General features: G+C 60.6%; 223 protein-coding genes, 3 tRNA genes, 1 pseudogene and 1 riboswitch (1 of these 228 running past the window's edge). Of the genes and pseudogenes, 115 read left to right on the top strand and 112 right to left on the bottom strand.

Going from position 1 to position 223,418, the window contains the following annotated elements:
• Positions 1–228, top strand: partial view of a glutamine-hydrolyzing GMP synthase gene (gene guaA / locus FHX05_RS08930; protein ID WP_112399658.1) — the end only. The gene continues 1,335 nt to the left of window position 1, outside the view; the window shows 228 of its 1,563 coding nt (coding positions 1,336–1,563); its start codon lies off the left edge, out of view; the stop codon is at positions 226–228.
• A 143-nt stretch (positions 229–371) separates the two neighbouring features.
• Here the strand turns inward: guaA and FHX05_RS08925 are convergent, their stop codons facing one another.
• Positions 372–1,019 carry a TetR/AcrR family transcriptional regulator gene (locus tag FHX05_RS08925; protein WP_112399659.1) on the bottom strand — a complete coding sequence of 216 codons (648 nt, stop codon included), beginning with the start codon at positions 1,017–1,019 and terminating at the stop codon, positions 372–374.
• 225 nt (positions 1,020–1,244) lie between these two features.
• Between FHX05_RS08925 and FHX05_RS08920 the strand changes: the two genes are divergently transcribed.
• Positions 1,245–2,138, top strand: a complete 894-nt coding sequence (locus FHX05_RS08920) for an NAD(P)/FAD-dependent oxidoreductase (RefSeq protein WP_183871339.1) — start codon at positions 1,245–1,247, stop codon at positions 2,136–2,138.
• 134 nt (positions 2,139–2,272) lie between these two features.
• On the opposite strand, the gene FHX05_RS08915 is transcribed toward FHX05_RS08920, so the two are convergent.
• Positions 2,273–2,713 carry a hypothetical protein gene (locus tag FHX05_RS08915; protein ID WP_112336759.1) on the bottom strand — a complete coding sequence of 147 codons (441 nt, stop codon included), beginning with the start codon at positions 2,711–2,713 and terminating at the stop codon, positions 2,273–2,275.
• A gap of 315 nt (positions 2,714–3,028) precedes the next feature.
• Between FHX05_RS08915 and FHX05_RS08910 the strand changes: the two genes are divergently transcribed.
• On the top strand, positions 3,029–4,534 hold the full coding sequence (locus tag FHX05_RS08910; protein WP_183871338.1) for an FAD-dependent monooxygenase: 1,506 nt from the start codon (positions 3,029–3,031) through the stop codon (positions 4,532–4,534).
• A 129-nt stretch (positions 4,535–4,663) separates the two neighbouring features.
• Complete coding sequence (gene mug, locus FHX05_RS08905) at positions 4,664–5,245, top strand: G/U mismatch-specific DNA glycosylase (RefSeq protein ID WP_183871337.1); 582 nt, start codon at positions 4,664–4,666, stop codon at positions 5,243–5,245.
• Between the two features lie 46 nt (positions 5,246–5,291).
• Here mug and FHX05_RS08900 read toward each other — a convergent pair whose 3' ends face one another.
• A complete protein-coding gene (locus tag FHX05_RS08900) occupies positions 5,292–5,855 on the bottom strand; it encodes a methylated-DNA--[protein]-cysteine S-methyltransferase (RefSeq protein ID WP_112609267.1) in 564 nt (187 codons plus the stop codon).
• 139 nt (positions 5,856–5,994) lie between these two features.
• Positions 5,995–6,132: a hypothetical protein gene (locus tag FHX05_RS08895; RefSeq protein WP_162700908.1), complete on the bottom strand. Its 138-nt coding sequence runs from the start codon at positions 6,130–6,132 to the stop codon at positions 5,995–5,997.
• A 214-nt stretch (positions 6,133–6,346) separates the two neighbouring features.
• On the opposite strand from FHX05_RS08895, the gene FHX05_RS08890 reads away from it, so the two are divergent.
• The gene (locus FHX05_RS08890) at positions 6,347–6,964 is read left to right on the top strand and encodes a 2'-5' RNA ligase family protein (RefSeq protein ID WP_183871336.1); all 618 of its coding nucleotides are present in this window, start codon (positions 6,347–6,349) and stop codon (positions 6,962–6,964) included.
• Between the two features lie 8 nt (positions 6,965–6,972).
• Here the strand turns inward: FHX05_RS08890 and FHX05_RS30745 are convergent, their stop codons facing one another.
• From FHX05_RS30745 to FHX05_RS08880, 3 genes and pseudogenes are all read right to left on the bottom strand, one after another.
• Complete coding sequence (locus FHX05_RS30745) at positions 6,973–8,370, bottom strand: SulP family inorganic anion transporter (protein ID WP_348648311.1); 1,398 nt, start codon at positions 8,368–8,370, stop codon at positions 6,973–6,975.
• A gap of 89 nt (positions 8,371–8,459) precedes the next feature.
• Positions 8,460–8,597: pseudogene (locus tag FHX05_RS30740) on the bottom strand (SulP family inorganic anion transporter); the annotation flags it as partial.
• Positions 8,598–8,758: 161 nt separating this feature from the next.
• The gene (locus FHX05_RS08880; RefSeq protein ID WP_246698889.1) at positions 8,759–9,673 is read right to left on the bottom strand and encodes a LysR family transcriptional regulator; all 915 of its coding nucleotides are present in this window, start codon (positions 9,671–9,673) and stop codon (positions 8,759–8,761) included.
• Between the two features lie 58 nt (positions 9,674–9,731).
• On the opposite strand from FHX05_RS08880, the gene FHX05_RS08875 reads away from it, so the two are divergent.
• The 3 genes from FHX05_RS08875 to FHX05_RS08865 all read left to right on the top strand — a co-directional run bounded on the left by FHX05_RS08875 (position 9,732) and on the right by FHX05_RS08865 (position 13,346).
• Positions 9,732–10,706 (top strand): quinone oxidoreductase, encoded by a 975-nt coding sequence (locus tag FHX05_RS08875; protein WP_183871335.1) that lies wholly within the window; start codon positions 9,732–9,734, stop codon positions 10,704–10,706.
• A gap of 278 nt (positions 10,707–10,984) precedes the next feature.
• A complete protein-coding gene (locus tag FHX05_RS08870; RefSeq protein ID WP_183871334.1) occupies positions 10,985–12,166 on the top strand; it encodes an MFS transporter in 1,182 nt (393 codons plus the stop codon).
• A gap of 118 nt (positions 12,167–12,284) precedes the next feature.
• On the top strand, positions 12,285–13,346 hold the full coding sequence (locus FHX05_RS08865; protein WP_183871333.1) for a succinylglutamate desuccinylase/aspartoacylase family protein: 1,062 nt from the start codon (positions 12,285–12,287) through the stop codon (positions 13,344–13,346).
• A 288-nt stretch (positions 13,347–13,634) separates the two neighbouring features.
• On the opposite strand, the gene FHX05_RS08860 is transcribed toward FHX05_RS08865, so the two are convergent.
• A complete protein-coding gene (locus tag FHX05_RS08860; RefSeq protein WP_112609255.1) occupies positions 13,635–14,156 on the bottom strand; it encodes a MarR family transcriptional regulator in 522 nt (173 codons plus the stop codon).
• A 154-nt stretch (positions 14,157–14,310) separates the two neighbouring features.
• Here FHX05_RS08860 and FHX05_RS08855 point away from each other — a divergent pair, with 154 nt between their 5' ends.
• From FHX05_RS08855 to FHX05_RS08845, 3 genes are all read left to right on the top strand, one after another.
• Positions 14,311–14,667, top strand: coding sequence for an ArsC family reductase (locus FHX05_RS08855; protein ID WP_183871332.1), 357 nt, complete (start codon positions 14,311–14,313; stop codon positions 14,665–14,667).
• A gap of 9 nt (positions 14,668–14,676) precedes the next feature.
• Positions 14,677–15,150, top strand: a complete 474-nt coding sequence (gene ybaK / locus FHX05_RS08850) for a Cys-tRNA(Pro) deacylase (RefSeq protein WP_183871331.1) — start codon at positions 14,677–14,679, stop codon at positions 15,148–15,150.
• A 95-nt stretch (positions 15,151–15,245) separates the two neighbouring features.
• On the top strand, positions 15,246–16,499 hold the full coding sequence (locus FHX05_RS08845; RefSeq protein WP_112609251.1) for an aminopeptidase: 1,254 nt from the start codon (positions 15,246–15,248) through the stop codon (positions 16,497–16,499).
• 75 nt (positions 16,500–16,574) lie between these two features.
• Here FHX05_RS08845 and FHX05_RS08840 read toward each other — a convergent pair whose 3' ends face one another.
• Both FHX05_RS08840 and xseA read right to left on the bottom strand, forming a co-directional pair.
• The gene (locus FHX05_RS08840) at positions 16,575–17,165 is read right to left on the bottom strand and encodes an NAD(P)H-dependent oxidoreductase (RefSeq protein ID WP_183871330.1); all 591 of its coding nucleotides are present in this window, start codon (positions 17,163–17,165) and stop codon (positions 16,575–16,577) included.
• Positions 17,165–18,781 (bottom strand): exodeoxyribonuclease VII large subunit, encoded by a 1,617-nt coding sequence (xseA, locus tag FHX05_RS08835; RefSeq protein ID WP_183871329.1) that lies wholly within the window; start codon positions 18,779–18,781, stop codon positions 17,165–17,167. The genes FHX05_RS08840 and xseA overlap by 1 nt, the downstream gene beginning before the upstream one ends.
• 238 nt (positions 18,782–19,019) lie before the next feature.
• Here xseA and FHX05_RS08830 point away from each other — a divergent pair, with 238 nt between their 5' ends.
• Positions 19,020–19,247, top strand: a complete 228-nt coding sequence (locus tag FHX05_RS08830; RefSeq protein ID WP_112609245.1) for a homogentisate export protein — start codon at positions 19,020–19,022, stop codon at positions 19,245–19,247.
• 83 nt (positions 19,248–19,330) lie between these two features.
• On the opposite strand, the gene FHX05_RS08825 is transcribed toward FHX05_RS08830, so the two are convergent.
• A complete protein-coding gene (locus FHX05_RS08825) occupies positions 19,331–21,169 on the bottom strand; it encodes a hypothetical protein (RefSeq protein WP_183871328.1) in 1,839 nt (612 codons plus the stop codon).
• A 238-nt stretch (positions 21,170–21,407) separates the two neighbouring features.
• Here FHX05_RS08825 and FHX05_RS08820 point away from each other — a divergent pair, with 238 nt between their 5' ends.
• Together FHX05_RS08820 and FHX05_RS08815 are read left to right on the top strand one after the other, a co-directional pair.
• Positions 21,408–22,421: a glycosyltransferase gene (locus FHX05_RS08820; RefSeq protein ID WP_183871327.1), complete on the top strand. Its 1,014-nt coding sequence runs from the start codon at positions 21,408–21,410 to the stop codon at positions 22,419–22,421.
• Positions 22,418–22,804 (top strand): GtrA family protein, encoded by a 387-nt coding sequence (locus tag FHX05_RS08815; protein ID WP_183713542.1) that lies wholly within the window; start codon positions 22,418–22,420, stop codon positions 22,802–22,804. Before FHX05_RS08820 ends, FHX05_RS08815 begins: the two co-directional genes overlap by 4 nt.
• 65 nt (positions 22,805–22,869) lie before the next feature.
• On the opposite strand, the gene FHX05_RS08810 is transcribed toward FHX05_RS08815, so the two are convergent.
• On the bottom strand, positions 22,870–23,856 hold the full coding sequence (locus FHX05_RS08810) for a Gfo/Idh/MocA family oxidoreductase (RefSeq protein ID WP_183871326.1): 987 nt from the start codon (positions 23,854–23,856) through the stop codon (positions 22,870–22,872).
• Positions 23,857–24,128: 272 nt separating this feature from the next.
• On the opposite strand from FHX05_RS08810, the gene FHX05_RS08805 reads away from it, so the two are divergent.
• Positions 24,129–25,079, top strand: a complete 951-nt coding sequence (locus tag FHX05_RS08805; RefSeq protein WP_112609237.1) for an aldo/keto reductase — start codon at positions 24,129–24,131, stop codon at positions 25,077–25,079.
• Positions 25,080–25,092: 13 nt separating this feature from the next.
• Entirely contained in the window at positions 25,093–25,536 is a 444-nt protein-coding gene (locus FHX05_RS08800; protein ID WP_112609235.1) for a GNAT family N-acetyltransferase, read from the top strand.
• On the opposite strand, the gene FHX05_RS08795 is transcribed toward FHX05_RS08800, so the two are convergent.
• Positions 25,526–26,143 (bottom strand): hypothetical protein, encoded by a 618-nt coding sequence (locus FHX05_RS08795; protein ID WP_183871325.1) that lies wholly within the window; start codon positions 26,141–26,143, stop codon positions 25,526–25,528. The genes FHX05_RS08800 and FHX05_RS08795 overlap by 11 nt on opposite strands.
• A gap of 165 nt (positions 26,144–26,308) precedes the next feature.
• Here FHX05_RS08795 and FHX05_RS08790 point away from each other — a divergent pair, with 165 nt between their 5' ends.
• Positions 26,309–26,803, top strand: a complete 495-nt coding sequence (locus tag FHX05_RS08790; protein ID WP_112336778.1) for a ferritin-like domain-containing protein — start codon at positions 26,309–26,311, stop codon at positions 26,801–26,803.
• 54 nt (positions 26,804–26,857) lie between these two features.
• Here FHX05_RS08790 and FHX05_RS08785 read toward each other — a convergent pair whose 3' ends face one another.
• A complete protein-coding gene (locus FHX05_RS08785; protein ID WP_112609231.1) occupies positions 26,858–27,751 on the bottom strand; it encodes a LysR family transcriptional regulator in 894 nt (297 codons plus the stop codon).
• A 129-nt stretch (positions 27,752–27,880) separates the two neighbouring features.
• Between FHX05_RS08785 and FHX05_RS08780 the strand changes: the two genes are divergently transcribed.
• The 4 genes from FHX05_RS08780 to FHX05_RS08765 all read left to right on the top strand — a co-directional run bounded on the left by FHX05_RS08780 (position 27,881) and on the right by FHX05_RS08765 (position 37,204).
• Complete coding sequence (locus tag FHX05_RS08780) at positions 27,881–28,876, top strand: aldo/keto reductase (protein ID WP_112609229.1); 996 nt, start codon at positions 27,881–27,883, stop codon at positions 28,874–28,876.
• A gap of 255 nt (positions 28,877–29,131) precedes the next feature.
• Positions 29,132–34,654 carry an alpha-2-macroglobulin family protein gene (locus tag FHX05_RS08775; RefSeq protein WP_183871324.1) on the top strand — a complete coding sequence of 1,841 codons (5,523 nt, stop codon included), beginning with the start codon at positions 29,132–29,134 and terminating at the stop codon, positions 34,652–34,654.
• A gap of 9 nt (positions 34,655–34,663) precedes the next feature.
• Complete coding sequence (pbpC, locus tag FHX05_RS08770; RefSeq protein ID WP_183871323.1) at positions 34,664–36,751, top strand: penicillin-binding protein 1C; 2,088 nt, start codon at positions 34,664–34,666, stop codon at positions 36,749–36,751.
• A gap of 93 nt (positions 36,752–36,844) precedes the next feature.
• Positions 36,845–37,204, top strand: a complete 360-nt coding sequence (locus FHX05_RS08765; protein WP_183872393.1) for a nuclear transport factor 2 family protein — start codon at positions 36,845–36,847, stop codon at positions 37,202–37,204.
• A 249-nt stretch (positions 37,205–37,453) separates the two neighbouring features.
• Here the strand turns inward: FHX05_RS08765 and pheT are convergent, their stop codons facing one another.
• From pheT to infC, 6 genes are all read right to left on the bottom strand, one after another.
• Positions 37,454–39,877, bottom strand: a complete 2,424-nt coding sequence (gene pheT / locus FHX05_RS08760) for a phenylalanine--tRNA ligase subunit beta (protein WP_183871322.1) — start codon at positions 39,875–39,877, stop codon at positions 37,454–37,456.
• A gap of 16 nt (positions 39,878–39,893) precedes the next feature.
• Positions 39,894–40,976: a phenylalanine--tRNA ligase subunit alpha gene (gene pheS / locus FHX05_RS08755; RefSeq protein ID WP_112336784.1), complete on the bottom strand. Its 1,083-nt coding sequence runs from the start codon at positions 40,974–40,976 to the stop codon at positions 39,894–39,896.
• A gap of 38 nt (positions 40,977–41,014) precedes the next feature.
• The gene (locus FHX05_RS08750; protein ID WP_246698888.1) at positions 41,015–41,272 is read right to left on the bottom strand and encodes a hypothetical protein; all 258 of its coding nucleotides are present in this window, start codon (positions 41,270–41,272) and stop codon (positions 41,015–41,017) included.
• Positions 41,273–41,303: 31 nt separating this feature from the next.
• Complete coding sequence (gene rplT, locus FHX05_RS08745) at positions 41,304–41,708, bottom strand: 50S ribosomal protein L20 (protein WP_112336785.1); 405 nt, start codon at positions 41,706–41,708, stop codon at positions 41,304–41,306.
• Positions 41,709–41,745: 37 nt separating this feature from the next.
• Positions 41,746–41,949, bottom strand: coding sequence for a 50S ribosomal protein L35 (gene rpmI, locus FHX05_RS08740; protein ID WP_012759782.1), 204 nt, complete (start codon positions 41,947–41,949; stop codon positions 41,746–41,748).
• 322 nt (positions 41,950–42,271) lie between these two features.
• Entirely contained in the window at positions 42,272–42,808 is a 537-nt protein-coding gene (gene infC / locus FHX05_RS08735; RefSeq protein WP_181476247.1) for a translation initiation factor IF-3, read from the bottom strand.
• Between the two features lie 277 nt (positions 42,809–43,085).
• Here infC and FHX05_RS08730 point away from each other — a divergent pair, with 277 nt between their 5' ends.
• Positions 43,086–43,895, top strand: a complete 810-nt coding sequence (locus FHX05_RS08730; protein ID WP_183871321.1) for an alpha/beta hydrolase — start codon at positions 43,086–43,088, stop codon at positions 43,893–43,895.
• Between the two features lie 235 nt (positions 43,896–44,130).
• Complete coding sequence (locus tag FHX05_RS08725; RefSeq protein WP_015338478.1) at positions 44,131–44,730, top strand: transglutaminase-like cysteine peptidase; 600 nt, start codon at positions 44,131–44,133, stop codon at positions 44,728–44,730.
• A gap of 118 nt (positions 44,731–44,848) precedes the next feature.
• Here FHX05_RS08725 and FHX05_RS08720 read toward each other — a convergent pair whose 3' ends face one another.
• Both FHX05_RS08720 and mbfA read right to left on the bottom strand, forming a co-directional pair.
• Positions 44,849–45,037, bottom strand: coding sequence for a hypothetical protein (locus tag FHX05_RS08720; RefSeq protein WP_112399686.1), 189 nt, complete (start codon positions 45,035–45,037; stop codon positions 44,849–44,851).
• 119 nt (positions 45,038–45,156) lie between these two features.
• Positions 45,157–46,140, bottom strand: coding sequence for an iron exporter MbfA (mbfA, locus tag FHX05_RS08715; RefSeq protein ID WP_015338476.1), 984 nt, complete (start codon positions 46,138–46,140; stop codon positions 45,157–45,159).
• Positions 46,141–46,393: 253 nt separating this feature from the next.
• On the opposite strand from mbfA, the gene FHX05_RS08710 reads away from it, so the two are divergent.
• Positions 46,394–46,861 (top strand): truncated hemoglobin, encoded by a 468-nt coding sequence (locus FHX05_RS08710; protein WP_183871320.1) that lies wholly within the window; start codon positions 46,394–46,396, stop codon positions 46,859–46,861.
• Positions 46,862–47,020: 159 nt separating this feature from the next.
• On the opposite strand, the gene FHX05_RS08705 is transcribed toward FHX05_RS08710, so the two are convergent.
• Positions 47,021–47,578 carry a DUF308 domain-containing protein gene (locus FHX05_RS08705; RefSeq protein WP_112609219.1) on the bottom strand — a complete coding sequence of 186 codons (558 nt, stop codon included), beginning with the start codon at positions 47,576–47,578 and terminating at the stop codon, positions 47,021–47,023.
• Between the two features lie 139 nt (positions 47,579–47,717).
• Here FHX05_RS08705 and FHX05_RS08700 point away from each other — a divergent pair, with 139 nt between their 5' ends.
• Positions 47,718–48,302 carry a TetR/AcrR family transcriptional regulator gene (locus FHX05_RS08700; protein ID WP_183871319.1) on the top strand — a complete coding sequence of 195 codons (585 nt, stop codon included), beginning with the start codon at positions 47,718–47,720 and terminating at the stop codon, positions 48,300–48,302.
• Positions 48,303–48,356: 54 nt separating this feature from the next.
• Here FHX05_RS08700 and FHX05_RS08695 read toward each other — a convergent pair whose 3' ends face one another.
• Both FHX05_RS08695 and FHX05_RS08690 read right to left on the bottom strand, forming a co-directional pair.
• Positions 48,357–49,271 (bottom strand): EamA family transporter, encoded by a 915-nt coding sequence (locus FHX05_RS08695; RefSeq protein WP_183871318.1) that lies wholly within the window; start codon positions 49,269–49,271, stop codon positions 48,357–48,359.
• Between the two features lie 98 nt (positions 49,272–49,369).
• Positions 49,370–50,395, bottom strand: a complete 1,026-nt coding sequence (locus tag FHX05_RS08690; protein ID WP_183871317.1) for a histone deacetylase family protein — start codon at positions 50,393–50,395, stop codon at positions 49,370–49,372.
• A gap of 149 nt (positions 50,396–50,544) precedes the next feature.
• Between FHX05_RS08690 and FHX05_RS08685 the strand changes: the two genes are divergently transcribed.
• Positions 50,545–51,150: an HAD-IA family hydrolase gene (locus FHX05_RS08685; protein WP_183871316.1), complete on the top strand. Its 606-nt coding sequence runs from the start codon at positions 50,545–50,547 to the stop codon at positions 51,148–51,150.
• 2 nt (positions 51,151–51,152) lie between these two features.
• Here FHX05_RS08685 and FHX05_RS08680 read toward each other — a convergent pair whose 3' ends face one another.
• Complete coding sequence (locus FHX05_RS08680) at positions 51,153–51,674, bottom strand: GNAT family N-acetyltransferase (RefSeq protein ID WP_183871315.1); 522 nt, start codon at positions 51,672–51,674, stop codon at positions 51,153–51,155.
• Between the two features lie 17 nt (positions 51,675–51,691).
• On the bottom strand, positions 51,692–52,264 hold the full coding sequence (locus FHX05_RS08675) for a helix-turn-helix domain-containing protein (RefSeq protein ID WP_183871314.1): 573 nt from the start codon (positions 52,262–52,264) through the stop codon (positions 51,692–51,694).
• Positions 52,265–52,435: 171 nt separating this feature from the next.
• Between FHX05_RS08675 and lepA the strand changes: the two genes are divergently transcribed.
• The 3 genes from lepA to FHX05_RS08660 are packed head-to-tail and all read left to right on the top strand — an operon-like array spanning position 52,436 to position 54,857.
• Positions 52,436–54,268 (top strand): translation elongation factor 4, encoded by a 1,833-nt coding sequence (gene lepA, locus FHX05_RS08670; protein ID WP_112336797.1) that lies wholly within the window; start codon positions 52,436–52,438, stop codon positions 54,266–54,268.
• Between the two features lie 59 nt (positions 54,269–54,327).
• Entirely contained in the window at positions 54,328–54,558 is a 231-nt protein-coding gene (locus FHX05_RS08665; protein WP_112609205.1) for a type II toxin-antitoxin system CcdA family antitoxin, read from the top strand.
• Positions 54,558–54,857 (top strand): CcdB family protein, encoded by a 300-nt coding sequence (locus FHX05_RS08660; protein ID WP_183713599.1) that lies wholly within the window; start codon positions 54,558–54,560, stop codon positions 54,855–54,857. Before FHX05_RS08665 ends, FHX05_RS08660 begins: the two co-directional genes overlap by 1 nt.
• Before the next feature lie 2 nt (positions 54,858–54,859).
• Here the strand turns inward: FHX05_RS08660 and FHX05_RS08655 are convergent, their stop codons facing one another.
• Together FHX05_RS08655 and FHX05_RS08650 are read right to left on the bottom strand one after the other, a co-directional pair.
• Complete coding sequence (locus FHX05_RS08655; protein ID WP_183871313.1) at positions 54,860–55,315, bottom strand: GFA family protein; 456 nt, start codon at positions 55,313–55,315, stop codon at positions 54,860–54,862.
• Positions 55,316–55,399: 84 nt separating this feature from the next.
• Positions 55,400–56,134, bottom strand: coding sequence for a type 1 glutamine amidotransferase (locus tag FHX05_RS08650; protein WP_112609199.1), 735 nt, complete (start codon positions 56,132–56,134; stop codon positions 55,400–55,402).
• A gap of 227 nt (positions 56,135–56,361) precedes the next feature.
• Here FHX05_RS08650 and FHX05_RS08645 point away from each other — a divergent pair, with 227 nt between their 5' ends.
• On the top strand, positions 56,362–56,655 hold the full coding sequence (locus FHX05_RS08645; protein ID WP_015338465.1) for a SelT/SelW/SelH family protein: 294 nt from the start codon (positions 56,362–56,364) through the stop codon (positions 56,653–56,655).
• Positions 56,656–56,672: 17 nt separating this feature from the next.
• On the opposite strand, the gene FHX05_RS08640 is transcribed toward FHX05_RS08645, so the two are convergent.
• The gene (locus FHX05_RS08640; RefSeq protein WP_183871312.1) at positions 56,673–57,101 is read right to left on the bottom strand and encodes a BA14K family protein; all 429 of its coding nucleotides are present in this window, start codon (positions 57,099–57,101) and stop codon (positions 56,673–56,675) included.
• Positions 57,102–57,281: 180 nt separating this feature from the next.
• Between FHX05_RS08640 and FHX05_RS08635 the strand changes: the two genes are divergently transcribed.
• The 3 genes from FHX05_RS08635 (at position 57,282) to FHX05_RS30735 (ending at position 59,211) form a co-directional block, all read left to right on the top strand.
• Positions 57,282–58,712 (top strand): phosphomannomutase, encoded by a 1,431-nt coding sequence (locus FHX05_RS08635; RefSeq protein WP_183871311.1) that lies wholly within the window; start codon positions 57,282–57,284, stop codon positions 58,710–58,712.
• 92 nt (positions 58,713–58,804) lie between these two features.
• Positions 58,805–58,889: transfer RNA gene (locus tag FHX05_RS08630), tRNA-Leu, on the top strand.
• 193 nt (positions 58,890–59,082) lie between these two features.
• Positions 59,083–59,211 (top strand): hypothetical protein, encoded by a 129-nt coding sequence (locus FHX05_RS30735; protein WP_015338462.1) that lies wholly within the window; start codon positions 59,083–59,085, stop codon positions 59,209–59,211.
• 56 nt (positions 59,212–59,267) lie between these two features.
• Here FHX05_RS30735 and FHX05_RS08625 read toward each other — a convergent pair whose 3' ends face one another.
• Complete coding sequence (locus FHX05_RS08625; RefSeq protein ID WP_183713607.1) at positions 59,268–59,534, bottom strand: DUF982 domain-containing protein; 267 nt, start codon at positions 59,532–59,534, stop codon at positions 59,268–59,270.
• A gap of 11 nt (positions 59,535–59,545) precedes the next feature.
• Positions 59,546–59,761: a hypothetical protein gene (locus tag FHX05_RS08620; RefSeq protein ID WP_183871310.1), complete on the bottom strand. Its 216-nt coding sequence runs from the start codon at positions 59,759–59,761 to the stop codon at positions 59,546–59,548.
• 129 nt (positions 59,762–59,890) lie between these two features.
• Here FHX05_RS08620 and FHX05_RS08615 point away from each other — a divergent pair, with 129 nt between their 5' ends.
• On the top strand, positions 59,891–60,073 hold the full coding sequence (locus FHX05_RS08615) for a hypothetical protein (protein ID WP_112336816.1): 183 nt from the start codon (positions 59,891–59,893) through the stop codon (positions 60,071–60,073).
• A 217-nt stretch (positions 60,074–60,290) separates the two neighbouring features.
• Here the strand turns inward: FHX05_RS08615 and FHX05_RS08610 are convergent, their stop codons facing one another.
• From FHX05_RS08610 to FHX05_RS08600, 3 genes are all read right to left on the bottom strand, one after another.
• Positions 60,291–62,210, bottom strand: a complete 1,920-nt coding sequence (locus tag FHX05_RS08610; RefSeq protein WP_183871309.1) for a family 20 glycosylhydrolase — start codon at positions 62,208–62,210, stop codon at positions 60,291–60,293.
• Positions 62,211–62,235: 25 nt separating this feature from the next.
• On the bottom strand, positions 62,236–63,012 hold the full coding sequence (locus tag FHX05_RS08605; RefSeq protein WP_183871308.1) for an SDR family oxidoreductase: 777 nt from the start codon (positions 63,010–63,012) through the stop codon (positions 62,236–62,238).
• Between the two features lie 170 nt (positions 63,013–63,182).
• Positions 63,183–64,046 (bottom strand): MurR/RpiR family transcriptional regulator, encoded by an 864-nt coding sequence (locus FHX05_RS08600; RefSeq protein ID WP_015338456.1) that lies wholly within the window; start codon positions 64,044–64,046, stop codon positions 63,183–63,185.
• A 275-nt stretch (positions 64,047–64,321) separates the two neighbouring features.
• On the opposite strand from FHX05_RS08600, the gene FHX05_RS08595 reads away from it, so the two are divergent.
• Genes FHX05_RS08595 through FHX05_RS08585 form a run of 3 tightly spaced genes read left to right on the top strand, consistent with a single transcriptional unit; the run spans position 64,322 to position 67,411 of the window.
• On the top strand, positions 64,322–64,807 hold the full coding sequence (locus tag FHX05_RS08595) for a hypothetical protein (protein WP_183872389.1): 486 nt from the start codon (positions 64,322–64,324) through the stop codon (positions 64,805–64,807).
• A gap of 11 nt (positions 64,808–64,818) precedes the next feature.
• Complete coding sequence (locus tag FHX05_RS08590; protein WP_183871307.1) at positions 64,819–66,294, top strand: M81 family metallopeptidase; 1,476 nt, start codon at positions 64,819–64,821, stop codon at positions 66,292–66,294.
• A 1-nt stretch (position 66,295) separates the two neighbouring features.
• Positions 66,296–67,411, top strand: coding sequence for a D-TA family PLP-dependent enzyme (locus tag FHX05_RS08585; RefSeq protein WP_246698887.1), 1,116 nt, complete (start codon positions 66,296–66,298; stop codon positions 67,409–67,411).
• A gap of 179 nt (positions 67,412–67,590) precedes the next feature.
• Here FHX05_RS08585 and ugpC read toward each other — a convergent pair whose 3' ends face one another.
• From ugpC to FHX05_RS08555, 6 genes are all read right to left on the bottom strand, one after another.
• Positions 67,591–68,724 (bottom strand): sn-glycerol-3-phosphate ABC transporter ATP-binding protein UgpC, encoded by a 1,134-nt coding sequence (gene ugpC / locus FHX05_RS08580; protein ID WP_112399702.1) that lies wholly within the window; start codon positions 68,722–68,724, stop codon positions 67,591–67,593.
• 83 nt (positions 68,725–68,807) lie between these two features.
• Positions 68,808–70,037 (bottom strand): extracellular solute-binding protein, encoded by a 1,230-nt coding sequence (locus FHX05_RS08575; protein ID WP_112336821.1) that lies wholly within the window; start codon positions 70,035–70,037, stop codon positions 68,808–68,810.
• A gap of 37 nt (positions 70,038–70,074) precedes the next feature.
• Positions 70,075–70,932: a carbohydrate ABC transporter permease gene (locus FHX05_RS08570; RefSeq protein WP_041677164.1), complete on the bottom strand. Its 858-nt coding sequence runs from the start codon at positions 70,930–70,932 to the stop codon at positions 70,075–70,077.
• Positions 70,929–71,816, bottom strand: a complete 888-nt coding sequence (locus FHX05_RS08565) for a sugar ABC transporter permease (protein ID WP_015338449.1) — start codon at positions 71,814–71,816, stop codon at positions 70,929–70,931. The genes FHX05_RS08570 and FHX05_RS08565 overlap by 4 nt, the downstream gene beginning before the upstream one ends.
• A 13-nt stretch (positions 71,817–71,829) precedes the next feature.
• Positions 71,830–72,987 carry a Gfo/Idh/MocA family oxidoreductase gene (locus tag FHX05_RS08560; protein WP_015338448.1) on the bottom strand — a complete coding sequence of 386 codons (1,158 nt, stop codon included), beginning with the start codon at positions 72,985–72,987 and terminating at the stop codon, positions 71,830–71,832.
• 206 nt (positions 72,988–73,193) lie between these two features.
• A complete protein-coding gene (locus FHX05_RS08555; protein WP_183871306.1) occupies positions 73,194–73,526 on the bottom strand; it encodes a hypothetical protein in 333 nt (110 codons plus the stop codon).
• Positions 73,527–73,786: 260 nt separating this feature from the next.
• Here FHX05_RS08555 and FHX05_RS08550 point away from each other — a divergent pair, with 260 nt between their 5' ends.
• A complete protein-coding gene (locus FHX05_RS08550; protein WP_210294842.1) occupies positions 73,787–74,635 on the top strand; it encodes a glycosyltransferase family 25 protein in 849 nt (282 codons plus the stop codon).
• Between the two features lie 87 nt (positions 74,636–74,722).
• Here the strand turns inward: FHX05_RS08550 and FHX05_RS08545 are convergent, their stop codons facing one another.
• Both FHX05_RS08545 and FHX05_RS08540 read right to left on the bottom strand, forming a co-directional pair.
• Positions 74,723–76,705, bottom strand: coding sequence for a nucleoside-diphosphate sugar epimerase/dehydratase (locus FHX05_RS08545; protein ID WP_112609177.1), 1,983 nt, complete (start codon positions 76,703–76,705; stop codon positions 74,723–74,725).
• A gap of 214 nt (positions 76,706–76,919) precedes the next feature.
• Complete coding sequence (locus FHX05_RS08540) at positions 76,920–78,596, bottom strand: GumC family protein (RefSeq protein WP_183871305.1); 1,677 nt, start codon at positions 78,594–78,596, stop codon at positions 76,920–76,922.
• Between the two features lie 245 nt (positions 78,597–78,841).
• Between FHX05_RS08540 and FHX05_RS08535 the strand changes: the two genes are divergently transcribed.
• From FHX05_RS08535 to FHX05_RS08480, 12 genes are all read left to right on the top strand, one after another.
• Positions 78,842–79,870 carry a glycoside hydrolase family 5 protein gene (locus tag FHX05_RS08535; RefSeq protein ID WP_246698923.1) on the top strand — a complete coding sequence of 343 codons (1,029 nt, stop codon included), beginning with the start codon at positions 78,842–78,844 and terminating at the stop codon, positions 79,868–79,870.
• 89 nt (positions 79,871–79,959) lie between these two features.
• The gene (locus FHX05_RS08530) at positions 79,960–81,195 is read left to right on the top strand and encodes a hypothetical protein (protein ID WP_183871303.1); all 1,236 of its coding nucleotides are present in this window, start codon (positions 79,960–79,962) and stop codon (positions 81,193–81,195) included.
• A 153-nt stretch (positions 81,196–81,348) separates the two neighbouring features.
• On the top strand, positions 81,349–82,233 hold the full coding sequence (gene purU, locus FHX05_RS08525) for a formyltetrahydrofolate deformylase (RefSeq protein ID WP_183871302.1): 885 nt from the start codon (positions 81,349–81,351) through the stop codon (positions 82,231–82,233).
• 99 nt (positions 82,234–82,332) lie between these two features.
• On the top strand, positions 82,333–82,884 hold the full coding sequence (locus tag FHX05_RS08520) for a hypothetical protein (protein ID WP_183871301.1): 552 nt from the start codon (positions 82,333–82,335) through the stop codon (positions 82,882–82,884).
• A 135-nt stretch (positions 82,885–83,019) separates the two neighbouring features.
• Complete coding sequence (locus tag FHX05_RS08515) at positions 83,020–85,947, top strand: aminotransferase (protein ID WP_183871300.1); 2,928 nt, start codon at positions 83,020–83,022, stop codon at positions 85,945–85,947.
• A gap of 509 nt (positions 85,948–86,456) precedes the next feature.
• A complete protein-coding gene (locus FHX05_RS08510) occupies positions 86,457–86,651 on the top strand; it encodes a hypothetical protein (protein WP_015338438.1) in 195 nt (64 codons plus the stop codon).
• Positions 86,652–86,911: 260 nt separating this feature from the next.
• A complete protein-coding gene (locus tag FHX05_RS08505) occupies positions 86,912–87,910 on the top strand; it encodes a P1 family peptidase (RefSeq protein ID WP_183871299.1) in 999 nt (332 codons plus the stop codon).
• Between the two features lie 15 nt (positions 87,911–87,925).
• A complete protein-coding gene (locus tag FHX05_RS08500) occupies positions 87,926–88,843 on the top strand; it encodes a LysR family transcriptional regulator (protein WP_183871298.1) in 918 nt (305 codons plus the stop codon).
• A 156-nt stretch (positions 88,844–88,999) separates the two neighbouring features.
• The gene (locus FHX05_RS08495) at positions 89,000–90,529 is read left to right on the top strand and encodes an ABC transporter substrate-binding protein (RefSeq protein WP_183871297.1); all 1,530 of its coding nucleotides are present in this window, start codon (positions 89,000–89,002) and stop codon (positions 90,527–90,529) included.
• A 103-nt stretch (positions 90,530–90,632) separates the two neighbouring features.
• The gene (locus FHX05_RS08490) at positions 90,633–91,586 is read left to right on the top strand and encodes an ABC transporter permease (RefSeq protein ID WP_183872383.1); all 954 of its coding nucleotides are present in this window, start codon (positions 90,633–90,635) and stop codon (positions 91,584–91,586) included.
• Entirely contained in the window at positions 91,583–92,449 is an 867-nt protein-coding gene (locus tag FHX05_RS08485; RefSeq protein ID WP_183871296.1) for an ABC transporter permease, read from the top strand. Before FHX05_RS08490 ends, FHX05_RS08485 begins: the two co-directional genes overlap by 4 nt.
• Before the next feature lie 23 nt (positions 92,450–92,472).
• The gene (locus FHX05_RS08480; protein ID WP_183871295.1) at positions 92,473–93,864 is read left to right on the top strand and encodes an amidase; all 1,392 of its coding nucleotides are present in this window, start codon (positions 92,473–92,475) and stop codon (positions 93,862–93,864) included.
• 21 nt (positions 93,865–93,885) lie between these two features.
• On the opposite strand, the gene FHX05_RS08475 is transcribed toward FHX05_RS08480, so the two are convergent.
• A complete protein-coding gene (locus FHX05_RS08475; protein WP_183871294.1) occupies positions 93,886–94,365 on the bottom strand; it encodes an Lrp/AsnC family transcriptional regulator in 480 nt (159 codons plus the stop codon).
• Between the two features lie 124 nt (positions 94,366–94,489).
• Here FHX05_RS08475 and FHX05_RS08470 point away from each other — a divergent pair, with 124 nt between their 5' ends.
• Entirely contained in the window at positions 94,490–95,416 is a 927-nt protein-coding gene (locus FHX05_RS08470; RefSeq protein WP_112399461.1) for a DMT family transporter, read from the top strand.
• A gap of 56 nt (positions 95,417–95,472) precedes the next feature.
• Here the strand turns inward: FHX05_RS08470 and FHX05_RS08465 are convergent, their stop codons facing one another.
• The 3 genes from FHX05_RS08465 to FHX05_RS08455 form a co-directional block, all read right to left on the bottom strand.
• The gene (locus FHX05_RS08465; protein WP_183871293.1) at positions 95,473–96,327 is read right to left on the bottom strand and encodes an NlpC/P60 family protein; all 855 of its coding nucleotides are present in this window, start codon (positions 96,325–96,327) and stop codon (positions 95,473–95,475) included.
• A 16-nt stretch (positions 96,328–96,343) separates the two neighbouring features.
• Entirely contained in the window at positions 96,344–96,688 is a 345-nt protein-coding gene (locus FHX05_RS08460; RefSeq protein ID WP_041677769.1) for a MarR family winged helix-turn-helix transcriptional regulator, read from the bottom strand.
• A 113-nt stretch (positions 96,689–96,801) separates the two neighbouring features.
• On the bottom strand, positions 96,802–98,193 hold the full coding sequence (locus tag FHX05_RS08455) for a M17 family metallopeptidase (protein WP_183871292.1): 1,392 nt from the start codon (positions 98,191–98,193) through the stop codon (positions 96,802–96,804).
• 149 nt (positions 98,194–98,342) lie between these two features.
• On the opposite strand from FHX05_RS08455, the gene FHX05_RS08450 reads away from it, so the two are divergent.
• Positions 98,343–99,173 (top strand): tetratricopeptide repeat protein, encoded by an 831-nt coding sequence (locus FHX05_RS08450; protein ID WP_183871291.1) that lies wholly within the window; start codon positions 98,343–98,345, stop codon positions 99,171–99,173.
• A 98-nt stretch (positions 99,174–99,271) separates the two neighbouring features.
• Here the strand turns inward: FHX05_RS08450 and FHX05_RS08445 are convergent, their stop codons facing one another.
• The 10 genes from FHX05_RS08445 to FHX05_RS08400 form a co-directional block, all read right to left on the bottom strand.
• Positions 99,272–99,916, bottom strand: a complete 645-nt coding sequence (locus FHX05_RS08445) for a LysE family transporter (protein WP_183871290.1) — start codon at positions 99,914–99,916, stop codon at positions 99,272–99,274.
• Positions 99,917–100,035: 119 nt separating this feature from the next.
• Entirely contained in the window at positions 100,036–101,013 is a 978-nt protein-coding gene (locus FHX05_RS08440) for a type II secretion system F family protein (RefSeq protein WP_183871289.1), read from the bottom strand.
• A 22-nt stretch (positions 101,014–101,035) separates the two neighbouring features.
• Positions 101,036–102,043, bottom strand: a complete 1,008-nt coding sequence (locus FHX05_RS08435; RefSeq protein ID WP_183871288.1) for a type II secretion system F family protein — start codon at positions 102,041–102,043, stop codon at positions 101,036–101,038.
• An 8-nt stretch (positions 102,044–102,051) separates the two neighbouring features.
• On the bottom strand, positions 102,052–103,530 hold the full coding sequence (locus tag FHX05_RS08430) for a CpaF family protein (RefSeq protein WP_183871287.1): 1,479 nt from the start codon (positions 103,528–103,530) through the stop codon (positions 102,052–102,054).
• 77 nt (positions 103,531–103,607) lie between these two features.
• Positions 103,608–104,879: a CpaE family protein gene (locus tag FHX05_RS08425; protein WP_183871286.1), complete on the bottom strand. Its 1,272-nt coding sequence runs from the start codon at positions 104,877–104,879 to the stop codon at positions 103,608–103,610.
• Between the two features lie 37 nt (positions 104,880–104,916).
• A complete protein-coding gene (locus FHX05_RS08420; RefSeq protein WP_281411849.1) occupies positions 104,917–105,600 on the bottom strand; it encodes a CpaD family pilus assembly protein in 684 nt (227 codons plus the stop codon).
• A gap of 118 nt (positions 105,601–105,718) precedes the next feature.
• On the bottom strand, positions 105,719–107,218 hold the full coding sequence (locus tag FHX05_RS08415; RefSeq protein WP_183871285.1) for a type II and III secretion system protein family protein: 1,500 nt from the start codon (positions 107,216–107,218) through the stop codon (positions 105,719–105,721).
• 14 nt (positions 107,219–107,232) lie between these two features.
• Positions 107,233–108,048 (bottom strand): Flp pilus assembly protein CpaB, encoded by an 816-nt coding sequence (gene cpaB, locus FHX05_RS08410; RefSeq protein ID WP_183871284.1) that lies wholly within the window; start codon positions 108,046–108,048, stop codon positions 107,233–107,235.
• 161 nt (positions 108,049–108,209) lie between these two features.
• Positions 108,210–108,722 carry a prepilin peptidase gene (locus FHX05_RS08405; RefSeq protein WP_183871283.1) on the bottom strand — a complete coding sequence of 171 codons (513 nt, stop codon included), beginning with the start codon at positions 108,720–108,722 and terminating at the stop codon, positions 108,210–108,212.
• A gap of 92 nt (positions 108,723–108,814) precedes the next feature.
• Positions 108,815–108,997: a Flp family type IVb pilin gene (locus tag FHX05_RS08400; RefSeq protein WP_183871282.1), complete on the bottom strand. Its 183-nt coding sequence runs from the start codon at positions 108,995–108,997 to the stop codon at positions 108,815–108,817.
• A gap of 403 nt (positions 108,998–109,400) precedes the next feature.
• On the opposite strand from FHX05_RS08400, the gene FHX05_RS08395 reads away from it, so the two are divergent.
• The 7 genes from FHX05_RS08395 to FHX05_RS08365 all read left to right on the top strand — a co-directional run bounded on the left by FHX05_RS08395 (position 109,401) and on the right by FHX05_RS08365 (position 114,905).
• Complete coding sequence (locus FHX05_RS08395) at positions 109,401–109,826, top strand: pilus assembly protein N-terminal domain-containing protein (protein ID WP_015338415.1); 426 nt, start codon at positions 109,401–109,403, stop codon at positions 109,824–109,826.
• Between the two features lie 153 nt (positions 109,827–109,979).
• The gene (locus FHX05_RS08390; RefSeq protein WP_183871281.1) at positions 109,980–110,600 is read left to right on the top strand and encodes a TadE/TadG family type IV pilus assembly protein; all 621 of its coding nucleotides are present in this window, start codon (positions 109,980–109,982) and stop codon (positions 110,598–110,600) included.
• Positions 110,601–110,614: 14 nt separating this feature from the next.
• Positions 110,615–111,187: a TadE/TadG family type IV pilus assembly protein gene (locus FHX05_RS08385; protein WP_112338550.1), complete on the top strand. Its 573-nt coding sequence runs from the start codon at positions 110,615–110,617 to the stop codon at positions 111,185–111,187.
• Between the two features lie 130 nt (positions 111,188–111,317).
• Complete coding sequence (locus tag FHX05_RS08380; protein ID WP_183871280.1) at positions 111,318–112,538, top strand: phosphopentomutase; 1,221 nt, start codon at positions 111,318–111,320, stop codon at positions 112,536–112,538.
• Positions 112,535–113,503 carry an adenosine deaminase gene (locus tag FHX05_RS08375; protein WP_183871279.1) on the top strand — a complete coding sequence of 323 codons (969 nt, stop codon included), beginning with the start codon at positions 112,535–112,537 and terminating at the stop codon, positions 113,501–113,503. The genes FHX05_RS08380 and FHX05_RS08375 overlap by 4 nt, the downstream gene beginning before the upstream one ends.
• Positions 113,504–113,624: 121 nt before the next feature.
• A complete protein-coding gene (upp, locus tag FHX05_RS08370; RefSeq protein WP_015338410.1) occupies positions 113,625–114,254 on the top strand; it encodes a uracil phosphoribosyltransferase in 630 nt (209 codons plus the stop codon).
• A gap of 126 nt (positions 114,255–114,380) precedes the next feature.
• Positions 114,381–114,905, top strand: coding sequence for a TIGR02281 family clan AA aspartic protease (locus FHX05_RS08365; protein WP_183871278.1), 525 nt, complete (start codon positions 114,381–114,383; stop codon positions 114,903–114,905).
• Between the two features lie 49 nt (positions 114,906–114,954).
• Here FHX05_RS08365 and deoA read toward each other — a convergent pair whose 3' ends face one another.
• The 9 genes from deoA to FHX05_RS08320 all read right to left on the bottom strand — a co-directional run bounded on the left by deoA (position 114,955) and on the right by FHX05_RS08320 (position 123,597).
• Positions 114,955–116,262, bottom strand: a complete 1,308-nt coding sequence (gene deoA, locus FHX05_RS08360; protein ID WP_183871277.1) for a thymidine phosphorylase — start codon at positions 116,260–116,262, stop codon at positions 114,955–114,957.
• A gap of 3 nt (positions 116,263–116,265) precedes the next feature.
• Positions 116,266–117,039, bottom strand: coding sequence for a deoxyribose-phosphate aldolase (deoC, locus tag FHX05_RS08355; protein WP_112338444.1), 774 nt, complete (start codon positions 117,037–117,039; stop codon positions 116,266–116,268).
• The gene (locus tag FHX05_RS08350; protein WP_112610778.1) at positions 117,036–117,842 is read right to left on the bottom strand and encodes a purine-nucleoside phosphorylase; all 807 of its coding nucleotides are present in this window, start codon (positions 117,840–117,842) and stop codon (positions 117,036–117,038) included. The genes deoC and FHX05_RS08350 overlap by 4 nt, the downstream gene beginning before the upstream one ends.
• A complete protein-coding gene (locus FHX05_RS08345; protein ID WP_112412774.1) occupies positions 117,839–118,231 on the bottom strand; it encodes a cytidine deaminase in 393 nt (130 codons plus the stop codon). The genes FHX05_RS08350 and FHX05_RS08345 overlap by 4 nt, the downstream gene beginning before the upstream one ends.
• 3 nt (positions 118,232–118,234) lie before the next feature.
• Positions 118,235–119,206, bottom strand: a complete 972-nt coding sequence (locus FHX05_RS08340) for an ABC transporter permease (RefSeq protein WP_112414860.1) — start codon at positions 119,204–119,206, stop codon at positions 118,235–118,237.
• A gap of 10 nt (positions 119,207–119,216) precedes the next feature.
• Complete coding sequence (locus FHX05_RS08335) at positions 119,217–120,320, bottom strand: ABC transporter permease (RefSeq protein ID WP_112610776.1); 1,104 nt, start codon at positions 120,318–120,320, stop codon at positions 119,217–119,219.
• A 7-nt stretch (positions 120,321–120,327) separates the two neighbouring features.
• Positions 120,328–121,839 carry an ABC transporter ATP-binding protein gene (locus FHX05_RS08330; RefSeq protein WP_112399443.1) on the bottom strand — a complete coding sequence of 504 codons (1,512 nt, stop codon included), beginning with the start codon at positions 121,837–121,839 and terminating at the stop codon, positions 120,328–120,330.
• A gap of 80 nt (positions 121,840–121,919) precedes the next feature.
• Positions 121,920–122,915, bottom strand: a complete 996-nt coding sequence (locus tag FHX05_RS08325) for a BMP family ABC transporter substrate-binding protein (RefSeq protein WP_041677159.1) — start codon at positions 122,913–122,915, stop codon at positions 121,920–121,922.
• A gap of 364 nt (positions 122,916–123,279) precedes the next feature.
• Positions 123,280–123,597, bottom strand: coding sequence for a hypothetical protein (locus FHX05_RS08320; protein WP_112412776.1), 318 nt, complete (start codon positions 123,595–123,597; stop codon positions 123,280–123,282).
• Positions 123,598–123,830: 233 nt separating this feature from the next.
• On the opposite strand from FHX05_RS08320, the gene FHX05_RS08315 reads away from it, so the two are divergent.
• A tRNA-Ser gene (locus FHX05_RS08315) sits at positions 123,831–123,920 on the top strand.
• A gap of 30 nt (positions 123,921–123,950) precedes the next feature.
• Here FHX05_RS08315 and FHX05_RS08310 read toward each other — a convergent pair.
• From FHX05_RS08310 to FHX05_RS08285, 6 genes are all read right to left on the bottom strand, one after another.
• Entirely contained in the window at positions 123,951–125,045 is a 1,095-nt protein-coding gene (locus tag FHX05_RS08310; RefSeq protein WP_183871276.1) for a tyrosine-type recombinase/integrase, read from the bottom strand.
• The gene (locus FHX05_RS08305) at positions 125,042–125,224 is read right to left on the bottom strand and encodes a hypothetical protein (protein ID WP_183871275.1); all 183 of its coding nucleotides are present in this window, start codon (positions 125,222–125,224) and stop codon (positions 125,042–125,044) included. The genes FHX05_RS08310 and FHX05_RS08305 overlap by 4 nt, the downstream gene beginning before the upstream one ends.
• 59 nt (positions 125,225–125,283) lie before the next feature.
• Positions 125,284–127,230, bottom strand: coding sequence for a prohead protease/major capsid protein fusion protein (locus FHX05_RS08300; RefSeq protein ID WP_183871274.1), 1,947 nt, complete (start codon positions 127,228–127,230; stop codon positions 125,284–125,286).
• Between the two features lies 1 nt (position 127,231).
• Complete coding sequence (locus FHX05_RS08295) at positions 127,232–127,756, bottom strand: MerR family transcriptional regulator (RefSeq protein WP_183871273.1); 525 nt, start codon at positions 127,754–127,756, stop codon at positions 127,232–127,234.
• A 76-nt stretch (positions 127,757–127,832) separates the two neighbouring features.
• Complete coding sequence (locus tag FHX05_RS08290; RefSeq protein WP_183871272.1) at positions 127,833–128,462, bottom strand: hypothetical protein; 630 nt, start codon at positions 128,460–128,462, stop codon at positions 127,833–127,835.
• A gap of 40 nt (positions 128,463–128,502) precedes the next feature.
• On the bottom strand, positions 128,503–128,673 hold the full coding sequence (locus FHX05_RS08285; RefSeq protein WP_183871271.1) for an Arc family DNA-binding protein: 171 nt from the start codon (positions 128,671–128,673) through the stop codon (positions 128,503–128,505).
• A gap of 89 nt (positions 128,674–128,762) precedes the next feature.
• On the opposite strand from FHX05_RS08285, the gene FHX05_RS08280 reads away from it, so the two are divergent.
• Both FHX05_RS08280 and FHX05_RS08275 read left to right on the top strand, forming a co-directional pair.
• On the top strand, positions 128,763–129,317 hold the full coding sequence (locus FHX05_RS08280) for an Arc family DNA-binding protein (RefSeq protein ID WP_183871270.1): 555 nt from the start codon (positions 128,763–128,765) through the stop codon (positions 129,315–129,317).
• A gap of 137 nt (positions 129,318–129,454) precedes the next feature.
• The gene (locus FHX05_RS08275; RefSeq protein WP_183871269.1) at positions 129,455–130,156 is read left to right on the top strand and encodes a DUF5677 domain-containing protein; all 702 of its coding nucleotides are present in this window, start codon (positions 129,455–129,457) and stop codon (positions 130,154–130,156) included.
• Positions 130,157–130,284: 128 nt separating this feature from the next.
• Here FHX05_RS08275 and FHX05_RS08270 read toward each other — a convergent pair whose 3' ends face one another.
• The 5 genes from FHX05_RS08270 to FHX05_RS08250 form a co-directional block, all read right to left on the bottom strand.
• Entirely contained in the window at positions 130,285–131,871 is a 1,587-nt protein-coding gene (locus tag FHX05_RS08270) for a hypothetical protein (protein ID WP_246698885.1), read from the bottom strand.
• A gap of 624 nt (positions 131,872–132,495) precedes the next feature.
• Positions 132,496–132,972 (bottom strand): hypothetical protein, encoded by a 477-nt coding sequence (locus FHX05_RS08265; RefSeq protein WP_183871267.1) that lies wholly within the window; start codon positions 132,970–132,972, stop codon positions 132,496–132,498.
• A 21-nt stretch (positions 132,973–132,993) separates the two neighbouring features.
• Positions 132,994–133,719 (bottom strand): hypothetical protein, encoded by a 726-nt coding sequence (locus FHX05_RS08260; RefSeq protein WP_183871266.1) that lies wholly within the window; start codon positions 133,717–133,719, stop codon positions 132,994–132,996.
• Between the two features lies 1 nt (position 133,720).
• Positions 133,721–133,978 (bottom strand): hypothetical protein, encoded by a 258-nt coding sequence (locus FHX05_RS08255; protein WP_183871265.1) that lies wholly within the window; start codon positions 133,976–133,978, stop codon positions 133,721–133,723.
• Between the two features lie 86 nt (positions 133,979–134,064).
• Entirely contained in the window at positions 134,065–135,606 is a 1,542-nt protein-coding gene (locus FHX05_RS08250; protein ID WP_183871264.1) for an FAD-dependent monooxygenase, read from the bottom strand.
• Between the two features lie 217 nt (positions 135,607–135,823).
• On the opposite strand from FHX05_RS08250, the gene FHX05_RS08245 reads away from it, so the two are divergent.
• Positions 135,824–136,450, top strand: a complete 627-nt coding sequence (locus FHX05_RS08245) for a TetR/AcrR family transcriptional regulator (protein ID WP_183871263.1) — start codon at positions 135,824–135,826, stop codon at positions 136,448–136,450.
• Positions 136,451–136,574: 124 nt separating this feature from the next.
• Here the strand turns inward: FHX05_RS08245 and FHX05_RS08240 are convergent, their stop codons facing one another.
• Positions 136,575–137,471: an SDR family oxidoreductase gene (locus FHX05_RS08240; protein WP_183871262.1), complete on the bottom strand. Its 897-nt coding sequence runs from the start codon at positions 137,469–137,471 to the stop codon at positions 136,575–136,577.
• 93 nt (positions 137,472–137,564) lie between these two features.
• Here FHX05_RS08240 and FHX05_RS08235 point away from each other — a divergent pair, with 93 nt between their 5' ends.
• Both FHX05_RS08235 and FHX05_RS08230 read left to right on the top strand, forming a co-directional pair.
• Positions 137,565–138,398 (top strand): helix-turn-helix transcriptional regulator, encoded by an 834-nt coding sequence (locus FHX05_RS08235; protein WP_112414856.1) that lies wholly within the window; start codon positions 137,565–137,567, stop codon positions 138,396–138,398.
• A gap of 248 nt (positions 138,399–138,646) precedes the next feature.
• Positions 138,647–139,588, top strand: a complete 942-nt coding sequence (locus FHX05_RS08230) for an NmrA family NAD(P)-binding protein (RefSeq protein ID WP_183871261.1) — start codon at positions 138,647–138,649, stop codon at positions 139,586–139,588.
• Between the two features lie 16 nt (positions 139,589–139,604).
• Here the strand turns inward: FHX05_RS08230 and attM are convergent, their stop codons facing one another.
• Entirely contained in the window at positions 139,605–140,396 is a 792-nt protein-coding gene (gene attM, locus FHX05_RS08225) for an N-acyl homoserine lactonase AttM (protein ID WP_183871260.1), read from the bottom strand.
• A 110-nt stretch (positions 140,397–140,506) separates the two neighbouring features.
• On the opposite strand from attM, the gene FHX05_RS08220 reads away from it, so the two are divergent.
• Complete coding sequence (locus tag FHX05_RS08220) at positions 140,507–141,409, top strand: LysR family transcriptional regulator (protein ID WP_183871259.1); 903 nt, start codon at positions 140,507–140,509, stop codon at positions 141,407–141,409.
• Here the strand turns inward: FHX05_RS08220 and FHX05_RS08215 are convergent.
• Entirely contained in the window at positions 141,406–142,716 is a 1,311-nt protein-coding gene (locus tag FHX05_RS08215) for an MFS transporter (RefSeq protein WP_246698884.1), read from the bottom strand. The genes FHX05_RS08220 and FHX05_RS08215 overlap by 4 nt on opposite strands.
• A 109-nt stretch (positions 142,717–142,825) precedes the next feature.
• On the opposite strand from FHX05_RS08215, the gene FHX05_RS08210 reads away from it, so the two are divergent.
• Positions 142,826–143,278, top strand: coding sequence for a helix-turn-helix domain-containing protein (locus FHX05_RS08210; protein WP_112338457.1), 453 nt, complete (start codon positions 142,826–142,828; stop codon positions 143,276–143,278).
• A 26-nt stretch (positions 143,279–143,304) separates the two neighbouring features.
• On the opposite strand, the gene FHX05_RS08205 is transcribed toward FHX05_RS08210, so the two are convergent.
• The 5 genes from FHX05_RS08205 to FHX05_RS08190 form a co-directional block, all read right to left on the bottom strand.
• Positions 143,305–144,186 (bottom strand): NAD(P)/FAD-dependent oxidoreductase, encoded by an 882-nt coding sequence (locus FHX05_RS08205; RefSeq protein WP_183871258.1) that lies wholly within the window; start codon positions 144,184–144,186, stop codon positions 143,305–143,307.
• Positions 144,183–144,632, bottom strand: a complete 450-nt coding sequence (locus tag FHX05_RS08200) for an Rrf2 family transcriptional regulator (protein WP_183871257.1) — start codon at positions 144,630–144,632, stop codon at positions 144,183–144,185. The genes FHX05_RS08205 and FHX05_RS08200 overlap by 4 nt, the downstream gene beginning before the upstream one ends.
• A gap of 69 nt (positions 144,633–144,701) precedes the next feature.
• Positions 144,702–145,145 (bottom strand): isochorismatase family protein, encoded by a 444-nt coding sequence (locus tag FHX05_RS08195; RefSeq protein ID WP_246698883.1) that lies wholly within the window; start codon positions 145,143–145,145, stop codon positions 144,702–144,704.
• A 20-nt stretch (positions 145,146–145,165) separates the two neighbouring features.
• Positions 145,166–145,300, bottom strand: a complete 135-nt coding sequence (locus tag FHX05_RS30730) for a hypothetical protein (RefSeq protein WP_281411848.1) — start codon at positions 145,298–145,300, stop codon at positions 145,166–145,168.
• 48 nt (positions 145,301–145,348) lie between these two features.
• Positions 145,349–146,098, bottom strand: coding sequence for a sulfite exporter TauE/SafE family protein (locus FHX05_RS08190; RefSeq protein WP_183871256.1), 750 nt, complete (start codon positions 146,096–146,098; stop codon positions 145,349–145,351).
• Positions 146,099–146,196: 98 nt separating this feature from the next.
• Between FHX05_RS08190 and FHX05_RS08185 the strand changes: the two genes are divergently transcribed.
• The 4 genes from FHX05_RS08185 (at position 146,197) to FHX05_RS08170 (ending at position 149,953) form a co-directional block, all read left to right on the top strand.
• A complete protein-coding gene (locus FHX05_RS08185) occupies positions 146,197–147,078 on the top strand; it encodes a LysR family transcriptional regulator (RefSeq protein ID WP_183871255.1) in 882 nt (293 codons plus the stop codon).
• An 84-nt stretch (positions 147,079–147,162) separates the two neighbouring features.
• A complete protein-coding gene (locus tag FHX05_RS08180; RefSeq protein ID WP_183871254.1) occupies positions 147,163–147,969 on the top strand; it encodes an alpha/beta hydrolase in 807 nt (268 codons plus the stop codon).
• A gap of 137 nt (positions 147,970–148,106) precedes the next feature.
• Entirely contained in the window at positions 148,107–149,228 is a 1,122-nt protein-coding gene (locus tag FHX05_RS08175) for an alkene reductase (protein WP_183871253.1), read from the top strand.
• Positions 149,225–149,953, top strand: coding sequence for an SDR family NAD(P)-dependent oxidoreductase (locus tag FHX05_RS08170; RefSeq protein WP_183871252.1), 729 nt, complete (start codon positions 149,225–149,227; stop codon positions 149,951–149,953). The genes FHX05_RS08175 and FHX05_RS08170 overlap by 4 nt, the downstream gene beginning before the upstream one ends.
• Before the next feature lie 33 nt (positions 149,954–149,986).
• On the opposite strand, the gene FHX05_RS08165 is transcribed toward FHX05_RS08170, so the two are convergent.
• Positions 149,987–150,295: a hypothetical protein gene (locus FHX05_RS08165; RefSeq protein ID WP_246698882.1), complete on the bottom strand. Its 309-nt coding sequence runs from the start codon at positions 150,293–150,295 to the stop codon at positions 149,987–149,989.
• A gap of 137 nt (positions 150,296–150,432) precedes the next feature.
• Here FHX05_RS08165 and FHX05_RS08160 point away from each other — a divergent pair, with 137 nt between their 5' ends.
• Complete coding sequence (locus FHX05_RS08160; protein WP_183871251.1) at positions 150,433–151,500, top strand: LacI family DNA-binding transcriptional regulator; 1,068 nt, start codon at positions 150,433–150,435, stop codon at positions 151,498–151,500.
• Here the strand turns inward: FHX05_RS08160 and FHX05_RS08155 are convergent.
• On the bottom strand, positions 151,497–153,611 hold the full coding sequence (locus tag FHX05_RS08155; RefSeq protein ID WP_246698881.1) for a mechanosensitive ion channel family protein: 2,115 nt from the start codon (positions 153,609–153,611) through the stop codon (positions 151,497–151,499). The two genes, FHX05_RS08160 and FHX05_RS08155, sit on opposite strands and share 4 nt — an antisense overlap.
• Before the next feature lie 245 nt (positions 153,612–153,856).
• Here FHX05_RS08155 and FHX05_RS08150 point away from each other — a divergent pair, with 245 nt between their 5' ends.
• Positions 153,857–154,822, top strand: coding sequence for a hypothetical protein (locus tag FHX05_RS08150; protein WP_183871250.1), 966 nt, complete (start codon positions 153,857–153,859; stop codon positions 154,820–154,822).
• A gap of 54 nt (positions 154,823–154,876) precedes the next feature.
• Here the strand turns inward: FHX05_RS08150 and pncB are convergent, their stop codons facing one another.
• From pncB to FHX05_RS08115, 7 genes are all read right to left on the bottom strand, one after another.
• The gene (gene pncB, locus FHX05_RS08145; protein WP_183715594.1) at positions 154,877–156,181 is read right to left on the bottom strand and encodes a nicotinate phosphoribosyltransferase; all 1,305 of its coding nucleotides are present in this window, start codon (positions 156,179–156,181) and stop codon (positions 154,877–154,879) included.
• A 198-nt stretch (positions 156,182–156,379) separates the two neighbouring features.
• Positions 156,380–157,339: a glyoxylate/hydroxypyruvate reductase A gene (locus tag FHX05_RS08140; RefSeq protein ID WP_183871249.1), complete on the bottom strand. Its 960-nt coding sequence runs from the start codon at positions 157,337–157,339 to the stop codon at positions 156,380–156,382.
• Between the two features lie 11 nt (positions 157,340–157,350).
• Positions 157,351–158,988 carry an ABC transporter ATP-binding protein gene (locus FHX05_RS08135; RefSeq protein ID WP_183871248.1) on the bottom strand — a complete coding sequence of 546 codons (1,638 nt, stop codon included), beginning with the start codon at positions 158,986–158,988 and terminating at the stop codon, positions 157,351–157,353.
• Positions 158,985–160,139, bottom strand: coding sequence for an ABC transporter permease (locus FHX05_RS08130; protein WP_183715588.1), 1,155 nt, complete (start codon positions 160,137–160,139; stop codon positions 158,985–158,987). The genes FHX05_RS08135 and FHX05_RS08130 overlap by 4 nt, the downstream gene beginning before the upstream one ends.
• On the bottom strand, positions 160,139–161,233 hold the full coding sequence (locus FHX05_RS08125) for a microcin C ABC transporter permease YejB (protein ID WP_183871247.1): 1,095 nt from the start codon (positions 161,231–161,233) through the stop codon (positions 160,139–160,141). Before FHX05_RS08125 ends, FHX05_RS08130 begins: the two co-directional genes overlap by 1 nt.
• Before the next feature lie 171 nt (positions 161,234–161,404).
• The gene (locus FHX05_RS08120) at positions 161,405–163,243 is read right to left on the bottom strand and encodes an extracellular solute-binding protein (RefSeq protein ID WP_183871246.1); all 1,839 of its coding nucleotides are present in this window, start codon (positions 163,241–163,243) and stop codon (positions 161,405–161,407) included.
• Positions 163,244–163,350: 107 nt separating this feature from the next.
• On the bottom strand, positions 163,351–163,986 hold the full coding sequence (locus FHX05_RS08115) for a TetR/AcrR family transcriptional regulator (RefSeq protein ID WP_183871245.1): 636 nt from the start codon (positions 163,984–163,986) through the stop codon (positions 163,351–163,353).
• A gap of 36 nt (positions 163,987–164,022) precedes the next feature.
• On the opposite strand from FHX05_RS08115, the gene FHX05_RS08110 reads away from it, so the two are divergent.
• From FHX05_RS08110 to FHX05_RS08070, 9 genes are all read left to right on the top strand, one after another.
• Positions 164,023–164,592, top strand: coding sequence for an isochorismatase family protein (locus tag FHX05_RS08110; RefSeq protein WP_183871244.1), 570 nt, complete (start codon positions 164,023–164,025; stop codon positions 164,590–164,592).
• A 139-nt stretch (positions 164,593–164,731) separates the two neighbouring features.
• Positions 164,732–165,766, top strand: coding sequence for a penicillin-insensitive murein endopeptidase (mepA, locus tag FHX05_RS08105; protein ID WP_183871243.1), 1,035 nt, complete (start codon positions 164,732–164,734; stop codon positions 165,764–165,766).
• Positions 165,767–165,866: 100 nt separating this feature from the next.
• Positions 165,867–166,247, top strand: a complete 381-nt coding sequence (locus FHX05_RS08100) for a methylglyoxal synthase (RefSeq protein ID WP_112610728.1) — start codon at positions 165,867–165,869, stop codon at positions 166,245–166,247.
• Between the two features lie 34 nt (positions 166,248–166,281).
• Positions 166,282–167,304: a glucokinase gene (locus tag FHX05_RS08095; RefSeq protein ID WP_183871242.1), complete on the top strand. Its 1,023-nt coding sequence runs from the start codon at positions 166,282–166,284 to the stop codon at positions 167,302–167,304.
• Between the two features lie 210 nt (positions 167,305–167,514).
• Positions 167,515–169,308 (top strand): ABC transporter ATP-binding protein, encoded by a 1,794-nt coding sequence (locus FHX05_RS08090; protein ID WP_183871241.1) that lies wholly within the window; start codon positions 167,515–167,517, stop codon positions 169,306–169,308.
• A 14-nt stretch (positions 169,309–169,322) separates the two neighbouring features.
• Positions 169,323–170,147, top strand: a complete 825-nt coding sequence (dapB, locus tag FHX05_RS08085) for a 4-hydroxy-tetrahydrodipicolinate reductase (protein ID WP_113240300.1) — start codon at positions 169,323–169,325, stop codon at positions 170,145–170,147.
• Between the two features lie 122 nt (positions 170,148–170,269).
• Complete coding sequence (locus FHX05_RS08080; RefSeq protein WP_106996243.1) at positions 170,270–170,905, top strand: 2,3-bisphosphoglycerate-dependent phosphoglycerate mutase; 636 nt, start codon at positions 170,270–170,272, stop codon at positions 170,903–170,905.
• Positions 170,906–171,004: 99 nt separating this feature from the next.
• Positions 171,005–171,295, top strand: coding sequence for a hypothetical protein (locus tag FHX05_RS08075; RefSeq protein ID WP_112338480.1), 291 nt, complete (start codon positions 171,005–171,007; stop codon positions 171,293–171,295).
• Positions 171,292–171,588, top strand: coding sequence for a type II toxin-antitoxin system RelE/ParE family toxin (locus tag FHX05_RS08070; protein WP_112338481.1), 297 nt, complete (start codon positions 171,292–171,294; stop codon positions 171,586–171,588). The genes FHX05_RS08075 and FHX05_RS08070 overlap by 4 nt, the downstream gene beginning before the upstream one ends.
• Before the next feature lie 7 nt (positions 171,589–171,595).
• Here FHX05_RS08070 and phnF read toward each other — a convergent pair whose 3' ends face one another.
• On the bottom strand, positions 171,596–172,330 hold the full coding sequence (phnF, locus tag FHX05_RS08065; RefSeq protein ID WP_183871240.1) for a phosphonate metabolism transcriptional regulator PhnF: 735 nt from the start codon (positions 172,328–172,330) through the stop codon (positions 171,596–171,598).
• 101 nt (positions 172,331–172,431) lie between these two features.
• Between phnF and phnG the strand changes: the two genes are divergently transcribed.
• The 15 genes from phnG (at position 172,432) to phnN (ending at position 185,396) form a co-directional block, all read left to right on the top strand.
• Positions 172,432–172,908, top strand: coding sequence for a phosphonate C-P lyase system protein PhnG (phnG, locus tag FHX05_RS08060; RefSeq protein WP_183871239.1), 477 nt, complete (start codon positions 172,432–172,434; stop codon positions 172,906–172,908).
• Positions 172,908–173,534: a phosphonate C-P lyase system protein PhnH gene (gene phnH, locus FHX05_RS08055; protein ID WP_183715571.1), complete on the top strand. Its 627-nt coding sequence runs from the start codon at positions 172,908–172,910 to the stop codon at positions 173,532–173,534. The genes phnG and phnH overlap by 1 nt, the downstream gene beginning before the upstream one ends.
• Positions 173,535–173,537: 3 nt before the next feature.
• Positions 173,538–174,647 (top strand): carbon-phosphorus lyase complex subunit PhnI, encoded by a 1,110-nt coding sequence (locus FHX05_RS08050; protein WP_183871238.1) that lies wholly within the window; start codon positions 173,538–173,540, stop codon positions 174,645–174,647.
• Positions 174,644–175,525 (top strand): alpha-D-ribose 1-methylphosphonate 5-phosphate C-P-lyase PhnJ, encoded by an 882-nt coding sequence (locus tag FHX05_RS08045; protein WP_015338362.1) that lies wholly within the window; start codon positions 174,644–174,646, stop codon positions 175,523–175,525. The genes FHX05_RS08050 and FHX05_RS08045 overlap by 4 nt, the downstream gene beginning before the upstream one ends.
• A complete protein-coding gene (phnK, locus tag FHX05_RS08040; protein ID WP_069610919.1) occupies positions 175,522–176,298 on the top strand; it encodes a phosphonate C-P lyase system protein PhnK in 777 nt (258 codons plus the stop codon). The genes FHX05_RS08045 and phnK overlap by 4 nt, the downstream gene beginning before the upstream one ends.
• A gap of 9 nt (positions 176,299–176,307) precedes the next feature.
• A complete protein-coding gene (phnL, locus tag FHX05_RS08035) occupies positions 176,308–177,015 on the top strand; it encodes a phosphonate C-P lyase system protein PhnL (protein WP_183871237.1) in 708 nt (235 codons plus the stop codon).
• Positions 177,012–177,629 (top strand): DapH/DapD/GlmU-related protein, encoded by a 618-nt coding sequence (locus FHX05_RS08030; RefSeq protein WP_112610716.1) that lies wholly within the window; start codon positions 177,012–177,014, stop codon positions 177,627–177,629. Before phnL ends, FHX05_RS08030 begins: the two co-directional genes overlap by 4 nt.
• Before the next feature lie 91 nt (positions 177,630–177,720).
• Positions 177,721–178,275 carry a pyridoxamine 5'-phosphate oxidase family protein gene (locus FHX05_RS08025; protein WP_183871236.1) on the top strand — a complete coding sequence of 185 codons (555 nt, stop codon included), beginning with the start codon at positions 177,721–177,723 and terminating at the stop codon, positions 178,273–178,275.
• A 224-nt stretch (positions 178,276–178,499) separates the two neighbouring features.
• Positions 178,500–179,354: a phosphonate ABC transporter ATP-binding protein gene (gene phnC, locus FHX05_RS08020; RefSeq protein ID WP_132721042.1), complete on the top strand. Its 855-nt coding sequence runs from the start codon at positions 178,500–178,502 to the stop codon at positions 179,352–179,354.
• Between the two features lie 95 nt (positions 179,355–179,449).
• Complete coding sequence (gene phnD, locus FHX05_RS08015; RefSeq protein ID WP_112610712.1) at positions 179,450–180,361, top strand: phosphonate ABC transporter substrate-binding protein; 912 nt, start codon at positions 179,450–179,452, stop codon at positions 180,359–180,361.
• A gap of 66 nt (positions 180,362–180,427) precedes the next feature.
• The gene (gene phnE, locus FHX05_RS08010) at positions 180,428–181,408 is read left to right on the top strand and encodes a phosphonate ABC transporter, permease protein PhnE (protein ID WP_183871235.1); all 981 of its coding nucleotides are present in this window, start codon (positions 180,428–180,430) and stop codon (positions 181,406–181,408) included.
• Positions 181,409–181,416: 8 nt separating this feature from the next.
• Positions 181,417–182,763, top strand: coding sequence for a phosphonate ABC transporter, permease protein PhnE (phnE, locus tag FHX05_RS08005; protein ID WP_183871234.1), 1,347 nt, complete (start codon positions 181,417–181,419; stop codon positions 182,761–182,763).
• Positions 182,764–182,952: 189 nt separating this feature from the next.
• Positions 182,953–183,639, top strand: a complete 687-nt coding sequence (locus FHX05_RS08000; RefSeq protein ID WP_112412807.1) for a DUF1045 domain-containing protein — start codon at positions 182,953–182,955, stop codon at positions 183,637–183,639.
• Positions 183,640–183,654: 15 nt separating this feature from the next.
• The gene (locus tag FHX05_RS07995) at positions 183,655–184,794 is read left to right on the top strand and encodes an alpha-D-ribose 1-methylphosphonate 5-triphosphate diphosphatase (RefSeq protein WP_183871233.1); all 1,140 of its coding nucleotides are present in this window, start codon (positions 183,655–183,657) and stop codon (positions 184,792–184,794) included.
• Positions 184,791–185,396, top strand: a complete 606-nt coding sequence (gene phnN / locus FHX05_RS07990) for a phosphonate metabolism protein/1,5-bisphosphokinase (PRPP-forming) PhnN (RefSeq protein ID WP_183871232.1) — start codon at positions 184,791–184,793, stop codon at positions 185,394–185,396. The genes FHX05_RS07995 and phnN overlap by 4 nt, the downstream gene beginning before the upstream one ends.
• A gap of 81 nt (positions 185,397–185,477) precedes the next feature.
• Here the strand turns inward: phnN and polA are convergent, their stop codons facing one another.
• Positions 185,478–188,480, bottom strand: a complete 3,003-nt coding sequence (polA, locus tag FHX05_RS07985) for a DNA polymerase I (RefSeq protein ID WP_183871231.1) — start codon at positions 188,478–188,480, stop codon at positions 185,478–185,480.
• Positions 188,481–188,917: 437 nt separating this feature from the next.
• Here polA and FHX05_RS07980 point away from each other — a divergent pair, with 437 nt between their 5' ends.
• Entirely contained in the window at positions 188,918–189,334 is a 417-nt protein-coding gene (locus FHX05_RS07980) for a MarR family transcriptional regulator (protein ID WP_112338499.1), read from the top strand.
• A 67-nt stretch (positions 189,335–189,401) separates the two neighbouring features.
• Here FHX05_RS07980 and FHX05_RS07975 read toward each other — a convergent pair whose 3' ends face one another.
• Positions 189,402–191,744 (bottom strand): EAL domain-containing protein, encoded by a 2,343-nt coding sequence (locus FHX05_RS07975; RefSeq protein ID WP_183871230.1) that lies wholly within the window; start codon positions 191,742–191,744, stop codon positions 189,402–189,404.
• 199 nt (positions 191,745–191,943) lie between these two features.
• Here FHX05_RS07975 and FHX05_RS07970 point away from each other — a divergent pair, with 199 nt between their 5' ends.
• Together FHX05_RS07970 and FHX05_RS07965 are read left to right on the top strand one after the other, a co-directional pair.
• A complete protein-coding gene (locus tag FHX05_RS07970) occupies positions 191,944–193,332 on the top strand; it encodes a M20/M25/M40 family metallo-hydrolase (protein ID WP_183871229.1) in 1,389 nt (462 codons plus the stop codon).
• A gap of 103 nt (positions 193,333–193,435) precedes the next feature.
• Positions 193,436–194,359: a nucleoside hydrolase gene (locus FHX05_RS07965; protein ID WP_183871228.1), complete on the top strand. Its 924-nt coding sequence runs from the start codon at positions 193,436–193,438 to the stop codon at positions 194,357–194,359.
• A 41-nt stretch (positions 194,360–194,400) separates the two neighbouring features.
• Here FHX05_RS07965 and FHX05_RS07960 read toward each other — a convergent pair whose 3' ends face one another.
• The 5 genes from FHX05_RS07960 to FHX05_RS07940 form a co-directional block, all read right to left on the bottom strand.
• Positions 194,401–195,573, bottom strand: coding sequence for a M20 aminoacylase family protein (locus tag FHX05_RS07960; RefSeq protein WP_183871227.1), 1,173 nt, complete (start codon positions 195,571–195,573; stop codon positions 194,401–194,403).
• Positions 195,574–195,759: 186 nt separating this feature from the next.
• Positions 195,760–196,815: an ABC transporter ATP-binding protein gene (locus tag FHX05_RS07955; RefSeq protein ID WP_183871226.1), complete on the bottom strand. Its 1,056-nt coding sequence runs from the start codon at positions 196,813–196,815 to the stop codon at positions 195,760–195,762.
• On the bottom strand, positions 196,812–198,365 hold the full coding sequence (locus FHX05_RS07950; RefSeq protein WP_210294855.1) for an iron ABC transporter permease: 1,554 nt from the start codon (positions 198,363–198,365) through the stop codon (positions 196,812–196,814). Before FHX05_RS07950 ends, FHX05_RS07955 begins: the two co-directional genes overlap by 4 nt.
• 211 nt (positions 198,366–198,576) lie before the next feature.
• Entirely contained in the window at positions 198,577–199,593 is a 1,017-nt protein-coding gene (locus tag FHX05_RS07945; protein WP_183871225.1) for an iron ABC transporter substrate-binding protein, read from the bottom strand.
• 120 nt (positions 199,594–199,713) lie between these two features.
• On the bottom strand, positions 199,714–200,598 hold the full coding sequence (locus FHX05_RS07940) for a LysR family transcriptional regulator (RefSeq protein WP_112338506.1): 885 nt from the start codon (positions 200,596–200,598) through the stop codon (positions 199,714–199,716).
• 97 nt (positions 200,599–200,695) lie between these two features.
• Between FHX05_RS07940 and FHX05_RS07935 the strand changes: the two genes are divergently transcribed.
• Together FHX05_RS07935 and FHX05_RS07930 are read left to right on the top strand one after the other, a co-directional pair.
• Positions 200,696–201,103 (top strand): CidA/LrgA family protein, encoded by a 408-nt coding sequence (locus FHX05_RS07935; protein WP_112610686.1) that lies wholly within the window; start codon positions 200,696–200,698, stop codon positions 201,101–201,103.
• Positions 201,090–201,794, top strand: a complete 705-nt coding sequence (locus FHX05_RS07930; protein ID WP_112338508.1) for an LrgB family protein — start codon at positions 201,090–201,092, stop codon at positions 201,792–201,794. Before FHX05_RS07935 ends, FHX05_RS07930 begins: the two co-directional genes overlap by 14 nt.
• Positions 201,795–201,851: 57 nt before the next feature.
• On the opposite strand, the gene FHX05_RS07925 is transcribed toward FHX05_RS07930, so the two are convergent.
• The gene (locus FHX05_RS07925) at positions 201,852–203,189 is read right to left on the bottom strand and encodes an MFS transporter (RefSeq protein WP_112338509.1); all 1,338 of its coding nucleotides are present in this window, start codon (positions 203,187–203,189) and stop codon (positions 201,852–201,854) included.
• A 392-nt stretch (positions 203,190–203,581) separates the two neighbouring features.
• On the opposite strand from FHX05_RS07925, the gene cyoA reads away from it, so the two are divergent.
• From cyoA to FHX05_RS07900, 5 genes are all read left to right on the top strand, one after another.
• A complete protein-coding gene (gene cyoA / locus FHX05_RS07920; protein ID WP_183871224.1) occupies positions 203,582–204,700 on the top strand; it encodes a ubiquinol oxidase subunit II in 1,119 nt (372 codons plus the stop codon).
• 47 nt (positions 204,701–204,747) lie between these two features.
• Complete coding sequence (gene cyoB, locus FHX05_RS07915; protein WP_075856461.1) at positions 204,748–206,751, top strand: cytochrome o ubiquinol oxidase subunit I; 2,004 nt, start codon at positions 204,748–204,750, stop codon at positions 206,749–206,751.
• A 4-nt stretch (positions 206,752–206,755) separates the two neighbouring features.
• Positions 206,756–207,385 (top strand): cytochrome o ubiquinol oxidase subunit III, encoded by a 630-nt coding sequence (cyoC, locus tag FHX05_RS07910; RefSeq protein ID WP_112610680.1) that lies wholly within the window; start codon positions 206,756–206,758, stop codon positions 207,383–207,385.
• On the top strand, positions 207,382–207,786 hold the full coding sequence (cyoD, locus tag FHX05_RS07905) for a cytochrome o ubiquinol oxidase subunit IV (protein WP_112610678.1): 405 nt from the start codon (positions 207,382–207,384) through the stop codon (positions 207,784–207,786). Before cyoC ends, cyoD begins: the two co-directional genes overlap by 4 nt.
• Positions 207,787–207,973: 187 nt before the next feature.
• Entirely contained in the window at positions 207,974–208,738 is a 765-nt protein-coding gene (locus tag FHX05_RS07900; RefSeq protein WP_183871223.1) for an SURF1 family protein, read from the top strand.
• A 34-nt stretch (positions 208,739–208,772) separates the two neighbouring features.
• Here FHX05_RS07900 and FHX05_RS07895 read toward each other — a convergent pair whose 3' ends face one another.
• Positions 208,773–209,339: a histidine phosphatase family protein gene (locus FHX05_RS07895; protein WP_183715541.1), complete on the bottom strand. Its 567-nt coding sequence runs from the start codon at positions 209,337–209,339 to the stop codon at positions 208,773–208,775.
• A 112-nt stretch (positions 209,340–209,451) separates the two neighbouring features.
• Positions 209,452–209,524, top strand: a riboswitch (cobalamin riboswitch).
• 58 nt (positions 209,525–209,582) lie between these two features.
• On the opposite strand from FHX05_RS07895, the gene FHX05_RS07890 reads away from it, so the two are divergent.
• From FHX05_RS07890 to FHX05_RS07880, 3 genes are read left to right on the top strand one after another with little or no spacing between them, the layout of a single operon-like run.
• Positions 209,583–209,792: a CbtB-domain containing protein gene (locus FHX05_RS07890; RefSeq protein ID WP_015338334.1), complete on the top strand. Its 210-nt coding sequence runs from the start codon at positions 209,583–209,585 to the stop codon at positions 209,790–209,792.
• A gap of 12 nt (positions 209,793–209,804) precedes the next feature.
• Complete coding sequence (locus tag FHX05_RS07885; RefSeq protein ID WP_183871222.1) at positions 209,805–210,545, top strand: CbtA family protein; 741 nt, start codon at positions 209,805–209,807, stop codon at positions 210,543–210,545.
• A 34-nt stretch (positions 210,546–210,579) separates the two neighbouring features.
• Positions 210,580–211,206: a hypothetical protein gene (locus FHX05_RS07880; protein WP_183871221.1), complete on the top strand. Its 627-nt coding sequence runs from the start codon at positions 210,580–210,582 to the stop codon at positions 211,204–211,206.
• A gap of 113 nt (positions 211,207–211,319) precedes the next feature.
• On the opposite strand, the gene FHX05_RS30315 is transcribed toward FHX05_RS07880, so the two are convergent.
• Complete coding sequence (locus FHX05_RS30315) at positions 211,320–211,628, bottom strand: hypothetical protein (protein ID WP_246698880.1); 309 nt, start codon at positions 211,626–211,628, stop codon at positions 211,320–211,322.
• A gap of 240 nt (positions 211,629–211,868) precedes the next feature.
• Here FHX05_RS30315 and FHX05_RS07875 point away from each other — a divergent pair, with 240 nt between their 5' ends.
• The gene (locus FHX05_RS07875; protein ID WP_112610668.1) at positions 211,869–213,476 is read left to right on the top strand and encodes an inorganic phosphate transporter; all 1,608 of its coding nucleotides are present in this window, start codon (positions 211,869–211,871) and stop codon (positions 213,474–213,476) included.
• A gap of 140 nt (positions 213,477–213,616) precedes the next feature.
• Here FHX05_RS07875 and FHX05_RS07870 read toward each other — a convergent pair whose 3' ends face one another.
• The 6 genes from FHX05_RS07870 to FHX05_RS07845 all read right to left on the bottom strand — a co-directional run bounded on the left by FHX05_RS07870 (position 213,617) and on the right by FHX05_RS07845 (position 218,905).
• Positions 213,617–214,060 (bottom strand): MucR family transcriptional regulator, encoded by a 444-nt coding sequence (locus FHX05_RS07870; protein WP_246698879.1) that lies wholly within the window; start codon positions 214,058–214,060, stop codon positions 213,617–213,619.
• Positions 214,061–214,251: 191 nt separating this feature from the next.
• Positions 214,252–214,818, bottom strand: a complete 567-nt coding sequence (locus FHX05_RS07865; RefSeq protein ID WP_183871220.1) for a helix-turn-helix domain-containing protein — start codon at positions 214,816–214,818, stop codon at positions 214,252–214,254.
• Between the two features lie 46 nt (positions 214,819–214,864).
• Positions 214,865–215,653 (bottom strand): EAL domain-containing protein, encoded by a 789-nt coding sequence (locus tag FHX05_RS07860; protein ID WP_183871219.1) that lies wholly within the window; start codon positions 215,651–215,653, stop codon positions 214,865–214,867.
• Positions 215,643–215,798, bottom strand: a complete 156-nt coding sequence (locus FHX05_RS07855; RefSeq protein ID WP_183871218.1) for a hypothetical protein — start codon at positions 215,796–215,798, stop codon at positions 215,643–215,645. The genes FHX05_RS07860 and FHX05_RS07855 overlap by 11 nt, the downstream gene beginning before the upstream one ends.
• 186 nt (positions 215,799–215,984) lie before the next feature.
• Entirely contained in the window at positions 215,985–216,824 is an 840-nt protein-coding gene (locus tag FHX05_RS07850) for a TIM barrel protein (protein ID WP_183871217.1), read from the bottom strand.
• Positions 216,825–217,027: 203 nt separating this feature from the next.
• The gene (locus FHX05_RS07845; RefSeq protein ID WP_183871216.1) at positions 217,028–218,905 is read right to left on the bottom strand and encodes an adenine deaminase C-terminal domain-containing protein; all 1,878 of its coding nucleotides are present in this window, start codon (positions 218,903–218,905) and stop codon (positions 217,028–217,030) included.
• Positions 218,906–219,291: 386 nt separating this feature from the next.
• Between FHX05_RS07845 and FHX05_RS07840 the strand changes: the two genes are divergently transcribed.
• The 4 genes from FHX05_RS07840 to FHX05_RS07825 are packed head-to-tail and all read left to right on the top strand — an operon-like array spanning position 219,292 to position 222,996.
• Positions 219,292–220,269, top strand: a complete 978-nt coding sequence (locus FHX05_RS07840; protein WP_246698918.1) for an ABC transporter substrate-binding protein — start codon at positions 219,292–219,294, stop codon at positions 220,267–220,269.
• A 46-nt stretch (positions 220,270–220,315) separates the two neighbouring features.
• Positions 220,316–221,140: an ABC transporter permease gene (locus tag FHX05_RS07835; protein ID WP_183871214.1), complete on the top strand. Its 825-nt coding sequence runs from the start codon at positions 220,316–220,318 to the stop codon at positions 221,138–221,140.
• Positions 221,140–221,931 (top strand): ABC transporter permease, encoded by a 792-nt coding sequence (locus tag FHX05_RS07830; RefSeq protein WP_112338559.1) that lies wholly within the window; start codon positions 221,140–221,142, stop codon positions 221,929–221,931. The genes FHX05_RS07835 and FHX05_RS07830 overlap by 1 nt, the downstream gene beginning before the upstream one ends.
• A 6-nt stretch (positions 221,932–221,937) precedes the next feature.
• The gene (locus FHX05_RS07825) at positions 221,938–222,996 is read left to right on the top strand and encodes an ABC transporter ATP-binding protein (RefSeq protein WP_183871213.1); all 1,059 of its coding nucleotides are present in this window, start codon (positions 221,938–221,940) and stop codon (positions 222,994–222,996) included.
• A 328-nt stretch (positions 222,997–223,324) separates the two neighbouring features.
• Here the strand turns inward: FHX05_RS07825 and FHX05_RS07820 are convergent.
• Positions 223,325–223,401, bottom strand: a tRNA-Met gene (locus FHX05_RS07820).
• Positions 223,402–223,418 lie beyond the last annotated feature (17 nt).

Below are 223,418 nucleotides of genomic sequence, written 5' to 3'. Positions count from 1 at the left end.
CTGCTGCCGGTTCAGACCGTCGGCGTCATGGGCGATGGCCGCACCTATGAATTCGTCTGCGCGCTGCGCGCCGTCACCTCCGTCGATGGCATGACCGCGGATTTCTATCACTACGACATGGAATTCCTCGGCCGCGCCGCGACCCGCATCATCAACGAAGTCCGCGGCATCAACCGCGTGGTCTACGACGTCACCTCGAAGCCGCCCGGCACGATCGAATGGGAGTGAGGGGGAACGGTGGTGATCGCGCAGTCTAAGCGCCAATTTTCGCTGCCGCGCCTGCTTCGTCCATTTGAGCGGCGCTTGAATGGCGTCGCCCAAAAAAAGCGGGCGTTATTGATTGCGTCACCGTCCTTCACGGCCCGTCTAGGCTATCCCCCCGCGTGGTCGTTGCCCCCGTGCGCGGCGATGAACATGGCGACGGCCGACCGGCAATAGGATTCGATCTCGTTGTCGTCCTCTGCTCTCGCCTCATCGAAGCGTGCGATAATCAGGAGATCGGAGCCTTTGAAAAGCGCGGCAAACAAGCGGGCGGACCGGAGAGGATCGGGCACGTTCAGAACCGCCTTCGCGTGCAACTGACGTAACAGGGCCTCGATTTGGGCGATGATATGGGCGGGGCCGGCTTCGTAATGGAGCTTGCTCAACGACTTTTGACTTGTCATATCGGCCATGACCATGGCTTCGACATTGCGGACGTCAGGGCGCAACAGCGTGCGAAGCAGCGACGATCCCACCGCCATGAGCTGATCTTCCGCCGAACCGTCGACGCCTTCAAAAAGGGCCTGTGGTATTAACTGTTGGCAGCGGGCCGCAAACGCCGCGCCAAACAGCGCCTCCTTGTTCTCGAAGTGCCGATAGATGCTGAGCTTGGATATCTTCGCTCGCTGGGCGACCTTGTCCAATGTCGTCGCTTGAAAACCCAATTCTGCAAAGAGTTCGCCCGCGGCGACGACTATGGTTTGGCCAAGCGTCTCGTTGGCGGGCCGGCCGCGCCGGCCCTGACTGTTTTCGTTCACGACAATTATGGTCCTTGACAGTATCGTAATGGCTGAATTACGATACCATGTAGTATCTAAAATACGCAAGCGCATTTGTCGGACGATCGACGGCCTGAACTGCGAGAGATCCATGCAGCGACGAACCCTGCTGAAGCTGGCCGCGGCGCTTTCCGGCATCGCCCGCGCCCCGGCCCCGCCAAGTCCGGCCCATCCTCTTCCATCCACAACAAGGAGCCCATCACCATGGATGACGTCATCATCATCGGCGGCAGCTTTGCTGGCCTCGCAGCCGCCCTTCAGCTCGGCCGTGCCCGCCGCAAGGTCACCGTTCTCGATACCGGCCTGCCGCGTAATCGCTTCGCCGGCCACTCGCATGGTATGCTCGGCCACGATCACAAGCCGCCGTTGGACATCTTGACCGAGGCGCGGCAGCAACTGGCGCGCTATCCCACGATCAAGCTGGTCAATGCCCGGGCCGACGGCGTCTCCGGCACCATCGACGATTTCTCCGTCCTCACTGGCGATGGCGAAAGCCTTGGGGCGCGCCGCCTAATCCTGAGCTATGGCATCACCGACCAGATGCCTGCTGTTCCGGGCTTTTCCGAAGGCTGGGGCACGTCCATCGTGCCCTGCCCCTATTGCGACGGCTTTGAAGTCGCCGGCCAGCATTGGGGCCTCGTCTGGTCCGGCCCGCAGTCGCATAATCAGGTCAGGCTGTTCCACGACTGGACCAACAAGCTGACGGTCTTCGCCGATGGTCACGACATTCCGCCCGATATCCGGGTCGATCTGGAGCGTCGCAACACACCTATCATCGATGGTCGGATCACTGAAATCGCCCGTCACGGGGTCCATGGCGCCACCGTCAAGCTCGATACCGGCCCCGATGTCGCGGTCGACATCCTGTTCGCCCATCCGCGCAACAAGCCGTCTGCAAGCCTGCATGAACCACTAGGCCTCGCCACGGCCGCCACGCCCCTCGGCATCGTCCTCAAGGTCGACGAGCGCCGTGAAACCAGCATACCCGGCATCTACGCCGCAGGGGACCTCGCCAACCCCCTCATCCCCTCGGTCACCACGGCATCATGGCAAGGCACGATGGCGGGGATCTTCGCCCAACAGTCGATGCTGGCTTGAGAGCATTGATTCCCTAAGACCCGCGGAATGCGATCGACTTCGCCCTCATGGGTAGCTTGCTTCGCAACGAAGGCCTGATCGCCATTCCTGCAGATCAGGCCTTCGGGCAATAATTATCAGAGCTGAACGCGCTCTTATTTCATTGTGACGCTCAGGCCGCTGATATCGGCATTGACCTGCAGGCCGACCTGCCTGCCCGTGAGCTCGAGTTTGGCACCCTTGTCATTGGTCATGACGATCATCTGGGCGCCCTTGCCCACCGCGCCACCGCCACCGGCAGCGCCGTAGACGCCGGCCACATCCCGGGCGCGGCGAATATTGCGCACAGTGCCCTGGAAATAGGTCTTGGAGGCACCGAAGGCGAGACCGCCCGAAATGCCGCCAATCGAGATTGGATAGCGCTTGCCGTGGAAGGTCAAGGTGCCCTCGCCTCCGGAGCCGCCGACGAAGAAAGCCGCCTTGTAGACGGAGAAGCGGATGGTGCCGCTATCGGCATGTGCCGCGCTGGCGAAGCCAATTCCTGCGGCAGCGATGGCGGCAACCGCGACCGACCGAAATCCAGATGAAATATTCATGATGAGCTGCTCCTCAAATGCGCCGCTTACCCAGCCGGCCGGGCACGACGTCAGCGTCGTATAAAGTCAAAGACAAACGATCTCGCACGACCTTTGGTTCCAAAGTGCACAATAACAACGCGTTAGGGCGCGGATCAAATATCTTATTGGATGGGGAGGCAGCTGTTTCGTGAGGGATTTCGCAGGTCGATATTAAACCATGAGAACAGATATTCGCTCTCTCTAGTCTACATATGTGGCGCACAAGGGACTTGCGTCAAGACCCGGATCCTCCCGTACAAATGCCGGCGCAAACCGAAAAGCGGGAGCATGGACATGACTGTTACGAAACATGCGGTGGTTATTGCCGGCGCCGGTCCGACAGGGCTCATGCTGGCGGGCGAATTGGCCTTGGCGGGCATAGACGTCGCGATCATCGAGCGGCGTGCCAATCAGGAGCTTGTCGGCTGGCGCGCCGGCGGTCTACATGCGCGCACCATCGAAATTTTCGACCAGCGCGGCATTGCCGATCGATTCCTCTCACAGGGGCAGATAGCGCAGGTGGCAAGTTTCGCCTCGGTGCGCCTCGATATCAGCGATTTTCCCACCAGACACAATTATGGCCTGGGACTGCGCCAGAAACACATCGAGCGCATCCTCGCCGACTGGGTCGGCGAATTCAACGTGCCGGTCCGTTACGGCATGGAGGTTACCGGCTTCGCACAGGACGACGGTGGCGTCGATGTTCAATTGTCCAACGGGACGACGCTGCGAGCGGATTATCTCGTTGGATGCGACGGCGGGCGCAGCCTGATCCGCAAGGCAGCCGGCATCGATTTTCCCGGATGGGATGCGACCATCAGCAATCTGATCGCCGAGGTGGACATGACCGAGGAGCCGGAGTTGGGCATTCGTCATGATGCGCTCGGCATGCATTCCCTCGGCAGATTCGAATACGAAATCCGCGACGGGAAGGTCATCTATCCTAAGACAGGGCCGATCGGCGTGATGCTGACGGAGCGGCAGTTGAGAACCTCGAGCGAACCGAGCTTCAGCGATCTCCGCGACGCTCTTATCGCCGTCTTTGGCACCGATTATGGTGCGCATAACCCCCACTGGATTTCGAGATTTACGGATGCAGTGCGACAGGCAGCATCCTATCGCAAGGGCCGTGTGCTGCTCGCCGGGGACGCCGCGCATATCCATCCCCCGGATGGCGGACAGGGTCTCAATATCGGTGTGCAGGATGCCGTGAACCTCGGATGGAAACTGGCCCAGGTGATCAAGGGCATATCGCCGGAAAGCCTGCTCGATAGCTATCACGCCGAGCGTCATCCGATCGCTGCGCGGGTGCTGCGCAATATCCTGGTCTCGGTCGCGCTCCGCCGCCCCGACGACCGCACGCAGATTCTCCGGGAGACCATGGCCGAATGCCTCGCCATGGACGAGCCGCGCCGGCGCTACGCCGCGATGATGTCCGGCCTGGATATCCACTACGATCTCGGCGAGGGACATCCACTGCTCGGCCGCCGCATGCCCGATCTTGACCTCACCACCGCCCGGGGTCAGCTGCGGCTCTTCAAGCTGCTGTACGGAGGCCAGCCTGTGCTGCTCAATCTCGGCGAGCCTGAGAGCTTCGATATCGCACCTTGGACGGATCGGGTGCAATCGATCAACGCCCAATATGCCGGGCCGTGGGAGCTTCCAGCGATCGACGCGGTTGATGCACCCACTGCGGTATTGATACGGCCGGACGGATATGTTGCCTGGGTTGGAGAGGAGACCCAGTTGGAGCTTCCGGAGGCGCTGACCACGTGGTTCGGCCCGCCCACTGTTGTGTGATGCGTGAAGGCCGGCAGGATTCGGGCAAGCAAGGGCGGATCAGGCCTCTTGTCCCTTGGCCGGCCGGGCGCTTATCGGCTAGCGTGACGAAGGCGGCGCGCTTGCCGCCGCTTTCGCAGGAAATCCGAGATGCAGGATGATGCCCCAACGAAGACCCTGAATGAGCCGATAGATATACCGGAGCAAGCAAGCGGGCTTGCCGAAATCCTGGCACCTCATCTTTCCGTGGTCTTTTGCGGATTGAACCCCGCGCTAACCGCGCATCGCGACGGGCATAACTTCTCGAGCCGCAGCAACCGCTTCTGGCGGGCCTTGCACCTTGCCGGCTTCACCCCTCGCCTGCTGCGGGCGGAGGAAGAGCGCGAGATGCTGCAATATGGCCTCGGCCTGACATCGGCGGTCTCCCGCCCGACGAAAAGCGCCAGCGAGCTGAAAAGGAGCGATTATATTGCCGCCGCTCCAGTGCTCGAAGAAAAGATCAGGAAGTTCGCGCCGGCTAATCTGGCGTTTCTCGGCAAAGCGGCCTATGCCGCCATCAGCCTCCGGATCGATGTCGAATGGGGGCGGCAAGCGGAAAAATTTGCGGGCGCTTCGATTTGGGTGCTACCGAACCCGAGCGGCCTCAACAGGGCCTTCGATCTGGCGAAACTGACAGAGCACTATCGCGAGGTGAAATTGGCGATTGAACAGGAGAGCGGTTTCACTCAGTAACCGCCCTCCCGGTCCATCTTGCTTAATCCTCGGGCCGCTTTGTGGCCTAAAACCCCAACGACTGCTGCACCGGTTTTGGCGGCGCGAGCTGGACGCCTTCGAGCTCCAGCATGCGAGCCTTGGAGTTGGAACCGCCCGGCGCGGAAAAGCCGCCGATCTTGCCGCCAGCCGCCAGAACGCGATGGCAGGGAATGATCAACGCCACCGGGTTCTTCGCCATAGCCTGCCCGACATCGCGCGCAGCTTCCGGCCCTGCGCCGAGCTGCTTGGCCAATGTGCCGTAGGTCGTCGTGTGGCCCCAGCCGACCTGCCGGGCGGCATCGTAGATCTGCCTGAAAAAGGCATCCTGCTCGCCGAGATCGAGCGTGACGTCGGAAAAGTCGATCTCCTCGCCCGCGAAATAGCGCTTCACCTTGGCAACCACTGCCGCGATGTCCGCGCTTGGGGTCCCGGGCTGCGCATTCGGCAGGCGGCGCCGAAGCAGACGCTCGGTCGCGCCCGCATCCTTCGTCGGCAATTGAAAGCGCAGCACGCCGACATCATTCCAGGCAATGCCGCAGAAGCCGCCGGCGGTCTCGAAGATCAGGTAATTCTGGCTTGTCTCGTTCATGACGAAACCTCCCGTGTTTCCACTTGCCATGAAAATCGTCCTCGGAAGCGTCGAATTCAACCCGTTTCTTGCGAGGAAGGAGAATTGCCACCGTTTTGATGTCGGCGGCGCGGCTCTGAGACAATCGCGAGCGCGGATATCAATATCCGCCGCCGGTTGGAGGAGCGTTCAGCGTCATGCCGCCACCACTATTGCGCTCGCCGGATGTCGAGCAGGAAGCGATACCAAAGCCGATGAGAGCGAAAACAACGGCCGCAAAGACTGATCTGGTGAACATGATCGTGATTCCTTTGAGTGAAATGGGCACGCATGCCCGAACCTGGAATGAACAGATCAGGCCGTCCTTTTATTCGATCGCTTTTTTGGTAACGCTTGCAACGGAAAGCCTCCAAGATTTGTTCTAGTTTTGTTCTTGAATTAGCAACTGCTTTATCCTATCGTTTTGCGGTCAAAAAGCAGGAGGACAAAGCGATACGCGCTTTGAAGTGACCATGAAGAACAATGGGCAGCTTTCCCTCTATCTTGCGGGCGGAGCGCATACGCGAACACCGCCGCCAATCGATCAAGGGCCGATCAATAAATTCTATTTCGCCCTCCTGCCCGATGCGGCAATTGCCGCACGCAGTCATGAGCTTGCAGGACATCTTCGCCGGCAGCACCGCTTTTATACGAAGCCGCGTCGGGCCGATCTCTTTCATGTGACGCTCTACCCGATCGGCTCGTTTCACTGCTTGCCCGAGGAGGTGGCATTTGCGGCGATGGAAGCTGCCTCTCGGGTGAGGAAGCCGCCCTTTTCCGTCGTCTTCGATCGAGCAGTCAGCTTCGGCAAGGGCGACAACCGCCCACTTGTCCTTTGGAGCAAGGACGGGAACGCCGAACTGAAGGCGCTCCATCAGGAACTGGCCGATGCTATGCGGCTCACAGGCATTGCGCCGGCCAAGGAGAGCTCCGTCGAACCGCATATGACGCTGCTCTATCAGGGACATCTCGTTTCCGACATCATGCTCGAGGAACCCGTGAGTTGGACCGCCAGGGACTTCGTCCTCATCAACAGCCTACAGGGAGAGGCCAGGCACGATCATCTCTGCTATTGGACTTTGCATGATTGAGCGGCCGCTCACGCCTTTGGAGGTTTCCCTTCAGCTATCACCGCGGCGACGGCATCATCGACACTGAAGCTGCAGCGCTTGTCGACATCGGCGACGCCCGCGACCGTCATGAGATCGCGAACCCGGTCATGCACCCGAGCAAACTGTAGACGGAGACCGGCGCGCTGCATGGCGCCGTCGAACTCCATCAAGGCGTCCATCGCCGTGCTGTCGATATCGGAGCTTTCCTCCAGGCTGAGGATGACGGCCCGCAATCCGGCTTGGCTGCGGCTGCCGGACAATATCTCGCCGAAGATCGTATCGGCATTGCCGAAAAACAGGGTTTCGCCAGGGCGCCAGATGGCGATGCCCGGTAGCTCGGCGGCGTCGTCATGCCTGCTGACATCGACGAAGTCATGGCTGTTGTCGAGCCGTCCCAAACGGGCGATATACGGGGATGCCAGGCGATGCATCATGGCAGCGAGCGAAAGGGCGATTGCCAGCAGCATGCCATTGAGCACGCCGAAGGCGAGCACACCGACGGCAGCGCCCAGCGCCACGTAGAAATCGCGATGCAGGTGGCGCAGGCGCAGGATCGGACCGGGATCGAGCGCATGGGTAAGCGCCGCGATCACGACGGCGGCCAGCACCGGCTCCGGCAGAAGCGCCACCAGTGGTCCGGCACAGGCAATCAGGATCGCCAGGCCGATGGCGGCAAAGACGGTCGTCGCCCGCGTCTTTGCCCCCGCCGCCTCGCTGGCGAAGCCTGCGGAAAAACCCGCGCCGACCGGCATGCCCTGAACGACGGCGCTGGCGATATTGGCTGCACCCAGCGCACCAAGCTCGCGATTGACCTCAAGCGTTTCGCCATAACGCAGGGCGAGTGCACGCATCGTACCCCAGGATTCAGCAAAGAGGATGAGGACAAGGGGCACGGTGAATTGCACTAGCCGCGAATAAGCAGCCCAGCCGGCGTCCGGCAGCGAGGGCCATTGCGGCAGGATCTCGATCGGGCCGACCAGCTTGACGCCATGGCCTTCCAGACCGAACAGATAGGAGGCGAAGACGCCGGCGGCCAGCACAAAGAAAGCGCCGGGAATGCCCGGCAATCGCTTCAAGAGCAGCAATGCCACCAGCGCGACCACGCCGACGGCGACGCTGATCGGATTCCACTGGAGGATCGCGCCGAAGAGTGCGGCCGCGTATGCCAGGATATTCGAGCCCTGCACAGGCACACCAACGAAGATCGGCAGCTGATGCAGGATGATGGTGATCGCCAATCCGAGTGCGAAGCCGCGTAGGACCGGCCGCGAGATGAAACCGGTGATGCCGCCAAGGCGCAAGGTACCGGCGATGACGAAAAGAATGCCGGCGAGCGCCACGGCAACCGTGGCAAGCCCCGCCTTGATCGTCGCATCACCCGGCACGCGAGCGCCACGGCAACCGTGGCAAGCCCCGCCTTGATCGTCGCATCACCCGGCACGACGGCCAATGTTGCGGCGAGAATGGCAGCGGATGAGGATGTGGGGGAGACGATGGCGAAGCGGCTACGGCCGAATATGGCATAGATGAGACATCCGACGATGCCGGCGAGGATGGCACGATGCGGCGGCAGGCCGGCGATGCCGGCGTAAGCGACCGCTTCCGGCAGCATCAGTCCGGCAACCGATATGCCCGCGACCAGATCCGCCCTGTCCACCAGGAACCAACTGCCCAGCTTCGTCATCGATCACCGACCGTAAGTGTGGTCCATCCGTCTATGGATAGAGATTCGCCACGAGGCCGCAACAGAAAAATACGGGTTGGAATCGGTACTTATACGGAGCTGTCCGAGGCGTCCCGCAACGGGCAACTTTGACCGACCACATCCGCCACGAAGTCCATAACCGCACGGATGGCAGGCGAGCGACGGAGATCGGGATAGATGACGAGCCAGAGGTCGCGCGTCGGTGATGGGATCTCCGCCGGCAGGCGCACCAATCCTGCCTCGCGATCGCCTAGAAATCTCGGAAGTGCCACGACCCCCAGTCCGGCACGAGCGGCCTCGAGCTGGCCGAAAACATCAGTGGCGCGGAAGACGATCGGACGACCATTCAGCAGACTGCGAAGCCAGGTTTGCTGGGTCAGATGCTCCATCGCCGCATCATAGCCGATGAACACCCAGTCCTCCTCTGGCGTTTGCGCTAAGGGCGGGATCGCGTAGAGACCGAAGCGCATGGCGCCGATACGCCGGACCAAGAGATCGCTTTCCTCCGGCCTGATCATGCGCACGGCGATGTCAGCCTCGCCGGAATTGAGCGCGACGCTGCGTGCAATGCCGGCAATGGTCAGGGTGATGTTCGGATGATGGGTATGAAACAGCGCGGCTTTCGGCGCTAGGAGATGGGCAGCGATCGACGGCGGTGCGCTGACCTTGACTGCAGCGGAAAGCCCGGAGACAGCGCTTTTCGAATAACGTCTGATCGCCTCGACATTTTCCTCCATACCCGCCACCAGTTCGGCGATGGCGCGGCCATCGGCCGTCAAGGGCGAGGTGCGTGGCCGCCGATCGATGAGACGCAGGTCGAGCGCACGTTCCAGCGCCGCAATACGTCTGCCGACAGTTGCGTGGTCGACACCCAACTCGCGCGCCGCCGCAGAGAGGGAGCCGGTTCGCGCGAGAGCGGCGAAATGGTGAAGGTCCTGCCAGTCGATCATCGGTGCATTATTGCACAGATATGGTGAGTTCATACTGAATTTATTCCCCGAGGGATTTGTGATCAAAAATCGTCCGAAAGGAGATTTCCCCATGCCCCTAGCGATTGCCATTACCAGCCCCGGCGGCCCCGAAGTCCTGAAAGCCGTCGATCTCCCAGCTGTCGAACCCGGCGCCGGCGAGGCGCTGATCCGCCAAAGTATCTCCGGCGTCAATTTCGTCGACATATACGTACGTTCCGGGCTTTACCCGCTGCAACCCGGCAACAATGTGTTGGGCTTTGAGGGTGCAGGCGTTGTCGAAGCGCTCGGTGCCGATGTCGGCGATCTAAAGGTCGGCGACCGTGTCGCCTATATCGGTCATCCCGTCGGCAGCTATGCCGAGATGCGCACGCTGCCTGCAAGCCGGCTGGTGAAATTACCCGATGGTGTCAGCGAGCGCGTTGCCGGCAGCACGATGCTGCGCGGACTGACGGCGCAGATGGTGCTGCAAAAGACCTATCCCGTGAAGGCGGGCGAGTGGGTGCTGGTGCACGCGGGAGCCGGCGGGCTCGGCCAACTCGTCACACGCCTTGCCAAGAAGATTGGCGCGAAGGTCATAGCTACCGTGGGCTCCGAAGCCAAGGTCAGCATCGCCCATGAAGCAGGCGCAGACGCGGTTCTCCTGCATACATCCGCGGATTGGGTCGCCGAAACGCGTCGCATTGCAGACGGCCGTGGCGTCCATCTTGCCGTCGACGGGATCGGCGGGACCATGTTGTCACAGACGCTTGCTGCGGTGCGCCCCTTCGGCATGGTCGCCAGCCTCGGACAGGTCGCCGGCCCCATTCCGCCGATCAACATAGAGGAGCTGACCGCGCCCCGTGTGATCGGCTTGTCGCGCCCGAGCGTATTGGCTTACGCCAACGATCACGAACTCTACCATCAAGGCGCCATGTCGCTGATGTCGGCGCTGCAGGCCGGGCTAATCAACCCGATCGGTGCGGAATACGAGCTGAAGGATGCCGCCCGAGCCCATGCCGACCTCGAAGCAGGAAGAACGACGGCCAGCGTCATACTAACGATGTGATTGATGCCTTTTGCCCATTCTCCCTTCGGGGAGAATGGGTTTACGGCACTGGCACGCCCAGCGGGCGATTGCCCACGCACAATCAATTCATCCCGTCAATGGCTTTTGCTGCAAGGCAGCAATTCATTGACCTCGCCTGCTGTTGCCTGATAGCCATTGCCCATGGCGACGCACGGCCCTCAGGCCTTCGCCGTCACTGCTATCCGATCCGATCCGAATCCGCTTCCTTCGTGGCAAACAGCATGGACACCGCTGCCGGTGCCCGCAGGCGATATCCCGTGAACACTGCTTCCCAGACCATCCGGTCCACCTCGACCCTGTCTCTCATCTCGATCGTCGCGCTGACATTCTTCGGCTACCTTGCCATCGGATTGCCACTTGCGGTTCTGCCGACCTATGTCGACAGCAGCCTCGGCTTCGGCGTTGTTTGGGCCGGCATCGCCGTCAGCACGCAATATGTGGCGACCATCGTCAGCCGCGCCCATGTCGGCCGGCTCTGCGATCAATACGGGCCGCGCCGTTCGGTCTTCCTGGGCTTCCTGGCCTATGGTCTGTCGGGCGCACTCACCATCGCTTCCACCTTTACGATCCAAGTCCCGGCGGCAAGCCTTGCCCTTCTGCTTGCGGGGCGGCTGGCGCTCGGCATCGGCGAGAGCTGGGTGAGCACGGCGGCGATCACCTGGGCGATCGGCCTGATGGGATCGCGGGAAACCGTGCGCATCATCTCCTGGAATGGCATCGCCACCTACGGCGGCATTGCGCTCGCCGCCCCGTTCGGCGCCTGGCTGCAGGGGCAATACGGCTTCTTCGCCATCGGCGTCGTCACCATCATCCTTGCGGTTGCCGGCTTCATGCTAGCGCAAACGCGGCCGCCGGTCCCCGGCGTCAAGGAAAAGGGCATCGGCACGGGCCAGGCGCTGAGCCGCGTTGCACCGTACGGCGTCGCGCTTGCGCTTGCCTCGAGCGGCTTCGGCGTCGTCATGGCCTTCGTCGCGCTATTCTTCCATAGCCGCGGCTGGGACGGCGCCTCCTTTGCGCTCAGCGCTTTCGGCCTTGCCTTCATGGGCGTGCGACTGGGTCTTGCCCAGGCAGTCGCCCGCTTCGGCGGCCTGCCGCTGGTGCGTATTTCCCTTGTCATCGAGATCGTCGGCCTGGCTGCGCTTGCCTTTGCGCCATCTCCGACCGTTGCCATCATCGGCGCGGCTCTTGCCGGAGCCGGCTTCGCGCCCGTCTTTCCCGCACTTGGCAACGAGGCCATGGAGCGCATCCCGCCGCAGAATCGCGGCGTCGCGCTCGGGCTTTATTCGATCTTTCTCGACGTGTCGCTCGGTTCGACCGGCCCGATCGCCGGCCTGTTCGCGGATCATCTCGGCTATGCGGCACCCTTCTCCTTCGGTGTTGGTGCGGTGCTGCTCAGCCTGCTCCTGAGCTTCTGCCTGCGCAGGAATGGCAGCCGCTGAAAGCTGTTTTGGCGCTGTTTGTCCCCGGTCCTGATTCTGGCATGTGGCGACAAACGGTTGCGGACCGCCTGCAGGGCTTGATATGGGTCTCTGATTATCATCAGCAGGAGGCCCGCCCATGAACGTCACCGAAATCGTCATCGAAGGCGACACTCCGGGGATCGCCTGGCGGCTCCCCGTCCTGCATTTTTCCGGCAACAAGACGGATACCCCGAAGATCTACATTCAGGCCGCATTGCATGCCGGCGAGCTGCCGGGCACGGCCTTGGTGCATTTCCTCTGCGAGCGACTTCGGAAAGCGGAAGCCGAAGGCGCTATTCTAAGCGATATCGTCGTGGTGCCGCATGCCAATCCGATCGGCGCGGCGCAATCGCATTTCGGCGAGATGCAAGGGCGCTTCGACTTGGGCTCGCGCACCAACTTCAACCGCGACTTTCCGCTGATCTCGCTGCGCGACCGCGATCTCCTCATCGAAAATCTGGAACGCTACCCCGCCGTCGACCGGCTGAAGCGCCAGCTGATCCATATGGCGCTCGGTGCCGATCTGGTGATCGATCTGCATTGCGATGACGAATCCCTGCAATATGCCTATATCGACGAGGCATTCTGGCCCGAAGCCGCCGATCTTGCCGCGGCGCTGAAGATGGATGCCGTGCTGCTGTCGGATGGCGAAAGCTCGGCCTTCGAGGAGGCCGTCAGCTTCGCCTGGAAATACGAAGTGCCGGGGGAAAAGAAGGCAAGGCTGCTGGGCAAGCTCTCTGTGACGGTCGAGTTGCGCGGCACCCGCGATGTCTATCCCGAGATGGCAAAGAACGATGCCGAAGGGCTCTGGCGCTTCCTGGCCGCGCGCGGCGCAGTCCGTGATGACAGCGTTGCACTTCCTGCATTCGATGGCCCGGCCGTGCCGCTCGACAATGTCGAGATGATCCGTGCCCCGCAGGCGGGCACCGTGCTCTTCCATCGCAATATCGGCGAGCGCGTTGAAGAAGGTGATCTGCTGGCAACGATCATCACCGCCCCGGGTATGCCGGATGGGACCATCGACGTCCGGGCGCCGCAAGCAGGTCTGATCGTCACCCGCGTATCGGATCGGCTGGTGCGCCGGCGCGGCGACCTAATGAAAATCGGCGCTGACAAGCCGAGTTCCGTCGCCCGCAAGCCGGGAACACTTGAGGATTGATTTTTCTTAGCGGCGATCGATCACCTTGCAGCGCATGGTGAAGGCGATCGCTGCTGATTCCCGTAGAAGAATGCCGAAGCGACCCACGCGATATGATGTGCTTGCAAGAGCAGCACGACAGATACCCATTAGCCGGGCAAGAATTGAACGATTTTCCATCACGATCATGCCTCCGATCGAATTGATGCAGGCAATGTTCAGATCATCGAAGGCGGGAACCATCGCCTTTCTAGATATATGTATGCAGTGTGCATATATATGATGAAGATGTCAAGACCCTACCCGCGCCTATGTCATGAAGGCAATCGGGCAGCGATCCTGGTCGCAGGCGCCCTGATCGCAAACGCGGCAGACCACGTCCTGGTCATCGCCGAGATCGACCAAGGCCGGCAGCAGTTTTTCGACGAGATGGCTGAACTGCACCGTCTCTTCCGGCCCGAGCACTGCGATGGCCCGCTGAATGACCGCACGGCGGGCGGCAAGGCTGCACTTGAAAAGCGCGCGCCCCCTCTCAGTGAGCTGCAGCGAGCGAGCGCGCTTATCGCCGTCGACACCGCCGGCCCGCACGACGAGATCGGATGCGACCAACTGGTCGACGAGGCGCACGGTGGCGGAATGGGAGAGCGCGATCATTCGACGCAAGGTCTCGATTGTCAGGCGAGGCTCAGTGCCGATTTGAACGATGGCGGCGATTGCGCTGGGGCCGAGGCCGGTTTCATCCGTGAAGGCCTTTTCCATCTTGTCCACGAGAGCGAGGCTCATGGCGCCGAAAAGATTCTCCAGCCGTAATATTTCCTTGTCCGTCGCCATGCTCCAACCCGCACCATAAATATGCACACTGCATATTTACAGGATGATGGGTGGCGACTGCAACGGAAGAGAGAACAGCTTCGCCCCGTGATCGGCTTTCGTCCGCCTTTGTTCGCATGGTATGCGCTATCAGACAGCAAGAGACGGATTCGACATGACGATCACCATTTACGGCATCAAGAACTGCGACACGATGAAGAAGGCCCGGACCTGGCTCGAGGGCCATGGCATCGCCTATGATTTCCACGACTACAAGACAGCCGGCATCGACCGAGATCATCTGGAGCGCTGGACGAAGGAAGCCGGTTGGGAAGTCGTGCTCAACCGCGCCGGCACGACCTTCAAGGCACTGCCGGACGCGGACAAGGCCGATCTGTCGAAGGAAAAGGCCATTGCGCTGATGCTGGCGCAACCTTCGATGATCAAACGCCCCGTGCTGGAAGCGGACGGAAAGTTGCTGGTGGGATTCAAGCCGCATATTTATGCAGCTGCATTCGGCAAGACAGCGTAGAGACAAGCCATGTCCAAAACCACCCGCGCCACGCAAGTACTGACCCAGGCGAAGGTCGCCTTCACAGTGCATGCCTATGATTACGATCCGAATGCGGAGCGTGTCGGCCTGCAGGCGGCGGAGGCGCTTGGAGAAGAGCCGCATCGCGTGCTGAAGACACTGATGGCTGAGGTGGACGGCAAGCCGGTCTGCGCCGTCGTGCCCTCCGACCACGAAGTCAGCATGAAGAAGCTCGCCGCAGCCTTCGGTGGCAAATCGGCCAGTATGATGAAGCCTGCAGATGCCGAGCGCCTGACGGGCTATCATGTCGGCGGCATCAGCCCCTTCGGCCAGAAGAAGCTCGTTCCCACAGCGATCGAAGCGCAGGCGATGACCGAGGCCTATGTCTATATCAACGGCGGCCAGCGTGGGCTGCAAGTGCGCCTCAGCCCTCAGGATGCGTTGGCTGCTCTCAAAGCCAAGGCCGCGCCCCTAATTGCCTGACGATCTTCAAGATCGGACATAGCGCCTTCAATTTCGCCGCAAACCGGTCTAAGTCTTCTGACCACTCCTTCGATAGCAAGCACGCAGGTTTTGCCATGACATCAGCCACCCCCAACCATCATCCCGTAGATCACGCCAAGCTGGAAAAGCTTGCGGAAGTAGCCGTAAGGGTCGGGTTGCAGCTACAGGCAGGCCAGGATCTGCTGATGACAGCGCCGGTCGCAGCGATGCCGCTGGTTCGGCTGATCACACGCGAAGCCTACAAGGCCGGCGCCGGCCTCGTCTCAACCTTCTATTCCGACGAAGAAACGACGCTTGCCCGCTATGAATACGGCCATGATGCGAGTTTCGACCGGGCCGCGACATGGCTCTATGAAGGCATGGCCAAGGCCTTCTCCAACAATACGGCACGCCTCGCGATTGCCGGCGACAATCCGATGCTCCTGTCTAACCAGGACCCCAACAAGGTCGCGCGTGCCAACCGCGCCAACTCGGCCGCCTATAAGCCGGCGCTCGAAAAGATCTCGAACTTCGACACCAACTGGAACATCGTCTCCTACCCGAACCCGTCCTGGGCAAAACTGGTTTTCCCGAACGACCCGGAGGCAATCGCAGTCGCCAAGCTCGCCAAGGCGATTTTTTCCGCCTCGCGCGTCGATGTTGAAGATCCGATCGCGGCCTGGGCCGAGCACAATGCCAATCTGCACAAGCGCTCGGCCTGGATGAACGGCCAGCGTTTTTCCGCCCTGCATTTCCAGGGACCGGGCACCGATCTGACAGTCGGTCTGGCAGACGGCCATGAATGGCACGGCGGCGCTTCCACCGCCAAGAACGGCATCACCTGCAACCCGAACATCCCGACGGAAGAGGTCTTCACCACGCCGCATGCGCTGCGCGTCGAAGGCCATGTTTCCTCCACCAAGCCGCTGTCGCATCAGGGCACCCTCATCGACAATATCCAGGTCCGCTTCGAAGGCGGCCGGATCATCGAGGCCAAGGCGACGCGCGGCGAGGAAGTGCTGAACAAGGTGCTCGACACCGACGAAGGCGCACGCCGGCTCGGCGAAGTGGCGCTGGTACCGCATTCCTCGCCGATTTCGGCGAGCGGCATCCTGTTCTACAACACGCTCTTCGACGAAAACGCCTCCTGCCACATCGCGCTTGGCCAGTGCTATTCCAAGTGCTTCATCGATGGCGCCAAGCTCAGCCAGGAACAGATCAAGGCGCAAGGCGGCAATTCCAGCCTGATCCACATCGACTGGATGATCGGCTCCGACAAGGTCGATATCGACGGCATCAATGCCGATGGCTCGCGCGTGCCCGTCATGCGCAAGGGCGAGTGGGCATAACCCGGTTCGGATATTCGAATGCGATCATGCCGCGGTATCTCTGCCGCGGCATCTTCTTTTGCAATGAATCGTGGATCAGATCGTCGCCAGCGCTCGCCTGACGCGTTCGAGATGCGCCTTGCGCCCGGCATCGGTCACGCGGTCCATATCATGCAGCGCCAGCATGCGGAAATTCAGCCGCTTGGCGCAGAAGGCGGCTATGCCGCGCTTCAATAGGCGCCGCACCGGATTGCCCATATAGAAATGCACGATCCACCAGGGCGAGCCAGTCGTCGTCAGCGCCCAGAACAGGCGGATATTGGTGAGCTTCGGCACGATACGCCCGCCGGCGGCATCGTGGGTGAAGGCAACACCGGGCGCAAAGGCGCGATCGAAGAAGCCCTTGAGGATCGCCGGGAAATTGAACCACCATTGCGGAAAGACGAGGATCAGTCCCTCCGCCGCCTGCAGCCGTGCGACCATGGCATCGACGCCAGAGGTATCATAGGGCTGGTCGAAATAGCCGCGCCGCTCGGCTTCAGATAGACATGGGTCGAAGCCTTCGCGATAGAGATCGAGCAGATCGACCTGGTGACCGCGAGCGACGAGCGTTTCCTGCGCAAGCTTGGCCACAGCGGCGGCAAAACTATCCTCCAGGGGATGAGCCAGCACCAGCAGGATGCGCATCAGAAGAGGCTTCCCTGCTTCGGTGGAGTGGCAGGTTCTGCCGGCTTGGTTGCCCGCTTCTTCGCAGGCGTAGCGCCTGATGACGTGGATGAAGACGAAGGCGGCGTGGCATCGTCGCCGGTGACCGCACCGATCCGGCCATCCGCGAATTCGATCGAAATGGCCGCACCCACCGAAAGTGCTGCCGCCAGCGAAACCGGGCGGTCATCCTCGTCGCGCACAACGGCATAGCCGCGCTTCAGAACATTCTTGTAGGAGAGCGACTGCAGGATGCGCTCCTGCGCCGTAAGTTCGCTGCGGGCGCGGGTCAGCTGATGACGGATGGCCGTATCGGCGTGACGGACGAGATTGCCGAGGCGATCACGCGCCCTGCCCGTCTGCGCTTCGAGGCGCGATGGCAAAGTGGCAAAGACGGCATCGGCTCGCTCGATGCGGGCACGCGACCGGTCGAGCATGCGCTCGATGGTCCGCTCGGCCCGAGTCATCCGTTCGCCCAATTGCTGGCGGCGCTCGGCGATCCGATTCGACAGAATATCGGGTCGGAGATGCGACGCCGTGCGCTCGAAGGAGCGGCGCTTGTTGAGCGTGTTCAGCTCCAGCCCGCGGCCAAGGCCGGCGGCCGCTTCGTCGAAGCGCCGGCGCGGCAGAGCGAGGATCTGGTCGAGGGAAGGCAAGGCGCGCAGCAGCGCGCGAACGGCCTGCCGCCGTTGATCCATCTGTCTCGTCATCCCCCCCTGCAGCCGGGCTGCAAGGCTTGCGAGTTGCGCCTCCAATTCGGCCCGAACAGGCACGGCCATTTCCGCCGCACCTGTCGGCGTCGGGGCGCGCACGTCGGCGGCATAGTCGATCAAGGTCCAGTCTGTCTCGTGGCCGACAGCCGAGATCAGCGGGATCTCACTCGCGGCTGCGGCGCGCACCACAGCCTCGTCGTTAAAACTCCAGAGATCCTCGAGGCTGCCGCCGCCGCGCGCGACAATCAGCACATCGGGGCGCGGGATCGGGCCGCCAGGCGCAAACTCGTTGAAGCCGCGTATGGCGTTGGCCACTTCATCGCCGGAGCCGTCGCCCTGCACCTTCACCGGCCAGACGAGGACGTGCACGGGAAAACGATCGGAGATGCGATGCAGGATATCGCGAATGACGGCGCCGGTCGGCGACGTCACGACGCCGATCACCTTGGGCATGAAAGGAAGCCTGCGCTTACGCTCGGGATCGAAGAGGCCTTCGGCACCGAGCTTGCGCTTGCGCTCCTCCAGCAATGCCATCAATGCGCCTGCCCCGGCAGGCTCCAAGGTTTCGATGACGATCTGGTATTTCGACGAGCCCGGGAAAGTCGTCACCTTGCCTGTTGCAATGACTTCCATTCCCTCTTCAGGGCGGAATTTCAGCTTGGAAAATGTGCCTTTCCAGATCACCGCATCGATACGCGCGCGATCATCCTTCAGCGAGAAATAGGCATGGCCGGAGGAATGCGGGCCGCGATAGCCGGAAATTTCACCGCGCACACGCACCTGGTCGAACGCATTCTCGACCGTGCGCTTGATCGATCCGGATAGTTCCGAGACGGAGTATTCCGTCAGGTTCGAGGGCGAATCATTCTCAAAAAAGCTGCTCATGTCCTCTTTCTAGCCGATGTCGCGGAAAATGCGGAGCCTTGCGCATACCGCTTAAGTTTGAATCGATCGAACGACAGGATTGTGCGCATACTTGAGGTACTGCCGCCTCCTTTGCATGTCCCACAAAGGGCGTGGAGCCTATTGCTTCATCAAGCGTTAACCTTACCGACAAAGCCTTTCTTAGCCATCCGCGCGTAAACCTGTGCAAACTGGTTCTTAGTAAAAAGGATATGGAGCGATGATATTCGTGACCGCCACGATCATCGGAATTGCCGCCGGCCTGCAGCGCTCGACGATCGGCGCCCTGCTCGGCGTGGCATTGGTGAGCATCGCCTTCATGGCGGCCGTTGCGATATCGATCGTTCCGCCGCCGCTGACGACATTGTTTATCGCGCTCGGCGGCTACAATCTCGGCTTTATCGGCTATCTCATGACCGCCGATATGCTGGAACAGCGCCGGGCTTAGACACAATATCAAGGAGTATTCTGCGGCTTCCCACTCGTAATGGCGTGGTTTGGAGATTCCGCGCAGAGCTGAACGGCTTCAGCTCAATTCTGCGGCGTGACGCGGAAGAACTGCACATCCGATTCCGCCGACGCCGCAATCGGCTCCAGATAAGCCGGGACATGCCCGGCGCTCAGCTGCGCATAAAGCCCCTTCGGCGCCCGCTCACTCACCAGCTCCACCTGCGGATCTCCCTTGCAGAAGGCGACAATCGTCACCTTTGCCTCACGCAAAAGCGCTTCTGCCTGTTGCGGCTCCGCAAGGCCAATAAGCAGCTCGGCCATCATTCCATCAGGATCGCGGTGATAGGGACCGGAGAGGGTGCGATGGGGGGTGAAGCGCAGAAGCGGCGCTCCCAGGTTGGAGGCCGCCGCGACCACCCCCGGCTCAAGATCGGCGATCGGTCGCAGGGCCTGCTGGGATATACAGTTGGCAGTCTCCTCCGCCTTGACTGGCGCCGCGACCATAAGACCATTGACGACCCCCTTGCTTGCAAGCGCGCCGCCCACGGCCCAAACGGCTGGGACGGAGGCTAATAACGTCCCCGCATAGAGCAGGATCGCACGCAGATTTTTGGGATCGGCCATGTAGTTTTTTCGCAATTCGGCGATCAGCAATGCCAGTGGCGGTATGGCCAGGAGATTGGCGAATTCTGTGCCGCGTACTTGCACCAGCGTGATCACCCAATTGATCGCCATCAGCGCCATCAGCATTGCATGGAGGCTCGATCGGGTGCCTCGCAGGATACGAAAGGCGCAGACGAGCATCGCCAGAAGACCCGTTGCGTAGAAGACGCCGAGCGTATCCGGCTGACGGTGGGCCACGGAGATAATCGATTGTGCCTCGGTCACTCTGCTGAGCCAGAAATCCACCAGCATGGGGTCCAGATCGGAAAGCGGATTGCGCAGGCATTGCGGCGCAAGTGCGACGGTTATCGCAAACACGAATGCACCGTTGACCGCGAGAATTGCAATACGCCAGGGCCGGGAGAGACGGCTGGCAAAAATGGACGACAGGAGAAGCCCGACGCAGCCTGCGCTGGTGATGCCGTAAAAGCCGAGCGAGAGATTGTCGCATGTGACCATCGAGTAAAGACGCGGCGGCACCAGCGAGAAGAAGGCGGCGCTGACGGCGATCGTCAGGGTCAGGGCAAAGGCCTTGGCAGCGGGTGCGAATATCTCGCCTTTCCAGGCCCACAAACAGGCAACCGACATGCAGGCGACGGCGACAAAGGGCGTTGTCTCCGCGCCGATACCCAGCTGGATGGCAAGGGCGATAGCAGCAATGGCGAAATTGCGAGGGCGATAGTTTTCGTCGACGAGCATTGCGACGGTAAGCGCGACGAGGCCGAGCTGAACATTGTCGTGATCGATGGACCCTGGCACGAAACGCGGCGAAAGCAGGACGAACAGCGCCGTCAGGATCAGCGAGAAGTGCATGCCCTCCACGCCGGCGATGCGCCGACCTGCAAGACCCATGAAGAACATCAACGGCAGGACGAGCATGAGGGGCCATACCGTCAGCGCGGCCGCCTCGGCGCCTTCCGGTGAAAGGAACATCCGGAAGAAGAGGATGAGGCTTGCGATCGGCAGATCGATGAAGCGCGACCAGTGCATCAGCGTCCCGCCCGCAAGGCCGAGACGGTACTGCATCATGTCGAACCAGCCCTGGCCGGCGAGAAAATCCCGCACTTCGACAAGGCGCATGGCGTCGTCATTATCAGGCCCGACATAGTCTGCGAGGTTGCGATGAATGATGAGCTGCGCGACGATGACGATGGCGGCATAGACGAGCGCAGCGAGAGCAGGATGAGACCAGCGCAGGGGTGCCTTCTTCTCTGCCGTTCCGGTTGCCTCGGGCGGCATTGCCAGCGTTTGCGCCATCTCGATAAACCTCATGTTGGAAGGATAGTCGGGGCGATACGCTAACGGTTGCCGATCAAAAAAAAGTAAAGCCGCTGCCTACAGCCGCTTTTATCACGATAATGTTTTTCGCAGCGCCGGTATCCCGCCTTTTTATTGGGCAGTCATAGGGTCTTATTAACAGCCAGCGGGATAAGCTCTCGCCCGGATCGTCAATCGGGCCTCGACTTGACTTCACACGCAGCAACCGGCCAAGACCATGTCGAATGAGAAGCTGAATATCGCCGTCCTCCTGCCCTGCTACAATGAAGCCGCAACGATCGGCGAGGTCGTGCGCGGCTTCCGCAAGGCGCTGCCGCAGGCCGCGATCTATGTCTACGACAATAATTCGACGGACGGCACCGCGCTGCATGCCATGCTTGCCGGCGCGACCGTCGTGCGCGAGCGTCGGCAAGGCAAGGGGCATGTAGTGCGCCGCATGTTCGCCGATATCGAAGCCGACATCTACCTGATGGCCGACGGCGACGGCACCTATGCGCCCGAGGACGGAGAAGAGCTGATCCGCACGCTGCTGACCGAGGGATCCGACATGGTGGTCGGCACCCGCCGCAACGTTCGCAACGACGCAGGCCGGCAGGGCCATGCCTTCGGCAACCGCATTTTCAACTGGCTCTATCGCAGCATCTTCGGCGCCGATTTCACCGATATATTTTCCGGCTACCGCTGCTTCTCGCGGCGTTTCGTCAAGAGCTTTCCTGCCGTGTCTGGCGGTTTCGAGATCGAGACGGAAATGTCGGTTCATGCCTCCAGGCTGAAGCTGCCCGTCAGCGAGCTGGAACTCGATTACGGTCGGCGGCCGGAAGGCTCTCATTCGAAGCTTTCGACCTTCCGCGACGGTGGCAAGATCCTCTGGATGTTTGCGATGCTGATGAAGGAAACGCGGCCTTTCGCCTTTTTCGGCATCCTGAGCGCCGTCGCCATGGAGCTCAGCATTGGTTTCTCCATTCCGGTCTTCATCGAATATTTCGAAACCGGACAGGTCTTGCGCATGCCGAGTTGGATGCTCTCCCTAGCGCTGACAATGATCGCCTTCATGCTGTTCACAGCCGGTATCATCCTCGATTCCGTGGCGCGCGCCCGCGCCGAACAGTTGCGCATTCACTATATGAGCCTGCCCAGGCCCTCCTCGCGCGAAAGCGAAGATGACAGGACGGTTTACATGGCTGAGATCGACAAGCCGGCAAGTCGGAAGAAAAGGGCCAAGGCTGCATGAAGAAGCTCTTTCGCTTCCTGATCGCTGGCGGTGTCGGCTTCGTGGTCGATGCGGGCGTGCTGCATCTGTTGCTCTGGTTCACGCCCTTCGGCCCCTTCGTCGGCCGCGCCATATCGATCCCGAGCGCGCTGCTTGCCACTTGGGTACTCAACCGCAACTTCACCTTCGGCCGATCCGACCGCTCGCTTGCAGCGGAGGGCTTCCGCTACGGCTCGGTCGGGCTGACCTCGGCTCTGCTGAACTACACCCTCTTCAGCTCGCTGCTGATGACCGAGCCGTCATTGCGGCCGATCATCGCGCTGACGCTGGCATCGGCGGCGGCAACGGCATTCAGCTTCTTCGGCTATTCGCGCTTCGTCTTCCGCCACCGGCAAAATTCCTGAAGCAATTCCAGGAAAAGTGTCCAGCGGTTTTCCGTCCGGAATTACGTCAGAAAATAAGGAAACCCTCAGACCGGTTCCCAGCCGTCCTTCTCGCTGGCGCGGTAGATGGCGTCGATGACCTTCTGGTTGAGCTTCGAACTTTCCAGCGACACGACCTCGGCGCCTTGACCAAGCGCGGCGGAGGCGAAAGCTTCAGCCTCGCGCCTGTATTGGCGGCTGTCGGGGAAACGGAAAACCTGCGATTCCGAATGGCCGCGATTGGTCAACTCCAGCTCTTCAGCACCATAGCGATCGGCATTGAAGGGCGACTTCACCTCGATGAAACCCTCGGTGCCATGGAAGACCATGACCTGGCGGTTGGCCATCTGCGTTGAGATGTAGAAGCTCAGTTCGAAGTCACCGAAATCAGCCTTGACGCTGGAATAAATGTCGGTGCCGAATTCCGGGTCGCGCTCAGTGACGGCCTGAATGCGCAGGGGTTCGCGACCGGTGACGAAACGGGTGCTGATCGTCGGATAGACACCGATGTCAGGCAGGCCGCCGCCGCCGAGCGCAGGGATATTGCGCATGTTGCCGGCGTCGCGGTTGAAATAGGTGAAGGCGCCCTGGATGTGGCGCAGGCGGCCAATGGCACCATCGGCGAGCAGCGAGCGAACCTTCCGCCAGACCGGCGCATAGGTAACCATATAGGCTTCCGTCACCAGCACCTTGTTGCGGTCGCGCGCGGCGATCAAGCTGTCGATTTCATCCGCCTTGAGGGCGATCGGCTTTTCGCAGAGCACGTGCTTGCCGGCATCGGCAGCCTTGATCGTCCATTCGACGTGCTGAGAAGTCGGCAACGGGATATAGACGGCGTCGATCGCATCGGAGGCGAGCATCTCCTCATAGGAGCCAAAAGCATGCGGCACGGAGAAGCGGTCTGCCATCTGCCGAGCACGGGCGAGATCGCGGCTGGCAATGGCAGTCACGACGCAGTTTTCCGCATCCTGGATGGCCGGCACCACCAGATCGCGACCGATCTTGGCCGTCGACAGAATTCCGAAACGCAGCATGATCTCTCTCCTTAAGCATCGCATTCCAGACGCTGGCCGCGCCACAGGAACCGGTAAAATCGAAAATCAGAGCTGGCGACTCGACGCCGCAGCAGCGGCGCTGACCTTAAGCGGCGGTCGCAACGGGCGCAACGCTGTTCGGCTAAGTGTCTTTCGCCCATAAATAAAGAAATCGTTAGTGGTCTTTGTCGGCAAAGGTCGTTAGCCTGCGCTGTCCCTTCGCGCCGGCGCCTGCTCGCCGAGCTGCCCCTCAAGTGATTTGGAGTGATATCATGGACATGCGCAAGCTTGGACGAACCGATCTGTTTGTCGCCCCCATTGTTTTCGGCGGAAATGTCTTCGGCTGGACGGCCGATGAGAAAACCTCCTACGCACTGCTCGACGCCTTCTTCGATGCCGGCTTCAACACGATCGACACGGCCGATGTCTATTCCCGCTGGGTTCCCGGCAATAAGGGCGGCGATTCCGAAGAGATTATCGGCAAGTGGTTGAAGCAGAGCCGCGTTTCGCGCGACAAGGCCATCATCATCACCAAGGTCGGATCGGAGATGGGGCCGGGCAAGAAGGGCCTCAAGGCCGACTACATCATCGAGGCGGCGGAAGCCTCGCTGAAGCGGCTGCAGACCGATCACATCGACCTTTATCTCTCGCACTGGCCGGATCCCGAGACGCCGCATGAGGAATCGCTTGCCGCCTATGCCAAGCTGAAGGAACAGGGCAAGATCCGCCATGTCGGCTGCTCGAACCTCGACGCGACGCAGCTCCAGGCTTCGCTCGATGCTGCCGCCAAGGCCGGCCTGCCGCGCTACGACGTGCTCCAGCCCGAATATAACCTCTACGCCCGCGACAGCTTCGAGGGGCCGCTGGCGGATCTTTGCGTCAGGGAAGACATCGGCGTCATCACCTATTTCAGCCTCGCGGCCGGCTTCCTGACCGGCAAGTACCGCACCAAGGCGGATACGGAGGGACGGGCACGCGAGAACCGGGTTGCCGCCTATCTCGACGACAAGGGCCTGCGGATTCTCGCAGCGCTCGACAAGGTCACGGCCGAAACCGGCGCGAAGCCCGCCGAGATCGCGCTTGCCTGGCTCTTGCGCAAGCGTGGCGTTACCGCCCCGATCGCCAGTGCGACCAGCCTCAGCCAGCTAGACGCGCTCATCAATTCGGCGAAGCTTTCGCTTTCCGATGACGCCATGCGCCTGCTCGACGCAGCCGGCGAATAAGAGAGACAAGCCAATGACCGTGACGATCCGAGACGCCAGACCCGACGATGAAGCGCGCTGGCGCGCGCTATGGAACGGCTATCTGGCCTTCTACGGCGTCACCGTCGCGCCCGACATCACCGATGCGACGTGGCGCCGGGTCTTCGATCCGGCGTCGGCGATCTTCATGCGCGTGGCCGAAGTCGATGGCGAGGTAAAGGGCTTTACCCTCAGCCTCACGCATGAAGGCACATGGGTGCGCGCACCCGATTGCTATCTGGAAGACCTGTTCGTCGATGAAAGTGCCAGGGGCCACGGCGTCGGCCGGGCGCTGCTCGACGATCTCGTCGCGCTGTGCAAGAAAAACGGCTGGGCACGGCTTTACTGGCACACAGAAGAAGGAAATGCGACCGCCCGCAAGCTCTATGACAGCTACGTTAAGAGCGACGGGCATATTCGCTATCGCATCAGCTTCTAAGTTTGGGAAAGCCCTCATAATGGGCGGAATGGTCGCCCTCCCAGTTGGCCATGCCTGGCTTGGTCAGCATGCCACGTGGGCTGACATAGCTCTGGATGGTTCGCTTGGGCCGCTCGTGCCACTGGATGTTGAAGGCCCAGAGCTTCGGGAAGAAGCAGAGCGAGGCGTAGGGCAGATGATCGTGGATCCACCAGGCGAGTTTCTGCCAATCGCCTTCGTGGCTATGGTGATCGATCAGCCAGGGCACGACGATGCAGACGGCCGCCCCCATGCAGCCGTCGAGATCGCGCATATCCCAGATGTGGTGCGCGGCGGTATGGGGATTGGTCGAGCAGTTCAGCCCGTTCCGGTTGCCGAAGGCATTGACCTCCGGCGAGCGATAGCCCGAGCGGATATGTAGCCGGCCAAAGGTCGCCTCCAGCGGCTCCAGCAATTCCCCGCAAAGATGGCGTCCGGCCTCGATTGCCAGATCGGGATCCTCCGGAATATTGGGGATGCGATAGAAATCTGATATTTCCGAATGCAGGAAATCGCGAAAGAAGAAGTTCTTCGATAGCCTGACGCGGCCGAGATCCTCAAGCCCCTCCATCGATCCCGGTTTTCTCATCGCTTGAAAAGCCTCCTCGCCATCGCTGCATTTCAGCCGACTTTAAACCGGATCGCCACCCGAATCCGTCAGCAACGGGAACAATTCGACCCGCGCCGACTTTCGTAAGGGCCGCTGACTGCGGCAAGCCCTTGAAAATCGGGTTCCCGAATATGGAGAGAAACAATGCCGAAGGAAAAAACGCTGGAAGATCTTTTCTACGACACGCTGAAAGACATCTACTATGCCGAAAGGCAGATCGTGCGGGCATTGCCCAAGATGGCGCGCGAGGCACAATCGCCGGATCTGAAGGCCGGCTTCGAAAAGCATCTGCAGGAAACCGAAGGCCATGTCGAACGCCTGCAGCAGATCTTCGACCTGATCGGCAAGCGCGCCCAGGGCAAGACCTGCGAAGCCATCCAGGGGATCATTGCCGAAGGCGAGGAGATCATCGAGGAATTCAAGGGAACGCCGGCTCTCGATGCCGGATTGATATCGGCGGCGCAGGCCGTCGAGCACTATGAGATCGCCCGCTACGGAACGTTGCGCACCTGGGCGAACACGCTCGGCCAGAAGAAAGTCGTCGAACTGCTCGACCAGACGCTGCAGGAAGAGGGAAATGCCGACAAGAACCTCTCGAAGCTGGCAATGACCGCAGCCAACCAGAAGGCCGCAGCCTGACATCGCTTGCCTGCCCCAAGGATGGGGCGGCGGACCGGTCCCCACCGCCGCCCCTCACGGTCCCGTATATTTGAAGAAGTCGATGAAGGCCCTGAGCGCCGGGCGCATCTGGCGGCGGCTCGGATAATAGATGCAGAAGCCGGGATAGGGCGGGCACCAATCCTCCAACACGCGGATGAGCTTGCCCTCGGCCAGTTCCTGCTGCACGCGGATATCGAACAGATAAGCAAGGCCGGCACCGTTGACAGCCGCCAGAACCCCGAGCCTATCCTCGATGACGATCAGTGGGCCATCGACGGCAACGACAAGCTCGTGGCCATCCTTCTCGAATTCCCAGCGATAGATCGAGCCATCGGTGAACCGCCGCTTGATGCAGCGGTGATGAACGAGGTCGCGGGGATGCAGAGGCTTCGGATTTTTCTCGAAATAGGCCGGCGACCCGGCGATGACGGTGCGGATGTCAGGCGAGACCTTGACCGCGATCATGTCGCCTTCGATGCTCTCCGCCAGCCGGATGCCGGCATCATAGCCCTCCTTGACGATGTTGCTGAAACCATCCTCGTTGGCAATCTCCAGCGTGATGTCCGGGTAGGTATTAAGGAAGTCGCCAAGCCGTGGCGCCATCAGGAGATCGGAGGCAAAACGCGGGGCAGTGATGCGCAGCGTCCCCGCCGGGCGGCCACGGGTCGCAAGCGTATCCTCCAATGCAATATCGATTTCCTCCAGAGCCGGCGCCAGCCTTTGAAGCAGCGCCTGACCTTCCTCGGTCGGCAATACGCTGCGCGTGGTACGGGCAAGCAGCCGCACGCCGAGGCTTTCCTCGAGGCTGGACACGGCATGGCTGACCGCAGACGGCGCGATCGACAGTTCCTTGCCGGCAGCGCGGAAGCTGCGATGGGCGGCGACGGCGGCAAAAACCGCGAGTTGGGAGAGCTGTGTCCGGTTCATTGATCTAAATTATAGAACAGCCTGTAAGAATTTGCATGGATTTTCATTCATTATCCAGAGCCCTACCTTGGGCTCGTAGGCAGAGGACACAAACCCTGCCGCTCCCATACGTCTCAAGAGGAACACACCATGAAAACCCGCAGGCTTGGCAAGGATCTCACCGTTTCTGCCGTTGGACTTGGCTGCATGGGCATGAGCTTTGCCTATGGCGCCGCTGACGAAGCCGAATCCGTCAAGACGCTCCATCGCGCTGTCGATCTCGGCGTTACCTTTTTCGACACCGCCGAAACCTATGGCCCATTTACCAACGAGGAGCTGCTCGGCCGGGCACTGAAGCCTGTGCGCGACCGCGTTGTCATCGCCACCAAATTCGGTTTCAAGCTCGATCACACGAAATCGGGCCCCGCCGCCATGATCGGCGTCGATAGCCGGCCCGAGCATGTCAAGGAAGTTGCCGAAGCCTCCCTCAAGCGACTTGGCACCGATGTCATCGACCTCTACTACCAGCATCGCGTCGATCCGAATGTGCCGATCGAAGATACGGTCGGCGCCATGGCCGAGCTGGTGCGGGAGGGCAAGGTGCGTGCACTCGGCCTTTCCGAAGCAGGCTCCGCCACCATCCGCCGCGCCCATGCCGTACATCCGATCGCCGCCGTGCAGAGCGAATATTCGCTTTGGAGCCGCGATCCGGAAGAAGAAGTGCTTGCCACCTGCCGCGAACTCGGCATCGGCTTCGTGCCCTATAGCCCGCTCGGCCGCGGCTTCCTGACCGGTGCCATCCAAAAGGCGGACGATCTTGCCGCCGACGATTTCCGCCGTTCGCTTCCACGTTTCCAGAGCGAGAATTTCGATGCCAACGCGGCGCTTGTCGCCAGATTGCAGGCGCTCGCCGAGGAAAAGGGCGTCACCGCGGCACAACTGGCGCTCGCATGGGTGCTGCACCAGGGTGACGACATCGTGCCGATCCCCGGCGCCCGCAAGCTGCATCATCTCGAGCAGAACGCCGCGGCTGCCGATATCGTTCTTTCAGCACAGGAGGTGAAGGAACTCGGTGATATCATCACGCCCGAGACCGTCACTGGAAAGCGGTATTCGGATGCCGCATTGGCGATGACGAATATATGACAAATGGGCCGCCTCTTCCGCCCAAGCGACGACATCGGCCATAAAGGCCGATGTTATTTTGGGACCGTAAAGAAAATTGAAGCATCCTCAAGGGATTGGCCGAACATGCAAATTGCCTGAATTGCGGGCTTTTTCAAACTCCTAAGTTGATCGTCATGGACGCGAAGCTCATTCAGAAGCTCGACGCTCGGTTGACAAACGGGTCCGAAATTTGAAGATTGCCGCCATCAAAAACGGGCAGCGTGGGGAGGACTTATGTCTAGGCGCGCGTTTATCGGCTTCTCTGCTTTTCTTCTTGCCACTTTTGCCTCTCTGACCCCTTCGCTGGCGGCTGACGTCAAGCGCCAGGTGGTCACCACGAAGGATGGCGACTACTTCGGCTTTGATCTGCGCACGGAGCAGAATGTGACGCTGGACCAGTGCTCCGCCTCCTGCATCGGCGACAAGTCCTGCAAGGCCTTCACCTACAATCCGAAGGTGAAGTGGTGCTTCATGAAGTCGGACTTCAACCAGCTAAATAGTTTTCCCGGCGCAATCGCCGGCAAGATCGTCGAGACGGCGGCCACCAGCGAGCCGGATATCGGCGCGGCCCCTGCCCTTTCATTCCTTTCCGACAATTTCGTCCAGAGCGCGCGTGATGCAAAGAACACGCTGACGCTCGGCAATGAGCTGAAGGGCCAGGGCGTCGAAAGCCTGATTGCGCTCGGCCGCATCGAACTGACCTCGGGCAATGTCAACGATGCGCTGAACGCCTTCCAGGGTGCGCTCTCGCTCAGCCCCGACGATGGCGACCTGTGGGTCGAGATGGCGCGTGCCGCCAATACGATCACGAACGACACCTCTGTCGCCACACGCGCCGCCTATGCCGCGCTCAACGGCTACCAGCTGACTCGCACGACGAGCAGCCGCGCCGATGCGCTCGCCGTTCTTGCCGAGGCGCTGAAGAATGCGCAGAACTATCGCCCCGCGCTCAGCGCTTACAAGGCAAGTCTCAATCTCGTCAGCTCGGCCGCCGTCCAGGCAGGCTATAACGATCTTCTGGCCCGCCAGGGCTTCCGCGTGACCGGCAACACGCTCGACAACGACAATGCCTCGCCCCGCGCCTGCGTGCAGTTCTCCGAAAAGCTGGTGAAGAGCGGCGTCGACTATACCCCCTTCGTCACCCTCAATGGGGCAGCACCAAAGGGCGTCGACGCCAAGGACAACCAGATCTGCGTCGAAGGGCTGGAATTCGGCCAGCACTACCGCATTTCGCTGCGCGCCGGCCTGCCCTCCTCGGTGGATGAAAACCTCGCCTCGCAGGTCAATGTCGATATCTACGTCAAGGATCGCACGGCTTCGCTGCGCTTCACGGGCGACAATTTCGTCCTGCCTTCGACCGCGCGCCGCGGCATCCCGATCATTTCGGTTAACGCCAACACGGCCAATCTCAAGCTCTACCGCATCGGCGACCGCAATATCGCGCAGCTTCTGAACAATTCGCAGTTCCTGACGCAGGTGGACAGCTACAGCGCTCAGACCATCCAGGACACCAATGGCGAACTGGTCTGGCAGGGCTCCATTGAGATCAAGCAGGAACTCAACAAGGAAGTCGCAACCAGCTTCCCTGTGGACGAGGCGCTGCCGAAGCGCAAGCCCGGTGTCTATGTGCTGACGGCGGTTGCGCCTGAGAGCGGCGGCCATGAATGGGACCCGCAGGCGACACAATGGTTCGTCGTTTCCGACATCGGCCTCACCACCTATGCCGGCACCGACGGGCTGAATGTCTTTGCCCGCTCGCTCGGCAGCGCAAAGCCGCTGGCCGGCATCCAGCTGCAGCTACTCGCCAAGAACAATGAAATCCTTGGTACCGCCAAGACCGACGATAATGGCCGCGCCGTCTTCAGCGCCGGCCTGATGCGCGGCACGGCGGGTATGACGCCGGCCGTCATCACCGCCCAAAACGGCGATCAGGATTATGTCTTCCTCGACATGACCCGCGCCGGCTTCGATCTTTCCGACCGCGGCGTTGCCGGTAGAACCGCACCGGGCGCGATCGACCTTTTGACCTGGACGGAACGCGGCATATACCGTGCCGGCGAGACGGTGCATGCTTCCGCCCTTGCCCGCGACGTCAGCTCGACGGCGGTCGAAAACCTGCCGCTCACCTTCGTCTTCCTGCGGCCGGACGGCGTCGAGGACCGCCGCATCGTCACCGACGGCGGCAAGCTCGGCGGCTATAATGTCGATCTGCCGCTGCAGCAGACCTCGATGCGCGGCACCTGGACGATGAACATCTACACCGACCCGAAGGGCTCCTCCATCGGCTCGCAAACCTTCCTCGTCGACGACTTCGTGCCGGATCGCATCGAATTCGACATGAAGAGTGACGCCAAGGAGATCGAAGTCGGTCAGCCGACTCCGGTTAATGTCGATGGACGCTATCTCTATGGTGCGCCGGCCGCCGGCCTCAACCTCGAAGGCGAAGTGACGCTGAAGCCGACGCGCCAGAGCGATGCCTTCAAGGGCTATCAGTTCGGCCTCGCCGACGAAGGTGCCGGCAAGGCAAACGCAAATAATGACGATGACGACAGCAGCAGCGGCGATAGCAAGGCCGAGAGCACGCAGGTGCCGCTCGAAGACCTGCAGGCGCTGGACGAGAACGGTAAGACGACCTTCAACGTCACGATCAACGACACGCCTTCGACCACGCAGCTGCTGAACGCCAATATTACGGTGCGCATGCAGGAAGCCGGCGGTCGCGCTGTCGAGCGCTCGCTGACGCTGCCCGTCAAGGCGGATGGCCCACGCATCGGCATCAAGCCGGAATTCGACGGCGATCTCGGTGAAAATTCCGTCGGCAACTTCCATGTCATCGTTGTCGATGCCAATGGCCAGAAGCAGGCCATGCAGGGCCTGACCTGGAAGCTGCTGAGCGTCGAGCGCAATTATCAATGGTATCGCGACGGCAGCAGCTGGAAGTTCGAGCCTATCATGTCCACCAAGCAGGTGGCGGTCGGCACGGTCAACGCCACGACGGACGGTGCGGCGATTTCCATGCCGGTCACCTGGGGTCGCTACCGCCTCGAAGTCTCCACCGCCGATGCGAACGGCCCGGAATCGAGCGTCGAGTTCAATGCCGGCTGGTATGTCGCCTCCACCTCGACGGAAACGCCGGATGCGCTGGAGATCGCACTCGACAAGGAAAGCTACCATGTCGGCGACACGGCCAAGCTGAAGGTCACCTCGCGCTATGCCGGTCAGTTGATGGTGACGGCCGGGTCGGAAACGCTGATCTCGGTCACCAATGCCGATATCGGCGCGACAGGCGGCGAAGTCGACGTTCCTGTAACGGCGGATTGGGGCGCCGGCACCTATCTGACGGCCACTCTTTTCCGCCCCGGCGACGCCCAGGAAAGCCGCATGCCGATGCGCGCCATCGGCATCAAATGGGCCCCCGTCGATCCCGGCGAGCGCAAGCTGCAGATCAAGATCGATGCGCCGCAGAAGACGCTGCCGCGCCAACCGCTCAACATCGCCCTGCAGGTTGCGGGTGCAGGCGCCAATGAGGACGCCTACGTCACGATCGCCGCCGTCGATGTCGGCATCCTCAATCTCACACGCTACCAGCCGCCGGCACCGGATGACTGGTATTATGGCCAGCGCCAGCTCGGGCTCGAAATCCGCGATATCTACGGTCGCCTTATCGATGGTTCGCTCGGCGCGACGGGCAAGCTGCGTACCGGCGGCGACGGCGGACAGGCAGCCCTGCAGGCGAGCCCGCCGAAGGAAAAACTGATCGCCTTCTTCTCCGGTCCGATCAAGCTCGATGCCAATGGCAAGGCGAATGTCAGCTTTGATATTCCGCAGTTCAACGGCACGGCACGGCTGATGGCAGTCGCCTGGTCGAAGGCCGGCGTCGGTCACGCGACACAGGACGTAATCATTCGTGATCCCGTCGTCGTCACCGCCAGCCTGCCGAAATTCCTGGCACCGGGAGACAAGGCGAATCTGCGTCTCGATGTCGCCAACACGGACGCACCAGCCGGCGAATACACCCTCGCGGTAACAGGCAACAGCGCCGTGACGGTGGATGCAAGCGCCACGCAGCAGAAGATCAACCTGCAGGCCGGCGGCAAATACGCCATCACCCTGCCACTGACCGGCGGACAGCCAGGCGACGGCACGATCGCGATCAAGCTCTCGAATGGATCAGGCATGTCGCTCGACCAATCGGTCGATATCCCCGTTCGCCCGTCGCAGCTGCCGGTCACCGAACGGCGTGTCATCGCGCTTGCGCCAGGCAAGAGCCTGACCGTCAATGCCGACCTTCTCGCCGACAGCGTGCTGCCCGGCGCCTCGGTCAGCGTCAATGTCAGCCGTTCCAGCGCCTTTGACGTGCCGGCGCTTTTGATGAGCCTCAGCCACTATCCCTATGGCTGCGCGGAACAGACGGCGAGCAGCGCCATGCCGTTGCTCTACTTCAGCGACATGGCCATCAAGAACGGCCTGGCCAATGACGCCGAGATCCAGAAGCGCGTGCAGGATTCGATCTATCGCGAACTGTCCTACCAGTCCTCGACCGGCAGCTTCGGCCTCTGGAGCCCGGGCTCGGGCGATCTCTGGCTCGACGCCTATGTGATGGACTTCCTGACCCGCGCCCGCGAGCAGAAGTACAACGTGCCGGATCAGGCCATGGTGCAGGGTCTGGAAAACCTCCAGAATGCGCTCAGCGCCAACACCAACGTCAAGGATAACGGCAACGAGATCGCCTATGCTCTCTATGTGCTGGCGCGCAACAAGAAGGCGTCGATCAGCGATCTGCGCTACTATGCGGACACCATGCTGAACGACTTCCCGACGCCGCTATCGAAGGCGCATCTGGCCGCCGCTCTCGCGCTCTACGGAGATGCTCAGCGCTCGCGCAACATCTTCGTGGACTCGCTGCAGATGTCGCAAAAGGCGGCGGTGACAAAGGTCAGCTTCGTCCGCTCGGACTACGGCTCGTCGCTGCGCGATGGTGCCGCCGTACTGGCGCTTGCCGCCGAAAGCCGCCCCGTGCCGCCGATCATTCCGGAACTCGCGAGCGTCGTCGCCAAGGATTGGCAGAGCCGGAAATATACCAGCACGCAGGAACAGACCTGGATGCTGCTTGCCGCCCGCGCCCTGCAGAACGGCGATGACGGCCTGACGCTCGATGTCAACGGCGCTGCCCATAGTGGCACCTACATGGCGCAGATGAGCGGCGACGCCCTGATGGGCCACCCGCTGACCGTCACCAATACGACGCGCCAGCCGCTGTCGGCTGCCGTGACCACCGTCGCGGCTCCGGTTGCACAGCTGCCGGCCGGTGGCAACGGCTTCAAGATCGAGCGCAAGTACTACACGCTCGACGGCGAGGAGGCGAATGTCAGCCAGGCACAGCAGAACGAACGCTACGTGGTCGTGCTGCACGTGACCGAGGACAATGATTGGCCGCAGCGCATCCTCGTGACCGATCTCCTGCCGGCAGGCTTTGAGATTGACAATCCGAGCATCGTCAACAGCGCCCAGCTTTCGAACTTCGACTGGCTCAGCGACATTCAGCCAGCCCATGTCGAATTCCGCAACGATCGCTTCGTCGCTGCCTTCGATCAGAATTCCGGGGCAGATCGCGACATGACCTTCGCCTATGTCGTGCGCGCCGTGACCCCCGGCGTCTACGATCATCCGGCCGCAAGCGTCGAGGACATGTATCGTCCCCAGTTTTCGGCCCGCACGGCGATGGGTCGCATGGAGGTGCTGGGCGCCCAGCAGTAAGAAGCAGCCATGAAGGCGCGGTGGAAAATTGCGATCGGCTTTGGAGCCACCGTCTTGACGGCGGTGGCTCTGGTCTTCGGCCTGGAAGCCGCGGACCGCGCCTATCCGCCGCCGCTCGACAATGCCCGCGTGGTGTCCGTCGAAGTGCTCGATGCCAACGGCGATCTCCTGCGCGCCTTCGCCACGCCCGAGGGGCGCTGGCGGCTGAAGACCGGCGTTGCCGATGTCGATCCGCAATTTCTGCGTATGCTGGTCGCCTATGAAGACCGGCGCTTCTACGATCACCATGGCGTCGATCCCATGGCGATCGGCCGCGCCTTCCTCCAACTCCTCACGCATGGCCGCATCGTGTCAGGCGGCTCGACGCTCTCCATGCAGGTGGCACGCCTGATCGAGCCCCGCAGCGAGCGCTCGATGACGGCGAAACTCTTGCAAGTCGTCCGTGCCATCCAGATCGAACGGCGGCTGACCAAGGAACAGATCCTCGATCTCTATCTGACGCATGCCCCCTATGGCGGCAATCTGGAAGGCGTGCGGGCCGCGAGCCTTGCCTATTTCGGCAAGGAGCCACGACACCTGACCGTCGCGCAGGCAGGCCTTCTCGTCGCCCTGCCGCAGCTGCCGGAAAAGCGACGGCCGGACCGCAATCTCGCCGCCGCCCAAGCCGCCCGCCACCGCGTGCTCGAGCGCGCGGCCGTGGCTGCCGTTATCGGCGAAGGCGAAGCGGAACGTGCCTCGCTTTCACCAATTCCTGCTCAGCGCCTGCAACTGCCGGCCTATGCCGCGCATGTCGCCGAATTGGCACTGCGCAAGCAGTCTGGCGTCATCAAGCATAAGACGACGCTGCGGCGCGATGTGCAGCAGGGCCTGGAAGCCGTTGCGGATGCGGCGGCAAAGCGGCTCGGACCAAAAGTGTCTGTCGCCATGATCATGGCCGACGCCAAGACCGGCGAGATCATCGGTGAAGTCGGCTCGGCGAATTATTTCGATTCCTCGCGCGCCGGCTGGGTCGACATGACCCGCGTGCTGCGTTCGCCCGGCTCGACGCTGAAGCCCTTCATCTATGGCCTCGCCTTCGAGCAGGGCTATGTGGCCCAGGAGACGATCATCGAGGATCGCCCCGCCGACTTCTACGGCTATCGTCCCCGCAATTTCGACATGAGCTACCAGGGCGATGTCAGCGTGCGCCAGGCGCTGCAGCTGTCGCTCAATGTACCGGCTGTGCGCCTGCTCGACGCGGTCGGGCCGACGCGGCTGCTGGTGCGCTTCCGCCGTGCCGAGGTGAAGCCGAAGCTGCCGCCGAACGAAGCTCCGGGCCTTGCCATCGGCCTCGGCGGCGTCGGCGTGACGCTGAAGGATCTCGTGCAGCTCTATGCCGGGCTTGCCAATCGCGGCAAGGCCATGCGGATCGGCGATGGCGTGCAGGACGAGCCGGGACCGATCGACGGCGAGCCACTGATGGAGCCGATCGCGGTGTGGAACATCACCGACATTCTCTCCGACATCATTGCCCCGCGCGGCAGCAAGCAGCTCGGCATCGCTTACAAGACCGGAACCAGCTACGGCAATCGCGATGCCTGGTCGATCGGCTATGACGGCGCGCATGTGCTCGGCGTCTGGGTCGGCCGTCCGGACAATGGCGCCGTACCGGGGCTGGCGGGCTATGTTTCGGCCGCACCCATCCTGTTCGAGGCCTTCGCCAAATCGGGCGTTGCCATAACCCCCTTCCCTGCCGCTCCGATGGGCGCCGTGCGCATCGCGCCGACCGAGCTGCCGATCAGTCAGCGACGCTTTTCCGTGACCGCCGCCGGGCTGCTGGCTGCCTCCAGCCGCGAACCGGCGCCTCAGATCGTCTATCCGCCGGAAGGTGCGCGCGTCGATCTCGGGGCAAGCGGCGGCAACGACCAGATCATGCCGCTGGCGTTGAAGCTGCAGGGTGGCAGGGCGCCGTTCCGCTGGCTCGCCAACGGCAAGCCGCTGCCCGACATGTCGCGCCGCCGCACCAACCAATGGACACCCGATGGCGCCGGCTATTCGACGCTGACCGTCATCGATGCCGCCGGGCGCGCGGCAAGCGTGCGCGTCTTCGTGGAATAGACGTCGTCAAATCATTGCGATCATGGTGCCAGCGTTTTGGCAGTCGGCGGTGTCTATGATATGTTAGACATGACTCAAACGAGGAATGACAAGATGTCGGAAGAGCAGGCAATCCGCGCGGTTGTTCATCTCTACGTCGATGGCATGGCATTCGCGAACGAGCCGGCGCTGCGCAAGGCCTTCCATCCGCGAGCAGCGATCATCGGCAATTATCAAGGCGCGGTGGAATGGATGACGCGGGATGAATTCATTGCCGCGATCGTCGAGGAAGGCAGCGCGCCGCCCGGCACCATTCCGCTGATGGATATAGAATTGATCGACATCGAAGGCGATGCTGCAAGCGTCAAGGTCGTCGACGAATTCGCCGGGATGCGGTTTTCGGACTATCTATCGCTGGTGAAGATCAATGGCCGGTGGAGTGTGGTGAACAAGGTTTATCATCTGCATCGGTAGGTGAGGCGGCACCGAGGATGCCGTGTCCCTGATAACCCCCTCTGTCACTTCGTGACATCTCCCCCACAAGGGGGAGATTGTTGGGAGTATGCCGCACGCTCTTTCGAACCTGAAAGCTTCAGTGTCTGCAGCTTCGATATTTGATCGACGCGAGAAGATTCCGCGAGTTACCAATCTTCCCCTTGTGGGGGAGATGTCGCGATAGCGACAGAGGGGTGACAGACCCTCCGCGAACTCGACCGCAGCCGATTACGCTCTCAGCGCCCCACCCGTCGACTTGGTGACGTTCGCCACGATCTTCTGCGTCAGCGCCTCGAAATCCTCGTCGGTCAGCGTGCGCTCAGCCGGCTGTATCTGCACCTCGATGGCGATGGACTTCTTGCCTTCGCCGAGCGATGCGCCCTCGAAAATGTCGAAGACGTTGACGCCGGTGATCAGCTTGCGGTCGGCACCGGCGGCGGCGCGGATGATGGCGCCGGCTTCCACCGACTTGTCGACCACGAAGGCGAAGTCGCGCTTGACGGCCTGGAAGGGAGAAAGCTCCAGCGCCGGCTTGGTGCGGGTCGCCTTCTTCTTCGGTTCGGGCATGGCATCAATGTAGACTTCGAAGCCGGCAAGAGCGCCCGACACGTCGAGCGCTTCCAGCGTCTTCGGATGGAATTCACCGAAATAGCCGAGTACGACCTTCGGACCCATCTTGATGGTGCCGGAGCGGCCGGGATGATACCAGGTCGGGCCGCCCTGCTCGATCTGAATATTGCCCATCGGCAGGCCGCAAGCCTCGATGACGGCCAGAGCATCGGCCTTGGCGTCGAAAACGTCGACCGGCTTGCCGCCGCCCCTGGTGGCGTTCGACCACATGCGGCCGGCGCCGGCAAGCGATGCCGTGCCGCGGCGAATACCCCCGGCAACGCGTCGCTGTCCCTCAGGCGTGTCGTTTTCATAGGTGCCCGAGACTTCGAAGATCGCGACGTCGCCATAGCCCTTGTCGGCATTGCGCTGCGCAGCCGATAGCAGGCCCGGCAGCAGCGAAGGACGCATGTCGGACATGTCTGCGGCGATCGGGTTCGCAAGCTTCAGCGCGTTGGAGCCGCCGCCGAAGAGCTTGGCCTGATCTTCCGAGATGAAGGACCAGGTGACAGCTTCTAGCATGCCGCGCGCAGCTAGCGCCCGCTTGGCGGTGCGGGTGCGGATCTGCAGCGTCGTCAGGATCTTGCCGTTGACGGCAGTATGGCTTGTGAGCGGCTGCGGCTTGATATTGTCGACGCCATGGATGCGCATGATTTCTTCGACGAGATCGGCCTTGCCGTCAACATCCGGGCGCCAGGAGGGTACCGCGACGGAGACACGCTCACCCGAACCGGAAACCGAAAAGCCGAGCTTCGTCAGGATCGACTTGCTTTCATCGGCCGAAACTTCGAGGCCGGTCAGGCGCTTGACTTCCGACAGCGGGAAATCGACAACCTTCGCCTCATAACCCTTGTAGCCTTCGACGCGGGCTTTGGCAGCCGTGCCGCCGCAGCAGGCAAGCACCAGCTCCGTGGTGCGCTCAAGGCCGGGCACCATATATTCCGGATCTACGCCGCGCTCGAAGCGATAGCGCGCGTCGGTGATGATGCCGAGGCTGCGGCCCGTCTTGGCAATGTTCATCGGGTCCCAAAGTGCCGATTCGATCAGCACGTCGGTCGTGTTCTCGTCGCAGCCGGAATGCTCCCCGCCCATGATGCCGCCGATCGACTCGACACCATTGTCATCGGCGATGACGACGTTGCTGGGGTTGAGCTTGTATTCGCGCTCGTCCAGCGCCAGCACGGTTTCACCTTCCTTGGCGCGGCGGACAACCAAATTGCCCTTGACCTTGGCGGCGTCGAAGACGTGCATTGGCCGACCCTGGTCGAAAGTCATGTAGTTGGTGATATCGACCAGCGCGCTAATCGGACGGAGGCCGATCGCGAGCAGGCGCTGCTGCATCCACTTCGGGCTCGGGCCGTTCTTGACGCCGCGCACAAGGCGAAGCGCAAAGCCCGGGCAAAGGCTGATATCGTCGAGCTCGATCTTGAGTTCGGTCGGCGTTTCACCTTGGACAGGAAACGTTGGCGTGAGGCGGGGCTTTAGCGTGCCAAGGCCAGAGGCGGCGAGATCGCGGGCGATGCCATAGACGCCGGTGCAATCCGGGCGGTTCGGTGTCAGGTTGATCTCGATGACCGGATCGTCGAGGCCGGCATAGGCAGCGAAGCTCGTGCCGACGGGCGCATCTTCCGGCAGATCGATGATGCCGTCATGGCTGTCGGAGATTTCCAGCTCCTTTTCCGAGCACATCATGCCGCGGCTCTCGACGCCGCGAATGTTGCCGATGGCGAGCGTCACATCGATGCCGGGAACGTAGGTGCCGGGGGCCGCGAAGGCACCGACGAGGCCGGCGCGCGCATTGGGGGCGCCACAGACCACCTGAACGGGCGCGCCGCTACCGGTGTCGACCATCAGCACCTTCAGGCGATCGGCCTGCGGGTGCTTTTCGGCCGAGAGAACCTTGGCGATGACGAAGGGCTTGAATGCGGCCTTGTCGTCCACTTCTTCCACTTCCAGCCCGATCATCGTCAGGCGGGCGCAGATCTCGTCGAGCGTGGCGTCGGTTTCCAGGTGCTCTTTCAGCCAGGAGAGTGTGAATTTCATGTGCTTTATCCCTTCCTTACGCGCTCAGACCGCCGAACAAAGTCGGCATATCGAGCGGGCGGAAGCCATAGTGGTTCATCCAGCGGACGTCGGCGTTGAAGAAGTCGCGCAGGTCGGGCATGCCGTATTTCAGCATGGCAATGCGGTCGAGGCCCATGCCCCAGGCAAAGCCCTGATACTCGTCCGGATCGAGGCCGCCGTAACGCAGTACGTTCGGATGCACCATGCCGCAGCCGAGGATTTCCATCCAGTCGGTGCCTTCGCCGAACTTGACGATCGGGCCGGAGCGGTCGCATTGGATATCGACCTCGAAGGACGGTTCCGTGAAGGGGAAGAAGGACGGGCGGAAGCGCATCGTCACATTGTCGACCTCGAAGAAGGTCTTGCAGAACTCTTCGAGTACCCAGCGGATATTGGCGACGTTCGCCGTCTTGTCGATGACGAGGCCTTCGACCTGATGGAACATCGGCGAATGCGTTGCATCGCTATCCTGGCGGTAGGTCTTGCCGGGGATGATGATACGGATCGGCGGCTTCTGCGCTTCCATGGTGCGGATCTGCACCGGCGAGGTGTGCGTGCGCAGAACCTTGCGCTCACCCTTTTCATCCGGCTGGAAGAAGAAAGTGTCGTGCATTTCGCGGGCCGGGTGCCCTTCCGGGAAGTTGAGCGCCGTGAAGTTATAATAATCGGTCTCGACATCGGGGCCCTCAGCGATCGAGAAGCCCATATCGCCGAAGATGGCCGTGATTTCGTCGACGATCTGGCTGATCGGATGGATGCGGCCGCGCTCAGTCGGCGAGGAGCGGACCGGCAGGCTGACATCGACGGTCTCGGCCTTCAGCTTCGCCTCGATCGCCGCATCGCGCAGCTCGCTCTTGCGGGCGTTGATCGCGTCGGTGACGGCGTTCTTCAGCGCGTTGATCGCTGCGCCGCGTGTCTGCCGTTCTTCCGGCGACATGGAGCCCAGCGTCTTCAGCAGTTCCGAAACCGAGCCCTTCTTGCCGAGCGCGGCAACCCTGACCGCCTCGATCGCCTGCTCGTCGTTCGCCGCAGCCACCTCGGCCATGAGTTGGGTTTCGAGTGTTACGAGTTCCGTCATCTGATCCTGCCTTGCGGGCGGCGGGCTTGGAACGCCGCTCATTCCGCGGAATAATGGATGAACGCCCACATCAGACTGCTTGTGGCAACGATGAGGCGCTGCAGATCACTACCCATGTGGAAGCGGCCAATCAACCGGGCAAATGACAAAAACACGCCAAGAATACGGTACTTGGTATTTGTCGCCCGACGCGCGACCCATTTTCGAGCCTCGCCCAACAAGACAGCCTGACACGATGGAAAAGCATATGCTGCAAAACACAAAACCCGCGCCGGTTTCGCCAGCGCGGGTTTCATAATGAATTTACGAAAGACGTGCGAGGCAGCGTTAGTTAACGGCTGCTTCGAACTCGTTCTTCGTGCCGGCTTCCTTGAGGTATTCAAGTGCCTTCTTCGAAGCGACGACGAGCGCGCCGAAAGCTTCCTGCTCATGGATTGCCATGTCGGAAAGAACCTTGCGGTCAACTTCGATGCCAGCCTTGGTCAGGCCGTCGATGAAGCGGCCATAGGTCAGGCCATGCTCGCGGACGGCAGCGTTGATGCGCTGGATCCAGAGGGCGCGGAAGTTGCGCTTGTTAACCTTGCGGTCGCGATAAGCGTACTGCTTTGCACGATCGACGGCGGCCTTGGCGGTACGGATGGTGTTCTTGCGACGGCCGTAGAAGCCCTTGGCTGCCTTCAGAACCTTCTTGTGCTTGGCGTGGGCGGTAACGCCTCTTTTTACGCGTGCCATTTCATGATCTCCTTAGTCTATAGCGTTACGAATAGTCTTAGAGACCGTTCGGCAAGTAGTTCTTGATAACCTTACGGCCATCCGGTTCTGCGAGAACCATGGTGCCGCGGGCATCGCGAATGAACTTGTTGCTACGCTTGATCATGCCGTGGCGCTTGCCAGCAGCGGCTGCCTTGACCTTGCCGGATGCGGTGATCTTGAACCGCTTCTTGGCAGAGGACTTCGTCTTCATCTTGGGCATTTTGCTACTCCTTCGATGCTTCCTGGCCTGCTTTGCTTAAAAGCCCTTCCCACAGATCCGGAACTGACCGGGCTGCAACAAGGTGCCGGAGCGTTTGTTGTTGAACGGCGGATACGGTGACGAACCGCTCCACCAGCATTCTGAACTGCCACGGCATGCCCTGCCGGTCAGTTCGGACGCGCGCTTATAACCGCACTTGCCTTCAAGTGCAACGGTGCCAATGCGGGAATCTTTGCAGATCGATGACAGGCATGGCCCATGCCGCACAAAAGGAAAAAGCCGTCCAAGGGACGGCTCCGGCCTCTCTACTCCGACTTGCGCCTCACTTGGGCGCAAGCACCATCATCATCTGGCGGCCTTCGAGCTTGGGCTCGGCCTCCACCTTGGCGATCTCGAGCGTATCTTCCTTGACCTGCTGAAGAAGCTTCATACCGAGTTCCTGGTGGGCCATTTCGCGGCCACGGAACTTCAAGGTCACCTTCACCTTGTCGCCTTCCTCAAAGAAACGGCCGATCGCCTTCATCTTCACCTCATAATCATGGGTGTCGATGTTGGGACGCATCTTGATTTCTTTGACTTCGACGATCTTCTGCTTCTTGCGCGCTTCGGCGGCCTTCTTCTGGTTGGCATATTTCAGCTTGCCCAGGTCGAGGATCTTGCACACAGGCGCATCAGCATTGGGGGAAATTTCCACCAGATCGAGACCGGCCTCCTCTGCCATTCTCAATGCTTGGTCGATCGGCACAACGCCCAAATTCTGGCCGTCAGCTGTAATGAGCTGAACTTTGGGAACGCGAATTTCCCTGTTGGAACGTGGCCCGTCCTTTACGGGCGCATCGGTTTTAAAGGGTCTGCGAATGGTCGTATTCTCCACGAATTGTTTCGGATAGCTGCAGCCTCTCGCTCCCCGTCGGCGCAACTGACGGAAATGTCGTAAAAGCTGTGTTGAAGTCAATAGCATGACAGCAGGAAAAAAGCACCTCCCGCGTGTCAATAGAGTGTCGCGGAAGCGCGAGATGCGCGAAGGACACAGTATCCTGCGCATTTATGTAGAGAGCCCAGCCAAAAGATCGAGGATTTTTCAGGTCACGCGAGCGCGAATCTGTTTTATAGGGCAGAAAATCCGGGAGCTTTCCATGTCCGAGACCGCAACCATCCGACCGATCTTTCTTCCCGTTGGCACGGGCGACAGCGAGCGCCAGATCGCCGTCATTCAGCGCGTAGCCGGTAAGGGCGACATGAATGTCAGCTTCGTCTGGTTGTCCGGCTATCGATCCGATATGAGCGGAACCAAGGCACTGGAACTGGATGCGCTGGCCGCGCGGCTCGGTATCGGCTGCATCCGCTTCGACTATTCCGGTCACGGCCAATCCGGCGGCAAGTTTACCAACGGCACGATTTCGCGCTGGCTGGAAGAGACACTTGCCGTCATCGACCATACCAAGCCGAAGAAGATCGTTCTCGTCGGCTCCTCGATGGGCGGCTGGATCGCGCTCAGGGCCATCCAGGAACTGCGCAAGCGCAAGAAAGCACCCACTATTGCAGGCCTCGTGCTGATCGCGCCCGCGCCCGATTTCACCATCGACCTCATCGAACCCAATCTTTCCGACGTCGAGCGGCGCTCCCTGGCAGAGCGCGGCTATTTTGATGAGCCTTCGGAATATAGCCCCGAGCCGAACATCTTCACCCGCGCGCTCATCGAGGACGGCCGAGCCAATCGCGTGCTCACCGGCATCATCGAGACCGGCTGCCCCGTACATATATTGCAGGGCATGGAGGATGCCGACGTGCCTTTTTCGCATTCGTTAAAGCTGGTCGAGCACCTGCCGGCCGACGATGTGGTGTTAACACTTGTGCGCGATGGCGATCACCGCCTGTCGCGGCCGCAGGATCTGGAGCGCATGCTCGCTGTGGCCGAGACATTAGCGCTGCATAATACGCCGTAAAAACAAGCAGATACCTGCAGGCCTCTTAGTGCGCGGCCTCCTTTGGCCGACGCCGCATGCGCGCGGCCGCATAATCGCAGGCAGCAGAGGATTGTGGCAACTATTCCCTTGATTGTGCCGAAATTAACCATATGAGCCGGTTCCCGCGTTAACACTTAAGTAACGATTGACTTCGCGCACCCCCCTACATTAACAATTTGTTAACAAATGCAGGGACGATACAAGGATAGTGGGCGTGCGTATAAAGGGCTTGTTGATTGCCTTCGCTGCTATAGTTGCGATGTCGTCGGCGGCGATGCCAGCACCTCAGCAGGGCGCTTCGATGACCGTCGGCAACGTGACCTCCCAGCCGATCGGGCACTACGACTTTTGTCAGAGACATACGGACGAGTGCGGCCCGACCCGCAATATCGGCCCTGTCGACATGAACGCCGCCGCCTGGGCGCTGGTCAATCAGGTCAACCTGCGCGTCAACAAGACCATCCATCCGGCGACAGACATGGAAGTCTACGGACAGGAAGAATATTGGGAATATCCGAAAACCGCCGGTGACTGCGAGGATTTTGCCCTTCTGAAGCGCAGGATGCTGATGCAGAGCGGCATTTCCGCATCCAATCTACTGATGACGGTCGTACGCAAGCCCGATGGCGAGGGACATGCGGTGCTGACGCTGCGCACCAAACAGGGCGATTTCATCCTCGACAATCTCGAAGACGAGATCAAGGTCTGGAACCAGACCCCCTATTCGTACCTGAAGCGCCAAGCGAGCTTCAATGCCGGCCGCTGGGTGACCATCGAGAACGGCAACGACGTCCTCGTCGGCGCCGTCAAGTAAGAAAGCCAAACTGTCAAACGCAGATAGGCCGGCCCCTCGACCGGCCTTTCGTTTTTTCATCATGTATGAAAACGCGCCTTACTTTCATGCAAGGGCGAATTGGTCATCACCACGAACGTCAGCTGTTTTTATGGCTCTGCTGGCCTGCCTTGACGTGTTGCTCGTGCGTGCCGCCGCGCGAGCCGCCAGAGTGCTGCTCGCGGGAGCCGCTCGACGAAGCATTCCTCGTATTATCGTTGTCCATGTTCTTGTGGCTCTGTTGGCCAGCCTTCACATGCTGCTCGTGAGTTCCACCTTGGTTTGCCATTGGATCATCTCCTTTGGTTTGCATACGAGGCCAAGAGCGGCCTCGTATTGCTAACCGATGGCAGTGGAAGGCGTTCCGACTTTTAACATTTCGTGATCTGAGAATGTCCTCGCCCTACCTCACCCATTTCCGATCAGAATGCCGGCACCCAGCACAAGCGAGCCGCCGAGGACGACCTGGAAGGCAGCCCGCAGAAACGGCGTTTCCATATACTTATTCTGGATGAAGGCGATGGCCCAGAGCTCAAAGAAAACAACCACGGCCGCAGTAATCGTCGCGGTCCAGAAATGCGGAATGAGATAGGGCAAGGCGTGCCCGAGGCCGCCAAGCGCCGTCATGATGCCGCAGGCAAGGCCGCGCTTGATCGGCGAACCGCGGCCGGAGATCTTGCCGTCGTCATGGGCCGCCTCGGTGAAACCCATCGAAATGCCGGCGCCAACCGACGCCGACAGGCCGACAAGAAAGGTCTGCCATGTCTGCTGCGTGGCAAAGGCGGCGGCGAAGATCGGTGCGAGCGTCGAGACGGAACCGTCCATCAGCCCGGCGAGACCCGGCTGCACGTAGGTCAGCACGAACTGGCGGCGTGCCTGTGCATCCTCCTCGTGCTTGACCTCTTCCGGCGTGTGCTTCTCGCCCAGCATGCGGGCGACGTCTTCGTGGCCCTGCTCGGCAAGCGCAAGATCGCCGAGAAGCTGGCGTGTCGAGGCGTCGGAGACCTGCTTGGCCGCCTCGACATAGAAATTATAGGCCTGCTGCTCCATCGCCTCGGCTTCGTTGCGCATGGCATCGAGGGAGAGGTTCTTGCGCAGCCAATCCGGCTTGCGTTCGTAAAAGCCATGCACATGCTCGCGCCGGATCAGCGGGATACGCTCGCCGAAGCGGCGGCGATGCATATCGATCAGCGTCTTGCGATGGCTGTCCTCGACCTCGGCCATATCCTCGAAAACCTTGGCGGACTCAGGATAGTGCGGACGGAGCGTATCTGCATAGGCAAGATAGATGCGCGAATCATCCTCTTCCGCCGCAATGGCGATCGCGAGGATCTCCTGTTCGGAAAGCGAGGTGAAAGGACGTTTGGACGGGCGAAACAGGCCGAGCAGCATCGGGGGCAACCTTATGACTTTAGAATTATTCTAAATCTAAAGTCAGTGATTGCGCTGGTCAAGCGCGGATGTGTTGCCGTCTGGGCTGCGCGCCGAAGAATTCACGGTTTATCGCGACAACATCAGCAATCGCGAGATGGTTTGACAGATTGCCGCAACATTCCGATGACGCTTGGCGTGGCCGGCAAATTGCTTACATAGATGCAGACAGATGCGGCTTGCGGCGATGTCTAGCCCGAGCCAGGAGACTATTATGGAACAGGAACTACAAGCCCGCGCAGCTCACCTCGCCGGCATTCGCGAGAAAGCCGAGGCGGAAATGGCGCGCATAGGCATCGATGCTGCCTTCATCGACAGGCTGGTCGATACATTTTATGGACGCGTTCAGTCACATTCGCGGCTCGGGCCAGTCTTCGAGGGACGCCTTGCCGGACGCTGGCCGGATCATATGGAGAAGATGAAACGCTTCTGGTCCTCCGTCGCCTTCAAGAACGGCGCCTATGGCGGCAAACCGGTGCAGGCGCATCTCGGCGTCGGAGGAATGAGCGCCGATCTCTTTCCTGAGTGGCTGGCGCTTTTCTCCGAAACGCTTGGCGACATCGCACCTTCGGCGGAGGCCAAAGCCTGGTTCATGGCGACAGCCGAACGCATCGCCAAGAGCCTGACGCTCTCGCTCTTCTATAATCCTGCGCTGGACGATCCCGCGAGGACGACGGCTTAAGGCAGGCCGGCGAAAATATGGAATTCGACAGCAGATGCCGACGGGCACGCGATCGATGAAGTTCGGAACTTCGTCGGCATCAACTGCGGCATGAGTGATCGATACGATTCTCTTGACGGCGGCAAGCCGCTTCAAACCCGCCGCCAGATCAGGCAGCACCTATGCATGTGCTTTGCGATAGGCTGCGACCGCAAGCCAGATTGCAGAAAGCAGGAAGTAGAAGGCTCCGAATGCCGCATAGGGAACGATATCCAGAATTGTCGGCGCGACGGTGCCGAGGGATCGACTGAGCATGAAACCGCCGGCAAGCGCCGACTGCGCACCGCTCAAGATCATTACCCATTGAGCGCCATAGATACGCCAGCGCCTTACGCCGGTGTAGAGTTGCAGCAGGCCCGAGAGGATCGCCCAAGCCCCAAACACGGCCAGAACGGCATAGGTGCTATTGTCGGTGGCTACCACAACGGCGAGCGCCGTGATGATGCTGACGACAACATTCAATGTTTGGGACGGATTGACCTTCAGGCCGCCGTTAACCCGGGCGTCGACCAGATTGGCGAGGGCATCCCACACAGGATAGATAACCAGCAGAAACGCGACGGATGGCGGTTTTGCACTGAGGAGGATCGCGGCTGCAATCCAGGCGATCGAGAACAGGGCACGTGTAAAATAGTAGGACTGCAGCCAGTTGGGCTGGGGTGAAATGCGGCTTTGCATCGGGAGGCTCCTTGTATTTGACTACCTACTAGTAGGAAGACAAACTCACCGAGTCAACGCGGGTTCGAACACGGTTTCGTGACAGCCAGAAGTGGTGTGGCAATCTTGACAATCCACCTACCAAAAGGTAGGCAGCGACATGAAATCAGTAGTTTCAACTTCAGAAAAAATTCTTGACATTGCGCAGTCTCTTATCGTGGCCGGAGGCTACAACGGCTTCAGCTATGCCGACATCTCCGCCGCGATCGGTATCCGGAAGGCGAGCATCCACCATCACTTTCCAACAAAGGCCGAACTGGTTTCGGTGCTCGTGGGCCGTTACAGGCAGCAGACGGAAACGGGTCTGAAGTCTTTGCGCGAAGGAATCTCGAGCCCTGCGGAACAGCTGCAGGCCTATGTGAGCTACTGGCACTCATGCATTCGGGACGCCTCGCTGCCCTTCTGCGTCTGTGCGATGCTCGCCAGCGAGATGCAGATGCTGCCGGAGGATGTCGCATCCCAGGTACGTGGCCATTTTCATAACCTTGCAGGATGGCTTGCGTCGGTGCTGCAGGCTGGAACCGAGAATGGCTTCTTCCAGCTGGACAAGCGACCCGAGGAAGAGGCGCAAATCCTGATGGCTTCGGTTCATGGGGCAATGCTCTCGGCGAGAGCTTTCGGCGATCCAGGACTGTTCATCGCAATCGTTGCACCCCAGATCGCCAGGCTTCAAGCCCCGGATTGACGGAGAAGTTGCCGGGACCAAACTCAAAGCAACGACGGCTTACGCCCACCAGTCTCAGGCTTTCGTGGCGAAAACTGTCGCCCCGATACTCGCGGAAACCACAAGCGCGGTGCCGAACATCTGAGACGCCGTCATCGGCTGCGACAGAATGACAAACCCGGCAACGGCGCCGATGGCGGGTTCGAGGCTCATGAGGATGCCGAAGGAAGATGTTGGCATGCGCTTGAGCGCCACCATTTCCAGCACATAGGGTAGCAGCGGCACGAGCAACGCCAAGCCGGCTATTTCAAGAAGGCCGAAGGCCGTCAGATTAGGGACCGCAGAGGCATAGCCGAAGGGCGTGGAGACGACCGCTGCGATCAGCAGGGACATGGAAAGACCCTCGAGTCCCTCAAAGGCATTGCCGACCTTCTTCGTCAAAAGAATGTAGCAGGCCCATCCCGCTCCGGCACCGATGGCAAAGAGGATGCCGGGAAGATTGCCGACCCACTCTTCGCCATCATAGGCCAGCAGCAGAACGCCGATTGCCGCAAGGATCGGCCAGAGAAGCTGGCGGCTGAGCCCGAAGCCGAGGGTCGCGACCAGCAACGGCCCGAGAAATTCGATAGCAACGGCAAGGCCCAAGGGAATGCGCGCGATTGCCGAAAAGAAGGAGGTCGTCATCAGCGCCGATACGGTGCCGAGCGCCAACACGCCGAGCCATTGCGAGCGGCTGTAGCTCATGATCTTGGGCCGAACGATGATTGCCAGCGCGATAGAGGCGAAGACGAGCCGCAGCCAGGTCGCGCCCGCCGGCCCATAGGCATGGATGATCGGGGAGGACAGTGCCGAGCCGAACTGGACTGACGACATGGACATGACGCACATCAGCACGCCGGCGGCAATGCCACCGGTCGATGGCGCAACATCCGGATGCGGCATCAAGGCCGCGCCGCCATCCGTGCCACGCTCGACAAGCTTCTGTTCCATAACCTCTCCCATCAGGCGAGGCTTTTTAGAAGCTCAGACTTATGCTGACAAATTCAAACTTTTCATCCTGCAATCAGGCAGTTTGATGCAAGCATCTCTCAAGCCTCGAGACCCTTCAGCATATTTGCAACGTTGAGGCCGATTTCGGGCACGCCATAACCGCCCTCCATGCAGACGAGGACGGGCAGCCCGGCGGCCGCGATGCGCTCACCCATGCGGACGAAATCCTGCGAGGTCAGCTTGAAGAAGGAAATCGGATCGCGCTCGAACGTATCGACGCCGAGCGAGAGCACGATCGCCTCCGCGCCGAATAGCTTGATGCGGGCGAGCGCATCATCGAGTGCCGCCGACCAGACTTCCCATGGCGTGCCGCGCGGCATGGGGTAATTGCGGTTGGCGCCCAACCCATTGCCCTCGCCCTTCTCATCGGCATGGCCGAGGAAATAGGGAAAGGCATGGATGGGATCGCCATGGAGCGACGCCGTGAAAACATCGCCGCGCCGGTAGAATATGTCCTGCGTGCCGTTGCCGTGATGGAAATCGACATCGAGCACGGCAACCTTGGCGGCGCCATGATCACGCAGGCGCTGCGCCGCGACGCCGGCATTGTTTATGAAGCAATAACCGCCGAAGAGATCGATGCCGGCGTGATGGCCGGGCGGGCGGCAGAGGGCGAAAGCGAAGCGATTGCCGGCGTGCAGCCAATCGGCGCCGGTCAGGGCGCAGCGCATGGACGCGAGCGCAGCCTCATAGGAGCCTTTGGTGATGGAGGTATCGGCAGCATTGGCATAATGGCCGATCATGCCGACGATATTGTCGGGCACGCGCTGGCTGGTGCGCCTGACGGGAAAGGAGTTGGCGATCGCTTCGCCCTTGTAGCCAGCGGCGACCCAGCGCTCCCAGACCACGCCGAGAAAATCGAGATAAGCGGGATCATGGACCTTGCGCGCCGTTTCCAGCCCATGGGCTTCAGGCGCGACGACATCGTTAAAGCCGGCTTCTTTTACGGCGGCGAGGATCCATTCGGCGCGGAAGGGTGCCTCGAAGGGCGTGACGAGCTGGCCATCATGCAGCTCGGTCTTGGCATCCCTCAGCTTGTGATCCTCCGAATAAATGACGCGCATCGTCCCCTCCTCCATCGCCGGCATTGTTTTGCTGATAACACGAAGGCTTACATGCATCGCGCCCCGGAAAAAAGAGCGGGATGTGGCCTTGAATGCTGCTGCAAACAACTGCACCTTCCGCCCACGTTCGAGGAATTGGAGGCGGCGGCATGAAACTCCTGATGGTCGATGTCGACGGCGTGCTGGTGCACGGCCGCCCGGGTGACGGACTGCCGCTGTTCACCTATCTGGAGCGCGATCTGGGCTTGCGGCTTGAGGCGCTGCAAGAGGCATTCTTCAAAACCTGTTGGCCTGACATCGTCACCGGCCGCGATGCGCTCGAGCCGAGGCTTGCTGAGGTTCTCGGGAAGATTGCGCCCCACGTTAGCGCCCGAACCCTGATCGACTACTGGTTCGAGAATGACTCTCGCCTGGACCACGGCCTGCTCGAGGACCTCGCCGCACTGAGGGCCGGGGGAACGAAGATGTTCCTCGCCACCAATCAGGAGCATATGCGTGCCGCCTATCTGATGGAGAATCTCAGGCTCTCCGACTATTTCGACGGCATCTTCTATTCTGCGATGCTGGGTTACCAGAAGCCGGCGCCGGAGTTCTTCCGGCTGGCGACCGAGCGCGTCGGCATCGCGCCCGGCGACATCGCCTTCATCGACGATTACCCCGCCAATATCGAAGCCGCCCGGCAATTCGGCTGGAAAGCAATGCATTGGGCGCCAGGCTCGAAGCTGGAAGATGCGCTCGCGGCCTTTTCGCGCTGAAATTACGTGGAAATCCGCTTGTAGAAGATGGTCGTGTCGCAGAACCCGCCCTGCGGCCACAAGGCGTAATCGGGGACGACGCCGACGCGCTCCCAGCCGAGGCGGGGGTAGATGGCTTCGGCGTCGCTGCCCGTCGCTGTGTCGAGCACCAGCAAGGTCTTGCCGATACGCGCGGCTTCGCGCTCAGCGGCTTCCATCAACAGCCGAGCAAGCCCCTTGCCTCGCGCGGAGCTGTGCACCAGCAGTTTTTTGAGATCGCCACGATGCGGCTGGTTCGGCATCTGTGCAGCGCCGACCTGCACTGTTCCGACCACCCTGCTCTCAATTACGGCGGCGAAAAGCAGTGTCGCGCCGCTTTCGACGCTGTCGGCCACGCCCTGCCAATACGGCAATGCGTCGGCCGCCCCATAAGGCTGCATGAAGCCGACGGAAGCGCCGCCATTGACGCAATCGGCGAGCACATCGCAAAGATCCGGCAGAGCAGCACGAGCCTCGGCGGCGGAGAGAAGACGAATATCAGGCATGAAGAGATCCTTGGATGTTATGAACGGCCGCGATCGAGGATGACGCTGTAGCGCGCCGGCACCTCGCCGGGATTGTGGAAGGCGTGGCCATCGCCAACACCCATGAACAGACAATCGCCGGGCATGAGATGATGGGCGACATCGCGATGCGTCACCTCCATCTCGCCCTCGAACAGCCAGACGTGCTGGGTCATGCCGGCGCTTGCCGTATTCGGCGGGAAGATAACGCGCGCGCCGGCGGGGAACGTGACTTCGACGACATCGACCTTGGAGCCCGCGCCCGGTGGCGAGACGGCGCGTCTGACATAGCCGGTTCCCGGATCGCGCCAGATCGCCTGCTGCTCGCGGCGGGCAAGCGGCGATACCTCATCCTCCTCCTCGGCAAAGAAGGCCGAAAGCGAAAGGCCGAGCGCCGCGCAGAGGCGCGACAGCAGCGAAGCCGTCGGGCTGGCCTCCGCCCGCTCGATGCGCGAGATCATGGCGCGGCTGACGGCCGAGGCATTGGCAAGCTCATCCAGCGTCAGGCCCCGGGCAATGCGCAGCTCCTTGATGCGCGCACCGATCGCCATTTCCAGATCATCAACCGCCATTCTCTGTGTCTCTCATTTCGAAATTCTACTATATAAGAAATACACGTTCTGATGATGGAATCAAGTGTGCGTCGGCGCTCCCTTGTGGCGGGGCCGGAAAGGCTAACATAACGTGAAGATAGCCACCAAAACCCCGCTTTTCCGCTTTGCGGCGCGGGGCGGCGCTGCTATATGGCGCGCATGAGCACCAATTCCACCACTCCGCTTTCGCACATCCGCAACTTCTCGATCGTGGCCCATATCGACCATGGCAAATCGACGCTGGCCGACCGCCTGATTCAGACGACGGGCGGCCTTGCCGAACGCGAGATGTCGGAGCAGGTGCTGGACAATATGGAGATCGAGCGCGAGCGCGGCATCACCATCAAGGCTCAGACCGTGCGCCTGCACTACAAGGCGAACAATGGCGAGACCTATATCCTCAATCTGATCGACACGCCCGGACACGTCGACTTCGCCTATGAAGTCTCGCGCTCGCTGTCGGCCTGCGAGGGATCGCTGCTTGTTGTCGACGCCTCTCAGGGTGTGGAAGCGCAGACGCTCGCCAACGTCTACCAGGCGATCGACAATAATCACGAGCTCGTCACCGTCCTCAACAAGATCGACCTGCCGGCGGCCGAACCCGACCGCATCAAGGACCAGATCGAAGAGGTCATCGGCATCGATGCGTCGGACGCCGTTTTGATCTCGGCGAAGACCGGCCTCGGCATTCCCGACGTGCTCGAAGCCATCGTCCACAAGCTGCCGGCGCCGAAGAGCCCGGGCGGCGAAAAGGCACCGCTGAAGGCGCTGCTGGTCGATAGCTGGTACGACACCTATCTCGGCGTCATGGTTCTCGTGCGCATCATCGACGGCACGCTGACCAAGGGCCAGACCATCCGCATGATGGGCACGGACGCGAAGTACCAGATCGAGCGCGTCGGCGTTCTCACGCCGAAGATGGTCGCCGTCGACAGCCTCGGTCCCGGCGAAATCGGCTTCATCACCGCCTCGATCAAGGAAGTGGCCGACACCCGCGTCGGCGATACCATCACCGAAGACAAGCGCCCGACCGCCGAGGCTCTTCCGGGCTTCAAGCCGGCGCAGCCTGTCGTGTTCTGCGGCCTCTTCCCGGTCGATGCCGCCGATTTCGAGGACTTGCGCTCGGCCATGGGCAAGCTGCGCCTCAACGACGCCAGCTTCTCCTTCGAAATGGAATCGTCCGCCGCTCTCGGCTTCGGTTTCCGCTGCGGCTTCCTCGGCCTGCTGCACCTGGAAATCATCCAGGAGCGCCTCGAGCGGGAATTCAATCTCGACCTGATCGCGACGGCACCTTCCGTCGTCTACCAGCTCACCATGACCGACGGCACGGAGATCGAGCTGCATAATCCGGCGGACATGCCCGACGTCGTCAAGATTTCCGAATTCCGCGAGCCGTGGATCAAGGCGACGATCCTGACGCCGGACGATTATCTTGGCTCGATCCTGAAGCTCTGCCAGGACCGCCGCGGCATCCAGACCGAGCTGACCTATGTCGGCAACCGCGCCATGATCACCTACGACCTGCCGCTCAACGAAGTCGTCTTCGACTTCTACGACCGCCTGAAGTCGATTTCGAAGGGCTATGCCTCCTTCGACTACAGCCTGACCGACTATCGCGAGAGCGACCTCGTCAAGATGTCGATCCTCGTCAATGCCGAGCCGGTCGATGCGCTCTCCATGCTCGTACACCGCTCCGCCGCCGAGAAGCGCGGCCGCGTCATGTGCGAGAAGCTGAAGGACCTGATCCCGCAGCACATGTTCCAGATCCCGATCCAGGCCGCCATCGGCGGGCGCATCATCGCCCGCGAGACGGTGAAGGCCCTGCGCAAGGACGTGACCGCCAAGTGCTACGGCGGCGATGCCACCCGCAAGCGCAAGCTGCTCGACAAGCAGAAGGAAGGCAAGAAGCGCATGCGGCAGTTCGGCAAGGTCGAAATCCCGCAGGAAGCGTTTATCGCCGCGCTGAAGATGGGGGATGAGTGAGGCTCTTATCAAATACAAATTATGCGCATATAATTTGCGCATAATTTGAGGAGTTCCTCATGACCCAGACCGCACGAAAAGCTGCAAATTTATCTCTCGACGAGAAGCTCGTTTCAGAGGCACGTGGCCTGAAAATCAATATCTCACGTGCTGCAGAAGACGGCATAGCGCGCGCCATCAAGGTTGAGCGCGAACGACTATGGCTTATGGAAAATGCTGAGGCAATCGAACAAGCCAATTCCTACGTTGAAAAACATGGCCTGCCGTTTGGAAAATATCGGCAGTTCTGATGGCAAGATTCCGCGTCTATGGTCTGAGGCAGAGTCGAACTCTCGTACTCGATCTTCAAGCTGATTTACTGGATAGGCTAAGCACGCGGATAATGGCTCCATTGCTTCGCGCGGAAGATGTGTTGACGCCAATAGCGAGGCTCAACCCGCAATTCACTATCGCCGACGAGACTTATATCATGGCGACCCAGCTTATGGCGGCGATACCGCTCGCCGAAATCGGAGAGTTGATTACTGATCTAAGTTCGCACGGCGATCAGATTACCGCCGCAACCGACTTTCTTTTTCAAGGCTTCTGATCTTAGTTCGCAGCCATATATTCCTTCGTCAAACCCTCATACTCTTCCATCGCCGGCAGTGCGGCGTAGCTGTGCTTGGCTGGCGTCGTCGCCCAGGGCAGCTTTTCGCTCGTCCAGGTCTCCATGAAAGGCGTGAACCAGCTGACGTTATCAAGCATGGTGGCGCGGACGTTGACGAACCAATCGACCCCTTCGAGCTTCGTGAACATCCAGCTCATGCAATGCGGGCAGAAATAGTGATGGATGACATCGCCGTGCAAGCCGCCGATGACGGGTTCGCCCTCAGTCACCTCGAAACCCTCCGTGGGTATGGCGGCGCTCAGCGAATAGGGTCCGGCCGTCATGCGCTGGCAGCCGGTGCAATGGCAGGCCATGGTGAGTATCGGCTTGGCGCTGATCTTCAGCCGCACCTGTCCACAACGACAACCGCCTTCGCATGGTAATTCCAGTGCACTCATGATGTCATTTCCTCCTATTTCAAACTGCCAGTGTATAACACATCGCCATCTGATTGATCGGATGTGCCCGATCATCGCCGATGCTCAGGCCTCTGCCGCCTGCGGAAGCTCTGCTTGCACCTTGATCGTCCGCACCCAGGCGCGCGCGATCGCAAGGCCGGCCGTCTCAGCCGCTGCGGAATGCTTGGCGACGAGCTCCGGATAGCGGTCGAGCCAGCCCGGCTCCTTGCGCTCGATCGTTTCCCTGAATTCGCCGCGCCAGCGCTCCACCACGGCGGCATTGGCCTCGAAGTGGAACTGCGTGCCATAGGTGGCGCGGCCGATGCGGAAGGCCTGGTTCGGCGTGACGCCATTGGCGGCAAGGCGCGTGGCTCCATCAGGCAAGGTAAAGGTGTCGCCATGCCATTCGAAGATGGTGAATTCGTCGCCGACATCGGCCAGCAGCGGGTCTGCCTTACCCTCTTCCGTGAGGCCGACCGTCTTCCAGCCGAATTCATGGGCGGTGCCGAGACGGTTTTCCGCCTCATAGGCGCGCGCCAGGATCTGGCTGCCGAGGCAGATGCCGAGCACGGCCTTATCCTCACCCTCGAAACGGCGCATCAGCCCCGCCAGCTCCGGCAGATAGGGATGGGTGTCGTCATCGCGGGCGCTCTGCTCGCCACCGAGCACGGCCAGCGCATCCCAGGATGACGTTTCCTTCGGCAGGGCCTCGCCGCTCCAGGGGCGGAACCAACCGATCTCGGCTCCAGCCTCCTCCAGCGCAATGCCAAGCGCGCCGAGCGGGGTGTTCTTCATATTCTCGATGATGGCGACGCGCATACCGTTGATTCCCGAGCGATGTTACCACCGGAGATGAGCATGAGGCGGCGGGAGAGGCAAGTGGCCAGAGCGCGTCAACATTCCACGGAAATGCCGAACGACTCCGGCCGTCTAATCCTGGCGCAATTCCGAACGGAAAACCGCCTGTCACTTTTCCTGGAATTGCTTTGGCTTGCAGCAGACTAAAGTTGAGCCTAAATCTCAGCAAACAACGAAGGATCAGGACGATGAGCGACAAGCCCCGCATCACCATTCTCTATTGCACCCAATGCAACTGGTTGCTGCGCTCCGGCTGGATGGCGCAGGAGCTGTTGCAGACCTTTACCGACAGTCTCGGTGAAGTGGCGCTGATCCCCGGCACCGGCGGCGTCTTCGAAATCCGCATCGACGGCGAGCTGTTGTGGGAGCGCAAGCGCGACGGCGGCTTTCCCGGGCCGAAGGAGTTGAAGCAGCGGGTGCGGGATATCATCGACCCCGAGCGCGATCTCGGCCATACCGATCGCGGATCGCTGGAAAGCTAGGCTCTGCTGCTCAGGCATCAGTCGAAGGGCGAACGGCAGGGCTTGGTTCCATTATTGATCGTCGTATAGCTGTTGGTGCCGGGATTATAGGTGCGATAGCGCTCGGCACACCAAGTCTGGTGCTGCCTCAGCTTGTGAGCCGGCGAAGGATAGAGTGCCCTTGGCGGCGGTGCAGAGGTTTCGCGCGGGAGGATATGAACGCGCGGGCTGTCATAGCGATTGAGGCCTCCGGTATAGGGCGGTGTGACGGGAAGCGGCTGGCCTGGGCGCGTGTAGAACTGCCGCTGTCCGAAACCAAAGCAGCCACGGGAATCGCAGATGACGGTGTTGGTGCGCGACGGCGTAATGAGCTTCCGAGAATCCGAGGCGGCGGCAGCGAAATCCGCCTGCGACAGCGAGGCGAGTGTGAGGGCGCAGCCAAACGCGATCCTATGAAAAATAGCCATGACAAGTTCCTGTTCCGGACGCTGCTAACCTGTGGCGGGCCGCCACACCTCTTATCTTAGTTGGGGTCATGACGACGGCAAAACCAGTACTGCCGCAACCGGAACCTATCGATCCGCGATGAGTTGATCGCCGCCACCGCTTGCGCCATAACAGCCCAACCATTGCAAGGGAGATTGCCAGTGAGCAGCTTGAAATTCGGCACCAGCGGCCTTCGCGGCCTATCCGCAGATCTCACCGGTCGGGCATCGGCGCTCTACGCGACAGCCTTTGCCCGCCACCTGCTGAAAAACGGCCATGCCAAGCCGGGCGATCTCATCCTCATCGGCCGCGATTTCCGCGAATCGAGCCCGGCGATCTCCGCCACCTGCATCGGCGCGCTGAAGCGGGCTGGCCTGACGCCGATCGACTGCGGCACATTGCCGACGCCGGCGCTGGCGCTTTACGGCCTGCAGCTGAAGGCGGCCTCACTGATGATCACCGGCTCGCATATCCCAGCCGACCGCAATGGCATCAAATTCTACCGGCCGGACGGCGAGATCGACAAGCGCGACGAAGTGGCGATCAGCGAGGAGGCGCTTGCGATCGGCGATTCGGCGCTCGACGAAACCCCCGCCGAGGCGGAAAACCGCACGGCGGAGACGGAGGCGCTGTTCCTAGAGCGCAACAAGGGCCTGCTGCCAGCAGGCAGCCTCGCCGGCCTCACCATCGGCATCTATCAGCACAGCACGGTGGCGCGTGATCTCTTCGGTGAGGTGCTAACCCATTACGGCGCCCGCGTTGTGCCGCTCGGCCGCTCCGAGAGCTTCATTCCGGTGGATACGGAAGCGGTCTCGGCCGAGACGATCCGCCTGATGAAAGCCTGGGCACCGGAACACGGGCTGGATGCCATCGTTTCCGCCGATGGCGACGGCGATCGGCCGCTGGTCGCGGACGAAACCGGCGAGCCGCTGCGCGGCGATCTGCTCGGCCTCATCGCCGCAAATTTCCTCGGTGCACAAGTGGTCGTTACGCCTGTCACCTCCAATTCGGGCATTGAGGCCGCCGGCTCCTATACCGTCACTCGTACCCGCGTCGGTTCCCCCTATGTGATCGCCGGCATGGACGAGGCCATTGCGGCGGGCAAGGCCAATGTCATGGGCTTTGAGGCCAATGGCGGCACGCTGACAGCCAGCCGCTTCACCGTCGAGGGAAAACCCTTCGAGCCGCTGCCGACCCGCGACAGCTTCCTTCCGATTCTCGCTACGCTTTATGCCGCCGCCAAGGCAGGCAATCCGCTCTCGGCCGTCGCCGGTAGCTACCGCCTGCCCTTTGCAGCCGCCGACCGCCTGGAGAACTTCCCCGTGGAAACCAGCGCAGCGCTGATGGCCTATCTGCGCGCCTCCGATGCCAATCTTGCGGATTTCCTGGAGCCCATCGCGGCGGTCGCCTCGAAAAGCGACATCGACGGCCTGCGGGTGACACTTGTGGATAACCGAATCATCCATTTCCGCCCCTCCGGCAATGCGCCTGAAATGCGCTGCTATGTGGAAGCATCGAGCGAAAGCGAGGCAAAGGCCCTGCTGGAACAGGGACTTGGCCTGATCAGCGCATGGGCCGCAGCCCGGGCTTGACCCGGGCTTCACCCGCTTTTTTCGCGATTGACACTAAAACTTCAAAAACCCTGTTGACACCGGACGGCCACCCCCTTACATGCGTGTCCGTCGCCCAGATGGCGGAATTGGTAGACGCGCAGGTTTCAGGTACCTGTGCCGCGAGGCGTGGAGGTTCGAGTCCTCTTCTGGGCACCATTTCCTTTCTTGAGAAACGTAGATTTCTCAAAAATTTCAAAACATAACAGATGCTTTCGATACGCATTCCGGTTCGCCGGAAGCGCGTTCGGCTGGTTTTGAAACATGGCGGCAGCCTCTCCGAAGCCATCTTTAAATCATTGACTACCGAGGAAGAGAGCGACCTAATGGGGCAAACCATGAGGGATGTTCGATGGACCACAAGAGCGACTGGTACGATCTGATCGTCGGCAACGGCAACGTCAATGAAGGGCTCGGGAGGATAATAGGCTTCATCCTCGCCGTGATCGTGATTCTCAGCCTGATCTTTTGGATGATCTGAGCGCTCCCGCTTTGGGTGGCCTGGCCGCGTCGTCGCGCCCTCTGGTACATATCGATCTAATGAAGGCTTCCAAGATCCGGCCTGACGCTAAGCCCCGCCTCCTGCGCCGCCTCCAGAAAAGCCTTCCGCGATTCCTCGGCGGAGGCCATTCCAAGCACGGCATCGAGGCATACGAGCACAGCCTCATCCACAACAGGTCCGCTGACAACAGGCCATTCCTCGCTCATGCAGTTCGCTGCATCGAGCGCGCTGGTTATGATCGCATAATGCCCGGCGCCGCCGAGATCGACTATAACGGGATTGTTCCAATCGCCATATTCCATCGTCACGCCTCCTAAATGTTGAGCGCGACCAATGCTGCAATCAGAAGCGATCCGGTACCGTCCCATGCGGCCGCTGTCCTAGAATAATGCATGAAATCAACTCCTCGCTGACGCCATGAGGCGATAACGGCAACGGCGGCGAGATGTTCCCGGCCGCGGATCTGCCGCCAGTTTTTCTTGAGCCTCGTCGGATCCGGCCCACTCAGCGAAAGCTTCTTGCCACGCATTGGCGCCGATCACTCCTCCTGCGCTTCGCGCTGTGCGCAAACCTCCATCCCATTACGGCGCTAGCTTCCCCGCTTCCAACTGGTTAACTTTTGAAGCAGGGAGGTGAGACGAATAAGGGGAACAACAAAATGGACCACGTCTACAATCTGCTCTGGCTTGCTTTCAGCGTCGCTCTTCTCTTCGCCGCATTGAACCGGCGGCTGGCCGGAGATTTCGTCACCATGTGGTATCTGCTCGTCATCACAGCTGTGACCGTGATGGCCTGGGCGGGCTTCTTCCCGACTGATATGGCGAACCTGCGGGCCGGCTAATCTGCGGGCCGCAATCCCATGCCGACCCCTCGCAACCACCACCTCAATGCGTCCCAGACGCGAAAAAACCGCCGAAAATCTCTTTCGGCGGCTTGGAGCGTGATCGAAGGACGGAGCCGCGCGTCGCGATCTTTCAGATTCGTTTCCCGCGCTTTAGGTCTTTCATTTTGCGCATGTCGTTGTCGCAAAGCCGCTGCACACTTTTGCGCGACATGCCCTAAAGCTTCGCGCTCAGCGGCACGATGGCGGCAAAGCGTAGCCAGTCCTTCTGCGCCTTGGGCGTCCAGGCTGCCTCGGCGATGGCCGGCAGGCGCGGGAAGACGAGGCGGTTGAAATAGTCGCGGGAGATGAAATTCTCCTGCCAGATGCAGGCCTGGACGCCTTTCATGAGATGCTTCAGCTCATCCGGGAAATCGCCCTCGGCCTCGTAGGCATAGGTATGTGCCGGCGGCACCGTGCCCGCCCAGCTCGCGCCCGGCTCCTGCCAGGCATCGGCCTGCACCATGTCGAGATAATAGGCCTGGCCCGGGGTCATCACGACTTCATAGCCTTCGCGCGCCAGATCGATGCCGACCTCCGGCTTTTCCCAGGCCATGAGCAAAGTGCCTTCCGGATCGACGCCGCCGCCATGGGCGACCTCGTTCCAGCCGGCAAGCTTGCGCCCGCGCTCGGTGAGCATGGCCTTGATGCGCTTCAGGAAATAGGACTGCAGCGCGAATGTCCCCGATATGCCCTCCTGCTCCATGAGCTTGCGTGCAAGCGGTGAAGCAAGCCAGGAACCATTGGCGACCTCGTCGCCGCCGATATGGATATATTCGGACGGAAAGAGCTCGACCATTTCGTCGAAGACCTTGGCGAGAAACTCGTAGGTCAGCTCGATGGCGGGGTTCAGCGCATTATTCGGGAAGCCCTGAACGGAATGATAGCTGTCAGGAGCCTCCTGCCCGTCCGTCAGGTCAGGCAGGGCGACGAGGGTGGCGGTGCTGTGGCCGGGAATGTCGATTTCCGGGATCACCTCGATGCCGAGCGCCGTGGCGTGGGCGACGATCTCGCGAACATCATCCTGCGAATAGAAGCCACCGACCGGCTCAGCAGCATTGCCAAGCTGCGGCAACAACGGCTCGTCCGGCCCGCGCAGCACGCCCGTGGTGGTCAGCTGCGGATAGGCGCGGATCTCCAGCCGCCAGGCCTCGTCATCGGTGAGATGCCAGTGGAAGATATTGAGCTTCAGCCAGGCGAGAATGTCGAGCAGCCGCAGGACGTCGTCCTTTGGCGTGAACTGCCGGGAGACGTCGAGGTGGCACCCACGCCAGCCATAGCGCGGCCGGTCGGCGATCGAGCCCGCGACCGGAAAGCGAAACTTGCCGGGCTCGCGCCGTGCGCCATCGAGAAGCTGTGCCAGCGTTGTCAGGCCATAGAGGCGGCCCGCTTCGGCGGAGAAGGCGAGCACGATCTCATCGCCGGAGAAGGAAAGCTCATAGGCTTCCCGGGCCAGTGCCGGCCGTTCGACAAACCGCAGCGCCCTGCCCTGTGGCGCCGCAATAAGGCTGAAGGGGATGTGATTGGACGGAAAGAGGCGGCGGAAGAGCGCCTGCGCCGCAGCCAGCGCCTTGATGCTCGCGGCATCGGAACCCTCGGCCGGATAGAGCGCAACCGGAAAATCTTCGCCCGGCTTGGCGTCGATCTCCGCCGGCCAGGGCTGGATCGCGTAGGGAAGCTCCAGCCTGCCTCCCGGCAGCAGGACCGGCGGCGGCTCGCTGACGCGATCGGCGAGCAACAGATCCGAAGTGAAAACGGTGACATGAGTGCCGTCTTCGAGCGTTACATAGGCGGATTTGGCGCCGTCGGTGCAATGGCGCGCTATGCGGTGAAGTGCCGAGACGGTGAACGTCCAGCTTCCTCCGGGTGCGACGGAGAGGCCGGCCGGCGGCGCAAACTCATGAAAATTGGCATTGCGGCGGACGAAGACGGCGTTGTCGCAGGCTTGGGGATCAACGAGGCGCGTCAGGGTCGTATAGGCGAGACGGAAATTCTCAAGAGGCGCATCCGAGAAATTGAAGAGGGTCAGTGTCAATCGACCATGCTTCCCGCCTTCGGGCGACCAGGTGTTTTCGAGATGATAGGAGGACGGCTGCATGATGTTCCCCTTTTGCCAGCGTGCGTCAGTAATGTTCGGACTGAGAGAAGGTGTGGGCGAGCTCCGCCTGCCCCGCCGTCAGGCCGCAATCAACAGGCAGGCACACGCCCGTGATCGCCGCGGCGAGCGGGCTTGCGAGGAACGAGACGGCGTTGGCGACATCGACGGGATCGACGACGCGCCGCAGCGCATACCAGCGCTTCGCCTCTTCAAAGACATTGGGATTGGCTGCGGCGCGGGCTTCCCAGGCCTGAGTACGAACGGTGCCGGGCGCGACCGCATTCGAGCGGATGCCGAACTTGCCGTATTCGACGGCAACCAGCCGGGTGAAATGCAGGAGTCCGGCCTTGGCGGCGCTATAGGCCGGATGGCCGAAGACGGCCATGCCGTTGACGGAGGCGATATTGATGACCGACCCCTTCGACGCCTTCAGCATGCCCTCGACGGCGCGGAAGCAGAGGAAAGCCGCCTCTAGATTAAGGGCATTGTCGGCGCGCCATATGGCAGGCGTCGTATCATGAAGACTGACGGCGCGAGCAGCACCGGCGTTGTTGACCAGCGTCCTCAGTCCCCCCAATCCCGATGCCGCCTTGGCCATGGCGGCAACATTGCCGTCGCTGGTGATATCCGCCTTGAATGGCACGAAACGTTCCGCAGGGCCGAGAGCCTGCGCCGCCGTCTGCACTGCTGCCTCGTCTATATCAACGAGCAGGATGATGTCATGGTCATCTGCCAGGCGTTTTGCGATGGCACGGCCGATATCGCCGGCCGCCCCTGTGACGATGGCAACGGATCTGCTCATATGGTTTCCTCTAGTTCGTTCCCGAGCGGAGGTTGCCGCTCATTGTTGTTTGCCGGTAGCTCCAGTCTAAAGCGCGTCGCGATCTTTCAGATTCGCTTCCCGCGCTTTAGGTCTTTGATTTTGCGCATGTCGTTGTCGCAAAATCGCTGCACACTTTTGCGCGACATGCTCTAGTCCCCGAGAAGCTGACGGTCGTCGCCATCGCGGTGAGCGACGAGCTGCTGCTTGATGCGACGCAGCGTCACCGTAGCCTGCGGCTGGATGCGATAGGCGACCAGACTGGCGAGAATGTCCACTACGGCGAGATAGGCGATGCGGGTCGATGTCGGCCGATAGATATTGTCACCTTCCGGAAGATCGACGGGCAATGTGATTTCCGCGGCCTGGGCGACCGGGCTATTGCTCTGCGTCAGCGCTATGGTCGGAATCTTGGCTTCGCGCGCCAGCGTGAAGGCGCGCACCAGCTCGGCGTTACGGCCTGAGAAGGACGAGCCGATCAACACGTCCGTTGGCTTGGCGGCCGCCGCCATCATCAGCTGCATACTGTGATCGGAGCTCGCGGTAATACGAAGGCCGAGCCGGAACAGGCGGTTCTGCAGCTCGGTCGCGATCATCGAGGAATTGCCGCCGGAACCGAAGGCATAGATCATCTCGGCGCCGGCAAGCCGGTTTGCCGCCCGTTCGATCGCCGCAACGTCCAGACCGCGATGCAGCAGGAAGAGCGCGTTCTGCGCCTTGGTAATAATGTCCTGTGCGACGTCAGCCGGGGCAATGCTCTTCGGCTCCGGCTTCAGATAACGCATGCCCACATAGGCGGTACGCGCGAGCTGCACCTTGAAATCGGAAAAGCTCTCGCAGCCCAGACGCCGGCAGAAGCGCGTCACCGTCGGCGGCGAGACATCCGCCTTGCCCGCCAGCTCGATGATGGAAGCATTGACGGCGAATTCGAAATCATTGAGGACGATATCGGCGATGCGGATTTCCGATTGCGAAAGCCGGCCCCTCTCGTCCTGCATGGTCGTGAAGATATCCATCAGCCTCCCCTTTGTCGCTGGTTCACCCACGTTTGACACGTAGTCAGCGACGCGATCCATCTCAATCTTATCGAATCCGCCGGCGCCTGTGGACTGGCGTGGGCACAGATGGGGCTTGTCATTCGTTCCCATTTCGCCGGAACCGTGACATGCGATGGCCGCCATGCGGTTCATGCAAATTATTTTCTTGATACGTTGACAAATGACCATAGAAAGCAGAATTTGACCAGTGAAAATCGCAAATTATGAAAAGAATTTAAATGACGGCGGATACTATGCGTGATCCTTTCAAGAATCCTTTCCCTGCCAGCGATACCGCCAGGCATTCGATCTGGGAGATGCTCGTTCCGCGTGACATCGATGCCTTTCTTGCCGCCGACTGGTCGAAAGTCGCGGGTGATTTCGTCGAGGAAGGCTTCATCGGCATCGACGGAAAGCGCGAGGTCAGCCCTGATAAATGGCGTCTCGCCTTCCCGACCTTGTCGGCCTATCGTGACGAATGGCTGCGCCAGGCGCGCGACTTCGCCACGCAATCTTTCGCGGAAGATCCGCGCACGGCCATTTTCACCACCACGACGCTCGAAGACATCGAAATCGAAGGCGATATGGCGCTGGTGCGCAAGAAGTTCGACGGCAGCCTGAAGAAGTCGGACGGCGGCATCGACGTTCTGAAGTGGCAGACACTTTATTATTGCCGCCTGCATGAGGGACACTGGAAGATCTGCGGCTTTACCGGTTACCTGCCGAATCCCATGGAATAGAGGCGACAGCGTTGCGCATTTTCACCGCGGCCCTTGCGACCGAGACGAATACCTTCTCCCCCATCTGCGTTGATCGGCGCGCTTTCGAAGCCTCTCTCTATGCGCCTCCCGGCATGCACCCGGAAACGCCGACGCTGTGTACGGCGCCGATCACCGTCGGTCGTCGCATCGCGGCGGAAAAGGGCTGGGAGGTGATCGAGGGTACCGCCACCTGGGCTGACCCGGCCGGGCTTGTCAATCGCCGTACCTATGAGGAACTGCGCGACGAAATTCTCGAGCAATTACGCGCGGCCACGCCTGTCGATGCCGTCATTCTCGGGCTGCACGGCGCCATGGTTGCGGATGGTTATGAGGATACGGAAGGTGATTTCCTGTCGCGCGTGCGCGAGATCGTCGGCCCGGATATCCTGGTGTGCGCCGAGCTCGATCCCCACAGCCATCTGACGGCGAAGCGTCTCGCCGCCACTGATTTCTTCGTCTATTTCAAGGAATTCCCGCATACGGATTTCGTCGACCGCGCCGAGGACCTCTGGCGGATCGCCATCGATACGCTGGAAGGCCGGGTCAAGCCAGTTATGTCCGTCTTCGACTGCCGCATGATCGATGTGTTTCCGACCTCGCGCGACCCCATGCGCTCCTTCGTCGACAAGATCATGACGATGGAAAAGAGCGATGCGGACATTCTATCCATCTCCGTCATTCACGGCTTCATGGCGGGCGACGTGCCCGAAATGGGCACAAAGCTGCTCGTCGTCACCGACAATAAGCCGGGTAAAGGCTCTGCGATCGCCCGCGATCTTGGCCTGGAACTCTTTTCGAAGCGCGGCACCTTCATCATGCCGCAGATCGATGAGAAGCAGGCGGTGAGCGAGGCGATGGCTGCGGCCTCGGGTCCCGTCGTCATCGCCGATCTCTGGGATAATCCCGGCGGCGGCACGGCAGGTGATGCTACGGTCATCCTGCAGGAACTGCTCGACTGCGGCGCTACCGATACGGCGATCGGCACGATCTGGGACCCGATGGCCGTCCAGATCTGCATGGCGGCCGGCGAAGGCGCGGAAATCCCACTGCGCTTCGGTGCGAAATCCGCGCCGGGCACGGGTAATCCGGTCGACGGTCTCGTTAAGATCGTTCGCATCGTCCCGAATGCCGAAATGCGTTTCGGCGAGAGCTTCGCTCCTTTTGGCGATGCCGCGCATATTCAGCTCGACGGTATCGACATCATCCTGAACTCGACGCGCGCGCAGAGCTTCGATCCGAGCCTGTTTTCCGTCATGGGCATCGATCCCGGAACGAAGAAGATCCTGGTCATCAAATCGACCAATCACTTCTACGCATCCTTTTCCAAGATCGCATCGCAGATCCTTTACTGCTCCGCGGGAACGCCTTATCCCAACAATCCGGCGCGCACGCCCTACCGCCGCGCGCGAAAGGATATCTGGCCGATGGTGGCGGACCCCTTTGCAGAAGAACGGAAAGATGCCTGACATGGCTTCCAGTATCGCTCACGACATCGCCTTGGAAATCGGCCCCAAGCCCGGCGACACGATCGACAGCCTCTCCACGCCGCGCCCGATCATCGACGAAGACCGGCTGGCTGCGAACATTGCTCGCGTGCAGTCCTACATGGATGCGCATGGACTGAATTTCCGCCCGCATATCAAGACGCACAAGATCCCTGCACTGGCGCATGCCCAGGTCGCCGCCGGCGCAAAGGGCATCAACTGCCAGAAGATCACCGAGGCGGAAGTCTTCGCCAAGGCAGGCTTCGAGGATATCCTGATCACCTTCAATATCCTCGGGGCGGAAAAGCTGACACGGCTTTCGGCTTTGAACGACCGCATTGCCGGCCTCAAGGTGGTGGCGGATAGCATGGTGACGGTTGACGGACTCTCCGACTGGTTCGCCGTCCGCAAGCCGCTGACCGTGCTGGTGGAATGCGATACCGGCGGCGCGCGCTGCGGTGTGCAATCGCCCGCGCAGGCAGCCGCTCTCGGCAAGCATATAGCCGGCAAGCCCGGTCTCGTCTTCGGCGGCTTGATGAACTATCCGAAGCCGAACGACGCCGTCGCGACACAGGCTTTCCTCGTTGAAGCGGTAGCGCTGCTGAAGAATGATGGCATCGAATGCCCGATCGTCAGCAATGGCGGCACGCCGAGCCTTTTCGAGGCGCATCTCGTCACGGCCGCCACCGAGCACCGCGCCGGGACCTATATCTATAATGACCGCTCCATGGTGCGTGCGGGCCATTGCCGGGAAGAGGATTGCGCCATGCACATTCTCGCCACCGTCGTTTCGCGCCCGACCGAAGACCGTGCCGTCATCGATGCCGGCTCCAAGGCTCTGACCTCAGACCTTCTTGGTTTTGCCGATTATGGCCAGGTGGTCGGCTATCCCGATGCAATCATCAAAGGGCTATCGGAAGAGCACGGCGTCATCGACCTGTCGAACTGCGCCGGCCCTCGTCCTGAGATCGGCGACAAGATCAGCATTATCCCGAACCATACCTGCGTCGTTTCCAATCTCTTCGACCAGATGGTGTTCCATCGCGATGGTGTGGTAACCCGCGTAGAAGAGGTAGCGGCTCGCGGTCTGGTCTGGTAGGGCGATCCGCCACTCGCGGGTCGCATCGAGGCCACGCTCGTCCTTCGACGGGCTCAGGATGAGGGTGGAGCGAGTTCCGAGCATAAGCTGGGCGAGATTGATTAGCCCTCCTGGTGAGGAGGCCCAAAGGGCCGTCTCGAACCACGAGGGCGGATGGGTTGCTTCCGGGCCTGCTCCCGTCAGGAGGCGGCCCGGTTCAGCAGGTCCATGTCGATTTCGGCCAGTTCCACCCGCCGCTCGAAGGCCTGGCCATTCTCGTCAAACAGGTGGCAATCGCCGAGGCGGATGCCGGTCTTGAGCGGGGCGTCCATGCGGATAGCCGCACTGCCCTCCAACGTCGCACAGAAATTCTCATCGATACCATCGGCCGTGGCATAGGCGACCGTTTGAGCGCCGAGCCGCTCCACGACCGTCGGCACGATTGTCAAGGTCAGATCGCCGTCCCCGAGCTGGACATGCTCCGGGCGGACGCCGAGTGTCAGCGGCTTGCCGGCAAAGCCGGGACGCGGCGTCACCGGCAGCAGGGCCTTCTGTCCCTTGTAGTCCACCTCCACACCCGCATCGCTGACGCCAGTGCAAGTGACAGGCAGGAAGTTCATCTTCGGATTGCCGATGAAGCGGGCAACGAAGGTATTGGCCGGCTTATGATAGAGTTCCAGCGGCGCGCCGACCTGCGATATCTCCCCGGCGTTCAAGACGACGATCCGGTCGGCCATGGTCATGGCCTCGACCTGATCATGCGTCACGTAGATCATGGTTGCCTGCAGCTGGCGGTGCAGCTTCGCGAGCTCGATGCGCATATCGGCACGCAGCGCCGCATCGAGGTTCGACAGCGGCTCGTCAAAAAGGAAGATCTTCGGCTCGCGCACGATGGCGCGGCCGATGGCGACACGCTGGCGCTGGCCGCCGGACAACTGGCCCGGCTTTTCCTGCAGGCGTTTATCGAGGTGCAGGATGCGGGCAGCATTCTCGACCTTGGCCTTGAGCTTGTCCTCCGCCATCTTCTCCACCCGCAGCGGGAAGGCGATGTTCTCGAACACCGACATGTGCGGATAGAGAGCATAGGACTGGAAGACCATGGCGATGCCGCGCTTGACGGGCGGCAGATCGTTGACGCGGGCACCATCGATCTTGATGTCGCCGCTGGTCACATCGTCGAGACCGGCGATCATGCGCAGCAAGGTCGACTTGCCGCAGCCGGAGGGGCCGACGAAAACGATGAATTCACCGTCATTGACGTCGAGCTCAACGCCCTTGATGACCTCGAAATGACCGTAAGATTTTTTGACCTGATTAAGGTGCAGCTTTCCCAAACTCTGTCTCCGCGCGGCGCCGCCAGGGGCGGGCAGGGCTCCAAAGGCCGCGCGCGATGCGCGCGGCCCGGTGACTTGCAGACTTATTTATACTGCTCGAGATCGGCCGCGGCCTTCTTCAGCGCATCCGCCGGCTGGGCCTGGCCGGTCACGACTGACTGGACCATGGCGATCATGGCGTTCTGGAAGCCCTTATAGTCCTTGAACAGCGGCTCCGGACCACCATAGGCGATGCCGTCGATAAACGGCTTCCAGGAAGGGTCCTTCTTGACGAACTCGTCAACCATCGGAGACGGGCGTAGCGGCGTGAGGCCGGCGCCGCCCTGGAGTTCGTATTCGCCCTGCGGGCCGGGAGAGGTGATGAATTTGGCAAATTCGATCGCCTTGTCCTCAACGCCAGACCCCTTGAAGACGGCAAGGCTGTCGGTGATGAGCAGCGTGCCCGGACCCTTGGCCGACGGGCCGAGCGGCAGCGGTGCCACACCCCAGTTGATCTTCGTTTCCTTGAGGCGGTAGGCAGCGCCGGAACCAGCCTGGAGCATGCCGACCTTGCCATCGAGGAAGATAGCGCGCATTTCGTTCTGCTCGTAGGCCGTCGGTCCTTCGACCGAATAAGGCGTGATGTCCTTGTAGGCCTGGAGAGCTGCCAGAACTTCGGGACTGTCGAGGGTGATCTTGTCGCCGTCGATCACCTTGCCATTGTTGGTGTAAACCCAATGCAGGAACTGGTGCATGGTGTTGTCGAAGGTTTTGGCCGAGAGGCCGTATCCGGGAATGCCGGTCTTTTCCTTGATCGCCTTGGCGTCGGCGATTTCCTCGGCCCATGTGGTCGGTGGCTTCTCGGGGTCAAGGCCGGCCTTCTTGAAGAGGTCCTTGTTCCAATAGAGCGCCTTGGTCGAGAAGGCGATCGGCGTGCCCCACTGCTGTCCATCGATGGTGACCGTATTCACGATCCCCGGATAATAGGCCTTCTTTTCGTCGTCCGTCATCGGGATCGGAACGATCAGATCGTTGTCGGCGAATTGCTTGAGCGTGCGGGAACCGACATAGGCCATGGCGACCGGCGTGCCGGCTGCAGCCAGTGTTGTCGCCTTATCCTGGCACAATTCCCAACCGACGAGCTCTGGCTTGACGGCCCAGCCCGGATTCTTGTCTTCCCACTGCTTGATATACTTCACATGGATCGGATCGATGCTGTCGCCGCAATAGATCCAGCTGATTTCCTTGTCGGCCGCCTGGGCGTTCACGGCGCCAAGCGCGGTGGAGCCGAGCAAAGCAAGGGCGAGAAGCCCTGTCTTGAAATGGAATGTCACGTTTAAGCTCCCGTTCTCTCTGGTGGTTGATTTGATTTTATTGCTTCACCGCGCCGGCGGTCAGACCGCTGACGAGATACCGTTGCAGGAAGAAGATCACGACCAGAGCCGGCGCGATGCCGACGAAACTTGCGGCCATGAGTTCATTCCAGACGACCTCCTGCCGGCCGAAATAGGCGAAGAGCCCTACCGGCAGCGGCATGTATTCCGTCTTCGAATTGAAGGTAAGAGCATAGATGAACTGCTGCGCGTAGGCCTCGATGAACGAGGAAATCGCAACGACGACAATGCCGGGCATGGCGATCGGCAAGATGACACGCCGCAGCGTATAGAGCTGGCTTGCGCCATCCACATAGGCGGCCTCATCCAGCTCGCGCGGAATGCGGCGGATATAGGTGTGCAGCAGCCAGATTCCCGTGGGAATGATGAAGGCCACACCCGGCACGATCATGGCGAAATAGGTGTTCAGCACACCGAAGGAACGCATGAGCCGGAACAGCGGGATGAGCAGCACGGCGCCGGAAAACATCTTGACCGCAAGGAACGCGCCCAGCAGCAGGCCGGATCCCTTGAATTCAAAACGGGCGAAGGCGTAGGCGGCCGGCACGACGAGGATCAGCACGATGATGGTGATCGATCCGGAAACCAGAAACGAGTTGAAGATATACCAGCCGAAGCCCGGCACGCTCGTCCACATCGTGCGATAGGCCGTAAAAGAGCCGTTCTCGGGGATGAAGCGGTAAGGCGACGAAAAGAGCTGGCTAAGCGGCTTTAGCGACACCAGGAACCCTTCGATGAAGGGCGCCAGCACGAAAGCCAGAAAGAGCAGGATTCCGGCATAGATGCCGATAAGCTCATACCACTTGTAGCGATGGATCATCGAAGGGTGGCTCATCGCTGCTTGGCTCCCGTGGAAAAGCGGCTGGTCAGGCGGAAATAGGCAAGGCAGAAGAGCGACAGGAAGATGCAGATCAGCACCGCACGCGCAGCGCCCTCGCCATATTTGTAGGAGCCAATTGCCGTTCGGTACGTGTCGATGATCATCGTCGTCGTCTCGCCGTTCGGACCGCCGCGGGTCAGGATCCAGATGATGTCGAAGGAATTGAAGGTCGAGATCAGCGAGAGCATCGACATGGTGACCAGAGACGGCACCAGCAGCGGTAGCGTGATGCGGCGGAAGCGATAGAAGCGGCCGGCGCCATCCGTCCAGGCCGCCTCATAGAGATCGTGCGGAATCGCTTGCATGGCCGCCAGCATGTAAAGAGTAACCATGGGCACACCGATCCAGACGTCAGTGACGATCGTCGCCCAGAAGGCCGTACTGCCATAGGCCAGGAACGCGACGGGGCTGTCAACGATGCCGAAGCGCTGCAGCAGGCCGGAAATCATGCCGAACTGGCCATTATACATCCAGCCCCACATGAAGATGCCGATCGCCATAGGCACGATCCAGGGCGGCATGGTCAGCACGCGGAAGAGCGCGCGGCCCGGAACGGCCGAGTTCAGGAGCGCGGCCCCTAAAGTGCCGATGATCATCTTGATCGACACGGAGAAGAAGGTCCAAATAAAGGTGCGGACGATGACGCCTGCGAAAGTGTCGTTGAAGATCTTCGCGTAGTTCTCGAACCCAACCCAATTCGTCACCTTCTTCAACGACGCATCGGTGAAGGATAGGATTATCGTGTCGACCAGCGGATAGGCGACGATGACGGTGACATAGAGGAGAGCCGGAAAAAGCAGGAGCCAGGCGAAGATGACCGTGCTGCGTTGAACACCCATCCCGCGCCCCTCCCTAGGCGGCTCTTGAATGAAGAGCTTCGTCGAACTCGTCCCAGATCGGTCGGAGATCAACGACAGCTCTCTTCATGCGCGCCTCGTCCATCGAGAGCGCCAGAATGCCTGCCTCCAGCGCATTCTGGGTCGACACAGGCAGGTGCAGGCCCGTCTTGACGTGCGTGATGATATCGGCGGCCATCTGCTCGTCGGCGCCATAATGCTGCGAAAGCGTGGTGGCCGCGTAAGTGTTTTCGATCACCTTCTTGCCGGTCAGCATCTCGTGGACATTGAAGTAACCGCGGATGAAATCACCTTCGGCCATGCCGCGCGAGCCCATGATGGCAAAACGGCGGAACTGGTCCGGCACGTTCAGATTAGTGTGGAAGTTCATGCCGACGCCATTGGCATATTCGACGATCGCCACCTGGTAATCGATGATATCGCCGTCGCTGTCGAAGACCTTGTCCGATCCCATCCAGCCGCTCGGCTTGCGATGGAAGAGCTCAAGATCGTTGATACCTTCCCGTGCCGGATCGTTTTCCGGAATGAAACTCTTGCGGCCGCCGAAGCTTGCGACCCGCTCCGGCCGCGCACCGACCACACCATTGTAGAGATCGAGGTCGTGGCAGCATTTTTCCAGCATGAAGCTGCCGGAATAATGTTCGTAGCGGCGCCAATCACGCATGAAAAAGGCGCCATGATAGGGCTCGATGTGCTCCGCCGCCTCGATCGAAACCACATGGCCGAGCTTTCCTTCGGCCTGGGCGGCCAGGAGATCGCGGTACATCGGCGAATAACGCAGCACCAGGCCCACGTTCAGGCGCTCATGGCCGAATTTCGCCATCAGGCGGGCGAGCTCGATACTGTCCTTGATCGTCGTGACGATCGGCTTTTCGCAGAAGATCTTGAGGCCGGCTTCGAGGCCGACGCGAATGTGATCGAGATGCATGTGGTTCGGAGAGCCGATCATCAGGAGATCGATCTTCTCGTTGGCAATCAGCTCCTGGGGCGTCGCATAGGCCTTCCCCGCCGATATGCCCCGTTCGGTCAAGCCGGGCAGGCCCGCCGGCGCCGGATCGACATAGCCGGCAATCTCGAAGCTTTCATCGATCGCCTTGAAGACATAGCCCAGGTAGCCCAGGCGGAATCCCAGCCCAATGATTCCAACGCGCATGCTTTTGAGTTCCCATTACGTAATTTATTTTCGTAAGCTTGGGACAAATTTTCGCATTCGTCAACGACGTTCGCGCATTTTACGAGAAACATGAAATTTATTTTCAGAAAATGACAAAACTTGCGCGACATTGACGCGCAAGCCACGCTCGCTTTGATTGCGATGGCGCTCAACGCTGCTGCTTAAATCGGCAAAGTGCCTGCGACTTATCTGTCCGGGCCGTTATACTGCCAATATTGGTAGTTCGGTTTTCTGGTGCTGCTGGAAATGACGCCATTCTGATCACAAACGTAACCGAGGCGCGGCAGGCCACGATAGAATGGTCCTTCGTGAAAATAATCCGCGTAGACAGTGGCAGTATGACATTGAAACTTCTCGTCATCAGCCATTTTGGGCGCAGTAACTCCGGGAAGGTCCTTGTAAGGATAGACGGGAGCGACATATGGCTTGGGGAGGAGCGGATTGTCGGCAAGGGCGACCGCCGGCATCAAGGCTGCAAAGAACAGGGCAGCAATGGCGATTTTCGATTTGACCCACATGAACTGCTACGCTCCTTTGCAGATGCGAGCGCAACGATCATACGCCGCATACAATAGATATAGTGGGGCCGCAGTCATGCGCCAACGGGTTCCCCGATCAAAATCCCCCGCAAGCGACGGTTTCCCTCCAGCCGCGGCCGGCCATTCACGCTACATTACACCAAAGAAAATGCTTTTATCTGCAAATACAACACAGACGTGCGGCAGCCGTTTGCGACAAGTAATAAGCATGTTATATAGTATGGAAATTGTCATCTCAGTTGCAATCGCCGCGATTTCTGTTTGCAGGAGTAACAGTCATTCTCGAACAGATTAATCGTGTTCCTCCCTTCCCTGATCATGGGACCGCTGACGATATCGCTCAGCAGGTTTCCATCTACGTCATCAATCTCGATCGCTCGCGTGATCGGTGGGAGCGGCTCTGCAAGCAGGCTGTCGAATTCGATCTGCATATTACCCGCATTCCCGCTGTCGATGGCCGCGTCATCCCTGACGCGGATCGCGTCGATTTCCACCCCCCTTCATTCATGTATCATAACGGCCGTAAGCTCTTGCCGGGAGAATACGGATGCTATCGCAGCCATCTCATCGCCCTCGAGCAATTTGTCGCCAGCGGCGACAGGATGGCGATCATCATCGAAGATGACGTCGAGCTCAACGAGAGGCTGATACCGCGCGCGATCGCGGCGATGGACGGCGCCAACGGCGCCCGTCTCGTCAAACTCGTCAACCATCGTCTCGTCGGCTTCAAGCCGATCCAAGAAACCAGTGAAAATGACGTTGTCGGCCGCTGCATGCATGGTCCGCAGGGCTCAGCTGCCTGTTACATCGTCAACCGCAAGGCTGCCAAAAAGCTGCTGACGACACTGAAGCCCATGCTTCTTCCCTATGACGTCGCCCTGGAGCGCGGTTGGTCCACCGGCGTCGAGACATTCACGACCTTTGAAAATCTTGTCGACTTCAGCCCCCATCGCGCCGATACCACGATCGGCAAGCGCGTGCATTACCGCGCCGTAAAGCGGCACCCCCTGTTGCGGCTGACGGCACATTGGTTCCGCACCTGCGATCAGGTGCGCCGCTGGAACTACGCCATCGCGATGAAACGGTAGCTGCGACGCCAAGCCGGACCGGAAAACCGCTGCGCACTTTTCCTGGAATTGCTCCAGGAGGCGCCGGTATCGTGACAGGGCACGCGTCTATAGCTGCGCGACGTTATCAAGGTTCGGTTGGTCGACAGTCAGATCCGTCTCGCGCTCGCGATAGACCAGATCGACCACTTCGCTGCTCGGCGTATAGCCGGAAACGAGATTTTGCAGCAGGGTTCTGGCCAGAGGAATGTCGTTTTCATCCAGCGCCGCCTCAAGTGCGGCAAGCCGCTTCGACAGCTCCGGCCATGGGAGAAAGTCTTCCTTGGCCTGCATGATGCGCGGATGACTGGTCGGCTGCGGGTTGTCGCCGATCAACAGCTCTTCATAGAGCTTCTCGCCTGGTCGCAGGCCGGTGATTTCGAGCTCGATATCGCCGTCAGGCTCGTCTTGATCCCGCACGGTCAGACCGGACAGTTCCACCATGCGGCGCGCGAGATCGGCAATGCGCACCGGTTCGCCCATGTCGAGCAGGAATACGTCGCCGCCGCCCGACATCGCGCCCGCCTGGATCACAAGCTGCGACGCCTCGGGAATTGTCATGAAATAACGGGTAATATCGGGATGCGTGAGCGTGATCGGCCCGCCGTCGCGGATCTGCTGACGAAAGAGGGGCACGACCGAACCGGAGGAGCCTAGCACGTTGCCGAAGCGCACCATGGCGAAATTGGTACTGTCGGTGCCGGGTTTGCGATCGGCGTCCATAGCCTGCAGCACCATTTCCGCCAGCCGCTTGCTCGCACCCATGATGTTGGTCGGGCGCACTGCCTTGTCGGTGCTGATGAGGACGAAATTTTCGACACCATGATCGCGCGCAGCCTCGGCCGCTATCTGCGTTCCCTGCACATTGTTACGGATGCCTTCGGCGGGATTGTATTCGACGAGCGGCACATGCTTGTAGGCGGCGGCATGATAGACGGTCTTCGGCCGCCAGGCCTGCATGATCTGCCTCATCCGCTGGCCATCCCGCACGGACGCCAGGAAGGGAATGATCCGTATATCGGCATAACCGGCGGAAGCGGCCGTCTTCTCCAGTTCGCCATGGATGGCATAAAGGGCGAACTCGCTCTGCTCGATCAGCAGCAGGGCGGACGGGCCGTTCTTCAGGATCTGGCGGCAGAGTTCGCTGCCGATCGAGCCGCCGGCGCCGGTGACCATGACGACCTTGCCGCGAATGTTCTTCTCGATCAGGCCGCGGTCGGGAGCGATCACGTTGCGGCCGAGCAGGTCTTCGATGTCAAGCTCACGCAGATCCGAAACCGCGACGCGGCCCTGCGCAAGCGCCGTCAGATCGGGCATGGTCCGCACGGTGACGCGGGCCTTGCGCATGTCTTCGAGGATTTCGTTGCGCCGCTGCCGCGTGGCGTTCGGCAGGGCGAGCAATACGCCCTTGATCTCGCCCGAGACAACGAGCGCCGGCAGATCGGCAGGATCGTAGATCGGCAGGCCGCCCATGATGCTGCCGTGCAGATTGCGATCGTCGTCGAGATAACCGACAACGTTCAGTTCGGCGCTGTTGGCAAGGGCGCCTGTAAGCTGGCGCCCGGAAGCACCCGCGCCGTAGACCAGCACCTTGCCAAGCTGATTGCGGTTGAGAAGGCGCTGATAGGCGTTACCGAGCCAGTAGCGCGTCCACATGCGCGACAGGCCGATCGCGATCAGCAATAGCAGCGGCTGCAAGATACCGACCGTGCGCGGCACGCCCGGCACGCTGATCGCGGTGAAAACCGTCATGAAGGCGAGCGCATAGATCGCCACCGCCTTGACGACCGTCACGAACGCCGAAAGACCGGCATAGCGGAAGATCGCACGATAAAGGCCGAGAACGATGAAGATCGGAATGGCGAGCAGAAGGGAGACGATGGCCGGCAGCCACTCGACGCCTTCGAGAATGACCCAATCGTCGAGGCGGAGACAGTAAGCAAACCAGACCGTCAGCACGCATAGGCTGGCATCGACCAGCAGCGCAAGCGCGCGCTTGGTAGAGCGCGGCAAAGCCAGAAACGGCAGAACGAGTTTATCCGCGGGCACCATCGGTCAGTTTTCCCTGGCGCCAGTCATCGGAGCAGCGCACCGCTTTTCTCGCATAGATTGTCTCACAAAGTATCATACAACGCGTAATGAGCAGATCGCGCTTCCATTAGCAAGATCCGATCATCTGCAGCGCCGATTTACATTTAGAACAGTCGGCGCGCAATTGCATCCTCAATGCTGAAAAAGCCGCCGAAACGAAAAGATGGAACGGCGGTCACTTGCCGAAATAGCTGCGGATAATCGGATGCCGAAACAGACCGATGAGAATGGCAAACGCCATGCCGAGACCGGCACCGAAGATCGCTCCGGCGATAAGACCGGCCACCATCATCACCTTGCGGCTCGGCCCATCGGCCTTCAGTGGCGCTTCCGCCTCGGAGATGACGCGGATATTGCTCTGCGACAGATCGTGAGCATCGCTCGCCTGTCCGGACCGTTTCAGAAGCGATTCATAAAGATCGCGCGCCGCGGTCGCCTTGCGCTGCAGCTCGTTCAGGCTGACGAGCTTGCCCGAGGTGTTGACCTGCGAGGCCTTCTGCACGGCAAGTTCCTTGGCGATATCCTGCTCGGCCTTCTGCGCCTGCTCGTAATCGGCGCGGGCCGATGTCATCTGCCGTTGCAGCTCCGCCCGGATTTCCGCGGCGAGGCTTTCCAGCGAGGACTTCGCGGCGAGCAGGCGCGGGTGGCGGGCGCCGAGCAGGCTTTGCAGGCTTCCGACATTGGCTGCCATCGTCGCATATTGCTGCCGCAGACTGCTCAATGCGGTCGACGTCACCCCCGACGAAGGATTGTTGGAGACGACTTCCTCGAAACTGAGCTTTCCGGCTGCATCGGCTCGGGCTTTCGCCTCGATCGTCTTCTGCTGGCTGGTGATAAGCAGGTCGTTCAGCGCGGTCAGGCGCTTGTCGGAAATCAGATTGCCCTCGACGGCCACCATATCGTTGTCGGCGCGGTAGGTCTCGACAGCCTTTTCGGCTGAGAGCACCTGCTGGCGCAAATCCTCAAGGCGGCTGTCCAACGCCGTATTGCTGCTCTTGAAGCTATTCGACGCCGCCTTGCTCTCTTCCTCCAGAAAGGAGGTGACGAGCTGATTGGCGATCCCAGCCGATTTCTGCGGATCGCCCGTCGTCACTTTCGCAGTCACGACATAGGTGCTGGATTCGCGGGCGATCTGAACGGCTTTCGCCAGGGCGGCCGTGGCCACATATTTTGCCGCCTCGCCGGTGGCGCCGCCATTGAATTTCGGGTCCTGATCGAGCCTCAATGCATCCACAACGCGCCCGAGCACCTTGCCCGAAGACAGGATCTGCGTCTGGCTTTCGATCATCGTGGTGATCAACTCAGGCGGCGTCGGCGCCTGCTGGGCGGAATCGGAGCCGCCGACCGGGCGGGGGTCGAAATAGAGGCTGGTCTCGGCGGTGAACTTCTGCGGAATAAGGGGAATGACAGCGCCGCCCAGTACCGCGCCGGCGCCTGCCAGGGCAAGAACCACAAGCTTCTTTGCCCAGATCGAAGCGATGGCCGATCGGAGATCGAGCAACGGCAACTTCACCGCCGGTACCGATGCCGTCGAAACAGCGGCAGACACCGGCGAAGCAGCAACCTGTTCGATGGTCGGGGTCGCCGCAGCAACAACCGGCTCGGCAATGGGGCCCGGTACCACCGGCTCCTCTGCATCGGATCGCTTCGGTGGGCTTTGCAGAACGCCGGCGTCCACGATAGGCGCTTTGGGCTCTTCGGAATGTGCTACGGGCTCGGCTGCGACAACGAAATCCCGAGGGCGCAAGACAGGACTGCGCGGGCGCACGCCATCGCGCCGTCCATCAGACGGCTCGGTGTCGCGCCAACCCGCAAGTCGGTCCGATCGCTGGCTTCGTTCCATTGAGCTCATTGCAGACTTTCAGTGCTTCGCAGGCGGATTCCACGCAGCAGACGCCTGAAGTTTAGAAAGGTTTGGCTAACGGAACATTAAGGACGCTTCCAGGAAATCGCGCCGCGGGCGTCAACGCAACCCATCCTTTCATCATTGCTCAACACCATACTTCCTATGAAGAGCCATAGCCGCACGGACGACAGGGACATGCCATGACCGCATCGATGAGGAAATCTCCGCGACGCCTGCTAGCGGCGGCCATCATGCTTGCTTTCACGACGGACGCTGGAGGTGCATTTGCCGCCGCGCAACTGTGTTATCGCGGCGTCAATCTCTCCGGAGCGGAATATGGCGAACGCGGTGGGGTCATCAATGTCAATTACACCTATCCGTCCGAACAGACCGTGCGCTACTTTGCCGAAAAGGGCATGAACACGATCCGCCTGCCCTTTCGCTGGGAACGGCTACAGCCGGTGCTCGGGGCCTCGTTTGACGGGAACGAGCTGAAGCGCCTGAAGGATGCCGTCGACCTCATCCAGAAGCACGGAATGGCAGTCGTTCTCGACCCGCATAATTATGCCTATTACGACAAGACGCAGCTCAAGCAGCCTCCCGCGACGGATCTTGCATTCGGCGATTTCTGGGCGCGGCTTGCAGTCGAATTCGCCAATCGGAAGGGCGTCGCTTTCGGCCTGATGAACGAACCGCACGACCTTAAGGCGCCCGATTGGCTCGAACTTGCCAATACCGCGATCCGCAGCATCCGTACCGTCGGCGCACGCAATCTCATTCTCGTGCCAGGCACGAACTGGACGGGCGCACACAGCTGGTCGGCCGATGTGCTTGGTGGTGGCGCAAATGGAACGGTCATGCTCGGCGTCAAGGATCCGCTCGATTTCTACGCCTTTGAATTTCACCAATATCTGGATTCCGACAGTTCCGGCACGCACCCGGTCTGCGATGGCACCGACAGTGCCGTGAAGGGCATGAACGACGTCACCGACTGGCTGCGCAAGAACGGCAAACGCGGATTTCTGGGCGAATTCGGCGTCGCCGCCAATAATGGTTGCCTCGATGGCCTGAAGCAGATCCTCGACGTGATGGACGCCAACAGCGACGTCTGGCTCGGCTGGACCTATTGGGCTGCCGGTGACTGGTGGCCGCCAGAGGAACCACTCAACGTCCAGCCGCGCAATGGTCGCGACAAGCCGCAGATGAAGGTTCTTGCCGAGGGGCTCAATCGAAAAGTATCGCTGGCGACCTCATGCGCGCTGGTCAGGCCGGCGAAATGACCGCTGACGGGCAACCCGGCCCTTTGTCGCGAATCATCGGGCTGATATGTTGCCGCGGCCAGTGAAGACGCCACGACCTCGGATATCTCATGCAACGTTCAGGCGAAAAGCAGCCGATCAATTTCGTCATTCTCACGATTTCGCTGCTGGCGGTCTGCTATAACTGCATCCTGGCCTTCATCAATCACAATATCACGCCGTTGACGCCGAGCGCGGTCGTCTTGTCCGAAATATTGCTGCAGGTCGCCGCTTTCACCTATCTGCTGACGAAGGGCATATATGAGGAGGACATAGCGCCGCTCCTTTACCTGCTGCTGACGATCGTGCTGACGATCTTCGTCATCGCCATCAACAAGCAGGCCTATATCGATCATCTCCGCAATGTGATGATCATCTTCGCCTTTTCGATCATGGGGCGGCTGGCCAACGAGCGCACCGTCAAGCTCGCATTCAAGATTTCATGCTTCATCGTGCTTGCCGTGCTTGTCCTGGAAATCGTTTCGGTCAAGGAATATGTCGCGCTGTTCCATCCGGCCGAATATTTCCAGAATACGCGCGGCGTGCCGCCGGCGACCTATAGCGATATCGGCCTGTTTCGCGGCGCGCTCGGCTTCGAGGGCCGGTTCTCCTTCGGCCTGATCGACCACCGATCGTCCTCCATCTTCCTGGAGCAGGTCTCGCTTGCCAATTTCTGCGGCGTGATGGTGCTGTATCTGATCAGCTTTTCCAATCGCCTGGGATTATTCGACCGTCTGCTATTCTTCTCGACGGTCGTGCTGATCCTGCTGACGAATGACACGCGCACGATGCTGATATTCAGCCTCGTCTGCGTTGCCGGCTATTTCATCTATCCATGGCTCCCGAAGACACTCGACCTGCTGACGATGCCCGGGATCATCGTCGTCGGCTTCGTCATTCACGCGCTCGAGCCGAGCGTGACGGGCGATAATTTCGTCGGACGCATCAATGGCACGGTGAAAGCGTTCCTCGGCATGGACCTGAAGAGCACGATCGGGCTGCAGCTCGATCAGGTCGGCATCTTCTTCGACAGCGGATATGTCTACATCATCTATGGCGCCACCATCTTCGGCCTGATCCTGTTCTGGCTCTACGCCTCGCTCTATCCGGGCGGTGAAACGGTCAACCAGCGACGCCTTGGCCATGCGCTTTCCCTTTTCCTCTTCCTCAATCTGATGATCGGCTCGACGGCGATCTTCTCCATGAAGACGGCCGGGCTCGTCTGGCTTCTTGTGGGATTCCTGAAATTCAACGAGGGAAGTCTGGCGAAACGGCCACAAGAGCTTTCGCTGGCAACCAGCGGCTGAGGCGGGGATACGCCGTTCGAAGACGCAACGGGAACGGCTTTTTGCCCGTCTTCCTGCCTAAATATCCGTCGAAACATGGCTGGGGGGAGGTATTTCCCAGACCTCCGATTTCATCTAAGCAGGCGGACATCCTCGGGATAGAAGAGAAGAGACATGACGAGCTATGTATTGACAGTTGCGTGCAAATCGACGCGCGGGATCGTTGCGGCGATCTCGAACTATCTGGCCGGGCAGGGCTGCAACATCGTTGACTCCAGCCAGTTCGACGATCTCGACACCGGCATGTTCTTCATGCGCGTCTCCTTCATCTCGGAAGAAGGTGTCGGTGAGACGGCGCTGGCCGAAGGCTTCAAGCCGATCGCCGAGAAGTTCGCCATGGACGTCGAGATCCACGATGCCAAGAAGCGCATGAAGGTGCTGCTGATGGTGTCGCGCTTCGGCCATTGCCTCAACGACCTGCTCTACCGCTGGAAGATCGGTGCCCTGCCGATCGACATCGTCGGCGTCATCTCCAACCATTTCGATTATCAGAAGGTGGTGGTCAATCATGACATCCCCTTCCACCATATTCCGGTGACCAAGGCCAACAAGCCGGAGGCGGAAGCCCGGATCATGGACGTGGTCGAGCAGACCGGAACCGAACTGATCGTGCTGGCGCGCTACATGCAGATCCTGTCGGATTCCATGTGCCAGAAGATGTCGGGCCGGATCATCAACATCCACCATTCCTTCCTGCCGTCGTTCAAGGGGGCGAACCCCTACAAGCAGGCCTATGAGCGCGGGGTGAAGCTGATCGGGGCGACGGCGCATTATGTGACGGCCGATCTCGACGAGGGTCCGATCATCGAGCAGGATACGGCGCGCATCACCCATGCGCAGTCGGCCGAGGACTATGTCTCGATCGGCCGCGATGTGGAGAGCCAGGTTCTCGCCCGTGCCATCCATGCCCATATCCACTATCGCACCTTCCTCAACGGCAACCGCACCGTCGTCTTCCCGGCAAGCCCGGGATCCTATGCCTCCGAGCGCATGGGGTGAGGCACCGAGGCTCGATTTGGGCCACCTTTCTTTCCTTTTCGCTCCGGCGCGCGATTTGATATCACCGCTATCGAATCGCCCGGAGACTAAGGAGAGGACATGTCATTCTACCGCAATGGAACGCTGCTGCTCGCGGCGTTCCTTTTGAGCGCGCCAGCGTCGCATGCAGCAACAACGCAAGATGACCCTTCCAAGATCGATCTCGCCAAGGTGATCGAATGCACGACATACGACGTGCCGAGCTACAATAATTTCGCTCTATGGCTGACCGGGCCAGAAAGCGCCAAAGCCATGAAGCAGTTCGGCATGAGCGAGCTGCCGTCGGACAATCCCTTTCTGCGCGAATTCCAGCTTTCGTTGCCTGCGACCGTCTTCGGACGGCGGACGAACAGGGTCGTCTTTACCTCCACAGGCCCCCTCGCCGTGCTCGATGAGGCAGATCCTCATTCGCTGGCCAAACAGCTTGGCGTGACAGCATCGGTCGACCAGCCGAACAAGTTTCTTGGTGAGAAGGTCATCCTGTCACACAAGGATCAGCAGGCAAATTCGGACACCGTGTTGGAAACGCGCATCTCGCTCAACGTCTCCACAGTCGATACCCATCCCGGTAAGACGCTGGCCGGTTGCAGCTATTCCATCGAGGTCGAATAGGCCCTTGCGGCTAGCCGGCTGCATTCCGTGGGCTATCTTCTTCCCCATTGCTCGACAGCCCTATCTGCTTTGGGTAATTTTCTTTAACATGGAATGGTTTAGTGTCGATGCAAATGAACCATCCGGGGGGATGCCATGGCCGACGCCACGCTCGTGAACCGTATGCAACTGCCGAGACCGGACGTGACGCCGGACGAGGCGGCCGAAATCCTGCAGATGCATTACGGCCTGAGCGGGACGCTGACCGAGCTCGGCAGTCAGCAGGACCGCAACTACCGCATCGATGCCGGCGATAATGCCTATGTGCTGAAGATCTGCCGGGTGGAATACGAGCTGGTCGAGCTCGAGGCGCAGAATGCCGCGATCCGTCACCTGCACGCCAAGCCGGACGCGCCGCGCGTGCCTGAAGTCGTGTCCTCTCTCAATGGTCGCGATATTCTCACCGTTACCCTTCGCGAACAGGATTATCTCGTTCGGCTGCTCGGCTTTCTTCCGGGCCAGACGCTGACGCGGCGCAGGCATCTGCCGCCCGCCGCAGCCGCAGGCTTAGGCGCACTTTCGGCCCGGCTTGCCCGAGATCTTGCCGATTTCGACCATCCCGGCCTTCATCGAAACCTGCAATGGGACCTGCGGCGCGCCGGGCCAGTCGCCGTGCAGTTGCTGTCGGCGATCACGGACCACGAGGCGCGCGACCGCATCGCCAAGGCAATGGTGGCGGCCGTCAAGCGCATCCAGCCGCTGGCAAGCGAATTGCGCGTGCAGCCCGTGCATCACGATGTCACCGACGACAACGTCGTCAGCCATCCGGATGCTCATGGACAGCTCGTCCCCGACGGCGTCATCGATTTCGGTGATATCATTCAGGGCTGGCTGGTCGGCGATCTCGCCGTCACCTGCGCATCATTACTGCACCATGCGGACGGCAACCCCTTCTACATCCTTCCCGCCATCAAGGGCTATCATGCGGTCTATCCGCTGACAGAGGCAGAGGGCAAGGCGCTTTGGCCGCTGATCGTCGCGCGCGCCGTCATCCTTGCCGCCAGCAGCGAGCAACAGCTCGCCATCGACCCCGACAATGAGTATGTGCGCGGCAATCTCGATTTCGAACGCGAGATTTTCGATGTCGCGACCGGCGCACAGCCGGACGTGATGGAAGCCGCGATCCTCAAGGCGATCGGCTTCGATGTCGCGCCAATCGCGACTGACGGCTGGGCGCTGCTGCTGCCCGACATCGATCCCTCGCAGATTGCCGCTATCGATCTCTCCGTCACCGGCCCCGACTTTATCGACGGCAACTGGCAGAAGCCGGATATGGACTGGCGGCTGCTTGCCCAAGCGGCAATCGCCTCCGGAACTGCGGCGACGCGCTACGGTGAATTCCGCCTGTCTCTCGCCGCGCCGCTTAACATGATACAGCCGCAGAATTTCGCCCTGCATTGCGATATCTGCCTACCGGCTGGGGCGACGGTTGCGGCTCCCTTTACCGGCCTTCTGCAACGGCAAGGCCAGCATTTCGTGCTGGTCGGCGACGAAGTGAGCCTGCATCTCGATGGCATCGAGAGTGCTCTTGAGGACGGAGCGGCCATCGAGCAAGGAGCTACGATCGGAACGATCGGCAGCGAAGGCTCGGCGATCGGCGGATTGCGCATCCAGCTTTGCCGCGTGCCCGGCCTTGTGCCACCGCTCTTCGCGACGGCGGATCAGGCGGAGGGCTGGTCAGCCATATCGCCGTCGCCTGTTGCTCTCTTGAACCCGGCCTGCGAAGCGCCGCGGCCGGATCCATCCACGCTGCTGTCATTGCGCAACGCCCGCTTCGCCAAGCCGCAGAAGCACTATTACGAGTTCCCGCCGCAAATCGAGCGCGGCTGGCGCGAATTCCTGTTCGACACGCAGGGACGCTGCTACCTCGACATGGTCAACAACGTGACGACGCTCGGACATGCCCATCCGCGCCTGGCGGCAGCGATTGCCCAGCAATGGTCTCGCCTCAATACCAACTCCCGCTTCCACTATGCCGCTGTCGCGGAATTCTCCGAGCGGCTGGCGGCGCTGGCGCCTGATGGACTCGACAGCGTCTTCCTCGTCAATAGCGGCTCGGAAGCCAATGATCTAGCGATCCGCCTTGCCTGGGCGCACACGGGCAAGAGGAACATGCTTTGCCTGCTGGAGGCCTATCACGGGTGGACCGTTGCGAGCGACGCCGTCTCCACCTCGATTGCCGACAATCCGCAAGCGCTGACGACGCGGCCGGAGTGGGTGCATCCCGTCCTGTCTCCCAATACCTATCGCGGCCCGTTCCGCGGCCCAGATTCGGGGATCGACTATCTCAACGATGTCACGGCCAAGTTGCAGGCCATCGATGAGAAGGGAGAGGGGCTTGCCGGCTTCATCGCCGAGCCGGTCTATGGCAATGCCGGCGGTATCGCGCTGCCGCATGGCTATCTTGCCGGCGTCTACGATGCAGTACGGCAGCGTGGCGGCCTTTGCATAGCCGACGAAGTGCAGGTGGGCTACGGCCGGCTCGGCGAACACTTCTGGGGCTTCGAAACCCAGGGCGTCGTGCCCGATATCATCACAATCGCCAAAGGCATGGGCAACGGCCATCCGCTCGGCGCCGTCATCACCCGACGCGAGATCGCCGAATCGCTGGAAAAAGAAGGCTATTTCTTCTCTTCCGCCGGCGGCAGCCCGGTCAGCTGCGTCGTCGGCCTCACCGTTCTCGATATCCTTAGGGATGAGAATCAACAGGAAAATGCCCGCGTCATCGGCGACCGGCTGAAGGCCGGGCTGATCGCTCTCATGGATCGCTTCCCACTGATCGGCGCCGTGCATGGCACGGGGCTTTATCTCGGCGTCGAATTCGTGCGCGACCGCGAAAGCCTGACGCCGGCCACCGAGGAGACAGCTGCGATCTGCGAGCGCCTGCTCGATCTCGGAGTCCTCATGCAGCCGACTGGCGATCACCTAAACGTGTTGAAGATCAAGCCGCCGCTATGCCTCGCACCGGAGAGCGCCGATTTCTTCGTGACGGCCCTGGAAAAGGTGCTGGAAGATGGATTTTGACGATCCCGGCGCGCCATTAACCATTTAGGTGTTTTAGCGGCAGGTGAATTTTAATGCGCCGGGGCATTGTCGAATCTCGCGGCAGCTCCTATCTCTGTCCCGGTGATCGGCGAGCCTTACCGGGCACGGGTGGCAATGCGAAGGCAATTAAGACAACCTTCCCTGCAACCTCCGCGGCTCGGAATTTTATTTTACCAATCGTCGATATTTTGACATCTTTCGGAATATGTTTCTGAAGATGCAGCTGCTATTATCTACTAATATAGTGGATAATAGTGTATCCGCCGGGTCTCTGCTACTGGGGCCCTAACAAGTACAACGCCAATTGAGGAAGTGACATGCTGAATAGAAAAGTCATTGCTTCGTTCCTTGGGCGGCCCGTGCTTGGCAATGACCGTTCGGGCGCGCTCTCCCGCCCGTGCTGTCGAATGTGACGTTCGTCCTCCTTCCCGGAATAAGACAGTCAATTCGCCATGTCTGCGCCGTGCGTGCGCAGAGGGAGTCTATTTATGAAGAAGCAAGTCATCGAATACGCCGGCGTTCCCGTCGGCATCGTCGTTCCTGATCAGGATCGGCTCAAGTTCATCGCCGTAAAATATCATGTCCATGATCTGGACGAGCAGCATTTCAGAAATGCGGACGAAGTGAAGCTTGCGATCCGCGATCTCCTTTCCCGCCAGCAGGCCAAGCCGATCCATGTTTGATGGGTCGGACCACCTGCGCTTTTACTCACTCCCATCCCCAGCCCTCACCCTTTGATAGAATCAGGGTGGGGGCTTTTTATTTGAGGCCATCGCGTCGCTTCCTCCGAAGGAAGCTTCCACCGGCTCCTTATGAAACGCCGAAGCTCCAAAGCCTTCAGTTCCGGACCGCTTGGGTTGAACAAACCCATCTTGTGTTTTCCCGCTCTTTACGATCCTATCGCCATGACGGCCTCGCGTTGTAAGCGGCGAAGGATTTTTTATTGGCTGACCTCCTCAATCTCCTGACCGATATCGAAGGCGTCGCTGTCGGTCACTCGACCGATCTTGCGCTCGGCTCGGGTGTCACCGCCATCGTCTTCGATGAGCCGGCTATCGCCTCCTGTACCGTTCTCGGCGGCGCGCCGGGCGGACGAGATACCGCGTTGCTGGACCCTGCAATGACGGTCGGCACAGTGGATGCTCTCGTGCTCTCGGGCGGATCGGCCTTCGGGCTCGATGCCGCAGGCGGCGTGCAGGCAGGCTTGCGGGAGATCGGCCGCGGTCTGCAGGTCGGCGATGCGCTGGTGCCGATCGTGCCGCAGGCGATCCTGTTCGATCTCATCAATGGCGGCAACAAGGATTGGGGACTGCACTCCCCCTATCGCGATATGGGATATGCCGCTTTCAAGGACGCAAATAAGGGCTCGTTTGCGCTTGGAAGCGTCGGCGCCGGTACGGGCGCCACCACGGCAACGGTCAAAGGCGGCCTCGGCTCGGCAAGCGCCATCAGCAGCAGGGGATACAGGATCGCCGCGACCGTCGCCGTCAATGCGCTCGGTTCCGCCACCATCGGCGACGGCCCGCATTTCTGGGCGGCTCCCTTCGAGCAAAATGGCGAATTCGGCGGCCTCGGCATGCCGCAGGTGGCCGATTCGCGCTTGCGGCTGAAGGGCACGAACATCACCGCCACGACCATCGGTGCCGTCGTCACCGACGCCCAGTTGACCAAGGCGGAGGCGCATCGCCTCTCCATCTCAGCTCATGACGGCTTCGCCCGGGCACTCCTGCCGACGCATCTGCCGCTCGACGGCGATACCGTGTTTGCCGCCTCTACCGGCAAGCATTCCCGCGACGATATGCCTGGTTTCATGGAGCTCTGCCACCTTGCCACTATCGTCATGGCGCGCGCCATCGCCCGCGGCGTCTATGAGGCGACAGCACTACCGGTCGAGGATGGGCAAGCGGCGTGGCGGGACCGCTTCGCCAAGCCCGCCGTCTAGCCGGAGGTTTGGCGCATGCAGATCCGCGCGCTGATCTATTTCGACGAGCTTGTGCGCACCAATTCGATGCGCCAGGCGGCCGAAAACCTGAACGTGGCGCCGACGGCCATCAGCCGCCAAATCGAGAACCTCGAATATCACTTCGGCACGCAGCTGGTCGAGCGCAGCGCCCGCGGCATCAAATTGACGGCTGCCGGCGAATTGCTGGCGGAGCGCGCCGGCCGGACGCTGCGTGAGCTCGACCACGTTCACCAGCTGATCGAAGATCTGAAAGGCCTGCAGCGCGGAACCGTCAGCATCTATGCCAACGGCGCGTCGGTCGCCAATATCCTTGCTCCGGCGCTGGCCGAGTTCAGCCTGCGCTATCCGCGTCTGCGTTTCGAAGTGACGATCACCAGCGCGCGCGGCGCCATCGCAGCCGTCAGCAATGCCGAGGCCGACATCGCAGTGACGCTGTTTGCCCCGCCGCTTTCCGGCACAAAGGTACGCCTGCGTTCCGAGCTGATCTATGACGTGATCGCTGCCGCCTCTCACCCGCTTGCGAGCGTCAGCGAGATCACGCTTGCGGAAATCTCGGCACAGGCGCTTGCCGTCCCCGATCGCTCGTTTGGCGCAAGGCAGGCCTTCGACGCGCTGTTCGAACGTGAGGGGCTGAGGCTCGATCCAGTCTTTGAGACCGGCTCGCTGGAAATGCAGAAGGAGCTGGTGCTGCGCGGCGCGGCAATCACCATGCTGCCGGCACTCACCGTTCAAAGGGAGATCGAGGCGGGGCAGCTCGTCGCACGGCCCGTTGCGGGCGGCATGGGAGTGCGGACGCCAGTCGATCTCTGTGTCGCGCCCGATCGCCAGCTCTCCTTTGCGGCCGGCAAGCTGCTCGATTTCATCGAGCGCTTCATGCGTCAGCAACTTTCCGCCAAGGGGAGGCAGGATTGAATCCAACATTGTAGAAGACAAACCAGTGTAGCGATTTCAGCTACACCGAGCACACATTTTCGGAATTGTGTGTGCGCCTATGAGATGACACTATCCTGAAAAAGACCGCATGCCGGAAGGGAAGCCGGACAAGCGGGCAAAAGCAAGGGAACCGACATGACTAAGTTTTCACGCCCAAGCCTGGGCGACGTCGCGCGCCGGCTTGCCTATGGCGCCGCAGTTTCCGCCGGCCTGCTGATGATGGGCCTGACACAGGCTGAGGCCGCGAAGACGACACTCAATCTCGGCATGAGCGTCGAGCCGACAGGTCTCGACCCGACGATCGCCGCGCCCGTCGCGATCGGCCAGGTCACCTGGCAGAACATTTTCGAGGGCCTGGTTGCCATCGACCAAAACGGCAAGATCGTGCCGCAGCTTGCCAAGAGCTGGGAAATCTCGCCTGACGGCCTGACCTATACGTTCAAGCTGCAGACCGGCGTGAAATTCCACGACGGCGAAGCCTTCGATTCAGCTGCCGCCAAGTTCACGCTCGATCGCGCTCGCGGCGCCGATTCCGTCAATCCGCAGAAGCGCTTCTTCTCAACCATCGCCTCGATCGACACGCCGGATGCGGAAACGCTTGTGCTGCATCTGTCCTCGCCAACCGGCAGCCTGCTCTATTGGCTTGGCTGGCCGAGTTCCGTCATGGTTGGACCGAAATCCTCGGCCAACGACAAGACGACACCCATCGGCACCGGTCCGTTCAAATTCTCCTCCTGGACGAAGGGCGACCACGTCGACCTCGTCAAGAACCCGGACTACTGGAACAAATCGGCCGACGTGAAGCTCGAGAAGGTAACCTTCCGCTTCATTTCCGATCCACAGGCCGAGGCCGCCGCGCTGAAGGCCGGCGATCTCGATGCCTTTCCGGAATTCGCCGCGCCAGAGCTCATGAGTTCCTTCGAGGGCGATCCCAGGCTGACGACCAAGATCGGCAATACCGAGCTGAAGGTCGTGGCCGGCATGAACAACACGCGCAAGCCTTTCGACGACAAGCGCGTGCGCCAGGCCCTGATGATGGCGCTCGACCGCAAGACGATCATCGAGGGCGCATGGTCGGGTTTCGGCACGGCGATCGGCAGCCACTACACGCCGAACGATCCCGGCTACAAGGATCTGACCGGTACGCTGCCCTATGACGCCGCCAAGGCCAAGGCGCTGCTTGCCGAAGCCGGCTATCCGAATGGTTTCACCTTCACCATCAAGACGCCGCAGATGGCTTATGCACCGCGCAGCGCCCAGGTGATGCAGGCCATGTTTGCCGATATCGGCGTGACGATGAACATCGAGCCGACGGAATTCCCGGCGAAATGGGTGCAGGACGTTTTCACCGGCCGCAATTACGACATGACCATCGTCGCCCATGCCGAGCCGCTGGATATCGATATCTATTCGCGCGACCCCTATTACTTCAACTACAAGAACCCGGCCTTTAACGAGTTGATGAAGAAGATTCAGCTCACCGCCGATCCCGCCGAGCAGAACAAGCTCTATGGCGAGGCGCAAAGCATTCTTGCCGAAGATGTGCCCGCCCTCTTCCTCTTCGTCATGCCGAAGCTGGGAGTGTGGGACAAGAAGCTGAAGGGTCTTTGGGAGAACGAACCGATCCCGTCCAACGTGCTGACCAACGTTTCCTGGGAAGACTGAGTTCTTTTGCCTGCAGGCGCGGATGGGCGGATCGCTTCGCCCGCCGTAAACCATTTCGATGCCCACCATTTCGATGCCGGGCAAGATCGGCCATGGACTTGCTATGATCGTACTGCTCACCCGCCGGATTTTCGGACTTGTGCTGACGCTGATCGCGGTCTCGCTGCTGCTCTTTGCCGTCATGGCGCTGCTGCCGGGCGACCCGGCCGCCATTACGCTCGGCACCTCGGCGACGCCGGAAACGCTGGCCGCGCTCCGGCATGATATGGGGCTCGATCAACCGCTGATCGTGCGCTACGGGCATTGGCTCGCCGGCGCGCTGGCGGGTGATCTTGGCACGTCCTATACCTATGGTGTTCCGGTCGCAGGTCTCATTGCCGAGCGGCTTGCCGTCACCCTGCCGCTTGCGCTGCTTGCCATACTGTTGTCGGTTCTTGTCGCCGTACCGCTCGGCGTTGCGGCAGCGGCACGGCGCGGCGGCGTCTTCGATATCATCGCCACACTGTTTTCGCAGATGGGCATTGCCGTGCCGGGCTTCTGGGTCGGCCTCCTGCTGGTGCTTGTGTTTGCCACATCGCTCGGCTGGATGCCGGCCGGCGGTTTTCCCGGTTGGGAGAGTGGATTCTGGCCTGCCGCAAAGTCGCTGGTGCTCCCGGCCGCTGCCCTTGCGCTGCCCCAAGCGGCGGTGCTGACACGAGTGACGCGCTCGGCCGTGCTCGACACGCTGCATGAGGATTTTGCCCGCACGGCGATCGCCAAGGGCCTGTCGCGCAGCCGCGTGCTCTGGGGCCATGTGGTGCCGAATGCGCTGGTACCCGTGCTGACCATTCTCGGGCTGCAATTCACCTTTCTCGTCGCCGGCGCCGTGCTGATCGAAAATGTCTTCACCTTGCCCGGCCTTGGCCGCCTCGCCTATCAGGCGCTCAGCCAGCGCGACGTCATCGTGCTTCAGGATGTCGTGCTGTTCTTCGCCGCCCTCGTCATCGTCGTGAATTTTCTGGTCGATCTCTCCTATCTCGTCATCGATCCGCGATTGCGAGCAGGAGGTGCGCGATGACTGCAGTCGAGACCAAAATTGCCGCGCCGTCTTCTCGCCGTCGTTTTCGGGCGCTGCGGCGGATGAATCTTATCGTCGGTGCCATCATCATCCTTGCACTCTTCTGCGTCGCTCTCGTCTCGCAGTTCTGGACGCCAGTGCCGCCGGCGAAGATGCAAATCCTCCACAAGCTGCAGCCGCCCTTCGGCTTCGGGCTCCTCGGCACCGACCAGATCGGCCGCGACGTCCTGTCGATGCTGATGGCGGGCTGCTGGAATTCGCTTTCCATTTCCGTATCATCGGTCGCGATCGGCGGGACGATCGGAACGATCATCGGTGTTTCCGCCGCCGCCCAACGAGGGTTATTCGAGGCGCTGGTCATGCGGGCCTGCGACGTGATCTTCGCCCTGCCGCCAATCCTTTCGGCCATGATCCTCGGCGCATTTCTTGGTACCGGGCGCTCAACGGCAATTATCGCCATTGCCGTCTTCATGGTGCCGGTCTTTGCCCGTGTCGCGCTCGGTGCGGCCTTGCAGGCGTGGAGCCGGGACTATGTGCTGGCGGCGCGCGCCATCGGCAATACGCAGCTTTCCATCACGCGCCGCCATGTCCTGCCAAACATCATGGGCAGCATCATCGTCCAGGCGACGATCCAGCTCGGCCTTGCGATCCTCACGGAAGCCGGGCTCGCCTTCCTGGGTCTCAGCGTGCCGCCGCCGGCACCGACCTGGGGGCGGATGCTGGCCGATGCGCAGACCTATTTCCACGTTGCGCCGTGGCTCGCCCTGCTGCCGGGGCTTGCAATCGCGCTCTCCGTGCTCGGCTTCAACCTGCTCGGCGACGGGCTGCGCGATCTCCTCGACCCCCGTGAGGCGACGCGCTGATTGCGACATAAAGAGTATAGATCATGACCGAACCTACCGATCTTTCCATCCGAGACCTCAGGCGCCAATTTGCCGACAAGAGCCTGTCCCCCAGCGAATACTGGCTGGCGCTCGAGACGCATATCGAGGCATGGGAGCCGACTATCGCTGCTCTCTATGCCTATGATCCCGAGGATGCCCGCAAACAGGCCGCGGCCTCCACGGAACGCTGGGCCAAGGGTGCGCCGCTTGGGACCCTGGACGGAATTCCGGTGACATTGAAGGAGCTGATCGCCACCAAGGGCCAGCCGGTGCCGCTCGGCACGGCGGCCGTCGAGCTCATTCCCGCTGCTGAAGACGCGCCGATCGCCGCCCGCATGCGCGAGGACGGCGCGGTGATTTTCGCGAAAACCACCTGCCCGGACTACGGCATGCTCTCCTCTGGCCTTTCTAGTTTTCACAAACTCAGCCGCAATCCGTGGGACCCCAGCCAAAATCCGGGCGGCTCCAGCGCCGGTGCGTCCGCCGCCGCCGCTGCCGGTTATGGACCGCTGCATATCGGCACCGATATCGGCGGCTCGATACGCCTGCCAGCTGGCTGGACCGGCATTTTTGGCTTCAAGCCGAGCAATGGCCGTATTCCGATCGATCCCTATTATCTCGGGCGATGCGCCGGACCGATGACCCGCACGGTCGAGGATGCCGCCTTTTCCATGGCGACGCTCTCGCGACCCGACTGGCGCGACGGCACCAGCCTACAGCCGAACGGGATCGACTGGACGGATCTCGATATCGACGTCCGAGGCATGAAGATCGGCCTGATGCTGGATGCCGGCTGCGGCCTGCCTGTCGAGGACGAGATACGCGATGCCGTCGCTGCTGCCGCCAAACGCTTCGAGGAAGCAGGCGCCATCATCGTCGATGTCGCGCCGGTGCTGACGAGGCAGATGCTGGATGGGCTCGACACCTTCTGGCGCGCCCGCTTCTGGGGCGACATGACGGCACTGAGCGAGGAGCGCCGCAACAGCATCCTGCCCTATATCTATAGCTGGGCGAAGGGCGGCGCAGAGATCAGCGGCGTCGATGCCGTTCGCGGCTTCAACCAGACCTACGAGATGCGCAAGAGCTGCGCCAAGCTCTTCGCGGAGGTGGATGCCGTGCTTTCGCCGACCAATCCGATCGTCTCCTATCCCGCCGAATGGGCTTCACCTACCAACGACCCGGCGCGACCTTTCGAGCACATCGCCTTCACCGTTCCGTGGAACATGTCGGAGCAGCCGGCCGCCTCGATCAATTGCGGCTTTTCCCGCTCCGGCATGCCGATCGGCATGCAGATCGTCGGCCCGCGCTTCGACGACATGCTGGTGCTTCGTCTCTCGAAGGTCTTCGAGGACTGGAGCGGCGGCGTGACGAACTGGCCGAAGCGGCCGGCGTGAACAGAACTTGAAGACAGCCAGCTAGTCCAGCGACAGCGGCACGGACAGACCGACCTTCACCCGATCCATCGTGACGAGCGACTTGAATTTCGTGACATTCGGATTGTCATAAAAAAGGCGCCGGGCGACGTCCTCATAGGCAGACATGCTGGTGACGACGACGATCAACACGAAGTCTGCCTCGCCGGTGACACCGTAGCATTGCTGGACTTCGGGCGCTTCGAGGAAGCTGCGCTTGATCGCATTGATGAGGTCGTAGCGTTCGTTTGCGATATGCACCTCGACGACGATGGTAATCGGCAAGCCCACGGCCGCCGGATCGACGACGGCGATATTGGCCTGAATGACGCCGCTTTGCTGCATCCGCTTGATACGCCGCTGCACGGCCGGGGCCGACAGATTGACCCGTTCACCGATCTCGCGTTGCGGAACGGTATTGTCCTTCTGAAAAATCTCAAGAATTGCCAGGTCGAACTCATCGAGATCGGCGAGTTTGCGCATTTCAATACATCCTTACCGCAATGAGGAAACAAAATTGCATGAAAGCCATCAAAATGGAGCCAAATCCTCTTTCCTTATGTACTAGCTTTGCGCCACACATCATCTGACTTGCAAGGGCACGAGAATGTCACAGCCGGACACCGAATACGATATGCGCAGCCAGAGCCTCGGTGAAAGCGACGATACGAAGGGCTTTCTCCTTGGTCTCGTGGCGATGATTCTCGCGGCGCTGGCCATGAGCATTTCTCCGAGCCTCGTGCGTCTTGCCGATGTCGGGCCTTTCGCCAGCGCCTTCTGGCGTGTCTTTCTCGCGCTGCCGATCCTTTGGATATGGATGCGATACGCGGAGGTCGCGGAGCCCAATGCGCCTCGCGCCAGCTTCACGATACCGACGATTCTCGCCGGCATTGCCTTCACGGGCGACCTGTTCTTCTGGCATCTCTCGATCATGCGGACAACGATTGCCAACGCCACCTTCTTCGCAACGATGGCGCCGCTATGGGTCGTGATCTTCGGCTGGCTCCTGCTGAGGCAAAGGGTCAGTCGCGCCACGCTTCTAGGCCTCCTCGTCTGCCTTGCGGGCGGCACGGCGCTCGTCGTCCAAAGCCTGGCATTCAATCCGGACCGGGCGGTCGGCGATGCTCTCGCCATCATCACCGGCGCGTTCTTCGGCCTTTATTTCCTGGCGGTCGGCGCAGCGCGGCCAGGGACCAACGCCGCGCGCGTCACCTTCGAATTGAGCGTCATAACCTCCGCGATCCTGTTCCTCATCGCCTTCTTCTTCGAACCGCGCATATTGCCGCAGTCGATCTCGGGATGGTGCGTGCTTCTGGCGCTTGGCCTCATCAGCCACGCCGGCGGACAAGGCCTGCTTTCGGTCGCGCTCGGACGACTGCCGACCGTGTTCTCCTCGCTCGTCATTTTCCTGGAATCGATCGCGGCCGCTCTTTTCGCCTGGTTCCTGTTCGGGGAAAACGTCACCCTGCTGCAGGCTCTCGGCGGCATCGTCATCGTCGCCGGCATCTGGATCGCACGCCCTCGCACGCCGTAAGACCGCCGCCACGGCAAATGCCGGATGGGTTGTCGCTACAGGGTTTCGGAGCGCAGTCAGTCGATGAAACGGCGATAGCCTGTCGGCCTTTCATAAAGCCAGCCGATGCGCTCGATGGCGGCGGCGAAATTCTCACGGGCGACGGTCATGGTATGGCCGTTGGCGTGGACGATGGTTTCGGGATCTTCCATGATCGCGACATGCCCCTTCCAGAAGACGAAGTCGCCGCGCTTCAACTCCTCGCGCTCGATCGGCTGACCGAGGCCGGCGGCCTGCATGTCGGTATCGCGCGGTGCGGCACGGCCCGTCATCGACAGCGCCAATTGCACAAGGCCGGAACAATCGATGCCGAGGCCCGAGCGGCCGCCCCAGAGATAGGGTGTCTCGATGAAGCGTAAGGCGACATCAACGAAGTCGCCGCCCTTGTTGTAACCAATCGGCTGGACGTGCTTTGCGAAGATCGCGGTTCCATCCTCCAGGACGACATAGTGATTGCCCCGCGCCTCTGCCGGACCGGTCACATGTACGAGACTGCCCATGGAGAGGATCGCAGCATGTGGCTTGCGCAGCTCCGGCTCGGGATAGAGGAAAGTGCGCTGCGGGACGACGATATGGGTCGGAGCCGCCGCGCCCTCCTTGATCGCCGTTTCCGGAAGATAGCCGACATAGCCGTCAGACAGAGCCTTGATCCAGCACCAGCCGTCGCGGCGCTCGAATATCGTCACCTCTTCGCCCATCAAGAGCTCGGTATCGATGCCCGAGGCGAGATCTGGCTTCGGCCGGAGCGCAACGACCGGCACGGCAACGCGCGCACCAATACCCTCGACGAAACGCTCGGCCTCAACCTTGCCCTTGAGAGAAGCCTCAGCAAGATCGGGTCTGAAAGCATTGAGACGGCGGTCGAACATCATGGTGAAATTCCTGAGGTTACAATTTTCGGCCGTGCTCGATGATGAGATCGCCGAGTTTTTCAAGATAGAGCGCGCCGGTGACTGTTCGCTTAATGATGACATTGCGGCGATCGCGATCGTCGCGCACGCGGTCGACCAATCCCATCACGCCCATGGTGTCAAGCGCCCGGGTAATGACCGGCTTGGTGACGCCGAGCGTCGCGGCCAGACCGCGTACGGTATGCGGCGGCGGCACAAGATAGATTTGCAGCAGAATCGCCGTCTGCCGCAGCGTCAAATCATGATCCTCGCGGCGCACCTGAGCGAGGGTCACGCCATGCCAGAGGCCGAGAGCCTGCGAGGCGGTGAGTTCAAGCGGCAAGAGCAACCCCGAAATTCGTTACGCTGCCGTTCCAGTCTCGACCAAGATCGTGGCGGTTTCAAGGGGAATTCGCCGCCCTTCGCCGTAACGCGCGGAGAAGGACCGGCAGCCACCTACCGTACGCTCTGCCTGATATAGTGATAGAGCGCCCGGATCGCCTGAGCCTCGCCGCCGCCGGGCGAATGCGGACGTTCGCTCGGTGCCCAGCCGAAGATGTCGAAATGCACCCAGCTCGGTGTCTTCGTCACGAAGCGCTTGAGGAACAGGGCGGCCGTAATGGCGCCGGCCATGCCGCCTGATGGAGCATTGGTGATATCGGCAAATTTGGTGCGGATATCCTTATCGTAGCCCATATAGAGCGGCATGCGCCACAGCGGATCATCCGTCTCCAGGCTCGCCTCGGTCAGATCGCTGGCAAGTTCGCTATCGTCGGTGAAGAAGGGCGGCAGGTCGGGGCCGAGCGCGACGCGGGCAGCACCCGTCAGCGTCGCCATGTCGATCATCAGGTCCGGCGCGTCCTCGTCGGCATAGGCAAGCGCATCGGCGAGGATCAGCCGCCCCTCGGCATCGGTATTGTCGATCTGCACGGTCAGGCCCTTGCGGCTCTTGTAAATATCGCCAGGGCGGAAGGCATTGGCTGATATCGAATTCTCGACGACCGGAATGATGACGCGCAGGTCGATCTTGAGCTTGGCGTCCATGATCATCAGCGCCAGACCCATGACGTTGGCGGCACCGCCCATGTCCTTCTTCATCAGCAGCATCGAGGATGCCGGCTTGATATCGAGGCCGCCGGTGTCGAAGCACACGCCCTTGCCGACCAGGGTGATGCGGCGATGACCCTTCTTGCCCCAGCGCAGCTCCAGAAGGCGCGGCGCATCGGCGCTCGCACGCCCCACCGTATGGACCAGCGGGAAATTCTCCTTCAGGAGATCATCGCCGATGATGACGGACATCTCAGCCTTGTAGTGCTCGGCCAGCGCCCGGAAGGCGGCTTCGAGCTGTTCCGGACCCATGTCGTTGGTCGGCGTATTGATGAGATCGCGGGCAAGGAAGACGCCTGCCAGCTGGCGCTTGATATCGGCGGCATCGGCATCGCGCGGGATCATCAATGTCGGTGCCGCGGCTTTTTCGGATTTGTAGCGGTCGAAGCGATAGCTGCCGAGACCGAAACCAAGCGAGAGCCGGTTCGCCGTCAGCGGCGCCGTCTCAATATGCCAGGCGCCGGCCGGCAGGCTGCGTGCCAGCTTGCCTGTGAGAAAGGGTTGTTCGGACGGATTCGAGCCGAGACCGAACAGAGCTCCGCCCAGATGCCCTTCAGCGGTCGGGATCAACAACAGCGAGCCGCTCTCTGCCTTGTAACCTGCCTTGCGTGCCCAATCGAGCGCGATGGGATCGATGGTACCCGTCTCGATATGCGCCGGGGTGACGGCAAAGATCGGCAGGGTCGCGCCACCCTTCGAATTGAAAGGCGTCGCGCGCTCGATGAATTGAAAGGGGGCCATGACTATCCTTTGGCGGTGACTGAGAGGAATCGAGAGTTAACTGTCTGTTAGGGTTAACAGATTATTGCTGGAGCGAACATTGCGTCGAACCTTTCCCTGTTCCGATTCTAGGCCGGGCGCAAGACTATAGGAATTCAGGGATCAGCGTCATGCCCGCCGTCGCAGCTGCGTCTTCATTCAGAACCTTTCTTTTGCAGGGAGCTTCCATCGCACTTCTGGCGCTCGCGCTCGCAAGCTGCTCGACGACCGGACAGGACAGGATGACGACGGGCTCGATCCCCAAGACTTCGAAATCTGTCGATACGATGAACAGCACCGAGCTGGCTCAGGCGACCGCGACGTTTGGCAAGGCCTATGATGCCAATCCCAAGGATCGCGATGCCGGCGTCAACTACGCCAATGCGCTGCGCATGAGCGGCCGCAACAATCAGGCGCTTGCGGTCATGCAGCAGGTTGCAATCGCCAATCCAACCGACCGCGGTGTGCTGGCAGCCTATGGCAAGGCCCAGGCGGCGGCAGGCCAGCTCGACGAGGCGCTTTCGACCATTGACCGCGCCCAGCTTCCGGATCGGCCGGACTGGCGCCTGGTTTCGGCGCAGGGCGCTATCCTCGATCAGCTTGGGCGCTCCCAAGATGCGCGCGCCAAATACCGGGATGCGCTGGTGCTGGCTCCAAACGAGCCGACCATCCTTTCCAATCTCGGCATGTCCTATGTGCTGACCGGCGATCTCAAGAATGCGGAAAGCTATCTCCGCACGGCCATCTCGCAGCCGGGTTCCGATAGCCGCGTACGGCAGAATCTGGCGCTGGTCGTCGGTCTGCAGGGCCGGTTTGCGGAAGCCGAACAAATTGCGCGGCAGGAACTGACGCCGCAACAGGCGAACGCCAACGTTGCCTATCTGCGCGGCATGCTGGCGCAGCAGAACTCCTGGCAGAAGCTTGCCGCCAGCGGCAACGGCAGGAAAGTCGCCCAACAATAGGGCCAGCGGGAGCGGCCATAACGGCTTGCCTGCGCACCTTTCGCACAGATAAGCCGGCCGCGCGCCAATTCAGGCGGATACCCGGCAGCTCGAGGCACTTAACGCCAGATCTGGCGCGGCAACCCCTCGGCGACAAGCCGCGCTCCAAGGGCACCGATGACGGCACCCGCCACCCTGTCGATCCAGAGCTTTGATCCGACATAAAGTGCACGTGGGCGGTTGGAGGAGAAAGCCAGCGTCACTACGGTGTACCAGCCAGCCTCGACCAGAAAGACTGCGGGCGGAACCGTAAAGAGCAGCCACGGAGGCGGCGCGGCCGGCAGGAGCGCGGCGAAGATACTGCCGTAGAAAATGGCTGTCTTTGGATTGCTGAGCTGCGTGCCGAGCGCAAAGAGGAAGTTGCGCATCATACCGCCCTCCGCCGGCGTTGCCGGGGCATCGATGGGAAGATCATCCGCCGCGCTGCGCCAGATCCGGATGCCGACATAGATCAGATAGAGGCCGCCGCCGATTTTCAGCGCGAGATACAGCCATTCGACTTTCATCAGCAGCGCGCTCAAGCCAAACAGGGCCAAGGTCGCGAAAATGACGCTGCCGGTTCCCATGCCGAAAGCCGCGGCAAGCCCCGCCTTGCGAGAGCGCGAAATGGCGATGCGCGAAACGAGCACGAAGCTCGGACCGGGACTGACGGCTCCGATGAAGACAGCCGCCATGACGCTGAAAAATATAGCCAGGGATGACATACGAGACCTCCAAGGACGCTCGGTACGAACGACTTGCGCTTGCCGCAACACACGCCAGACGCACTCGACGACATTACATACAACTAACCATGTCTCCGCGTGGCGGGCAAGCAGGCAATTTAGAACTTATCCATCGCCTGGATGATCGCCGGGCCGAGAATGACAGCCATCAAGACAGGCAGGAAGAAAATGATCATCGGCACTGTCAGCTTCGGCGGCAGAGCGGCGGCTTTCTTTTCCGCCTCGTTCATGCGTTCGTCACGGCCCTCCTGCGCCATGACGCGCAGTGCCTGCGAAAGCGGCGTACCATAGCGTTCGGCTTGGATTAGCGCTTGCGTCACCGATTTGACGAGCTCGATCTGGGTGCGGGCGGCGAGATTGTCAAAGGCCGTGCGGCGATCCTGCAGGAAGGAAAGCTCGGCCGTGGTCAGCACCATTTCCTCGGCAAGTGCCGGGGATTGCTCCGCCATTTCCTCGGACACACGATGCATGCCGGCCTCGATTGAAATGCCCGATTCCACGCAGATCAGCATCAGGTCGAGAGCATCCGGCCAGGCTCGCTTGATCGATTTCTGGCGCTTGGTCACAAGATTGGAGATGTATATGTTCGGCGTATAGAAGCCCAGATAGGCGAAAGCGATGACCCCGAGCAGGCGGATCGGCAGGGGCTTTGCGGCGAACCAGCCGAGAACGAAGACGACGACGATCGCAACGGCGAGAAACAGGAACGGCAGCAGGAATCGCGCCACCAGGAACATGTTGAGCGCATTTTCCGATCGCAGGCCGGCGGCCCGCAAGCGATTGACGGTATTGGCGTCGACCAGCGCGTTGCGCAGGTTGAACCGCTCGACGATCTGCCTGACGTTTCGATTGTTGTGGCTGCGCAGCGATGTCTTGCCGCCTTCCGCACTCAGCCGTGCCCGCTCGCGCGCACGGATCTGTTCACGCTCCGTCGATACGGCCTTCATGCGCTTGCTGAGATCGCCGCGTTCCAAAAGCGGTATCGCAATCGTGTAGAAAGTCGCGAAGACGGCAATGGCGACCACGACGGCAAGAAGAGTGCCGGGATCGGTTAAACGGGCAGCGAGATCGGTCATGGGCTACGCGGCTCCTTCCCGCTCAGATCTCGAAATTGACCATGTTGCGCATGATGAAGATGCCGATCGACATCCAGATGCCGGCTCCGAGCAAGATCAGATGGCCGCGCGGATCGGCGAATAGGATCATCATGTATTGCGGCGAGGTCAGATAGACCAGCAGCATCACCACGAAGGGCAGAGTGCCAATGATGACGGCGGATGCCTTGGCTTCCATCGACAATGCCTTGACCTTCGCCTTCATCTTCTTGCGCTCGCGCAGCACCTTCGAGAGATTGCCGAGAGCTTCCGACAGGTTACCGCCCGCCTGGGCCTGGATTGCGATAACGATCGCGAAGAAATTTACCTCCTGCAGGGGCATATGGTTCGAGATGCGCGCGCAGGCATCCGCCATGCTGAAACCGACTTGTTGCGCTTCGACCACCCGGCGGAACTCGGTCTTGACGGGCTCCCGTGCCTCGCCGGCCACCAGCCGAACCGCATCATTGAGCGGCAGGCCTGAGCGAAGCGAGCGCGTGATGACATCGAGTGCGTTCGGAAACTCTTCCAGAAATTTGCTTTGCCGGCGCTTGATGAGAAAGCGGACGACCCAGCGCGGCAGACCGAAAGCAGCCGCAAAGAATATGCCCAGAATGGCCAGCGGCGGGGCGCCGACAATGAAAAGAACCAATGTGACGAAAAGGCCGAACAGCACGCTGAAGATGTAGAAGCGCGCCGGCGTCAACGACAGACCGGCCTGGGCGAGGCGCGCCTTCAGCGACTGCCTCTTTTTCGTGTTTTCGGACTGGCGCCGTTCCAGATCCTTCAGAGAATCCTGCGCGGATTTGCGCCGCTTCGACATTTCCTGGACGCGGTCACGCGCTGCCTTGACCTTGACGCGATCGGTTTCGGCCTGCTTGACGCGATTGACACGGCCTTCCGCCTTCTTCTGGGTCTCGATCCGGGAATAGAGAACGCTATAGCAGACCGCCCCGGCGGAAACCGCCGCCAGCAGCACAATCAACAGCACTATTGGATCAATACCGAACATCGTAAATCCTATTGCGCCTTCTGTTCCATCTCATCCAAGGCGGCTGCCAGGCGCCGCTCCTCGTTGTAGTAGCGGGCACGATCCCAGAAATGCGGCTTGCCGATACCGGTGGAAACGTGCCGACCGATGATCCGGCCGTTCGCATCCTCGCCCTCGATCTCGTAGCGCATCAAGTCCTGTGTAATGATCACATCGCCTTCCATGCCGATCACCTCGGTGATCTGGGTAATGCGGCGCGAACCGTCACGCAGGCGGGCGGCCTGGATGACGACGTCGACGGAGCTGGAAATGATCTCGCGCACGGTCTTGGCCGGCAGGCTGAAACCACCCATCGCGATCATCGATTCCATACGGCTCAAGCACTCGCGTGGCGTATTGGCGTGGATGGTCCCCATGGAACCATCGTGGCCCGTGTTCATCGCCTGCAGCAGGTCGAAGACCTCGGGTCCGCGCACTTCGCCGACGATGATGCGTTCGGGGCGCATACGCAGGCAGTTCTTGACGAGATCGCGCATGGTGATCTCGCCCTCGCCTTCGATGTTCGGCGGGCGGGTTTCGAGGCGCACCACATGCGGCTGCTGCAGCTGCAGTTCGGCGGTATCCTCGCAGGTGATGATGCGTTCATCGCGGTCGATGTAGTTGGTCAGGCAGTTCAGAAGCGTCGTCTTGCCCGAACCGGTACCGCCTGAGATGACGACATTGCAGCGCACACGGCCGATGATCTGCAAAAGCGTTGCGCCTTCCGGCGTGATGGCGCCGAAGCGGACGAGCTGATCGAGGGTGAGCTTGTCCTTCTTGAACTTACGAATGGTCAGTGCAGGACCGTCGATCGCCAGTGGCGGCGCGATGACGTTGACGCGCGAACCGTCGGGCAGGCGCGCATCGCAGATGGGGCTGGATTCATCGACGCGGCGGCCGACCTGGCTGACGATGCGCTGGCAAATGGAAAGAAGCTGCGAATTGTCGCGGAAGCGGATTTCGGATTCGACGGTCTTGCCGCCGACTTCAATGAAGGTCTGGCCGGCACCGTTGACCATGATATCGGCGATGTCGTCGCGGGCGAGCAGCGGCTCCAGCGGACCGTAGCCAAGCACATCGTTGCAGATATCCTCGAGCAGTTCCTCCTGCTCGGAGATCGACATCGCGAAATTCTTGATGGTGATGATATCGTTGACGATATCGCGGATTTCCTCGCGCGCGGCCTCGTTGCCAAGCTTGGAAAGCTGCGAAAGGTCGATCGTGTCGATCAGCGCGGAGAAGACCTGCGATTTCGTATCGTAATATTCTTCGGTGCGCGCCACGCGACGGCGGCTGGGCGTCTGCATCGAAGGAGGCACGACCTGCTGACGCGGCTGCGTGGAATCATGGGACGGCTCAATCAGCACGGCCGGTGCCGTCGGACCATTGCCAACGGCTGGCACGCGCGCCGACGGCGGAGACATCGCGCCGCTCTTTGCAGGACCTTCATTTCCGCGCTTGCCAAACATCTTTCTGATCCAATTCTAATGCTGCTGCACGGCCTCCATGAAAATCGGCCTTCGGAAGCCCGTGCGAAATCAAACGATCATTTTCGCTTCAGAAGGCCCAGCAAACCGCCTTTTTTGGCCTTCTTCAAAGCGACACGTCCGGTAACGATGTGCGATATCTGCGAGAAAGTCTCCGCGGTCGGCGACTTCGGATCGGTTTCGGCGATCATCTGCCCGCTGTTGGCGGCATTGCCGAACAGGTTGATATCGAAGGGAATGATGGCGATCGGATCCGTCTCAAGCGGTGCGCAGAACTCCGAAGGGTTGATCTCCGGACGTTTCGGCATGCCGACCTGATTGAGAATGAGGTGCGGCGCCTTGTCGTTGGGCCGCAGCTTGCGCAAAGCGTCGATCAGATTCTTGGCGTTGCGCAGATTGGCGAGATCGGGCGCGGCGCAAATGACGACCTCGTCTACCGCGCCAAGTACCGAGCGTGTCCATTCCGTCCAGACATGCGGCACATCGAGAACCGCGACCGGCGCACTGCGCTGGAGGACGTCCAGCACCGGCAGGAAAGCCTGCCCTTCGAAATCATAGGCGCGATCCAGCATCGAGGGAGCCGCCAGCAGCGAGAGATGCTGGGAACATTTGGTCAGCAACCGGTCGAGGAAGACCTCGTCAAGCCGCTCAGGGGCATAGACGGCTTCCGCGATACCCTGCGCGGGATCCTGGTCGAAGTCGATATTGGCGGTGCCGTAGGGCAGATCGAGATCGGCAAGAATGGTTTCGGTGGAGAAAAGGCTGGAAATTCCGAAGGCGCAATTATGGGCGATGGTCGATGCGCCTACCCCGCCCTTGGCGCCGATGAAAGCGATACTGCGCCCGAGCGGCTCGGCATCGGGATCGATAAAGATCGCCGCCACCGCAGTTAAGAGATCGACCATGTCGGTCGGCTGGACGATATATTCGGAGATGCCGTTGCGGATGAGTTCGCGATAGAGGCCGATATCATTGTGATAGCCGACGACGATGACTTTGGTGCTCGGATCGCAGACGGCGGCGAGCGGTTCGAGTTCCGCCAACAGGCCGCGCGGACCGGCGCGCGTCTCCAGGATGATCAGATTAGGGGTCGGCGCCGAGGCGAACATGTTCGCCGCAGCCGCCACACCGCCGCTGGTGATCCGCAGGCTGACCTTGGACATGCGCCGATCGTTGGCGCACTGGTCCATCACCTGCTGCAGCTGCTCGCTTTCGCAAAAGGCATGTATGGAAATACGCGGCAGCGGCCTTAGATTGTCGAGATTGGCCGAACGCGAAACCTCCTCCGCTTCCGGGGCAGTCGAGCCGATATCATATTCGATGGCGTTCATGATTTCATCCTGTTCCGCCGGCGCGTAACTCTCATGTTCATTGGCCCGAGCCGCCGGAACCACTGAAGCCGCCAACCGTGGCGGTACTCGTCGGGACCGAGCCATTGCGATAATTGTCGATCACCTTGCTGCGCTGATCGGTATCGATCGGCGACACGGCGCGCGGCGAGATCAGATCCGTCGGATTGGCGACTTGCGCCGCCAGATTATGCTGTGTCGCGCAGCCGAAATTGTAGTAGTTCTGGTTGTCGAAAGCGTTGTCCGAAAGATCGTCCGGCCATTGACCGCATGTGTTGGTGAGCGCCGTCGTCGCTGTGAAGCGCAGACGAATCGGAGCCGCATCGCCAGGGTCGCCAGCGCCATAGTAGCTATCGACGATGCGGGCCGACGGAATGCCGTTCGCAACCAGCTCCCTGCGGATCTGCTGACGCAACGCAGATGCCGCCAAAGAATTCATCGATCCCCTGGGGGCAAGGATTTCGACCGTACCGCTCGCACGAGTGCGGTAATCCTGGATAAACCCGCGGATGGTATCGCGCATTCCCGTCGTCAGGCGACGGTCGCTGGCGGCAACCGGGATATCGAGATTGTGTTCTTTCTCCGTCAACACGATCGGATGACGTTGCCGATAATCGTCATTGATCGCGCTGGTGGTCATGCGATCACGTGAATCGGCGCAGCTGCTGATAGTTGCAGCCGTCACGATTAGGGTCGGCACCATCAGAGCCAGCCTGAGGGAACGGGACCGGCCGGTGCGAGGCGCTTTGTGCTCCGGGCTGGCCATTTTGGGATCTTTCATTGATCCGGTTGAAAAGGCGCGCGTCATGATCGGTCTCTCCTCACTTGTAGATGAAGCCGACAGTGCCGTGGAAATCGGCATCGGCGACCGGCGGCCCGTCCTTGCGGCCGTAGATCTTGTTGACACGATTCATGAAGACGCCGCTGATATCGTTGCTCGGCGAGAAGTTATCGTCGGGGCGGGCAAGCTGGCTACGGGCGACCGGCCGCACCAGATAAGGCGTCGCGATGATGACCAGCTCGGTTTCATCGCGCTGAAAGCTCTTTTGACGGAAGAGAGCGCCGAGAATCGGAATCTTCGAGGCGCCCGGCGTGCCGTTGGTGGTCTGCTGAATGGTATCGCTCAGGAGACCGGCCAAAGCGATCGAGCCGCCCGACGGTAACTCCACCGAAGTATCGGCGGCGCGCTGGTTGTAGGTTGCCGTGCCGGCGTTGGCCGTGCCAACCGGATTGGAGACCTGGGTCTGCACATGCAGAGCGATTCGTCCGGCAGACAGCACGACAGGCGTGAAGGCCAAACTGATACCGTAGGTGAAGGGCGTGACCGTGACGGTCCCGTCCTTGTTCGTGACGGCGTATAGGGTCTGACCGCCCGAATTGAAGGTCGCGGCCTGGCCGGAGATCGCCGTCAACGTCGGCTCGGCCAGCGTACGGACGGCCCCAGCCTGCTCGAGAGCATTGAGGTAGGTGCTGATATCGTATTTGCCGATGGCGGTCTTGAACAAGCTGGCCAGGCCGCCGCCGCCGGCCGCCGCAGTCCCATCCGCGCCAGGACTGCCGAGCTGGGCAACCGTCAAGCCGGAAGAATTCCTGACGAGATTGTCGAAGCCGATCTGCTTCAGCACGCTGCGCTTGATTTCGGCGACGGTCACCTTGAGCGTCACCTGATCCTCGCCTTCGATCTGCAGCATGTTGACGATCTGTGAGGTCTGCCGTGTTTCCGCGAAAATGGCGACCGCATTGTTGTCGCCGCTGCCCGAGGCAGTCTGGTTTCGAGTGGTCGCTTCGCCGCCTTTGAGGAAGGCCTGTGCAAGCTGCTCGGCACGTGTCGCATCCTGGGGCGTGCGCACCGTACCGGTCATGACGATGTTGTCGGAAACGATCTCGACGTTGATGTCGGAGTCCGGAATGAAGCGCTTGAGATTGGCCTGAAGTCCGGCAATGTCGCGCTCGATCTGCAGATCGAGACTGACGATCTCCTTGCCGTCGGCGCCGAAGATGAAGATATTGGTCTGACCGACCGTCTTGCCGAAAAGATAGATGCGGCGCGAGGTTCGCGTCACTGCATCGGCCATCTTGGGATCGGAGACAAGGATATCGTGGGCATCGGCCGGCAGATCGACGACAAGCGCCTTGTTGAGGCCCAGCTTCAATGTGCGCTTCGTGCCCAGGCCGGCTATCGTCACGATGCTGTCGGAACCGCCCGCGAAGGCCGCAGGCGTGCGCAGAAAGGCCGGACCCAAAGGCAGCCCGGCAAAGGCGATCGAGAAGGAGAGGCTTACACCAAGGGAGAGGCTGGCTTTGTTGCTTGTCTTGAACATGGTCTCGCCCCTTCTCACTGCGGCTTCGGCCCGGTCGGGCCGTCGGTCACGATTGCTCCGGATTTGATGACCTGGATCATGCTGCCGCCATTGTCGCCGGCGAGAAGATAATCGGCGGCCGTCGTATCGGACTGCTGCGCGTCCGCAACAGAGCGCAATGCCAGCGTCAGGCGATCGGCCATCTGGTGCGCGACCGCCAGGACCTTCGTCTGGTCCGGCGTCAGCTCCAGCGTCGCGGTTGCGCCGACGACGGCCTTGCTTCCGTCCTGCTTTTCCTCGATCTGCTGATCGACTGCCAGAACGCGAACGTTGCTGAGCACGGTTTCGGTGACGAGCTGCTGCTGCGAACCCTTGCGCACCATGATGACGTCGACGCGGTCGTTCGGAAGAATGAAGCCGCCGGCACCGGTGGCGACGGAAATCTCCGTGGCGACGGCCCGCTTGCCGGCCGGCAGCAATGAGGAAAGGATACGGCTGTTGGAATCGGCAATCTTCTCCTCGCGGATGGGCTCGCCCTCGAAGATCGGCAGACGAACAACAGCGCCGGTCAGATCTTTCAGAGCATCGGGCCGTTCGCGTTCGGTGACGAGGCCTTTGACGAGACCGCTTTCGGGCCAAGGCATCCAATGGATCGACTGTTCGTTGAGACGCGAACCGACGGGCAGATTGGCACCGGCAACGAGAACGTTGACCGTCGCCTCCTTCTCCACGACCGCCGCGATCTGCTGGGGAACGATATCGCGCGAACCCGCCAGGCGCATCGCGAGCAGACCGGCCATCCCGGCCGCGACGGCTGCTACTGCGAGTATCATTATGCGAGCGGGTTTCATGGTCATTCCTTGAGGAACAGGATTCTTCGCCCTGCAGAATGACCGGCAATTGGTGTAATTATGGTTAATGGGTGGTTACATTTATTGTTATTTAACCATGATTACTTGGTGTATATTAGACCTTATTTATATAAGAAGAAATTGTACGCGCTCGTTGCTGTTTAAAGCACCCGCTGTGTCGCTGCGATAACGAGCGGCGAAGCTGGGAAGGCGAGGAAACCGCCAATGGCAATCGCAACGCCGTAAGGAATCTTCTCGGCACCAAGCAATGAATTCGGCAGTGGCAAACTTATCGCCGTGATGGCATCGGATTGAGAGCGCAACAGGAGAACGACGACCGTCAACACACCACCAAGGAACGAGACGTAAACCAGAAAAGCAAGAAGGGAAGGATCGAGACCGAACCAGAGCGCGGATACCGCCAGCAGCTTTGCGTCGCCTCCGCCCATGACATTTATGGCGAACAGCACGAAACAGCAGCAGAAAACGATAGCTGCAGCGCCAACGTGCATCCCGACTTCAGCCAAAGGCAATCCCAGCAATGGCGCAAGGACGGCGAAAGCGCTGAGAAGGATGAGCGATATCCGGTTCGGTATCGTCATGGTCAGAAGATCGGAGATAGCCGCAACCGACATGCAAAGCGGGAAAATCAGCAATGTCGCGGCTTCAATCATCTCGAGCGCCCGTGCAAAGTTATGAAGTCCAAAACCGCCCAATACTTGGGCGGTTTCTTGTCTTATATACCTGCAACGCGTATCATTAATGCTTAATACTTTGCAGCGGCATTGTTCATATGGTTGGAGATGGAGTTAAAGGTGTTGCTGAGCGTATTGCCGAGCGTGGTGGCAGCAGTGATGATAGCGACCGAGATCAGGGCAGCGATCAGGCCATATTCAATTGCGGTCGCGCCGGATTCATCCTTCAGGAAACGCGAAAAAAGCTTGGACATAAGTTTAACTCCACTTTGTTGACAGCACGTCCGCCAACTGTTGCCGTTGATCGGATGAACTGCACGGTAGCTGTGCGCCGTTTCCATCGCTTTAAAGAATTAGGTTAATATACAGTAAATACAAAAGCGAAAATAGAATAGTTAATGCAAGTTTTATGTTCTTCTTTCCGTTTTAAAGAAGTTTTTCAGCCAAATGGAAATTATTAGATGGGCGAATATTAGCGCTACATGCAATTCGTCTCGAAACAATACAGGATTTTCGCAATGATAGGATGATATGACGCGCGAATGACACATCCGAGCCATAATCGAACGACGCCTGGTCAGCTTAATCGTTCATTCACCATTCTTTCCCATTCTATCCGGAAATTCTTTTCACTATCGCTTTCCAAGAGGCCAAGCCATGCCAATCGGCGGCAGAACAGCATTCCTTGCCTGCATTGTTGCCGCGGCCGGCATGATGCCGCAGCTTTCCCACGCTGCCGGAGAGAGCATGCTGCGCGTCTATATGGATCACGCGCGCGTGTTGAAGCTGGACCGCCCCGTCAGCAAGGTCATCGTCGGCAATTCGCAGGTCGCCGATGCAACGGTCGCCGATCCGAAAACCATCGTACTGACAGGCCGAAGCTTCGGCACGACGAATATCATCCTGCTCGATACCGACGGCAATGCGATCGTCGACGAGCAGATCCTGGTATCGATCGACGAAGGCAATACGGTCCGCGTTTTCCGCCAGACGGATCGCGCCGTGCTGTCATGCACGCCGAATTGCGAACAGCACGCCCAGCAAAACAATACGGCGACACCGACCGCGGCCGCAGGGCCATAATAACATTCGATAGCGCAAATATTCTAAAGTACTTTCAAAGAATTATATTGCGATCGATAATCCCAGTTTCCTCTAAATATGAATAGAGAAGAGAAACGGATTATCAAGAAAGCAACTCTAGTGTTCTCCGCGTTTAAACATCGCGGATGACCTATGACGCCTGATAACGCGCTTCTCGCCAATACAAGCCCTGCACGGCGGCATGCCCGGGGTAAATTGCGCGAATTCGTGCGCTCTCGCGATGGGACGGCAGCGATCGAATTCGCTCTGCTTGCGATTCCCTATTTTCTGATCATCTTCGCCATTATCGAAACCTTTGTCGCCTTTACTGCGGAACAAGTCGTTTCGAACGCCGTCGATACTCTATCGCGTCAGATCAGAACCGGGCAGATTACTGCGGCTAATACCAGCTCGCAGCAATTCCGGCAGGCATTCTGCAATCAGATTTCCGTGCTCATTACGTGCTCATCTTCCGAACTACAGACGCCGACAAACCTCTACCTTGATGTGCAAAGCTATTCGAGCTTCGCATCCATGCCGACAACGATTCCCCGCAAATCCTCGACCGATCCCTATTCCGATCTCAGCACCACAGGTTTCGCCTTCACACCGGGCGGGGCCAAGTCGCTGAACATGGTGCGCGCCTACTATCGCTGGGGGATCATAACGGACCTGCTGCGCCCCTATCTGACCAACGTGCACCCGACCGACGGTTCGGCCTCGGTCTATCTCATCGTCGCAACGGCGGCCTTTCAGAACGAGAATTATCCGTGAGCAGGGCCGCAAACATGACCGCGAAAGAAAATGCGCCCTCGGGCATGTTGCGGCGATTCGCCCGCGACGAGCGCGGCGTGGGCGCCATCGAATTCGCCATTCTTTTTCCCGTATTGCTGATGCTCTATCTCGGTGCCTTCGAGCTTACCGTCGGCCTCAGCGCCTCGAAACGAGCCAGCCGTTCGGCCGGTTCGATCGCCGATATCGTCTCGCAGCAATCGTCGATCACAAAGTCCGTGCTTGCGACAATGCCCTCGGTAGCCGGCGCTATCTTCGCACCCTATGGCACCACCGGCCTGACGCTGAAGATCACCGGCATCACCATCGACGCTTCAGGCAAGGCGACAGTCGCATGGTCCTGGGCACAGGACGGAACTAGGCCATATACGGTTGGCTCGACGGTCACTTTGCCGGCCAACATGAACCAGGCAAGCACATTCCTCGTCCGCAGCGAACTTGCCCTCCCCTATCAGCTCCTCAGCTTTGGTGCCAATTTCCTGCCAAGCGGTACAAACCAGATCACCATCAGCCGACAATATTACTATCGCCAGCGCGTCGGCACTTCGATCAGCTGCAGCGATTGCTGAGAACGCCGCCGCAGAGAGGCGCCTGGCGGGGCTTCCAAACGGAAAATTGCCAAGTCGATGCCTCCGTTATATGGGTGACGTCCAATGACCCGGAAGACTTGCCGGGTGACGGTATTCTATCGGGTGATCTATGGCGCGCGCCTTTCTCTTCGTTCTGGATTCTTTCGGCGTGGGTGGCGGCCCCGATGCGGCAAGCTACGGGGATGAAGGCGCCGACACGCTTGGCCATATCGCGGAATTCTGCGCTGCGGGCGCGGCCGATCGAGCAGGCCTTCGCCAAGGCCCGTTGACATTGCCGATCCTGTCGGGCCTCGGCCTGCTGGAGATCGCCAAGGCGGCAACGGGCAACTATCCCGCCGGCATGCCTTTGCCGGAAAAACTCTATGGTCTCTATGGCTGCGCCAATGAGGTCTCCCACGGCAAGGACACACCTTCGGGCCATTGGGAGATCGCCGGTACGCCCGTCATGTTCGACTGGGGGTACTTTCCGGCCGAGGGCGATGCCTTTCCGCCGGAGCTGGTGAAGGCCATCTGCGAAGCCGCCGATCTGCCGGGGATTCTCGGCAATTGCCATGCCTCCGGCACGGATATCATCGCAAAGCTCGGCGAAGAGCACATCCGCAGCGGCAAGCCGATCTGCTATACCTCGTCCGACTCCGTCTTCCAGATTGCAGCACACGAACAGCATTTCGGCCTAGACCGGCTGATCGGCCTCTGCAAGATCGTACGCACGCTGCTCGATCCCTACAATATCGGCCGCGTCATCGCCCGCCCCTTCATCGGCGAGACGGTGGCGACATTCGAGCGAACCGGCAATCGTCGCGACTTTTCCGTTCTGCCGCCCGAGCCGACACTGCTCGACCGTCTGGTCAAGGCCGAACGCACGGTGCATGCCGTCGGCAAGATCGGCGATATCTTTGCCCATCAGGGCGTCTCCAGAGTCATCAAGGCCAATGGCAACATGGCGCTGATGGATGCGACGCTGAAGGCCATGGACGAAGCAGCGGACGGCGATCTTGTCTTCACCAATTTCGTCGATTTCGACATGGTCTATGGCCATCGCCGCGACGTGCCAGGCTATGCCGCAGCGCTCGAAGCCTTCGACGCGCGCCTGCCTGAGGTGCATAAGAAGCTGAAGGCCGGCGATCTCGTCATTCTGACCGCCGATCATGGCTGCGACCCGACTTGGCGCGGCACCGATCATACACGCGAGCGCGTGCCCGTCATGGCTTACGGACCGGGCATTCGTTCCCGATCCATCGGCGTCCGCCAGACCTATGCGGATATCGGCGAGACGGTTGCGAAACATTTGGGAATTGCGGCAGGACCGCACGGGAGGAGCTTCCTTTGACATCGCATTTGAAGAAGGTGGAGCTGCACTGCCATCTGGAGGGCGCGGCTCCACCGGCGTTGACCCTCGCACAAGCGGAGAAATACGGAGTCGACACCAGCGCCTTCCTCAAGGACGGCGTTTACCTCTGGAAGGATTTTGCCGAATTCCTCGTCTGCTACGACAAGGTTTCCGAGGTCTACCGCACCGAGGAAGACTATGCGCTGCTGACAGAAACCTATCTGGAAGAGCTTGCCGGCATCGGCACGATCTATAGCGAACTCATCGTCTCGCCCGACCATGGCGACCGCATCGGCCTCGGCGCCGACGCCTATATGGAAGGCGTCTCCGCCGGCATCCGTGCCACCAAGGCCAAGACCGGTATCGAAGCACGGCTGATCGTAACCGGCGAACGGCACTTCGGCCCGGAGCGCGTGGTGAAGGCGGCGGAGTATGCCGCCAAGAGCGACAATCCGCTGATAACAGGCTTCAACATGGCCGGCGAGGAGCGAATGGGCCGCGTCGCCGATTACGCCCGCGCCTTTGACATCGTCCGCGAAGCCGGCCTCGGCATCACCATCCATGCCGGCGAGGTCTGCGGCGCATTTAGCGTCGCCGACGCGGTGGATCTGGTGCGCCCGCAGCGTATCGGCCATGGCGTGCGCGCCATTGAGGATATGGATCTCGTCAGACGTCTTGCCGATCTCGGCACCGTTCTGGAAGTCTGCCCCGGTTCCAACGTCGCGCTGAAGGTTTTTCCGGATTTCCAGTCACATCCGCTGCGCAAGCTGCGCGACGCCGGCGTGAAGGTGACGATAAGTTCCGATGATCCGCCCTTCTTCCACACCTCGCTCGAGCGGGAATACGAGCTTGCGTCGTCAGCCTTCGGCTTCAGCGACGACGAGATCAATGCGATGACGCGCACGGCGATCAAGGCGGCGTTTGTGGACGAGGCGACACGGGCGGCGTTGCTATCAAAACTGTAAAATGAGGGTTTTGGCCGCAGATTGGGGATGAAATCTCCCAAAGTGGCCTATTTCCTTGCACCAGAGGCGATTTCCGTGGAAGAACCATCTTATACCGCGGAATTACTGGAAGGCTGAAACCATGGACGGCGTCACTGTCATCGATCACCCGCTTGTGCAACACAAGCTCACAATCATGCGCAAGAAAGACACGTCGACGGGAAGCTTCCGCCGGCTGCTGCGCGAGATTTCGACGCTGCTCTGTTACGAAGTGACGCGCGACCTCGAACTGACCATCGAGACCATCGAGACGCCGCTGCAGCCAATGGATGCGCCGATCCTCGAGGGCAAGAAGCTGGTCTTCGCCTCGATCCTGCGCGCCGGCAACGGCCTGCTCGAAGGCATGCTCGATCTCGTGCCCTCGGCCCGCGTCTCGCATATCGGCGTCTACCGCGATCATGAAACGCTGCAGCCGGTCGAATATTACTTCAAGGCGCCCGAGGATATCTCCGAGCGCCTGATCATCGTCGTCGATCCAATGCTCGCAACGGGCAATTCCTCGATTGCCGCGATCGAAAAGCTGAAGGAGCGCGGTGCGCACAACATCCGCTTCCTCTGCCTGCTGGCGGCTCCCGAAGGCATCGCCAATTTCCGCAAGGCGCATCCGGACGTTCCGGTGTTCACGGCCGCCATCGACAGCCACCTGAACGAAAAGGGCTACATCGTCCCCGGCCTCGGCGATGCCGGCGACCGCATGTACGGCACCAAGTAAACCCGCTCTAATACTTTTCAGGAAGCCCGGCAGTTATTCGACTGCCGGGCTTTTTATTGATTGCTTTAGCATCCTTTCAGCACTCTCGGCTTATAAATGGCATGGCCCGCAGGAGGGGCCTTGCCGATGTTCGTTCGCGTTCTTGCCTTTGCCGGTGTCATCGCCGTTGCGGCGACCCAGATGCCGATGCTGGTGAGCAGCTATGGCGAACATGCCGCGAAACCGGCGCCGGTCGAAGCGGTTTCGCTTGCTCCACCGAAGGCGGAAGCTCCCGTTTCCTATGGCAGCGTTCAGCTGCGCGCCAATGCGGGCGGCCACTATGAAGGCGATTTCACCATCAATGGCCGCTCTGTGCACGGGATGATCGATACCGGCGCGACCTATGTGGCAATGAACGAAAGCACCGCGCGCAGCCTCGGCTTCAGCGGCGTCGATCTCGACTATCGCTACACGGTCCAGACCGCGAATGGCACGTCAAAGGTCGCCCACATCAAACTCGACCGCCTGGAGATCGGCACGATCCGGGTCCGCGATATCGACGCCGTGGTGGCAAAGGATAACGCATTGAGCACAGCGCTGATCGGCATGAGCTTCATGACGAAGCTGAACTCCTATGGTGTTCAGAACGGCACATTGCTTCTGAAGCAATAGGATAGAAGGCCTTCCGGAGACTGCGAAGTGGCCGACTGGCGCCTTCAGATCAAATCCGTCTGAGAATGACAGGCGACAAAGCGGGCGCCGTATCCATGATGCGATAGTTAGCCGACAAAGCGACCGCGGCCTTTTGCGCGCTTGCCTCGTCGGCGGCGTGCACGGTGGCGATACGATCGCCCCTGCTCACCTTCGTTCCGAGTGGCAGAATGTCTGTGAAGCCGACGCGATGATCGATCTTGTCCTGCGGGCGGCGACGGCCGCCGCCGAGATCGATGACGCTCATGCCTATCTCCCGCGCATCACAGGCGCCAAGCAAGCCATCGGCGACAGCGAAAACGGGCTTCTGCACCGGCGCACTCGCCAGATAGCGATCCGGGTGTTCCAGCAGATCGGCGGGGCCGCCAAGGGCGTGCACCATACGGCCGAAGATCACTGCCGCCTTGCCTGAGGTCAGAGCCTCGCGCGCTCTTCTCTCCGCATCGGCAGCACTTGCGGCAATGCCGGCCTGAACGAGCATTTCAGCTGCGAAGGCCAGCACGACGGTCTCGAGCCGCGTGCCTGCCTTGTTGCCCTTCAGGAAATCCAGGCAGTTGCGAAGCTCGACCACATTGCCCGCCGCATCGGCCAGGGGCTGGTTCATGTCGGTAATGAGGGCCGAAGTCTTGACCCCGCCGCCATTGGCCACCTCCACCAGCGAGCGCGCCAGTGTCTCGGCTTCTTCCTGCGAGGTCATGAAGGCGCCGCTGCCGATCTTGACGTCGAGCACCAGCGTTTCCAGCCCCGCCGCCAGTTTCTTCGACAGAATGGAGGCGGTGATCAACGGTACGGAATCGACGGTCGCGGTGACATCGCGCACGGCATAGAGCTTGCCATCGGCGGGCGCCAGCGCGCCGGTCTGGCCGATGATGGCGCAGCCAACCTCATCGACCACCTTGCGGAAACGGGCGGCATCCGGCGTGATCCCGTAACCGGGAATGGATTCCAACTTGTCCAGCGTGCCGCCGGTGTGGCCGAGACCGCGACCCGAAATCATCGGCACGGCGAGGCCGCAGGCGGCGGCAATTGGGGCGAGCATCAGCGAAACGTTATCGCCGACGCCGCCAGTCGAATGCTTGTCGGCAATCGGCCTGTCGATGCCTTGCCAGGAGAGGGTATCGCCGGAGCGGGCCATGGCGAGCGTCAGCGCCACCGTTTCCTCCCGCGTCATGCCGCGAAACCAGACGGCCATGGCGAAGGCGCCGATCTGGCTTTCCGCCAGTTCGCCACGCCCTAATGCGCCGATAAACGCATCGATATCGGCGGCCGAGAGGGTGGCGCCGTTACGCTTCTGCCGGATGATCTCCTGCGGGATCATGGATCAATAGCCCGAAGACGCCGTCTTGGACTCACCGCCTGCCAGCACGTTCAGGATATCGTCGAGCAGGCTCGATGCACCGAAACGGAAGGTCGAAGGCATAGCCCAATCAGGTGTCATGATGGTCTCGGCAAGGCTGAGATACAGAGCCGCGTCGGAGACAGAGCCGATGCCGCCCGCCGGCTTGAAGCCGACGTTGCGACCGCTAGCACGGATGGCGCGCAGCATGATGTCAGCGGCTTCGAGCGTCGCGTTGACGGCGACCTTGCCGGTGGATGTCTTGATGAAGTCGGATCCGGCATCGATCGCGAGTTCCGATGCGCGCTGGATCAGTGCAACATCCTTAAGCTCGCCTGTTTCGAGGATCGTCTTCAGAAGGACCGGGCCTTTGCATTCGGCCTTCACCGCGGCAACCATATCGGTGACGGCCTGCTCATTGCCCGCCAGAAAGGCGCGATAGGGAATGACCAGATCGATCTCGTCGGCGCCATCGGCAATGGCTTCGCGCGCTTCGGCAGCGACATCGGCCACCTCCATATCGCCGGCCGGGAAATTCACCACGGTCGCGATCTTTATGGCATGATCGACACCGAGAATGCCGCGCGCCTGTGCGACGAAACGCGGCCAGATGCAGATGGCGGCCGTATTGCCATAGGGCGATTGCGCACGGGCGCACAGCGCCTCGATCTGAGCCGGGGTGCAGTCATCCTTGAGATTGGTGAGATCGAGAAGGGAAAGCGCAACGGCTGCCGTTTCTCTCAGCGAATGGCCGGTCATTGTGGATCTCCTTCGTCCGCGATCATTTCTTTCAGGATAGCGGCAAGCCGCGCGCCGCCGACCGGAGCCATGTCCTTCGTCTCCTCATGCGAGAGCTCGCCGCCGGTCATGCCAGCACCATAGTTAGTGATGACGGAGGCAGCGGCAACCCTCAAACCGAAAAGACGCGCCAGGATGACTTCCGGCACCGTCGACATGCCGACGGCATCGGCACCGAGGATGCGCGCCATGCGGATCTCGGCCGGCGTTTCGAAGCTCGGGCCGGAAAACCACATATAGACGCCATGTGACAGCTTGATCTCGGCCTTTTCCGCCGCCTTGCGCATGCGCATGATGAGGTCGAGGTCGTAGGCGCTGGTCATGCCGACGAAGCGTCTGTCGCTCTCCTCGCCGATCAGCGGGTTCATGCCGGAATAGTTGATGTGATCGGTTATCTGCATCACCGAGCCCGGTGGCATTTCTTCGCGCAGCGATCCGGCCGAGTTCGTCAGGATGAGCGTGTCGACGCCGAGTGCCTTCAAGGTCTCGATCGGCCCGCGCATGGCATTGGCGTCGCCCTTTTCGTAGTAATGCACCCGGCCGGAAAGCATGATGACGGGGACATCTCCGAGCTTGCCTGCGACCAGCGTGCCGGCATGGCCGGAGACGGCGCTGACCGGGAAGCCGGGCAGATCGGCATAGGGAATGCGCAGCGCGTCTTTGACCTCATCCACGAGAGAGCCGAGGCCGGAACCCAGGACGATGCCATAGCGCGGCTTCAACTCGCCGAGCTTCTCGGTGAGGATATCGACGGCCGCGCTCATCCGAGCACCTCCGTTTCGAAGCTGAAGGGCAACATTTCGTCCATGGTCATGGTCTTCTTCACGCCGGTTTCGTCGCAAAGATAGATGCGCGTCTCCTTGCTGGCAAATTCGGCGATCTTCTGCCGGCAGCCGCCGCAAGGCGGGCAGAGCGGCAGCTTCTCGGCGATGACGGCAATCTCGACGATCTTCTTGGCACCGCCCATGATCATCTGGCCGATTGCCGTCGGTTCGGCGCACCAGCCCTGCGGGAAGGACAGGTTCTCGATATTGGCGCCGGTATAGATCTTGCCGTCCTCCGCACGGATCGCCGCGCCAACGGGAAACTTCGAATAGGGAGCATGCGCGAACGCCATCGCGCTGCGCGCAGCCTCGAACAGATCATGCGACATAGACTAGCGCTCCTTGGTATAGGGCACGCCACCGGCCTTCGGAGGCTTGGCGACACCGATAAAGCCTGCAAGCAGGATGCAGGTGAGGATATAGGGCAGCGCCTGGAAAATCTGTACCGGCACCTCGCCGATGCCCGGAACCGCCTTGCCCTGCATAAAATTGGCGAAGGCATCAAGGAAGCCGAACAGAAGGCAGGTGAACATGACCGGCACCGGCTTCCATTTTGCGAAGATCAGTGCGGCAAGCGCGATATAGCCCTTGCCCGCCGACATGTTGTTGATGAAGGCAGCCGATTGGGCGATGGCGAGGTAGGTGCCGGAGAAGCCGCAGAGAATGCCGGCTGCTATTAGCGAGCGATAACGCAGCCATTCGACCGAGATGCCGGCGGTATCGACGGCGCCGGGATTTTCGCCGACGGCACGCAGCCGCAGACCGAAACGGGTGCGATAAAGAATCCACCAGGAAATCGGCACCGTCAGGAAGGCCAAATAAGTCAGGATATTGTTGCCGGAGATGACATTCGCATAGAGCGGCCCGATGAACGGAACGTCGCGAAGGGCATCAGCGCCCGGCAGGGTGATGCCGGAAAAACGTGCAGTGGCAGGCAAAGTGGGCGTACGGCCACCCTGACCGAACCAGGCTTGACCGAGAACGATGGTCAGGCCAGCCATCAGGAAGTTGATCGCGACGCCCGAGACGATCTGATTGCCGCGATTGGTGATCGATGCGAAACCGTGCAGCAGGCCGACGACGACAGAGACGACAATGCCCGCGCCAAGGCCGGCCCAGGGTGAGCCGCTGATCGAGGCGACGCAGGCGGCAGCAAAAGCCGAGGCCAGCATCTTGCCTTCAAGGCCGATATCGAAGATGCCGGCGCGCTCGGAAAACAGGCCCGCCAGCGCCGTGAAGATCAACGGAATCGACAGGCGGATCGTCGAACCAAGTATGCTGATGAGAAGATCATAATAGTCCATCGTCCGATCCTCACGTCCTGGCGAATGTCTGGTAGATGCGCACAAGCGCAGGTCGGAACATATATTCGAGAGCACCGGCAAACAGGATGACGAGACCCTGGATCACCACGATCATGTCGCGCGTGATGTTCGGCATGTCGAAGGAGAGCGCGTCGCCGCCCTGATAGAGAATGCCGAACAGGATCGCCGCCACGATGATGCCAAGCGGATGATTGCGGCCCATCAGCGACACGGCGATGCCGACGAAGCCCGCACCGAGCACGAACTCGACCTGCAGGCGCGCGGATGCGCCCATGACGGGATTGAGCGCCATCATGCCGGCAAGGCCGCCGGAAAGCAGCATGGCGATAACGACCGTGCGGGCATAGGGAATGCCAGCATAGACCGCAGCGGTCGGGCTGAGGCCCAGCGTGCGCATTTCATAGCCGAGCTTGGTGCGCCAGACGAGCACCCATACCAGGAAGCACATAACCAGCGCGATCAGGAATGAGACGTTGAGCGGCGCCGCACCGATGGTCGAGCCGAACAGATCCATCAACCAGCCGAGCTTCGGCAGCTGACCGCCCTCCAGAAAGGTGCGGGTTTCAGGGGCCATCTTGCCCGGAACGATCAGTATATGCACCAGCAGGAAGTTCATCATCGCCGATGCGATGAAATTGAACATGATCGTGGTGATGACGACGTGGCTGCCCCGCTTGGCTTGCAGCCAGGCAGGAATGAAGGCCCAAAGCGCCCCGAAGATCGCCGCGCCGATGACGGCAAAGGGCATCGTCACATACCAGGGCACATAATGGTCGAGGGTCAGCGCCACCAGGGCGCAGCCAAGACCGCCGACATAGGCCTGGCCTTCCGACCCGATATTGAAAAGGCCGGCATGGATGGCGACGGCGACCGACAGGCCGGTGAAGATAAAGCTCGTCGCATAATACAGCGTGAAGCCGATGCCTTCGCCGCTGCCAAGCGCGCCCTGCAGCAGCAGGATAAGGGCATCGAGCGGGCTCTCGCCGATGAACCAGACGACGAGGCCGGAGATCAGGAAGGCAACAATGAGATTGAGAAGGGGGATCAGACCGTAGGTGATCCAATTGGGGAGCGGAACGGAAGCCGTGCTCATATACGCCTCACGCGGCAATGCCGGCCATCATCAGGCCGAGTGTTTGTTCACCGGCCTCAGCCGACTTCTCACCGACGATATGGCCGGCGAACATGACGAGGATACGGTCCGAAAGCGCACGGATCTCATCCAGCTCCACCGAAACCAGCAGGATGGCCTTACCGGCGTCGCGCATCTCGATGATGCGGCGATGGATGAATTCGATGGCGCCGATATCGACGCCGCGCGTCGGCTGGCCGATCAGCAGAGCCTTCGGATCGCGCTCGATCTCACGGGCGACGACGATCTTCTGCTGGTTGCCGCCGGAAAAATTGGCTGTTTTCAGCCGCGCGTTTGGCGGGCGGATATCGTATTTCTCGATCTTCTCGATGGCATCCTTGCGCATGGCATCGAGATCGAGCATGCCGCCGCGCCCGTATTTGCGGTCGCGGTGATAGCCGAGCATGGAATTCTCATACTCCTCGAACTTTAGGACGAGGCCCATGTGATGGCGATCTTCCGGAATATGGGCAAGGCCAAGATCGCGGAGTGCTGCGGGATCGGCGTTGCCGATCGGCTTGCCATGGAGCAGGATCTCGCCCGAAGCCGGCTTGCGGATACCGGCGATCGCCTCCAGCAGTTCGGACTGGCCGTTGCCGGCAACGCCGGCAATACCGACGATTTCGCCAGCGCGGACATCGAAGGAGACATTGTCAACCATGGTGACGCCACGGCCGTCCTTGACGGTGAGGTTGCGCACCGAGAGCAGAATCTCGCCCGGATTGGGTTCACCCTTCTCCACGCGCAGCAGCACGCGGCGGCCAACCATCAGTTCGGCCAGTTCCTCGACGGTAGTTTCCGCCGTCTTGCGCGTGGCCACCATCTCGCCGCGGCGCATGACCGACACCGTATCGGTGATCGCCATGATCTCGCGCAGCTTATGGGTGATGAGGATGATCGTCTTGCCCTGATCGCGAAGGACGCGAAGGATGCGGAAAAGATTGTCCGCTTCCGCCGGCGTCAAGACGCCGGTGGGCTCATCGAGGATGAGGATCTCGGCGCCGCGATACATCGCCTTCAGGATCTCGACGCGTTGCTGCTGACCGACGGGGAGCTCTTCGATCAACGCATCCGGATCGACTTCCAGGCCATAATCCTTTTCCAGCCGGTTGAGCTCGGCGCGTGCGGCCGCTACCCCCTTTGCGAGAAGCGCGCCGCCTTCGGCGCCCAGCATGACGTTTTCAAGGACGGTAAAATTGTCGACCAGCATGAAATGCTGGTGCACCATCCCGATACCGGATGCGATTGCCGTCTGGCTGTCGCGGATGGCGATGGGATTGCCGTTGATGCGGATTTCGCCGCTGTCGGCCTGATAGAATCCGTAGATGATCGACATGAGAGTCGATTTCCCGGCACCGTTTTCGCCGATGATCCCGTGGATCGAGCCCTTGGCGACGGTCAGGTTGATATCTTTATTGGCGTGGACAGCACCGAACTTCTTGTCGATGCCCACGAGCTCGATGGCAGAGATTTGGCTCACTATAGGGGCTCCAGAAACCGGTTTCCGGATAAGAAAAGGGCGTATGACGTTTTTGTCCCGTCATACGCCCTTATTTCATATCAGTTCTTCGGGCAGGCGTTGTCGGTCAGATAATCGTGGACCTTGATGGTGCCAGCGACGATATCGGTCCGGGCCTTGTCGACGGCAGCCTGCATTTCCGGAGTGACGAGCGACTTGTTGTTGTCGTCCATAGCGACGGCAACGCCGTCTTCCTTCAGGCCGAGCTCCTGCGTACCAGGCGTGAACTTGCCGTTCTTGGCGTCGCTGAAGGCATTGTAAACGGCCAGATCGACGCGCTTGACGACAGAGGTCAGAACGGAACCCGGATGCAGGTAGTTCTGGTTCGAGTCGACGCCGATCGACAGCTTCTTGTTGTCGGCGGCGGTCTGCAGCACGCCGAGGCCGGTTGCGCCGGCAGCCGCGTAGACAACGTCTGCGCCCTGGTCGATCTGGTTCTTGGTGAGTTCCCCGCCGCGAACCGGGTCATTCCAGGCAGCGCCGGTGGTGCCGGTCATGTTCTGGAAAACTTCGATCTTCGCATTGGTGGCACGCGCACCGAGCTCGTAGCCGCATTCGAACTTGCGGATCAGCGGAATGTCCATGCCGCCGACGAAACCGATCTTGCCGGACTTCGAGGCAATGGCAGCCATGACGCCGGCGAGATAGGAGCCCTCGTTTTCCTTGAACTTGACCGAGCGGACGTTCGGCAGGTCAAGGCTGTCGTCGATCAGGACGAATTCGGTCTTCGGATATTCGGCAGCAACCTTCTGAAGTGCCGAGGTCCATGCGAAAGAAACAGCGATAACCGGATTGAAGCCCTTGCTCGCGAAGTTGCGCAGCGCCTGTTCGCCCTGGGTGTCGCCCGTCGGCTCGAAGTCGCGGTAAGCGATGCCGGTTTCCTTCTTGAATTTTTCGGCGCCGTTATATGCAGCTTCGTTGAAGGATTTGTCGAACTTGCCGCCGGTTCCGTAAACGATTGCCGGCTTGATATCGGCCGCAAGCGCCGTTGCCGACATGGCAGCCAGGGCGAAAAGGGTCAAAAGGGATTTTTTCATGTGGTGCAGCCCTATTGTTTCTATCTTGTTGGGTCCTCCCGCAAGCCCGTTGACCGGGCAAGTCTGCGGAACCGCCGACCTCCCCGAGGCCAAGCTGGCGCGCATCCTTGCATGGCTGCATGAAAAATTCACGAGAAATTTTTCAGTTGGTAAAGATTTGTGGGAATTGGTGAAAACCCATCCAAACGACCCTTTTTTTAAACAATTTCGGGCCAAAACTGCAATTTTATTGGTCAGAACAGCTGCCAGTCAGCACCTCGCAATCGCCCCTTTTGCTCCCCACAGCATAGCTGCAAGCCCATCGCCAGACATTCTCCGACGTCACCAAAATCCCCAAATGGCACAGAGCGAAACGCAGCCCCTTTCAGGCGCTGAAGCGTCCGGCTGCGGGCTGACGCTTGTAGGCGATCACCCACAGAAGCAGCGAGATCACTAGAAAGACCGCAAAGGCCGGCTGAAACAGCAGCCATTGCATCGCCAAGTCATAGAAGCGAGGATGAACATAATAGGCGATGGTCGAGCGAAGGCTTGCCAGCGATGAAGGGCTGACATCGTTCCACGCATCACCCATCGGGGTCATGACCACGGCGGAAGCCGCCACGGATTGAATGGAATCGATGGTGCCGGCGATCACAGCCACCACCAGCGCGACAAGGCTGGTAAAACGCAACAGGAAACGCATAAACTCCTCCCGATACTCAACTACGTCACGCCTTTGCGGGCCGACTGGTCTTATGCCGCCTCATCCATTTCTTTAGATAAGTGGAGCGCGAAATAAGCGCAATGGGGATGAGACGCAGAGTTTTTTGTCCAGAAGTCAAAAAACTGTCAGATTCGGGTTGATCCTAGAAAATTCATCGGTATATATCGCGCCGTTCCCACAATAGCTCCTTTATCGGATGCGAAAGTGCAGATGGACAGGTGGCCGAGTGGTTTAAGGCGCACGCCTGGAACGCGTGTGTGCGTGAAAGCGTACCGTGGGTTCGAATCCCACCTTGTCCGCCATTCTCTTCATTAAGACTTTGATTTTCCATATTATTCGCCTTTCCTTTGTCCAACTTTTTGCTTTGGTTGGACAGATTTCGTTCTGGTTTTCGTCCCACCGATGGCCTTGAGACCCTTCTCCGCAAGAGCGGCCTGATTGGCTGCGGCGGTGTAGATGGATACTTGTTTGAGATTGGTGTGGCCGGTAACGGCCTTGATTACATCGCCGCTCATGCCGCCCTCTGCCATCCGGCGGGCGGCCGCTTTGCGGAGACCATGAGCAGTGCAGTGCGGCAAATCGGCTTCGTTGCAACGGTCCCGAAACCAGTTCCCAAAACCGGCTGGCGTAAACGGCTTGCCAAATTCCGTAGTCAGGAACGTCGGCTTGTCGCGCGGGAGGGCGCGAATTGCGTCCGTCAGAGTAGGAAGCATATAGAGGTCGAGCTCAACGTCGGTTTTAACCTGCTTGACCTGAATGTATTTGCCCTTGAGCTTTTCCCATCCCATCACAACCACATCACTGCGGCGCTGCGCAGTGTAAAGCAGAAGAACAAGTGCTAGGCGCGCCTTGCTTCCTTCCGGGTGCTGCGCCTCATAGGCGGCAATTTCCGCTTCAGTCCACGTGTGAAATCCCTTTGTCTTCTTCTTAAAGCCTTTAATTCCCTGTGCAGGGTTCGCGGCGATCCAGCGATTATCAAGCGCGTGGTCGAGCAAAATCTTAAGCAGTGAGAGCAGGCGATTTGCCGCCTGTGGGCGATCCGCCATATCACCGATGAGCGCTTTCAAGTGGTCACGGCGAAGATCACGCATGACGCGCTTGCCATGCTGCTCGCGGAACTTCTCGATGATACGGCGATAAGTCTGCTTCGTGCTATCGCGAAGGCCCTGAAACTCCGGCGACCGGTAATAGGAAACCGCCAGGGCATCGAAGGTTCCGGCTTTAGTACGGCTTGCACCTATGTTTGCGCGCCACTCCGTGACACCTGCAAGTGCTTCCCCATACGCCTTTTCAAATTCGGCACCGGAAGGCGGGTAAGGGAGATAAGTATCTACGCCCTTTGCACGGAAGCGGATGCGCCGCTTCTTATGCCGGTCGATAACCAGCGAGCAATGCTTTGGCAGGCCGTTCCGGCGCTTCCCTTTCATTTCAGCACTTCATCCCAAGAGTTTTCAGAAGCCGTGCGTGCCTGTTCTGCAAACGATGCGAGAGCCTCAATGCGGCCATCGGGATGAATGGTAATTTTTGCGTTCTCGAAGCCAGCTTCGAGCGCAGCCTTGAAGAGGCGCTTTGCATCGTTCTGGCGAATTTTTGAAGACTGGACCATTCACTTACCCTCATTGGTGGAGCAGGCGGCTCCGTCGCTTGAGCCGCCCGCAGCGCTGCTTACTTCACGCCGGGATTGAAGTAGGCCGCACGCCATTCGAAGACGCCGCAACCGAAGTCGAGAATGCAGCGGAAGGACGTGCCAAGCACATCCCAGCCTTCCTTGCTTTCGAGCTGCGGGCCCTCAAAATCTTGCAGGTAGCCATGCATGAGGGCCGGGCGGGTGGCCGGATCGGCAAACAGATACCAGCCAGGGCCTTCGAAGCGATTTTCTACCATCACGCGGAGCTTGCCGGCGAATGGGTTAGCCTCAGATTGATTGGTCGCGTTGATCTGCGTGACGACCTTTTCCGCTTCGGTTTCTTTTTCCGGGCCGACAAGCAGGACAGCCGGAACAACGCCCGCTGTACCCGTGCCGTTTACGTTCTTGTGAAGACGCATGGCCTTGCGAGCATCAGAGAGCGCATCAATGGTAATCGCGGAACCGACGCTTGCGAGATTGTTGCGACTGGCATGGAACAGAGGCAGGTCGTCAGAGAGCGTCATGCCCTTGTGATCGTTAGCGGTCAGCAAGCTTGCGAAGAGATCGCCTTCCGTTTCCGCCGCTGACTGTGCGAATGCACCAAGGAAATCGATGAAAGCACTGAGATCGTCGTTTACCAGCGCATTGCGGCTGATGTTGAACAGGCGAGCATAGGTTTCGACCTTGAGGCCAAGGCTATCCTCGTTCAGCGAACCGGCGCTAATTTCGCCACTCTCCAGAACCTTCTTCAGCTTCGGAGCTTCGCCCGGACGAATGAAGCTCTGTTGACGGAAGTCACGGGCATTGCGCTTGGTGGACAGCGACTTGAGCGGGCTGGTCAGCGGCTCATAACGCTGCAAGAGCGCGCGATTGCCAGCGGCCTGCAACAGCATCGGAAAATCGGAGGTGGTGTGCATCCCACGAGCGTAGAAGCCACCGACCGACCGACCCGAGATCAAGGTATCCGCAATGCGGACATCATCCATGCCGCGCGTCGAGACGCCGCGCTCTTCGAGCCAATGGCGACCGATTTCTACTGTGGAGCGACCTGCGAGGGGATTGGCCTGTATCGAAGGGTTCGCACCGAGACGGACAGCAAGCGCATCGATCACCGCACTCTCAACCTCATTGGCGCGGTGGCCTTGGCCGGAAAACTGGTCGAGGCCCATGCGAGAATCTACTGAGATCGAGAGATCATGTTCAGCCAAGCGCTCGAATAGGGCGGCGCGCAGGGCATCGATCGACCCGTTGCTGCGGGACATGATCTTATCAAAGTCCCCATCAGAGATACCGCTGTGAGCGGCATAGTTGCGCATTTCGATGATGGAGCGCATGCCATCCACCGAAAACGAACGCTGACGGGCATTCTCATGGCCGTCATCATCGCCGTGGTGGCCGGCTTCAATGTCGTCTTCCAGAATTTCATTTTGAACGCGCGCTACAGAGCTGCGCGCGAATGCGGGCTTCTTAGCCATTTTGACTTTTCCTCGAATGGTAGCGTTGGGATCAGCCGGAACCGAGACAAGAGAAAGCTCCATCGGCTCCCAGCGGGTTACGGTGATGAGCGGCGCGCCGTCGCGCGACGTGGATTCTTCAATTTTGTGGATGCGATAACCGACGCTGACCTTGTGCAACATGCCGTCACGAACGAGCGCGAAGGCAGCATCGCCTCGCTCATTGTTGGCGAAAGCGATCTTCACCATGAGATTTCGACCCTCGAAGCGGCTTTCGACAACCTGCCCCAAGATCGAAAGGACGCTGGAGCTGTTGTGGCTGTCGATGACGGGAAGCCCTTGTAAGCGATCCGCAATGACTGCCGCCTTGGCGCAACGCAGAACCTCGTCACCGAAAGCGCGGCGAACCGGCGTTTCCGTTGCCGCGACCGCCCAAACCGTGCGGTCATCCGTATTCAGCGTCTCGGAGCGGAAACCGCCGAAGCGACGCAGATCACTATCGACATTGTCCTTGCGCAGTGTGTTCGGCATTTTAGCCCTCGTCAGCTTCACGCAGCGCCTTCACGACACGACGGGCAATGGCGCTAACGTTGACCGAAAGAACGGCTTCAGCGGGTTCTTTGGTCAGTACGTCGGTAGCTTCGAAAGCGGTGGCGACATGGGCTTTCCACTGGTCGAGCCTCAAGAACAGCAAGTTGCCCCACCCTGCGCCGTCCTCAGAACCGCCGTTGCCATCGACAAGGCAGAAGATGCAATCCGGCTCGTCGGCATTAAAGAATACGGCTGCGATGGTGTTTTTCACATCTTCCGAACCAGCAACGATGTTGAACGCTTGCTGCAGATCGATACCGAAGCGGGAGAGGTAAAGGGCCATCCCCATCATGCAGGCTTCGCGCACATCGTAACGGCGGCGAGAGCGCGGATTGTCCTCGCCGCCTTCGATGACCGTTCCAAAGTTGCAGATACCACGGTCGCGCCACATGCGGACTGTGCCCGGACCAACGCCGATAGCTTCTGCTACAGCGCCTGCGAAATAAATCGTCTTAAACTTTTCCATTGAATCACCTCATTTGGTTACGTGTGTGACTATAAGCACGAACTGGTACTTTCGTCAATTTAGTAACAAGTGTGACTCAATAACTATTGTCGCCTGAGAACGAGCGCAACAGCTTTGACGCGTAGTCCGAGGCTACGCCGCACAAATACTCGTTGTTCAGAAACAGATTAGCCTTGCGGTGGATATCCACCAACGAAGCACACGGGTACGAAGCGAGGGCCAAAAGTGCATTCCCTTCCGTGTCAGCTTCAGGCGTATCGGTGGGAATAGCGCCACCCTTTTCGGTATCAATCCATGCGGCGTGCGCAGTCTTCCACGCAGAAATGCAATCTTCGAGACCGGATGCGTTGTCGGCCTTAGCGGCGGCGCGCATTTCATGAGAGAGCTGCAGAAGCTCTTCTGAAAGCTCGGTTGCGATGCGGTCGGCGCGGGTTGCACGCTCCACCATGTCGCTCGTCATGAAGTCGATGTGTCTGCGTTCGCGGCCATCGATCTGGTAGTAATCATCGGCCCAAACCGCCTTGATATGATCGCTTGCCTTTCGTCCCGGAAAAAGGACGTCAACGATATGGCTTGTCGCAATTTCAGCAGCGCAAAGCGTATCCTGTGTTTCCCCAGTAAGGCAGTCTAGCCGGGTGGCAAGTTTGGAAAGTCGGTCGAGGGCGGTCGCTTGATCGATGTTTTCGGTCGTACGTTTTGCCTGCATTTAATGTACCTTTCGTCGAGGTAGAAGCCGACCCGGCTCCCTACGCCGTTACGTCAACTTTTTTCGTTTCGTCCTCCGCGTACGTGCGGTTCAGGTGAAACACGATTTCAGCATTCATTGACCGGAAATTGCGCTCTGCAGCTTCCTTGATGCGATTTCGCAACCCTTCAGGAAGACGAAGCATAAACTTGTCAGGCGTTTCGCGAATCATAATAGCTCCCCATGATGTCCAAAGGACTTCATTGTTATGTCCTAAGGACACTATTGCAGTCAAGCGACAAATGATGTCAATAGGACTTCATGACCGAAGAGCAGAACCGGACCTTTCAAGACAAATTCATGCTTCGGCTTCCCGAAGGCATGCGTGATCGGCTTCGCGATGAGGCAAGGAAAAGCGGACGCTCGATGAACGCAGAGATCGTTCATCGGCTCGGTAACAGCCTGGATTTTCCAAAATTCGAAGATGCCGGATTAAATTTGGATGAGGAGTTGAACTTCTCGCTGATGACCGCTGCTCACTACAGCGGCCGGTCGTTGATGGAAGAAGCGGTCTATCGCTTGAAACAAAGCCTTGCGCCAGAAACGACGGTAATCAACGAGTTGGAGCGTCGGGCATGGAACGCACAGCGGCGGCTCGACGACGTCATGAGGCTATTCGTTCAGTTGACCCCCGAAGAGCGCCGCAGGCTTGAAGAGCGAGCCGAAATTATGGAACAAGCGCGGAACAGGAAATTTTCGTCCGCACAGATTGGCGACTTTGTCAGCCTGCATCCTATTGGAAAACGTGGGCGCATTGTCCTGACACATCAGACCTCTGATTATTCATCCCTGCTTCCGCCCCGAGACGATGAGTAGCTATTGAGGGCGTTTGAGCAGGGCTGATTGCTTTTTTTGGTCGTCCCAAAGGGCTAACGGCAGCGCGTTTGCCGAGCAACATGCGTTACAACTAACCAAACGACACGGCATCGCAGCCAGTTGAACGGAGATGACCATTGCTTAACCATCTCACAGAACTTCACACTCTCGCCGTGATCTCAGCCCGGCGCTTGCGGTTTAACAAAGATGATGAAGTTCAGCGCGTCTTGATTGCGCTCTACGCAACGATAATCGAGCAATCGGGAAGCATCATTATCATTCTGTGCAAGAAAAAGTCAGCCGGCGTTGATGTTATTTTGCGATCAATATTTGAGGCCTACGTCGATCTCAAGGCGCTACTCGGTGATCCGGGTTACATCCACAACATGAACGCGGCATTTTATCACGAGTGGTTGCGGCTTTTTAAGAACGAGAGCAGCTCCAAAATAATTGAAGAGAATGACGATATCAGGCAGATGCTCACTGAATACGAAACCGAACTTGCCGAATTAAAGAAGAACGGCCATAGGCCCCTTACAAATCAGGACCGCATTAAACGCGCTGATCTGCCGAAGGAATGGTTGATTACCTATAATATCCTCTGTTCCGAGAGCCACAATAACCTGCGCTCCCTTATGGACAGACATATGGACATGAGCTCCGGCACGTTGGAAATCAATTTATCAAACCCCAACAAAGATATCACCCTCCCGCTTTTTACAGCTGCCGAGATTTTGCTGAGTTCGAGCTTGGATATTCACACCAAGTTCGAGGGTGGGCACCCGGAATGTTTCGAGCCCGTACGTGCAAAAATGCTAATGGAACGCGAAGCTATGTGAAGGTTTTAAGCATAGTCGACGGATCGACCACTTGCCCCGACAATCCACCCGCGAGCGCCGCAGTCCGGATATAAAACCCCATAGCGAGCCTGAGGCTTCACGGCCGCTAAGCAGCCATGCCGTCCTGATTATGACACCGTTATATTTGACGTAGTGGCCTGCTGTGCCCTAGTATCCCTGTCCTGCTCGCTGCTCATCCAAATCCGTTTTGTAAATTCGCGAGCGACACGGATGCGCGCTTGTTTAAGTGGTAGGCTCTTGTGGTGGTTGAGTGTCGGATTCTGATCGAAGAAACCGTTAACCTGAGCTTGGGTCATGTTTGCATGCGCTTCTAATAGCCAGTCGTACAAACTGAAGGGGCTGTCATCACGCAGGCCACGCGAGGCGTTCACTTTGCCGAAAATTGCATCCGTGTACCGGCGCGCAGCCTCCGCTTCGCCCGTTGTTAGAGGCATCTCTACGAGCCAATGACGACCATTAGCGCCAACTGCAAGCATGGCCTTGTTATCGCCCCATGAACAGATCTCTTCCACCTCTGCTCGAACCGCTTTGCCGTCCATGTCGGGCACCTCGATCATGTCGCCGAGCTTGACCGTGCGCAGCAGTTTGCCATCACCGTCAAGCAATTCAGGCGGCGAGCCGTCGAAGGTGGTCGGCACGGTGCTGGCGGTTTTCCACGCCTCCATGAGCCAAAAAATATCGCGGTGCTTGTCGTAACCCTCAAGAGCTGCTTCGATCTCCAATGGCCGCCCAATGGGAAAGTCTTCCATCTTGATGGTTTGCAGCAAGCCGAAGCATGGGTGACCCGTCACATCCTCGTTGGCGACGAATGTATGATTGGTGATGACAACGTAGGCGGGCGCGATCGGCTGGCCGTCAACTGTCATGTTGTTCTCAGCTTGGCGAATCGCAGCTTCCGCCAGTTCGGCGACTACCCGCCACTCGGCCTCGGCCATCATCGTGGGAATACTCAGCTCAAACCAATAAACGGGATTCTTGAGCTTCTTCTTCGACGCTTTATGAATCTGGTTGCGCACATAAGCTTGCAACTCGCGCTGAAACTCCGGGTCGGTTACATCGCTCGTGGGAGCTTTCCAGCCGTTCTTGCGCTTGCCCTCAATCTCATAGGTTGTTCCGGACATCTTGGATTTCGCCCTGAACTCCGGTGTCGGTGTCGACCCCGCCTTCGTCTCTGCGCAGGAAATTTCCATCCCCGCGACCGCCAGAGCCGCGCCCATAATGGCTTCATGATAGGCGGGGAGGAAAAGAACCGGGGTGCGAAGCCGATCTAGAAGTTGGTCGGGGATTTCGTCATGGTGGGCAATTAGGTATAACGCATAGGCTAAGTGCAACCAGCAGGCGATAAAGCCCATCATCATAATGGTCTTCACCTTCGGCTCGCCGGGCTTGTGATTGCTATACGCCTGGGTCTTATGCAGCCAGCGGAAGAGCGGATGTTGACCGTTTCTCCGTTCCCGCTCGCCCCATTCATTGCCGAGCGTCCTTTTCATGTAATAATCAAGGAAGTTCGGAAAGATAAACCAGTCCTTTCCCCAATGGACCGTCGATTTCACAGCTACAAATCGGACGCCATTCGCCTCATCCATCCATGAGACGATGGGGTTGCCGTGACCTTGCTGCTGTCGGCGTACGCCCTCGGCAGCCTGATGTTGTCGCAATCTGGCCTGCGCAAAACGAAGATCGTTGTTAGGCATTGGTGCGCGCCGCGCGGCCGGTTTCACGTTCAAACAACATTTTTTGAACTTCTTGCCACTGCCACACGGGCATTGCTCGTTTCTTCCGGCTTTCATTCTTTAATCTATCACAGACTCGTGTCGCGATGTCATTCCCTTGACGAATTGTTGATGGTGCGTTTTTTTATCGAGCGATCCACATTACCCCACAATCCGATGATCCAAGGGATGTATTGATATAATATCAGGGGTTGAAATTGGAAGCCATAATGGTGGCGATTGTGAAATTGCGCCAAGCATTTAGACCAATAACGCGTTTCCGCAAGAAACGGGTTTCATTTAAATCTTTCTTGCGAGAGCTTCGCGCTAAACTCTATTTATCAGAGACAGCATCAAAAGCGTTTCCAAGGGGAACGGTTTTGATGAAATCATACAGCTGCCATGCTTTTGGACCAATAAGTCGGTCGCGTGAGCCCCTTGCTTTTCTTCTTTGCAAGTATGTTAACTCGTGATTCCGATTCCACTGATATGGCGGCGGAACCCCCTTAAAAAACTTTGCACGGAGCGAAACCCCGCAGTCGCGCGCACCCGCTAAACAGCGAAGAACGCAGGAAGGACCCGCTTAGGGGTGGGGTGGTGAAGCGGCTACGCATGTGCCGCCGATCCGAGATGCTGCGCGGCCAAACCATCGAGCCAAACACACTGCCTTGGCGTCATGGCGAAGCGCTCGCCATCGTTCTCCGCGCAAGCGACGATGTTCTCCACGAAACCGCGCTGCTTGTCGGTCAACGATCCAGAGGCCAGCAGCCCGCGTCCTACTTCGATGACGCGCGCCGCCGATGGTGAGCTGTGATCGCTGTGCGACTGCTCTACCGGATGCGCCGGCCTGTCGCGATAGACGATCTTCTCTTCGACAACGACGCGATCCCGATACACAACCTTTTCGACAACGCGCGGGGGTTTTTCGATCATCGCAGCTAGATCATGCAGGCATGCACCCGCGCTATGCAGCGTCCGCACGATTGCCGCCGCAGTCGCGGCAACCTCGCCCGCGTGGCCGCTCGCAAGCAGGGGCAAGAGCTTGTGCAGCTTCCGCATCGTATTGCTATCAAGTTCAACCATTGTTCGGCCTCGCGCGTGGAATCAGCCGTACGCAGTGGCTGAGGTGCGCCAATGGCGCGACCACTTCTCAGCCGGACGCGCTTGCCACATAGCGGGTCGTTTGAAGGGATCATGGACGGAAGCCGCGCACTCCTTCTCAAAAGCCGATTTTTCAGTTTCGGCATTCTCGGAGAGAGTTGTTTTAACTTGAGTCACTGAAGTGCTCAAACGTTTGAACCCTATGCCCCGCTCGATCCACCCACGCCATGCCAACGAAACAATCTTGATGATGTTGGTAAGGTTCTTGCCGGATCGCTGCGGACGCTCGCGAACGGAGATATGTGCGAGTGCCTTCGCGCGTGCCTTCCGAATGGCATTCTGCACCGACGTGCGCCCAACGCCGGCCAAACGCGCAATCTCGTCAATGCACAGGTCGCAGAAGCCTTTTTCGCTGCACCGACTGGCGATAATGCACAAGGCAGCGCGCTCGGCTTCAGAATAGCAGGCGCGAATTTCAGGCGGCATATTGCCGGCGCTCGACCATTTGCGACGACGCTGGATTTCCTTGGAGCGCTGTTCCGTGGTGACGATACGGCGGCGAGACTGTGCGACGACACGTTCAGCCGCTCGCGCGGACGATTGCTTTTCGTATGCCTTGCTTGCGGGCTTGGTGCCCTGTCCGGTTTCAAAATACCGGTCGCGTTCATCGTAGGGGCGCGACAAGATGCGCGTGCGCAGCAGCGCAGGAGATACCTGAAGCTGCGTCATGTTAAGCCGCCGAAATAGTCAGCTTGAAGCGGTTGGGAATTGCGTCAGTTTCACCAAGCTTTTCAATGAGGCGTCCGGCCGCGTTGGACGAGATAACGGATTGATTTAAAAGGGTGCTCGCACAACCACCTTGTCCGCCATTGACCGCTGCCCATACTACAGATATAGAGAACAACCTGCTCAAGAGGCGGATGACAACCTCTTTTCCGATCTGTTTGGCGTCCTGATCCGCGTCGGTCGCGGTTTTCCACCGAGCCATGTTCCGGATGCTTGCCCGCTCGCATAGCATCGGCCATGACCTTCGCCAAACACGCACCTTATCTCATGCTCCGGACGCAGCGCTTCTCAGGCAGATGCGCGCTCCGGTTCGCCGAACCATCGCAGCGCAGCCTTTGCGGCTTCCTCGGTATCGGACTCAGCTTCGCACACCCAGGCGACGACACCATCTGGCCGTATCAACAAGGCATTCACGTCAAGCCGGTCCCCGACATTGTCCGCGGCGAGATAAGCGATCCGGTTACCCCAGCGGCCGGCAAGCGCCTCAAGCGATGCGTTGGCGGTGAAATCGAGCAGCAGGCCTCTGCCTGCTCTCAAGAAGTCGCCAAGCCTCGCCTCGTCGGCCAACTCGAAATCGGGAGCGCTGCGGCCCACCAGGGGATTGATCGCGCCAAAATCGTAACGGAGAGAAACGCCCCATACCCGCTCGGCGAAATAGGTGGCGCCATCACGGGTATCGATCAGATCGCGGATGATCGCCTCGAGCGCCCGCGAGCTCCGGCTCGGCCGCATGAGCGCCACCTGCGCACGTGACCAGTCGAGCACCTGCGCTCCGACGGGATGCCGCTCGCTGGAATAGGTATCGAGCAGGCTGTCCGGCGCATCGCCACGGATCACGGCGGCAAGCTTCCATCCAAGGTTCATCGCGTCGCCCAGACCGAGGTTGAGGCCCTGGCCGCCCAAGGGGGAATGGATGTGCGCGGCATCGCCGGCAAGCAGAACGCGCCCTCTGCGATAGCTGGTCGCCTGGTAGGCGCGGTCCGTCCATGTGGTGGCAAGCTTGACTGCCGTTAGAGTGACTTCGGTGACGGAGATACGGCGCAGCACCGACTGCACATGCTCGAGCGTGATCGGCTGGGTCCGGTGGAAAGCACCGCCGTCGAAGTCGACCATCGCGATCGTCGCGGGCGGCGAAAAAGTGTACATGCCCGTCGCGGTGTAGTGGCGGCCTGCTTGAAGCTTGCCCGGGTCTGCGATCTCGACGTCAGCAGAATAGCCGGTAAATTCGGGATCGGTGCCGACAAATTCGAAGCCGCCAGCCTTACGAACGATGCTGCGGCCGCCGTCGCAGCCGACGAGCCAGTGCCCACGAAAGGTCTCGCCTCCGGCGCAGACGGAGACACCTTCATCCGACTGCTCGAAGCTCTCGACGCCGAAGCCGCGGCTGATCTCGACGCCCATCGCCTCGGCGCGAGCGGCCAGGATCGTTTCGAGGCTTTCCATCTCGACCATCATGCTGGTGCCGGCCGGGCTTGGCAGGCGATAGGGCCATTTCGAGGCATCGATATTGTCATGGAAGAACTGGATACCGGCAAAATGGCCGCCGGGGCGGCGCGGCTGATGTATCCAGTGCGCAGCCGATGCGGCGCGATCGCCCGAACCGTCCTTCGGAGTTTTGGGTGCAGCGATATCGCCCAGCAGGCCGCGACGATAGAAGGCTTCGATGGTCGGCGCCGAAAGGCCGCGCATGCCGAAGAGAAGGCGCTTTAGAGGCGAGCGCGGATCCTCGGCCTGCTCCAGCACCAATACGGAGAGACCGGCGAGACGCAGCTCACAGGCGAGAAACAAGCCGACAGGTCCGCCGCCGGCAATCAGGACATCATAAATCAAGAGAATTCCTCAAGCGAACAGCGCCGCAAGGGCGCCAGACATTCCGGCTTCCAGGAGTCCCAGCCGGCGCGAGTCGGTGGAAAAAGCCAATCTCCATTCGAGCGGGCGACGGTCCGGCTACAGGAACAGCCATAAAACCTGTGCCGATTTCACCGATTTCGTGATCGTGGCACAATTTTATACCCGGTATAAATTTACTTATGGTATAAATATCGCTATGTCAAACCGAATCAAACTCCGGGACCGCAAGAAGGAGATGACGCGTCAGGCGATCTCCAATGTCGCAACACGCCTCTTCGTCGAACATGGCTTCGACAAGGTTTCCGTCGCCGACATCGCTGATGAAGCGGAAGTCGCCAGGAAGACGGTATTCAACTACTTCCGCCGCAAGGAGGATCTGGTTTTCGATCGCGAGGATGAGGTGCGGGAGCTGGTGCGCGAGGCGATTGCCGATCGTGGCCGAGCGCCGCCGGTGCGCGCCTTCCAGGCGCTGATGCGGGAACTGGTGGAGACGCAGCATCCCCTGTTCAGGATCACGGAGCGGCCTATCGCGTTCTGGCGCATGGTGGCGGAGAGCCCGGCACTGACGGCGCATGCATGCGGACTGCAGGTGAGCCTTGCCGGCGATCTCTCGATAATGCTGTCCGACGCCGTGGGCCGGCCGCGCTCTGATGCCGATGCGCATCTCGCGGGCGCAATGCTGATGGCGACCCTGGTGGCCGCCTATCGCGAGGCACTGCGCGTCTTTCGCCAGAACGGAAAGCCCGACGCCGCTCTGCTGGGCATCATGGACCGCGGCTTTGCCGGCATTGACGCAGCACTTGCGGGTACGCCCTACATCTGACCCTTGAAATTTCCGGATCGCAGCCTGGAACGATGAAAACCCGGCCGAATGGTCGGCCGGGTCTTCGAATGCATGATCCATCAGACCATCGATCATCCGCGGACCGTGGCCGATGGCACCGGCATTACGCTGCGGAAACCTGCAGCTCTGCAAGATCCTGAAGCAGTGTCGGACCTTTCGGCTCCCAGCCTAGCGTCTGGCGCGTCTTGGCGCTGGAAGCCGGCATGTCGTGGCCGGCAAACAGAGCGAGCCAGCCGAAATAATCCTGCGCCTCTTCCTTGGTGATGGATTTGACGGGCAGGTTCAGGCGGCGGCCGATCGTCTCGACGATATCGCGCATGGGCACGCCTTCCTCGGCGGCCGCATGATATTTGGCATTGGGTTCAGCGCGCTCGGCGACGAGGCGATAAAGACGGCCGACATCGGTAAAATGCGCCGCCGGCCAGCGGCTTGATCCATCTCCGACATAGGCGCAGACACCCTTTTCCCGGAATATCTGGATCAACGGCGTAATAAGCCCCTGGCTGACCGGATCATGCACCTGCGGGAGGCGCACGACCGAGACATTGACGCCGATTTCACTCGCCAATATCCCGGCCTCCTCGGTGGCGGCACGCGGATGCTTGTCGGAGCGGACGATCGGATTATCTTCCTTCGCCGGCTCGCCCGGCACCGTGTTGGCGATCGGCGTACCCGACGTAATGACCAGCGGACGGGCGGAACCGGCAAGCGCCGAGGCCAGCGTTGCGATGACCCGACGGTCATCCTCGCAATTCTGGGCGAATCTCGTGAAGTCATGGTTGAAGGCAAGGTGGATGACGCCGTCGGATTGCGAAGCGCCGCTTTTCAGGATGGCCGCATCCTCGATCGTGCCGTGAAGGACTTCGGCGCCGGCAGCGGCGAGCGCGACCGCCTTTTCCTTCGAGCGCGAAAGGCCGAGCACCTGATGGCCCGCACCGATCAATTCCCTGACGACATGCGAGCCGACATTTCCGGTCGCACCGGTAACGAATATACGCATATGCACTGTCTCCTTATTTCGTCGGAGACAAATCTGTGCCTATCGTTTATTCTGGTAAAGTAGTGACATTATCATAGTAAAGACACTAACAGGATGACCGATCTCATCGAAACTGAAAACGCGCTCGGGACCTATCTGAGGGACCGCCGCGCGAAACTCGACCCATCCGCCCTGGGATTTGCCGGCGAACGGCGGCGCACGCCTGGACTACGGCGCGAGGAAGTGGCGCAGCGCGCCAATATCAGTCCGACCTGGTACACATGGCTGGAACAGGGCCGTGGCGGTGCGCCTTCCGCCGACGTGCTCGACCGGATCGCCCGCGCGCTGATGCTGACGGAAGTGGAGCGCGAGCACCTGTTCCTGCTTGGCCTCGGGCGTCCGCCGGAAGCGCGCTATCGCAAGAATGATGGCGTTACGCCGCGGCTGCAGCGCGTGCTAAATGCGCTGGAGCCGAGTCCCGCCATTATCCGGACCGCCACCTGGGACGTCATCGCCTGGAACCGGGCAGCACCCGTGATGCTGATCGATTACGGATCGCTACCGCCGGAAGAACGCAATATTCTGCGCTATATCTTTCTCGATCCGCGTGCGCGCGCCGTGCAATATGACTGGGAAAGCGTCGCCCGTTTCGCCCTGGGCGCATTCCGTGTCGATGCAGCGCGCGCAGGCGCATCGAGTGAGATCGAGCCTTTCGTGGCGGAACTTTGCCGCATCAGCCCGGAATTCAGGGCCATGTGGCGCGAAAACGATGTTCCTGGCACCCATACCGAAGCCGTCAAACATATACGCCATCCCATCCTCGGCCCGCTGGCATTCGAGTATTCGGCCTTTTCGGTCGATGGCCGGACGGATCTCAGCATGATCGTCTACAATCCGGCAACGCCTGACGATGCCGAGCGGATCAGATCGCTACTGCCTCAGCCGTAAGGCAAGTACTGCGTCGCGCGCGTACCTATCTATTGACAGCATCCGTGAAGCCGACCTAGATATCGTCCGTCGAAAATGGCTGGCTTGGTCTCGGTAGGCCCAGGCCCTTCTCCCTCAATGGAGAAGCTCTGTTCCGCGCTTGCGCGGATACCCCGACAGTCCCTGCGCCTCGTGCGCGTTTCGGGTCTGCGCGGTGGTAGCCATTTGACGATGCTCCCTCGGCAGACCATGTTCGAAGGAGCCGTTGTATGTCCATGATCGATCGATCCAAGCCTATCCTCGTCTATCTCGCAGCCGGCGTTCAAGGTAGCGCCGTCGTCCACGCCGCGTTGCAGCGTGGCCTCAAGGTTCGGGCGCTTGTGCGAGACCGGGAGCGCGCCGCCGCACTCTCGGCCCTCGGCGTCGAGCTTGTTGAGGCGGATCTTTGCGATGCCGCCTCGCTTCGCGCCGCCAGCGTCGGCATTGCACATGCCGTGCTGCAGATCCCGATCGGATCTCAGGCGGATATGCGTATCCAGACCGACAATGCGATATCGGCTTCGCTCGCATCCGGCATGAAATCCATCGTCCTCAAGCTTGCCAGCGCCAGTCGCCCAGCGCCCTGTGCGGAACCGAGCTTCGCCGCCAACGCCATGATCGAAGACATCATCCGCACGTCAGGCCTGCCCTTCGCCACAGTTCGCCCCACAATGTACCTCGACAATCTCTTGAAGCCTTCGGCGCGCAAGGACATCATTGAACATGGGATCTTTGCGCCACCGATTGCCGAATCCCAGTGGATCGCCTGGACCTCGGTCGACGATTGCGCCCGCGCCGCCGTCACCCTTTTGGAACGCCGCATTACATCCAGCGACCATCGTATTGCCGGGCCGGAAAGCCTCGATGGAAACGAGCTTGTCACGCGGATGACTGCGGGGCTTGGTCACCGCATCGTCTATCGCCAGCAGCCGCTCGACGAATTCGAGCGGGATGTCGATGCCGCAATGGGGCCGGGAACCGGGCGCCGCGTCGCCTCGAAATTCCGTTTCTTCGCATCGCATCCGGAAGAGGCGGATGCCATGCTGGCCGAGCCCTTCAGGCCGCGAGCCGGCCTTGAGGATTTCCAGCCGACGGGCGTCGAGGAATGGGTTCGTCAGCATCGGCCACAGTTCTTCGATACGGAACGAGCACCATCAGGCGAGCAAGGCTAATCGGAGGGATGCGCCTTCAATCGTAATAGGCCGGGGCGTGCTTGAACCGAGGCCACGCCTCGGGATCATGCCCCGTGACCACCAGCGCATCGATCTGTTCGGCAAGCGCACGCAGCTTGCCGACGGATCGCACCGTGTCGACGGCGGACGCCATGAAACCGGGGAGAGCTTTTTCGTTCCAATGATCGAGCGTATAGGCGGCATCGATCGCCAGCAATATCGCGCCTGCGTTCGACAGCCGCACGAGAAAGGATTGATGGCCGACGCTATGGCCCGGCGTGAAGATCATCCGCAGCACGCCGTCGCCATAGAGATCGTAGCCATCGGTCGCGTCGCCCTCCAGGAAGCGCCATTTCAAGCCGGGACGGTCGAAATCCTTTCGGACATAGGCTCCGGCGGCGAACCAATCCGGCGCAAAGGCGTAGCGATATTCGCGACGTTGGGCGATATGGGTCGCGTTCGGGAAACGGCCGATAGCGCCGCTGTGATCGGAATGCAGGTGGGACAGCACGACGAAGCGGATGTCTTCACCGGATATGCCGAGCTTTGCTAGCTGCGCGACGCATCCTTGCTCTTCGGTCATCACAGGCTGATAGCTATCGATCACATCGCCCCAATAGCCGCGCGGATCGGTCAGACCTTCCGCAGCCAGTCCGCCATCGATGACGACATTACCCTTCGGATGCGTCAGCAGAAACCAGGGAACCGGGATTTCGCAATCGGCGTCGCCACCCTGATTCATCCTGATATCGTGCGCCTTGCAGCGCTGCGTGCCCGATTGAAACATGTAAAGCCTTATATCGCTCATGAGCCTGACCTGTGGTTGCTTTTTGAGCGCCGTTTTCGGCGATCGAATGCTTCTCCACTAGAGGGCATCATCCACTTACATTTATCGGCTGAACCGATATATTGGGGCGCATGGATCTGCTGGTGGCGATGCGCGTCTATGTGAGGGTGGTAGAAAGGGGCAGCATGTCGGCCGCCGCCCGCGATCTCGGCATGGGTCAACCTGCCGTCAGCGAGCGCATTGATCGGCTGGAGCAATATCTCGGTGCGCGGCTATTGCTCAGAAACACCCGCAAGCTTTCCGTCACCGATGTCGGCGCCGCCTTTTATGAGCGCAGCAAGCAAGTTCTCGAAAGTGCCGACGATGCCCTGACGGTCGCGAATGGCGATCAGTCGCTCCGCGGTACGCTCAGGATCGCAGCACCGCATGGCGTCGGCGAGGTCCTGCTGCCATCGATCCTGCTGCAGATGCGCAAGCGCCATCCGCTGCTAAAGATCGAGCTGATCCTCAACGACAGGATCGTCGATCCCGTGACGGAGGGCGTCGATATCTCGCTGCGTCTCGGCGATCTTGGCGAAGGCAGCTTCATTGCCCGCAAGCTCGGCCATGTCGGCCGTGTGCTCGTGGCCTCGCCTGCCTATCTCGATGAGCATGGGGTGCCAACGATACCCGACGAGCTTGCCGACCACCCCTTCCTGCGGGTTTCCGGCCTGTTCAACAGCGGACGGCTTCCGTTGATCGGCCCGGAGGGACGGACCGAACTTGCCCCTATCGATATTGTGCTCAGCACCAGCCATTGGCGGCCGCTGCACCGCTTGCTGCTGGATGGAGCCGGCATTGGTGTCCTGCAGGAGCCGGTCTGCACCGAAGATCTGGCGAGCGGTAGGCTGATTCGCCTGCTGCCCGAGCTCGCCGTGCCGGGATTCGATCTGCATGCGCTCTATCCCGCAATAAGGCCGGTTCCATCGAGGATTCGAGCGGTGCTCTCATTGTTGGAAGAGCAGCTGGGCTCGGCTTCCCCGCCGGAAAACTAGCTATTTTTGTGATCGACGCTCCGTGTCGCCACCTCAGGCGTTGCCCGCAAGGTCAGCGCCCAGAAGAGAAGCGTTGCGAGGCTTATAACCCCACCCGAGATGCAGACGCCCGTCCAGCCGGCATGAGCATAGATGATGGTCGCTGTCGAGGAGCCGACGGCGCTGCCGATGGAGTAGAAGACCATATAGGCAGCGGTCAGCCTGTTCTGTGCATCCGGCCTGACGCGATAGATCATGCCTTGATTGGTAACGTGCACCGCCTGCAAGCCGAAATCGATGACAAGCACGCCGAAAATCAGCCAGAGGATAGAGCGATCCAGCATCGAGATCGGTAGCCAGGCAAAGAGCATGAGAACAAGCGCGATGCCTGTCGTGCGCTGGCCATGGCCACGGTCGGCCCAGCGCCCCGCCCTGATGGCGCCGAGCGCACCCGCGGCGCCGGCAAGGCCGAACAAGCCGACTTGGGTGTGGGACAGCGAGTAAGGCGGCGCGGTCAGCGGCAGGACGAGTGGCGCCAGCAAGGTGGTTATATTGGCAAAAATCAGCATGGCGATGACAGCGCGGATGCGCAGCACCGGCTCCTCGACGAGCAGGATGCCGAGCGAGCGGATGAGACCGAAATAGGAGAGTCCGCCCTTCGGCTTCTCCTGCCGCGGCAGCGCGCGCCAGAGGAGAAGCGCGATTACCAGCGTCAGCATGGCTGAGACGATATAGACAGTCCGCCAGCCGGAGAGGTCGGTCAGCGTTCCCGCGACGCTGCGCGCCAGCAGGATGCCGAGGACGATGCCGCTTGTGACCATGCCGACGATATGGCCGCGCTCGGCGGGTTGCGCCAGGCTCGCCGCATAGGCAACGAGCGCCTGTGTGACCACGGCCAGAAAACCAACCGCGGCCATGGAGGCAAGCAGCATCGCCGCACTTGAGGAAAGGCCGACACAGACCAGCGCGGCTACGCTCAAGAGCGATTGCACGATGATGAGCTTGCGCCGGTCGACAAGGTCGCCGAGCGGCACCAAGAGGATCAGGCCGAGTCCATAGCCGAGCTGAGTTACGCCGACGATGAGGCCGGCAACCGTGCGCGACAGCTTGAGATCATCGGCCATGACATCGAGAAGCGGATGGGCGAAATAGGCATTGGCGACAGCAAGGCCGCTCGCGACGGCAAAGAGGAGAATCGTTGCCCCTGTCAGCGGCGGATTGGCCACTCCGGAGTATTCGGCACCCTTGGACGAACCCTCTCGCGAGGAATGAGGGCGCAGAATGTCCTTCGCGCTGCCGGCCGGCGGCGCGTCCTGATCGATCGTCATTGCAAAACTCCCGATTCTTCGGTTTAATAATGAAACCAACGATCAAGTAACATTATTGGTTTAATCATGCAACCATTCCTACTAGCAAAAGACTGGAAGGGCTAAGGCGATGGTCGCGCGGAAAAGCCTGAAGGGTGATTATTGTCCGAGCGCACGGTCGCTCGACGTGATCGGCGACTGGTGGTCGCTCCTGATCGTGCGCGACGCCTTCGACGGGCTGACGCGCTTCGGCGAGTTTCAAAAGAGCCTGGGGATCGCCAAGAATATTCTCACCGAGCGCCTGCGCACGCTTGTCGCGAGCGGCATCCTGGAGCTTGTGCCAACAAGCGAAGGCGGCACGCGCATGGAATATCACCTGACAGCGATGGGAAAGGATCTCTTCCCGGTGATGGTGGCATTGCGGAAGTTCGGCGAGCGCCATCTCTTTGCACCGGCCGAGGAACATTCGCTGCTGGTGGATCGTGCCACGGGACAGCCGGTGCAGCTCGACATCCGGGCACAGGACGGCAGGTCCATCGGACCGGATGAAACGGTTATCGTGAAGGTGCCGGAAGGCGAATAGCGCAAGTATGCCTTCCGAAACCGGGCTTAGAACACCAGCGAACGATGCAGCTGCGCGCCCGCCCAGGCACCATCGCCGACCGCGAGCGACACCGAATGCGGGATACGGGCAGCGTCGCCACAAGCGAAAGCGCCTGAGATGGTCGTTTCTTTCATGGCATCCGTCTGGATCTGGGTGCCGAAAGGCGTTTCCTCGAGCGCGCAGCCGAGCCGCTCGGCAATCGGGCTCGAGGGCGACACGCGCGATGCGGTAAAAAGGCCGGCAAACGGCAGCAGCCGTCCATCGGTTAGCCGAACATCGGCCTTTCCTTCCAGCCTTGCGATGTGTGCCGCCTCGATCGTGACGCCGCGTGCGGCGAGATCGGCGTGCTGCGTCTCATCCGGGACAAAGCTGCCGTTGAGGAAGAACGTCACCTCGCCCCATTCCGGCAGCAATTGCGCCTGATGCAGCGACATCGGGCCGGTGGCGATGCAGCCAATACGGCCCTGACCGAGTTCGTAGCCGTGACAATAGGGGCAATGGAACACGCTCTTGCCCCAGCGTTCGCCGAGACCCTCGATCTCGGGCAAGGCATCGGAGACGCCGGTCGCGAAGAGAAGGCGCCGACCGGCATGACGCATGCCGTCTGCCGTAATGACCGCAAAGGCATCCTTCTCGCCCTCGGCCTGTTCGGCCGTGCCCTCGACCCAGGTCAGCGTCGGATAGGCGGAAAGCTGTTCGCGCGCCTTGCGGGCGATCTCGCCGGGGTCGACGCCATCCTGGCCGAGAAAACCGTGGGATTCCTCGGCGAAACGATTGCGCCGCTTGTCCGCGTCGATGACCAGCACCTTGCGGCGGGCGCGGAGAAGCTGGAGGGCTGCCGCCATTCCGGCGTAGCTGCCTCCGATGACGATGACGTCATGGCTCATGACAGGGTCCTTTCTGAGCGCCACTGCGCATGACGCCGCGCAAATTCGCCGGCGAGACCGGCCAGCGTGACGTTTTCGAAGCGCTGGAGCAGCAAGGCTTCGGCTTCGGCAAAAGCATCATCGAGGACGGAATTGACCGATTGCTCGACCAGACATTCTGGCGTCTCGTTGCGATTGCCGATGGCAAAGACGGCAGGCTCGCCGAGCGCTTCGTGCAGCTGGCGCAGCGTGACGCTTCTGAGATCGGCCGCAATAGTCCAGCCGCCGGTATGCCCCTTGGCGGAACGGACAATGCCCACCTCGCGCAACAAGCCCATGGTGCGGCGCACGACGACCGGATTGGTGTGCATGCATTGCGCCAAGGTTTCGGAGGTCAGCGGCCCCTCCTGCTCGGCCATATGGAGCAAAGCGTGGAGAACGGAGGAAAGTCGGCTATCGCGTTTCATGTAACTTCAATTATTACGATTCGACGCGACATTCAAGAGCGGCCTGCATTGATGAGGCGAGAGCTGCGACTAAGCCCGCTCTTTGAAACGAACCTCGCGTGCCGAAGCGCAGATTCTGATCTCGTCGCCGAGCGACCATTCCGCCGCCCTTGCCGCCATGGCTGCGGGCACGCCCTGCGAGCCCGGCCCAGCGGGAACATCATAGGTGGCGTGCGCATCATGCGGCAACAGCACGCCATAGCCGCGCTCAAGCGCTGCCCGCGCCGTTGCGGCAATGCACATCTCCGAAAGCACGCCGCAGATCACCAGATTCCTTACGCCGAAAGCGGTCAGAATGGCGTCGAGATCGGTGCCCTCGAAGCCATCATCCTCCGATTTCCGAACAACCACTTCGCCTGATAGAGGTGGGAAATAGAGTTTCCATCCCGGCTGAAACGGTTCGTCCAGTGCACCGGCCGGACCATCATTCTGCAGGAAAATAACCGGCGTCCATGCCGAGCGTGCCTTGTCCAACAGGAGCTCGACCATTGCTCTCAGGATGGCATGGCCGCGCTCGACCCCTCCACGAAGGCATTCTGCACATCGACGACGAGCAGGGCATCGGCCGGCGGATGGTCATCGGAAATCTCTTGCTGCTCTTCTTCCATCAATCCTTCAGATCCTGCCATGAAACAAACTCCATATGGGTGCGCACCGGGCAGCCCGGCAAGACTGCCTCAGAAAGAGGCCTTCATCACCATCTCTGCGCCAAGCACCAGCAGACAAATCAGAAACCAGCGGCGGAAAGTGGCAGGACTGACGCGATTGCGAATGATCTGGCCGGCCCACATGCCGGCAAGTGCCGGGACGATCGCGAGGGTAGAGAGCGCGAGATTGTCGATGCGGAAGGCGCCGTGCCAGGCAAGCGCTGCGGCCAGTGCCACGGTAGACACGGTGAAGGAAAGACCGAGCGCCTGAACCAGCTCCTCCTTCTCCAGTCCGAGCGACTGCAGATAGGGTACTGCCGGCACGACGAAAACACCGGTCGCTCCTGCGAGCAGGCCGGTGACCCCGCCGACGAGCGGCGATAGCAGCGGCTCGAACCTTGCGGGCACATGTAGTTGACGGGCGAACAAAGCATGGCCGGCATAGACGATGAGCGCCGCACCCAGCGCAGCGGTCGTCAGATGCGTATCGTGGGCGGCAAGAAAATATGAGCCGGCGAAGGTTCCGATGACCACGGCAAGAACCAAGAGAAGGAAACGACGGGCAAGTGAGCCAAAACTAGGGCCGGCCAGCAGCTGCCAGGCATTGGTAACGAAAGACGGGACGATCAGCAGGCTGGCCGCGACGAGCGGCGAGATCAGCGTGCCCAGAACTCCCATCGCCACAGTCGGCAACCCCATGCCGGTGACGCCCTTGACAGTGCCGGCGACGAAGAAGGTCGCCAAGATCGCCGCGACGAGCCATATCGAATGATCCATCATGCCTTTTCAGTAGCAGAGACAAAGACCGGCACAATGCGGATGAAGCGAAGTCAGCCTTCGGCTTTTCCGAAGGCTGGAGATGCGATACTCTTCAGCCCATGCGCTTTGATCTGACCGACCTTCGCCTTTTCCTCGCCGTCGTCGATGCCGGCAGCATCACGCATGGAGCCGCCGATGTCGGACTTTCGCTGCCGGCCGCCAGCGAGCGGTTGCGGGATATGGAGGCGAATGGCGGCGTAAAGCTGCTGGAGCGCGGGCGACGCGGCGTGAGTCCGACGCCCGCCGGCGAAGCGCTAGCCCATCATGCCCGGTTGATCCAGCGGCAGCTCACGCAGATGCGCGGCGAGCTTGGCGAACATGCCAGCGGCTTGCGCGCTAGCGTCCGGCTTCTCGCCAACACCGCGGCGATTGTCGAATACCTGCCGCCGCGCCTTGCCGGATGGATGGCCAGGAACCCGCGAACGGACATCGATCTCAAGGAGCGCCAGAGCATCGAGATTGCCCGGGCCGTTTCGTCCGGGCTGGCCGAGATCGGTATCCTGTCGGACGCGGCCGATACCTCCGGCCTGATATTGCGGCCCTTCGCGATCGACAGGCTCGTGGTGGTGATGTCTCGCGACCATGCGCTCGCGCCGTCAAAGCAGATCGCTTTTGCAGAAATCCTGCACGAGCATTTCGTCGGGCTCGCAGGCGGAGCGCTGCAGGATCACATCGACGCGCAGGCCGCCCGCCTCGGCAGCCGATTGAAAATGCGGGTGCGGATGCGGACATTTGAGGCCATTTGCGAGATGGCAGGCCGGGGCATCAGCCTCGGCATCGTGCCCGAAGCAGCGGCGCAGCGGCGCAGCCGATCCGCGAAAATTGCGATCCTTCGCCTTACCGACCCATGGGCGACGCGCCGGCTTTCGATCTGCGCCCGCTCCCTCGGAGAGCTGCCATCGCCCGCCCGCGATCTTTTCGAGCACCTAGCAACGATATGACCGTAGCCTGTTGAAAAGACGCGCCGGCATCGACTAGTCTCGCCGCATGGCTGTCAGGAGGAGATGGCGCAATGGGAGGTGGGTATGGAATTTCACGATGATGAGCTTCATCGCTTCGAAGCCGAAGGGGCCGCGCCCTTGCCGCATACCGAGGTGGAAGGCCATGTCGATCATGATGGCGCGCGTATCTGGTATGCATCCTACGGCAAGGGTACTCCGGTGATCCTCCTGCATGGCGGGCTCGGAAACAGCGGCAATTGGGGCTATCAGGTGCCGGCGCTGATCGACGCAGGCCATCAGGTTATCGTCGTCGACAGCCGGGGCCATGGCCGCAGCACACGCGACGAGCGACCATACACGTATGAGCTCATGGCCTCCGACGTTCTCGCCGTCATGGAGAGGCTGAAGATCGACAAAGCCGCCATGGCCGGCTGGAGCGACGGCGCCTGCATCGGCATGGTGCTTGGAAAAACCCATCCGGAGCGTGTTTCCGGCGTCCTTTTCTTTGCCTGCAACATGGACCCGAGCGGCACGAAGGAATTCGTGGCGACGCCGATCATCGAGCGCTGCTTCTCCCGCCATACGAAAGATTATGCGGCGCTTTCGGCCACGCCTGACGCATTCGATGCCTTCGTCGAAGCGGTCGGCCTGATGCAGCGGACCGAGCCGAACTACACGGTCAAAGATCTCGCCGAGATCAATGTGCCTGTTGCCATCGTGCACAGCGAGCACGATGAGTTCATCAAGCGCGAACACGCCGATTATCTTGTCCGGCATATTCCCGGGGCGGAATTGATCTTTCTGCCCGACGTCAGCCATTTCGCACCGCTGCAGCGGCCGGCGCAGTTTAACGCCGCTCTGCTCGCCTTCCTCGCTCGGACTGCCGCCTGAGATCAGATTCAGTTGCGCATGTCCGATCGTTGGAATAAATGATGACCATCATCTTATTCGAACTCCCGAGACCGAATCGCCACTGACAGAGGCCCTTCCGCCCCGGGGAGCAATTTGGCTCCAGGCAGGAGAATTTTATGACAGCCACTTTGTTTTCGCCTCTTTCCATCGGCCCCTATGAGCTTGCGCATCGCATCGTCATGGCGCCGCTGACCCGCATGCGGGCGAGCCAGCCCGGCAATGTGCCCTCGGCTTTGAATGCAGAATATTATGCCCAGCGCGCCAGCGAGGGCGGGCTCATCATTTCCGAGGGCTCGCAGATTTCACGGGCCGGACAGGGCATGCCGGCCACGCCGGGCATCCATACGGCTGAACAGATCGCCGGCTGGAAGGCGGTGACGGATGCGGTTCATTGCAAGGGCGGCAAGATCTTCCTGCAGCTCTGGCATGTCGGCCGCATCTCCCATTCCTCGCACCAGCCTGATGGCGCTCTGCCGATTGCTCCTTCGGCCATCGCCGCCCAGGGACAGGCCTTCACGGCCTCCTTCGAGCGCGTGCCCTTCGAGACGCCGCAGGCGATCGATATCGACCTGATGCCGCTTTTGATCGACGTCTATGCTCAAGCCGCCGCCAATGCCAAGCAAGCCGGCTTCGACGGCGTCGAGATCCATGGCGCCAATGGCTATCTGATCGAGCAGTTCCTGCAGGCCCGCACCAATCAGCGCACCGACCAATATGGCGGCTCGATCGAGAACCGCACGCGGTTGTTGCTAGAGGTGGTCGAGGCGGTTTCCGAAGTCTGGGGGTCGGATCGCGTCGGCGTCCGCCTTTCGCCCTTCGGCATCGCCAATGACAGCGGCGAGGACGACCCCCTGCGCCTCTATGGCCATGTCATTCGCGAACTGGACCGGCTCAACCTCGCCTATCTGCATCTGATCGAGCCGCGCGCCAGTGGTGCGGGCCAGGCCGAGGTCGACCACAAGAACGTGCCGTCGGCTGCGGAATTGTTCCGGCCCGCCTGGTCCGGCACGTTGATCGCCGCGGGCAATTTCCGGCCTGATACGGCTGAAGCGGCACTTGCCGCGGGCCATGCCGATGCCATCGCCTTCGGTCGCCTGTTTATCGCCAATCCCGATCTGCCGGAGCGCATTCGTCGCGGTGCTACCCTTAATCCCTATCATCGCCCAACCTTCTATGGCGGCGGTGCCGAGGGTTACACTGACTATCCGACGCTGAAGGCCAGGGAGGCTGCCGAATGAGCACGCCAAGCGCAATTATTGTTGGAGTGGGTGCCGAGCAGGGTCTGGGTGCGGCGCTCTGTCGGCTTCTCGCGGACAAGGGCTATCATGTTGTCATTGCCGGCCGGACAGCGGCAAAGATCGATCAGGTGGCGGCTGCCATCCAGGCATCCGGCGGCAGCGCCGAGGCGATCGAAACGGACGCGACGGATGAAGCCGCGGTCATCCGGCTATTCGAGCACGCCTTTACCACTCGGAACGACATCGCTCCGCCCGATCTGGTCGTCTTCAACGCTGGCATCAATCGCCAGATCGGCTTCCGCGACCTGACGGCCGCCCAATTCGAAGAATTCTGGCGCATCTGCTGCTTCGGCGGTTTCCTCGTCGGGCGCGAGGCTGCGCGGCATCTGGCGCCGCTTGGCCGTGGCACCGTGATCTTCACTGGCGCTTCCGCCAGCCTGCGCGGCAAGGCAGGCTTTGCGCAATTCGCCGCCGCCAAGGCCGGTCTTCGCATGATCAGCCAAAGCATGGCACGCGAATTCGGTCCCCTCGGTCTTCATGTCGCTCACACCATCATCGATGGCGGCATCGACGGGGAACGGCTGCGCTCGCGTCGGCCGGATGTGGACGCCGATGGGCTGTTGAATATCGACGCCATCGCCGAGAGCTACTGGCATATCCATCGTCAGCATCCTTCCGCCTGGACGCAGGAGCTCGATCTGCGCCCTTACAAGGAAAATTTCTGAGGCTCGAAATTTCGCGCGCTCCATGGTGCAGCTCTAGCAATTCCGCGACAAAGCCTTGGCAATCGCGAGAAACTTCGGGTCTTCAAGCCCGTTGTGACGCCGGATTTGGGTTTCGCTCTTGGCGTCCGGCACCTCGCTCGGAATCGTAAAGGACCATGCCGAGGGATGTTTCCGGCGGCGGCGGAAAATGTTTGCCAGTCGACCCAGCAAACCTTGTTGGCCGGCCCCGCCCTTGTCCTCCGGTGAAGGCGGTTCGACTGCATCCGGATTGCGCGGATCGCCCCATCGATCATCATAGAGATCCTTGAAGAGATAATTGGTCAGCATCGATTTGCCTTTCATTTTGAATCGATTCAATTATAACTTACTCTACCTTATTGAATCGGTTCAATCATACGCCTTAAAACTCCACCGTCAAGAAGAATTGAACCGATACAACTTCGTTGCTAGTATCCGCCGGAAACATAAGGAGCATTTCATTGGCCAAGGGCACCATCAGGCTCGCGGATGTCGCCAAGGCGGCAGGCGTATCGCAGGGGACCGCCTCTAATGTTTTCAACCGGCCCGAAGTGGTGCGCGAGGAAGTGCGTGAGCATGTGCTCAAGACAGCCAAGCGGCTCGGCTATGCCGGGCCGAGCCTGACCGGCCGGCTGCTGCGGGCGGGAAAGGTCAATGCGATCGGCGTCGCCGCGGTCGAGCCGATTGCCTATTTCTTCAATGACCCTTGGGCCAGGGCTCTGCTGGCCGCGGTTTCCCGCGTGTGCGATGCCAGCGGCACCGGTTTAGCTTTGGTCTCGGCCAAGGACCGGCAGACGGTGGACTGGAACATCAAGAGCGCATTGGTGGATGGCTTTATCCTGCTCTGCGTAGAGGGCGGAGAGAAACTGGTGCAGTTGACGCGCGAGCGGCAATTGCCCTTCATCGCTCTCGCCTTGAATGACGAGGACCCGTCCATCCCTTCGATCAGCGTCGACAACGTGGGAGGCGCGGCCGTTGCGGCGCGGCATCTGGCGGAATTGGGCCACAGGCGTTTCGGCGTGCTCGCAACAGAACTTTCGGACGACCATGTGGGGCCGGTCGGAATTGCAGAGATCGAACGCGGGATCTATTCCACCTCCCGCAATCGCGCACTCGGTTATTGGCAGGCGCTCGAAGCATTCGGGATTGGCCGCGAGGACGTGCCGATCTATGAGACGCTCAACGACAAGCCAAGCGTTGAAGCCGGGCTGAACTACCTGTTTTCCCTGCCCGAACCGCCGACTGCGATCCTCGCCATGTCCGACAACATCGCGCTTCTGGCGATCAACTGGCTGCGGGCACGAGGTCTCTCCGTGCCGCAGGACGTCTCCGTCATCGGCTTCGACGGCGTGCCGGAAGGCGGCATGGTAGAGCCCGGCCTGACGACGATGGCCCAGCCCTTTGCCGAGATCGCGGAACGCGCGGTGCAGGCCGTTCTTCACGATGCCGTGCCGGCCGAGCGCGAGATGATCGGCGTCACGCTGATCGTGCGCGGCAGCACGGCGGCGCCGAGACCGGACCGGATCTAACCCGCCTGCTGCGCGCCATCCACATTTGCCGCCCGCATCTCGATAAGCTGCCGAGCAGCGGCGGCTGCGGCATCCTTATCGCCTGCCACCTGAACGGTCGGGAAGGCGAACTGGATGCCGTTTTCGTCGAAGGACTGTTTGATCAAGGCCAAGGCGCTGCGGCGGATGACCGAGAGCTCGTTCGGCTTGGCGGTGATCGCCAGCCTGATCTCGATCGCGAAATCGCCGAATTGCTCGACGCCCTTCATCTTCAACGTCTGAATGATACTTGGCTTCAGATCCTCGTCTTCAAGCAGGCGCTGGCCGATATCCTTGACGATGCGCTTCAGCTTCACGAGATCGGTATCGTAGGTGACCTTGACGATGATCTTATCGATCGCCCAGTCGCGATTCATGTTGTTGACCGCACCGAGCGAGCCGAAGGGGATCGTCGCCAACGGGCCGCGCTGGTGGCGCAGTTTGACTGAGCGCAGGCTGAAGGATTCGACTACGCCCTTGTAATGGCCGCTTTCGATATATTCGCCAATACGAAAGGCGTCGTCCCAGAGATAGAAGACACCGCTGATGACGTCCTTGACGATGGTCTGCGCACCAAAGCCGACCGCGACGCCGACGACGCCGGCGCCGGCGATCAGCGGCCCGATCTGAACGCCGAGGCCCGACAACACCATCATGACGGCGATGATGCCGATGACGACGGCAAGGATATTACGGAAGATCGGCAGCAGCGTTTGCAGCCGGGCGCGGCTCGCCCTTATCTCGTCGGATTCGCCGGCGGCGGGCAGAGCTTCCATCACCTTGCCGTCGATATAGGTTTTTGCGAGCTGCCAGACGAGATCGGCGACCAGCAGGATGACGATGCCACCGAGAATGCCGCGAGCGATGCGGCCCACGACCGATTCGCTGCCGCTCATCATCGCATGCGCCTCGACTCCAAGCATCTTGCCGAGCCACAAAGCCGCGAAAGTGATAATCAGCGCGCGCACGCCGCGGTCGAGCAGCACAGCTGCGATCTTGCCGGCACCAAAAATGCCGTCGGCCGCATCATGCAGAGCGTCGATTGCCTTTGTCGATACCGAGAGGACGCGCGGCAGCAATATCGCATAGATGCCGATCCACAAGAGGCCGTCGAAGCCGGCCACCCAGAGGCACCAGAGCGCCACGAAGAAAATCGTCAGCAGCCAGGAAACCGTCTTTGCCCCACGCTTTTCCGGCGGGAGTGGCCTCGCCCACACGGCAGCCGTGGCGATCAGGAACAAACCGATGCCGAGCGTGTAGCCGATGAGGTCGCGCGCGCCGGCAGAAAAGTCCAGCGACGTGACGGCCTGTATGACCGCCCAGCCGCAGGCGAAATAAATGGCAAATAGCGTGCATCGCCGATACCAGTAATAGGCCACGCGCCGCCGTTCAGCGATGCGGGCGGTGCCGCCGTCCTCGTCTAGGACATCGTTGGCGCGACGCATCGCGATCAATTCCATGACAAGCTTGCCGATGGAGATCGCCAGCCTGATCGATACCATCGCGATGACGCAGGCGATGGCGAAGTTTTCGATGACCGGCGGCCAATCGAAGGCAAGAAGCGGAACGAGCGTCACCAGACCATGAATGATGGCGGGCACGACGCCACCCAGAAACTGGAAGCGCGCTGCCTGCAGTTCCGTCTCGGTACCGGCAGCCCTCTCGCTGCGCTGCATATGCCTGGTGTTGATGAAACGGGCAACGGCGAGTTCGGCCACCAATCCGAGGAAGAACAGGAGGACAATCTGAACGATGATGCGCACGAGGCCGACCGACTTGCCCTCTCCCTCCAGCTTTTCCGATGCGGTCATGACCTCGTAGGGCAAAGTCATCGCAGCGCCGGAGACCAGCTCGAGGTGATGCCGCGTGTGGCCGAGCATGCCCGACAGAACCGACATCTGATTGCCGTCGGCGGGAGCCGGATCGGTGACGGGTGCGGGTTTATCGCTGGCGGACGCAGGCTGACTGTTAAGCTGCGTGGTAAGCCACTGCCTGACATCGGGCTCGTTCAGCAGCTGGATCAGCTCGCGAACCTTGTCGGGCGGCGGAGTTGTCGGCTGCGGTGCGGCCGCATTCTGAGCGAAGACCGCCATGGGCACAGCCAGTACGAAAAGACAAAAAAGCAGGCCTCCGATCGTCCACCTGCCGCCCCTGACATTCCTCATCTGCGCTGCCCTTCTTGCCATCGGACCATCCGGCCCGCTCCTGCAGACTATACGCGTTTTTGACACGGGCAAGCAGGCACTTACGGCTCCCAATCCTGATCATACCGCCATTGCCCCGCAACGGCTGTCGCGCTAGGTTCTGCTGCAAAACCGTTCAGTGCTCGGGGATGCGCGTGTTCAATTTCCTGAAAAGGCTCTTCGGCAGAGGCGAGCACGCAGAGGTGCGCTCCAGCCAAACCCTCTCAGTGCAGGAGCCAGAGAACACGGCTGCCGCCAAGACCCTCGATCTCAACATTCCCGATGAAGCCTTGCAGGACGAAGCGGTTTTCGCCGCCTATCTGCAGGAACGCTTGCCGTTCTTCGGCGACCTGATCCGTGCCGACTACGATCCTGCCGTCGGCAGCCTGACGCTGCACAGCCGCAACGGCGATACGATGACGAAATTCCTGAGCAATGCGCTGCTGGCGCTACGGGAAAAGCGTGGGCCGGCGCGCGCGCAGGCGCTCCTCAACTATCTCAACATGACGGAGGCCATGGTCGACAGCGGCGATCTCGCCAAGGTCCTGCCGGTGCTGAAAGCGCGCGACTTCGTCGAGGTTGCGCGCCAGCAGATGATGCAGGCCGTCAAGGACGAGCCAAATCCGCCGCAATTCGTCTACCTCGACGAGGCCGAAAACCTGATCAAGCTCTTCGTCGTCAACGGCGAAACGACGGTCAACTACGTCATGGCCGAAGCACTCGACGATTGGGGCATCGATGCAAGGGAACTCGCCGAAACGGCACAGGCCAACCTGCAGAAGTTCCTTGCCAAGACCGGCGTTCAGATCGCCAAACGCAGCCGGTTCCAATATGTCGAGGTGGACGGCCAGTTCGAATCCAGCATCGCCTTTCTTCCGAATTTCTGGGCGCAGGTGCAGGAGCAATCCGGGGGCGCCGCGCCGATCGCCGCCTTCCTGTCGCGCGACAAGGTGTTCTTCACGCATGAGAACGACATTGAAGGTCTGCAGCTTCTGGAACTGATCAGCGCCGATCTCAGCGACGTGCCCTACGTTATTTCGCCGGACCAATATCGCTGGGAAAATGGCCGCTGGACGCTATTTCGCCGCGTCGCCCGGATGGAAGCGGCCATTCGCCACTAGACGTTTTACGCATTCCGGACGGAAAACCGCTAGGCATTTTTCTTGGGAAACGCCTTAAACCAGCACTTCCTGATCGACGCGATCTTCCGCGCCGAAGAACTTCAGATAGCGCTCGACTTCCGCAGGCTCACCCGTCGCCTTCTGAGGATTGTCCGAGAGCTTCACGGCCGGCCGGCCGTTTGCCTCGATGACCTTGCAGACGATCGAAATAGGGTTGAGGCCCTTGAGTTCGGTCGGAGCGCAACCGGCGAAATCGTTGGTGAGATTGGTGCCCCAACCAAAACTCATGCGGACGCGGCCATCGAAATGCTTATAGGTGTCGATAATGGCATCGACATCGAGGCCGTCAGAGAAGATCAGCAGCTTCTGACGCGGATCGCGGCCCATCTTCTTCCACCATTCGATGATCTTCTCGCCGCCTTCGATCGGCGGGGCGCTGTCGGGACGGAAGCCGGTCCAGTCGGCCACCCATTCCGGAGCGTTGCGCAGGAAGGAAGCAGTGCCGAAGGCATCGGGCAGCACGACGAGCAGATTGCCGCCATAGAGACGGTTCCAGTCACGCAGCACCTTGTAGGGCGCCTTGCCGAGCTCTTCATCGTTTTTCGCGAGCGCGGCCGCGACCATCGGCAGCTCATGCGCGTTGGTGCCGACCGCTTCAAGATCGGAATCCATGGCGAGCAGCACGTTGCTGGTGCCGGTGAAAGCGTGGGGCACACCTTCCTTCAGCGCCTCGACGCACCAGCGCTGCCAGAGGAAGCTGTGACGGCGGCGGGTGCCGAAATCGGAGATGCGCAGGCCTGGTAATTCCCTCAGCCGCTCTACCTTTTCCCACATCTTGGCCTTGGCGCGGGCGTAGAGCACATCGAGCGTGAAGGGACCGAGCGCCCTCAGCGCGGAGCGGGAGCGAAGCTCGTTGATGATGGCGAGCGCGGGGATTTCCCACATCGTCGTTTCCTTCCACGAACCGTGGAAGTCGAGAATATACTGGCCGTCGCGCTTCGAAAGCTCATATTCCGGCAGCTGGAAATTCGACAGCCAGGCGAGGAATTCCGGTTCGAAGATTTGTGCGCGGCCGTAGAAACTGTTACCCGCCAGCCAGATCATCTCCTTCTTGGAGAGGCGGAGCGTTCGGGCATGGTCGAGTTGCTCGCGCAATTCCTTCTCGTCGATCACTTCGGCAAGGCGAACGCTCTTGGTGCGATTGATGAGCGAGAAGGTGGCATCGACATCCGGATAGAGCTTCCAGATCATCTGCAGCATCAGAAGCTTGTAGAAATCCGTATCGATCAGGCTGCGGATGATCGGATCAAGCTTCCAGGTATGGTTATAGACGCGGGTGGCGATATCCGTCTTGGTCATGTCGTTCCTGCCCCGTCTCCTGCCCTGCGGACGTCATGCTAACCGCCGACTATCCTACGGCATGCGGTTGTAGCGCCTTGTTATCAAAAAATGTTGAGCGAAAGTCCAGTCGCTGAAAGAAAATTGATGTCAGGGCAAACGCGCCACATTCGACCGGCGGAAGCGAAGCGCCGCAACTTCCCCCGCATCCTACCGGATTTAGTAACCCCGGTTGCGATCTACCAGATGCTGCAGCGGTTCGCCGCGTTCGAAGCGGGCGATCTGCTCCTCGACATGGCGCATCAGCGCCCTTTCGTCAGACATGGCGGAATCATGCGGCGTGATGATGACATTTTCCAGGTCCCAGAGCGGATCGTCCGCAGCCAGAGGCTCGACGGCGAAGACATCGAGGGAGGCGCCGCCGAGAATGCCAGTACGAACAGCCGAAGCGATATCGGCCGCAACCTGGCTCTTGCCGCGGCCGGCATTGATGAAAACCGGCTTGCCGAGCGGGCCGTTTCGATGCAGCTTGGAAAAAAGCGAGGCGTTGTAGATACCCGTCGTTTCCGGCGTCAACGGCAGGAGGCCGACCATGATGTCCGTGCGCGCCAGGAATGCATCGAGCCCGGCGGCATCGAAGGTTTCCATGCCGTCGATCTCTTTCTTGCTGCGGGACCAGCCGATGACATTGAAGCCCATGATCTTCAACTTGGCGGCGGCATCGCAGCCGAGAACACCGAGGCCCATGACGCCTACGGTAACTTCGGCGGCTTCAGGGCCATTCTGCTGCGCCCAGACGTGCTGGCGCTGATTCCTGAAATGCCCCTGCACATCACGCAGATGCATGAGGCACTGCATCACGACCCATTCGCTCATGCGCACCGTCAGGCTGCGATCGACGAAGCGGACTATCGGGATGTCAGGCAGGCCGGCAATCGACATCATCGAATCGACACCGGCGCCGCCCGAGAAAATCACCTTGAGATTGCGCGCTCTCTCGAAAAGATCGGCATCCGGCTTCCACACAAGCGCGTAGTCGACATGGGAGAGATCCACGCCTTTATTGGCAGGATCGGCCAGATTGATGCTGCCGCGATCGGCAAAGGCCGCCTCAAGCGCCTTGGCAACGGACACAGGATCGAATTTGAGGTCGACGAGAACGGGGCTTTTGGCCGGCATGATGGTGGTCTCTATTGCTGGATCGCGGCGGTCGGCACCGCCTCGATATTGAAGGCGGCGGCAAGCAGCGCCCTGGTGTAGTCCTCTTTCGGCGCCCGGAAAATATCGGCGGAGGCGCCCTGCTCGACGACCTTGCCGAAGCGCATGACGATCAACTCGTTGGCGAGCGCCTTCACCACTTTCAGATCGTGGCTGATGAAGAGATAGGCAAGATCGTGCTTCCGCTGCAGATCGCGCAACAGGTCGACCACCTGCGCCTGCACGCTCATGTCGAGCGCCGAAGTGGGCTCGTCAAGCATGACGAAACGCGGCTTCAAGACCATGGCGCGGGCAATGGCAATGCGCTGGCGCTGGCCGCCGGAGAATTCGTGCGGGAAACGCCAGCGGGTGGACGGATCGAGGCCGACTTCCTCCAGCGCCCAGCAGACGCGCTTGTCGCGCTCGTCGGCCGAAAGCGAGCGCTCATGCACCTTGAGCCCCTCAGCGATGATCTCGCCGACCGACATGCGCGGGCTGAGCGATCCATAAGGGTCCTGAAAGACGACCTGCAGCTGGTTGCGGAGAGGCCGCATCTCGCGGAACGAATAGCCGGCTATATCCTTGCCGACGAAGGCGATACGGCCCTTGGAGGAAATGAGCCTGGCGAGCGCCAGGCCGAGCGTGGTCTTGCCTGAGCCGGATTCGCCGACGACGCCGAGCGTCTGGCCGGCGCGGAGCTTCAGATCGATGCCGTCGACCGCCTTCACGTGATCGACGACCTTGCGCATGAAGCCGGCCTTGATCGGGAACCAGACGCGAATATCGCTGCCTTCCATGACGACGGGCTTGTTCGCATCGCTTACCGGCGGCTCGCCGCGCGGCTCGGCGGCCAGCAAATGGCGGGTATAGTCATGCTGCGGTCTCGTGAAGACGTCCTCGACGGTGCCGGTCTCGACGATCTTGCCCTTGGTCATGACGCAGACCCGGTCGGCGAATTTACGGACGATGCCGAGATCGTGGGTGATGAACAGCATCGACATGCCGTGCGCGCCCTTGAGATCGCGCAGCAATTCCAAAATCTGCGCCTGCACGGTGACGTCGAGCGCAGTCGTCGGCTCGTCGGCGATCAGGAGTTCGGGGCGGTTAGCGAGCGCCATGGCGATCATCACGCGCTGGCGCTGGCCGCCGGATAGTTCATGCGGATAGGCCTTGAGGCGCTTTTCCGGCTCGCGGATGCCGACCTGGTTCAAGAGTTCCAGCGTGCGGCTGCGCGCGGCCTCGCCCACGATGCCCTGATGCAGCGCCAGGATTTCGCTGATCTGCTTTTCGATCGAATGAAGCGGATTAAGCGAGGTCATCGGCTCCTGAAAGATCATCGTGATGTCGTTGCCACGCACGGCGCGCAGTTCGTTGTCCGATGCCTTCAAGAGGTCCTTGCCCTTGAACAGGATTTCGCCGGAAGGATGGCTCGCGGACGGATAGGGCAAGAGCTTCAGGATCGAATTGGCCGAAACCGATTTGCCGGAGCCGGATTCGCCGACCAGCGCCAGCACCTCGCCCTTATGGATATCGAAGGAGACGCCATCGACGGCGATCGAGGTCTGCCCGCCCTGATGAAAGGCGACGGAGAGGTTGCGGACGGATAGCAGCGGAGTGGAGTTTTCGCTCATCGGAACGTCTTCCTCGGATCGAAGGCGTCGCGCACGGCCTCGCCGATGAAAATCAGCAGCGACAGCATGATCGACATGGTGAAGAAGGCCGAAAGCCCCAGCCAGGGAGCCTGCAGATTGGATTTGCCCTGGGCGATCATCTCACCCAGCGACGGCGAGCCGGGCGGCATGCCGAAGCCCAAGAAATCCAGCGAGGTCAGGGTGGTGATCGAGCCCGACAGGATGAAGGGCACGAAGGTCAGCGTCGCGACCATCGCGTTCGGCAGCAGGTGGCGATACATGATGGTACGGTTGTTGACGCCAAGGGCGCGGGCAGCGCGCACATATTCGAAATTGCGCGCCCGCAGGAATTCGGCGCGCACGACGCCGACGAGACCGACCCAGGAAAACAGCAGCAATATGCCGAGGAGGATGAAGAAACCCGGCGGCAGCACCGAGGCGATGATCAGCAGGATATAGAGCACCGGCATGGACGACCAAATCTCGATGAAACGCTGCATCAAAAGATCGGTCCAGCCGCCAAAATAGCCCTGTATCGCACCGGCGCAGACGCCGACGACGGCCGAGCAAATGGTGAGCGCCAGGCCGAACAGCACCGAGATGCGGAAGCCGTAGACCAAGCGGGCGAGCACATCGCGGGCCTGATCGTCAGTGCCGAGCCAGTTGAAATTGCTCCAGTTGCAATTCGGATCGGCAACACCGCCGGGATAGCCCGAGCAGCGCGTTTCCTTGCTCATCGCCCAGAAAGGCGGCGTCGGCGCCGACATTCCTTTAGGCAGATTGGAGTTGGCGGTCTGATAGGAATAATGGATCGGCGGCCAGATCATCCAGCCATTGGCATTGATCTCATCCTGAATATCCGGGGCGCGATAATCCGTCTGCGCCAGGAAACCGCCGAACTTCTCCTCGGGATAATCGACAAAGACCGGCGTCAGAATCTCGCCCTTGTAGGAGACGAGGATCGGCCGGTCGTTGACGATGAATTCGGCGCCGAGGCTGAGGACGAACAGCACCAGGAAGATCCAGAGCGACCAGTAGCCGCGACGGTTCGCCTTGAAATTCTCCCAGCGGCGCACATTGGTCGGCGAGAACAGGCCCTTGCGTGGCGGCTTAACCGTTGTCGGGAGCGTCTGCTGATTGGCTGCGTCCATCACACGTCCCTCCGCTCGAAGTCGATACGCGGATCGATCCAGGTGTAGATGAGGTCTGAGACGAGGCTGACGACGAGGCCGAGCAGCGAGAAGATGAAGAGCGTGGCAAACACCACCGGATAATCGCGCTGGACGACGGAGAGATAGCTCAAGCGCCCCAGGCCATCGAGCGAGAAGATGTTTTCGATCAAAAGCGAGCCGGTGAAGAAGGCGGAAATGAAGGCGCCCGGAAAGCCGGCGATGACGATGAGCATGGCATTGCGGAAGACATGGCCATAGAGCACGCGCCGTTCGGAAAGACCCTTGGCGCGGGCGGTGATGACATATTGCTTTTTGATCTCCTCGATAAAGGAATTCTTGGTGAGCAGCGTCGTCGTGGCGAAGGCGGCAAGCGACAGCGAAATCAGCGGCAGCACCAGGTGCCAGAGATAATCGAGGATCTTCCGCCACCAGGTGAGGTCGGCGAAATTATCCGAGACGAGGCCGCGCAGCGGGAACCAATCGAAGAAGGAGCCGCCGGCAAACAGCACGATCAGCATGATGCCGAACAGGAAGCTCGGGACGGCATAGCCGACGATGATGATGCCCGACGTCCAGACATCGAAGGTCGATCCGTCCTGCACCGCCTTACGGATGCCGAGCGGAATGGAAATGGCGTAGGAGAAGATCAGGATCCAGATGCCGAGCGAGATCGACACCGGCAGTTTCTGGGCGATGAGGTCGATGACGGTGGTATTGCGGAAGAAGCTCTCGCCGAAATCGAAGCGGATATAGTTCCACATCATCTGGCCGAAACGCTCGAGCGGCGGCTTGTCGAAGCCGAACTGCTTGTCGAGCTTGGCGATCAGCTCGGGATCGAGCCCCTGCGCGCCGCGATATTTCGAGCTGCTGTCGTCGAATGATTGCTGGGCAGCCAGGTCCGTACCGCCACCCGACAGGCGGCCGTTGGCATTATCTCCCTGCCCGGTCAGCTGCGCGATGACCTGCTCGACCGGGCCGCCCGGCGCGAACTGCACGATGGTGAAGGAAATCGCCATGATACCGACGATGGTCGGTATCATCAGCAGGAGGCGTCGCAGGATATAGGCGCCCATCAGTCCGCCGCTCCCTCGAAGAGGGGTATGTTCCGCCTCGCCTCAATCCGTCCGTCGATCAAATCACATTCCCTTCCGCCGGATCGAGACCGGCGCAGTGATATCAGCTTGAAACTACCCGAATCAGCCCTCTGCATTTGGAGCCAGCAAGCCCCTCATTACAAGAGAGGCTCACTTTCCGGCGCTTTTCGACCACCAGACATCGGGGAAGCCGATGGAGTAATAGGGCAGCTCGGGCAAATGTTCGAACTTGTCCCAATAAGCGATCTTGTTCGTCGTCCCATAAAACAGCGGGACAACGTAGTGGTGGGCGAGCAGTACGCGGTCAAGCGCCTTGGCGGCAGCAGTCTTTTCTTCGAGGGTCGCGGCAGAGACAAGCTTGCCGATTAATATATCGACACCCGGATCGGATATGCCGGCGTAGTTGCGAGAGCCTTGGCGGTTTGCGGAAGCCGAGCCCCAGTAATCGATCTGTTCACTGCCGGGCGGCAGAGAAGTGCCCCAGACGTTCCAGGTCGCATCATAGTCGAAGCTGCGAATGCGGTTGATGTATTGCGATGAATCGACCGTTCTGAGGGTCGCATCGATGCCAATGCGGCGCAGGTTCTGTACGTAGGGCAGGTTTGATCTTTCCATCGAAGGGCTGCCGAGCAGGATTTCCATCGTGAAGGGCTGGCCGGTCTTTTCATTGACCATGCGATTGCCCTTCAACACATAACCGGCTTCCTTGAAAAGCTCGATCGCCTTGCGCAGATTGTCGCGGGCCTTTTGTTGGTCGCCGCCGACCGGATTGGTATAGGGCGTGGTGAAGACTTCGGGCGGCACCTTATCTTTGACGCTGTTGAGGATATTCAATTCCTCGCCCGTGGGCAGCCCCGAAGAGGCAAGCTCGGTGCCGAAAAAGAAGGAGTTAACGCGGGTCAGCTGGCCAAAGGCAAGCGCCCGGTTCATCTCCTCGAAATCATAGGCGTAGTTCAACGCCTCCCGCACACGCTGATCCTTGAACTGATCCCGCCGGAGATTGAGCACCACCGCCTGCATGATGCCGACAGAGCGCAACGAGTTGGGCAGCTCGTCGCGCTTGATGCGGCCGTCCTTGACGGCTGGAAAGTCATATGCGGTCACCCAATGGCTTGCTGACTGGTCTTGCCAGAAATCGGTATTTCCGCTGCGAAAGGCTTCGAATTGCACATCCTTGTCGGCGTAGTAGGTATAGGAAATCGCCCCGAAATTATTCTGGCCGATATTGACCGGCAGGTTCTTGCCCCAATAGTCGTCGCGTAGTTCGTATCGGATTGATGATCCCGGCTGCACGGAGACGATCTTATACGGTCCGGATCCCATGAGCGGCTCAAGTGTCGTGCGGGAGATATCGCGCGGCTTTCCGTCCGCGCCGGCGCTCTCCCACCAATGTTTCGGCACGATCAGCAACTGGCCGGCGATAAAAGGAAGTTCGCGATTGTTCTTTTCATTGAAATAGAAGGTGACGTCCCTGTCGCCGGTCTTTTCGGCTCGCGTCACGTGGGAATAGATACTGGTCGCGAGAGGATTGAGCTCCTTGGTGCGATCGAAGCTGAAAATCACATCATCCGGGGTCACCGGTGTGCCATCGGCCCATTTCGCCTCGGCGCGTAAGCGGAAGGTGGCGCTCGCTATGTCATCGGGATAGGAGACGCCCTCGGCAAGCAAGCCGTAGGAAGTGGCTATCTCGTCATTGGACGATTTCATCAGCGTATCGAAAACCATTGACAATCCGCTGGCGGGGTTGCCCTTAAACAGCACGGGATTGAGCGTGTCGAACGTGCCTTCGGCCGAAAGCTTAAGCTCGCCGCCCTTGGGCGCCTCCGGATTGACATAGTCGAAACGCTTGAGGCCGGGTTGATATTTCAAGTCGCCAAGAATAGCCGTGCCGATGCGGAATTGCGGTTCTTCGGCTTTCGTGGATAAAGGCATTGCCAGCAGGCAAAAAAGAGAAACGACCAAGCCTGCTTTCAACCGCGACAATGCCATTCATGATCTCCCGATGATTTCTGAAGAATCAGCATAAGGCAAATGAGGGCAAAAAGCAGGACGCAACAACTCATCTTGTTGCAAAGGCTGAAAACCGTGTCCGAGGCTCAATCTTTTGCCGTAGCATCCTGAAGACGTTTGCGCAGCATCAGCCGCAGTTCCGCGAAGACACGCCGGTCCTCGGCGGCATCCGGGTCGCTGGAAACGACGACAGCAATGCGCAGCAACTCGAGCACGATACCCGCCATCAGAACGATATCGTCCGTGATCGGCGGATGGGCCTGCCGCAGAAAGGCGGCAATCAGCTCTCGCAACTCCGCGCGCGAGCGCGCCTTGCGGTCCTTGGGAATATCGCGACGCCCGGCTAGTACGGGAAACTCGGGATATTGCTCGATGAAAGCGGCAAGCGCATCGAAGATTGCCTCACCGGTACCGGCGGCGGAAAGCCCTATGCTCCGTTCCGCCATGTCACGAAGCCCCGCCTTAAGGCGCTCCAGGCGATCGATATGCAGCGCCTCGGCAAGCAGGGGCTTTGTCGGAAAGAACTGATAGAGCGAGCCGATCGACGAATGCGCCTCAGCCGCGATCTCCGTCATCGTGGCCGCATCGTAACCCCTGCGCGCAAAGACTTTCGCCGCCGCTTCGAGCAGAACGGCAACGCGATCGTGGCCTCGCTGCCGCTTCGGCGCACGCGTCTTCAATTCTTCACTTGATTTTTGTGAGGTCATCCTCATATTTTCCATAGTGAGGATACCCTCATGTTTTTCCAGAGCCCCTAGATGCCACTTTACGATCCCAAGACCACCGCTCTTGTTTCCATCGACCTGCAAGGCCTCGTGCTCAGCCGCCCGCTTGCGCCCTACTCCGCCCAACAGATCGTCACCAATACGGTCGCCATCGCAAACAAACTGAAGGCCGATGGCGGAACGACCGTTTTCGTGACCGTCGGATTTTCCGCAGACTATGCCGACGCTGTCAATCAGCCGACCGACGAAAGCTTCCCGCTTCCCCCAGGAGGCTTGCCGCCGGCCGCGCTCGAAGCTCCGGCCGAGATGGCAGCGCTGACGCCCGATGTCGCCATCGTCAAGCGCCAGTGGAGCGCCTTCTACGGCACGGAACTCGATCTGCAGCTGCGCCGCCGTGGCATCAAAACGCTGATCGTGACTGGCGTCGCCACCAATTTCGGTGTGGAAGGCACCGTGCGCGATGCCCACGCGGCAAATTACGCCGTCATTGTCGCTGAAGATGCCGTGACGACCCTTTCACAGGAGATGCAGGATTTCGCCTGCACGAAGGTCTTGCCGCGGCTATCGCGCATTCGCAAGACCGAGGAAATCCTGGCGAACTGATCTGTAGTAACGACGGCCATGCCGGCAAAGGCGGTCGGCCGTAGCCACCGGCGATTGCCGCGGATTCACTTCCATCCTGTTTCAGGATAATCTCCCGGCAAATCACTTCGGCTAATGCCGACCGCCTTCAAGGATATGCATGGCTTCACTTCTGGCTCGCGCCTTTCGAACGATCGGCAAATTCTCTCTCGCAACCTCGATCGGGATGGGCCTTGTCGCCAGCGATGCGCTGGCGCAGCAGGCCACACCTTCGCCCGGCAGCGCAAAAGCGGTCTTCGGCGCCGTGACGCTACCGATGCAGGGGGCACCGCAATCGATCGGCTTCTATGCCAAGGGTTGCCTTGCGGGCGCAGTCGCTCTGCCGGCCGACGGCCCGACGTGGCAGGCGATGCGCCTGTCGCGCAATCGCCGCTGGGGTCGGCCGGAAACGATCGGCCTGCTTGAGCGCCTGTCGCGCGACGCGGCGAAGAATGACGGCTGGCCGGGCCTGCTTGTCGGCGATATCTCGCAGCCGCGCGGCGGTCCGATGATCAACGGTCACGCCTCGCACCAGATCGGCCTCGATGCCGACGTCTGGCTGACGCCGATGCCACGGCGCAAGATGACGGCGGAAGAGCGCGAAGCCATGCCTTTCACCACGATGCTCGCCAAGGACAAGTTCCTGACGATCAATGACACGGTCTGGACGCCGGCGCATGCGCGCCTGCTGATGCGCGCGGCGAGCTATCCCGAGGTCGAGCGCATCTTCGTCAATCCGGCGATCAAGAAGAAGATGTGCGAGACCTGGACGGGCGATCGCAGCAATCTCGGCAAGCTTAGGCCGGAATACGGGCACGACTCGCATTTCCATATCCGCCTCCGCTGCCCAGCCGGCTCCGTCGGCTGCACGGGGCAGGCCCCGGTCGCCGCCGGCGATGGCTGCGACAAGTCGCTCGCATGGTGGTTCGGACCCGAGCCCTGGGCAAAGCCGAAGCCCAGCACCAAACCCCCGGTCAAGCCACGCGAAGTCATGGTTGCCGATCTGCCCAAGGCCTGCCAGGCCGTATTGGCAGCACCTTCGGTAGCTTCCACGCGTCCTGCCGCCTCCGGCGCCAAAACTGCCGGCGTTTCGGCGGAGACGGATGCGATGCCGGTTTCGGGCGATACGCCGCCGGGTCAGATTCCGCAGCAATAGATCCTGCACCCGTCCTTGCCCGAAGCGTCTTTCAAAACGCGCCCCCTTGGTATAGAACGCGGATAAATCGATTGAAAGCATCGGGCGGAGCAAGGATTTCATGGCCGGCAGCAAATGCATCGCATTGATCGCGCATGATCAGAAAAAAGATGCGATGGCAGAATTTGCGCGACGCAATGAGGCCGCCCTTGCCAATTGGAACATCGTCGCCACGGGTACGACGGGCGGCCGGGTGCTGGATGCCTGCCCCGACCTCAACGTCACCCGATTGAAAAGCGGGCCGCTCGGCGGCGACCAGCAGATCGGTGCGCTCATCGCCACCGGCGAGATCGACATGCTTGTCTTCTTCATCGATCCTCTCACTCCGCACCCTCACGACGTCGACGTCAAGGCATTGACGCGGCTTGCCGTTCTCTACGACATTCCGATGGCGCTCAACGAATCCACTGCCGAGCGGCTGATCAAAACACTGAACCATTAATCCGCCTTGCCGGCGGCAGACCACGGACCTGGCTATGCCCGAGCTCAATCACAGCGATGCCCCACTGCCTTTCCCAATCCTGATCGGCGATATCGGCGGCACCAATGCGCGTTTCTCCATCCTCGTCGATGCGGACTCCGAACAGGAGCATTTTCCGGTCGTGCAGACGGCGAATTTCGCCACGATCGACGACGCGATCAAACTCGCCCTCGAAAACAGCAAGGTTCAGCCGCGCTCCGCAATTCTTGCCATGGCGGGTCCCGTGCAGGGTGACGAGATTCCGCTGACCAATTGCGATTGGGTGATCCGTCCGAAGACGATGATCGCCAATCTCGGCATCGAGGACGTGCTCGTCATCAACGATTTCGAGGCGCAGGCGCTCGCGATCGCCGAGATTTCCGACGAGCATCGCCAAACCATCGGCCACGCATCCGGGAACATGACCGCATCGCGCGTCGTGCTCGGGCCGGGTACCGGGCTTGGCGTCGGCGCCCTGGTTCATACTCAGCATCAATGGGTGCCCGTGCCGGGCGAAGGCGGGCATATCGATCTTGGGCCGCGCACGGAACGCGACCTGCAGATCTGGCCGCATTTGGAACCCATCGAAGGTCGTATCTCGGCCGAACAGGTGATCTGCGGCCGCGGCCTCCAGAACCTCTATCATGCGATCTGCGCGGCTGACGGCATCGAACCGAGCCTCAAGGAGCCAGCCGATATCACCAATCATGCACTCGCCGGCACCAACAGGCAGGCCGAGGAGACATTGACGCTGTTCGTTACCTATCTCGGCCGTGTCGCCGGCGATTTCGCCATGGTCTTCATGGCGCGCGGCGGCGTCTATCTCTCGGGCGGCATTCCGCAGAAGATCCTGCCCGCGCTGCAGAAGCCGGAATTCCGCGCCGCCTTCGAAGACAAGGCACCGCACACGGAATTGATGAAGACGATCCCGACGCACGTGGTCGTCAATCCGCTGGCAGCGCTTTCCGGCCTGGCGACCTATGCCCGCAAGCCGACAAACTTTGGCCTTGCGACAGAAGGCCGTCGCTGGCGGCGTTAACCGCTTGCCAAACAGCTCATGGCGCACCGAAACAGCCGGCGCGCCTACCTTTTTGAAGAGGCCACCTTCCTCTATAGTGATTGCGGCTCCGCGATCGGCCTTAACCAGCGCGGCACGCCATGTCTAGCCAAAGCCGTGCTAACTCTTTAATAGAGCCGCGAAAGCACGTGCCAGATGCGGCTCGCTTGGTTCAAGACAGGAAGCCGATTATTGAAATTGCCTGACCCGAAAAGCAAAAACGTCGACAGCGAAGCCATTACAGGCATGCTGAAGCGAATTATCGCCGAGAACGGCCGCGATCATATTCGCGGCTACTCCATCGCGATTACCTGCCTTATCCTCGTTGCGCTTTCGACTGCTTATATCGGCTACATCGTCAAGTCGGTCATCGACAGCGCCTTCATCGCCCGCAATATCGTCGATGCCTGGAAAATCTGCTTCAGCATCTTCCTCGTTTTCGTGGTGCGCGGTTTTGCCGGGTATTTCCAGTCGGTCATTCTGTCGAAGATCGGCAATAACATCATCGCTCGCTACCAGCGCCGGCTCTATTCGCATCTGATGACGCTGTCAGTCGGCTTCTTCAGCGAAGCGCGCTCCGCGCAGCTCGCCGCCCGCATCAGCCAGAACGTCTCGGGCATCCGCGATGTCATGAACCTGACGATCACGTCGACGGCACGCGACCTTCTGACCTTCGTCGCCCTGCTCTGCGTCATGGTCTTCCAGGATCCGGTGCTCAGCATCGCATTCGTCGTTATCGCGCCGCCGCTCTTCTTCGCGCTGCGCTATATTTCTAAGCGCCTGCGCGCCGCCACGCGCGATGCGATCGTCCTGAACAGCCATGTACTCGGCGCGATGCAGGAGACTATTCAAGGCGTTTCCATCGTCAAGGCCTTCACGATGGAAGAGGAGCTCGAGCGCAAGATCAACAAGCTGATCACCGCCGCCGAGCACCGGCAGAACCGCATCGCCCGCCTTTCGGAGCGCAACGGACCGCTGATCGAAACCGTCGCCGGTTTTGCGATCGCCAGCCTCTTTGCCTATGCCGCTTATCGCTCGATCTACGACAATGTCTCGCCGGGCGTGTTCTTCTCCTTCGCCACTTCGCTGCTGCTTGCCTACGATCCGGCCCGCCGCCTTGCAAAGCTGCAGGTGCAGCTGGAGCGCGCGGTCGTCAATGCACGGATGATCTACGAGCTGCTCGACATGGAGCCGCGCCAGCGCGACCTGCCGGATGCCAAGCCGCTTAACGTGACCGACGCCCGCATCGAGTTCCGCGACGTTCATTTCGCCTATGGTGATGAATCCGTACTTTCCGGTGTCAACTTCACGGCCGAGGGCGGACAGACGACAGCGCTCGTCGGGCCTTCTGGCGCCGGCAAGTCCACCGTCATCAATCTCATCCCGCGCTTCTACGACCCAAAATCCGGCAGCATCTTCATCGACGGGCAGGACATCGCGCATGTGACGAAACAGTCGCTGCGGGAACAGCTCGCCTATGTGTCGCAGCAGCCCTATCTCTTTGAAGGCACGATCCGCGACAATATCCGCTACGGCCGCCCGAACGCGACGGATGCCGAGATCGAGGAAGCAGCGCGCCTCGCCTATGCCCATGATTTCATCGAGGCGCAGCCGATGGGGTATGACACACCGGTCGGCGAAAACGGCGTGACGCTGTCCGGCGGCCAGCGCCAGCGCCTGTCGATCGCCCGCGCGCTGGTGCGCAACGCGCCGATCCTGCTTCTGGACGAAGCAACCTCTGCGCTCGACACGGAATCCGAAGCGGCCGTGCAGAAGGCACTGGAAGAGGCGATGAGCGGCCGCACGGTCGTCGTCATCGCGCACCGCCTATCGACGGTCATCCGCGCCGAGAAGATCGTCGTCATGCAGAACGGCCGAGTTGTCGAAGAGGGCAACCACGAGACGCTTGCGACGGCCGACAATGGCCTCTACGCTCGGCTCAACAACCTGCAGCTACCGGCGATTTCAAGCAATTCCCGCAAATAGACGATAGAGACGACATGAGCGACGATGCGATGAAGCTGGTGGTGGTTGGCGCGGCGGGCCGCATGGGACAGGCTCTCATCCGCATCATTCATGCAACCGACGGCGTGGCCCTGCATGCCGCCGTCGCTCGTCCCGGCTCCGCCTTCATCGGCAAGGATGCCGGCGAGATCGCCGGGCTCGGGCCGATCGGCATTCCCGTCACCGACGATCCGCTTTCCGCCTTCCTTCACGCCGAAGGTGTCATCGATTTCACAACGCCGGCAACCAGCGTCACCTTTGCCGGCCTCGCCGCACAGGCACGCATCGTCCATATCATCGGCACGACGGGATGCTCGGATGAGGACGAGGCGAAGTTCAAGGCGGCCGCGCGCCATGCCCGCATCGTCAAATCGGGCAATATGGGCCTCGGCATCAATCTTTTGAGCGTGCTTGTCGAACAGGCGGCGCGGGCGCTGCCCTCGAACGACTGGGACATCGAGGTGCTGGAGATGCATCATCGCCACAAGGTCGATGCACCCTCGGGTACCGCACTTCTGCTCGGCCAGGCGGCGGCGAAGGGTCGCGGCATCGATCTCAACGACAATTCCGTGCGCGTGCGCGATGGCCATACGGGTGCGCGTCCTGTGGGCACGATCGGCTTTGCGACCCTGCGCGGCGGCGGCGTGGTCGGCGATCACTCGGTGATCTTCGCCAGCGAAAGCGAGCGATTGACGCTCTCGCACAATGCCGGCGACCGTTCGCTGTTTGCGCGCGGCGCGCTGCAGGCGGCGCTCTGGGCGCGCGACAAGAAACCCGGCTTCTATTCCATGCTCGACGTACTCGGGCTCTCCACACGTTGATCCGAACCCGGAGCGGGTCGGCAGGGACCTGCCAATCCGCTCCAGCCTTTTATTGTCTCGCAATTCCGGACGGAAAACCGCTACGCACTTTTCCTGGAATTGCCCTATCAGGGAGAAATATTATGAGCGGTACTCTCGTCCTCGTTCGCCATGGCCAGAGCGACTGGAATTTGAAGAATCTCTTCACCGGCTGGAAGGATCCCGATTTGACGGCGCTTGGCGTCGAAGAAGCCAAGACAGGCGGCAAGGCTCTGGCCGATTACGGCATCAAGTACGATATCGCCTTTACCTCGGCCTTGACGCGTGCCCAACACACGCTGAAAATCATCCTCGATGAAATCGGCCAACCCGGCCTCGAAACCATTCGGGATCAGGCGCTGAACGAGCGCGACTACGGCGATCTCTCCGGCCTCAACAAGGATGACGCCCGCGCCAAGTGGGGCGAAGAGCAGGTCCACATCTGGCGCCGCTCCTACGACGTTCCGCCGCCCGGCGGCGAAAGCCTGCGCGACACCGGCGCCCGCGTCTGGCCCTATTACCTGACGGAAATCCTGCCGCGCGTTCTCGCCGGCCAGAATGTGCTGGTAGCCGCCCATGGCAATTCGCTGCGCTCGCTCGTCATGGTTCTCGATCGCCTGAGCAAGGCACAGATCCTTGAACTCAACCTCGCGACCGGCGTACCGATGGTCTACAAGCTCAAGGCCGATTCCACCGTCGCCTCGAAGGAAGTCCTCGGCGACATGTCCGGCGCGCATTGAGCTATTGAACGGAAGCCACCCCTCATAGGCCTGAGATGAGGGGTGGGAAATGCCGCAATATGTGTTACACTGCACTGCGTATGTAACACATGGGCCGACATGAGCGACGCGACATTTACCTTCCGAGTTGAAGAAGAGTTGAAGGCGGCTTTCAGCGAGGCTGCGAAAGCGCATGATCAAACCGGTGCGCAGTTGCTCCGGGCTTTCATGCGCGATTATGTACAGCGCCAGCAGGATGCCGCTGACTATGACATGTGGTTTCGCCAGCAGGTGCAGGCCGGTCTTGCTTCAGCCAACGCCGGCAATCTCATTCCTGACGACAACATAGACGCTGAATTCGCTGCGTTACGAGAAGAAACACGCCGCAAACTCAGCGGGCGTTCTTCGTGAAACTTGCCTGGACTCCCGAAGCAAGAGCTGATCGACGCGCCATCTATATTTACATCGAGGCCGAGAATGCCTCCGCGGCAATCGCGCTGGACAAGCTCTTCGCCAAACGGTCGAAACAGCTCATCACCCATCCAATGACGGGCCGATCCGGCCGCGTGTCCGGGACGCGAGAACTCGTCGTACACCGAAACTATTTGCTGGTTTATGACGTCGCCGGCGAGACGGTGCGCATAATTCGCATCCTGCATGCCGCACAGCAATGGCCGCCGAACGATTTTCAGCCGACTTCGTAGCTCGGCCTTAATTCTCAATCGTAAAACGCACCCTGTCGGCGGCGAAACGGGAAATCGAATATTGCACAGGGATATTATCGAGATCCGCATTCAGCGCCTGAGTGACAAGAACAATGGCGCCCGGGGATAGCTGTAGATCGGCAAGATCGCCGTCGTCGGCATGTGTCGCGGTAATCTCGGTGACGACGCGGACGTAATCGGGCACGCCAAGCTCCTTGAATGCCTTGGTGATCGAACCGGTTGTCCGATAGACCTCCGCGATATTGCCGAAACGATCCGCCGGAAACCAGCTGGTGGCGCGCGATACAGGCCGATGGTCCGCCTGACCCAGCGTCTCGAGCCTTATCAACGGCGTTCCCGTCCTGACCTTGAGCTGTTTGGCCAATTCAGTGCTGGCGGCCTCTTCGCCGGATGCAAGCAAGACGCTGCGGGTTTCGCGCACCTGATCGCCGATCCCTTGCGAAAATCGCGTACGTCTCGAAATCGGAAAACTCAGCCGCTCCTTGCGCTCGATCAGCGTCCCGCGTCCCTGCACGGCCCTGACGATGCCTTCCTGGGCGAGTGCTGCCAGCGCGCTTCTGATCGTGTGCCTGTTAACGCCGAACTGCAGCGCCAGCGCCGTTTCTGGCGGCACCATGCCCGTCTCGTCGAAGTCGCCGTGATTAATAGAGGTGCGAATGCGGTCGGCAATCTGCCGCCAGAGCGCCACGCCCGTCTGCCTCTGTATCTTCTGCCCTGCCATTTCGCCCACTCGCCCTGTCACACGCTTGTCACGACTCGCTAATAGATATAAACATATCTTGTATGGTTGTCTATATCAATAGACATTTAAAGGAAAGCGCGATGAATTCAGCACAAAGGCAGGAAGCGGCCGCACAGGAGCGTCGTGAACGCAAGCGCGTCGCCGATCTCTTGGCGCAGGCAGAACGCGACGAGCTAGAGGCGGCCTGGGAAGCATTGCCGAGCAAGCCGACAGTCCAACCGGTGCGCGGCCCCGAGACCGGGCTCGTCATGGTGCGCGGCCGCATCGGTGGTGGCGGCTCTCCGTTCAATCTCGGCGAAGTCACGGTGACACGCGCTACCGTCCGGCTGGCATCCAACACGATCGGCCATGCGCATGCGCTCGGCACAGATCGGGAAAAGGCCCGGCTTTCGGCCATCTTCGATGCACTCTGGCAGCAATCGGCTACGAAAGAGTTCGTCGAAAAGGCGATCCTGCAGCCCGTGACCGATCGTATCGAAAACTATGATCGCAAGCGCGCGGAAGAGACGGCGGCGACCCGCGTTGATTTCTTCACCATGGTTCGCGGAGAAGATTGATGAGCCTTTCCAGCACGCCAACCTTCGGCAATGAGGCCCTGACCGGCGGTTTCACCGATCCGGTTTTCGACGCACAGAGTGTCTTCAAGATGACGATGGACGCCATGGCGCGCCCGGGCACCCTGCAGACCATTACCGCCGACATTGCGCCGCCGGCTCCGCTCGGCATCGCTGCCGGCGCCATCGGCCTGACCCTTTGCGATCACGATACGCCGGTCTGGCTGTCCAATAGTCTTGCGCGATCCAGCCTGCCGGATTGGTTGGCGTTCCATACCGGCGCACCCATCATATCCGAGCGGCTGGAGGCACATTTTGCCTTTCTTGAAGCTGGTATGGCGCTTTCCTCCCTCAGCCAGTTCGGCATCGGCACCCAGGAGTATCCCGATCGCTCGACGACGATCGTGCTTGAGATCGAAAGCCTCGAAGGCGGCAAGGAACTGGCGCTGACGGGTCCGGGCATCAAGGATATCACCATGATCGCACCGATCGGCCTGCCGGATGCGCTGCTGCGCATCTGGAACGACAATCGCGCCCTCTTCCCGCGCGGCGTCGACCTCATCCTGACGGCGGGCCGGCAATTCCTCTGCCTGCCGCGCACCACCAAGATCATCGCGACGGAGATGTGACGTATGTATGTTGCTGTAAAGGGCGGTGAAGCCGCTATTGCCAATGCGCACCGGCTGCTGGCCGACCGCCGCCGCGGCGACCGCTCGCTGCCGGCCATTGGCATCGACCAGATCGTGGCGCAGCTAGCGCTCGCCGTTGACCGCGTCATGGCCGAGGCCTCGCTCTATGACCGTACGCTGGCCGCACTTGCCGTTCGCCAGGCCCGCGGCGACATGATCGAGGCGATCTTCCTGCTCAGAGCCTACCGCACGACGCTGCCGCGCTTTGGCTACTCCCAGCCGCTCGACACGGCAGCAATGAAGATCGAGCGCCGCATCTCCGCGACCTACAAGGACTTGCCCGGCGGCCAGCTTCTCGGCCCGACCTTCGACTATACGCACCGCCTGCTCGACCCGAGCCTTTTGACCGACGAACCTGTCGACGAGCCGATGCAGCGCCCGGCCGAAGACGGCCGCGTCATGCGTGTTTCCGAAATCCTCGATCAGGAAGGGCTGATCGAAGGCGACGGCGCCATGCCCGTCGACCACGAGATCGGCGACCTCACGCGCGAACCACTGGAATTTCCGATGACCCGCGATCTTCGCCTGCAGGCGCTGGCCCGCGGCGATGAAGGCTTTCTGCTGGCGCTCGGCTATTCGACGCAGCGCGGTTACGGCCGCACCCACCCCTTCACCGGCGAAATCCGCATCGGCGAAGTGGAGGTCGAATTCGACGTACCGGAACTCGGCTTCGCCGTCTCGCTCGGCCGCATCCAGGTGACCGAATGCCAGATGGTCAACCAGTTCAAGGGCTCGGCCAAGGCGCCGCCGCAGTTCACCCGCGGCTACGGCTTGGTCTTCGGCCAGAGCGAGCGCAAGGCCATGGCCATGTCGCTGGTCGACCGCGCACTGCGCGCCGAGGAACTCGGCGAAGACATCGTTGCGCCGGCTCAGGACGAGGAATTCGTCATTTCCCACTCCGACAACGTGCAGGCGACCGGCTTCGTCGAACATCTGAAGCTGCCGCACTATGTCGACTTCCAGGCCGAACTCGACCTGGTGCGGCGCATGCGCCGCGACTTCGAGGCCGCTCGCGAAAGCGGCATGGACCCCATGACGGAGGCAGCCGAATGACCGAACTCGCCACCTACAATTTCGCCTATCTCGACGAGCAGACCAAGCGGATGATCCGTCGCGCCATCCTGAAGGCGATCGCCATTCCCGGCTATCAGGTGCCCTTCGCCTCGCGCGAAATGCCGATGCCCTACGGCTGGGGCACCGGCGGCGTGCAGCTGACGGCAGCGATCATCGGTCCGCAGGACGTGCTGAAGGTCATCGACCAGGGTGCCGACGACACGACCAATGCCGTCTCCATCCGCGCCTTCTTCCAGAAGGTCGCCAATGTCGCCGTCACCACCCGCACGGACGAGGCGACCATCATCCAGACGCGCCACCGCATCCCGGAGGCCAAGCTGGGGCCTAACCAGGTGCTCGTCTACCAGGTACCGATCCCGGAGCCGTTGCGCTTCCTCGAGCCCCGCGAGACCGAGACGCGTAAGATGCATGCGCTTGAGGAATACGGCCTCATGCATGTGAAGCTCTACGAGGATATCGCCCGCAACGGCCGCATCGCCACGACCTACGCCTATCCGGTCAAGGTCGCCGGCCGCTACGTCATGGACCCATCGCCGACGCCGAAATTCGACAATCCGAAAATGCATCTGTCGGACGCGCTGCAGCTGTTCGGCGCCGGCCGCGAAAAGCGCATCTATGCCGTGCCGCCCTACACCGAAGTCGTCAGCCTGGATTTCGAGGATCATCCCTTCGAAGTACAGCGCTTCGACAAGCCCTGCGCGCTTTGCGGGGCCGAGCAGGTCTATCTTGACGAGGTGATCCTCGACGACAAGGGCGGACGCATGTTCGTCTGCTCCGACACCGATTTCTGCGAAGACCGTCGCGCCCACGGCCATATCGGCTCGATGCTGGCACCCAACCAGGAGGCTGCCGAATGAGTGACTTACCCCTTCTGAAGGTTAAGGACATCTCGAAATTTTATGGTAGCCGCATCGGTTGCCGCGACGTGTCCTTCGAGCTCTGGCCCGGCGAAGTGCTCGCCATCGTCGGCGAATCCGGCTCCGGCAAGACGACGCTGCTCAACTGCATCTCGACACGGCTGCTGCCGACGACGGGCAGCGTCGAATACCACATGCGCGACGAGACCTATCGCGACCTGTTCCGCATGAACGAGGCCGAGCGCCGCTTCCTGATGCGCACTGACTGGGGCTTCGTGCACCAGAACCCTGCCGACGGCCTGCGCATGACGGTTTCGGCCGGCGCCAATGTCGGCGAGCGGCTCATGGCGATCGGCAACCGCCACTACGGCAACATCCGCAACACTGCCATCGACTGGCTGGAGCGGGTCGAAATCGACGCCGACCGCATCGACGACCAGCCGCGCGCCTTCTCCGGCGGCATGCGCCAGCGCCTGCAGATCGCCCGCAACCTCGTGACCGGCCCCCGCCTCGTCTTCATGGATGAGCCGACCGGCGGCCTCGACGTGTCCGTGCAGGCCCGCCTGCTCGATCTGGTGCGTGGCCTCGTCAACGATCTCGGCCTTTCGGCCATCATCGTCACGCACGATCTCGCGGTCGCCCGCCTCCTGTCGCATCGCATGATGGTGATGAAGGACGGACAGGTGATCGAACACGGTCTAACCGACCGGGTGCTCGACGATCCGCGCGAACCCTATACGCAACTGCTGGTCTCTTCGATCCTGCAGGTCTGAGGAACAAACATGGCAACCCCACTCGTCGTTTCCGAAGTCTTCAAAAGCTTCACCATGCATCTGCGCGACGGCATTCGTCTGCCCGTCGTCGCCGATGTCTCCTTCTCCGTCGCATCAGGCGAATGCGTCGTGCTCGGCGGCCCGTCCGGCATCGGCAAGAGCTCACTGCTGAAGATGATCTACGGCAATTATGCCGTTGATAGCGGCCAGATCCTTGTCACTCACCGGGACAGGATCGTCGATCTTGCAACCGCCGACCCGCGCACTGTGCTTGAGGTCCGTCGCCAGACCATGGGCTATGTCAGCCAGTTCCTGCGCACGGTGCCGCGCGTCGCCGCCATCGATGTCGTTGCCGAGCCGTTGCTGGCGCGCGGCGTGACCGTGGACGAGGCCAGGGCTAGGGCGGCCGAGCTGCTGGCACAGCTGAACCTGCCCGAAGAACTCTGGCAGCTGCCGCCCGCCACTTTCTCGGGCGGCGAACAGCAGCGCGTCAACATCGCCCGCGGCTTCATTACCGACCACGCCATCCTGCTGCTGGACGAGCCGACGGCGTCGCTCGATGCCCGCAACCGGGCCGTCGTCGTTGACATGATCGAGCAGAAGAAGGGAGCCGGCGTTGCCCTTCTCGGCATCTTCCATGACGAAGAAGTGCGCGAGGCCGTCGGCAGCCGCATTCTCGACGTCTCGCAGTTCTCGCCGCGGAAGGCCGCCGCATGAGCCGCCAACTGGGCGAGACGCCCTTCATCAGCCCTTCGGCGAGCGTCAATAATTCGACGCTCGGCCGCTATACCGAGGTCTCCGACCGCTGCCGTATCGATGAAGCCGAGATCGGCGACTATTCCTACATCATGCAGGATGGCGCGGTCTGGTGCGCGACGATCGGCAAGTTCGTCAACATTGCCGCCGCCGTGCGCATCAACGCTACCAATCATCCGACATGGCGCGCCACGCTGCACCATTTCACCTACCGCGCCGCCGACTACTGGCCGGATGCCGATATGGAGACGGATTTCTTCACCTGGCGGCGCGACAACCGCGTTGTCATCGGTCACGATGTCTGGATTGGCCACGGCGCGACCGTGCTGCCCGGCGTGACTGTCGGCAATGGTGCCGTCATCGGCGCCGGTGCCGTCGTTTCCAAGGACGTCGCGCCCTACACCATCGTCGGCGGTGTGCCGGCCAAGCTTATTCGCGAGCGTTTCACGCCCGAGGTCGGCGCGCGCATGGACAAGCTCTCATGGTGGGATTGGGATCACGATCGCCTGCGTACGGCGCTTGCGGATTTTCGCGCCCTTTCGGCGGAGGAATTTCTGGATCGCTACGCCGCCTAAGGACGCTTTCCGCCCAAGCCGGGCTTGCACGAGACCGGCGGCCGCTTCAGCCTCAGGCGATCTGTCTAGCCCGAATTAAGGAGGCCTCTTAATGGCAAAGCAATTTTCCAGCGTTGACGACCGGCTGCGCGATTTCATCGCGCGGCAGCATATCTTCTTCACGGCGTCCGCGACATCGGAATCCCGGGTCAATGTTTCGCCGCGCGAAACGTTATGCCTGCGCATCATCTCCCCGAATACCGCCATTTATCTCGACCGCACCGGCAGCGGCAACGAGACATCGGCCCACATGAAGGCCGACGGGCGGCTGACGATCATGTTCTGCGCCGTCGAAGGGCCGCCGATGATCCTGCGTCTCTACGGCCGCGGGCGGATCATCCATCGATCGACGCCCGAATATCGGGAATTGCTGCACGATCACTATGCGGGCGAAGAGCCGCTCGGCGCACGGCAGATCGTATGGCTGGACTTCGATCTCGTGCTGACCTCCTGCGGCTTCGGCGTACCGCTGTTTTCCTATGAGGGCGAGAGGCCGAGCCTCGACCAGTGGGCCAAAGCCAAGGGTCCTGATGGCATTGAAGAATATCGGCGCGAGAAGAATAGCTTCAGCATCGACGGCCTGCCGACAGGCATGTTTGACGGCTAAACTTAGCGGAAAGCCCTCAGCCGGCTAATCTTGCAAAAACGACGGGAATTGTAACAGCAGTTACATAAAACTGACATCGGAGCTTCATGAAGCGGGACTAATCGGTTGCCTTGTGATTGGCGCCGACCCCGTCGAAACTCCCTTCGAGGCAGGGGCATGCGCCCATTCTTAGCACCGGTACCGCTGAAATTTCTGCAGCCCGGCAGCCGCGAAAGGGAAGCACTATGTTCGAACTCAGGAATGTCTCGCGCCGGTTTGGAAACAAGCTCGCTGTCGATTCCGTGACTTTGGACATACCGCAAGGACAGATGGTCGGCGTCATCGGCCGTTCCGGCGCCGGCAAGTCTACCCTGCTGCGCATGATCAATCGCCTCGCCGATCCGAGTTCCGGTTCCATTCATTTCGCCGGCACCGAGGTCTCGAAGCTCAGCGGCCGCGCGTTGCGCAGCTGGCAGCGCGATTGCGCCATGATCTTCCAGCAGTTCAACCTCGTGCCGCGCCTCGACGTGCTCACCAACGTCATGCTCGGCCGGCTGAACCAGCGTTCGACGGTACTGAGCCTGCTGTCCGTCTTTTCCCGTGAGGAACGCATTGAAGCCATCGCGGCACTTGAGCGTCTCGGCATCGAGCAGACGGCCCTGCAGATGGCCGGCACGCTTTCGGGCGGCCAGCAGCAACGCGTCGCCATCGCCCGTGCCCTGATGCAGCAGCCGAAGATGATGCTGGCCGACGAGCCAATCGCCTCGCTCGATCCACTGAATGCCAAGATCGTCATGGATGCGCTGCGGGATATCAACGAGCGTGAAGGCATCACCGTCATCACAAACCTGCATACGCTGGATACGGCGCGCAATTACTGCGAACGCATCGTCGGCATGGCAGGCGGCAAGGTCGTGTTCGACGGCAAGCCGACCGATCTGACGGCAGCCGCCGTCAAGGAAATCTACGGCACCGATAAGGACGGCGCCGGCATCGATGAGACCATGACATCGACATCCATCAACATCGCCGATCCGGCCGCGCAAGCCGCGGCGACTGAATCTGCCGGCCCGCAACCGCTGGCACTGGCCGGTCTCTGAGAGGGACGGCCGGGATCGAAGGCCCGCGTCAAGGGCGCATTTCTTCTATCAGACCGAAGACATCCGGGGACACCGGTTAATCAGGAGACGAACCCATGTTGAAGAAAGCACTCTTTGCCGCTACGGCGCTCGTTGCGCTCGCAGTCGGCGCTGCTGCCAACGCAGCAGACCTCAAGGAATTCCGCATCGGCATTCTCGGCGGCGAAAACGAAGCCGACCGCCTGCGCAACTACGCCTGCCTTTCCGACCACCTGAAGAAGGAATTCGGTTTCGAGAAGGTTTCGCTGTTCCCGGCCGCCGACTATAACGGCGTTATCCAGGGCCTGCTCGGCGGCACGCTCGACTTCGCCGAACTCGGCGCTTCCGGCTACGCAGCCGTCGCCATCAAGGACCCGAAGGCCGTTACCCCGATCCTGACCACGCAGCAGACCGACGGCTCTACCGGCTACTACTCGATCGGCCTCGCCCTCAAGTCTTCCGGCATCAAGACGATCATGGACGCCAAGGGCAAGAAGCTCGGCTACGCCGACCCGGACTCCACCTCGGGCTACCTCGTTCCCCTCACGCAGATTCCGAAGACCACCGGCGTGCCGAACGACAAGTTCTTCGGCTCGACCCAGTTCAACGGCGGCCATGAAAACAACCTGCTCGCCGCCTATGACGGCAAGGTCGACGTCGCTGTCGACGATTCCTCGGGCGTTGGCGATTTCAAGGACGGCTTCACCTCCGGCACCTTCCGCAAGGAAGTCGACAAGGGCGCCGTAGATCCGAACAAGCTCGTCGAAGTATGGCGTTCGCCGCTGATCCCGAACGGCCCGCTCGTCGTTCGCAACGCTCTCGGCACCGAATGGCAGGCGAAGCTGACCGACTTCTTCATGAAGCTCCCGACGGCCGACGCCAAGTGCTTCAACGCCATCGAAGGCGGCGACTTCAAGGGCTACGTCAAGGTTACCCCGGACTTCTACAACGCCGTCATCGACGTTCGCAAGGCTGCCATCGGCGGCTGATCCGCATCCCGATAATTGGGCGGCCGGCAACGGCCGCCCTTTTGCTATTCACAGAGGCTTGACTTCATGACGATCGCCGATACGCACCCGAACATGCAGAGCGCGCCACAGAGCGCCAAGGAGATCGGCGACGCCTGGAGCAAGATGGTGGCCAAGCGCCGCCTCTACACCGGCATCGGCCTCGTGATCCTGCTCGTCGCCTTCGTCAGCTCCGTGCGCTTCGCCGACGAAAACAACGCCGGCCATTTCTTCGACCGCCTGCCGCATCTCTTCGATTTCCTGAGCTGGCTCATTCCGAAGGACTGGTCCGACGTCTATCGCGCGCTCTTCGACCTGCCGAGCCCGAACGGGGCCAATGGTGCCGGCGGTGAGGAGTTCAATTTCCCGCTCGGTCGCGTCTATGTCTGGGGCAATTTCTATATCCCTGAATATTTCGAGCTGATGATCATCACGATCAACGTAGCGCTGGTATCGACCATCATCGGCGTCGTCTTCGCCGTGCCTTTGAGCTTCTTCGCCGCCCGCAACATGTCGCCATCCAATCCGATTCGTCTGGTGACCAAGCGTATCATGGAACTTCTGCGGGCTTTTCCCGAGATCGTCATCGCCGGCTTGTTTTCGGCGATCCTGTCGATCGGTCCGATCGCCGCCATCATCGCCGTCGGCCTGCATACGATCGGCGCGCTCGGCAAGCTCTTCTACGAAGTGGTCGAGAACATCGACATGAAACCGGATGAGGGCATGCGCGCCGTCGGCGCGAGCTGGAGCGAGCGCGTGCGCTTCGCCGCCCTGCCGCAAGTGCTGCCGAACTTCATGTCCTACGCGCTGCTGCGTCTGGAGATCAATGTTCGCGCCTCCACCATCATTGGTGCTGTCGGCGGCGGCGGCATCGGCGAGGAGCTCAAACTTGCGATTTCACGCGGTTTCGGCGCCAAGACATTGGCGCTGGTGTTGCTTCTCTTCCTGACGATCATCGCCGTCGACCAGTTTTCCGCATGGCTCCGCCGCCGTCTCGTCGGCGAGCATGCCTTCCTTTTGCAGCATTGAGGTTGACCATGTCCGTCATCGACGCCGGCCGTATGCAGGAAATCGAAGCGCGCTATCCGGAGATCCTTCACCGGTCCCTCCGCCAGCGCTTCGGCGCGCTGATAATCTTCATCGGCGTCGTCCTCTACGGCATTTATGCCGTGTGGTTCTTCGATCTGCCGAAAGTCATTTCGGAAGCACATTGGGAGCGCGTCGGGATCTATCTTAGCGAATGGGTGAGCTATGACGTGCAGCCGGAATTCCGCATCTCCGGCGACAAGATCACCATTAAGTATCCGCGCTTTTCGCCTTTGGGCGACAATCCGCATCCTGACTGGGTCAAGACCAACCCCGATGGCAGCATGACCGTTTCCGTCAGCGGCACGAGCCGCACGGTAACCGTAACCAAAACGCAGGCTATCGTGACTGCGCACGGCATTACGATCCCGATCGATATCGCCGGCGATGCGCCGAAGATCATCGGCTCCGAGCCCGTACCCAGCTGGATGACCGTCTATGACGACAACATCCTGGTCAATCTCGGCTTTGCCGGCGATGCCAGCATTTCCACTGATCGCGTGAAGATCCGCAAGCGCTTTCTTGGCTGGGCCAACTTCGTGTTCGACACGCATTCGCCCTTCTTCGACAAGCCGGCGAGCGAAGTCATCAGCCTCATCGTTTCGGGGCCGCGGCTGGACCCTGCCCAGTCCAACCTCTCACTGGCCTTCGACAATATCTGGAACAATGGCGCGTGGCAGCATGGCGACGTCTGGACCAAGCTGTTCCAGACCATCGTCATGGCGTTCCTCGGAACACTCCTCGGTTCGCTCGTAGCCTTTCCGCTCGCCTTCCTGGCGGCTCGCAACATCACGCCGAACCGGCTGCTCAACCAGATACTGAAACGCCTCTTCGACTTCCTGCGTTCGGTGGACATGCTGATCTGGGCGCTATTCCTGACCCGCGCCTTCGGCCCCGGCCCGCTCGCCGGTAGCGGCGCGATCTTCCTCACCGAGACGGGTACGCTCGGCAAGCTCTATTCCGAAGGCCTGGAGAATATCGACAACAACCCGCGCGAGGGCGTGAAATCCACCGGCTCGCCGACCATTCTCGTGCATCGCTACGGGATCATGCCGCAGATCGTTCCAGTCATCGTCAGCCAGACGCTCTACCAGTGGGAGTCGAACGTGCGCGGCGCGACCATCATCGGCGCCGTCGGCGCGGGCGGTATCGGGCTCAAACTTTGGGAAGCGATGCGCACCAACGCGAACTGGGAAAACGTCGCCTATATGGTGCTGTTGATCCTGATCGTCGTCTTCCTGTTCGATGCTGCATCCAACGCCTTGCGTTCGCGGCTGATGGGTGCGCGAGCGAAATAAAAAAGATCGGGAAAAAATCGTTACGCATCATCATTCTGTCACGGGAATCCGGTAGCGCAGGCTGGCAAGACCGCAGCGGTCAAGCTGGCTTTAGCCGGATTCGGACCGTTGCTGCCTTGCTGCTCTTGCGGTTTGTCGCAAATCACCCAACAGTGTCCCGCGCAGCCGATTTTTCCAAGGAATGCAGCCTTGCGCTATGCTCTCTATTTCACGCCGCCCAAAGAAGATCCGTTGACATCGCTTGCCGCCCGCTGGCTGGGTCGTGATGCATTTTCGAATGAGATTTTTTCCGACAAGGCCATGGCGCCGCTGCCGGAAGGTCATGCCGAACTGACGGCCGATCCGCGCCGCTACGGCTTCCATGCCACGCTGAAGGCGCCGTTCGAGCTAGCCGCTTCGGTGACCGAGCGAGATCTCCTCGATGTCGCCGCCGAATTCGCCTCGCAGACCAAGGCTTTCACCATTCCGGAGCTTGTGCTTGGCCAGCTCGGCCATTTCTTCGCGCTCGTGCCCAGCACCGTTTACGAACCGTTACAAGATTTCGCCTCGCGCGTCGTAAAAACCTTCGAGCCTTTACGCGCACCGCTTTCGGACCATGACATCGCGAGGCGCAAGCCGGAAGGCTTGACGGAGCCGCAGCGCGCCAATCTGCTGCGCTGGGGCTATCCTTATGTCAATGACGAGTTCCGTTTCCACATGACGCTGACCGGTCGGGTTCCCACGGAGCGTCAACCCGAACTACAGGAAATTCTGCGCCATCGCTTCGCCGAACATACCGGCAAGCCGCTCGATATTTCCGGCCTCGCCGTCTTCGTCGAAGAAGAGCGTGGCGCTCCCTTTACCGTCCGTTCCTGGCTGCCGCTTGCCGGCGCCTAATATGAAAGAGCCGATATGATCAAAGAAACCGTCCTTTCCAACGCCCGCATCGTCCTCGAAGACAAGATCGTCGAAGGTTCCGTGCTGATCCGCGACGGTCGCATTGCCGGCATTTCCGAAGGCAAGTCCGATATCGGCGAGGATTTCGAGGGCGATTATCTGATCCCCGGTCTGGTCGAGCTGCATACCGACCATCTGGAGGCACATTATTCCCCTCGCCCGGGCGTTCGCTGGAACAAGACGGCGGCGATCCAGGCGCATGACGCGCAGATCGTCACCTCGGGCATCACGACGGTATTCGACTGCCTGCGCATGGGCTCGGACGAAGACGGTGGTTTCGAAAAGGGCGAGATGCGCGATATGGCCGATGCTATCCAAGCCGCTCAGCGCGAAGACCGCCTGCGCGCCGATCACCTGATTCATCTGCGCTGCGAAGTCTCCTCCGACAACGTGCTCGACCACTTCCAGGATTTCGAGAAGGACCCTTACGTCCGCCTGGTTTCGCTGATGGACCATGCGCCGGGCCAGCGCCAGTTCCAGACGATGGATCAGTACGTCTTCTACTATCAGAAGAAGCGCGGGCTCAGTGACGAGGCCTTTGCCAAGTTCGTTGCCAAGCGCCAGGAAGAATCGGCGAAATATGCCACGCCGCATCGTGACGCGATCTCCAAGGTCTGCGCCGAACGCGGCATAACAGTTGCCAGCCACGACGACGCGACGCTTGCCCACGTCGACGAAGCCATCAACTACGGCGTTCGCCTCGCCGAATTCCCGACCAGCATCGATGCCGCCAAGGCCTCACACGGCGCCGGCATGAGCGTGCTGATGGGCGCGCCCAATATCGTGCGCGGCAAGTCGCATTCGGGCAATATCGCCGCCCGCGATCTGGCCGAACTCGGCGTACTCGATGTACTTTCCTCCGATTACGTGCCGCTTAGCCTGCTGCACGCCCCCTTCATCCTCGCGGACGAAGTCGAGGGTATTTCGCTGCCGCAGGCGATTGCCATGGTGACGGCGACGCCGGCAAAGACGGTCAGCCTCAACGACCGCGGCCGCATTGCCGAAGGGCTGCGGGCGGATCTCGTGCGCGTTCGCCGCGATCACGGCGTTCCGGTTACGCGTTCCGTCTGGCGGGAAGGACGCCGGGTGGCATGAGCGCAAGCGCCAATCTCGAGCCGGCTAATCTCGGCCTGACGGATGCGACAGCGGGCACGCTCGCCGTCGTCGTCGGCCCGAGCGGTGCCGGCAAGGATACGCTGATGAATCTGGCCGCCCGGCATTTTGCCGGCCGACCGGATGTCCACTTCGTTCGCCGCGTCATCACGCGCGACGGCGATGCTGGTAACGAGGACCACAGAAGCGTTTCCGAAGCGGATTTCGATGCGATGGAACAGGCCGGCGCCTTCGCCGTCTCCTGGGAAGCGCACGGCCTGAAATACGGCATTCCGGCCGACGTCTTCGATGAGCTTGCACAGGGCAATCTGGTGATCGCCAATGGCTCACGCTCGGCGCTGCATCACTTCCAGAGCGCATTTCCACGTCTGAAGGTCATCAACATCACGGCGACACGCGAAGTGCTGGCCGCGCGGTTGATGGCGCGCGGACGCGAGAGCCGCGAAGACGTGCTGAAGCGGCTGGAAAGAAGCTCGCTGACCGTCGAGGGCAGCTACGACGTCGCCGATATCGACAATAGCGGCACGCTCGAAGAGGCCGAGCGCGCCATTATTTCGGTGCTGGAAATGCTGATCGGCAAATAAGAGTATTTAAGCTGCCCAATCTCGCCCTTGGCGGCGAGAAAGCAATTTCACCGACTTAGGAATGCGACACCCGATATAGCCTCAATGCGCCTCATCCCAATTGTGGGCAGCGCGCGCATCGACCTTCAGCGGCACGGCCATGTCGACCGCCGGCATGGCGGCGTTTTCCATGACCGAGACGATGATCGGCGTCGTGCGCTCGACATCCGCATCCTCGACTTCGAAGATCAGTTCGTCGTGCACCTGCAAGAGCATGCGCACACGATCGCCAAGCCCGGCTGCTGCCAGCGCCGGCTCCATCTTGATCATGGCACGGCGGATGACGTCGGCGGCAGAACCCTGGATCGGCGCGTTGATCGAGGCGCGCTCGTTGAAGGCGCGGACGGAAGGGTTGGAGGAGCGGATTTCGGGGAAATGGATGCGGCGGCCGAAGATGGTCTCGACATAGCCCTTGTCGCGCGCCGCCTGCTTGGCGCCTTCCATGTAATCGCGAATGCCTGGGAAGCGCTCGAAATACTTCTTGATATAGTCGCCGGCTTCCGAGCGCTCGATCGAGAGTTGGTTCGCCAGTCCGAAGGCGGAAATGCCGTAGATGATGCCGAAGTTGATCGCCTTGGCGCGGCGGCGCACTTCGCTCGGCATGCCGTCCACCGGCACGCCGAACATTTCGGAGGCCGTCATCGCGTGAATGTCGACACCGTCCTCGAAGGCCTGCTTGAGCTGCGGGATATCGGCGACATGCGCCAGCACGCGCAACTCGATCTGGCTGTAGTCGGCGGAGACGAGCTTGTGGCCCGGCGTCGAAATGAAGGCGGTGCGGATCTTGCGGCCTTCCGCCGTGCGCACCGGAATATTCTGCAGGTTGGGCTCGGAGGAGGAGAGGCGCCCGGTCGTGGTCGAGGCCAGCGAATAGGAGGTGTGGACGCGCTTGGTCTCGGGATGGACATAGCTCGGCAGCGCATCCGTATAGGTGGATTTCAGCTTGGTGAGCTGGCGCCAGTCGACGATCTTGCGCGGCAACTCGAAGCCGGCCGCCGCCAGATCCTCCAGCACCTGCGCCGAAGTCGACCATTGCCCCGTCTTGGTCTTGCTGCCACCGGCCAATCCCATCTTGCCGAAAAGGATATCGCCGAGCTGCTTCGGCGAGCCGATATTGAAGCGCTCGCCGGCCAGATTGTAGATCTCGTCTTCCAAGGCGGCGGCACCCTGCGCCAGCTCGCCGGAAAGGCGGGAAAGGATCTGCCGGTCGATGGTAATGCCGCGCTCCTCCATATGGGCAAGCACCGGTACGAGCGGCCTTTCCAACCGTTCGTAGACGACTGAAAGTTTTTCTGCCGCAAGTCGTGGTTTCAGCACCAGCCAGAGGCGCAGCGTCGCGTCGGCATCCTCAGCGGCATAGGCGGTCGCGCGGTCGATATCGACGAGATCGAAGGTGACGTTGGACTTGCCGCTGCCGGCGACGTCCTTGTAGGCGATCGGCTTGTGGCCGAGCCAGCGCTCGGAGAGGCTGTCCATGCCATGCGTGGCATTGGCGCCGCCATCGAGCACATAGGACAGCAGCATCGTGTCGTCGAAGGACCGCGTCTCGATGCCGTAGCGCTTCATCAGCAGGTAATCGTATTTGAGGTTCTGCGCGATCTTGAGGATGGAGGCATCCTCCAGCAGATCCTTCAATCTCGGCAGCGCATCACGCAACGGGATCTGATTGTCGGCCAGGCCGCCGCCCAACAGATCGCCGATACCGGTCTTGTGAGCGAGCGGCACATAGGCGGCACGGATGGAAGAACCCGAGGGATCGCTGCCGTTGTCGGCGATCGCCATCGAGAAGCCGACGATCTCGGCCTGCATGGCATCGAGTGAGGTCGTTTCCGTATCGAAAGCGACGATACCGGTTTCGCGCGCATCCGCGATCCAACGGTCGAGCGTGGCGATATCGCGGATGGTCACATATTTCGAATGGTCGATCGGCGCGCTCGCAAAACTTGCGGCGCGCGCCTTGGCGAGATCCTCGGGCTCTGTGGTGCCATCCAAAGCCAGACGCGCCTTGGCCGACGGCGCTGGAACCGATGCCCCTTCGGCCTCGACAACGCTGCCGGCAACAAGATCGACATTTTCGCCAACATCGAGATCGGGACCATGAGCGCCCTCGCCCCATTCGATCTTGACGACGGCGGGCTCGATTGCCGCCGCATCGCAGTCGCAGGCCTCCGCGACGCGCCGCGTCAGGGTCGTGAATTCCATGGTCTTCAGGAAGCCGATCAGCTTCGGGCCGTCCTGCGGCTCCAGCACCAGCGCGTCAAGCGCAAGTTCCAGCGGTACATCCGTCCTCAGCGTCACCAACTGACGCGAAATGCGGGCAAGTTCGGCATTGGCGATGATGTTTTCGCGGCGCTTCTGCTGCTTGATCTCGTCGGCGCGGGCAAGGAGCGTGTCAAGATCGCCGAACTCCTCCAGAAGCTGCGCCGCCGTCTTCGGGCCGATGCCGGGAATGCCAGGGACGTTGTCGACCGAGTCGCCGGTCATGGCCTGCAGATCGATCATCTTGTCCGGCGGTACACCCCACTTCTCGATCACGTCGGGAATGCCGATCTGCTTGTCCTTCATGCTGTCATACATGTGGACCATGGGGGTGACGAGCTGCATCAGATCCTTGTCGGACGAGATGATCGTCACATCGGCGCCAGCCCCCTCCGCCTGACGGGCATAGGTGGCGATGATATCGTCTGCCTCGAAGCCGTCGGTCTCGATGCAAGGCAGGTTGAAGGCGCGGGTCGCCTCGCGGATGAGGCCGAATTGCGGGATCAGTTCTTCCGGCGGCGCCGAGCGATTAGCCTTGTATTCCGGGAAGATGTCCTTGCGGAAAGTCTTCGAGGAATAGTCGAAGATGACGGCGAAATGCGTCGGCGTCACACCCACCGAGGTATCGCGCGCCGAAGTCAGCAGCTTCCACAGCATATTGCAGAAACCGGAGACGGCGCCGACGGGCAATCCGTCGGACTTGCGCGTCAGCGGCGGCAAAGCGTGAAAGGCCCGGAAAATGAAACCGGAACCGTCGACGAGGAAGAGATGATCACCTTTTTTCATGGAAGCATGGATAGCGTGGCGCTCTTCCAACGTCCATATAAACTTCGGTTTTGCAGTATTGGAGATGACCAGATCTCTCACCGAAACGTTACTAACTTTTAATCAATCTAATCTGCGCATTCCCTTGAAAAACCACATTCGAAACCTCAAATCCTAATCACCGGCGATTGATACGCCGCGGGTCTGACAACCGGCCTGTCCCCCGCCATGTCAGACTAGGACAAAGGCCTATCCCCTCTCCGGGCCTTTGTCCCTCTTTCATGAGCCGCCATGGCGTCCCCTCCAGGCCATGGCGGCTTTTTCATGTCAAAAAAATGCAACCTATGAAGGTGAAAAATTCATCTGAGTTGCTTATTTCAGAGGGGATCTACCCGAATAATTGCTGATTGTCTTGCTCCTGAATTATGGGCATATTTGCAATCATGGGATTTAATCGGATGGACTCCGCCGCCTACCTTGCCAGTCAGATGGCGAAGGGATTCGCTCGCTCGCTACAACAACGCGCGGCGACGCTCGGCTTTTCCCCCGGTCAGTTTCCGATCCTGCTCGAATTGTGGTCCGAGGATGGGCTGACGCAGAAGCAGCTGCTCGAGAGGATCGACATCGAACAGGCGACGATGGCCAATACGCTGTCGCGCATGGAACGGGACGGCCTGGTGGAACGCCGCCCGCATCCTTCGGACAAGCGGGCGCAACTGGTCTTCCTGACGAACAAGGCCGCAGCCATGCAGGCGGAAGCGATCGAGGCCGCCATGGCCGCCGATACGGATCTTCTCAAGGATTTCCGGCAATTCGAACGCGAGCTGCTGCTGGAATATATCCGGCGCGTGCTGGAGAATGCCAGACAGCTTTAGAGCAATCTCAGGAAAAGCGCGCAGCGGTTTTCCGCAGAGTCGCTTCATATTTTTGTGCAACAACGCCTCAGCCCCGGCCGACCACCTTATTCAAAGCGGACTGGAACTGGCTCGGCCCGACATCGGGCTTGCCGAAGAATATCCCCTGAAGCTGGGCGCAGCCTTCCTCGATGACGATGCGGCGCTGGGTTTCCGTTTCGACCCCTTCCGTGACCACAGGCATATTCAAGCTGTGACCGAGGCCGATGATGGCGCGGACGATCGAGCGAGCTGCGGGATCGTGTTCGAGGGCGCCGGTGAAGCTGCGGTCGACCTTGATCTTGTCGAATGGGAAGGCGCGCAGATTGCTGAGCGAGGAAAAGCCGGTGCCGAAATCATCCATGACCACGCGAACGCCGAGGCGATGCAGCCGCTGCAATGTCGCGATCACAGTCGTTCGTTCGCGCATCAGCGCCGCCTCCGTGATTTCCAGTTCGAGGCGCTGCGGATCGAGGCCGGTTTTGCGCAGGATGCGTTCGATCTGGTCGTAGAGGGTCGGGATCATGAATTGCAGCGGCGAGAGGTTGACCGCGACATTCGCAGGCTCACTCCAGCGCGTCGCCTCCTGGCAGGCCTGCTGCAGCACCCATTCACCGATCGCAACGATCGATCCACTTTCCTCGGCAATGGGAATAAACGTCTCCGGATCAATCACGCCTCGATCCGGATGCGCCCAGCGTAACAGCGCCTCATAACCGCTGACACCGTCGCTGCCGACATCGTAGATCGGCTGATATTCCAGGAAGAGCTGACGGCGCAGGATGGCTTGACGCAGATCGTTCTCAAGCTGGCGACGAGTGCGCACGGCCTTGTCCATTTCGGCATCGAAGAAGCAGGCATGACCCCGGCCCGCATGCTTGGCACGATAAAGCGCCATATCCGCATTGGCGTAAAGCTGCTCGGCGCTCGTGCCATCACGCGGATAGATGGCGATACCGATGCTCACGCCGACGGCCGTCGGATCCCGGGCGGTATCCATCTCCATGCCAAATTCCGAAAGAACGCGTTCGGCAAGGCGCGTGGCCCCCTCAGGCTGCTGACGCCTGGGCTGGATAATGGCGAACTCGTCGCCGCCGAGCCTTGCCACCGTATCGCCCTCCTCGATCGCACGCTGCAGGATGCCGGCAACCTTGCAGAGGATGCGATCGCCTTCCGCATGGCCAAAGACGTCGTTGATGGCCTTGAAGCGGTCGAGATCCAGACAGAAGATGGCGACTTCCCCGCCCCTGCGGTTGGCCACCTGCAGCGCTTGACGCATGCGCTGGTCGAACAGCGAGCGATTGGGCAGATCCGTCAATATATCATGGTGCGCCAGATGCTCGATCATCTGCTGCGCCTGACGCCGCTCGGTCAGGTCGCGCACGACCAATACGCTGCATTCGTGGCCGCGATAGGTGATGGAGCGACGCACGGTTTCGACTGGGATCGCGTTGCCATCATAGCCGGACAGCGTTGTCTCCAGTGGAATGGCGGCATCACTTTGGGCATCTATGTCGATCGCCAGGAAGGTTTCTGGCGGGGCACCGACCACCTGCTGCTGCGACCATCCGGAAATGGTGAAAAATCGCTCGTTGGCATCGATGACCCGGCCGTCACGGATGATGAGAAGGCCTTCGAGCGAAGCATTGGCGAAGCCGCGAAGGTCGGTCAGATGACGATCGATGAAGATGGCGCCGAGAGCGATGAGGATCAAACCCATCGCGGCGGCCATGACGATGCCTGCGAGGATGCTTCGATCCATGGCGAGGGCCGCCCCCGGCATCCCAATTTCGGGCGTTAGCGTCACGCCGCTCATCGCGGTGAAATGCAGGGAGCAAATCGCAAGCAACAGTAGAAGAGCGCCGACCATGATGCGACTAAAGCCACGAAGGCTGCGAAACACCAGGAAAGCCAGTGAAGAGAAGACGCCACCGATGGCGACTGAAGCGACGACGCGCGGTATATCGAAGGAGAGCTTTGCCGAGGCCTCGATGGCCTGCATGCCCGTGAAGTGCATAGCGGCTATTCCAAACGCCATCAGCATGCCGCCGACTGTAAAGGAAACGCGATTGTCCCATTCGAAGGCAACGGCAATCGCGAGCCATGAGCCGACGATGGCAAAGACCACCGAAAGCGCGGTCAGCGAAATGCCGTAGGAGATGGGAAGGTTGCTCTCATAGGCGAGCATGGCAATGAAATGCGTCGCCCAGATGCCGACACCACTGGCAAAGGCCGCAGCCGCAATCCAGTAGCGACGCTGATGCGACTGGCATTCCTGTGCACGCGAAAAAAGAAGCATGGTGGCAAGGCTGCCGATGAGGCAGATGGCCGCCGCCACGAGAATAAGCCTGAAGTCATGAGCGTCGCGAATACATGCAATTACTGAAAACATCACGCGTCTCCAGAATACTCTTCTGGATTGACGTTATTTCTAATAATCTAAAAAACTTGTAAACTACATGCGCAACTAATCACATAAGAGCAAGCCTCCGTCGAAAGAGGCAAGCTACGGTAAATTTTCGGTTTTAACGCCTCGAAACCGGCTGGCCTTTGGTCTATCGTCGCTCCGAATTTCACGTAAGGAGTCGGATATGACCGATCTATCGCCCGTTCTCGACCGCGCCGATCAGAACCTTCCCTCCAGCCTCGACAACCTTTTCGAGCTGCTGCGCATCAAGTCCATTTCGACAGACCCGGACTACAAGCCGGAATGCCGCAAGGCGGCGGAATGGCTGGTCACCTACCTGAATTCGCTCGGCTTCAGGGCCTCCGTACGCGATACGCCCGGTCATCCGATGGTGGTCGCTCATCACGATGCCGGCGCTGCCGATGCGCCGCATGTGCTGTTCTACGGCCACTACGACGTGCAGCCCGTCGATCCGCTCGATCTTTGGGAAAGCGATCCCTTCGCTCCCGCGATCAAGGACCTGGGCAATGGCCGCAAGGTCCTGACCGGCCGCGGCACGTCCGACGACAAGGGGCAGCTGATGACCTTCGTCGAGGCGGTGCGCGCCTACAAGGAAACGAGGGGCGCTCTCCCGGTGCGCATCACCATCCTCTTCGAAGGCGAAGAGGAATCCGGCTCGCCCTCGCTCAAGCCTTTCCTTGAAGCCAATGCTGCCGAGCTTAAAGCCGACTTCGCCCTCGTCTGCGATACCGGTATGTGGGATGGCGATACGCCGGCGATTTCGGCAGGCCTGCGCGGCCTGGTGGGCGAGGAAATCGTCATTACCGCGGCTGACCGCGACCTGCATTCGGGCCTTTTCGGCGGCGCTGCCGCCAATCCGATCCACATTCTGACCGACATCCTTGCCGGACTGCATGACGAGACGGGGCGCATAACGCTTCCCGGCTTCTATGAAGGCGTCGAGGAAACGCCTGCTAATATCAAGGCCTCCTGGGAGAAGCTCGGCATGACGGCCGAAAAGTTCCTCGGCGAAGTCGGCCTGTCGATCCCCTCGGGCGAGAAGGGCCGGTCTGTGATGGAACTCACCTGGGCGCGGCCGACGGCGGAAGTAAACGGCATTTGGGGTGGCTATACCGGCGCCGGCTTCAAGACGGTGATTGCCGCCAAGGCATCGGCGAAGGTCTCCTTCCGCCTCGTCGGCCAGCAGAATCCGGCGGCGATCCGCGAGAGCTTCCGCGCCTATGTGCGCTCCAAGATCCCTGGGGACTGCTCGGTGGAGTTTCATGAGCATGGCGGCTCGCCGGCCATCCAGCTTTCCTACGATTCGCCTGTACTGACCAAGGCCAAGACCGCGCTTTCCAACGAGTGGCCGAAACCAGCCCTCATCATCGGCATGGGCGGCTCGATCCCGATCGTTGGCGACTTCCAGAAGATGCTCGGCATGGAATCGTTGCTCGTCGGTTTCGGCCTCCCCGACGACCGCATCCATTCGCCGAACGAGAAATACGAGCTGCGCTCCTATCACAAGGGCATTCGTTCCTGGATCCGCATCCTTGATGCGCTAGCCAGCTAAGCGATCCGCGGGACGAACACCGCTTGCGCGCGTCCCGCGACCACCCCGCCAGGGCGGCAGGAAACGCCGCCGTGCCATTTCGCTGCGACCGATGAGATAGAGTATGGGCATCTGGATCGATACCGATATGGGATTCGATGATATCGCTGCCATTCTGGTGGTGGCGCATTCGGATCTCGTCATCGATGGCGTTTCGCTCGTCAGCGGCAATGCACCCCTGTCTCACGTTAAGGCCAATGCGGCGGGCGCTGCCGCCGTCTTCAACTGGACCTTTCCGATCCATACCGGCCGCGAGCTGCCCGTTCTCCGCAAGCTGGAAACGGCGCAGAACATTCTCGGCCAGACCGGCATTCCGACCACAGGCAGAAGCCTGCCGCCGGCCGATCCACTTCCATTCAGCGACGCATTTACCGCGCTATGCGACTGGCTTTCCAACAGCGATGGGCCGAAGCGCATCCTGGCGCTCGGGCCGCTCACGAATATTGCCGCTTTGGCATTGGCACGGCCGGATCTCGCCGCCCGTATCGACGAGCTGACCTGGATGGGCGGCGGGGTCACTGTGGGCAATCACACGGCATCCGCTGAGTTCAACGCCTTTGCCGATCCCGAGGCGCTCGCCATTGTGTTGGCGCATACCCTGCCGTTGCGCATGATCGATCTCGACATTTGCCGCAAGGTCTTGGCTTGGCCGGAGGATGTCGCCCGCATCCGCGAGAATAACAGCGAAAAGGCGCAGCTGCTCGCTGACCTGCTGGAAGGCTATGTCAACATCGCCATCAACCGCGGCAGACCGGCCATGGCGATCTACGACCCGACGGCTGCCGCCATTTTCGTCGAACCTGACATCACCGCCCTTCGGCATGCCCGGATCGATGCGGAATTGCATGGACGGCACACGCGTGGGCGCACCGTCGTCGAAACGCGCGCCTCGCATGGGCAATTCAATGCCCATTTCGCCGTGGAGATCGATGCCGAAAGGGCGCGACAGATCATCTTCGATGCATTGCTGCGAGAGGCTGGACGCTGAAAAGAGGCGGTATACCGCGGTAAGGCACGTTCAGCCCTGTCTCAACCCTCTCCCAATTCCTGCTCGACCAATGTCGTCCAGAAAGCCACACCCGAGGCGATTGCCTCATCGTTGAAATCATAGGCCGTATTGTGATGCAGGGCGCCGTCAACGGCGGGGCCATTGCCGAGCCAGACATAGCAGCCAGGAGCGTTCTGACCGAAAAAGGCAAAATCGTCGCCGGCGGTCGATGGCGGGAAGCGGGTCCGCACATTCTCGCCAAAAACAGTCGTCGCAGCCTTCAGCGCCCGCGCCGTGGCATCTGCATCGTTGACGACGGGTGGGATGCGGCGCTCGAACTGATAATCGACGGCAATGTTGAACATGCTTGCAGTCCCATGCGCCAGGCGTCCGATCTCCTCTTCCAGCTGATCGCGGACCTCCGGCGTATAGGCGCGCGCCGTGCCGCCGATCTCGACCGTATCTGGTATCACGTTCAGCGCCTTGGGATCGCCCGCCTGCAGCGAGCAGGCACTGACGACGGCCGGCTCCAGCGGATCGACGACGCGACCGACGATGGTTTGCAGCGCGGAAAGGAAGGTCGCCGCTGCCGTGATCGGGTCCTTGCCGAGATGCGGCTTGGCGCCGTGGGTGCCGGTACCGCGGAAGGTGATGCGCCAGCTATCCGATGAAGCAAGCTGCGGCCCTTCGACAACCGCCATCTCGTCGACCGCAAGGCCGGGCATATTGTGAAGCCCGTAGACGGCATCGCACGGAAACAGATCGAAAAGGCCATCTTCCACCATGCGCCTGGCGCCACCACGACCTTCTTCCGCCGGCTGGAAGATGAAATGCACCGTGCCGGAAAAGCCGCGCTTGGCGGCCAGATGACGGGCGGCACCGAGCAGCATCGTCGTATGGCCATCATGCCCGCAGGCATGCATCTTGCCCGGGATCGTGGATTTATAGGGACGATTGGCCTTTTCCGGCATGGCGAGCGCATCCATGTCGGCGCGAAGGCCGATACGGCGCGTGCCGTTGCCGACCTGTAGCGTGCCGACGACACCGGTTTTGCCGAGGCCGCGATGCACGGTCAGTCCCGCTTCCTCCAGCAAGGTGGCAACGATGCCGCTGGTGCGCTCCTCCTCGAAGCCGAGTTCTGGATGCGCATGAAGATTGCGGCGGAGCGAGGTGAGGAAAGGCAGATCCGGCTCGATCTCATCGGGAAAAGACATGGAGAGATTCCTTCAGCATGGGGCACGATGATGGCGCACCTAAAGCGCACCGCGATCCTTCAGATTCGCTTCTTGCGCTTTAGGACCTTGATTTGACGCATGTCGTTGTCGCAAAACCGCTGCACACTTTTGCGCGACATGCCTTATCTTCCCCAAAGCATCGCCTGCTTCAACTCGAATTAACGCTCAGCGATCGAGCCTGTCGAACACATGTGCCTTTCCGATGACGCTCACCGAAACCATGCTGCCGACCTCGGGCAGGCCGACGCCGGAACTCCTGATATTCAGTGTCTCGGAGCCGTTGGAGAGTACGACCGTAACAGCGCAGACGGCGCCGCCGAACTCGATTTCGGTCACCTTGCCGATGCAGGCAGCACCCGCGCCGGCTTCATCGATTGCCCGGAGGCGCAATTGCTCGGGCCGCAACATGATATCAGTGCGACCCTGCCGGTTCCCGGCGCCGACGGGGATCTGCCCCAGGACACATTTCGCCAGACCTTGATCGAGATCGGCCGCCAATATGATGGCATCGCCGAGGAAGAGTGCCGTCTCGCGATCCCTTGGGCTGAGATAGAGCGCCTGCGGCGTGCCGGCCTGTATGAGCCTGCCCTCGCGCAGGACAGCAACCTGATCTGCAAAGGACAGGGCCTCCGCCTGATCATGCGTCACCAAGACCGCCGTGATGCCGGCGATCTGCAGCACGCGGGCGACGGCCTTGCGCATGTTTTCGCGCAGGCCGGTATCGAGGGCGGAGAAAGGCTCGTCGAGCAGCATCAGCCGCGGCTTGCGGCCGAGCGCGCGGGCAAGCGCCACGCGCTGCTGCTGGCCGCCGGAGAGCTGATGCGGCCGGCGGTCGAGCATGCCGCGGTCGAGTTCGACCATATCGATGAGGGCATTGATGCGCTGATCGCGGTCGCGCGCGCCGCGCTCCATGCCGAAACCGATATTCTCCGATACGCTCAGATGCGGAAACAGGGCGCCATCCTGAGAGACAATGCCGATGCCGCGCCGATGCGCGGGTACGATGGCCTCTCCATCCGCCAGTGTTTCGCCCTGAAGCACCACCTGACCGGCATCGGGAGTTTCGAAGCCGGCGATGATCCGCAGCAGCGTCGTCTTGCCGGAGCCGGACGGGCCGACGATGGCCGTGCGGCTGCCGGCAGCTATCGTGAGGTCGATATTGTCGAGCGCCTGCACGGGACCATAGCGCTTGCTGATATTCTTGATCGCCAGAAAGGTCATTGTCCGGCCGTTCGCTTTGATTGCACGTAGAGAAGAAGGGTGAGCGGCAGCGACAGGACGACCATCATGAAGGCGTAGGGCGCTGCGGAAACATAATCGATCTCGCTGGTCAGCGACCAGAATTTCGTCGCCAGCGTTTCCGTGCCGTTGGGAGAAAGCATCAGCGTCGCCGTCAGTTCGTTGGTGATGCCGAGGGCGACGAGCGCGACGCTGGCCGCAAATCCCGGAGCCGCAAGCCGCATGGTGATCTGCCGCACCGCCTGCGCCGGCGTGCGGCCGAGCGCCATGGCGGCGCGCTCGAGTTCGACGGGTGCCTGGGCGATGCTGGCACGCAGACCGACCATGGCGCGCGGCAGGAAGAGCAGCACATAGGCGAGCAGAAGGGTGGCAAACGTCTGATAGAGCGGCAGGACCAGCCGGACGGTGATCGACACCAGGGCCAGGGCGACGACGACGCCCGGCAGCGAGCCGACATAATAGTGGCAGGCTTCGAGAATTCGCTGCAGCCGGCCGGGCGCGCGTACCGACAGCCACGCCATCGGGGTCGCCGCAATGGTGGCGAGGAGGCCACCGGCGATCGCGAGAAGAATGGTCTGCAGCAAGGCCCAGCCGACCGTGTCGATCCGCCAGACGCCTGCGCCGCCGAGATAAAGCCAGCGCGCCAGGGTGACGAAAGGAACACCGAGCGTCAATGCGGCGGTGACGATGGGCAGCGCGACCGCGGGAACGACGAACCAGCCGAGACGGCGCCGATCAGCCGGCCGGGCTGCACCCGAGCCGATGCGGGCATAGCGTTCGTTGCCACGCGCCAGCACCTCGATGCCGAGCAACAGCAGGCAACAGAAGACGAGCACGCCGCCGAGCATGTTTGCCGCCGGACTGTTATAGGCCGATTGGAACTGGTCGACGATGGCAGTCGAGAAGGTGTCGAAGCGGATCATCACGTAGAGACCGTATTCCGCAAGGAGATGCAGGCCGATCAGCAGCGAGCCGCCGCAGATGGCGAGGCGAAGCTGCGGCAGGATCGCCCGGAAGAAGACGCGCCAGGGGTCGAGGCCGAGCGAGGCGGCGGCATCCTCAATCGCCGGATCGAGCCGGCGCAGGGCGGCTGCGACCGGCAGGTAGAGAAAAGGAAAATAGGCAAGCACCGACACCAGCACGCCGCTCCACAGCCCGCGCATGCTCGGCACGAGGCTGACCCAGGCGTAGCTGTGCACGAATGCGGGAACGGCAAGCGGTGCGGCGGCCAGCCACGACCAGAGGCGCGCGCCGGGGATATCGGTGCGTTCGGTCAGCCAGGCGAGCGTCACTGCCAGCAGGATGGAAAGCGGAATGGTGCAGACTTCGAGCAGGACGGTATTGACGAGCAGATCGCCAACGCGGCTGCGGAAAATCAGGGCAACAACTTCTGCCCAGCCCGTGTCGATCGTGATCCAGACGATGAAGCCGAGCGGCACCAGGCTCAGAAGCGCGACGATCGAAGCAAGGGCGACGACGGATGCATGCCGAACGCGGCTGCGCGGAGCAGCCGTCAACTGGGGCATTCGCATGGCGGCGGCCTCGCCGGCATATGTGTTCTTCTGCAGCAAATCTAAGCTGCCTTTCACACCCTGAAATGGGAAGGCAACCGCCGCTGCCGGCGATTGCCCGATCGATCGGCCTTAAAGGCCATCCCATGCCCCTAGCAGGGCACAGGATAGTGATGCAAGAGCCAAGCCCGTCCGAAAGCGCCCTAAAGGCGCCGCGGCACGGGACTTTGCCTCAGATAAGGCCCGCTTCCGTCATCAGATCGGTAACCTTCTTGCTGTTCAGCTTCGAAGGTTCGACTTGCGGAGCCTGGAGGTCGGAGAGCGGCACGAGCTTCGGATTGGAAGCCTCGCCATTGCCGACTGCATATTCAAACGAGTTGCCATCGCGCAGGACGGCCTGGCCGCCCTTGCCGGTGATCCATTTCAGGAAAGCCTGTGCTTCCTTCTGGTGCTGGCTGGACGCCAGAACGCCGCCGCCGGAAATGCTGACGAAGGCACCCGGATCCTGGTTCTTGAAATAGTGCAGCGAGACATTCTTGCTGTTTTCGCCGGTCTTGGCCTGATCGCCGAACCAGTAATAGTGATAGATGACAGCGCCTTCGGTCTCGCCGGCATTGACGGCCTTCATCGCGACGCTGTTGCCCTTGTAGAAGCTCGCATTTTCCTTCATCGCCTTCAGCCAGGCGCGGGTTGCGTCCTCGCCCTTCAGCTCAAGCAGCGCGCTGACGATCGCCTGGAAGTCGGCGCCAGCCGGCGAAGCGCCCCAACGGCCCTTCCACTTGGGATCGGCGAGATCGAGGAGCGATTTCGGCAGATCGGCTTCCTTCAGCTTGGTCTTGTCATAGGCGAAAACGGTGGACCGGGCGGCGACGCCGACCCAGTTGCCATCGGCTGCCTTGAAGGTTTCCGGCACCTGGGCGAGTGTCGCGGCATCAACCGGAGCGAAGAGCTTGTTGGCATCGACCAGTGCCATGCCCGGCGAATTTTCCGTCAGATAAACGTCTGCGGGAGAGGCAGCGCCTTCCTGGACGATCTGGTTGGCAAACTGCATATCGCTGCCGTTGCGGATCGTGACCTTGATGCCGGTTTCCTTGGTGAAGCCCTCCGCCCATGCCTGCGTCAGCGTCTCATGCTGGGCATTGTAGACGACGATGCCATCGGATTCGGCGGCATGCGCCAGCATCGGAGCGACGGCAAGACCTGCGGCAAGCGCCAGCCCGCTGGTGAGATGAGAAAAGGAAAAAGTCATTAGGTCCTCTCGCTTGGAAGCCACCGTCATCGGGCAGCGATGCGGTAGCCTATATTTTTCCTGACCGTTTTTTTCAAGTTTACGGTGATGTCTGCTTATCACAAAAGTTTGAGATAAGAGTCAAGATTTAGCCGCGATCTCCGCAGCGAGGTCGAGCCAGGCACGGCCGGCATGCGACAGATATCCACCGCGCCGCCAGATCCAGGCCATGTTCCACTCCATGTCCGGTTCGACAACGAGCGCATGGGCGATGCCCGAACGCCGGCTCTGTTCGGCGATCAACCGTGGCAGGAAGCCGATCCCGAGGCCCGCAGCAACCAGTTCAACAATGAAATTGATCTGGCTCGAGCGCGCGGCAATGTCCGGCGCAAAGCCGGCCGCACGGCAGGCGTTGAGAATGATGCCGTTCAGCGCGAAGCCGGTTTCGAAGAGGAGAAAGGGGTAGTCCTTGAGCGCCGCCAGGGGCACCGTTTGCTGCCCGGCGAGCGGATGCGCCGACGGTAGAAGGACATGCATCGGCTCGCAGCGCACAACCTGCCACTCGAAGACATCGGCCATCGGCAGCAGCGAGGCGCCGAGATCGACCTCATCGGCCAGCACCATTTCTTCCAACCGCTTGGCGCCCTGCTCCACCAACCTGATCTCTATGCCTGGATAACGATTGCGGAAAACGGCAAAGACCGGTGCAAACAGCGCATCGTTGCCGATCGGCGGCAGGCCAAGCCGCAGGGTACCCCGCGTCAGCCCGCGCAGTTCCGATAATTCGGCCAGCAGATCGTCGCGCCCGGCAAGGATCGCAATTGCCCGACGATAAACCACCTCGCCGGCATCGGTCAGGGTCACGCGATGGCCGAGGCGGTTGAGCAGCGGCAGGCCAAGCTCGTCCTCCAGCTGGCGCACGGCCTTACTGACGGCCGATTGCGTGGTGAACACCACCTTTGCGGCTTCTGAGAAGCCGCCCTGGCGCACTACCTCGACGAAGGCTTTCAATGTTCGAAGTTCCATACTTATTCCCTATAGGACTGGATCATATGAAATCAATTCATTTTATTCATGTGGTGTAAACGCCTATTATCGGGCTGACAGATTTTGCCGAGCTCCCATGCGTATCGACCCAAAGAAACATCCGAAATTGAGCTGCCTTGCTCAGACCCTGCTGCTGCTTGCCTTCTGGCAAGCGGGCGAAGCCATCGTCCGCCTTGCACACCTGCCGATACCCGGCGCCATCGCCGGCATGCTACTGGTGCTGGCACTGTTTGCGAGCGGCACGGTGAAGCTGACGAGCATGAAGCGTGGCGCGGAGTGGTTTCTCGCCGAAATGCTGCTGTTCTTCGTTCCGGCGGTGCTGGCTTTGCTCGATCATGGCGAATTCATCGGCCTCATCGGGCTGAAGGTACTTGCAGTGATCTTTGCCGGCACGGTGATCGTCATGGGCGTGACCGCCGTTGCGATCGATATCGGCTACCGCCTCATGACACGCAAGGGAGCACCCAGCCATGCTCACGATTGAAACCGCGGTATCAGGCCTGTTCTGGCCGCTGGCGACGGTCGGTCTCTATTACATATCAAAGGCACTCTATCGACGCCGGCCATCACTCTGGCTGTCGCCGCTAGTAGCGGTGCCTGGGGTGCTGATCGCCATCGCTCTCATGCTGCACGCAAACTATCAGGACTATATGCATGACAGCCATTGGCTGCTGGCCCTACTCGGGCCTGCGACTGTCGCCTTCGCCGTGCCGATCTACGAACAGCGAGGCCTCATCCAGCGCTATTGGCCGGTCCTGCTGTTCGGTGTGACGGTGGGCAGTACCACGGCAATGGTTTCTGCCTGGGGGCTTGCCAGCCTCTTCGGCCTCGATGAGAGCCTGCGGCTCAGTCTGATGCCGCGCTCGATCAGCACGCCGTTTGCCATGGTGGTTTCAGGTGATATCGGCGGCGCGCCCAACCTGACGGCCGTCTTCGTCGTCATCACCGGCCTGTTCGGCGCCGTCGTCGGCCAGATCTTGCTGCGGCTGCTGCCGCTGCAATCGGGCATGGCTCGAGGTGCACTTTACGGCATGGGGGCACATGGCATCGGCGTCGCCAAGGCACATGAGATCGGCCGCGAGGAAGGATCGATCGCCGGTCTCGTCATGGTGCTGGTAGGAGTGACGAACGTGCTGGCAGCGCCGCTGATCGCGTGGCTCCTGCATTCGGCATGAACGAAAAAGGCTGCGGCACTTTCATGCCGCAGCCTTTTTTCGTTTCCGGAATTTGACTTAGTTGTCTCGCGTCTCCAGCGTCTTGCTGAAGAAGATCGCGACAAGCGTGCAGACGACGCCCGACAGCAGATAGAGGCTCGTATAGACGAGGCCGAACTGGCTGGAGAGGGCAAGCGCCACGAATGGCGCGAAGCCGGCACCGATCAGCCAGGACAGATCCGACACCAGGGCCGAGCCGCTGTAGCGGTAGTTCTGGCTGAAGCGGGAAGCGCTGGCGCCGGCGGCCTGACCGAAGGAGAGGCCGAGCAGCGTGAAGCCGAGAACCACGTAGATGTGGCGTCCAGTCGCGCCGCCATCGAGCAGCCAGGGTGCCACGAAGGCGAAGCAGGCGATGAGCACGGCGCCGATAGCGAGCTGATTGCGGCGGCCGATCCGGTCGGCGAGCATACCAGAACATATGATGGCGAGAATGCCGCAGATCGCGCCGAGGAATTCCACCAGCAGGAACGAACCCGAACTCTGCTCGCTGTAGAGCGTAACCCAGCCGAGCGGGAAGACTGTGACCAGGTGAAAGGTCGCAAAGCTTGCCAGCGGCACAAAGGCGCCGATCAGGACGTCGCGGCCATGCACGCGCAGCAGCTCCGTCATCTTCACGGGCTCGAGCTCATGGCGCTCCAAGAGCGTGCCGAATTCCTCTGTCGCCACCAGACGCAGGCGGGCGAAGAGCGCGACGACGTTGACGGCGAAGGCGCAGAAGAAGGGGTAGCGCCAGCCCCAATCCAGGAAGTCCGCCGTCGTGAGGCTCGTGACGAAATAGGCGAACAAAGCGCTTGCCAGCATGAAGCCAATCGGGGCGCCAAGCTGCGGGATCATCGCATACCAGCCGCGATGGTTCGTCGGGGCATTGAGCGCGAGGAGCGAGGCGAGACCATCCCAGGCGCCGCCGAGCGCAAGGCCCTGCCCGATGCGGAAGATGGCGAGCAGGATGATCGCGTAGACGCCGACTTCGGAATAGCCGGGCAGGAAGCTCATGGATGCCGTGGACCCGCCGAGCAGAAACAGGGCGATCGTCAGCTTGACGCCGCGGCCATAGGTGCGGTCGATCGCCATGAAGATGAACGAGCCGATCGGACGCGCGATGAAGGCGAGCGAGAACACCAGGAACGAAAGCAGCGTGCCATGCAGCGGGTCGGCGAAGGGGAAGATCAGCTTCGGGAAGACCAGTACGGATGCAATGGCATAGACGAAGAAATCGAAGAATTCCGACGTGCGACCAATAATCACGCCGATGGCGATGTTGCCGGGGGCAACCGAGCCGCCCGCATGCATGCTGCGGGCATCGCTCTCCAGAGTTGAAGATGTGGGGTTCAGTGTTTCATGCGTTACGCTGACCATGCGCGGGAGCCTCCCTCTCCGAGCACGAATTCCTCCACGAACTCGCGCGTAATGAAAATGTCGATCAAACGTGCGAACATATCAAGTATCCAGCATGAAATAATTCGCAAATTAGCAATCAGTCGAGCCATTATCTGCCTTTGGCGCCAAGTTCCGGACGAAGAACAACCGCCGGTGATAGCCATTTGTTCCGATCCGGGTATATTAGCGCCGGCAAAAGCGAATTGCTCAATAGAAAACCTTCTGGATTTCTGAGGGTTTTCCCGATAGGTGGGACAGCATTCCATACCGCAATGCACTCTATCTTGCTGCGGTGCGACGAAACACCTCATATCGTTCATGACCGCCGTCCTTTAGTCGCGGTAGGGTCGAAACAAAAAGAGCTTTAAGACGTGCTAAGACTATCGAAGATTTTCAGCCGTTTGTCTGTCATCCCACTGTTTTTGCTGCTGTCGGGCTGCAATCTGGTGGTGATGGATCCTTCCGGCGATATCGCCATGCAGCAGCGAGACCTCATCATCATTTCGGTCGTGCTGATGCTGATCATCATCATTCCGGTGATCTTCCTGACCCTGTATTTCGCCTGGAGATACCGCCAGTCGAACAAGGAAGCGACCTACGAGCCGGAGTGGCATCATTCGACGCGTCTGGAACTGGTCATCTGGTCCGCTCCGCTTGCTATCATCATCGCGCTCGGCGCGGTGACCTGGATCAGCACGCATCAGCTCGACCCCTACCGCCCGCTCGACCGCATCGCCGCCGACAAGCCGCTCAGCGCCGACGTGAAGCCGCTGACGGTCGAAGTGGTCGCCCTCGACTGGAAATGGCTCTTCTTCTATCCGGAATACGGCATCGCCACCGTCAACGAGATGGCAGCTCCCGTCGACCGCCCGATCAACTTCAAGATCACGGCCTCGGCCGTGATGAACTCCTTCTTTATTCCGGCGCTGGCTGGACAGATCTACGCCATGCCGGGCATGGAGACGAAGCTCCACGCCGTCATCAACCATCCCGGCGAATTCCAGGGCATGTCCGCCAACTATAGCGGCGCCGGCTTCTCGCACATGCGCTTCAAGTTCCATGGCCTCAACCAGGCCGATTTCGACCAGTGGATCCAGAAGGCGAAGAGCCAGGGCACGGCGCTCGGCCGTCAGGAATATCTGGCGCTTGCCAAGCCCAGCGAACGCGAGCCGGTACGCTACTTCAACGCCGTCGACGACGGGCTCTACAACGCCATCCTCAACATGTGCGCCGATCCGAGCAAGATGTGCATGAGCGAGATGATGCATATCGACGCCAAGGGCGGCGGCGGCAAGGAAAGCCAGGAAAACCGCGAGCGCCTGATCTATGACAATCGCGATGGCGCCTCGGCCGAGGTCACACCGGTCAAGGCAGACGGCGGCGCCGGCCACACCATGCAGCATGGCGACAACTCCATGCCGGGCATGGATATGGGCAACGGCTCTTCTTCCGATTCGTCGACCGGTTCGGCGCAGCATCAGGGTCATTGATCCGGTGCGCTCAGTAACAAGACATTCATAAGGGACAGAGGCAATCCATGTTTTCCAACCCGGACCTCTACAAATTCATCTTCGGTCGGCTGACGCTCGACTCCATTCCGTATCACGAGCCGATCCTCGTCGTGACCTTCCTCGGCGTCGCCATCGGTGGTATCGCGCTCCTCGGCCTGCTGACCTATTTCCGCCTCTGGGGCTATCTCTGGAAGGAATGGTTCACCAGCATCGACCACAAGAAGATCGGCATCATGTATGTCGTGCTGGCGCTGATCATGCTGCTGCGCGGTTTCTCCGACGCGCTGCTGATGCGTCTGCAGCAGGCAATCGCCTTCAACGGATCCGAGGGCTATCTGCCGCCGCATCACTACGACCAGATCTTCACCGCCCACGGCGTGATCATGATCTTCTTCGTGGCGATGCCCTTCGTCACCGGCCTGATGAACCTCGTCGTGCCGCTGCAGATCGGCGCCCGCGACGTGTCCTTCCCGTTCCTCAACAACTTCTCGTTCTGGATGACGACAGCCGGCGCGATCGTGATCATGATCTCGCTCTTCATCGGCGAATTCGCCAAGACCGGCTGGCTGGCCTATCCGCCGCTTTCCGGCATCGCCTATAGTCCAGACGTCGGCGTCGATTATTACATCTGGGGTCTGCAGGTCGCGGGTATCGGAACGACGCTCTCGGGCATCAACCTGATCGCAACCATCGTCAAGATGCGCGCCCCGGGCATGACCTTCATGAAGATGCCCGTCTTCACCTGGACGTCGCTCTGCACCAATATCCTGATCGTTGCATCCTTCCCGATCCTGACCGCTACGCTCGCTCTGCTGACCCTCGACCGCTATGCCGGTACGAACTTCTTCACGAACGACCTCGGCGGCAATCCGATGATGTATGTCAACCTCATCTGGATCTGGGGCCACCCGGAAGTCTACATCCTGATCCTGCCGGCCTTCGGCGTCTTCTCGGAAGTCGTCGCCACCTTCTGCGGCAAGCGCCTCTTCGGCTACGCCTCGATGGTTTACGCCACCTGCGTGATCATGATCCTCTCCTACCTCGTCTGGCTGCACCACTTCTTCACGATGGGCTCGGGCGCCAGCGTCAACTCCTTTTTCGGCATCACGACGATGATCATCTCGATCCCGACGGGTGCGAAGCTCTTCAACTGGCTGTTCACGATGTATCACGGCCGCATCCGCTACGAGCCGCCGATGCTGTGGACCGTCGGTTTCATGGTGACCTTCACCATCGGTGGCATGACCGGCGTCATGCTGGCGGTTCCGCCGGCCGACTTCGTGCTGCACAACTCGCTGTTCCTGATCGCCCACTTCCATAACGTGATCATCGGCGGCGTTCTGTTCGGCATGTTCGCGGGCGTCAACTACTGGTTCCCGAAGGCCTTCGGCTTCAAGCTCGATCCCTTCTGGGGCAAGATGAGCTTCTGGTTCTGGCAAATCGGCTTCTGGTTCGCCTTCATGCCGCTCTATATCCTCGGCCTGATGGGCGTCACCCGCCGCGTCAGCCAGTTCGACGATCCGTCGCTGCAGATCTGGTTCATCATCGCCGCCTTCGGCGCCGGCCTCATCGCCATCGGCATCGCCTGCTTCCTCATCCAGCTCGCCGTCAGCTTCATGAAGCGCGAAGAGCTTCGCGACCACACCGGCGACCCCTGGGGCGGCCGCACGCTGGAATGGTCCACCTCGTCGCCGCCACCGGCCTACAACTTCGCCTTCACGCCGATCGTCTACGATCACGATGCGTGGTGGGACATGAAGAACCGTGGCTACGTCAGGCCGACCGAAGGCTTCATTCCGATCCACATGCCGAAGAACACCGGCACCGGCATCATCCTCGGCGTGCTCTCCATCGGCTTTGCATTCGGGATGATCTGGTACATGTGGTGGCTCGCCGCCATCACCTTCGTCGCGATGATCGTCATCACGATCGGCCATACCTTCAACTACAAGCGCGACTACCACATTCCCGCCGACGAGGTCGTGAAGACCGAGAACGAGCGTACGAAGCAGCTCGCAGGACAGGTGTAAGACTATGACGACCCACTCTGCACAAGCTCCCGTGGACGGCGAAACACCCGCCTTCTATCTGAAGGAGGAGCATCATCCGGAAGGCAGCACCATGCTGGGCTTCTGGATCTACATCATGAGCGACTGCCTGATCTTCGCAGTCCTCTTCGCCACCTTCGCCGTACTCGGCCACAGCTATGCGGCCGGCCCCTCTCCGGCCGACCTCTTCGAGCTGCCGCTCGTCGCCCTCAACACGGCGATGCTGCTCTTCTCCTCCATCACCTATGGCTTCGCCATGCTGGCGATGGAGAAGGACAACAAGTCGGGCACGCTGATGTGGCTGACGATCACCGGCATCTTCGGCGCCCTCTTCATCTTCTTCGAACTTTACGAGTTCTATCACCTGATCCTCGACGGTGCCGGCCCGCAGCGCAGCGCCTTCCTGTCGGCCTTCTTCACGCTGGTCGGCACGCACGGTCTGCACGTCACCACCGGTATCGTCTGGCTGATCACGCTGATGGTGCAGGTCGGCCGCTACGGACTGATCCCGGAAAACAAGCGCCGCCTGATGTGCCTCTCTATGTTCTGGCACTTCCTCGACGTCGTCTGGATCGGCGTGTTTTCCCTCGTCTACCTCATGGGAGTTCTCGGATGAGCTCGAACGCAAACCATTCGCATCAATCCGGCGACGCCCACGGCCACGATCATCATGGCGGCCACGAGGCATCACACGGCACCTTCAAGAGCTACATGACGGGGTTCATCCTCTCCGTCATCCTGACCGCCATTCCCTTCTGGCTGGTCATGGGCAAGGTCATCTCCGATCCGGCCGTCACCGGAGCGATCGTCATGATCCTCGGCGCGATCCAGATCGTCGTGCACATGATCTACTTCCTGCACATGAACACCCGCTCGGAAGGCGGCTGGAACATGATGGCGCTGATCTTCACCATCGTGATCGTCATCATCGCGCTGTCCGGCTCGCTCTGGGTCATGCATCACCTCAACGCGAACATGATGCCCATGTCGCCCGAGATGATGCGCAACATGCCGTAAATTCGAGCGGCGGGCCTTCGAACGAAGGCCCGCCCTCTTCCCGGCGTGAGAATTCGCCGGATGCTGCGCAGTGCATGCTTGAAATGCCGGAAGCCGCAGCCAAATCTTCCCGACCGCGCATGATCTTCAGCGAAGAGTATTGAACCGCCCGAAATCATGCGTCAGCGCGTCCCCGGAGACCCGCGCCATGACCGACATTTCCTCGAACACATCTCAGGGCAAGCCGCGCTCGACGCTTAACCTTATCATCTGGGTATCGCTGCTTCTGCTCCTGACCGCCCTTCTCATCGGCCTCGGCACCTGGCAAGTGAAGCGGCTGCACTGGAAGCTGGATCTGATCGCCAGGGTCGATGCGCGCGTGCATGCGCCGGCGGTTCAGGCACCCGGCCCGGCGCAATGGGCCGATATCACGGCCGAAAACTCCGAATACAAGCATGTCCAGGCAAGCGGCAGTTTCCTCAACGACAGGCAAGCGCAAGTCTATGCCTCGACTGTGCTCGGTGCGGGCTATTGGGTGCTGACGCCGCTGAAGCTTGCAAACGGCACGATCATCATCGTCAACCGCGGCTTCGTTCCCACAGAGAAGCGCAATCCGACGACGCGCGCCGAAGGCGAGCTTTCCGGGGAGACTACGGTGACCGGCCTGCTGCGGATGAGCGAGCCAAAAGGCACGCTGCTGCGTTCGAACGTGCCGGCGGAGGAGCGCTGGTATTCACGCGACGTGGCAGCCATCGCCGAGGCTCGGGGGCTGCAGAATGTAGCGCCCTACTTCATCGATGCCGACGATGCGAAAAATCCCGGCGGATTGCCCGTGGGCGGGCTGACGCAGATCACCTTCCACAACAGCCATCTCGTCTATGCCATCACCTGGTATGGACTGGCTGCCATGACATTGGGGCTGGCCGTCTATCTCGTCTATTTCGAGAGGCAGCGGGCAAAAGCGGCCCGCTGAGGACTGGAGCGTCGCATTTTTGCTGGAATTGGCCTTAGATCGTCATTTTCGGGAAGCGAAGCTGCCAGCGTCGGCCGTCGCTCGTCATCTCGACAATCCCGAACGGCTCGACATCAACAGCCCAGAATGCTGCGGGCGGCGCCTGCAAGGCCTGCAGGATGGCAGCGCGAATGACGCTCGCATGAGTGATGACGACGATATGGCCGGTATCGTCGATGTGATTCCCCATCCATTCGCCCACACGCTTCATGACCGCCGACAGGGTTTCGCCCCCATGCGGCGCCACCGACGTATCCGTCATCCAGAGCGCCAGGGACTCCGCATCCCTTTCATGCAGTCCGGCAAGGGATTGCCCGCGCCAGTCGCCATAATCGCATTCGCGCAGGGCGACGTCCGGGATAGCATCGAGGCCGAGGACGGTGGCGGTCTGGCGGGCACGCAAAGCCGGGCTCGCCCAAACCCGGTCGATTGCCCCGAGCCCGAAGGATAAGGATTGAGCCTGCTGAGCCGCCTTCGCCTCCAAGGGTTCGTCATCCGGAAAGCAGCCGTTCCGATGGGCTTGCGTCGCCCCATGACAAATCCAGCTCAAACGCGTTTTCATAAGATTCCTCTGTTTCCATCCCCTGCCGCGCTCTTGTCGCGATTTCGCATCGCTGTGGCGCTTGATTGACAATCATATTGGCAGATAGCTATAAACTTGCACTTGCGGGTGTGGAAGCCGGTGGAATCCCGGCGCGGTCGCGCCACTGTAATCGATGACGGAAACTTCGCCCTCGAGAGCCAGACCCTTCCCGCAAAAACCCTTCCGCAAATGGAACGCGCTTTTCTTAACGAGGGAAATACAATGTCCGACACCACTTTCGCCCCATCCGCAGTTCCGCAGCCGATCCCGCTCGGCCAAATCCTGCCCTGGGCCATTTTCGCCGGCCTTCTGATGCTGCTCGCGATCTATTTCATCGGCGCAGAAGAAGGCGCGACCTCGCTCATCTCGGGCATGTATGTGCACGAGTTCGTGCATGACGCCCGTCACCTTCTCGGCTTCCCCTGCCACTAAGGGGTTAAGCACATGGTTGGACGTCTTTTGCTCCGCGGCATGATCGTCGGGGCCCTTGCCGGTATTTTCGTTTTTGCATTCGCCCACATCTTCGGCGAACCGCTGGTCGACTGGGCCATCGGCTTTGAAGAAAAGGCCGCGCAGGCAGCCGGCGAAGCACCGGAACCGGAAATCGTCAGCCGCGCCACCCAGGCGGGCATCGGCCTTTTCACCGGCAGCGTGATCTTTTCGACCGCAATAGGCGGATTGTTCGCGCTGGTCTTCTCGTTCGTCTACGGCCGCATCAGCCCCTTGGGTGCGCGCGGCACGGCGGCGCTGCTTGCGCTCGCCGCTTTCGTGACGATCTCGCTCGTGCCCGACATCAAGTATCCGGCAAATCCGCCGGCCGTCGGCAATCCTGATACGATCGGCGCAAGAACAGAACTGTTCTTCATCATGATCGTTGCCTCCGTCGTCGGCATGATCGTCGCCGTGGGCTTCGGACGCGGGCTGGCGGCGCGATATGGTTCCTGGAACGGTGCGATCATTGCCGGCATCGGCTACATCGTCTTCATCGCGCTGATCCAATATCTGCTTCCCTCGATCAACGAAGTGCCCGAGCAATTCTCGGCCGTCGTACTCTGGCGTTTTCGCATCACCTCGCTCGGCATGCACGCCATCCTCTGGACGACGCTCGGCCTTGCCTTCGGAGCCTGGGCGGAACGCCAGTTGCCGCAGACGCGCTACGGCAATGCGGCCCTGCGCCGGGCTTAGTGTGGTAAATAGATCGCATCCCGCGCATGACAACATGCGCGGGAGACGCCCGTATCCAGGCGGGGTCCTGTTTGCAATCTTCTGTCTCATCGTTGCGGGTTGGCCGGCTTCGGTTGCCGCGCATGGCGGCGGCTCCTCCGGCAGCCAGGCTGGCATCCCGATTCCCAGTCTTACCCATGGCGAGATGGCAGTGATCGCTCCCTATTACGGGCGGATCATCTCGATTGCCGAGAGCGTATCGGATACCGACGAAACCTTCCGCCGTCTCTTGAACTTTGCGCAGATCCAACGTGCTTATTGCCTATGGGGCCTGATGCCGGGCAGCGTCAGCGACGAGGAAAGCCCGTTCAACGAATGCTCCCATGCCTACCTCGCCGCGGCGAAGGCGGTGCTGCTGCAGATGCGCGTCATGAAAGTGGAGAAGGCATCGGTCGACGATCTCGTCTCCGATATCGACGCGACACTCGTGCGCAACAATCTCTCGCTCGTCCTGTGCAAATTCAGCGGCGAGAGCTTCAATACGGCCGATCTCATCCGGCCAAAGCTTGCCGACATCGCACTCCATGCGAAAAGCCTTGCTGCGATCTTATCGGCCAGCCTGCTCGCTCTTGCAGGCCTCTGGCTCGGAGCGCGCGCGTTACGGCCGCAAGCTCAGCCTTAAGAACCGTTCTATCTTTTTGTTTTTACGTGATTCCAGACGCAAAACCGCTGCACATTTTTATCGGAACTACCCTCAATAAAACACCGCCGCAAGATGCGGCGGTGCTTCTGATCTTACCAGTAGTGCGGACGATCGCGCCAGCGGCCGTCGCCCCATCCATCGCGATGATGGCGATGGCCGTGCCAACCCCATGGCGGCGGCGGTGGCAGCCTATAGTAACCCCAGCGCCGGGGCGGCGGACCCCAGCGATTGGGGCGGCATTCGCCCCATCGCGTCAGGTGCCAGCCCCGACCGCAGGCATAGTCAACTTTCACAATCGGCACTGAGGCCGTTGTCCCAACGGCCGGGATAGGCATTGCCTCTGCCGAAGATACAACCAGGCTGCCGAACAAGGCAGCAATGGCAATCACGGACGATCTCATGTTAATGGCCCTCTATCCAAGTCCCTTACACGGGGGATTTAACCCCCGAAGGTATGAACGCCGGCTGAACCGAAAATGGCCTTTTGGCGGCAAAATCACGATCAGCCCGAGAACCCGCCGGCAGTCAAACGGGCTTACCACTGCCCGCATTTGCAGTTCGCCGCAGCCTGTTCCCGCGTCACGAGAGTTTCATGAACGAGGCTTACACCGGCAATATCCATTGCAATAAGGGAGTTCGGGATGGTCGACCTCGTTTCAAACAATGCGGAAGGCGGCAATGCCGACCATCCGATTCATGGCGCAGGCAGCTCGGCAAAATGGTTTTTGCCGCTCTTCGGCATCGTCGTCCTGGCCGGCCTCGTCTATGTCGCCTACGCTCTCGGCAGCGACCTTGCAGAGGCCGCCGCAGTTCCGTGGATATTACTCGGGCTGGCGCTGCTGATCGCGCTCGGCTTCGAATTCGTCAACGGCTTCCACGATACCGCCAACGCCGTTGCCACCGTCATCTATACCCGCTCGCTGCCGGCGGAGTTCGCCGTCATCTGGTCGGGCTTCTTCAACTTCCTCGGTGTTTTGACTTCTTCCGGCGCCGTCGCCTTCGGCATCCTGGCGCTGCTGCCGGTCGAGCTCATCCTGCAGGTCGGCTCCGGCTCCGGTCTCGCGATGGTCTTCGCCCTGTTGACCGCCGCCATCATCTGGAATCTCGGCACCTGGTATCTCGGCCTACCGGCCTCGAGCTCACATACACTTGTCGGCTCGATCATCGGCGTCGGCCTCGCCAACCAGTTCCTGGCACCTGCCGGCTCCGCCACCAGCGGTGTCGACTGGTCGCAGGCAAGCAGCGTCGGCATGTCGCTGCTCTTGTCGCCGATCATCGGCTTTGCCATGGCCGCCATATTGCTGCTGGTCGCCAAGGTGCTGATCCGCAACAAGGAGCTCTACGAAGCGCCGAAGGGCAATGCACCGCCTCCGCTCTGGATCCGCGGCCTGCTGATCTTCACCTGCACCGGCGTGAGCTTCGCCCATGGTTCGAATGACGGCCAGAAGGGCATGGGCCTGATCATGCTCATCCTCATCGGCCTCGTACCGACCGCCTTCGCGCTGAATAAGACGCCCGACGTGAACTATCTCGAAGCCTATAAAGCTGCCTCGACGCAAGTCGAGACGGTACTCGGCAAATATGTGAAGCCGGGTGTTGCCGCACCGGCCGATCCGAAGGCCGCCGTCAGCAGCGCCGTAAAGACCAAGACCTGGACGGATGCGACGACGCCAGCTCTCCAAGCATATATTCATGCCACGAGTGCTGAGATCGCGGCCTATCCAAGCGTCGAGAAGCTGCCGAACGGGCTCGTCGGCAACGTTCGTAACGATATCTATCTGATCGGTGAATCGCTGAAATTGATCGACAAGCAGAAGCTGCTGCCGATGAGCGCCGAGGACCTGAAGGCCGTGACCAACTATCACGCCGCCGTCGATCACGCGACCAAGTTCATCCCGCTCTGGGTGAAGGTTGCCGTGGCGCTGGCGCTCGGCCTCGGCACCATGGTCGGCTGGAAACGCATCGTCGTGACCGTCGGCGAAAAGATCGGCAAGACGCATCTGACCTATGGCCAGGGTGCTGCCGCCGAAGTCGTCGCCATGCTGACCATCGGCGCCGCCGACCATCTCGGCCTGCCGGTATCGACGACGCACGTCCTGTCCTCCGGCGTCGCCGGCACCATGGCGGCAAACGGTTCCGGCCTGCAGTGGTCGACGGTGCGCAACATGCTGATGGCCTGGATCCTGACGCTGCCGGCCTCGATCACACTGGCCTTCGTGCTGTTCATCGTGCTGCGCCAGGTCTTCTGATCGACAGCGGAGACTATTCCTGAAGACGGTGGCGCCCTGACGAGGGCGCCATTTTGTTTGCAGCATTGCGCGGACGAATTCTCACGGAGCACACAAGCAGCGCCGGTCAAGCGTGTGCGAAACGCCTGTTCCGAAATTGCTCAGTCGACGGTTTCCCTCTTGTTGCCGTTCGCACCGAGGCCGGAAATCTTGGCAAGCTCCGAACGACGATTGGCATAATTCTGCGCCACCATCGGGTAGTTGGGAGCAAGCCCCCATTTCTGCCTGTATTCCTCGGGCGTCATGCCATAATGCACGCGCAAATGACGCTTCAGCGTCTTGAAGCGTTTGCCGTCTTCGAGGCAGACGATGTAGTCGTTCGTCACCGATTTCTTCAAATCCACGGCCGGCACCAGATTGGCGCGATCGACCGTGGAAGCCGATCCGTCCAATGTCAGCAGCACCTCATGGATATCCTTGATCAGCCTCGGAAGGCTGTGGATGGGAACGGCATTATGACTGACATAGGCCGAAACGATCTTCACGCAGCCATCGAACAAGGAAGGCTTCGGCGGAGCGGGGGTTTTTGTCTCGAAAGAATCCATGATCTTTTCCCGGATCTCATTGGTTCCTCGTGCGCCGCCCCGCTCGAATTGCATCATGTGCCATGCCCGCGGACGGACATCGCACCGTTTCGATGTGCGCCCTGTTTCGGGGCGCTGTCCCGGTTCGATAACCGGGGCTCAATGCGTCCGCATCAAATGCGTGCGCAATTACAGCCGGTAGCTTTCGCCTCCTATCTCGTATCCGCAGCAGACTGCGGCAGTTCGCCGGCAGGGTCCGCGAAGTAGACCGCCAGCTTGTTACAAAGGGTGACGAGCGGCATGCCAAGCATGAACGCCGTGTGAGTGGGATCTCCGCCGCAATGCTGCAAAGTCTGGAGAATGAGCTTGCGCTCGACATCCTCCATCGTCTGGCCGACCAGTGTTTTGACGGCGGCATCCACGGGTTCGTGCAGTGATTGGCCATCGCCAAGATGGAGAGCAATCTCCTCGAGCAATCGATTTTCACTTGCGGTCACGATGACGACATCATCGGCATGACCGCCGAGTTCACATAAGACATAGAGACCCGTCTCGGCATCGATGGTCACGCGGCCCACCGCCTCGCCGGCCTGATCGCAAATGAGGACATGCGGGCCCGCTCCGCCGACGAAAGTGACGGACAACTCACCGCCGCTTCCGGAGAAGACGATGCGAAGCCGGCTGACCAGGGCGCGCAGCAATGTCTTCGTCTTGAGTTCGCTCGCCGCACGCGCCGCCGATATCTGATAGGCCGATGTGAAAGCCAGTCGGTGCATCATGGCATCACCTGCAGAGCGAGAACGACAGGCTCCGGTGCGCAACTGTTCATGCCACCCCCCGCAAGACAGCTTTGCGCTTATGACGTCGAAGCCGCGCCAGGGAAACCGGCCTCGAAAGCAGGAAACCCTGGACATGCGTTGCACCCGCCTCCTGCGCGGCATTGAGTTGAGCGCCGGTTTCAATCCCCTCGACGACGACAAAAGGAGCGAAACAGGATGCAAAACCGACGATGTGGGAGAGGCTATTGCTTCCGTCGCGGCCAGGCCTATTATCCCAGACAAAGGCTGCATCGATCTTGACGATATCTGCAGGCACCTGCAGCAGCGATGCCGGCGTGGCAAACCCAGACCCGAAATCATCGATCGCGATACGACAACCGAGAGCACTAATCATCTTCATGCGTTCGATGGATGCGCCGACGACCGGATAGCTTTCGGTGATCTCAATGACGAGCCGCGAGGCAAGTTCCGATCGGCGGCTGATTCGGCCGAACACATCGGCAAACCGATCCGAATGCGACAGGCTGGTGGCGGAGAGATTGAAACCGAGAACCAGCGTCTCATCCGCAGCCAGGTCGGACAGCACCATATCCAGAATACGCAGATCGAGATCGACCCAGCGATCCTGGCGTTCAAGGAGCGAAACGAAGGTGCCGGCCGTATGCACGGTTCCGTCCGAGTCCGTTACGCGCGCCAGGCTTTCGGCATAGAACGTCTTACCGGGATTTGCCGCATCGTGAATCCATTGCGCGGCAAAACCCAGCCCGCCTGCGGCGATTGCCTTCAAGATCCGGGCTCCGTGTCTCTCTTCCTCGCGACTTGCGTTACCGTTCATCAGGCCTCCCTTTCGGGGCGAAGCGGCAAAGCAGCGGGAAGCCGGAAGCAGCAGCCGAGCGCGGCGCATATCGCGCCCAAACATGGGACTTCAGATAGCTATAATCTGCCTCTTCCATCTTCCAGACACCCTCGACCTCAATCATTGAGGCTTCCCTTCATCGAGCTGGAAATATTGCGCCGAAGACCGTAGTCAACGGGCGAGGATATGCGTACGAGATAGTTATTTAATAATTGCTAATAGACTAATTAACGATCGCTGCAAAAGTCAATCTCCGTGCGGCACTCTTCCTTTCAACTAAATTAAAATATTAATGCTCTTCAACAATTATTCACCATTTGGGGCGGGACCACCAGCCACTTCGCTTCGCAGACTGTAGAGCCAAACCTAAATGTGACAAATCCTTGTGCCACAATCTTTCCCATTCCAGGCTCACGATACCGCTATAGCCATCGGCGTCGAGCACCGAACGCAGCGCCGCCATCGGGAACTCGCCGGTGCCGGGCTGTACATAGCTGTAGGGCAGCCTAGGCCCCGGCCGGGAAACGCTGTCCTTGACATGGAGATGGTGCGTATTGCGACGAACCTGCTTCCAGGTTTCGACGGGATCCTGCCCGCCCTTGCGCCAAGTGTGATGTGTATCCCATATCAGCGCGCAATCTGGGGCTATTTCAAGGAAGTGCGGGATGGCGTCCGGCAGTGCTAGGAAATCATGGGTTTCGATGACCATATCAGCACGAAAGCCTTCGCGCACGGCGATCTCACGCCACCATTGCAGCGTGGCCAGCGCCTCGGCCAGCTCGCCCTCATCGGCGGTTTCACCACCATCGAAAACCCTGAGCGAACGAACGCCGGCGGCCTCCGCCCAAGGAAGGTGGCGCAGGAACTCTTCCTTCGCCTGGGCTGTCGCACCGACCAGACGCAGCGAAGTATTGAAGGCGCAGACGCCTACGGCAGAGCCTTCCAGCACCTTGGCCAAGCTTGCGGGAGAGCCGAATCTGTCCGTGAAATAGGCGACGAGATCGATGGTGCTCCCAAGGGCTCGGATTTCTATCGCATCGATGCCGTGGTTTGCCGCCAGTTCGAGGGCTTCGACCAGTTCCAATTCCGCACATCCCAAAGTGGAAAATGCCGATGTTATTCGCGGCGCATGACTATCAAGTGCAATCACCAGAGCCTCCTCCGCCCTGTTGCCGGCTACCGCCGCTTAACGTGCCCGTGAACACGCCCAGCCTCCACAGCTTGCCGCTCGACATAAGTAACCGGACGGATAATTAAGAAGCTGGCTTCCACCGTCAAGCGCGGATTACAGGGCCGCCCTCATCAACCTTCTATACCGTAAGGCGGATATTCCGAATGGTCTGGCAGATATCCCTACCAGACGATCGGGTGAGTTTCGCCGGTCGCGACATTGACGAAACCTTCCGGCGCCCTTTCGGAGGGAGCGACCAGCACCCAGCGCCAGGGCGCGCAGGTGAGCGTTGCAAAGGAAAGCCGTTCGGGAAAGCCCGGCCACCAGCGCGGCGAGAACGTCGGCTCATACATCCAGTCGATCTCCGCCCCGGCCTTATACAGCGCCTGCATCTCCGCATCCAGCTCCTCAGCCGAGCGCGCGGTCATCAGACCGCCGACTTCATAGCGAACGCGGGCGACGACCTTGCCGCCCGAGACCAGTACCCAGCCGCCCTGCTGCTCCTTAAGGGCATTGGCGACCAGGGCCATGGCTTCATCGGAGGAACCGACCACCCAGATATTGTGCTTGTCATGGCCGAGCGTGGCGCCGAGCGCGGTATCCGGCGTGCGCGGCCCCGTGCCGAGCCAGAACATGCGCGCGACCTTGGCTTTCCCGGAAAAGCGATCGACGATAGCGAATTTCGTGACGTTGCGATCGTGATCACGCTCAACGGCGCCCTCGCGGACCGGCAGATCCATGGTAATGAAATCATCCGCCCAGTGGAACGGCCGCAGCAGCGCAGCTTTCGCCGTGTCGGCATCCGACGGGGCGGCGATGCGAAAATCCTCAGCCGAGACTGTTCTATCGATCCGGACCGTCTTCGTCGCCCAATCCGGCCAGTCGATCTCGGGGCGAACGCCGACGAAGGTCTTGCCTTCGGATGCCGGCTTGCCATCGGCCCAGACATTGGCGATCGACAGTGTTTTCACATCATCCAGTAACACAATATCGGCAAAGCGGCCGGGGGCTATCGAGCCGACCCATGGAGTCAGGCGCATGTGGCGGGCGGGATTGATCGTCACGCATTGAATGGCGATTTCCGGCGCCAGCCCATTCTCGATTGCCAGGCGGACATTATAATCCGTGGCACCCATCTTCAGCGTATCGCTGGCGCTGCGATCGTCGGTGACGAAGGCGATCTGCGACCAGTCGGACAATCCTTTCTCGATCAGGCCCTTGATGACCTCGGGTAGGGAATGAGGTCTAAGCTCGATGAACAGGCCATGCGTCAGCTTTTCCCAGATCTCCTCCAGGAACCAGCCTTCGTGATCGGAAGCGAGGCCAGCGCCGGCAAAGGCATTGATCGACGGCAGATCACGCAGGCCCGCGCCGTGACCTTCGACCACGCCGCGCTGCTCGAACGTCGCGCGGATCATTCCCCAGAGACGATCGTAAGCCGGATTCTCCGGGTTGCTGACCGAGGGCCAGTCCATGACCTCGTCAAGGCCGGCGACCATCAGGCTCTCATTGAGAAAGGACTTCTGCTCGTCATAACCGAAATGACCGCCGCCCCATTCGTAAGCGGTCGGCGGAACGGCCGATCCCGGCAGGGGGAATATCTTCATCGGCGAGCCGCGGCGGCGGGCCTCGAGCCAGAATTCCAGATTGCGGGCGCCATTGACGTTAGAGAATTCGTGGCTCGCTTCACAGGTCCAGGTGACACCATGCGGCATGACCAAGGCCGCTTCCCATTCCGGCGTCAGATGCGAGCTTTCGATATGCTTGTGGGCCTCGCCGAAACCGGGAACGGCTGCGAGATGCGGCTCGTGCACGCGCTCGCTCACCTCGCCCTGATAACTGCCGGCCGGGCCGACATAGGCGATCCGCCGGCCCTTGATGACGACTTCCTGATCGTCCAGCCAGCTGCGGCTATGCACATCCAAAAGCCTGCCGACGCGCAGCAGGCCGTCCGCCGGACGGCGGCCGAGCGCGGTCAGCGTCAGATCCTGACGGATCAGGACTTCGTCCGCCGCATTGATGAGCAGATCCTCGGGAAGATTTGTGTTCGGGGATGTCATAGAAGCATGCCTGCAGGATATTCGGTCGGTTGAGGGTAGAGATGACCGATCCGCGTGTAAAGCTGGCTGGCCCACCGGCAGAATAATCGCATGTGAAGTGAAGGCATTGCTGCGATACTCCTTCTCCCGAGCAGGGAGAAGAGTTCGCGGATCTCAACGATATTCGATGGCCAGACGTCGCTGCGTGACGCAACATATTCATCCTATCAAAGGCAAAAAACCACCACCCTGCCCATTTGTTGGGCTTGTAAAGCCGGTGCTCGAAAAATAGTATCCCGCAAGCTTGAAACATATGCCCGATTTCACTCACCAAAAGGATTTCGAGAATGAACGGCCTCACCCTTGCCCGTGTCGCGGGATTTGCTTTCCTTGCCGCGGCAACCGCCATGCCGGCCTTCGCTCAAGCAAAGACGCTGACCGTTTCCTGGTGGGGCTATAATGGCGAGAAGATGCAGGCCAACATCATCGAGCCCTTCAAGAAGATCTGCGGCTGCGATGTGGTTTTCGAAACCGGCAACAATGCCGACCGTCTCAACAAGCTGAAGCTGCGCAGCGGCAAGGGCGTCGACGTCATCTATCTCACAGACAGCTATTCGCAGCTTGGCATCCAGCAGGACCTCTTCCAGGAAGTCGACCGCAGCAAGATCCCGAACCTTGCCGATCTCTACGATATCGCCAGGGCGCCGCAAGGCAATTACGGCCCCGCCTACACGATCGGCCGCATTGGCATCGTCTACGATACGGCGAAGGTGAACCCGCCGATTACCTCCTGGAATGATCTCTGGCGGGACGACCTGAAGGGCGCCATTTCGTTGCCCGGCATCACCACGACGGGTGGGCCGCTGACGGTGCTCCAAGCCGGCAAGCATGCAGGCGCCGATCCCTATGCCGATGCCGGCAAGGCGTTTGAGGCCATCGAGGCGCTGAAGCCGAATGTCGTCAAGAATTACAATACCGGCTCCGAGCTGGTGAACCTGATCTCGACAGGCGAGGCCAAGGTGGCGATAACGCAGGACTTCGTTCTGTCATCCCTGCGCGCGGCTGTCCCGACGATGGCCTGGGCTAACCTGAAAGAGGGCGATATCGCCGTCCTCAACACGGTCAATATTCCGAAGGGCTCGGAAAACGTCGAGCTTGCGCATCAGTTCATCAACTTCGTTCTATCGAAGGACGTACAACAGGCGGAAGCCGAACAGGGCGTCGATGCCCCGGTCTCGACCAAGGTGGCGCTGCCGCCGGAAAAGGCCAAGCTCTGGACCTACGGCTCCGAGATGATCGCCAAGCTCAGCCGGATCGACTATCAGAAGCTGATCGAAGCGCAATCGGACTGGGTCGATCGCTGGAACGAGATCTTCGGCATGTAACAGGGCATGCCGCACACTCCCGCGGCGTTCTCACGGAATTTAGTAGATGAAGCATTTGATGAAATGGGGGTTGGCGACGCCGGCGATCGTGGCCGTAACGCTGTTCCTGCTCGTTCCCGTCGTCATTACGATCGCAGCGACCCTCGGCGAATCCAAGGGGGTGTTCTCCCCCTATGTCGCTTTCTTCTCCAGCGGTTTTCGCCGAACCGTGCTCTTCAGGACAATTGAGGTTGCTCTCCTTACGACGGCGATCTCGCTGTTTATCGGCTTCATCGCCGCCTATGTGATTGCGCAGATGCCTGGCCGCGCCAAGAGCGTGATGATCATCGCCGCCGTCTTTCCGCTGCTGACCGGCGTTGTCGTGCGCTCCTTCGCCTGGCTGATCATTCTCGGCAAGAATGGCATTCTCAACACCATCCTGCTGTCGATCGGCGTCATCAGCGAGCCGCTCTCGATGCTCTATACCGAGGGCTCGGTGATCGTCGCGATGGTCTATCTCTTCGTGCCCTTGATGATCCTGACGCTCGTCGGCGTGCTTGAGGGCATACCGCAGGATCTTATCCAGGCGGCGGCATCGCTGGGCGCCACGCCGGCCGCAACCTTCCGACAGGTCATCCTGCCGCTTGCCACGCCCGGCCTTATCGTCGGCGCAGTGCTGGTTTTCACCGGCAGTTTCACCTCCTATGCCACGCCGCAGCTGCTCGGCGGCGAAAAGCAGATGATGATGGGCACCTTCCTCTATCAGCGCGCCATGGTCACCTTCGACTGGGTCGGCGCCTCGACGATCGCCGCCATCATGGTTGTCGTCACGATCGGCATTGTCGCGTTCATGAGCCGTCTCGCGCGACGGCTGAACCCGATGGCGGTGTGATCATGACAAGAACGGCCCATCCCGCGCTCATCGCTTTCACCGCCCTCGTCTTCCTCTTCCTGCTGGCGCCACTCGTCATCATTATCGGCGCCGCCTTCAGCGACACGACCTATCTCACCTTCCCGCCGCAGGGCCTGACGCTGCACTGGTTCTCCAACATCTTCCGGATCGAGGCCTTCCGCACGACAGCGATCACCAGCCTGGAGCTCGCCTTCCTCGGAACGGCGCTGTCGCTGCTGATCGGCATTCCCGCCGCCTATGCCATCAGCCGCTACAGGGTCGAGTTGCCGCGCTGGCTTTCGACGCTCTTCGTCCTGCCGATCCTCGTTCCGGAAATCGTCTTCGGCTTTTCGCTGATGAAATCGATCACGATCGGGCTTGGACTACCGATCTTTCCCAGCCTCCTGATCGGCCATGCGCTACTGGTGCTGCCCTATTCGGTGCGCGTCGTCAGCGCCAGTCTCGCGAGTTTCGATTTCTCGATCGAGGAGGCTGCCATCAGCCTCGGCTGCCCGCCGCTCAAGACCTTCCTGACCGTGGTGCTGCCGAACATCCGCGCCGGCGTCATCGCCGCCTTCATCCTCGCCTTTATCACCTCCATCAACGATGTCTCCGTCTCGGTCTTCCTGACGGGCCCTGGCATATCCACCCTTCCGATCCAGATTCTTGCCCATATGGAGCAGTTCTTCGACCCGACCATCGCCTCGGTTTCCGTGCTGTTGATGCTCGTGACCGTCGCCGTGATGGCGATCGTCGAAGCAACCCTCGGCCTCACCTTCCTGACAAAGTAGCCGTCCGTGACCGTATCGCTCTCCATCAATTCCATCAGCGCCCATTACGGCAAGACAGCCGTCCTGCAGGATCTTTCGCTTTCCGTCGCCGCCGGAGAACTCGTCTCGCTGCTCGGCTCCAGCGGCTGCGGCAAGACGACGACGCTGCGGCTCGTTGCCGGCTTCCTGCAGCCGACGAGCGGCACCATCAAGCTTGGCGATCGTGACCTGACGACGCTGCCTGCGCACGCAAGGGATATCGGCCTGGTATTCCAGAACTATGCGCTGTTTCCGCATCTGACGGTGCTCGAGAACGTCGCCTTCGGCCTCAAGCAGCGCCGCATGCCGACGAGGGAGCGCCTCGCGAAGGCCGGCGCCATGCTGGAGCGCGTCGGTCTTTCCGGCCTCGGTGACCGCCTGCCCGGCGCCCTCTCAGGTGGCCAAAAGCAGCGTGTCGCATTGGCGCGCGCCCTCGTCATCGAGCCGCCGCTCCTGATGTTCGACGAGCCGCTATCCAATCTCGATGCGAAGCTCCGGGTCGATATGCGCGTGGAAATCCGCCAGCTGCAGCGCGCCAACGGCACGACCTCGCTCTACGTCACGCATGATCAGGAGGAAGCCTTCTCGATCTCGGATCGCGTCGCCATCATGAATGCCGGCCGCATCATGCAGCTCGATACGCCCGAGACCCTCTACCGCAAGCCTGCCAATAGCTTCGTCGCCCGCTTCGTCGGTTTTGAGAATCTGCTGCCGTTGCGTGTTGTTGAGCGAGAGAGCGCCGTCGTCATTGCCGAGGCTGCAGGCGGCGCAAGGATCACGCTGTCTCAGAAAGATTTCGGTCCGATTCCAGACAGCTGCATTCTTGGCTGCCGTGCGGATGGTCTTTCGGTCCGACGTAAAGGCAACGGCCTGCCTGCGGTTCTGGGAACACGCACTTATCTAGGCCGCGCCTATCAATATCAATGTGAGACGGCGGCCGGCGCCATCGTCGCCAATGGCCCCTTATCGGAGCCGATGACGGCTGGAAGCGGCGCGGTGCTGGTGCCGGTGCCGGAGCAATGCTGCATTCTGGAACCCGAAGGATAAGATGCACGTTGATCTGGGATGTCGAGGTGCGATTGGTTTCCCGCCCATGATATTGCTCTTGGGAAGGATGCGCTTTGTTTTGGGGCAGGCTTTGGAGTTTTGTGCCTTGCGGGGTGTGTTTGGCTGCTTTCGGGCCGCTGGCGAGGCGTTGAATGTTCGATGCGTAACCAAATAGAGAAAGCCCGCGTGATGCGGGCTTTTTTGTATTTGGTTTTGTGGGCGGGCTTTGAGCCGTTCGCGTTATGGTCCTGAGGCGGGAGGAGCTAGCATCGCCATTGAAGATGAAGTCTTCGCGCCCTGGATAGCTGATCTTTGTGATTGTAAATTTTGGTTGCGGGGGCAGGATTTGAACCTGCGGCCTTCAGGTTATGAGCCTGACGAGCTACCGGGCTGCTCCACCCCGCGTCACCAGCGCAAACCGC

Source organism: Rhizobium sp. BK491 (assembly GCF_014194925.1).
Taxonomy (GTDB): Bacteria; Pseudomonadota; Alphaproteobacteria; order Rhizobiales; family Rhizobiaceae; genus Rhizobium.
The sequence above is the reverse complement of the archived record's forward strand: the minus strand, read 5'-3'. Positions and strand labels throughout refer to the sequence as shown.

What these genes read in the sequence shown, in the direction of transcription:
- FHX05_RS08805 (WP_112609237.1), top strand. Translation starts at nt 24,129, where the DNA reads ATGGACATGCGCAAGCTTGGACGAACCGATCTGTTTGTCGCCCCCATT.
- FHX05_RS08820 (WP_183871327.1), top strand. Translation starts at nt 21,408, where the DNA reads ATGTCGAATGAGAAGCTGAATATCGCCGTCCTCCTGCCCTGCTACAAT.
- phnD (WP_112610712.1), top strand. Translation starts at nt 179,450, where the DNA reads ATGTTGAAGAAAGCACTCTTTGCCGCTACGGCGCTCGTTGCGCTCGCA.
- FHX05_RS08265 (WP_183871267.1), bottom strand. Translation starts at nt 132,972, where the DNA reads ATGGTTGAACTTGATAGCAATACGATGCGGAAGCTGCACAAGCTCTTG.
- FHX05_RS08395 (WP_015338415.1), top strand. Translation starts at nt 109,401, where the DNA reads ATGCCAATCGGCGGCAGAACAGCATTCCTTGCCTGCATTGTTGCCGCG.
- FHX05_RS08210 (WP_112338457.1), top strand. Translation starts at nt 142,826, where the DNA reads ATGGTCGCGCGGAAAAGCCTGAAGGGTGATTATTGTCCGAGCGCACGG.
- FHX05_RS08295 (WP_183871273.1), bottom strand. Translation starts at nt 127,756, where the DNA reads ATGGAAAAGTTTAAGACGATTTATTTCGCAGGCGCTGTAGCAGAAGCT.
- FHX05_RS08530 (WP_183871303.1), top strand. Translation starts at nt 79,960, where the DNA reads ATGCAACGTTCAGGCGAAAAGCAGCCGATCAATTTCGTCATTCTCACG.
- FHX05_RS08270 (WP_246698885.1), bottom strand. Translation starts at nt 131,871, where the DNA reads ATGCCTAACAACGATCTTCGTTTTGCGCAGGCCAGATTGCGACAACAT.
- FHX05_RS08875 (WP_183871335.1), top strand. Translation starts at nt 9,732, where the DNA reads ATGCCCCTAGCGATTGCCATTACCAGCCCCGGCGGCCCCGAAGTCCTG.
- FHX05_RS08215 (WP_246698884.1), bottom strand. Translation starts at nt 142,716, where the DNA reads ATGACGATCGATCAGGACGCGCCGCCGGCCGGCAGCGCGAAGGACATT.
- FHX05_RS08560 (WP_015338448.1), bottom strand. Translation starts at nt 72,987, where the DNA reads ATGCGCGTTGGAATCATTGGGCTGGGATTCCGCCTGGGCTACCTGGGC.
- FHX05_RS30730 (WP_281411848.1), bottom strand. Translation starts at nt 145,300, where the DNA reads ATGGCAGGATCTGAAGGATTGATGGAAGAAGAGCAGCAAGAGATTTCC.
- FHX05_RS08520 (WP_183871301.1), top strand. Translation starts at nt 82,333, where the DNA reads ATGTCATTCTACCGCAATGGAACGCTGCTGCTCGCGGCGTTCCTTTTG.
- dapB (WP_113240300.1), top strand. Translation starts at nt 169,323, where the DNA reads ATGAGCGACGATGCGATGAAGCTGGTGGTGGTTGGCGCGGCGGGCCGC.
- FHX05_RS08480 (WP_183871295.1), top strand. Translation starts at nt 92,473, where the DNA reads ATGACCGAACCTACCGATCTTTCCATCCGAGACCTCAGGCGCCAATTT.
- FHX05_RS08515 (WP_183871300.1), top strand. Translation starts at nt 83,020, where the DNA reads ATGGCCGACGCCACGCTCGTGAACCGTATGCAACTGCCGAGACCGGAC.
- FHX05_RS08180 (WP_183871254.1), top strand. Translation starts at nt 147,163, where the DNA reads ATGGAATTTCACGATGATGAGCTTCATCGCTTCGAAGCCGAAGGGGCC.
- FHX05_RS08720 (WP_112399686.1), bottom strand. Translation starts at nt 45,037, where the DNA reads ATGGCAAACCAAGGTGGAACTCACGAGCAGCATGTGAAGGCTGGCCAA.
- FHX05_RS08825 (WP_183871328.1), bottom strand. Translation starts at nt 21,169, where the DNA reads ATGGCGCAAACGCTGGCAATGCCGCCCGAGGCAACCGGAACGGCAGAG.
- FHX05_RS08465 (WP_183871293.1), bottom strand. Translation starts at nt 96,327, where the DNA reads ATGATGTTCGACCGCCGTCTCAATGCTTTCAGACCCGATCTTGCTGAG.
- FHX05_RS07870 (WP_246698879.1), bottom strand. Translation starts at nt 214,060, where the DNA reads ATGGATTCTTTCGAGACAAAAACCCCCGCTCCGCCGAAGCCTTCCTTG.
- FHX05_RS08340 (WP_112414860.1), bottom strand. Translation starts at nt 119,206, where the DNA reads ATGGACTATTATGATCTTCTCATCAGCATACTTGGTTCGACGATCCGC.
- FHX05_RS07875 (WP_112610668.1), top strand. Translation starts at nt 211,869, where the DNA reads ATGGTCGACCTCGTTTCAAACAATGCGGAAGGCGGCAATGCCGACCAT.
- FHX05_RS08785 (WP_112609231.1), bottom strand. Translation starts at nt 27,751, where the DNA reads ATGAACCGGACACAGCTCTCCCAACTCGCGGTTTTTGCCGCCGTCGCC.
- lepA (WP_112336797.1), top strand. Translation starts at nt 52,436, where the DNA reads ATGGCGCGCATGAGCACCAATTCCACCACTCCGCTTTCGCACATCCGC.
- mepA (WP_183871243.1), top strand. Translation starts at nt 164,732, where the DNA reads ATGGCTTCACTTCTGGCTCGCGCCTTTCGAACGATCGGCAAATTCTCT.
- FHX05_RS08140 (WP_183871249.1), bottom strand. Translation starts at nt 157,339, where the DNA reads ATGCCGGCCAAAAGCCCCGTTCTCGTCGACCTCAAATTCGATCCTGTG.
- FHX05_RS08030 (WP_112610716.1), top strand. Translation starts at nt 177,012, where the DNA reads ATGAGCCGCCAACTGGGCGAGACGCCCTTCATCAGCCCTTCGGCGAGC.
- FHX05_RS07975 (WP_183871230.1), bottom strand. Translation starts at nt 191,744, where the DNA reads ATGTTTTCAGTAATTGCATGTATTCGCGACGCTCATGACTTCAGGCTT.
- FHX05_RS08695 (WP_183871318.1), bottom strand. Translation starts at nt 49,271, where the DNA reads ATGGAACAGAAGCTTGTCGAGCGTGGCACGGATGGCGGCGCGGCCTTG.
- rplT (WP_112336785.1), bottom strand. Translation starts at nt 41,708, where the DNA reads ATGGCACGCGTAAAAAGAGGCGTTACCGCCCACGCCAAGCACAAGAAG.
- mbfA (WP_015338476.1), bottom strand. Translation starts at nt 46,140, where the DNA reads ATGCTGCTCGGCCTGTTTCGCCCGTCCAAACGTCCTTTCACCTCGCTT.
- FHX05_RS08920 (WP_183871339.1), top strand. Translation starts at nt 1,245, where the DNA reads ATGGATGACGTCATCATCATCGGCGGCAGCTTTGCTGGCCTCGCAGCC.
- FHX05_RS08445 (WP_183871290.1), bottom strand. Translation starts at nt 99,916, where the DNA reads ATGTCATCCCTGGCTATATTTTTCAGCGTCATGGCGGCTGTCTTCATC.
- FHX05_RS08435 (WP_183871288.1), bottom strand. Translation starts at nt 102,043, where the DNA reads ATGTTCGGTATTGATCCAATAGTGCTGTTGATTGTGCTGCTGGCGGCG.
- FHX05_RS07845 (WP_183871216.1), bottom strand. Translation starts at nt 218,905, where the DNA reads ATGACATCCCCGAACACAAATCTTCCCGAGGATCTGCTCATCAATGCG.
- FHX05_RS08155 (WP_246698881.1), bottom strand. Translation starts at nt 153,611, where the DNA reads ATGGCGGTCTTCGCTCAGAATGCGGCCGCACCGCAGCCGACAACTCCG.
- FHX05_RS08595 (WP_183872389.1), top strand. Translation starts at nt 64,322, where the DNA reads ATGCGTGATCCTTTCAAGAATCCTTTCCCTGCCAGCGATACCGCCAGG.
- FHX05_RS08690 (WP_183871317.1), bottom strand. Translation starts at nt 50,395, where the DNA reads ATGCGCGTCATTTATTCGGAGGATCACAAGCTGAGGGATGCCAAGACC.
- FHX05_RS08335 (WP_112610776.1), bottom strand. Translation starts at nt 120,320, where the DNA reads ATGAGCACGGCTTCCGTTCCGCTCCCCAATTGGATCACCTACGGTCTG.
- FHX05_RS08450 (WP_183871291.1), top strand. Translation starts at nt 98,343, where the DNA reads ATGCCCGCCGTCGCAGCTGCGTCTTCATTCAGAACCTTTCTTTTGCAG.
- FHX05_RS08380 (WP_183871280.1), top strand. Translation starts at nt 111,318, where the DNA reads ATGGCGCGCGCCTTTCTCTTCGTTCTGGATTCTTTCGGCGTGGGTGGC.
- FHX05_RS08300 (WP_183871274.1), bottom strand. Translation starts at nt 127,230, where the DNA reads ATGCCGAACACACTGCGCAAGGACAATGTCGATAGTGATCTGCGTCGC.
- phnL (WP_183871237.1), top strand. Translation starts at nt 176,308, where the DNA reads ATGGCAACCCCACTCGTCGTTTCCGAAGTCTTCAAAAGCTTCACCATG.
- FHX05_RS08220 (WP_183871259.1), top strand. Translation starts at nt 140,507, where the DNA reads ATGGATCTGCTGGTGGCGATGCGCGTCTATGTGAGGGTGGTAGAAAGG.
- FHX05_RS08545 (WP_112609177.1), bottom strand. Translation starts at nt 76,705, where the DNA reads ATGGTGCCCGCGGATAAACTCGTTCTGCCGTTTCTGGCTTTGCCGCGC.
- FHX05_RS08640 (WP_183871312.1), bottom strand. Translation starts at nt 57,101, where the DNA reads ATGGCTATTTTTCATAGGATCGCGTTTGGCTGCGCCCTCACACTCGCC.
- FHX05_RS08170 (WP_183871252.1), top strand. Translation starts at nt 149,225, where the DNA reads ATGAGCACGCCAAGCGCAATTATTGTTGGAGTGGGTGCCGAGCAGGGT.
- FHX05_RS30735 (WP_015338462.1), top strand. Translation starts at nt 59,083, where the DNA reads ATGGACCACAAGAGCGACTGGTACGATCTGATCGTCGGCAACGGCAAC.
- FHX05_RS08115 (WP_183871245.1), bottom strand. Translation starts at nt 163,986, where the DNA reads ATGGAAAATATGAGGATGACCTCACAAAAATCAAGTGAAGAATTGAAG.
- phnN (WP_183871232.1), top strand. Translation starts at nt 184,791, where the DNA reads ATGAGCGCAAGCGCCAATCTCGAGCCGGCTAATCTCGGCCTGACGGAT.
- FHX05_RS08365 (WP_183871278.1), top strand. Translation starts at nt 114,381, where the DNA reads ATGTTCGTTCGCGTTCTTGCCTTTGCCGGTGTCATCGCCGTTGCGGCG.
- FHX05_RS08780 (WP_112609229.1), top strand. Translation starts at nt 27,881, where the DNA reads ATGAAAACCCGCAGGCTTGGCAAGGATCTCACCGTTTCTGCCGTTGGA.
- phnE (WP_183871234.1), top strand. Translation starts at nt 181,417, where the DNA reads ATGTCCGTCATCGACGCCGGCCGTATGCAGGAAATCGAAGCGCGCTAT.
- FHX05_RS08050 (WP_183871238.1), top strand. Translation starts at nt 173,538, where the DNA reads ATGTATGTTGCTGTAAAGGGCGGTGAAGCCGCTATTGCCAATGCGCAC.
- FHX05_RS08175 (WP_183871253.1), top strand. Translation starts at nt 148,107, where the DNA reads ATGACAGCCACTTTGTTTTCGCCTCTTTCCATCGGCCCCTATGAGCTT.
- FHX05_RS08135 (WP_183871248.1), bottom strand. Translation starts at nt 158,988, where the DNA reads ATGAGCGAAAACTCCACTCCGCTGCTATCCGTCCGCAACCTCTCCGTC.
- FHX05_RS07940 (WP_112338506.1), bottom strand. Translation starts at nt 200,598, where the DNA reads ATGGAACTTCGAACATTGAAAGCCTTCGTCGAGGTAGTGCGCCAGGGC.
- FHX05_RS07950 (WP_210294855.1), bottom strand. Translation starts at nt 198,365, where the DNA reads ATGCGAATGCCCCAGTTGACGGCTGCTCCGCGCAGCCGCGTTCGGCAT.
- FHX05_RS08800 (WP_112609235.1), top strand. Translation starts at nt 25,093, where the DNA reads ATGACCGTGACGATCCGAGACGCCAGACCCGACGATGAAGCGCGCTGG.
- FHX05_RS07970 (WP_183871229.1), top strand. Translation starts at nt 191,944, where the DNA reads ATGACCGATCTATCGCCCGTTCTCGACCGCGCCGATCAGAACCTTCCC.
- FHX05_RS08570 (WP_041677164.1), bottom strand. Translation starts at nt 70,932, where the DNA reads ATGAGCCACCCTTCGATGATCCATCGCTACAAGTGGTATGAGCTTATC.
- pheT (WP_183871322.1), bottom strand. Translation starts at nt 39,877, where the DNA reads ATGAAATTCACACTCTCCTGGCTGAAAGAGCACCTGGAAACCGACGCC.
- FHX05_RS08400 (WP_183871282.1), bottom strand. Translation starts at nt 108,997, where the DNA reads ATGTCCAAGCTTTTTTCGCGTTTCCTGAAGGATGAATCCGGCGCGACC.
- FHX05_RS08555 (WP_183871306.1), bottom strand. Translation starts at nt 73,526, where the DNA reads ATGTGGGTCAAATCGAAAATCGCCATTGCTGCCCTGTTCTTTGCAGCC.
- cyoD (WP_112610678.1), top strand. Translation starts at nt 207,382, where the DNA reads ATGAGCTCGAACGCAAACCATTCGCATCAATCCGGCGACGCCCACGGC.
- FHX05_RS08705 (WP_112609219.1), bottom strand. Translation starts at nt 47,578, where the DNA reads ATGCAAAGCCGCATTTCACCCCAGCCCAACTGGCTGCAGTCCTACTAT.
- FHX05_RS08110 (WP_183871244.1), top strand. Translation starts at nt 164,023, where the DNA reads ATGCCACTTTACGATCCCAAGACCACCGCTCTTGTTTCCATCGACCTG.
- FHX05_RS08895 (WP_162700908.1), bottom strand. Translation starts at nt 6,132, where the DNA reads ATGTTCACCAGATCAGTCTTTGCGGCCGTTGTTTTCGCTCTCATCGGC.
- FHX05_RS08700 (WP_183871319.1), top strand. Translation starts at nt 47,718, where the DNA reads ATGAAATCAGTAGTTTCAACTTCAGAAAAAATTCTTGACATTGCGCAG.
- FHX05_RS08840 (WP_183871330.1), bottom strand. Translation starts at nt 17,165, where the DNA reads ATGCGCATCCTGCTGGTGCTGGCTCATCCCCTGGAGGATAGTTTTGCC.
- FHX05_RS08830 (WP_112609245.1), top strand. Translation starts at nt 19,020, where the DNA reads ATGATATTCGTGACCGCCACGATCATCGGAATTGCCGCCGGCCTGCAG.
- cyoB (WP_075856461.1), top strand. Translation starts at nt 204,748, where the DNA reads ATGTTTTCCAACCCGGACCTCTACAAATTCATCTTCGGTCGGCTGACG.
- FHX05_RS08625 (WP_183713607.1), bottom strand. Translation starts at nt 59,534, where the DNA reads ATGGAATATGGCGATTGGAACAATCCCGTTATAGTCGATCTCGGCGGC.
- FHX05_RS08620 (WP_183871310.1), bottom strand. Translation starts at nt 59,761, where the DNA reads ATGCGTGGCAAGAAGCTTTCGCTGAGTGGGCCGGATCCGACGAGGCTC.
- FHX05_RS07840 (WP_246698918.1), top strand. Translation starts at nt 219,292, where the DNA reads ATGCCGGCCTTCGCTCAAGCAAAGACGCTGACCGTTTCCTGGTGGGGC.
- FHX05_RS08200 (WP_183871257.1), bottom strand. Translation starts at nt 144,632, where the DNA reads ATGAAACGCGATAGCCGACTTTCCTCCGTTCTCCACGCTTTGCTCCAT.
- FHX05_RS08535 (WP_246698923.1), top strand. Translation starts at nt 78,842, where the DNA reads ATGCTTGCTTTCACGACGGACGCTGGAGGTGCATTTGCCGCCGCGCAA.
- FHX05_RS08290 (WP_183871272.1), bottom strand. Translation starts at nt 128,462, where the DNA reads ATGCAGGCAAAACGTACGACCGAAAACATCGATCAAGCGACCGCCCTC.
- FHX05_RS08660 (WP_183713599.1), top strand. Translation starts at nt 54,558, where the DNA reads ATGGCAAGATTCCGCGTCTATGGTCTGAGGCAGAGTCGAACTCTCGTA.
- FHX05_RS08600 (WP_015338456.1), bottom strand. Translation starts at nt 64,046, where the DNA reads ATGGATATCTTCACGACCATGCAGGACGAGAGGGGCCGGCTTTCGCAA.
- cpaB (WP_183871284.1), bottom strand. Translation starts at nt 108,048, where the DNA reads ATGAAACCCGCTCGCATAATGATACTCGCAGTAGCAGCCGTCGCGGCC.
- FHX05_RS08230 (WP_183871261.1), top strand. Translation starts at nt 138,647, where the DNA reads ATGTCCATGATCGATCGATCCAAGCCTATCCTCGTCTATCTCGCAGCC.
- FHX05_RS08310 (WP_183871276.1), bottom strand. Translation starts at nt 125,045, where the DNA reads ATGAAAGGGAAGCGCCGGAACGGCCTGCCAAAGCATTGCTCGCTGGTT.
- FHX05_RS07855 (WP_183871218.1), bottom strand. Translation starts at nt 215,798, where the DNA reads ATGATTGAGGTCGAGGGTGTCTGGAAGATGGAAGAGGCAGATTATAGC.
- phnK (WP_069610919.1), top strand. Translation starts at nt 175,522, where the DNA reads ATGAGTGACTTACCCCTTCTGAAGGTTAAGGACATCTCGAAATTTTAT.
- FHX05_RS07865 (WP_183871220.1), bottom strand. Translation starts at nt 214,818, where the DNA reads ATGATGCACCGACTGGCTTTCACATCGGCCTATCAGATATCGGCGGCG.
- FHX05_RS08880 (WP_246698889.1), bottom strand. Translation starts at nt 9,673, where the DNA reads ATGAACTCACCATATCTGTGCAATAATGCACCGATGATCGACTGGCAG.
- mug (WP_183871337.1), top strand. Translation starts at nt 4,664, where the DNA reads ATGCAGGATGATGCCCCAACGAAGACCCTGAATGAGCCGATAGATATA.
- FHX05_RS08540 (WP_183871305.1), bottom strand. Translation starts at nt 78,596, where the DNA reads ATGAGCTCAATGGAACGAAGCCAGCGATCGGACCGACTTGCGGGTTGG.
- FHX05_RS08350 (WP_112610778.1), bottom strand. Translation starts at nt 117,842, where the DNA reads ATGAGCGCGGCCGTCGATATCCTCACCGAGAAGCTCGGCGAGTTGAAG.
- FHX05_RS08665 (WP_112609205.1), top strand. Translation starts at nt 54,328, where the DNA reads ATGACCCAGACCGCACGAAAAGCTGCAAATTTATCTCTCGACGAGAAG.
- cyoC (WP_112610680.1), top strand. Translation starts at nt 206,756, where the DNA reads ATGACGACCCACTCTGCACAAGCTCCCGTGGACGGCGAAACACCCGCC.
- FHX05_RS07925 (WP_112338509.1), bottom strand. Translation starts at nt 203,189, where the DNA reads ATGGTCAGCGTAACGCATGAAACACTGAACCCCACATCTTCAACTCTG.
- FHX05_RS08790 (WP_112336778.1), top strand. Translation starts at nt 26,309, where the DNA reads ATGCCGAAGGAAAAAACGCTGGAAGATCTTTTCTACGACACGCTGAAA.
- phnH (WP_183715571.1), top strand. Translation starts at nt 172,908, where the DNA reads ATGAGCCTTTCCAGCACGCCAACCTTCGGCAATGAGGCCCTGACCGGC.
- FHX05_RS08190 (WP_183871256.1), bottom strand. Translation starts at nt 146,098, where the DNA reads ATGATGGATCATTCGATATGGCTCGTCGCGGCGATCTTGGCGACCTTC.
- FHX05_RS08795 (WP_183871325.1), bottom strand. Translation starts at nt 26,143, where the DNA reads ATGAGAAAACCGGGATCGATGGAGGGGCTTGAGGATCTCGGCCGCGTC.
- FHX05_RS08095 (WP_183871242.1), top strand. Translation starts at nt 166,282, where the DNA reads ATGCCCGAGCTCAATCACAGCGATGCCCCACTGCCTTTCCCAATCCTG.
- FHX05_RS08675 (WP_183871314.1), bottom strand. Translation starts at nt 52,264, where the DNA reads ATGGCGGTTGATGATCTGGAAATGGCGATCGGTGCGCGCATCAAGGAG.
- FHX05_RS08475 (WP_183871294.1), bottom strand. Translation starts at nt 94,365, where the DNA reads ATGCGCAAACTCGCCGATCTCGATGAGTTCGACCTGGCAATTCTTGAG.
- FHX05_RS08915 (WP_112336759.1), bottom strand. Translation starts at nt 2,713, where the DNA reads ATGAATATTTCATCTGGATTTCGGTCGGTCGCGGTTGCCGCCATCGCT.
- FHX05_RS08655 (WP_183871313.1), bottom strand. Translation starts at nt 55,315, where the DNA reads ATGAGTGCACTGGAATTACCATGCGAAGGCGGTTGTCGTTGTGGACAG.
- FHX05_RS08425 (WP_183871286.1), bottom strand. Translation starts at nt 104,879, where the DNA reads ATGAACGCCATCGAATATGATATCGGCTCGACTGCCCCGGAAGCGGAG.
- FHX05_RS07890 (WP_015338334.1), top strand. Translation starts at nt 209,583, where the DNA reads ATGTCCGACACCACTTTCGCCCCATCCGCAGTTCCGCAGCCGATCCCG.
- FHX05_RS08165 (WP_246698882.1), bottom strand. Translation starts at nt 150,295, where the DNA reads ATGAAAGGCAAATCGATGCTGACCAATTATCTCTTCAAGGATCTCTAT.
- FHX05_RS08385 (WP_112338550.1), top strand. Translation starts at nt 110,615, where the DNA reads ATGACCGCGAAAGAAAATGCGCCCTCGGGCATGTTGCGGCGATTCGCC.
- phnF (WP_183871240.1), bottom strand. Translation starts at nt 172,330, where the DNA reads ATGGCAGGGCAGAAGATACAGAGGCAGACGGGCGTGGCGCTCTGGCGG.
- ybaK (WP_183871331.1), top strand. Translation starts at nt 14,677, where the DNA reads ATGTCCAAAACCACCCGCGCCACGCAAGTACTGACCCAGGCGAAGGTC.
- FHX05_RS08345 (WP_112412774.1), bottom strand. Translation starts at nt 118,231, where the DNA reads ATGTCGCATGATCTGTTCGAGGCTGCGCGCAGCGCGATGGCGTTCGCG.
- FHX05_RS07995 (WP_183871233.1), top strand. Translation starts at nt 183,655, where the DNA reads ATGATCAAAGAAACCGTCCTTTCCAACGCCCGCATCGTCCTCGAAGAC.
- pbpC (WP_183871323.1), top strand. Translation starts at nt 34,664, where the DNA reads ATGAAGGCGCGGTGGAAAATTGCGATCGGCTTTGGAGCCACCGTCTTG.
- FHX05_RS08730 (WP_183871321.1), top strand. Translation starts at nt 43,086, where the DNA reads ATGTCCGAGACCGCAACCATCCGACCGATCTTTCTTCCCGTTGGCACG.
- FHX05_RS08470 (WP_112399461.1), top strand. Translation starts at nt 94,490, where the DNA reads ATGTCACAGCCGGACACCGAATACGATATGCGCAGCCAGAGCCTCGGT.
- FHX05_RS08240 (WP_183871262.1), bottom strand. Translation starts at nt 137,471, where the DNA reads ATGCGTATATTCGTTACCGGTGCGACCGGAAATGTCGGCTCGCATGTC.
- FHX05_RS07900 (WP_183871223.1), top strand. Translation starts at nt 207,974, where the DNA reads ATGACCGACATTTCCTCGAACACATCTCAGGGCAAGCCGCGCTCGACG.
- purU (WP_183871302.1), top strand. Translation starts at nt 81,349, where the DNA reads ATGACGAGCTATGTATTGACAGTTGCGTGCAAATCGACGCGCGGGATC.
- attM (WP_183871260.1), bottom strand. Translation starts at nt 140,396, where the DNA reads ATGAGCGATATAAGGCTTTACATGTTTCAATCGGGCACGCAGCGCTGC.
- FHX05_RS07980 (WP_112338499.1), top strand. Translation starts at nt 188,918, where the DNA reads ATGGACTCCGCCGCCTACCTTGCCAGTCAGATGGCGAAGGGATTCGCT.
- FHX05_RS07895 (WP_183715541.1), bottom strand. Translation starts at nt 209,339, where the DNA reads ATGAAAACGCGTTTGAGCTGGATTTGTCATGGGGCGACGCAAGCCCAT.
- FHX05_RS08510 (WP_015338438.1), top strand. Translation starts at nt 86,457, where the DNA reads ATGAAGAAGCAAGTCATCGAATACGCCGGCGTTCCCGTCGGCATCGTC.
- FHX05_RS08185 (WP_183871255.1), top strand. Translation starts at nt 146,197, where the DNA reads ATGCGCTTTGATCTGACCGACCTTCGCCTTTTCCTCGCCGTCGTCGAT.
- phnE (WP_183871235.1), top strand. Translation starts at nt 180,428, where the DNA reads ATGACGATCGCCGATACGCACCCGAACATGCAGAGCGCGCCACAGAGC.
- FHX05_RS08205 (WP_183871258.1), bottom strand. Translation starts at nt 144,186, where the DNA reads ATGAGCCATGACGTCATCGTCATCGGAGGCAGCTACGCCGGAATGGCG.
- pncB (WP_183715594.1), bottom strand. Translation starts at nt 156,181, where the DNA reads ATGACCAAGACGGATATCGCCACCCGCGTCTATAACCATACCTGGAAG.
- FHX05_RS08455 (WP_183871292.1), bottom strand. Translation starts at nt 98,193, where the DNA reads ATGGCCCCCTTTCAATTCATCGAGCGCGCGACGCCTTTCAATTCGAAG.
- FHX05_RS07965 (WP_183871228.1), top strand. Translation starts at nt 193,436, where the DNA reads ATGGGCATCTGGATCGATACCGATATGGGATTCGATGATATCGCTGCC.
- FHX05_RS08305 (WP_183871275.1), bottom strand. Translation starts at nt 125,224, where the DNA reads ATGGTCCAGTCTTCAAAAATTCGCCAGAACGATGCAAAGCGCCTCTTC.
- FHX05_RS08260 (WP_183871266.1), bottom strand. Translation starts at nt 133,719, where the DNA reads ATGACGCAGCTTCAGGTATCTCCTGCGCTGCTGCGCACGCGCATCTTG.
- FHX05_RS08430 (WP_183871287.1), bottom strand. Translation starts at nt 103,530, where the DNA reads ATGTTTGGCAAGCGCGGAAATGAAGGTCCTGCAAAGAGCGGCGCGATG.
- FHX05_RS08645 (WP_015338465.1), top strand. Translation starts at nt 56,362, where the DNA reads ATGAGCGACAAGCCCCGCATCACCATTCTCTATTGCACCCAATGCAAC.
- FHX05_RS08120 (WP_183871246.1), bottom strand. Translation starts at nt 163,243, where the DNA reads ATGGCATTGTCGCGGTTGAAAGCAGGCTTGGTCGTTTCTCTTTTTTGC.
- FHX05_RS08865 (WP_183871333.1), top strand. Translation starts at nt 12,285, where the DNA reads ATGAACGTCACCGAAATCGTCATCGAAGGCGACACTCCGGGGATCGCC.
- deoC (WP_112338444.1), bottom strand. Translation starts at nt 117,039, where the DNA reads ATGACCGGCCATTCGCTGAGAGAAACGGCAGCCGTTGCGCTTTCCCTT.
- FHX05_RS07835 (WP_183871214.1), top strand. Translation starts at nt 220,316, where the DNA reads ATGAAGCATTTGATGAAATGGGGGTTGGCGACGCCGGCGATCGTGGCC.
- rpmI (WP_012759782.1), bottom strand. Translation starts at nt 41,949, where the DNA reads ATGCCCAAGATGAAGACGAAGTCCTCTGCCAAGAAGCGGTTCAAGATC.
- FHX05_RS08710 (WP_183871320.1), top strand. Translation starts at nt 46,394, where the DNA reads ATGGAACAGGAACTACAAGCCCGCGCAGCTCACCTCGCCGGCATTCGC.
- FHX05_RS08130 (WP_183715588.1), bottom strand. Translation starts at nt 160,139, where the DNA reads ATGGACGCAGCCAATCAGCAGACGCTCCCGACAACGGTTAAGCCGCCA.
- FHX05_RS08080 (WP_106996243.1), top strand. Translation starts at nt 170,270, where the DNA reads ATGAGCGGTACTCTCGTCCTCGTTCGCCATGGCCAGAGCGACTGGAAT.
- FHX05_RS08280 (WP_183871270.1), top strand. Translation starts at nt 128,763, where the DNA reads ATGACCGAAGAGCAGAACCGGACCTTTCAAGACAAATTCATGCTTCGG.
- FHX05_RS08045 (WP_015338362.1), top strand. Translation starts at nt 174,644, where the DNA reads ATGACCGAACTCGCCACCTACAATTTCGCCTATCTCGACGAGCAGACC.
- FHX05_RS08845 (WP_112609251.1), top strand. Translation starts at nt 15,246, where the DNA reads ATGACATCAGCCACCCCCAACCATCATCCCGTAGATCACGCCAAGCTG.
- FHX05_RS08285 (WP_183871271.1), bottom strand. Translation starts at nt 128,673, where the DNA reads ATGATTCGCGAAACGCCTGACAAGTTTATGCTTCGTCTTCCTGAAGGG.
- FHX05_RS07935 (WP_112610686.1), top strand. Translation starts at nt 200,696, where the DNA reads ATGCGTATCGACCCAAAGAAACATCCGAAATTGAGCTGCCTTGCTCAG.
- FHX05_RS07860 (WP_183871219.1), bottom strand. Translation starts at nt 215,653, where the DNA reads ATGAACGGTAACGCAAGTCGCGAGGAAGAGAGACACGGAGCCCGGATC.
- phnC (WP_132721042.1), top strand. Translation starts at nt 178,500, where the DNA reads ATGTTCGAACTCAGGAATGTCTCGCGCCGGTTTGGAAACAAGCTCGCT.
- FHX05_RS08775 (WP_183871324.1), top strand. Translation starts at nt 29,132, where the DNA reads ATGTCTAGGCGCGCGTTTATCGGCTTCTCTGCTTTTCTTCTTGCCACT.
- FHX05_RS08650 (WP_112609199.1), bottom strand. Translation starts at nt 56,134, where the DNA reads ATGCGCGTCGCCATCATCGAGAATATGAAGAACACCCCGCTCGGCGCG.
- FHX05_RS08585 (WP_246698887.1), top strand. Translation starts at nt 66,296, where the DNA reads ATGGCTTCCAGTATCGCTCACGACATCGCCTTGGAAATCGGCCCCAAG.
- FHX05_RS08415 (WP_183871285.1), bottom strand. Translation starts at nt 107,218, where the DNA reads ATGTTCAAGACAAGCAACAAAGCCAGCCTCTCCCTTGGTGTAAGCCTC.
- polA (WP_183871231.1), bottom strand. Translation starts at nt 188,480, where the DNA reads ATGAAAAAAGGTGATCATCTCTTCCTCGTCGACGGTTCCGGTTTCATT.
- FHX05_RS08855 (WP_183871332.1), top strand. Translation starts at nt 14,311, where the DNA reads ATGACGATCACCATTTACGGCATCAAGAACTGCGACACGATGAAGAAG.
- FHX05_RS08235 (WP_112414856.1), top strand. Translation starts at nt 137,565, where the DNA reads ATGACCGATCTCATCGAAACTGAAAACGCGCTCGGGACCTATCTGAGG.
- FHX05_RS08075 (WP_112338480.1), top strand. Translation starts at nt 171,005, where the DNA reads ATGAGCGACGCGACATTTACCTTCCGAGTTGAAGAAGAGTTGAAGGCG.
- FHX05_RS08485 (WP_183871296.1), top strand. Translation starts at nt 91,583, where the DNA reads ATGACTGCAGTCGAGACCAAAATTGCCGCGCCGTCTTCTCGCCGTCGT.
- FHX05_RS08680 (WP_183871315.1), bottom strand. Translation starts at nt 51,674, where the DNA reads ATGCCTGATATTCGTCTTCTCTCCGCCGCCGAGGCTCGTGCTGCTCTG.
- FHX05_RS08860 (WP_112609255.1), bottom strand. Translation starts at nt 14,156, where the DNA reads ATGGCGACGGACAAGGAAATATTACGGCTGGAGAATCTTTTCGGCGCC.
- FHX05_RS08815 (WP_183713542.1), top strand. Translation starts at nt 22,418, where the DNA reads ATGAAGAAGCTCTTTCGCTTCCTGATCGCTGGCGGTGTCGGCTTCGTG.
- FHX05_RS08765 (WP_183872393.1), top strand. Translation starts at nt 36,845, where the DNA reads ATGTCGGAAGAGCAGGCAATCCGCGCGGTTGTTCATCTCTACGTCGAT.
- FHX05_RS08890 (WP_183871336.1), top strand. Translation starts at nt 6,347, where the DNA reads ATGAAGAACAATGGGCAGCTTTCCCTCTATCTTGCGGGCGGAGCGCAT.
- FHX05_RS08900 (WP_112609267.1), bottom strand. Translation starts at nt 5,855, where the DNA reads ATGAACGAGACAAGCCAGAATTACCTGATCTTCGAGACCGCCGGCGGC.
- FHX05_RS07880 (WP_183871221.1), top strand. Translation starts at nt 210,580, where the DNA reads ATGCGCGGGAGACGCCCGTATCCAGGCGGGGTCCTGTTTGCAATCTTC.
- FHX05_RS08440 (WP_183871289.1), bottom strand. Translation starts at nt 101,013, where the DNA reads ATGACCGATCTCGCTGCCCGTTTAACCGATCCCGGCACTCTTCTTGCC.
- FHX05_RS07955 (WP_183871226.1), bottom strand. Translation starts at nt 196,815, where the DNA reads ATGACCTTTCTGGCGATCAAGAATATCAGCAAGCGCTATGGTCCCGTG.
- phnG (WP_183871239.1), top strand. Translation starts at nt 172,432, where the DNA reads ATGAATTCAGCACAAAGGCAGGAAGCGGCCGCACAGGAGCGTCGTGAA.
- deoA (WP_183871277.1), bottom strand. Translation starts at nt 116,262, where the DNA reads ATGATCCCGCAGGAGATCATCCGGCAGAAGCGTAACGGCGCCACCCTC.
- pheS (WP_112336784.1), bottom strand. Translation starts at nt 40,976, where the DNA reads ATGACGGAACTCGTAACACTCGAAACCCAACTCATGGCCGAGGTGGCT.
- FHX05_RS08025 (WP_183871236.1), top strand. Translation starts at nt 177,721, where the DNA reads ATGGCAAAGCAATTTTCCAGCGTTGACGACCGGCTGCGCGATTTCATC.
- FHX05_RS08255 (WP_183871265.1), bottom strand. Translation starts at nt 133,978, where the DNA reads ATGGCTCGGTGGAAAACCGCGACCGACGCGGATCAGGACGCCAAACAG.
- FHX05_RS07930 (WP_112338508.1), top strand. Translation starts at nt 201,090, where the DNA reads ATGCTCACGATTGAAACCGCGGTATCAGGCCTGTTCTGGCCGCTGGCG.
- FHX05_RS08245 (WP_183871263.1), top strand. Translation starts at nt 135,824, where the DNA reads ATGTCAAACCGAATCAAACTCCGGGACCGCAAGAAGGAGATGACGCGT.
- FHX05_RS08685 (WP_183871316.1), top strand. Translation starts at nt 50,545, where the DNA reads ATGAAACTCCTGATGGTCGATGTCGACGGCGTGCTGGTGCACGGCCGC.
- FHX05_RS08100 (WP_112610728.1), top strand. Translation starts at nt 165,867, where the DNA reads ATGGCCGGCAGCAAATGCATCGCATTGATCGCGCATGATCAGAAAAAA.
- FHX05_RS08615 (WP_112336816.1), top strand. Translation starts at nt 59,891, where the DNA reads ATGGACCACGTCTACAATCTGCTCTGGCTTGCTTTCAGCGTCGCTCTT.
- FHX05_RS08610 (WP_183871309.1), bottom strand. Translation starts at nt 62,210, where the DNA reads ATGCAGCCGTCCTCCTATCATCTCGAAAACACCTGGTCGCCCGAAGGC.
- FHX05_RS08125 (WP_183871247.1), bottom strand. Translation starts at nt 161,233, where the DNA reads ATGGGCGCCTATATCCTGCGACGCCTCCTGCTGATGATACCGACCATC.
- FHX05_RS07885 (WP_183871222.1), top strand. Translation starts at nt 209,805, where the DNA reads ATGGTTGGACGTCTTTTGCTCCGCGGCATGATCGTCGGGGCCCTTGCC.
- xseA (WP_183871329.1), bottom strand. Translation starts at nt 18,781, where the DNA reads ATGAGCAGCTTTTTTGAGAATGATTCGCCCTCGAACCTGACGGAATAC.
- FHX05_RS08320 (WP_112412776.1), bottom strand. Translation starts at nt 123,597, where the DNA reads ATGCGTTTCCTGTTGCGTTTTACCAGCCTTGTCGCGCTGGTGGTGGCT.
- FHX05_RS08500 (WP_183871298.1), top strand. Translation starts at nt 87,926, where the DNA reads ATGCAGATCCGCGCGCTGATCTATTTCGACGAGCTTGTGCGCACCAAT.
- FHX05_RS30315 (WP_246698880.1), bottom strand. Translation starts at nt 211,628, where the DNA reads ATGAGATCGTCCGTGATTGCCATTGCTGCCTTGTTCGGCAGCCTGGTT.
- FHX05_RS07960 (WP_183871227.1), bottom strand. Translation starts at nt 195,573, where the DNA reads ATGTCTTTTCCCGATGAGATCGAGCCGGATCTGCCTTTCCTCACCTCG.
- upp (WP_015338410.1), top strand. Translation starts at nt 113,625, where the DNA reads ATGGACGGCGTCACTGTCATCGATCACCCGCTTGTGCAACACAAGCTC.
- FHX05_RS08490 (WP_183872383.1), top strand. Translation starts at nt 90,633, where the DNA reads ATGATCGTACTGCTCACCCGCCGGATTTTCGGACTTGTGCTGACGCTG.
- FHX05_RS08910 (WP_183871338.1), top strand. Translation starts at nt 3,029, where the DNA reads ATGACTGTTACGAAACATGCGGTGGTTATTGCCGGCGCCGGTCCGACA.
- FHX05_RS08810 (WP_183871326.1), bottom strand. Translation starts at nt 23,856, where the DNA reads ATGCTGCGTTTCGGAATTCTGTCGACGGCCAAGATCGGTCGCGATCTG.
- FHX05_RS08405 (WP_183871283.1), bottom strand. Translation starts at nt 108,722, where the DNA reads ATGATTGAAGCCGCGACATTGCTGATTTTCCCGCTTTGCATGTCGGTT.
- FHX05_RS08420 (WP_281411849.1), bottom strand. Translation starts at nt 105,600, where the DNA reads ATGGTGCCGACCCTAATCGTGACGGCTGCAACTATCAGCAGCTGCGCC.
- FHX05_RS08390 (WP_183871281.1), top strand. Translation starts at nt 109,980, where the DNA reads ATGACGCCTGATAACGCGCTTCTCGCCAATACAAGCCCTGCACGGCGG.
- FHX05_RS08565 (WP_015338449.1), bottom strand. Translation starts at nt 71,816, where the DNA reads ATGGGTGTTCAACGCAGCACGGTCATCTTCGCCTGGCTCCTGCTTTTT.
- FHX05_RS08325 (WP_041677159.1), bottom strand. Translation starts at nt 122,915, where the DNA reads ATGAAAAAATCCCTTTTGACCCTTTTCGCCCTGGCTGCCATGTCGGCA.
- FHX05_RS08605 (WP_183871308.1), bottom strand. Translation starts at nt 63,012, where the DNA reads ATGAGCAGATCCGTTGCCATCGTCACAGGGGCGGCCGGCGATATCGGC.
- FHX05_RS07945 (WP_183871225.1), bottom strand. Translation starts at nt 199,593, where the DNA reads ATGACTTTTTCCTTTTCTCATCTCACCAGCGGGCTGGCGCTTGCCGCA.
- FHX05_RS08495 (WP_183871297.1), top strand. Translation starts at nt 89,000, where the DNA reads ATGACTAAGTTTTCACGCCCAAGCCTGGGCGACGTCGCGCGCCGGCTT.
- FHX05_RS08750 (WP_246698888.1), bottom strand. Translation starts at nt 41,272, where the DNA reads ATGAAACCCGCGCTGGCGAAACCGGCGCGGGTTTTGTGTTTTGCAGCA.